Origin of the sequence: Burkholderia sp. CpTa8-5, assembly GCF_017815045.1 — a bacterium.
GTDB classification, from domain to species: domain Bacteria; phylum Pseudomonadota; class Gammaproteobacteria; order Burkholderiales; family Burkholderiaceae; genus Burkholderia; species Burkholderia sola.
On record NZ_JAGIQD010000003.1, the window covers coordinates 57,672 to 272,803 of the forward strand.

Genomic DNA, 215,132 nt, shown 5'->3' on the forward strand with positions numbered 1-215,132 from the left:
CCGTCCATCAGCACCTGCTGGTGCGACGTTTCGCTCAGCAGTTGCAGACGCTGTACCGCGTTGTCGGCCTGCGTGACGGCCGCCTTCGCCTTGTCGAGCTCGTCCTGATACAGGTTCGGACGCGGCGCCGACGGCGCCGGGATCATGTCGTCGCCCGAGACGGTGCGAAAGCGCATGGGCGGCGGATTCGCGGCTACCCAGTCGTCGTACTTTTTCTGCACCGACTCGAGCGTGCTCTTCGCCTGCGTCTGCTTGATGTGCGCCTGCGATAGCGCGAGCTGGGTCGCGCGCTCGTTGACCGAATCCGACATCCGGCTGTCGGCCGCGCGGATCGCGCCCGCGACGGTCTGCATGCGCTTTACGTCGAGCATCGTCGGGCCGGCCTGTGCGGCGGTCGGGCCCGACGACTGCGGCAGCAGGAACGGGCGGTCGAGCAGCGGCGACGCGGGCAGCGACGATGCGTCATTGGACCCGGGTAACGTCGGCGAGGCCTGCGGCGACGCGCTGGGCAGCGTCGGCGTGCCGGTGGGGGCGGCCGACGTCGCCGTCGACAACGACGATGCCGGCACACCCGGCAGGCCGTTCGCGGTCGACAGCGACGGCGTCAGCAGCGGCGTTTGAAGCGTGGGTTTCGTGAAGATCGATTGCGCGTTCACCCGCGCCTTGAGCTGCGACGCCTGATCGTCGTACTGCTGCGCGAGCGTCGCGCCGTACGCGACGACGAAGCCGTCGTGCGCGATGCTCGCCTGCTGCTTCGCCTGATCGAGCTTCGCATACGCATCGCCGAGGTCCAGGTCGACCTGCGGATCCTTGATCATCGCGTGCGGATTGTCCTTGTGCCACGCGCTGGATGCGTCCTGCTTCTTCGTATAGTCGGCCTGCAGCGTGTCGACCTGCCGCTGCGCGGACAGCATCTGCAGATAGCCGCCGCTCGTGTTCGCGGCCGTCTGCGCGCGGGCGAGCGCGGTCTTCGCGTCCGACACCTCGTTCGCGACGACCACCGTCGGTCCTTCCTTGCCGCTGGCCGAATCGTAGCGCTGCTGCGCGTTCGTGAGCGCTAGGCTGTCGTTGGCCGCGCCGTACGCGGCGTTCGCATAGTTCGCATCCTTCGCGGCGGACGTGACGGCCTGCTGCGCGGCATCCTGCGAAGCGGGCGCATCGGGCATCGTGACCTGCAGCTCCAGCGGCTGCAACGCGTCGTTCAGCCGCCCGACGCCCGCATCGAGCGCGGCCTTGTAGTCCGGATCGGCGAGGTACGACTGGAACTGCGTATACGCGAGATTGGAATTCGCGACGTCCGCGAAGTATTTCGACGCACCCACGGCCGCCTTCGCGCTCGCGGTCTGCCAATTGTCGTAGAGCCGGATCTGCAGCGGGTTCTTGCAGTCGCCCGGTTGCGGCACCCAGTTCGGATCGTTCGCATGATCGGGGAAGGCGTCGAGCAGCGTCTTGAACTGCTGGTCGGCCGCGTGCTGCGCGTCGCCGGGGTCCGTCACCTTGCCGGAATCGTCGATCTTCATCCCGGCCGGCATGTCGGCGTTCGCCTGTTCGCCGTACAGGATCATGTAGCCGGCGTCGGTCGTCACGTTCAGCTCGCGCTGCGCGGTGTCGGCCGTCGTGCGCGCCTTCGCGTAGTCGGCCTGCGCGGTCTTGCGGTCGTCGGCCGTCGACTCGGGATCGCGGTTGACCAGATGCAGCACGTTCTGCGCGCCTTGCAGCGTCTGCGACGCGTTGTCGTATTTCGTCTGCGCGTCCTGGATCGCTTTCTGTACCGCGCGCGTCTTGTCGTTCTCGACCGTGATGTCGGGCGGCGGCGCCGTATATTGCGCGGCCATGCTCTGGATCAGCGACGTCGCGGACTGGATCTCGGCGTTGGTCGGCTTCGACGGATCGGTGGCCAGCGATGCGGTGACGGGAATCGGCGGCGCGGCGCTCGGGTTCGCGGGCCCGGCGGCCGGATCGTCCTTCTTCGGCGGCGGCGGAGGCGGGGGCGGCGGTGCAACGACCGGATTCAGCGTTTCCGACAGGAAGCGCTGCCAGTTGACACCCAGTCCCAATCCGTCGATCAACAGCATGCTCGTCTCCGTTGAGCCGCGCGATGCGCGGCACGCGCGGCGTCCTGCACGCCGCGACGTGATCGTTCGAGTGTACGGACGCACCCGGCGGCGGGAACGCCGCTGTTTCGTAGCGGCAGGAAGCGCTCGGCGCCCCGGCGTCGCGCGGGCTACGAGATGCGCGCGGCGTGCGGCAGCCATGCCGCGCGGCGTCGTTCGGACCCCTGAAAGCGGCGCGGACGCGCGCGCCCGGCGCCGCGCGCGATCATGCGATTACTGATCGAGACACCGCACGCACAGCCGCTTCGCCTGGCTCGCCGGCAAGCCGCGGCACATCATCACGACCGGGCGCGCATGGCACGACGGGGCGTCGGCGGACGCGGCCGGCAACGGCAGCCGGCGCGCGCGGTCGGGCGGCGTGGTCGCGGCCGCCTCCATGCGTCGCTGCCGCGCCGGCGGCGGCACGTCGCGCACGACCGGGATCGGCTCGATGCCGCCTTCGTGCGCGTTGCGCTGCGCGCTCGCGACGACGCGGCTCACGTAGCCGCTCGAGAAGCCGGTCGTGAAGTTGCCGCTGTAATAGCACGACAGCGCCGCGCGCAACGCGGCCTGCGTCGCGCGGCCGGTGCCCGACGAGCGCGCGAAGCATTCGGTCAGGATCGCGCCGCCGGCCCGCAGATTGCGGCACGGCTCGAACATCGTCGCTTCGTCGAGCCCGTATTTCGCGAAATTGCGTTCGTTCACCTGCGCGAGACCGACGCTGTAGCTGAAGCCGCGCGACGACAGTGCGCGCGCGGTCGCGCGCGCCTCGTCGAGCGAGGCGGGCTGGCGCGCCAGATGCCCGCCGACCACGCCGATCGCATACGGATTGAAGCCCGACTCGGTGCGCACGAGGGCGGCGAGCGTAGCGGGGTCGACGTTCGGCGCGCACGCGCGAGCGAGTTGCGCGAAACCGGCGGCGCTGCCGGTTGCCTGCGCGACGCCGGGCTGGCCGCACGCGAGCACGAGCGCGACGAGCGCGGCAACGCACGCGGCGGCGGTTCGCAGGGCGCGTGCGCGCATCATCCGGCTCCGGCGACCCGATACGACAGCACGAGCCCGTGCACGAGCAGCGACCAGCCGTCGAGCGCGACGAACAGGAGCAGCTTGAACGGCACGGAGATCGTGGTCGGCGAGATCATCTGCATCCCTAATGCCAGCAGGATGTTCGCGACCAGCAGGTCGACGACGATGAACACGATGTAGATCACGAAGCCGATCTGGAACGCCTTCGTCAGCTCGGCGAGCGTGAAGCTCGGCACCAGCACGAGCAGGTCGTCGTCCTTGATGCCGTCCGCGCGGTTCTTCGGCCACACCGACGTCGCGGTGCGCACGAAGAATTCGCGATCGCGCTGCCGCGTATGCGAGACGAGGAAATCCTTGATCGGCGGCAGCGCGGCATCGGCGAGCGCGCCGATGTCCGACGTCGACAACTGTCCCGACGCATCGAAGTGGCGCGCCTGCAGCGCGTCGCGGATCGACATCCCGACGGGCGCCATGATGAACAGCGACAGGATCAGCGCGATGCCGTTCAGCACCAGGTTCGGCGGCACCTGCTGGATCCCGAGCGCGGAGCGCAGCAGGCCGAGCACGACCACCAGCTTCGTGTAGCTCGTCACCATCAGCGCCGCGAACGGCGCGATGCCGAGCGCGGCGATCACCGCGATCAGCGCGACCGGATTCGGCAGGTTGCCCATCGTTCAGCGCTCGCGCGGCGCGGGTTGCGTCAGCGTGACGACGCGTACGCCGAGCTTCTGGCCGACCGCGATCAGATGGCCGGTGCCGATCAGCATCCCGTTCGCGACGAGATGGATCACGCTCTGGTTGATGCCCTGCTGCAGTTCGATCACGGCGCCCGGCTGCAGCGCGCTCAGTTCGCCGAGCGGCATCGACGTGGGCGGCAGCTCGAAGCGCAGGTCGACCGCGAGGCCGTCGAGCGAGCGCGGTGCGTCGGCGGGCGGCGCGTCGTGCGTCGTCGTCGGCGCGGAGTCGGTGCGGGTCGGTTCCAAAGGCATCTCCCTGATTCGTTCGACGGTCAGCCGGTTGCCCGACGGCCGTCCGGTGATCTCCCACGCCGGCGCGGCCGGCAGCCGCGCGACGCACAGCAGGTTCTGCTCGTGCGCCTGCCAGCGCTCGATCGCGATGATGTCGCCGCCGACGACGTCGGCCAGTTCGGCCGTCGTCAGCTCGGTGCGGCCGATCTCGAACACGAGCGGCACGGGCAGGCTCGCGTAGGCCGCGCGCGCGTCGGCGAGCGCGGCCGGCGCGGCCGCGAAGAATACGGCCAGCGCATCCGGCGCGTCGAACAGCAGCGCGCCGTGGCAGCGCCACGCGGCGTCGGCGCGCCGCAGCTCGAACCGCAGCGCGGACGGCAACGCGTGCCAGGCCGGCGCGTTGTCCGCCGGCGGCAGCAGTTCCACACGCTGCCGCGTCGCCGTCTGCAGCACGGCCGCGAGCGGCGCGGCGAGATCGGCGAGCAGCGCCGCGCGGATCACGGCCGGAACCGCCGGATCGGCCGCATCGCCGAGCCATTCGGTTTCCGCGATCGGGTCGATCCACAGCGTGCCGGCGGCCGGGCCGACGACGAAACGGTACGCATGTGCATCGGCGGCAGGCTCGGCGTCGACGCGCCAGCGCACCTCGTACGCGTGCTCGCCTAGCGTGACCGGGACGGCGCCCGTCGCGCAATACGCATGCGACAGCCCACGCGCGGCGGCGGCGGACAGGCGCGGCAGGTAGGGCGACGCGTCGAGCGCGACCGCGGCCGGCGCGGCGGCGGGCGGCGGGGAAGCGGCGGGCATGGCCCGGTTCGCGGCGTCGCCGGCGTCGGCATTCGTCAGGAACAGCGCAGGCACGGCGGGATCGGGGCGGATTCGGCGTCGGTTCGACGGGTTGTTCTGATGCCGGCGGCGCCGAGGGGCGCGCGGCTGCTGCGTCGATTGTAGGGACGGCGCTGGCCGCGTGCCGCGCCGGAATCCGTAGTCGCGACCAGCGCGCGCAGACGGCGGTAGCGCGGCGCTACGAAGCGTGACGAAGTGCGGCAGGGTGCAGCGGGGGGCGGTGGCGGGAGATGAAGCGGGCGGCGCGACGGCTGGCGGTCAAAGGCGACCGCCGCCCGGAGGCGGCGGTCGGGGCGCGACTGGCTGACGGGGCCGGACGGCGGGCAGGCCGCATCCGGCTGGCAGGTCGCGAGGGGCTGCGGATCCGCGCAGCGCGGTGGGGAGGCGTTGCCGGCGCGCGGCGAACGGGCGGCGCGCGGGCGAAGCGTTACGCGTAGTCGGCGGACATCGCCGGCTGCGGCGCCGCGCGCATGATCGGCGCCGCGTCGTGGCGCTCGACGTGCGTCATCGCCGCACCGAACAGCACGAGACGATAGCCGACCGCGTAGATCGGGATGATGCGCAGGTTCTTGTCGTGTTCGAGCTGCAGCTTCGAACGGATCCGCGAGATATGAGTGTCGAGCGTGCGCGACGACACGCCGAGCTCGCGGCCCCATACGGCTTCCTGGATTGCCTGCCGCGGCACGATCTTGTTCATGTTGTCGAGCAGGAATTCGACGACGTCGAATTCGCGCGGGGTCACGTCGACGACCTTGTTGTCGATTTCGATCGTGCGGCGGACGAAGTTGATTTTTATGTTGTCGATGTACAGGTATTTGCAATCCATGGTGGCCCTCGCATGTCCGTAAAGGAGTGTTTGCGGGGTCCTGTGCTGCAACTTCCGGGCCAGGGAGATGGTTGTCCGGCGGTGCGAGCCCGCGGCAAGGGCGCGGACGGCGGGGAAGCGTTGAATTTAAAAGAATTTTTAACGGGGAACGCCGGGCGACCGATGAAAGCGGCCGGGCAATAGTGAAGGATTGTTACGTAGCATCGGGTGGCGACGTTACGGGCGTTACGTCTGACGTAACGTGGGAGGAGGTCCGGACGCCGGGGCAGGCCGGATGAGATTGCGGATGGATAACGAACCCTACATCGAACCGTACCGGGCTGGCTCGATTATTTTTAATAATCAATAGGTTGTCGAAGATTTTTGCCGACATTGAACCCTACATCGGCGGCCGAAAAACACCGGCCGCGGCGCATACCTTGCGCCGCAGCCGGCGTCCCGGCCCATCAAGCCTTCGCGCTCTCCGCCGAATCGAACGGCAGCACGTAATGCCGCTTGCCCGTCGCCGCGAAGATCGCGTTCGCCACGGCCGGCCCGACCGGCGCGACGCCCGGCTCGCCGACCCCGGTCGGCGCCTCGGCCGACGGCACGATATGCACCTCGACCTTCGGCATCTCGGCCATCCGCAGCACGTGATAGCCGTCGAAGTTGCGTTGCTCGACCTGGCCGTCCTTCAGCGTGATCGCGCTGTGCATTGCCGCGCCGAGCCCGAAACCGATGCCGCCTTCCATTTGCGCGGCGACGATGTCGGGATTGATCGCGATCCCGCAGTCGACCGCGCACACCACGCGCTCGACCTTCACCTTGCCGTCCGCATCGACCGACACCTCGGCCACCTGCGCGACATAGCTCTTGAACGCCTCGGCCACCGCGATCCCGCGCCCGCGGCCCTTCGGCAGCGGCTTGGCCGGATCCCAGCCGGCCTTCTGCGCGGCCAGCTCCAGCACCGCGCGCATGCGCGGCTCCTTCGCGAGCAGGTCGCGGCGGAACGCGTACGGATCCTTGCCGGCCGCATGCGCGGCTTCGTCGATGAACGCCTCGACCGCGTACGCCGTGTGCGAGCTGCCGACCACGCGCCACCACAGCACCGGCAGGCCGACCTGGGTCGTGGTGAGTTCGACCGACACGTTCGGCACCGCGTACGGCAGATTCGCCGCGCCCTCGACCGACGTCGCGTCGATTCCGTTCTTGACCATGAATGCCTCGAACGGCGTGCCGGCGAGGATCGACTGGCCGACGATCCGGTGACGCCAGCCCACCAGCCGACCGTCCGCGGTCAGGCCCGCGTCGAGCTTGTGGAAGTACATCGGCCGGTAGAAGCCGCCCTGGATGTCGTCCTCGCGGGTCCATTGCAGCTTGACCGGCTTGCCGTCCGCGCCGAGCGCCTTCGCGATCGACACGGCCTCGACCACGTAATCCGACCACGCGTTCGCACGCCGGCCGAAGCTGCCGCCCGCATACAGCGTGTGGATCTTCACCTGTTCGGGCTTCAGTCCCGCGACCTTGGCCGCGTTGCCCTGGTCGACCGTCTGGAACTGGTCGCCGGCCCAGATCTCGCAACTGTTCGCCGTCAGCTTGACGACCGCGTCGAGCGGCTCCATCGGCGCATGCGCGAGATACGGGAATTCGTACGTCGCGCTGATCTTGCGCGCCGCGCCGGCGATCGCCGCATCGGCATCGCCGTCCTTGCGCGCGGACGCGCCCGGCTTCTCGGCGAGTTGCCGGTATTCGCGCATCAGCTCGTCCGAGCCGCGCTTTTCCGCCTTCGTTTCGTCCCAGTCGATCTTCAGCGCGTCGCGGCCCTGTTTCGCGGCCCAGAAGCCCGTCGCGACGACCGCGATACCGCCCGGCACCTGCACGACCGAGACGACGCCCGGCACGGCCTTCGCGGCCGTCGCGTCGAACGATTTCACCGTCGCGCCGAAGCGCGGCGGCCGCTGCAGCAGCGCGACGCGCATGCCGGGGAACGTCGTGTCGAGCGTGAAATGCGCGGTGCCGTTCGATTTCGACGATGCGTCGACGCGCGGAATCCGATGCCCGATCAGCTTGAAATCGGCCGGCTGCTTCAGCGTGACCTTGTCCGGCACCGGCAGCTTCGACGCATCGGCGACGAGCGTGCCGTATGCGGCCGTCTTGCCGCTCTTTGCGTGCGTGACGACGCCGTTGGCGGTGGTCAGTTCGGCGGCCGGCACCTTCCAGCGGGCCGCGGCGGCCGACACGAGCATCGCGCGCGCCTTGCCGCCCGCTTCGCGCAGTTGCTGCCACGAGTTCGACATGGCCGAGCTGCCGCCCGTGCCCTGCATCGTGCCGAACGCGAGGTTCGCATAGCGCTTCGCATCGGCCGGCGCGCTTTCGACGCGCACGCTCGACCAGTCGGCGTCGAGCTCCTCGGCGACGATCGTCGCGATGCCCGTATATGCGCCCTGGCCCATTTCGACGTGCTTCGCGATCACCGTGACGGCGCCGTCGGGCGTGATGCGCAGGAAGGCGTTCGGCGCGAATTCGCCGGCCGGCGCGGTCGCGGCGAGCGCGCGGCGGCCGAGGCCGGCCCAGTCGAAGCCGATGGTCAGGCTGACGGCGGCAGCGGCGCCCGCGGCTTTCAGGAACGTGCGGCGCGACGGGCGCACCGCATCGGTGTGGTCGAGTTCGATCGTCATGGTCAGGCTCCCAGTGTCGCGGCCGCATCGTGGATCGCGGCCCGGATGCGGGCGTAGGTCGCACAGCGGCAGAGGTTGCCGTTCATCGCGGCGTCGATGTCCGCATCGGTCGGCTTCGGGTTCTGTTCGAGCAACGCGGTGGCCGACATGATCTGGCCGGACTGGCAATAGCCGCATTGCGGCACCTGCAGCTTCACCCACGCGGCCTGCACGGCCTGCGCGGGCTTGCTTTGCACGCCTTCGATCGTCGTGACGTGCTTGCCCGCGATGCCGGCGAGCGGCAGCACGCACGAGCGTACGGCCTGGCCTTCGAGATGGATCGTGCACGCGCCGCACTGCGCCATGCCGCAGCCGAATTTCGTGCCGGTCAGTCCCGCGTGTTCGCGAATCGCCCAGAGGACGGGCATCGACGGATCGGCGTCGAGCGTGACGTTCTTGCCGTTCAGGACAAACGAGGTAGGCATGTTGTATGTCTCCGTGGGGAAAACCCGCCTTACGGGCAGGTTAGCCGGGAGTGTGCGCGAGCAGCCCGAATTTGCGTCTACCCAATCCTGCAAATTTATTGAACAATCCTGCAAATCCCCGGCACGCCGCAGGCCGTTTCGCTATGCTCGCGCGACACGGGAAATCATTCGAGGATGCGTCATGGACATGACCGATATCGTCGCGTCGCGCGAATCCGGGCGACGTGAGCTGGCGTCGCTGATCGGCCGTTTCGCGCCGGCGGACGGCTCGCATTCGACGGCCGTACCGGGCCTGATGCTGCATCGGCACACGCGGCCGGTCGATCTCGGCTGCGGCGTATCGCGCGCCGCGCTGGTGATCGCCGCGCAGGGCGCGAAGCGCGTGATCGTGGCCGGCCAGGCTTACGAATACGACACCCACAATTGCCTGATTACGTCGATCGACTTGCCGATCCTCTCGCGCGTGACGCGTGCGTCGGTGGACGAACCGTATCTGTGCCTGTCGCTGACGCTCGATCCGCAGCGCATCGTCGAGCTGGCGGCCGAGATGCGGCTGCCCGAGCCCGATGCGGGCCCGGAAGGCGAGGGGATTGCGCTCGCGGAGCTGACGCCGCCGCTGCTGGACGCGGCGTTGCGGCTGCTGCGGCTGCTCGATACGCCGGCCGACATCGCGGTCGTCGCGCCGCTGATCGAAAAGGAGGTGCTGTATCGGCTGATGACGAGCGGGCAGGGCACGCGGCTGCGGCACATGGCGATCGCAGGCAGCCAGACGCACCGGATCGCACGCGCGATCGAATGGATCCGCGATCATTTCGCGGAGCCGATGCGCGTCGAATCGCTCGCGCAGGCGGTCAACATGAGCGTGTCGTCGCTGCACCATCATTTCAAGCACGTGACGACGCTCAGCCCGCTGCAGTACCAGAAGCAACTGCGGCTGCACGAGGCACGGCGGCTGCTGTTGCTGCGGCAGGGCGGCGACGTCGGGTCGGTGGCGGCCGTCGTCGGCTACGAAAGCGCGTCGCAGTTCAGCCGCGAATACAGCCGGCTGTTCGGCGCGCCGCCGATGCGCGACGTCGTGCATCTGCGCAAGAAGGAGTTGCTCGGCTGACGGGCGGCGCGCTCCGGTCTTGCGCAGTGCCGACGGTCGCGCCACGGTTCGCGACTGTAATCGTCACCCGTCCGACGCAGGCCTTCGTCGAAATCGAACGTTTGTGTCTCACGCGCGAGCCGTGGGGACAGGGAAGCACCCACGGAGAGTGCTGGATCGTTACGGCTCGATGCGACGAAACGCGCGATGAATCAGGCTTTCACGAGATTGAAGACGTGAAAGCTGTTTTGAATCGAAATGTTTCAGTGATGAGAATCAAACGGATAACCGAATGAAGATGTCTGTTCGATGAATCGATCGTCGTCGCTTCGTGCGCGAAGGTGAATCGAACGGGGAAAAATGAAGGCGCCCGTTTGTGTCGGAATTGGACGTTTTCATTCGTTCGGTTATTGCGACTGCAACACGCCCGATGGCACGATTTTTCGCCGCGTGATCGTACGGGTATTTTCACGGATGAATCAAATTCCTTTTGCATTTCTGGGTGAACCCGTGTTCCGGCCGTATCGGCGGCCGTTCGGCGTGAAGCATCGAGCGACCGGCCCTGGTTCGTCTGGGTAATGGACGGCTGCTGGCATGCCGCAACACGCGGTTTGTCAGTGGAAAAACACGAACCCCGAGCGGTGAGTCGAGATTCGCCTCTCAAGATTGAAACACCCGTTCACACGGGTGTCCGCCAATGCCCAGCGAGCCGGATTCTTCCATCAAATCACGATATTGCGTCACGATCTTCAATGATCGCTGTAGGGGGTGCCTCATTATCGCGATACATTCATGAAACAAAAAAACGCCGTTTCTGGAGAAATGATCAGGCCTGGCGGCCGCACGCCGCATGCAATGCTCGGTGGAATATCGCATGGCATGAGGTTTGCGATATAGGACGCACCGGCGAGCGGTCGACACGATGCAACAACGATGTGGGGGCGGCCAGTTCGTCACATGCCTGTCGGGGAAACGGCGATGAACACTATAAGCAGTGGCATGATCCGCGCATTTCTTGCGCACCAAAGGGGTAGTGGGAACGATCGGGGTAGCGCTTGCGACGCCGTGCCAGCGTCGTCGGTAGCGCGTTGCCTGTTTGCCGCCCTCCGCGCGCGCCGCGTGGTGGCGCGCTCGTCGCTTCGCGCGGCCACCCGCCGACAGCGGCGCTCCACTTCATTCAGCATTCCCGGATGCGGCCTGCTGTTCGTGCCGGACAGCGTGGCGCCGATTCCTCTTCAACCGTGCAGCGCCGTTTCGATCGCGCCGGGCCAGCCCCGGTGCCGGCCGGACTAGATCGAACGCGCGTCGGCCGGTTATCCGGAAGGCCTTTCTTCGTCAGCTCAGGGAGCAGACATGTCGTCTGGCTGCAATGCCGGCCCGTTATCGCCCGGATGAAGGGTGCCTGTCGAGCGGGCACTGCATTTTGCGGTAGTCAATACATTCGCTGATTTTCAATTCCGAAAACGGGCGCCAGTGCCGGCATTCGTTTTCGACGTGGAATTGAAAATCGCGAGCCGGAAAGATGTGCGCGTCATTTTGGTTAATTGAATCAAGGGTGTTTTTTTGTCATCTCAATGATCGTAAAAATAATAGAAAACACCTACCAATAAACTTTGGCCAACTTAAAAACATAAAACTAGAATTCGGCTGTAAAAATAAAGCGCCGACTTTCGATAAAGTACTGATTTATCAATTTTATAGTAATCCTTAATTTTAAGGATTGCTCGCGGCTGGAAGGTCGATGGCGTGCGATCTTCCGTGCTCATTCTCTCCACGCCGTTAGGAGTCCACCATGAAGAAGCTTCTGATTGCAGCAGCAGTTCTGGCGGTTTCGGGTGCAGCGTTTGCCGGCAGCGGCACGGTGTCGAGCAGCACTTCGTCGAGCGGTGGCCAGACGATGGCCGGGGTTGCCGGGTTCGGCCACTTCTCCGCGACCGATTCGGGCTCGGCGCTCGGCGCAGCCGGCGCAGCGGCCGGTGGCGGCAGCAGCGGTTCGATCTCGTACACGAACCACACGCAAACGTCGACGGTCGGTGGCTTCGGCTTCGGCGGCGCACAAGCGGGCGGCAGCAGCGGCGCGAACGCGGGCTCGACCGGCTGGACGTATCACCACTAAGCCGCGACGCATAGCGTTCGTCATTGGCTGGCGGGTCGGATGCCGGGTCTTGCCCCGCGAGGGCAGGCCCGGCTCCGCCACCGTCGAACTTCCTCACAGCAAGGAATTGCTATGAAAGCCAAAGTCATATTAGCGACAGCGCTCACCGTCATTTCGTCCGCTGCTTTGGCGGCCGGATCGTCCACGACCAACCAGACGCAATCCGTCGCGGCGGGTGTTTCCGGTTCGGTGCTGGTCGGTTCCGGCAGCTATACCAGCAATTCGACTTCGACGGCCGGCGCGAATGCGGGCAGTACCGTGACACCCGCCGGCTCCGCCGGCACGGCGTCCGCGTATCACAACTCGACTTCGACGGCCAGCGGTTGGGGCACGAACGGGGGCGCGTTCGCGGCAGGCGGCGGTATCGGTGCCGCGGGCTCGTTCGCTGGAAACGGCAGCACGAACGAGAACGCGAATGCGCTTTCGGGAGGGGTGACCGCCACGATCGTACTCGGCGCGAACCACTACACGGCCACGGGCGCGAACGACCACGGCAATGCCAACGCGGGTGCCGTGGGATGGACGGGCGGTGGCGGGTCGGGCGCGATCACGGGCTCGAATCACTACAACTCGTCGACCGTGTGGAGTACCGGTCCGGCCGGTTCGCCGTCCGCATCGGGCGGAAGCCAGGGCGACTCGAGCGCGACCGGGAGCAGTCATTAGTCAGGTGTGGGGGGGCCAGTTTCCCAGCGACGCTGGTCTCTTTTCCGCATCGTTGTCACGTAAGGAGTTGGCATGAAGCAGAACCTGATTGCCGCCGCTCTGATGTTCGCGTCTCTGACGGCGTATGGCGCTGACCGTGCTGCCGATGGTGGGCAATCGACTATGCAGACGTCAAACAAACCTGACCAGACAACCAAACCGTCAGAACAACACACGCTTTCGTCGGGCAGTGCCATCGGCGGACCGGACACCCAGCAGTGGCAGGGCATGTCGGCCGGCTCGTGGTCCCAGCTGGGCAGCGGCTGGAAGCAGTTCGGGGAAGCAGCGAAAACTGAAGGCATTCAGGGGAATTAGTACGGTTGCCTGGGTCGGAGGTCAAACCTCGTCCGGAGAGTGAAATGAACAGCAACAGGATCAAGGTGGCATGTGCGGCGATGTTCGCGATGACCACGATCGGTGCCCAGGCGCAAACCGCCGATTCGACGTCGAGTGCGCAATCGTCGACATCGTCGACGGCGATCAGCCAGGGCGGTGGGTCGAGCATGAACACGAACACCACGAGTTCGCGCGGCGGTAATGCCAGCAGCAGCAGCGGCGTGCGCGGCAGCGGCAATTCGAGCGTGAACGTCAACGTGACGATGCCGTCCGGCACGGCCGGCGGCAACGTGACGCCGCAGAGCGTGAACTCGCTCCAGTCGTCCGGGGCGCCCGGCACCAACCCGTACAACACCCAGATCTCGGAAAACGTCAATTACTCGGGCACGCAGACGATCAAGACGAACCCGTCGATTCAGGCGCCGGGCCTCACGACCACGCTGTCCGATACCTGCATGGGCTCGGTGAGCGTCGGCGTGTCGTTCCCGGGGTTCGGCGCGACCGGCGGCACGACGCTGGTCGACCAGGCCTGCGTGCGGCGTCTCGATGCGCGTGAATTCCGTGCGATGGGCCTGACCGACGTGGCGCTCGCGCTGCTGTGCCAAAGCGACGCGAACCGGCGCGCGGTGGAGGCGACCGGGCACCTGTGCCCGGGTACGACCGCGCCGCTCGCGCGTTCGAACGTGGCGCCCAGCGTCGAAGCGACCGTCGCGGACGACATCAAGTATCGCGATCCGATCGTGCGCGACCGGATGGGCCTGCCGCCGCTCGGCTCGGCCGCACCCGCGCCCGCACCGACGCGCCCGATCGAGACGGCTTCGATGCGCGCTGCGCCCGTTTCGGTGCCGGTCCCGGTCCCGGTCCCGGTGCTCGCGCCTGTCGCCGCCGCGCCGGCCGTCGCGACGCCAGCCGTTGCCGCCGCTGCTCCAGCCGTCGCAGTGCCGACGGTTGCCGCCGCAGTTCCGGCCGCCGCGGCACCGGCTGCTGCTGCCGCGCCTGCTGTCGCCGCCGCACCTGCGGCCTCGGTGGTACCGGCGGCCGCAATGGCAGCCGTGCCGGCTGCAGCCGTCATCGCCGCACCGGCTGTGGCCGACAAGGCAGCGCCGGCACCTGCCGCACCGGTTGCCGATACGAAGGCAGCGGAGCCCGCGCAGCCGGTCGCTGGCAAGGCCGCCGAGCCCGCCCCGGCGGTTGCCGACAAGACGCCCGAGCCTGCCCCGGCCGTCGCGGACAAGGCCCCCGAGCCTGCTCAGCCCGTCGCCGACAAGGCGCCGGAGCCGCTGCCGGCCGCGACCGACACGGCCCAGACCGCCGGCGAGCCGGTTGCCGAACCGATGCCGGCGGCAGCCGTCGCCGCTGCGCCTGCCGCCGATGCGAAGGCGGCCGAGCCGGCGCCGCAGGCAACCGCCAAAGCGCCTGCACCGGAGGCCCCGCAATCTGCCGTCGCCGCTGCGCCTGCCGACATGCCGGCAGCGGACGCGAAAGCGCCGGACGCAGTGGACTCGGTTGGCACCGCGGCTGCACAAGCCGCCGGCATGCCTGCGCTGACCGATCCGGCGCAAGCGTTGCCGCCGGCCACGGTCGACCAGCAGGCCGCACCGGCTGCACCGATCGCGCCGGCGCCGGCCGTCATCTCGACGAGCACCTCGTCGTGAGCATGCGGGTCGGTTTGCCGTGCGACCGGCACGCTGGTCGCACGGCAGGCGCTCGGGCCGATGCCCGACAGTCTTTTCCGGTTTGACGGGTGTTGCTCCCATCCCCGAGGTCAACACCTCTTTTTGCGTGACGAGTGCAAGGAGGCCTCAATCATGAGGATCTTTTTGATCGCTTTGTTGCTGGCCAGCGTGCAAGCCGCTGCGCAGTCGGTTTTCCAGAATCCCGCGGTCTTCGTCATCCTGAACGAGCAGACCCTCGCGAACGCCGCGAGCGTCCAGCAGGCGCTGTCGACGCTCGGCCGTCCCGACAACACGGCATGCGCGCCGATGATGATGATCGGCGATCCACAGATGATCTACATGATGCCGGAAGCGGGTCACGCGCCGTCGTGGCAATCGCCGGTGTACGGCCGGGGTGCGCCGTTCGACGCGCAGAACGGGCCGAAGTCGACCGGCAAGACGGTCGGCGCGATGCAGCACGCCGAGGACATGCAGACGCAGCCGTGGAGCGACGGCAGCACGATCACGCAGCAGATCGCGGGCGAGTCGAGCGTCACGGCGGCGGACCGGGTGAACGAATGGCGGCACACCGGGCTCGACAGGATCGAGACGGCCCGCGCGTCGGACGTGACGGTGAACGGCAGGACCTACCGCGCGTATCGCGACGATCTCAACGGCTCGACGAAGCCTGTCGTCGAGCCGCAGATCTACACGCAGCGCGTCGTGTTCTGCCGATAACGCAGTATCGATTCGAGGACGGAGCGGCGTCGCGCCGCGGGACCACGGGCCCCGCCGCGCGCGATCGGGCAACGACCGCTCCGATACATACCCTTATGCGGCGAGGCGATCGTGAACCATTGCTGTCAGCTGAGCATGTCGGGCGCCCGGGATGTCGAACGGCAGGTGAGCGCGCTGCCGTTCATCGCGGTCCGGCATCCCCCCGTCGCGCCGTCGCGGCCGCTCGTCTACCTGTCGCGGCAACACGATGCCGCGCTCGTCGATGTGCTCGCGTCGCGCGGCTGGGACGTATGGCACGCCAAAACCGTGGCGGACGCGCTGAATCTCGTCAAGGCGAACCGTCCGCACGCGGGCATCGTCGATTTCGCCGGTTTCGCGGCGCCGGACGTCGCGTCGTTCGAGGCGCTGCTGCGCGACCCGCGCGTCGGCTGGGTCGCGCTCGCCGACGGCGAGCGGCTGCGCAACATCACGATCGCGCGCCTGATCCGCCATTGCTGCTTCGACTACGTGCGCGATGCGACCGCCTACACGACGATCGGCTATCTCGTCGGCCATGCATACGGGATGCTGACGCTCGCGGACGGCGACCCGGCCGCGGAAGCGCCGCCGCCCGGCGGCGCGATGATCGGCGCGTGCGACGCGATGCGCCGGCTGTTCGCGACGATCCGCAAGGTCGCGAACACCGAGGCGACCGTGTTCATCGCCGGCGAATCCGGCACTGGCAAGGAACTGACGGCGGCGGCGATCCACCGGCAGTCGTCGCGTGCCGACGCACCGTTCGTCGCCGTGAACTGCGCGGCCATCCCGACGACGCTGCTGCAGGCCGAACTGTTCGGCCACGAGCGCGGCGCGTTCACCGGCGCGCACCAGCGCACGATCGGCCGCATCGAGGCCGCGCACGGCGGCACGCTGTTTCTCGACGAAATCGGCGACATGCCGTTCGAGAGCCAGGCGAGCCTGCTGCGGTTCCTGCAGGAGGGCAAGATCGAGCGGCTCGGCGGGCACGCGTCGATTCCGGTGGACGTGCGGATCGTGTCGGCGACCCACGTCGATCTCGAGGCCGCGATGCAGGCCGGGCGATTCCGCGCCGACCTGTACTACCGCCTGTGCGTGCTGCGTATCGACGAGCCGCCGCTGCGCATGCGCGGCCGCGACATCATGCTGCTCGCCGATCACGTGCTGCGGCGCTACCGCGGCGACGGCTCGTACCGGATTCGCGGCTTCACGCCGTGCGCGATCGCGGCGATCCACAACTATCCGTGGCCCGGCAACGTGCGCGAGCTGATCAACCGGATCCGCTTCGCGGTCGTGATGACGAACGGCCCGCTGATCTCGGCCGCCGATCTCGAGCTGCGCCCGTACACGTCGTTGCGGCCACCGACGCTCGCGCAGGCGCGCCGGCAGGCCGAGCGGCACGCGATCGAGGAAACGCTGCTGCGTCACCGCCACCAGCATGCGGATGCCGCGGCGGAGCTCGGCGTCTCGCGCGCGACGCTGTACCGGCTGATGAACACGCACGGGCTGCATGGCTGACGCGCCGCGGCGCGCGACCGCTCAAGACCGCGCGGCGGCAGCCGTTAAAACAGCCAATGGCCGCGGCCGGCGCGCGCATCGATCGGCGCGCAACCGGCACGCGGCGCATCACGTTTATCCGAGGTCATCGTGGCAGAGTGCAATCACTGCGGCAGGACGTTCCTGATCGGCGGGCAGTCGATCGACGGCCGCCGCTATTGCAGTCCGGCATGCGCACGGGCGCATCCGGTCGTCGTCGAGGCCGAACGGGTGCCCGACGCGAAGGTGCGGCAGTACGTCGACGACTGGCGCTACGGGCCTTGCCCGATCTGCCTGCGCGAAGGGCAGCCGGTCGACGTCCACGCGTCGCATCGCGTCGTGTCGCTCGTGTTCGTCACGCGCTGGGCGACGCGGCGCCACGTGTGCTGCCGCCGTTGCGGCCGCAGAAAGCAGGCGGTCGCGCTGCTCGCGTCGGCCACGCTCGGCTGGTGGGGGCTGCCGTGGGGCATCGTGCTGACGCCGATCCAGCTCGCGCGCAACGTGCTGGGCCTGGCCGCGCGCGATCCCGAGGCCGCGACGCCGCAGTTCGAGGCGCTCGTGCGGCGCAAGCTGGCCGCGCGCCGGCTCGCGCGGGCCGAGCGGGGCGCCGGCGCCTGATCGCGTGCTTCGGCGCGCCATGCGCGCTAAGGGCCAGTTCGCGCAGGGCCCGTTATTAGCGTGAACAGGCCCTATGCCGGCCGGTCGAAGCCCGATGCGACCCAGCGTTCGGCGCTGGCCTTGTTGAGCTTGAACCCGGCCGACACCTTCGCGTCGGCCAGCAGCTCGCCATACGGATCGAACGCCTTGAGCTGCGCATACGGCTCGAACTCGTCCGGCACGATGTCGAGCGTCACCGACACATCCTGCCCGGCTTCGTCCTGCACCGTCACTTCCTTGTGCAGCAGCGCGCGCCGCTGCTGTTCGTGCCGCATCAGCACTTCGGTCGCGGTTTTCACGAGCGTGCGGAACGCGTTCGCGTCCATCGGCTTCGGGTTCTTCTTGTCGCGGCCCATGGTCCACGGCCCGACGAGCGCGGGCTCGGACTCGCCGTCCTTGACCATCTCGACGGCCCAGCCGTCGTCGTCTTCGTTCTTGATGATGCGGGCCGTCCAGCCGTTGTCGCGCCAGAGGCCGTCTTCGTGGATGGAGGTGTCGTCGGATTGCAGGTCGGAATCGGTCATGAGCAAAGCGGGAGGTCGGGCAAGCCGGCGAAGGGGCGGTGGCGCGCGGCCGGCATCGGCGCGTCGCTCGCCGCCGGCGGCCCGGGGTGGCATGCAAACGCGCAATTTTACCTGCTGGGCGGCCGCGCGGCGCGCAACCCTGGCCATCGGGCCGATGCCGCGACGCTCGATCGCCGGCCGCCGGGCGTCGAACCGGCGCAAATATCAAACCAGTATTACGTCTTCGGCAGCCAATTCGTACACCGTCCGATATCGCGAGCGGGCATACGTTCATAGAATCGACATTCGGGCTAAAAATAGCCTGAATATCCTTTCAACGCCCAACCAGTCGCGCGCGTTCCGCGTGGCGCGGCCGGTGAACCACCAGGAATTGCGCATGAGGAAATTTAATGTTCGCATCGTCGTCGCGTACGACTGGCCGTTGACGCTGGCCGGTATCGAGCAGATCGCAGGCGGCGCCTGCGCGATCGAGCTCGCCGCGGTTTACCGGAGCGCGGCCGAACTAGTCGCGTCGCTCGGCGGCGTCGACTGTGACGTCGTGCTGGTCGACTATGCGATTCGCGGCGACGAGCAGATGGACGGCCTCGCGCTGTTCGACTGGCTGCGCCGCACGCGGCCGAACGTCGGGATCGTCGCGCTGGTCGCGAACGAGAACCCGCTGATCTTCCGGTCGATCGTCGCGATCGGCGGCGTGAGCGTCGTCAGCAAGCTCGACGAGGTCGGCCATATCGTCACGGCGATCCATTCGAGCTACAGCGGCGCGACCTACCTGTCGCCGTCCGTGCGCCGCGCGGTCGATGCGCTCGGCACGCGCGGCGATACGCCCGTGAAGCTGTCGGCGCGCGAAATCGAGGTGATTCGCCTGTATCTGTCGGGCGTGCCGATCAAGACGATCGCGCAGCGCCTGAGCAAGGGCAAGCAGACGGTCAGCGCGCAGAAGATCAGCGCGATGAAGAAGCTCGGCGCGAGCAACGACGTCGAGCTGATCCAGCGCGCGGCGGGGCTGGGGCTCGGGAGCGGCGAGGCCGCGCGGCGGGCGGGCAGCGCGGCGTGAGTGCGGGGCGGGCTTGCCGTCAGGCCGGCAGTGCGAACCGCGTCACCGCGTCGCGCAGCGCCTCGGCCTGGTCGCGCAGCGAATGCGCGGCGGCCGCGGCCTGTTCGACGAGTGCCGCGTTCTGCTGCGTGACCTGATCCATCTCGCCCACCGCGCGGTTGACCTGCTCGATCCCGGCGCTCTGCTCGCGCGATGCGTGGCTGATTTCGTCGAGGATCTCGTTCACGCGCCGCACCGACTGCACGATCTCGGTCATCGTCTCGCCCGCGTGCGTGACGAGCGTCGCGCCGTGCTGGACCGTCTCGTTCGACGACACGATCAGCGACTTGATCTCCTTGGCCGCCGTCGCCGAGCGTTGCGCGAGCGACCGCACTTCGGCCGCGACCACCGCGAAGCCGCGGCCCTGTTCGCCCGCCCGCGCCGCTTCGACGGCCGCGTTCAGCGCGAGGATGTTGGTCTGGAACGCGATCCCGTCGATCACGCCGATGATGTCGCCGATCTTGTGCGAGCGATCGGTGATCTCGTTCATCGTGCGCACGACGTCGTCGACCACTTCGCTGCCGCGCGTCGCGACCTGCGCGGCCTGGCCGGCGAGCGACGCGGCCTGCGCGGCGCTGTCCGCGTTCTGTTTTACGTTCGCGGTCATCTCGTCCATGCTCGACGCGGTCTGCACGAGCGCGGCCGCCTGCTCCTCGGTGCGCTGCGACAGGTCGGTGTTGCCGGATGCGATCTCGCTCGCGCCGACGTTGATGTTCTCGGTGCCCATCCGCACGCGCGACACCATGTCGATCAGCCCGCCCTGCATCGTATGCAGCGCATGCAGCAGGCTGCCGCGATCGTCGTGCTTCACGGTCACGCGCGCGGTCAGGTCGCCCTGCGCGATGCGCTGCGCGGCGTCGAGCGCCGCTTCGAGCTCGCCGCCGAGGCTCGCGCGCACGCTTTTCAGCACCAGCACCATCACGGCCGTCGCGATCGCGCCGAGCACGGCCGTCATCGCGAACCAGCGGCCGACGCTCGCGAGCACCGCCGAGCGCACGTCGTCCATGTACATGCCGGTCACCAGATACCAGTCCCACGGCGCGAAGCGCTGCACGGCGCTGGTCTTGTCCTGCGGCTTGTCCGCGCCCGGCTTCGGCCACAGATATTCGACGAAACCCTTGCCGCCTGCCGCGTTGCCGGCCTTCACGATCTCGACGAACAGGTGCTGGCCGTTCGGATCGGTGAAGTTCGACACGTCCTTGCCGTTGAGCTCGGCCTTGATCGGATGCATCACGATCACCGGCTTCGAATCGTTGACCGACACATAGCCGTCGGCGCCGTGGCGCATCGCGGCGATCGCCTCGAGCGCCTTCTGCTTCGCATCGGCTTCCGGCAGCGCGTTCTGCTGCGACAGCTTGTAGTAGTGATCGGTCACGCTCGCGGCCTGCGCAACCAGCGACGCAAGCTGGTCGCGGCGGTCCGCGATCATCGACGCGCGGGTCTGCCATGCGCCGAGCCCGGCGATCACGAGCAGGCCGAGCCACAGGATGACGATCATCGAGGCGAGTTTCTGATTCAGGGAGAGATTGCGCATGGTATGAGGTCGGTCAGTCGTGGAAGCTCGCCGGGACGGCGTGACGGGATACATGTTTTGACGGCGTGAAACGCGCGGCGCTGTAGGCGGGAAATCCCTTAGAAGATGCTGCGAAATCAATCGGACGCTGTCTTGCGTTTGTTCCAGCAAATCAAGCAGCACGCGAGCGAGAGGAATGCCTCGTGCACGTGTGCGTACCGTTCGTAGCGAATCTTGAGGCGGCTGCGAAAAAGTTAACAGACCTAAGCCGTGATTTCGCAACAGCTTCTATGCGGCGCGTTATAAGGCGTCGCGCCGGACCGGAAAACGAACCCCTCCGCGCCTTCACAGGCCGGGGGGAGGTGCGATACAGTGACCAGGATTCGTATGGAGAATTCGAGTTGTGGCCGTAACTATCGACATTGGCTCAGGAAAGCGCGCTACGCTGTCCAGTGACAGCGGGGCAATTCGGCCTGCGGAACAGCGCGCGGCTGTCTCAGAATTAATGCTCCATTGGCCGAAGTATTCCGCATTGATGGCGGAGGCTGCCAGCTACCTTCGGGAACTCGGGCTTGCCGGGTCGTTGTCCGGCGATCCCGTCGCCGCGCTTAGGTCAGCGATAGAGGACGGCCGGGTTACCGTCTCGATCGATAGGCCCGTGGCAAGTGGGGGTGCTGGGGGCGGTGGCGGACCATCAATACCGCCTTTCCCAAAGGGCAGTAGGTTTGCCAGTGTGCCGAGGATGGCTGCGCTTCCAGCGGACAAGCCGATACCGTCTTGGGCCGTACCAAGCGATGTGTCAGCCGGTGAACTCATGAGTTACCTTCAAAGTGTCGTTGCCGGTACTGGCGGCGCACTAGCAGGCGGTACGCCTCAACTTGCGAACTCGTTTGGATCGGGTTCGCCGCTAGGTGATGCGAACGTGTTTGACTACGCTGATCGCCGCTTTAAGCGGTGACATTCAAGAGCTGGCGGCAAGCACGACTAACCCGAACTTTGCGGCGAAAATGCTTGGTTACCAGCGTAAAATCTTCGGCAACATGATCCACCAAATGAAAGACGCGAATGATTTGGGAAGGGCCGATAACGTTCTCTGGCACGACAACGGAGACGTTGAATTCAAAGGTGTCGTGATCGACAGCATGCACAACTACGGGGACTGAGCGGATCATGAAAAAACAGCAACTTGCACATGCATCATTCTCTATTTCAGGCGATCGCGTCGTCCCCAAATTTTGGACAGACTATTTCCGCGTCGTACCCGATACGGAGGTAACGAAAGGGGAGCGGGTAAACGATCCGACAGGACAGAGGCGCGTCATAACGCGTCGCACGAGTGTTTGGGCGGTTCGCAGTGACGGCGCTGTCCACAGTGATCAACTGGAACCCCATCTTCGCTATCTCATCAAGCATCTGTCTTTGCCGCGCCCGGACCTGCGCGGGCTTATCGACGGTGCGGGCGTTCGGGTCCGTCTCCGCTGCTATTGGGACAACGAGAGCGGTAAGCGCGTGCCGGACGTGCCGGACGATATCCGGGCTCTTGTGGAATCGCTCGGAGGCGAGGTCGAAGTCGATGAATACCGATAGAGCGGATCAACGCACCACTGAGAAGTACATGGCATTGCATTGGAGGGTTGTTCAGTCAAGCGACGTACTATCAAACTGAGCGTGCTTGTTGTCGTATGTGCAGCGATTTTTTTGAAAAATATCGATGGATAACAAAGATCATATAAAGGACACTTTCGATCTTGAAAGAGGTAGGGCGATCGACGCATTTGCGAACATTGAGAGCCAGAAGCGAATGCGAGGACGACGAAAATTGTGCAGCCATGCGTGAGTACGCTCGACCACCCAGCGGAGCTTGCCTAGTCCGCTGCCGCATTCCATACGGCGCAGGGCGATCACCGGTTCGATACCACGCGCACGAAGCCGCTGACGATGCGGCTCGGAGTCATAGCCACGATCTGCGTAGATGACTTCGGGCTTGCGAAGCGGTCGGCCGCGTACGCCGCGAAGTGGCGGGACCGCGTCGATGAGCGGCAGCAGCTAGGTAACGTCGTTGCGATTCGCGCGAATCAGGATGGCACCGATGGGGACGCCATTGGCGTCGACGAGGATGTGACGCTTCGAACCTGGTCGCGAGCGATCGGTGGGGTTCGGGCCAGTTTTTCGCCCGCCCCAACGGCTCGCACCGACGATGAATCGACCGCTGCCTGTGAGAAATCGAGTTCGCCGACTTCGCGTAACTTCGCAAGCAGCAGTTCGTGCAACGCGCTCCACACGCCGGCCCTTTGCCAGTCGCGCAAACGCTTCCAGCAGGTCGGCCCTGAGCCAAATCCCAGCTTGGTCCAGAGGTCGCACCAGCGTATCCCGGTCTTGAATACGTTCAGGATGCCGTTCAGTGCAGCTCGGTTGGAAACCGGGAGCCGTCCTGGGTGTTTCTTGCGGCGTGGCTTTGGCGGTGGCAGCACTCTAAGAAGCGGTCATTTCCCGATGCCCGCGACGCGGGCGCGGGCATCTATGCATATGCATAACAGCGGCCGCTATACTGTCGGGCGATGGTCGGCGTCGCGCCCGCACGGGCGGCAGTGCGACGACGATGAAACCGAAAGGAGGCAACGATGCGGATTCTGGTGGTAGGGGCCGGCGCGGTCGGCGGATACTTCGGCGGCCGGCTGGCCGCGGCGGGGCGCGACGTGACGTTCCTGGTGCGCGACGGCCGCGCGGCCGCGCTTGCGCGCGACGGGTTGCTGATTCGCAGCCCGCGCGGCGACCTGACGCTCGCGAACGTGCAGACCATCCGCGCGGGCGACGCGGGCGCCGGCGTCGCGCCGTTCGATCTCGTGCTGCTGAGCTGCAAGGCGTACAGCCTCGACGACGCGATTGCATCGTTCGCGCCGTTCGTCGGCCCGCAGACGCTGATCCTGCCGATGCTCAACGGGATGCGTCACGTCGACGTGCTGCGCGAGCGCTTCGGCGCGTCGCAGGTGCTCGGCGGGTTGTGCGTGATCGCGGCGACGCTCGATCGCGAGCAGCGCATCGTGCACCTGAACGACACGCACGGCGTGTCGTTCGGCGAGCTGGCCGGCGGCGAATCGCCGCGCGTGCGCGCGGTGGCCGACGTGCTCGGCGGCGCGGGCTTCGATGCAACACTCAGCGACGACATCACCGCGCGGATGTGGGACAAGTGGGTGTTCCTCGCGACGCTCGCCGCGAGCACGTCGCTGTTTCGCGGGTCGATCGGCGACATTCTCGCCGCGCCGGACGGCCGCCGCCTGCTCGAAACGATGCTCGCCGAATGCAGCGCGATCGCCGAATACAACGGCCACCGGCCCGACCCGGCGGCCAGCGAGCGGATGCAGCGGATGGTGCTGACGCCGTCACCGCTGACCGCGTCGATGCTGCGCGACGTCGAGAACCATGCGCGCGTCGAAGCCGATCACGTGATCGGCGACCTGCTCGCGCGGCGCGACCCGCAGGCGGCCGATACGCTGTCGCTGCTGCGGATCGCGTACAACCACCTGAAGGCGTACGAGGTGCGCACGGCGCGCGAGCACGCGGCGGCGTAAGCCGGCGAGGGCGGCCGCCGCGCCGTTCCGCGCTGCAACAAATTTGCCGTCCGACGCCATTCCCGCGCGCGGGCGGCAAAAAAGTATCGAAAATCAGGCGTAAAGTTGGTGGAGCCGCGCGCTCGATCGACCTACATTGCTTCCCATGCGACCGGTCGCATCGCCGCGCGAGACACGCGGCGCTGCACGCCCAGCCGAACAGGCCGGCCAGCAATATATGGGAATGGAGACGCCAACATGATGCACCCCGATCTCGAAGTGGTCGAAGTGCGACGCGACGAGTCGTTCAAGGTCTGGTCGCACGGCTATCCGTATCGCACGATCCGCTGGCATTTCCATCCCGAATTCGAGCTGCACCTGATCGTCGCGACGCACGGCAAGTATTTCGTCGGCGATCACATCGGCTCGTTCGGCCCGGGCCATCTCGTGCTGCTCGGCCCGAACCTGCCGCACAACTGGGTCAGCGACATGGCCGAAGGCGAAACCGTCGAGCGCCGCAATCTCGTGATCCAGTTCGATCCGTCGTTCGTGCGTCGCTGCCTGGACGCATTCCCCGAATGCCGCGACGCGCAGGCGCTGCTCGACGACGCGCGGCGCGGAGTCGGCTTCGACACCGCGACGAGCGCCGCGATCGCGCCGTTGTTCGACGAACTGCTGACCGCGCGCGGCATGCGCCGCATCGCGCTGTTCATGACGATCCTCGAGCGGCTGTGCGGCGCGGCCGAACGCACGCTGCTCGCGAGCCCCGCGTACGACCAGGCCGATGTCACGCCGACGCGGCTCAGCCATGCGCTGTCGTATATCGGCAAGAACCTCGCATCCGAGCTGCGCGAGTCCGATCTCGCACAACTGACCGGGCAGAGCGTCAGCGCGTTCTCGCGCGCGTTCCATCGCCATACGGGCATGCCGTTCGTCCAGTACGTGAATCGTCTGCGGATCGAATCCGCGTGCCAGATGCTGCTCGCCGACGACGCAAGCATCACCGACATCTGTTTCCAGGCCGGCTTCAATAACGTGTCGAACTTTAACCGCCAGTTCCGCGCGGTGAAGGGAATGGCGCCGTCCGAATTCCGCGCGCTGCAGCGCCTGAACGTGCGCAGCCGCGAGCTGGCGCTGCACGCGGCGCCGACCGGTAACCCGCTGCCGCCGCGCGTGCTGACGCCCGGTGCGCCCGAACTCATGCCGCAGCCCGGATGATCGCCGGGCCGCCGCCCGCCCGAGTTTTACCCGCCGTTTCACCGTTTCACCCAGCCGATCGCGTCGCTCACGTCGCGAGGGGCGCATTCACCCACGAAAAAGCCGCACACAATTCTGGAGACACCGTCATGACGCACGCATCGCCCGCTTCATCCCCCCGTCGCGCCGCCCGCCTGGCGGCCATTGCCGCGCTCGCCGTCGCGACCCTGTTGCCCGCCGCCGCCGCGCACGCCGCGCCGCTGCGGATCGGCATGACGTTCCAGGAACTGAACAACCCGTACTTCGTGACGATGCAAAAGGCGCTGAACGACGCGGCCGCGTCGATCGGCGCGCAGGTCGTCGTCACCGACGCGCATCACGACGTCAGCAAGCAGGTGAGCGACGTCGAGGACATGCTGCAGAAGAAGATCGATATCCTGCTCGTGAACCCGACCGATTCGACCGGCATCCAGTCGGCGATCACGCAGGCGAAGAAGGCCGGCGCGGTGGTCGTGGCCGTCGACGCGAACGCGAACGGCCCGGTCGATTCGTTCGTCGGCTCGAAGAATTACGACGCGGGCGTGATGTCGTGCGAATACCTCGCGAAGGCGATCGGCGGCAGCGGCGAGGTCGCGATCCTCGACGGCATTCCGGTCGTGCCGATTCTCGAACGCGTGCGCGGCTGCAAGGCCGGACTCGCGAAATTCCCGAACGTGAAGCTCGTCGATACGCAGAACGGCAAGCAGGAGCGAGCGACTGCGCTGTCGGTCACCGAGAACATGATCTCCGCGCATCCGAACCTGAAGGGCCTCTTCAGCGTGAACGACGGCGGCTCGATGGGCGCGCTCGCCGCGATCGAGGGGTCCGGCAAGGACATCAAGCTGACGAGCGTCGACGGCGCGCCCGAGGCGATCGCCGCGATCCAGAAGCCGAACTCGAAGTTCATCGAGACGACCGCGCAGTTCCCGGCCGATCAGGTGCGCATCGCGCTCGGCATCGCGATCGCGCGCAAGTGGGGCGCGACGGTGCCGAAGGCGATTCCCGTCGACGTGAAGGTCGTCGATCGCGGCAACGCGAAGGGTTTCAGCTGGTGAACGACGTGCGACGCGACGCGAAGGGCGGCGGCGCGGCCGACGCCCTTCGCACGGAGAAGCCGATGGACACGATACTCAGGCTCAGCCACATCACGAAAAGCTTTCCCGGCGTGAAGGCGCTGTCCGACATTCATCTGGAGATCGCGCGCGGCGAGATCCATGCGCTGCTCGGCGAGAACGGCGCGGGCAAGTCGACGCTGATGAAGATCCTGTGCGGCATCCACCAGCCGGATGCCGGCACGATCGAGATCGACGGCGCCGCGCGCCATTTCGCGGACTATCACGACGCGGTCGCGGCCGGCGTCGGCATCGTGTTCCAGGAGTTCAGCCTGATTCCGTACCTCGATGCCGTCGACAACCTGTTCCTCGGCCGCGAGCTGCGCAACCGCTGGGGCGCGCGCGACCGCAAGCGGATGCGCGCCGCGGCGGCGAGCATCTTCGCGCGGCTCGGCGTGGCGATCGATCTCGATGCGCCGATCCGCACGCTGTCGGTCGCGCAGCAGCAGTTCGTCGAGATCGGCAAGGCGCTGTCGCTCGACGCGCGCATCCTGATCCTCGACGAACCGACCGCGACGCTCACGCCGGCCGAGGCCGAGCACCTGTTCGCGATCATGCGCGAGCTGAAGCGGCAGGGCGTCGCGATGATCTTCATCTCGCATCACCTCGACGAGATCTTCGCGGTGTGCGACCGGATCACGGTGCTGCGCGACGGCCAGTACGTCGCGACGACCGAGGTCGCGCACACCGACGTCGAGCAACTGGTGCGCATGATGGTCGGCCGCCGGATCGAGAGCAGCTTTCCGCCGAAGCCGGTCTTGCCGGCCGACGCGCCGGCCGTGCTCGAAGTCGATGCGCTGCAGATCGAGCGCGACGGCCCGGTGAACCGCTTTGCGTTGCGTGAAGGCGAGATCCTGGGTTTCGCGGGCCTGGTCGGCTCGGGCCGTACGGAAACCGCGCTCGCGGTGATCGGCGCGACGCGTGCGCATCGCAAGGCACTGCGCGTGCGCGGCGCGGCGGCGAAGCTCGCCGATCCGGCCGACGCACTGCGTGCGGGCATCGGCATCCTGCCGGAAAGCCGCAAGACGGAAGGGCTCGTCACGTCGTTCTCGATTCGCGACAACATCTCGCTGAACAACCTCGGCAAGTACCGGTCGATGCGCTGGCTGATCGACCGGCGCGGCGAGGCGCGCACCACGCACGACGTGATGCGGCGCGTCGGCGTGAAGGCGCCGTCGATCCACACCGAGGTCGCGACGCTGTCCGGCGGCAACCAGCAGAAGGTCGTGATCGCGCGCTGGCTGAACCATCACACGTCGGTGCTGATCTTCGACGAGCCGACGCGCGGCATCGACGTCGGCGCGAAAGCCGAAATCTACGGGCTGATGCGCGAACTCACCGCGCGCGGCTACGCCATCATCATGATCTCGTCCGAATTGCCGGAAATCGTCGGCATGTGCGATCGTGTCGCCGTGTTCCGGCAGGGCCGCATCGAAGCGACGCTCGCCGGCGACGAGATCGATCCCGACACGGTCATGACCTATGCCACGACCGGCACGCGAGGAGCGACCCATGAACCTGCCTGATTCTTCTTCCACGCGTTCGACGACGCTCGCGGCCACCGCCGGAAACGGCGATGCGCCGCCGCCCCGCGCGATGTGGGCGCAGCTACGCCGCTCGACGCTGTTCTATCCGCTCGTCGGCCTGATCGTCGTATGCATCGCGATGATGATCGCGAGCCCGAGCTTCCTGTCGGCCGCGAACCTCGAGAACGTGCTGCGCCAGGTGTCGATCAACGCGATCATCGCGGTCGGCATGACCTGCGTGATCCTGACGGGCGGGATCGACCTGTCGGTCGGCTCGGTGATGGCGCTGTCGGGCACGCTCGCGGCCGGGCTGATGGTCGCGGGCGTCAACGCGGTCGCCGCGCTCGCGATCGGCATCGCGGTCGGGCTCGGCTTCGGCTTCCTGAACGGCGTGTTCGTCGCGTTCGCGGGGATGCCGCCGATCATCGTCACGCTTGCGACGATGGGCATCGCGCGCGGCCTCGCGCTGATCTATACGGGCGGCTATCCGATCGACGGGCTGCCCGACTGGGTCGCGTTCTTCGGCAGCGGCAAGGTGCTCGGCATCCAGGCGCCGGTGCTGATCATGCTGGTGGTCTATGCGATCGCATGGCTGCTGCTCGACCGGATGCCGTTCGGCCGCTACGTGTACGCGATCGGCGGCAACGAGCAGGCGACGCGGCTCACCGGCGTGCGGGTCGCACGCGTGAAGCTGATCGTCTACACGCTGGCCGGGCTCACGTCGGCGCTCGCCGCGATCGTGCTGACCGGGCGCTTGATGAGCGGGCAGCCGAACGCGGGCGTGGGCTTCGAGCTCGACGCGATCGCGGCCGTCGTGATGGGCGGCACGTCGATCTCCGGCGGGCGCGGCGCGATCCTCGGCACGCTGGTCGGCGCGCTGCTGCTCGGCGTGCTCAACAACGGGCTGAACATGATCGGCGTGAACCCGTACGTGCAGAACGTGATCAAGGGCGGAATCATTCTGCTCGCGATCTACATCAGCCGCGAGCGATCGCGGTAACGCTTGATTCATCCGCCATCCGAATCATTCAGGAAAGAGACAACTCATGACGACACCCGAAGCCCAGCCGCGCATGACCGCGGTCGTCTGCCACGGCCCCGAGGACTATCGCGTCGAACAGGTCGCGATGCCGCGCGCCGGTACGAACGAGCTCGTGATCCGCATCGCCGCGTGCGGGATTTGCGCGAGCGACTGCAAGTGCTACACCGGCGCCAAGATGTTCTGGGGCGGACCGAGCCCGTGGGTGAAGGCGCCGGTGATTCCCGGCCATGAATTCTTCGGCTATGTCGAGGCGCTCGGCGACGGCGCGGCCGAGCATTTCGGCGTCGCGTTGGGCGACCGCGTGATCGCCGAGCAGATCGTGCCGTGCGGCAAGTGCCGCTATTGCAAGTCGGGCCAGTACTGGATGTGCGAGGTGCACAACATCTTCGGCTTCCAGCGCGAGGTCGCCGACGGCGGGATGGCCGAGTACATGCGCATTCCGCCGACCGCGATCGTCCACAAGATTCCGCTTGGCGTATCGCTCGAGGATGCGGCGATCATCGAGCCGCTGTCTTGCGCGATTCATACGGTGAACCGCGGCGACGTCCAGCTCGACGACGTCGTCGTGATCGCCGGCGCGGGCCCACTCGGGCTGATGATGACGCAGGTCGCGCACCTGAAGACGCCGAAGAAGCTCGTCGTGATCGACCTGATCGACGAACGGCTCGAACTCGCGCGCCAGTACGGCGCCGACGTGACGATCAACCCGCAGCGCGACGACGCGCGCGAGATCGTCCGCGCGCTGACCGACGGCTACGGCTGCGACGTGTACATCGAGACGACCGGCGCGCCGGTCGGCGTGAACCAGGGGCTCGACCTGATCCGCAAGCTCGGCCGCTTCGTCGAATTCAGCGTGTTCGGCGAGGACGCGACCGTCGACTGGTCGATCATCGGGGACCGCAAGGAACTCGACGTACGCGGCGCGCACCTCGGGCCCTACTGCTATCCGGTCGCGATCGACCTGCTCGCGCGCGGGCTCGTCACATCGAAGGGCATCGTCACGCACGGTTTCGCGCTCGAGGACTGGGACGACGCGATCCGCGTCGCGAAATCGCCCGAATCGATCAAGGTGCTGCTGAAGCCGGCCCGCTGACGGCCGGCGTGCGCCTCACCGGAGACATCATGGAATACGTGATAGGCGTCGACATCGGCACGCAGAGCACCAAGGCGCTGCTGGTCGACCGGCACGGCACGATCGTCGCGCGGCGCTCGGCCGGCTACCAGCCCGATACGCCGCGCCCGCTGTGGGCCGAGCAGTGGCCGCAGGTGTGGTTCGACGCGGTGCGCGACTGCATCGCCGGCTGCGTGAGCGATGCGCGCGCGCAGGGCGTGCCGGCCGATGCGATCCGGGCGGTGTGCGTGAGCAGCCTGTACGGCGGCTCGGGCATCCCGGTCGACATCGACATGCGGCCGCTGCATCCGTGCCTGATCTGGATGGACCGGCGCGCGACCGCGGAAGTCGACTGGGTCAACGCACACGTGAACGTCGAGCGGCTGCGCGTGATCACCGGCAACGGCGTCGACAGTTACTACGGCTTCACCAAGATGCTGTGGCTGCGCGACCGGCGGCCGGACGTGTGGGCGAACGTGCGCTATTTCCTGCCGCCGAACGCGTACGTGATCTATCTGCTGACCGGCGAAGTCGCGGTCGATCACAGTTCGGCCGGCAATATCGGCGGCGTGTACGACGTCGCGCGCCGCGAGTGGTCCGACGATGCGCTCGACATGCTCGGCATTCCGGCGACGATGATGCCGGAACGGCTGGTCGATTCGACGGACGTCGTCGGCGGGTTGCTGTCGCAATGGACCGCGCCACTCGGGCTGCCGGCCGGCACGCCCGTCGTCGCGGGCGGCGTCGATGCGGCGGTCGCGACCTTCGCGGCCGGCGCGACGCGTACCGGGCAGCACGTCGCGATGATCGGCACCAGCATGTGCTGGGGCTACGTGAACCGGCACGTCGATGCGCGGCACGGCCTCGTCAGCATGCCGCACGTGTTCGACGGGCAGCGCGACCTGTACGTGTTCGGCGGCGCGATTACGGCTGGCGCGTCGGTCGCGTGGTTTCGCGACCAGTTCTGTCACGCGGAAATCGATGCGGCGCGGCTGCTGCCGCACGGCGATCCGCACGTGCTGCTCGAGGAGGCGGCCGAGCGCGTGCCGGCCGGCGCGGACGGCGTGCTGTTCCTGCCGTATCTGATGGGCGAGCGCAGCCCGGTGTGGGATGCGAAGGCGAGCGGCGCGTTCGTCGGGCTGAGTCTTGCGCACACGCGTGCGCATCTTTATCGTGCGGTGCTCGAAGGTGTCGCGTTCGCGTTGCGTCACAACATCGAGGCCGGCCGCCGTGGCGCGGTGGCGCTGGACGATCGACTGATCGTCGTCGGCGGGGCCGCGCATTCGGCGCTGTGGATGCAGATCATCGCGGACGTGACGGGTTTTCCGGTGTGGACGATCGAGCAGGACGTCGAAGCCGCGATGGGCGCCGCGTTGCTGGCGGGTGTGGGTGTGGGGCTGGTGTCGCGCGATGACGCGCAGGGCGGCTGGGTCACGCTCGTCGAGCGCGCGCGGCCCGATGCCGAGCGCGCGAAAACGTATGACGCGCGTTTTGCGCTCTACACGGCGCTGTATCCGGCGCTCAAGCCGATCATGCACAAGCTGGGCACGTCATCATGAACACACGATTCGATTTCAGCGGGTCAACGGTGCTCGTCACGGGCGCATCGAGCGGCATCGGCCGCGCGTGCGCGATCGCGCTGGCGCACGCAGGCGCGCGCGTCGTCGCTGCAGCGCGAGACATGGCCGCGCTCGACGCGCTCGCCGGCGAGATTGCGTGCGATACGTTGCGCATGGATGTCGGCGGCGACCAACACGCGATCGATGCCGCGCTCGATGCGTACGATGCATTCGACGGCCTCGTCAATTGCGCGGGAATCGCGTCGCTCGAACCGGCGCTCGATGTCGACGCCGCGCATTTCGATCGCGTGATGGCCGTCAACGCGCGCGGCGCGGCGCTCGTCGCGCGGGCGGTGGCGCGCAAGATGATCGAGCGCGACGGACGCGGCGCGGCGAACGCACGGGGCAGCATCGTCAACGTGTCGAGTCAGGCGGCGCTCGTCGGCCTGCCCGCGCATCTGAGCTATTGCGCGTCGAAGGCGGCGATGGACGCGGTCACGCGCGTGCTGTGCATCGAACTCGGGCCGTACGGCATTCGTGTGAACAGCGTGAACCCGACCGTCACGCTCACGCCGATGGCGCAGTTCGCGTGGAGCGAACCGGAGAAGCGCGCGCCGATGCTGGCCGCGATTCCGCTCGGCCGGTTCGCGCAGCCGAACGAAGTCGTCGAGCCGATCCTGTTTTTGCTGAGCGACGCGGCGTCGATGATCAGCGGTGTGTCGTTGCCGATCGACGGCGGGTATACCGCACGCTAGACCGCGTCACGGCAGTCGCGGGTCGAGTGCGCGGCGCGGCCGGCGCGCGGCTAGACCGGATCCTTGCTCGGCGGACCGTCCGGCTGCTGCGGGTTGTCGTGATGGCCGGGCGGCGACGAGAACGGATCGTCTTCCGGATCGCGGTTCGGGTCGGCCGGTGGTTCGGGCGTCGGGGTCGTGTGGTCGCTCATGGAGAACTCGTGCAGTGCGTGACGGTGGTGGCGCGGCGGACGTGCCTCGTCTTCGTTATAGCCAATCGGTCGCGCGTTTGCAGCGGGATTCTTGCGATGGCTTGTCGATCGTCGGAGAAATCCGCCTATTGGCAGGGTTCGTGCGGGAACGTGCGGGCCCGCGCAATCAATGTCAGCGCAAATCCGCCGGTGTATCGACGTCGCGCAGGATGCCGGGATCGTCGACGTCGAGCAGGGCCACCGGCGCGCTGGCGAACAGTGCGCGAGCGCCCGCGTCGCCGTCGAGAGTGGCGAGCGCCTCGAAGTGGTGCGCGGCGAAACCGACCGGATGGCCGCGCACGCCGCGATGCGCGGGTGCGACGATCGACGCGCCGTCGGCGTCGAGCGCGCGTGTGACCGTTTCGTAAGTGGAAGCCGCGATCCACGGCATGTCGCCGAGCGCGACGAGCCAGCCGCTCGCATCGGGCGCGGTGCGGACGCCGGCCGCGAGGCTCGCGCCCATGCCGCGCAACGCGTCGGGGGCATAGACGACCTGACAGCCGGCTTCGTTCAGCAGGATCGCGAGCTTTTCGGCGCCGGGGCGCACCACGGCGATCACGTCGGCGGTGGCCGCCGCGAGACGGCGGGCGGCGGCGACCGCCACCGGTGTGCCGTCGGGAAGCCGGGCGAGCAGCTTGCTGTGCAGGCCGCTCGGGTCGAAGCGTTGACCAAGGCCGCCGGCGAGCAGGACGCCGGTCGCGAGTGACGCATAGGACATCGGCGCGCGGAGAGTGAGACAGGTGTTGCGATTGTGCGGGAGCACACGGGGATCGGCAAGTGAGGATGTTACCGAGTCACCTGTGTCGGATCGGGAAAACCGTCATCGCGATGCTTCGTCGAGCATGCTTTCGTCGACAGGACCGTAAATTGCGTGCGATTCGTTCTGCATGACGGCCCAATAGCGATCGCCGAACGACCAGTGCCACCATTCGGACGGGTAATTCGTGAAGCCGGCGCGGGACAGCGCGTCGATCAGGATCTTGCGGTTCGCTGCGGCCGGGCGGCTGATGAACGGGTTGTGCGTGTAGCACGAGCAAGTGGCGCGACGACGGTTGCGGGCCACGAGCCGATATTGAATGAAGCGGTCGTGGTCGTTTTGGTCAGACGAATCGCCGATATGCCAGAGTCTGGCGGAAGAGGCGCCGCCGTTCGACCCACGGGCGCGCGACGCTTACCAGAGCGTCTTGACGTGCGCGTACGCGCGGATTTTTTCGTCGCGGGTGACGAGCGGCGCGCCGAGCCGCCGCGCGGTCGCGACGATCATGCGATCGGCCGGATCCTTGTGGAACGTGCCGGGCAGGTCGGTGGATTTCGCGGCGATGTCGGCATCGACCGGCACGAACCGCATGCCGTCGATTTGCGCGACGGTGGCGAGCCACGCGTCGACATCCATTGTCAGGGCGAGGCGGTCGTTGCGCACCAGCATCGCGATTTCCCACGCGGAGATGGCCGATGCGACGAGCGTGCCTTCGCCCCGTGCGCGATCGATCGCGCTTCGCGCTTTCTTGCTGAGCGCAGGGTCGCCCGCCACCCACCACACCAATGCATGCGTATCCAGCACGATCACCGCGACGCCTCCCAATCATCTTCCGCAATCGGATCGAGAGGATTGTCGTAGCGCATGACCGAACCGCGCAATATGTCCAACGGCTGAGCTTCGCGCGAGCGATACGGGCGGATCTCGAGCGTCGGTTTGCCGTGGTCGGTGACGATCAGGCTTTCGCCCGACGCCTCGACGAGCCGGAAGTATTCGAGTGCGCGAGCCTTGAATTCGGATTTCGATACGGGAGCGTGCGGCATCATGATTTGAGCATGGTCATATGACGATGGTCATTTTAGACCCGCGTTTCGACGCCGCGCAAGCGCGGTGGAGCGTGCCCGGCCCACGCTATGCATCCGCCCACTTCCTCAACAGGTTGTGATAAATCCCCGTCAGCGAAATGACCACCGGGTCCTTCGCGCCTTTTTCCGCGGAAAGCGCCTGAATTTGCGTATCGAGCTGAAACAGCAGCGTGCGATCGCCATCGTCGCGCACCATGCTCTGAATCCAGAAGAACGATGCCACACGTTCACCGCGCGTCACCGGCGTCACATGATGCAAGCTCGACGCCGGATACAGCACGAGGTCGCCTGCCGGCAGCTTCGCGCGATGCACGCCGTACGTGTCCTCGACGCATAGTTCGCCGCCGTCGTATGCGTGGGGTTCCTCGAGGAACAGCGTCGCGGACAGGTCGCTGCGCACGCGGAAATCCGTGCCGCGCAGCAGCCGGATCGCGTTGTCGACGTGCGTGCCGAACGTCTCGCCGCCTGCATAGCGATTGAACAGCGGGGGAAACACCTTCAGCGGCAGCGCCGCCGAAAAGAACAGCGGATGGTGGGCGAGCGCATCCTGGATTGCGTCGCCGACGGTACGCGCGACCGGCGAACCTTCCGGCAATTGCCGATTGCGTTTCGCGAGCGCCGATTGCGCGCCGGAGGTTGCGTTGCCATCGACCCATTCGGCGGCATCGAGCAGGTCGCGGCATTGCGCGACTTGCGCTTGGGTCAGTACGCCGGGGATATGAAGCATCATGATGCGGTTTCCATTGCGTGCGGCGCCAGCTGCATGGCCGCCGAACGAAAAGCGTCGAGCGGCGACGACACGAGATACGCACGCATCTTCGCGATGAACGCGGGTGTCGCGGTGGCCGGCACGCGCGCGAGCCAGGCGAGCGCTTTGTCGACGCGCCCGCGTTCGGCGAGCAGCCGCGCATAGTTGAACTGGCCACGAAAATCGCCGGCGTCGGCCGCACGGCGATAGTGGTCGAACGCGACGTCGATATCGACCGATACGACCCAGCCGTCCTCGTAGAAGCCGCCGATCAGGTTGATCGATTTCGCGTGACCGAGCGCGGCCGCGCGGCGGAACCAGTCGAGCGCGTCGGCGCGGTTCTCGTCGACGCCGTTGCCGAGGGCAAGTGCGGTTGCGTAGTTGTACATGCCCCAGTCGAGGCCTGCCTGCGCGGCGAGCCGATACCAGTACACGGCGACCGGCGCGCACGCGGCCGTGCCCCAGCCGAACTCGTAGCAGCGCCCGAGCATGTTCATCGCCATCGGGTGGCCGGCCCGCGCCGCGTGCCGGAACCAGTTGAACGCGGCCGCCGGATCGCGCGCGACGCCGTGCCCGTCGAGCAGGTATTGTCCGTACACGGCCTGCGCGTCGACGATACCGTGGTCGGCCGCGGCCGCGACCCACGCGGCGGCGCGCTCGGGCGGCCCGGCCAGGATGTCGGCGAACTCGCGCGGCGATACCGACGCGAGCGCCTTCAGCGATACGGCCTCCATCGATCAGTAGCGCGCGTTCAGCGTGACGAACGCCGAGCGGCCCGGCGCGATCGACGCATAGTGCGCCGGATACGCCTGATCGAAGTACGTGCGGTTGAACAGGTTGTTCACGTTCAGTTGCAGGTCGAGCTTCTTGTTGATCCGGTACTGCGCCATCGCGTCGAAGCGCCAGTACGACGGCACCGCGCGCAGGTTCGCGGGATCGCCGAACACTTCCGACATGTAGAACGCGCCGCCGCCGACCGTGAACTTCGGCGTGACGTCGTAGTTCGACCACATCGTGAGGCTGTGCTTCGGCGTGTTCGGGAAGCGGTTGCCGTTGTTCGCGGCGTCCTTGCCGTTGTCGCGCAACGCGCTCTTCATGTACGTGTAGCCGCCGAACACCTGCCATTGCTTCGTGATCTGGCCGGCGAGGCCGAGCTCGAGGCCCTGCACGCGCTTGTTGCCGACCATCGCGTACTGGTTGTTCGGCAGCGTCACGCGCGCGTTCGTCGTATCGATCTGGAACAACGCGGCCGTCAGCGACAGCTGGTCGTTCAGCACGTTCCATTTCGTGCCGAGTTCGATGCTGCGGTTCTTCTCCGGCGCCATCTGGTCGGCGTTCGGGCCGACGCCGCCGCGGCCCGGCGTCAGCGACTGCGTTTCGCTGCCTTCGCCGAGCAGCATGCCGGCCGGCGTCGACGACGTCGCATACGACGCGTAGATGCTGCCGTTCCGTGCGGGCTTGAACACGAGGCCGGCCTGCCAGTTGAAGAGGGTATCGTCGCGCGTGTAGGTCTTGCCGCCGTTGGCCTTGGTGTCGGTGAAGCGGGTCGAGTAGTCGTCGACGCGCACGCCGGCGTTCACCTGCCAGCGCGGCGTGAGCTCGATCGTGTCGAAGCCGTAGATCGACTTCGTCGTGGTGCGCGCATGCGCATAGTCGTTGTTGCGCGTGATCGAACCGGCCCACGGATCGTTCGGGTTCGGCGACCACAGGCTCGTGCAGTTGTAGCCCGACGGCGCACCGATGCCTTTCTGGCAGATCGTGCCCTTGTCGGTTGCCACCGTGTACGAATCGCGCTTGCCCCATTCGCGGGACAGCTCGATGCCGGTCGTGAAGCTGTGCTTGAACGGGCCCGTGCGGAATTCGCCGAACAGCTCGGTCAGGTTCGCGAGGCTGTTGATCGAGCTGTCGCGGTTGTTGTTGCGGCGCCAGACCTTGCCGTTCACCACGTTGCCCTGGCTGTCGTCCGGCTGCGTCCAGATGTAGTCCTGCGTCGATTCCGTGTAGCGCGTGGTGTTGCGCACCGTCAGGTTCGGCGTGATGTCGTGCTCGATCTTGATCGTGCTGATGTCCGACGTGGTCTTGCGGAAGTCGCGGTCGATCAGGCCGTAGAAATTGTGGCGATCGACGGGCGCCGGATAGATCGTGCCGACGTTCGCGGGCTTGTTCGACGTCGTGTAGAAGTACGGGATCCCGCCGTCGGGCATGTCGTCGGTCGACAGGTGGTAGTAGCTCGCGGTCACGCGCGTCGGCGTGCCGAGGCCGAACGCGATCGACGGCGCGACGCCCCAGCGCTCGTTGTTGACGGCGTCGCGGCCGGCGACGTCGTTGTTGTGACTCATCAGGTTCAGGCGGAACGCGGCGTGATCGGCGAACTGCCAGTTGCCGTCGGCGGTGAAGCGGCGATAGCGGTCGGTGCCCAGGCCCGCGCTCGCGGCGGCCGTCGTGCCGAGATGCGGGGCCTTCGTGATCAGGTTGATGCTGCCGCCGGCACCGCCGCGGCCGCCGTACGCGCCGTCGGAGCCTTTCGTGATCTCGACGCGCTCGGTGTTGAAGATCTCGCGCGTGGTGGCGCCCGTGTCGCGCATGCCGTCGACGAACATGCTGCCCTGCGTGTCGTAGCCGCGGATGAACGGACGGTCGCCGAGCGGGTTGCCGCCTTCGCCGGCGCCGAACGTGATGCCGGGCACCGTGCGCAGCGCTTCGGTCAGCGTCGCCGCGCCGCTGCTCTGGATCAGTTCCTGCGGGATCACGGTGACGGATTTCGGCGTGTCGACGAGCGGCGCGGTGAATTTCGCGGAAGCGGAAAAGTCGGCCTTGAAGCTGTGCTCGGTCTTGCCCTGGATCTCGATCGGTGCGAGGTGGCCCTCGGTGCTGACGGGCGCCGCGGGCGGCGTGCCGTCGGCGAACGCGGGGCTCGCGGCGAGCACGCTGCACAGGGTGGTGAATTTACCGAGCTTCAGCTCGTCGGGACGGGACTTCATGGTGCGCTTCGACCTCGCGGTGTGGCCCCGGGGCGGTGCGTTGCGGAAACGTGCATGCCGCCGGGAATTATTACGATTTGTTTTCAGGCGGCATTCTATGTAATTTCTTGTTGAATGAGAAGCGTTCTTGTTCGCGTTTGTGCGGGGATTGTTGACGAATGTTGCAGAGGGCTTGTCGGGGATTGCGGGGCGGGAGGATGGCCGAACGGCCGAATGGGAGAGGCGTGGCGGGCGGCTTACAGTGGCCGAATCTTCTTTCGGCTCAAATGACTGCAAGGTGTTAGTATGACTGCATTGCAAGCAAATGTAGTGAGGCGCATCATGCCCATGATCACCGTTCGAAATTTGCCCGACGAAGTGCATCGCGCGCTTCGAATCCGGGCTGCGCAACATGGCCGCAGTACCGAGGCCGAGGTGCGAGACATCCTCGAGCAAGCCGTTCGACCGGGAGGGCGGCTGAGACTGGGAACATTGCTCGCTGAAATCGGGCGAGAGGCTGGCGGCATCGATTTCGAAGTTCAGCGTGATAAGACGCCAACCGATCCCATGAGCTTCGAATGATCCTGGTCGATACCAACGTCATTTCCGAGCCGCTGCGGCGCGAGCCGAGCGCAGCCGTGATCGAATGGCTCGACGCGCAGAACGTCGACACGTTGTTTGTAGCCGCAATCAGTCTGGCGGAGATTCGGTTCGGCGTGGCCGTGTTGCCGGTGGGGCGCAGGCGGGACTGGCTCGAGCAAAGCATCGAGCAGCGCGTCGTGCCGTTGTTTCGCGGCCGGATCCTGCCGTTCGACGATGCGGCCAGCAAGGCGTATGCGAGCCTTCGCGCCAAGGCGCGTGGTACGGGCAACGCGATGGCGTCTGCCGATGGCCTCATCGCGGCAACCGCCGCCGCGAACGGTTTGATCGTGGCCACGCGCGACGTCGCGCCGTTCGAGGCAGCGGGCTTGCGTGTGATCGATCCCTGGGCCAGCTGACGCCGGCTCGCCCGCCGTCACGTTACCGGCGTCGAAAATGACAACGCGCCGTGCAAGCCGGCGCGTTGGGTGCGTGCCGGCTGCGCGCGGCACTTGAACCGGGGCAATCTCGGTTCAGCCGCGCGACACCGGCTGCAGATCAGTCGATTCCGTGAAACACCGCATCCTCCGGGCCGAGGTACGCTGGCGGACGCCACGTCGCATCGCGCATCGAGTGCTGGACGAGATTCTCGACACCCAGCAGCACCGCGAAGATCGCCATTCGCACCGGAATGCCGTTGTCGGTCTGCCGGAAGATCGCGAGACGCGGGTCGCGGTTCAGGTCGACCGACAGGTCGTTTGCGCCCGGCCGGCTATCGCGCGGCAGCGGGTGCATGATCAGCGTGTCGGGCTTGCATACCGAATCGACGAGCGCCTGGTTGATCTGGAAATCCGGCGTATAGCCTTCGAACGACTCGTCGGTGAAGCGCTCTTTCTGAATCCGCGTCGCGTAGACGACATCCGCGCCGCGCAGCCCGGCCGCGAGGTCGTTCGTTTGCTCGACCACATGGCCGTTCGTCGAAATCTGGTCGACGATGTACGCCGGCATCTCGAGCGTCGGCGGCGATACGAGCGTGAACTTCAGCCCGCGGTACAGCGCGAGCAGCTTGACGAGCGAGTGCACGGTGCGGCCGTATTTCAGGTCGCCGACCAGCGCGATGTGCGCGCCGTCGACGATCTTGCCGAGCCGCGAGAATTCGCGCTGGATCGTATACAGGTCGAGCAGTGCCTGGCTCGGGTGCTCGCCGGGGCCGTCGCCGCCGTTGATCACCGGCAGGTTGGTCGCGCGTGCGAATTCGGCCACCGAGCCTTTGTCCGGATGGCGGATCACGAGCGCGTCGACGTAGCCGGCCATCACGCGGCTCGTGTCGTAGATCGATTCGCCCTTGGCCATCGACGAGAACGTGAAGCCCGTCGTGTCGCACACCGAGCCGCCGAGCCGGCAGAAGGCCGCGCCGAACGACACGCGCGTGCGCGTGCTGGCCTCGAAGAACAGGTTGCCGAGCACCGCGCCTTCGAGCACGCGCGAAATCTTGTGGCGTCGCGCGATCGGCTGCATGACGTCGGCCACGCGGAACAGCGCCTCGACCGAATCCCGCGAGAACTGCTCGACCGAGATCAATTGCGGCTTGCCTTCGAACAGGAACTGCTTCGCGAGCCCTTGTTTATCTACGCTTTGCGTATAGCTCTCGCCGTCCGGCGCTGGGCGTTCGACGATTTCCGACACGAAGCGCTCGACGATCTCGGGCATCCCGCGCGATTCCTGCGAATCGTCCGGCAGCAGCCAGGTATCCAGCGCGCGCCGGCTGACGCCGATGCGATTCGCGAATGCCTCGCGGGTCATGTTGAGGCGGCGCATCGCGTCGCGGAGGAAGGCTTGCTGGGGAACGGTCATCGGCGGCTCCTGGGCGGGAAATATACGCGGTGCGTATATTAGTTCCTCGCGCAATGAAGTCAAGAAAAATCTGTGCGCACGCGCGGCCGGGCCGTACTGGCGCGCGGCGCGGCTCTCCGTATAATCAGGTCAGGCCCCGTGTCCGGCAGCCTGCCGGGCGCCACGCCACACACGATTCGCCCGGTCGGGCTTGTTGATTCCAAGGAGAATGAGAATGACGCGTACGATTGCTGCAATGCTGCTGGTGCTGACCGCCGCGCTCGCCGGTTGCAATACGGTCGCCGGCGTGGGCCAGGATATTTCGAGGGGCGGCCAGGCGATCAGCGATTCGGCTGAAAAGGCCAAGTAAGCCGACCGGTTCAGGCATGCAGAAGGCGCCGGGCCTTCCCGCGATGGCGGGGCGGCCCGGCGCCTTTTTCGTGCGCGGATCGATGCCGGCGGCGTCAGGCGTGTTCCACGAACGCGTAACGGCCTTCGACCTTGCGCGGCGTGAACCAGCCGTAGTCGGGGAACAACCGGTTGCGGACGAACCACACGTAACCGACCAGCACGACCGTGATCGCGAGGCTCGGCAGCGCGGCCGCCGGATCGCGCCCGAGGTCGGCGACGGTCTTCGGCATCTGCAGCAGCGACAGCAGGATGAACGCGTGATACGCGCCGACACGTTGGGTCGCAAAGCCCCAGATGAACAGCAGCGATAGCGGCACGGTCAACGCGAGGAATACGGTGACGAGGACGGTGCCGGCGCCGGATGCGAAGAAGTAGTACGCAAGCATCAGGCTGATGACCAGTTGGGCGATGCCGAGCGCGATCAGGATCCGGACGTGCACCTTGTTCTTGCGGCAGCGTTCGGGGTCCGGGCGCGACGCGATCAGGTGCGCGAGCACGCGATCCTTGAGCCCCTGTCCGGACAGTTCGGCCAGCGCGTCGGCCTTCCTCGTTCCTGCGGACAGCAGCACCGCGATGCTCGTTTTGGCTTCCTTCCTGTTCATTGCTTGGCGGATTGTTGTTCGAGGGTGGTCAAAGGGGCCGGCCACGCGAATATTGCATCTCGCGCAGCCGTGCGCAACGGTTTTGCGGAGCGCGGACACATTCCTACAGTCGCCGGCTGCATCGTGGCGAAGGCGGGGAGCGGCAGGCGATGCGACGGCAGGGCGCCGCCGCCGTTTCCGCCGGGACGCGATGAGCGCGAGTCAGTCGATGGCGGTTCGCGCAGCGATCGTCGTGCGTGATTCGGCGGGCGGCTCGCGCCGTCGCGTCGCGCCGACCAGCATGCCGGCGACGACGAGCGCGATGCCGGCGACACGCGTGCCGGTCAGCGCTTCGCCGAACAGCGCGACCGCGAACAGCACGGCCGAAACCGGCGCGACCGCGGTGAACAGGGCGGCCTCGGTGCCGCTCGTGCGCGCCGAACCCGCATACCAGCACAGGTAGCCGAGCACGGTCGGGATCAGCGCGTAGTACGCGATCGCCGACACGGCGCCGACGGTCCAGCCGCTCGCCACCGCGCGCCATTCGAACGCGGCCGGCACGAGTGCGAGCACGAAGCCGAGGCCCGACATCGCGGTGGAAAGCGCAAGCGGCGGCAACGGCGCGGCAAGCCGCCGGTTGAGCAGGATGAAAACCGCTTCGCATGCGACGGCCGCCAGTACCAGCGCATCGCCGGCAAGCGTCTGCAGCGATGGCATCGCATGGCCCGGCGCGAACGTGACGAACAGCACACCGGCGGTGGCGAGCGCGGCGGCCAGCCAGTCGCGCGGCGTCTGCCGCTCGTGCAGCACGACGGCCGCGATCAACGTCGACATGGCCGGCAGCGTGCCGAGCATCACGCCCGCATCGAGCGGCGACGACAGCTTCGTCCCGCTGATCAGCAGCACCGTATAGCCGACGCCGCCCGCCGCCGCCTGGATGACGAGCAGCACGGCGTCGCGTGCGCAAATGCGCGGCCAGCGCATGCGCTGCGCGCGCATCAGCGCGAACAGCAGCGGGGTCGCGATCAGGAAGCGCAGCGCGGTGGCCGCGAATGGCGACAGGCCGCCGGCCGCGAGACGGCTCGCGATGACGGTGCTGCCGACGCCCGCCATCGCGGCGGCGAGATAGAGATAACCAATCAGTCGTGTCTTCATGCGCCGCATCGTCGCGTACCGGGCACGGGGCGTCTTGAACGAAATTGCAGCAGAGGGAGGCGTTGAATACGGTGCGCCGTCGACATGTCCGGACGCAATGGGGCGCGGCCGCCGTCGAGGTGGCAACCGTATTTCGAATGAAGTGCGCCCGGCGGCCTCGCGCGGCGCGGGCGACAGCGCGACTTAACCCGCCTGCGTGAACCGCCCCGGCGTGATCCCGAACTGGCGCGCGAACGCGCGCGTCAGGTGGCTCTGATCGGCGAAGCCGGCTTCAGCCGCGGCATCGGCGATCGGCAAACCGCTGGCCAGCAACGCGCGCGCGCGCCGCGTGCGCGACTGAACCAGATAGGCATGCGGCGTGATGCCGAGCTCGCGCGCGAAGCCGCGCAGCAACTGGAAGCGGCTGACGCCGCTCAGGTCGGCCAGCTCGGCGAGCGACACGGGTGCGGCCGGCGCCGCGTCGAGCCGCTCGCGGGCGACGCGGACCGCCGGTGCGACGCCGGCCGCCGGCAGCGTGCGGTTTGCGTGCCGGGCAAGCAAACCGGCGACGAGCATCACGAGCGCTTCGTCGCGGGCCAGCGGCTGGGTTTCGCCTGCGACGATGCGTGCATGCAGCCGGCCGACGGCGGCCGCGAGGCGCGCGTCGCGCACGGCCGGATGCGCGAGCTCGACGCCGCCGACGCCTTCTTCCGCCGCGACGCCCGCGACCAGCGCGGGCGCGAGGTACAGCATCCGCCAGCGCCGGCCGGTGCCGGCCTCGAGCGGCGAACCGTCGTGCATCTCGCCCGGGTTGACCATGATCGTGTCGCCGGCCTGCGCGTCGACCTGCCCGCGGCCGCTCCACGACCGGTGCGCACCGCTGACGATCACGCCGACCCCGAATTCGTCGTGCGCGTGGCGCGGAAATGCGCGATCGGATTCGAGGCTGATCGTCTCGATGCCTTCGCCGGTGCGTCGGTAGTGGGTGACACGGTGCATGTGCGCTCCTCGCGCCGGTGGCGGCGCGGATCACGTGCACTTTAGCGCGTTCCGGCGCCGCGCGCCCTTCATCCGTTTGGCGGATACCGCGCGGCGCGCGCAGCCCGCACCATGTGCACATGAGCAGCGTACACGGCCCGCCGGGCCTGAAGCTGCGCGGGAGAGGGCAGGTGGAACGACAGGATCCGGTATTCATTCAGGTGGGTGCGCTCGCGGACGGCTTCGCGCCGGACGCGAACGTCCTCGCCCCCGTCGACGCACTCGTCGGGCGGACGCTGACGCTCGACGACGCATCGGGCGCGTGGCGTATCTATACGTTCGAGCCGGGCGCGCTGCAGTGGCGCGATGCGGCGACCGGTACGAGCGGCCGCGCGGCGTGCCGCGTGACGCGGCTGCGCGACGGGCTGTACTTCGTCGACTACATCGATGCGACCGCTCGGGCGACGTCGGTGAGCCTCGTGATCGATCTCGACACCGGTGTGTGGACGGCGGTCGTCGGTACGCTGCCGACGGAAGCGGACACGCGCATCGATGCATTCACGCGCGTCGCGCACGGGCTGCCGCTGACGGCCGTCGATGCGCAATTCCGACACGGTACGCTGGGCGGCCACGCCCGGCCGGGGCCGCTGCATGCGCCCACGCGCGAGTTGATCGGCAAGCGGACGATGTACCGCTACAGCCCGACCGAATGCTACGAGCACATCTACCTGAACGAGAATTTCTACGCGTGGCAGTGCCTGCAGGGCGTCGAAGGCGGGCTGGCCGATGTCGACCGCTGTCATTACTTCAGGATTGCAGACGAGCTTTACTTGTTCGTGTGGCGTGAGAATGTGGTGCCGACGCTCGGCGTCGTGCTGATCGACTTCGCGCAGCGCAAGACCGACGGCAAGATCTTCGGCTATCAGGGCAGCGATTTCGGCACGTTGTCGAATTTCCAGATCGGCGCATACGCGCAGGTGCTGAACGAAACCGTGCATCCGCTCGGCGACGAGGCGCGGCGATGACTGCCGTGCTCGGCAGCGGCCGCTTGCGTGCGGATTTCAGCGGTCGCGTCGTGCTCGTCACGGGCGCCGCGCAAGGGATCGGCGCGGCGATCGCGCGCCGTTTCGCGGAATCCGATGCGTTCGTCGCGGTCGCCGACCTGAACGGCGATGCGGCCGCCGCGCAGGCCGACGCGCTGGCCGGCGCGGGCGGCGACGCACGCGCGTACCGGGTCGATGCCGCGAGCCGGGCCGAACTGGATGCGCTCGTCGCCGCAGTCGAGCGCGACGGCGGCCGGCTCGATGTCGTCATCCACAATGCCGCGTATTTTCCGTTGACGCCATTCGCGCAGATCGACGAGCCGACGCTCGAGCGGACGCTGTCGGTCAACCTGTCGGCGCTGTTCTGGCTTGCGCAGGCCGCGTTGCCGGCATTCGAGCGCGCGGGGGCCGGGCGGCTGCTCGTCACGTCGTCGGTGACGGGGCCGCGCGTCGCGTATCCGGGGCTCGCGCATTACGCGGCGTCGAAGGCCGGCGTGAACGGCTTCATTCGGGCGGCGGCGCTGGAGCTCGCGCGCCGCAACGTGACGGTCAACGGCGTCGAACCGGGGATGATCCGCACGCCGGCGGCCGGCAATCTCGGCGACGCGTCGGTCGCGGCGCAGATCGCGCGCGGCATTCCGCTGGCACGGATGGGCGAGCCGGAGGATATCGCGAACGCGATGCTGTTTCTCGCGTCGGCCGACGCGGCGTACATCACCGGGCAGACGATCGTCGTCGACGGTGGCGCGACGTTGCCGGAGAGCGGGGCGGTGCTGGGAGACGGGTAGCGGTGAGCTAGCGAGGCCGGCCGTGGCGGCGGCCGCGGGCCGTGCGGGCATAGGAGGGCATAGGAGGGCATTTGCGGGCATAGGCCGGCCCACGCCATGGGGCCGTGCCGCACGCCAGCGCCGCGACTACAACCAGCCGTTGCGGATGAATTCGACGATCGAATAGCGACGATGCTCGAGATCGTGCTGCCGCACGGCCTCGACGATCCGCGATACGCCATCCGCATAAGGCGTATCGCCGGATACGCGCGATTCGAACTGGAGGCTGCATGCGCCATCGTCGATGCGTATCCGGTGAACCGCATGGCGGCCGAGCTGATCGTCCGGGATGCCGAATTCGCTGCGCTGCGCAGCCGGGTCGCGCACGGAGCGAATGGTTTCCGGCCGCACGCCGAGCGACCGGGCGATGCCGACGGCCGTGCCGGGGACGGACGTCTTGCCGGCCTGATGCGACTCGGTCACGCTGATCTCGCAGTCGCGGAACAGGTGGCCGCTGGTTTCCAGCATGCTCATGAACTTGAGCATCAGGATGTTCGTGTTCGGACACAGCACGACCGGAAAGCCGTACGTCCCGGTTTCGAGGTCGGAGCCGGTCGACAACTCGACGAGCGGCGACGCGGTGGCCTGGCAGAACGCGATCGCCGCGGCGAGTTCGCGGCCGGAACCGGCATGGACGACGATCGAGCGGGCGTCGCTACGCCGCGCGTCGGTTCGCGTGGCGTCCGACCACGGCGTCACGCGACAGCTGGCCGGGTCGAGCTTGTGCGAGCCGAGCAACTCGTTGGCGAGCTTGCCGGTTCCGATGACGAGTACTTGCATGGGATGGACGGGTTGAGGTTCGGGATGCGAGACGGTGATGGGCGCGGGTCTTCGGGCAGGCCAGCCCGGCCGCCTTGCCGCGCGCCATGGGTGCCGGGCATCGCGCATTATGCCCGGCCGTCCGACCGCGTGCTCGTCGACTCGCGCAGGCATCGCACCGTCTCGCGACGGATAGGTCGCGCTCTGTTTCGCGATGCCGCCGCCGAATGGCCGCCAGCTTCCCGTCGACCTTTCGCCGAGCTCCCTCCCTCCCGGCCAGCCGCGGTCCACCGACGGACGAACCGCGCGACCGCACCCTCATCCCGTGCGCACGAACGCGTGAACGGCGCTACGCTGTCGGCATTTCATCCCATTACCCTCGATCCAGGAGAACACATCGATGGAACACGACCTGAAAGGCAAGGCAGTCGCGATTACCGGCGGCTTCGGTCATCTGGGCGTCGCGACGGCCGCGTGGCTCGGCGAGCGCGGCGCACGCGTCGCGCTGATCGGCCGCGGCGCGGCCCCGGCGGCGCAGGCGCTGCCCGGCGTGCCGGCCGATGCGCTGCGCATCGGCGGCATCGATCTCGTCGATCCGCAGGCCGCCGTGCAGGCGCTCGACGCGGTCAACCGCGAATTCGGCCGGGTCGACGCGCTGCTGAACATCGCGGGCGCATTCGTGTGGCAGACGATCGCCGACGGCGATGCCGCCACGTGGGACCGCATGTATGAACTGAACGTGAAGACAGCGCTGAACGCGTCGAAGGCCGCACTGCCGTACCTGGTCGCGAGCCAGGCCGGCCGCATCGTCAACATCGGCGCGGGCGCGGCGTTCAAGGCCGGCGCGGGAATGGGCGCGTATGCGGCCGCGAAGGCGGGCGTCGCGCGGCTCACCGAGGCGTTGGCGGCGGAACTGCTCGATCGCGGCGTGACCGTGAACGCGCTGCTGCCGAGCATCATCGACACGCCGCCGAACCGCAAGGACATGCCCGACGCCGACTTCTCGCGCTGGGTCCGGCCCGAACAGCTCGCGGCGACGATCGGATTCCTGCTGTCGGCCGACGCGCAGGCGATCACCGGTGCGTCGATTCCGGTGAGCGGCCGCGTCGCGTAGTGCGCTGCGGGCAGGGCTCGCCGGGGCCGGCCGTGCGTACAATGTCGCACCGGATTGCGCGACCCGGACCCGAGACCGAACCCGACACCATGACTCAGCCCACCATCCTGATCGTCGAAGACGAACAGGCGATCGCGGACACGATCGTCTATGCCCTCGGCACCGACGGCATGCAGACCGTCCACTGCACGCTCGGGCAGGCGGCGCTCGACCGCCTGCGCGACACGCGTGTGGATCTCGTGGTGCTCGACGTCGGCTTGCCGGACCTCAGCGGCTTCGAGGTATGCCGGCGGCTGCGCACGTTCACCGATATTCCGGTGATTTTCCTGACCGCGCGGCACGACGAGATCGACCGGATCGTCGGGCTCGAGATCGGCGCCGACGATTACGTCGTCAAGCCGTTTTCGCCGCGCGAGCTGGCCGCACGGGTGCGCGTGATCCTGCGCCGCTTCCGCCGGGCGGCCACACCGGAGCCGGCGCCCGCACCCGCGCCGGCCGACGCGCCTGCACCGGTCGCCGCCGGCTTCACGCTCGATGCCGACGGCGCGCGCGTGGCGTGGCTCGGCCACGCGCTGGACCTCACGCGCTACGAATTCGGACTGCTCGCGTTGCTGGTCCGGCATCCGGGCCGCATCTACTCGCGCGAACAATTGATGGATCTCGTGTGGCACGAGGCGCTCGATTCGGCCGACCGCACGGTCGACACGCACATCAAGACGCTGCGCGCCAAGCTGCGCGCGATCGATCCCGAGCGCGACCCGATCCGCACGCATCGCGGAATGGGTTATTCGCTGCAACCGTAACGACCGGCACCGCCCATGCATATCGGCCTGCGCATCTTCTTCGGCTTTTTCCTGATCGTCGGCCTGGCCGCGCTGATCACGCTGCGCGTATTCGTGCAGGAGGTGAAGCCCGGCGTGCGCGAAGCGATGGAGGACACGCTCGTCGATACCGCGCAGGTGCTGGCGACGCTGGCGGCCGACGACATGGCGAACGGCCATATCGCCGACGGCACATTCGCACGGCAGCTTGGGAAACTGCACGAGCGCTCGGTTAGCGCCAACGTGTGGGGCATCCAGAAGAACGCGATCGGCTACCGTCTCTACATCACCGACGCGCACGGCATCGTCCGCTACGACTCGTCCGGCAGCGCGGTCGGGCAGGACTATTCGCGCTGGAACGACGTGTACCGGACGCTGCGCGGCGAATACGGCGCGCGCAGCACGCGCAGCGATCCGAACGACGACAGCAGCACCGTGATGCACGTGGCGGCGCCGATCCGGCGCGGCAACGAGATCATCGGCGTGCTGACGATCGCGAAGCCGAACCAGACGGTCGCGCCGTTCATCGCGCGCAGCCAGCGCAAGATCATGCTGTACGGCGCGTTGCTGATGGGCGGCGCGATCCTGATCGGCGCCGCGTGCACGTGGTGGCTGGTGCTCGGGCTGCGGCGCCTGCAGCGCTATGCGCGCGCGATCGCGGCCGGCGAGCGCGCGTCGATGCCGCTGCAGGGCGCGAACGAGCTGGCCGAACTCGGGCGCGCGGTCGAAAGCATGCATCAGCGGCTGGAAGACCGGCAGTACGTCGAAACCTACATCCACACGCTCACGCACGAGATGAAGAGCCCGCTGGCCGCGATCAGCGGCGCGGCCGAGCTGTTGCAGGAAGACATGCCGGTCGCGAACCGCCGCCGCTTCACCGAGAACATCCGCCGCCAGGCCGGCCGCCTCGAGCAGATGATCCGCAAGCTGCTCGCGCTGGCCGAGGTCGAGCAGAAGCAGCGGCTGTCGGTGCACGAGCCGGTCGCGTTGCGGCCGGTGCTCGAACAACTCGTCGACGATATCGAACCGCGCGCGCGGCAGCGCGGCGTGAGCCTGCGGATCGACGCGAACGATGCGGCCGAGGGAGCCGATGCGCCGGTCGTCGACGGCGATCCGTTCCTGCTGCGGCAGGCGCTCGGCAACCTGCTCGACAACGCGCTGGATTTCGCGCCGCAGGGCAGCACGATCCGGATCGCGCTCGAGCGGCAGCCGGCGGGCAGGGCACACGTCGCGGTCGTGCGCGTCGCCGACGACGGCCCCGGCGTGCCCGACTATGCGCTGTCGCGCGTGTTCGAACGCTTCTATTCGCTGCCGCGTCCCGACGGGCAGGATCGCAGCACGGGCCTCGGGCTGTGTTTCGTCCGCGAGGTCGCGATGCTGCACCACGGCCAGGTCGCGCTCGCGAACCGTGCGGAAGGCGGCGCGTGCGCGACGCTCACGCTGCCGTCGGCGGCCTGACCGCGCGCTTCACGTTCGCCACACATTCGCTTCACGCCGGCTTCAATCGCCCTTCACCGGGGCCGCGCATGCTGACCGTACCTTCCACTCCGGTACCTGCCAGCAATGAATCGAGTCCTGTTGTTCAAGTCCATGATCACCGCGTTTCTCGCGCTGGCGATCCTGATCCCGCTGCAGATGGTCCAGAGCATCGTGCGGGAACGCGCCGACTATCGGCAGAACGCGCTGCAGAGCATCTGGGCGAGCTACGCGGGGCCGCAGACGGTGACGGGACCGGTGCTCGTTGTCCGTTACACGGAAGTCACGCGCGTGAGCGACGACGTGCGCGCCGGCGGCAAGGCGAAAACCAGCCTGAAAAGCGAGACGAAACGGCTGCTCGTGTTTCCGAAGACGCTGAACGTCGACGGCACGCTGTCGGTCAGCGTGCGCTATCGCGGCATCCACAAGGCGCTCGTGTACGGGCTCGACAGCCGGATGACGGGCACGCTGCCGCTGCCGGACCTGAAGAAGCTGCCGCAGGCCGACGGGCACGTGAGCTTCAAGATCGACGGTGCGTATGTCGCACTCGGCATCGGCGACCTTCGCGGGTTGAAGGCGCAGCCCGACCTGCGCATCGGCGGCAAGCGGATCGACGTGGAGCAGGGCACGCGGCTCGAGAGCCTGCGCCAGGGCGTGCATGCGAATGTCGATCTCGCGGCGCTGGCGGACGCAAACGCAGGCGCGACGGTCGTGCCGTTCAGCATCGGCCTGCCGCTCGCGGGCGCCGAATCGGTCGCGTTCGCGCCGGTGGGCGACCAGAACGACTTCTCGCTGAAATCGACGTGGCCGCATCCGAGCTTCGGCGGCGAATTCCTGCCGGCCGACCGCACGATCGACGCGCGCGGCTTCGTCGGCAACTGGCACGTGACGTCGTTCAACACGAAGGCGCGCGAGCAAGTGGCGTCCGGCACCGGCGACGGCGAGATCGAGATGGCGTCGGTATCGGTGATCGAGCCCGTGAACGTCTATCTGCAGGCCGAGCGCGCGACGAAATACGGCGCGTTGTTCGTGATGCTCACGTTCGCGAGCTTCTTCATGTACGAGCTCGTGAAGCGGCTGCGCATTCACCCGATCCAGTACACGCTGGTCGGCCTGTCGCTCGCGCTGTTCTTCCTGCTGCTGCTGAGCCTGTCCGAGCATATTGCGTTCGGCTATGCGTATCTCGCGGCGAGCGGCGCATGCATCGGGCTGCTGGGCTTCTACCTGTCGTTCGTGCTGCACAGCGTGAAGCGCGGCGCGACGTTCACGGCGCTGCTCGCGATGCTGTACGCGGCGCTCTACGGGCTGCTGCTGTCGGAAGACAATGCGCTGATGCTCGGTTCGCTGCTGCTGTTCGCGATCCTCGCCGGCATCATGACGCTCACGCGCCGCGTCGACTGGTATTCGCTCGGCGCCGCGTGGCAGCCGCTGGCCGACAAGCCGGCGGCGGTGAAGCCGGGCGCGCCGGCGAAGTAGGCGAGCAAGCGGGCGGGCTCGGCGATCGCGCAGTGACGGACGCGTTCATCGTCGGCCGGCCCGGCCTGCCGAAAGCGGCGGCGGCCCGGATCGCCCTATACTGAGCACTCCACATTACCGGACCACGCCGTGCCGAACCCAGTTTCAGGAGATCCGTCCATCGACGATCCCCGTCCGACCCCGCCCATCCAACCCGAACTGGAAGACTGCTGCAACAGCGGCTGCTCGCCGTGCGTCTTCGATCTGTACGACGAAGCGCTCGCGCGCTATCGCGTCGAACTGGCCGAATGGGAGGCGCGGCAGGCACAGCGCGAGCATCGCAAATAAACCGGACGCCGGCGAGCGGCCATGCGTTGCATGCACCGCATCTGTCGCCGACGTCGGACTGACGAGGCCAATTCCGTCACGCGTCAGGCGTCACGCATCCGCATGCAGCCGCCGATGCATCGGCCCGAGCGCCATCGACAATGCAATGCAGCCCACCAACACGATCGTCAGCGTGAACATCGACGCCCTGAACCCCTGCACGTAGTCGAGCGCGGCCGGATGCACGCCGAGGCGCGCGAAGAACACGCCGCCGATCGTCGCGGCGCCGACCGCCGCGCCGATCTGCAGCATCGCGCTGACCATCCCCGACGCGACGCCCGCGCGGGCCGCGTCGACTTCCGCGAGCACGATCCGCACGACCGACGGCAGCACGAGCCCTTGCCCGATGCCGATCGCCGCGATGCCCGCATAGAAGCCGGGCCCCGGCGCGCCGTCGCGGGCCAGCGCGGCGGCGCTCGCGACGCCGGCCGCGAGCATCGCGAAGCCGAGCGTGAGCACGCGATACCCGCCGAAGCGGGCGACGAGGCGCGTCGTCAGCAGCGGGCTCGCGAGGAAGCCGAGCCCGAGCGGCAGGATCGCGAAGCCGGACGCGAGCGGCGACCAGTTCAGGCAGCCCTGCAGATAGATCCCGTAGCTCAGGAAGAACGCGCTCAGCATGTAGAACAGGAACGCGAGCAGGAGCCCGAGCGCGACGACCGGGTTGCGGAACAGCCGTACGTCGAGCAGCGGATCGTGGCCGCGCGCGAGCCGGCGCGCTTCGACCGCCAGCAGCGCGCCGAGCATCGGCAGCGCGCCGATGCCGCACGCGATCATCCACAGCGGCCAGCCGGCTTCCCGACCGTGCGTGAGCGGGTACACGATCATCAGCAGGAACAGCGACATCAGCACCGTGCCCGGCACGTCGATGCGCTGGCCGCGCGGTGCGCGGTTTTCCGGGATGAAGCGCCAGCTGCCGATCAGCGCCAGGATGCCGATCGGCAGATTGACGAGAAAGATCGCGCGCCAGCCGAGCCCGAACGGATGCAGGCTGATCAGCGCGCCGCCGCCGAGCTGGCCGATCACGGCCGCGAGGCCGAACGCGAACCCGTAGAAGCCCATCACGCGCACCTGTTCCTGCGGGCTGAATACGCTGCGGATCGTCGCGAGCACCTGCGGCGCGAGGATCGCGGCGAACAGGCCCTGCAGCACGCGGCCGCCGACCAGCACCGTGCCGTTGCCGGCGAGCCCGCACAGCGTCGACGCGAGCACGAAGCCGGCCATGCCGATCATGAACATGCGCTTGCGACCGTACAGGTCGCCGAGGCGTCCGCCGGTGATCTGCACGACCGCGTTCGCGCACGCATAGGCTGACACGACGAGCTGCAACTCGGCCTGGCGCGCGCCAATGCCGTCGCGAATGGCCGGCAGCGCGAGGTTCACGATGAAGTAGTCGAGCGGCGGCAGAATGGCGCCGACCAGCAGGACCACGAGCGCCCAGCCGTGATGGCTGCGCGGCGTCGCCGCGGCAGCCGCGCCGGCCGGCGCGCAGGGGGCGAGGGTGTGGTTCGTCATGATGAAAGCAGATCCAAAGAATGAGGGCCCGATAGGCGATCGACGCAAGCAGGCCGTTGACTCCTTATTCTGGCCATCGCCCATAATTCGGAAAAGCGGGAAAGAGTGGTAGCATCCATCGGGTTATTCGATGGATGGAGGGTGGCGATGCGCGGTTTCGACCTGGACCAATTGCGCACTTTCGCGGCGGTCGCGGACGCCGGCAGCCTGACGGCCGCCGCGCCGCTGCTGCACCTGTCGCAATCGACGGTCAGCGAGCAGGTGCGCAAGCTCGAATCGCGCGCCGGCGTGCCGTTGTTCGTGCGCAGCAAGCGCGGCGTCGAGCCGACGCCGGCCGGCTCGCGGCTGCTGCAGCACGCGCGGCGCATCGTCGCGCTGAACGAGGCCGCGTTCGACGAGCTGCGCGGGCAGGCGATCAAGGGCGAGTTGCGCGTCGCGATCACCGACTACTACCGCACGAATGAAGTGGCGGGCATGCTGGCGCGGCTGCGCGAGTGCTACCCGCAGTTGAGCCTGCACGTGAGCGCGATGAAGAGCGCGGAGATCGAAGCGGCGCACGCGCGCGGGCAGGTCGATCTCGGCGTGGTGATGAACATGTCGAGCGGGCCGTTCCGGCCGGTGTCGGCCGACACGCGCTGGGTGCTGCGGCGCGAACCGCTGTCGTGGGTCGCGTCGCCGGCGCTCGCCGAGCAATTGCCCGAGCCGCTGCCGCTGGTGCTGCTGCCGGACGACTGCATGATGCATCAGGTCGCGGTGCGCTCGCTCGACGAGCAGCACACGCCGTACGTGCTCGTGCACAGCGCGTCGGGTGTCGCGGGGTTGCAGTCGATGCTCGCGGCGGGGCTTGGGGTCGGCTGCCTGTGCGCGTCGGCGATCGGCGACGGCCTGATGCGGCTCGGCACCAAATACCGGCTGCCGCCGCTGCCGGACGCGGTGTTTTCGTTGACGCCGCCGCTGCCGGGCGAGCGCGAGACCGTCACCCAGGCGCGCGAGGTGCTGTCGCGTCAACTGCTGATGTAAAACCATGCCGCGCGACACGCGGCGGCGCGTCATCGAGAGACGCGCCAAGGGGCACAGGCATGAACGACGAACTGAAGCGCGAGATGGCCGCGAAGCTGCAGGATGCGCTGGAGCGCGTGGTCGATGAGCGTTCGCTGATCCACTTCCTGCGCGTGCTCGGCCATGACTGGCATACGGAGCGGCAGCTCGAGGCCGACTCGCCGCTGTCGCCGTACGCGCACGCGGTGCTCGGCTGGGAAAACCGTTCGATCGGCGAATACCTGGAAGCGATGATCGACTGGGCGGAGGCGTCGGAAGAGGGGCTGCGCTTCTATGACGTGCCCGACAATCCTTGGCGGCGCATCGCCGATATCCTGTTCGCCGGGAAAATCTACGAATAGCGCGCGGCCGCGCTATTCGTGCCCACGGCTTTCTACTCGGTGACCTCACCGTCCGCATACGCACGCAGCCCGTTGGCCAGTGCATCGAACACGGCGCGGCAGCGCGGGCTCGTCCGCAGGTCTTCGTGCATCACGACCCAGGTTTCCAGCCGCATCGCCGGCCCGTCGGGCAGCACGCGCACGAGCCGCGCGTCGCGTTTCGCGAGCGCCGTCTGGCAGAAGCCGATCCCGTAGCCGGCGCGGATCATCGCGAGCTGCGCGAGATTGCTGTCGGTGCGCAGCGCGAACGCTTCGCGCTTCCAGAGCGGCATGCCACGCGCCGCCGAGCGGATGAACGGCGTGACCGTGTCGAAGCCGATCAGCGCGTGATGCGCGAGCGCGTCGCTCGTCACGGGCGCGCCGTGGTGCGCCAGGTAATCGTCGCGCGCATAAAGCCCGACCTCGATGTCGCCGACGCGTCGCGCGACGAGCGCGTCCTGCGTGGGCGGCGCCATTCGGACCGCGATGTCGGCCTCGCGTTTCAGCACGTCCTGGATGCGGTCCGTCGGCACCAGTTCGATCACGAGCCCCGGATGGTCGCGCCGAAGCTGCGCGAGCATCGGCGGCAGCACCTCGACGGCGATCACGTCGCTGGCCGAGATCCGCACGATGCCGCGCACGCCGGCGCCGTGGCTGGCCGCCGCGCGCTCGAACGCCGCCGCCGCGCTGCGCAGCGCCTCCGCATGGCCGCGCAGCGCGAGCGCGGCCTCGGTCGGCAGCAGGCCCGACGGCGAACGCGTGAACAGCGTCTGGCCGAACGCGGCTTCGAGCGCCGCGACATGGCGGCCGGCCGTCGGCTGCGTAATGCCGAGCGCGCGCGCCGCGCCGGACAGCGAGCCTTCCGTCAGCACCGCGAGGAAGGTGCGGTAGCGTTCCCAGTTCAGATCGGTGGTCATGCATAAATGTATAGCAGATCCGACGGGTTCGGCAATTCCTTGATAGCGGCCGGCGCGCCAGAATGCGTGTCGTGATGGCGCCATTCAAGGAGAGCGGCAATGTTGTCAAATGCAGGCGGGACGCAACGGCAGGCACTCGTGCTGGGCGCGAGCGGCGGGATCGGCGGGGAAGTCGCGCGGCAGTTGCGCGATGCGGGCTGGCAGGTGCGCGCGCTCAAGCGCGGGCTCGATGCCGAGGTCGTGGAGCGCGACGGCATCGCATGGGTGCGCGGCGACGCGCTGGATCGCGCTGCGGTGGTGCGCGCCGCGCGCGGCTGCAGCGTGATCGTGCATGCGGTGAACCCGCCCGGATACCGGAACTGGGCGACGCAGGTGCTGCCGATGATCGACAACACGATCGCGGCGGCCCGGACCGTGCAGGCCACCGTCGTGCTGCCGGGCACGGTCTACAACTTCGGCGTCGATGCGTTTCCGGTGCTGCGGGAAGATGCGCCGCAGCATCCGGCGACGCGCAAGGGCGCGATCCGCGTCGAACTGGAGCGCCGGCTGCAGGACGCCAGCGTGCACGGCGTGCGTTCGATCGTCGTGCGTGCCGGTGATTTCTTCGGACCGCAGCTCGGCAACAGCTGGTTCTCGCAGGGGCTGATCAAGCCGGGGCGGCCCGTTTCGGCCATCAGCGTGCCGAGCCGCGGCGTCGGCCATCAATGGTCGTATGTGCCGGACGTGGCCCGCACGATGCTCGAGCTGATCGAGCGCCGCCAGACGCTGGAGCCGTTCGCGCGTTTTCATCTGGGCGGGCATTGGGATGAAGACGGCATGCAGATGGCGCAGGCCGTGCAACGCGTCGCGCAACGGCACGGCATGCGGCCGGCGCTGCGCGATTTCCCGTGGTGGCTCGTGTGGGTGGCCGCGCCGTTCGTCACGACGATGCGCGAATTGCTCGAGATGCGTTACCTGTGGCGCGAACCGATCCGGATGGACAACGCGCGTGTGACCGCGGTGCTCGGCCGCGAGCCGGTGACGCCGCTCGAGACGGCGGTGGAGGCGACGCTGGCGGGGCTCGGGTGTCTCGGGTGAGCAACGGTCGTCGCGGATGTCGCGCGGCTCTGCTATGATCCGCGCTTCCTTCCTCGACGCTGCTGCAGGAAGGTACCCACGACCGCCGGAATGCCGGAGGTCGCGTCGTACCTTTTTCATTTCCAGCAGCGATGTCTACTTTCCCTCGTCTGAAAAAAGCCTTGCAGCGGCAAGGCATCCATGTCGACCATCAGGCCGGCATCTACCATTTGCGCAATGAACAGTCGCAGGCTTCCGTGCTGCTGCCCGATTCGCTCCCGCTCGAGGAGAAGGCCGTGCAGCAACTGCTCGCGTTCGCCGCGGTCAGGTCGCCTGATGGCCACCACGGCGTCTGCAAGGCATGCGCGACGCCCGATTTCCATCCGGGCGGCGTCGCGCCGGTCGGCTCGATCGTCGCGACCGACGACGCGTTCGTGATTCCGGCCGCGATCGGCACCGACATCAACTGCGGGATGCGCCTCGTCACGACGGGTCTCAAGCGCTCGGCCCTCGCACCATTCGAAGCGGCGCTCGTCGAGCGGCTGACCCGTGCGATTCTCGCGGATCGCCGGGACGTGCCGGTCGGTGGCGACGCATTTCGCGCGCTGTTCGACGCGGGCCCGGCGGCATTCATCGACCGCGTGGCGCGGCAGGGGCTGTGGCAGCAGGTCGACCGCGACCGGCTGGCCGCTGAACTGTCGTCGTGCATCGGTCTCGCCGGGTTCGACGGCAGCGCGAAGTATGCGCCGGACGCGCACGTCGGCTCGCGCGACATGTTTCGCGACCCGAGCCTGGGTACGCCGGGCTCGGGCAACCATTTCGTCGAACTCCAGATCGTCGACGCGGTGTTCGACCGGCATGTGGCGTACCGCGCCGGGATCGCGAAGGACGATGTCGTCGTGATGATTCACAGCGGCTCGCGCGATGTCGGCTTCTACGTCGGGCGGCGCTGGATGGATCGCGCGCGTGCCGCATGGCCGGCCGGCGTCAGGCATCCGGAGAGCGGCCTGTACGGTCTGTCCGGCGAACTGGCGCGCGAATACCTCGTCGCGATGGGCACGGCCGCGCGCTATGCATGGCTGAACCGCGTCGTCCTCGCGGAAATGGTGCGCAAGGAGCTGGCGGAACTGACCGGCGCGACCGGTTCGGCGCTCGTGGTCGATGTGCCGCACAATGTCGTGCTGCGCGAGAACGGCATGAACATCCACCGCAAGGGCGCGACACCCGCGCGCGATGGCGATCTCGCGCTGATTCCCGGCTCGATGGGCGACGCGTCGTTTCTGGCCACCGGGCTCGGCCATCCCGACTGGCTGTGGTCATGCAGCCACGGCGCGGGCCGGGGCGTGCGCCGTCAGGCGTTGCGAAGGATGCGTGCCGAGCAGGCGCCCGGTACATGGCGATGCGTGACGTTGCGCGACGAACGCCGGATCGAGGAGGCGCCGGACGCCTACAAGCCGATCGGGCCGGTGATCGACGCGCAGGAGCAGGCCGGGCTGATCCGCAGTGCGGTCCGGCTGAAACCGTGGATCACGTTCAAGGCGTGACGGGCGGCGGCGCGTGCGCGTTGCGTCGCCGTCATTTTCTGCGCCAGGCGCAGCCATGCACCTCGACCGCTTTCCGGTGCATCGGGCCATGCCCGACACCGGAGGGCGTCAGACAGAATCGAAGCACCCGCGGGACAACAATTTTCCACATACCCGCATGCATCCGATGAGCATCATGTCGCCAACGTCGATCAACGGGAAACGGGGGCGAGATGTTGCATGTTGGCTGGAAAGCGTCGGTTGCGGGAGCAATCATGTTCACATTGAGCGGGTGTACCAACCTGGCCGGTGTGCTGTACTGCGGCAACTCGCAGTTCAACTTCCCGGACTATCACTGCTTTGAGTCGTACAGGTAGGAACAGGCGTCACGACCGACAGCCGTGGTGCCCGCGTCCCGTGCGGTTTTCCGCTCGCCGTCAAGCCACGACCGGCAACGCCTCGACCGCATAACGATGCGCGAGACTGCGTCCGAGCACCGGATCGTGCAGCTCCATCTCGAACGCATCGCCGTCACCCATCGTCGCGATCGTGCCGTGCACGGCGACCGTGCCGCCAAACATCGCGCAGCGCGCGGGCATCGCGCGGCGATCGCCGAACCGCTGCCACAGCGCGTCGGGGGCGAGCAGGCCGCTGACCGCGCCGTGCTGGTACACGATTCGCTCGCCGTCGCGCGTAATCAGCCACGAACGCATCTCGAGCGCATCCCAGTGATCGGCGACCTCCGCATGGCGCCACGCGTCGCGGCCGAGCGGCTTCGCGCACACCTGCTTCGACACGGCGACGCCGTACGCCTCGACTTCGCGATCCGTGTGATCGGAGCCGACCGTGACCAGCGTGCCGGCCGGGCTGTCGACCAGCACGCATTCGATCTCGCCGCCCGAGCGCGCGCCGAGCACGCCGATCGACGGCGCCTGCGTGAGCAGCGCCGACGACACGCGATAGAAGCACGGCGTGGTCGATGGCGGCGCGACGCCGAGCGCCGCGAGCTCGTCGATGTGCGCGCGGATCGCGGCCGGGTCGCGGCCGGCCCAGCCGGCGATCACGACGCGCTCGACGTCGACGTCGACGGCGGCCGGCGCGCGTTGCAGGGAAATCACGTTGAACGACAGGGTGGGCATGCGAATATCCGTTTGAAGTGCGAAGGAACGATTCGGCTCGCGGCGACGCTCAATCCTCGAGCGGCCGGTGCGCGGTCTCGCGCGCGGCGACGAGCGCGATCGACGTGACGACGAGCGCGGCGGTGACGTACAGCGACACGGCGGTCGTCGTGCCCGTCTGCCGGAACAGCGCGGCGATCACGAGCGGCGCGAAGCCGCCGCCGACGATGCCGGCGAGCGTGTACGCGAGCGACGAACCCGCATAGCGCACGCGCGTCGGGAACTGTTCGGTCACGAATGCGCCCTGCGGGCCGTACATCACCGCATGGATCACGAGGCCGATCGCGACGGCCGCGACGATCGCCGCCGGGCGCGCCGAATCGAGCAGCGTGAAAAACACGAACGCCCACACGATCCCGGCCATTGCGCCGACGAGATACACGGGCCGGCGGCCGAAACGATCCGACAGCGCGCCGAAGAACGGCACCGCGAGCGCGTTGCACGCGGTGCCGATCATCACGGCCGTCAGCGCGACGGGGCGCGACAGGTGCAGCACGGTCGTCACGTAGGTCAGCGTGAACACGACGATCAGCGCATACAGCACATCCGAACCGATTCGCGAGCCGCCCGCGATCAGCAGGCGCTTCCAGTGGTACTTCAGCACGTCGGCGACGGGTACTTCGGCGGTCGCGTGCGATTCGGCGAGCTGCTCGAACTGCGGCGTTTCGTCGACGCCGCGACGCACCCAGAAGCCGAACGCGACGAGCAGCGCGCTGGCCGCGAACGGCACGCGCCAGCCCCACGACAGGAAATTGTCGGACGTGGTCGACAGCGTGACGAGCGCGATGCAGCCGGTGCCGAGCAGCGTGCCGAACGACGGGCCGATCTGCGTCCACGACGCGGACAGCCCGCGTCGTTTCTGGTCGCCGTGCTCGACCGACAGCAGCACCGCGCCGGCCCATTCGCCGCCGAGCGCGACGCCCTGCACGAAACGCAGCGCGACGAGCAGGATCGGGCTCAGGATGCCGGCCTGCGCATAGGTCGGCAGCGCGCCCATCAGCGCGGTCGTCACGCCCATCAGCACGAGCGTGAGCATCAGCACCGCGCGGCGGCCGATGCGGTCGCCGAGGTTGCCGAACACGAAGCCGCCGAGCGGGCGCGACACGTAGCCGACCGCATAGGTCGAGAATGCGAGGATCGTGCCGGCCAGCGGATCGACCGACGGGAAGAACAGGTGGTTGAAAACGAGCGCGGCGAGCGTGTTGTAGATCGTGAAGTCGTACCACTCGAGCGACGTGCCGATCATGCTCGCGGTCGCGAGTCGGCTGTTGCGGACACGGCGGGGCGCGTGGGCGGCGGGCTGGGCGAGAGTGCTCATGGTATCGGGCAGGTCGTGACGGGTGACGGGGTGAAGCGCGGGGCCGGCGTGGGTGTCGGCGTCGAGCGTTCAGGCTGGCAGCGCGGCAGCGGCGGCCGGTTCGGTTTCGCGTCGCCGGGCGGGCAGCGGTGCGGCGGCGCGCCACAGCAGGTCGAAGGTGCGCACGTCGTCGTGTGCGGCGAGCGTGGCGGCCACGCGGCGCGTGGCGGCTGCGTCGCTGCCTTCGATCAGCACCAGCGCATCGGCGGCCGGACGGGCGGCTGCCGCGGCGCCGATCGGCGCGGACAGGTCCGGTGACGTGCGGAAGAGCCGCGCGGCGTGGATGCCCGGTTCTTGCAGCGCAGCGTCGAAACGCTCGCGCAGTTGCGGCACGTCGATGCGATCCGGCGGCAGCACGAACAGCGCGAGATGCGCGCCTTCGCCGTCGCCGGCCTCGATCGTCAGCTCGCCGACGCGCCGCTGCGTGCCCGTCATGCGTTCGAAGTTCGCGAGCGACCACGCGGTCTGCTGCGTGAATGCGCGCCGGTACGCATCGCCGTGGAACACGTCGAGCGCGTCCGTCACATACAGTGCGAGGTATCGGCGCGGACCGCCGTCGGTCGCGCGAAACCGCCGCGCATGCGTGAAGCCGGGAATCGCGACACGCTCCTGCATGTGCTCGCGGTCGTACCACGCGTTGAAATCGGCTTCGTGCGCGGGGTCGATATCCGTCCAGACGCAGAGTTGGCCGTGCGGAAGGGAAAGGCGGGTCATCGCGGGGTTCCTCGTGACGGGGATGTCAGGAACCCCAGTGTCCCGAAGAGGGCCCGCGCCCGTCCAACAAGAAAACAAATTCGCGGTGAACAGGTTTTCTTATGAGCGGCGCGGAGGGCGTTTTGCAGCGGGCGCGGCAGACGAGGCGGCTTTCGTCGTGCGCTTCGGCTTCGTTTTCGCACGCGTAGTCGTCTTTGTCGCGGTTGCGCTGCGCGCGGGCGTTGCGTCGACGCGATCGGCGGCGGCCGGCTTCGCGAGGTTCGCGGCAGCCGCCGTCGCACGCGCGACTTCGCTCGCGAGTTCCGCGATGCGCGCGGCGACCGGCAGCCCCTGGCTGCGGTACGTCGCGACGAGCGGCAGCGCCGGGAATTCCGGTTCGACGTCGAGCAGTTCGAGCGTGCCTTCGTGCAGTTCGCGCCCGATGATCGCAGGCGGCAGCGCAGCCACGCCGAGCCCGTCGGCGACGAGGCGGATCATCGCGGCGACCGACGTGATGCAGTTGATGCTGGCCGGCCGTTCGACCGCCGCGAACAGCCGCTCGATCGTCGCGTGCGGCGCCGAGTGGCGCGAGAAGCTGATGATCGGAAACCCGGCCAGGCGCGCGACGTCGAGCGGCTGGCCGCCGAGCCCGAGGCGAGGGCTCGCGGCCCAGCGCACCGGGAATTCGCCCAGCGGCAGGTTCGTGAAGTCCGGGCCCGGCACCGGATCGGTCTGCAGGATCAGGTCGACGCCGTCGGTGCTGAGCAGCCGGATCAGGTGCAGCGTCGTGTCGCTCGTGATCTCGACGTCGAGGCGCGGATAGCGCTCGCGCAGTTGCGCCATCAGCGCGGGGAACCAGCTGTGCACGATCGATTCGATCACGCCGATCCGGATCAGGCCGGCGTCGCTCGCCGCATCGATGTCGCGCCGCATTTCGCCGTCGAGCCGCACGATCCGCTCCGCGTAGGCCAGCATGCGCCGGCCCGCGGGCGTGAGCGTGGCCGAGCGCGTGTTGCGGTCGAACAGGCGCACGTCGAATGCTTCCTCGAGCGAGGCGATGCGGCTCGACACGGCGGCCTGCGTCGTGTGCAGTTTCTCGGCCGTGAGCCGGAAGTTTTCCAGCTTCGCGAGCCAGACGAAGGTTTCCAGAAACCGGATGTTCATCGAATCCCGAACGGTGAGGCGGTGCCGCGCCAGGCGGCGGATCGGGACGATGTTAATGGATTCGGAAGCGAGCAGGCACGCGTGACGCCTTCGGGTGGCGTCAAAGCCGGTCGAACGCGAGCGTCGGCACGTCGACGACCATCGCGCCGCCGTCCGCGACGAGCGTCGCGCCGGTCACGAACGACGCGTCCGGCGACGCCAGGAACGCGCAGACGGCCGCGATCTCGTCGGGATCGGCCGCGCGCCGCAGCGGCACGTCGGCGCTCGCGCGGGCGTACGCATCGTCGAGCGAATCGCCGTGCGCGGCCATCAGCGGTTCCATTTCCGCATCGGCCATCGGCGTGCGGACCCAGCCCGGGCAGACGGCGTTCGCGCGCACGCCGTGCGGGCCGTAGTCGCGTGCGAGCGATCGCGCCAGCCCGAGCAGCGCGTGCTTGCCGACCGTGTAGCCGCATACGCCGGGCCCGGCCGCGAGCGCGGCGATCGACGCGACCAGCACGATATTGCCGCACTGCGCGATCAGGTCGGGCAGGCATGCGCGTGCGCTGACGAATGCGGTATCGAGGTTCGAGTGCATCGCGTCGCGCCACTGCGCGTCGTCGGTTTCGCCCGCGCGGCCGATGCCATGGCCGCCCGCGCATGCGACGAGCGCGTCGACGCGGCCGAAGCGTTCGGCGATGCGCGGCAGGAAGCCGGCCCAGTCGGCGGGGCTGGCGGCGTCGCCGGCCAGCGCGAGCCCGCCCGTTTCGGCAGCCAGTGCGTCGAGCGGTGCCGGACGGCGACCGATCAGCACGACGCGGTCGCCACGGCGGGCAAAGCGGCGCGCGCACGCGGCGCCGATGCCGGTGCCTGCGCCGGTAATCGCGATCGTGCGGGGTGGCGGGTGCGTCATGTCGTTCTCCGGGAGGATGCGTTCCAGCCACTTTAGGCGGCGCCGGCGCGCGCCGGTATCCGCCGAAAGGATGAACGCCGGTCGTCCGGACGACCGAGCCCAGCCGGCCGAGGCCCATTTTGCAAAGGCTGACGATGTCCGCCGCCGAATCGCTCTATCCTCCACATTTTTGCGATAAGCCGCGAAAGCCCGGCAAAATAGCGTGAGCGGGCGCGTGCAACGACGCGCGGCGCGTCGGCGGTCGATTCCGTCGTACGAATGGCGCGGCCAGCAAGGGCGCGGCCGGCAAGGGCGCGGCAGGCCGGATCGGTGCGGCCGGGCGCCCGAAGCGCAGGTATCGCGTCCGCCGACGGCTCGTGTCGCCACGGCGTATCGCCCGGTTGCGCGCTGGCGCGGCCGGACCATCGACAAGAACAGGGAGGGGCCGGCAATGAGGCTGGACGACGAAAGAGAAAGCGCCAACGTCGAGGATCGACGCGGCGGCGGGTTCGGCGGTGGGCGCGCGACGATCGGCATCGGCACGATCGTGGTCGCGCTGGCCGCATCGTATTTCTTCGGGATCGACCCGCGCGTCGTGCTCGAAGGCGCGTCGGCGCTGCAGGGCAGGCAGCAGCAGGCGCAGCCCGCGCCGACCCAGCATCAGGGCGCGCCGGCGAACGATCCGGGCGCGGTGTTTACGCGCAAGGTGCTCGGCAATATCGAACGCACGTGGACGGGCGTGTTCAACACGCAACTGCACGCACAGTACCAACCGCCGAAGCTCGTGATGTTCACGAACTCGACGCCGACCGCGTGCGGCACCGGCCAGACCGCGATGGGGCCGTTTTACTGCCCGGGTGACCGCAACGTGTATATCGATCTCGGCTTCTACGACGAACTGCGCAAGCGTTTCGGCGCGGGCGGCGATTTCGCGCAGGCCTACGTGATCGCGCACGAAGTCGGCCACCACGTGCAGAACCTGCTCGGCATCGCCGACAAGGTCGACGCCGCGCGCCGGCGGTCGAGCTAGTCGCGTGCGAATGCGCTGTCGGTACGGATGGAACTCCAGGCCGACTGCTTTGCCGGCGTGTGGGCGAACAACGCGCAGCGCGCGAACCAGCGGCTGATGGAGCCCGGCGATTTCGAGCAGGGGCTGAAGGCGGCGGCCGCGATCGGCGACGACCGGCTGCAGCAGCAAGGGCAAGGCTACGTCGTGCCCGAAAGCTTCACGCACGGCACGAGCGAGCAGCGCGTGTACTGGCTGCGGCGCGGGATGGAGTCGGGTGAGGTGAGCGCCTGCGACACGTTCGCCGCGAACGCGCGCTGAACCAAGGCGCGCGCCCCTTCGCGCGCCCGTATCGTCCCGGTTGAACCGGCCGCCCTGGCCGGCCCGGGACGAATTGCCGATTTGTGCTCACCGGCGCTTTTCGGCGTCGGTACGCTGGCCCGGACGTCGAGATTCGATGCATTCGCGCGCCAGCCGATTCCCATGCCTACCTTGTCCGCCCCCACCGACCACGCTCCCGCCGATTGGCGACGCGCGCTGCGCGCATGCGTGGACGCGTTCGACGCGTTCGCGAGCCCGTCGGCGATCGTGTTCTACCGGCTCGACCAGAGCGGCGAGCCGGCCGATTTCGAACTGTTCGGGATGCCGGAATCGATGCACCGCACCTATATTGCCCGCTACCGGATGCTCGATCCGCTGCATCCGTCGCGCTGCGCGGCGGGCGAATGCGCGGTCGTCACGCTCGCGTCCCAACTGCCCGACGAACGACGCGCTGCGTCCGCGTACTGGACCCGTTTTCTGCGGCGGCACGACGTGGCCGACGTCGTCGAGATCTGGCTGCGGGACGCGGGCCGGACGGTCGGCGCGTTCTCGCTGCTGCGCTTCGGCATCGGCGATGCGAACGGCAACGGCACCGCACGACGGTTCGCGCCCGGCGAGATCGACGCGCTCGCGCGGCTGCAGCCGGTCGCTGAAGCCGCGCTGAGCCCGCTGCTGCGTGCACGGCGCGGGATTCATCAGATCGCCTGCGAGGAGCGGCTTACCTACCGAGAGGAACAAATCGCGCGGCTCGTGCGAGACGGCCGCTCGAACAAGGAGATCGCGCGCGATCTCGCGCTCGGGCCGCCGACGATCAAGACGCACCTGATGCGGATGTACCGCAAGCTCGGCGTGTCGAATCGCACGGAGCTGGTCGGGGCGTTGTTCCTGTAATCGGGATCGCGCGGCACGCTGCGCGATCGTCTTGCCGATCACGCGCTGCCAATTTGCGCTCACCGGGCGTGAATCCTCGTCGATACAGTGGTCCGACACCCGCGTGCCTCACCGGCCCGCGGTCCAGCCACGACAATCAACGAGACGCCCATGAGCAACACGAACTTCGTCGCCGTCAGCGACACCGTGCGCACCTTCGTTGCGCGCGACTTCGGCCTCTTCATCGACGGTGCCATGCAGCCCGCGCACGCGGCTGCCCGGCTCGACGTGTACGACCCCGCCACGGGCGAGCGGCTCGCGACCGTCGCCGATGCAGATGAACACGACGTCGACCGCGCGGTCGCCAGCGCGAAACACGCGTTCGACGCGCGCGTGTGGAGCGGGCTGCGGCCGGCCGACCGCGAACGCATCCTGCTGAAACTCGCGGACCTGATCGAAGCCGACGCCGAAACGCTCGCGCAACTCGAAACACTGAACCAGGGCAAGTCGATTCACGTGTCGCGCGCGGTCGAAGTCGGCGCGAGCGTCGAATACGTGCGCTACATGGCCGGCTGGGCGACCAAGATCACCGGCCAGACGCTCGACGTGTCGATCCCGTTCCCGCCCGGCGCGCGCTATACGGCCTATACGCGCAAGGAGCCCGTCGGCGTGGTCGCCGCGATCGTGCCGTGGAATTTCCCGCTGATGATCGCGGTGTGGAAGCTGATTCCCGCGCTCGCGGCCGGCTGCACGATCGTGCTGAAGCCGTCGCCGGAAACGCCGCTCACCGCGCTGCGGCTCGCCGAACTGGCCCGCGAAGCCGGCGTGCCGCCCGGCGTGTTCAACGTGGTCACGGGCGGGCGCGTCTGCGGTTCGGCGCTCGCGAGCCACCCGTCGATCGCGAAGATCTCGTTCACGGGGTCGACCGCGACCGGCAAGCTGGTTGGCGCGGCGGCCGTGCAGAACATGACGCGCTTCTCGCTCGAACTCGGCGGCAAGAACCCGATCGTGATGCTCGACGACGTCGACGTCGCGCAGGCGCTCGATGGCGTCGCCGCCGGCGCGTTCTTCAACCAGGGGCAGGTGTGCGCGGCCGCGTCCCGCATCTATGTGCATCGCAGCAAGTTCGCGCAACTCGCGGACGGGCTCGCCGGTGTCGCGCAGTCGATGAAGCTCGGTGCGGGCCTCGATACGACCGCGCAGATCAATCCGCTGGTATCCGCGCACCATCGCGACAAGGTCGTCCAGCATATCGAGGGCGCGCGCCGGGCGGGCCTCACGTTCCTCGCGGGCGGCACGCCGGCCGACGATCTGCCCGGCTACTACGTGAAGCCGGCCGTGATCGCCGATCCGCACCCGGACAGCGCGATCGTCCACGACGAGGTATTCGGCCCGGTGATCGTCGTCGTGCCGTTCGACGACGCGGCCGATGCGATACGCCTCGCGAATGCGTCGCCGTACGGCCTCGCCGCGAGCATCTGGAGCAACGACCTGACACGCGTGATGAACCTCGTGCCGCGGATCGAGGCCGGCACCGTGTGGGTGAACTGCCATATCCCGCTCGATCCGTCGATGCCGTTCGGCGGCTACAAGCAATCGGGCATCGGCCGCGAATTCGGCCAGTACGCGATCGAAGGCTTCACCGAAACCAAATCCGTCTGCATCGCGCATTGACGCGCGGGCCCATCCAAAAACCGCAAAAACCGATCCGACAGTGGAGATTGCAATGAGCTACAACGAAGCGAAATTCTGGCATCCGATGCTGCACCCGAACGAAATGAAACAGCGCAAGCCGATCCGCATCGTGCGCGGCGACGGCTGCTACGTGTTCGACGAACAGGGGCGCAAGCTCGTCGACGGCGTCGCGGGCCTGTGGAACGTGAACGTCGGCCACAACCGCCAGGAAGTGAAGGACGCGATCGTGCGTCAGCTCGACGAGCTCGAATACTTCCAGCTGTTCGACGGCATTTCGCATCCGCGTGCGGAGGAGCTGTCGAAGAAGCTGATCGACATGCTCGAACCGGAAGAGATGCGCCGCGTGCTGTACAGCTCGGGCGGCTCCGATTCGATCGAGACCGCGCTGAAGATCGCGCGCCAGTACTGGAAGGTGCGCGGCCAGGCCGATCGCACGAAGTTCATCTCGCTGAAGCAGGGGTATCACGGCACGCATTTCGGCGGCGCGTCGGTGAACGGCAATACGGTGTTCCGCCGCAACTACGAGCCGAACCTGCCCGGCTGCTTCCACGTCGAGACGCCGTGGCTGTACCGCAACCCGTTCACGCAGGACCCGGAGGAACTCGGCCGGATCTGCGCGGAAATGCTCGAGCGCGAGATCCAGTTCCAGAGCCCGGACACCGTCGCCGCGTTCATCGCGGAACCGATCCAGGGCGCAGGCGGCGTGATCGTGCCGCCGGCCAATTACTGGCCGCTGGTGCGCGAGGTGTGCGACCGCTACGGCGTGCTGCTGATCGCCGACGAAGTCGTGACGGGCTTCGGCCGCAGCGGCAGTCTGTTCGGCAGTCGCGGCTGGGGCGTGCGCCCGGACATCATGTGTCTCGCGAAGGGGATTTCGTCGGGCTACGTGCCGCTCGGCGCGACGGTCGTGAACGCGCGGATCGAGGACGCGTTTGCCGCGAATGCCGATTTCGGCGGCGCGATCATGCACGGCTACACGTACGCCGGCCACCCGGTCGCATGCGCGGCCGCGATCGCGAGCCTCGACATCGTCGTGAAGGAAGACCTGCCGGCGAATGCGGCGAAGCAGGGCGCGTATCTGCTCGAAGCGCTGCAGTCGTTCGCGGAACGCTTCGCGGCGGTCGGCGAGGTGCGCGGCAAGGGGCTGATGCTCGCGCTCGATCTCGTCGCGAACAAGGACACGCGCGAGCCGATCGATCCGCTGTCGGGCTATGCGAATGCGGTCGCGGAAGTCGCGCGCGAGAACGGCGTGCTGGTGCGCCCGGTCGGCACGAAGATCATCCTGTCGCCGCCGCTCGTGATCCAGCGCGAACAGCTCGACCGGATCGTCGACGCGCTCGCGGCCGGCTTCGAGGCCGTGCCGTTCGCGTGACGGCGTGAGCGCATGGCGGCCAGCCCGCGGCGGCGGGTAAACGCCAGCGCGGGTTTGCCGATTTGCGCTATGACCGGATTATTTTGCCTGCGTATTTTTTCGACATCGGATCACGCCGTGATCGGCGAGGGGCCCCGGGAATCGACGCGCTGAAGCACCGCCCGGGGCCGACCGCACAGCATCTGGCCCCGGCCGCCGACGAAGCGCCGGTTCGGGCCAACCCACGAAGGAGACAACGATGTCGGGATGGTCGGGAATGACCGGCGCCGCGGGCGATACGTCCGCCGGCTCGCCGGCTGAAGCAGGCGGCGGCGCCGCATTGAAGGCCGGGGCGGTCGGTTTTCCGACCGCGCTGGCGAGCGCGGTCGGGCTCATCATGGCGAGCCCGGTGATCCTCACCGCGACGTCGGGCTTCGGGATGGGCGGCTGGGCGTTCGCGGTCGCGATGATCATCGCGTTCGTGATGATGCAGGCGCAGGCCACCACGTTCTCCGAAGCCGCCGCGATGCTGCCGACGGCCGGCTCGGTTTACGATTACCTGTCGTGCGGGCTCGGCCGCTTCTGGGCGATCACCGGCACGATTTCCGCGTATTTCCTCGTGCACGTGTTCGCCGGCACCGCGGAGACGATCCTGAGCGGGATCATGGCGCTCGTGAACTTCGAATCGCTGAACGCCGCGTTCGAGAAGCACAACAGTTCGTGGCTCGTCGGCGTCGGCCTCGTGGTCACGTTCGCGATCACCAACATCATCGGCATCAAGGTGTTCAGCAAGCTCGAGATCGTGCTGACGGCCGGCATGTGGCTGTCGCTGATGATCTTCGGGATCCTCGGGCTCGCGGCCGCGCCGGCCGTGCATCTCGACGGCTGGTTCGGCGGGTCGGAAGTCGGCACGTCGATCCCGGCCGTGCTGTCGCTGGTCGGGATGGCGATGTTCATGTTCGTCGGCTGCGAGTTCGTCACGCCGCTCGCGCCGGAAATGAAGGCGCCGGGCCGCACGATCCCGCGCGCGATGGCGCTCGGCCTCGTCGGCGTCGCGATCTGCATGTTCCTGTACGGCGCGGCGATCCGCCGCCAGGTCCCGAACGTGCCGGTGAGCCCCGACGGCCTTACGCATTTGCTCGACACGCCGGGCGCGATTCCCGCGTTCGCGCTGCAGGTGCTCGGGCCGTTCGGGCGGATCTGGTTCGGCATCGCGTTCCTGTGCGCGGGCGCCGCGACGATCAACACGCTGATGGCCGGGCTGCCGCGCATCCTGTACGGGATGGCGATCGACGGCGCGCTGCCGCGCTGCTTCGCGTACCTGCATCCGCGTTTCAAGACGCCGGTGGTCGGTATCGTCGCGTCGGCGATCGTGCCGATCTTCCATGCGTGGCTGGTCAACGGCAATCTCGACAGCATCCTGCATCTCGTGCTCGCCGCGACCTGCGCATGGGGCACCGCGTACCTGCTCGTCACCGCGTCGGTCGTGATGCTGCGCATCCGCCGGCCGGACTTGCCGCGGCCGTACCGTTCGCCGCTGTTCCCGCTGCCGCAGATCGTGTCGAGCGTCGGGATCGTGCTCGCGATCTGGTACATCACGCCGCCCGGCATGAACGCGCGCGACATCTACGTGCCGTTCGGCGCGATGCTGGGGCTCACCGCGCTGTACGCGCTGTTCTGGACGCTCGTCGTGCAGCGCCGGCATCCGTTCAGGCCGGTGCCGGTCGAGGACGTGCTGCGCAACGAGCACGTCGCATCGTGAAGGCCGCGCTCGCCCGGTGGCGCGCGGTGCCCGATGCGCCGCCGCCTGGCCATCGGCCCGGCGTGATCGCCGCGCGCGTGCTCGCCGATCTGCGGGCCGTGCGCGATGCCGGTGGTGCCGGGGGTGGAGTCGGCGGCGTCACGGCGCGGCTGCCGAACGGCGTGCGCGTCAGCATCGACGAGCGCGTCGAGCGCCAGTTCCTGATGCATACGGTCAGCGTGAAGGTGACGGCGGCCGCCCGAGGCCCGGCCGCGCAAGGCAGCGCGCGCGTGCGGCAGACCGGCTGGCTGCGCTGCACGGGCATCGATGCCGCGCCCATGTCCGGATGCGACCCCGTATTCATCGACACGCTGGCCGCGCTGCTTGCCGAGCCGTCGCTGGCCGACGCGCTGCGGCCGCTGCACTTCACCGACTGCGCGATCGACGCGCGCGACGGCCGCTGGACGCTCGCGATCGTGCCGTTCGGCGGCAGCGAGGTCGTGAACCGGATGCCGTCGTTTCGCCGCTATGTCAGGCTGATCGACGCGCAGGCCGCCGCGCTGTCGGGGGCCTGTCTTGCATTCGAAACCGCACTACGCAGGAATTTGCGAGGGTAAGCTGTGGCGATGCGTGCCGTGCGAACCCGGCGGCCGCATCCAGCACCCCAGGGTTTTACCGGAGACGCCGATGCTGTTCCAGTCCCGCTCACACGAAGACGTGCACGATCACGGGCTCGCGATCGCGGGCTGGCATCAGGTCTACCGTCAGATGACGCCGGGCCGCTTCAAGGGCACCGTCACGCAGGTGCTGTACGACGATTTCCACTTCTTCCGCGAGACGACCAACCGCCGCGTTGCGCAAACCGGGCTTGCGCCGGTCGGGCGCACGTCGCTCGCGGTGCCGCTGTCCGTGCCGCTCGCGGGTACGTTCCAGGGCCAGCCCGTCGACGGCTATGCGCTGCTCGCGCTGCGCGCCGGCGAGGATTTCGAATTCCATACGCCGGAAGGGATGGGGCTCGTCGGGATCAGCGCGGCGTCCGACATGATCGACGAGCTGTGCGAAGCCGAATTCGGCGCGGCCGCCGCGCGCAGGCTGCGGCACGTGACGCGGCTGTCCGACGCGCAGGGCGTCGCGCTCGGCGTGCGGCTGTCGGCGCTGATCGACGATGCGCAGCGCAACCCGGGCTGCCTCGAATATGCGGCGACCCGCAAGATGTTTCGCGACGCGATGCTCGGCATGTTCCTCGACGCGCTCGAACAGGGCATCGGCGTCGAGCGTCGCGACATCACGCATGCGACCTACAGCGATATCGTAAGCCGCTGCGAGAAGCATCTGCGCGAGCGGCCCGAAGAACCCGTCACCGTGCTCGAACTGTGCCGCGCGCTGCGCTGCAGCCGCCGCACGCTGCAAACGAGCTTCCAGCGCGTGGCCGACGTCACGCCGGTCGGCTACCTGCGCACGATCCGGCTGAACGCGGTGCGTCGCCTGCTGCGCACGACGCCGGTGCAGCAGCTCGGCGTCGGCGAAGCCGCCGCGAGCTGGGGTTTCACGCATCTCGGCTATTTCGCGCGCGAGTATCGCGACCTGTTCGGCGAGTTGCCTTCCCAGACGACGCGTCCCGCATGACGTACGCGCATTGTGACGGCACCCCCCGGGCGCCGTCGCGAGCCGCACCCTCCACCATTTGCTGATTTGGGATAGAGGTCCGGAATTTTCGCTGGATAAAGTCCTGCCACCCATATCGACAACACCATCGGTTTGCACTGCGAACCGATGACCATTGAGGGGCGGGACATGAAGAACGGACGACGACTGACCGCAGCCGCGGCCATGCTGGGTTGCATGCACGCACACGCGCAAACCTCCGGCAGCGTGACGCTGTACGGCACCGTGGATACCGGCATCATCTATTCGACGAACCAGCAGTTCACGCGCGCCGACGGCAGCACGGGCGGCGGCCATGCATGGCAGATGGGCGGCGGCAACCTCGTGCCGTCCCGCTTCGGCTTCCAGGGCGCCGAGCCGCTCGGCGGCGGGCTCAGCGCGGTGTTCTCGCTCGAGCAGCAGTTTCTGTCCGCGAACGGGCAGGCGCTGCAAGGCGGCACGGCGTTCAGCCGGCAGGCATGGGTCGGGCTGCGCCAGGATTCGATCGGCACGCTCGGCCTCGGCCGGCAATACGACTCGTACACCGACATGCTCGGCGCGTATGTGTCGAGCAACAACTGGGCGACGCCGTACGGCTCGCATCTCGGCGACGTCGACAACCTGAATGCCGCATTCAACTTCAACAACGCGGTGAAGTTCACCAGCGCCGATTTCAACGGCCTCACGTTCGGCGGCACGTTCAGCTTCGGCGGGCAAGCCGGGGATTTTTCCGCGAAGCGCGGCTATGCGGTAGCCGCGACGTACACGCGTGCGCCGGTGGCGTTCTCGGTCGGCTACCTCGACCTGCAGCAGCCGCTCGACGCGGCGCTCGGCGGCGCGAGCGGCTATATTGGCGATTTCGCGTGCAGCAACCCGGGCGCGATGTATTGCCTGCTGCAGGATGCGGGCTCGATGCGCGCGTTCGGCGCGGGCGGGTCGGTCACGTTCGGCGCGGCGACGGTCGCGCTGACCTATACGCATACGCGTCTCGGCGACAGCCGCTATTTCTCGACCGCCGCGCAGCCGCACACGCAGGCGTTCACGTTCGACATCGGCGAACTGAACGTCACGTACATGTTCACGCCGGCGCTGCAGGGCGGCGTTGCGTACATCTTCAATGCCGCCCATACGGACGGGCGCGGCACGACGCGCTTCCACCAACTGAACGTCGGCACGAACTACAGCCTGTCGAAGCGCACCGCGCTGTATGCGGTCGCGATCGGCCAGATCGCGAGCGGCACGGGGCTCGGCACCGATGCGGACGGCAACGCGGCGAACTACGCGCAGATTCCGGTGCTCGCGAACAGCAATTCGAGCCGGCAACTGGCAGTGATGGCCGGGATTCGTGTGAACTTTTGATGCTGGATGCGGCTGGCGGCGGCACGTCGGTCGCGTGCCGCCGTGCTGCCTTCGCGCGCATGGTCCGGCGCCGGTCGAGTGATGGAAAGCGAGGCTTGCAAAAAACCGTCCGTATGCTTGACTGAATGGACCCGGATTGACGGAACGCGCGCGTCAGGTCGCCCGGCTTTGCGCGTTGCCACAATACCTTCACGGTCTGCGTGAACAATGGCGACGCTTCACGCGACCCGACGTGTCGCCGGCGTTGCACACGTGTGCAACGCATGACCGTTCCGCTCCATACGCCGATCGAGAGAGACCACATGACCCTGCTGAGCCGCCTGCGCGCGCTGTCCGCCGCCGTTGCGCTGTCCTTCGCCGCCACGCACGCTTTCGCGGCGGATCTCGTCATCGCGGGACGCGACGACATCTACGGCAAGGGGCTCGCCGACGCCTTCGCCGGTTTCACCAAGCTGCATCCGGGCACCGAGATCGAGCTGCTCAAGCTGCCGAACGCGAACCTGTACCAGAAGCTGAAGCTGTCGATGCGCGAAGGCACCGGCGCGTACGACCTCGTGATGATGGACGATACGTGGGCGCCCGAATTCATCGGCAACGGCTGGCTGAAGCCGCTGCCCGCATCGCTCGCCGATGCCGATCTCGTGCCGTCCGCCGTCGCGCTCGGCCGCAATGCGGCCGGCGCGCTGTACGCGCTGCCGATCGTCGGCAACGTCGAGATGTTCGCGTATCGCAAGGACCTGCTCGCGAAGTACAAGCTGCAGCCGCCGCGCAACTGGGACGACGTGCTGAAGATCGCACAGACCGTCGGCGGCGCGGACAAGAGCGTGTCGGGCGTCGTGTTCCGCGGCACGAAGGGCAACCCGGTCGTCACGGGCTTCTTGCCGATCCTGTGGGCATACGGCGGCGACGTGTTCGACCGTGCCGGCAACGTGACGATCGATTCGCGCGAAGCGCAGGCCGCGCTGAAGACGTTCCTCGCGCTGAAGGCGTTCGCGCCGAAGGACGTCGACGTGTACGGCGCGGCCGAAGTGCGCGACGCGCTGCAACGCGGCACGGCCGCGCAGTCGATCGAGGTATGGCCCGCGTGGGTGCCGGCGCTCGACGACGCGAAGCAGTCGCGCGTGGTCGGGCAGATCGCGCTGCAGCCGCCGCCGGGGCAGACCGCGGGCCCGGCCCCGATGCTCGGCATCTGGCAGATGGGTATTCCGAAGGACGCGCCGCACGCGAAGCTCGCGCAGGACTTCCTCGCTTACCTGACCGCACGCGATACGCAGACGCGCCTCGCCGGCATCGGCATTCCGCCGACCCGCCGCAGCGTGTTCAACGATCCGGCGCTGGTGCGCCAGTACCGCTGGTATCCCGATCAACTGAAGGCGCTCGAGGCCGGCCGTGCGCGGCCGCGCGTGACGGACTGGCAGCAGGTCGAGAGCATTCTCGGCGACCAGTTGCAGCTTGCGCTGACGGGGCAGGCCGCGCCCGACGCCGCGCTGCGCCAGGCGCAGCAGAAGATCGCGCAGGCGACGGCCGCGGCCGCGGCCGGCAAGTGACCGCGCACGTCAACGTCGACCCGACGACCGGAGGCCGCGGATGAAAGCGTTCGGTCGCAGCCTGCCGTTCGTCGCGCTGCTCGGGCCCGCGCTGCTGGTGCTCGCCGCGCTGGCGTTGTATCCGGTCGCGCAGGTACTGATCGACTCGTTCTGCCGAGTCGACTATTCGGCGGGCCATCGCGCGTTCGCGGGGCTCGCGAACTATCGCGCGGTGCTCGGCGACGACGCGTTTACGGCCGGCTTCGGCAACACGCTGCGCTTCACGATCGTTGCGTCGCTCGCCGAAGTCGCGCTCGGCTTCGGCCTCGCGCTGCTGTTCGTGCGCGCGTTTCCCGGGCGGCGCATCGCGCTGCCGCTCGCGATCCTGCCGATGATGCTGTCCACGCTCGTGTGCTCGGCGATCTGGCGCAACTGGCTGAACTTCGACGGCTTCCTGAACGCGCTGCTCGCGGCGTTCGGCATCGAAGGCGTGCGCTGGCTGTCCGATCCGCATCTCGCGCTGTGGTCGCTCGCGCTCGTCGACGTGTGGCAGTGGACGCCGATGGCGTTCCTGATCGTGCTGGCCGGGCTGCAGTCGATCCCGCAGGAACTGTACGAAGCCGCGCGCACCGACGGCGCGAGCGAGTGGCAGTGCCTGCGCGACGTCACGCTGCCGCTCGCGGCGCCGCAGATCGGCCTCGCGCTGCTGTTGCGCTCGATCGACACGTTCAAGCTGTTCGACAAGGTCTATGCGCTGACGGGCGGCGGCCCCGGCAACGCGACGCAGACGCTGTCGACCTATATCTACGACACGGGCTTCCGTTTCTTCAACGTCGGGCCGGCGAGCGCCGCGTCGGTGCTGATGCTCGCGGCGTCCGCGCTGCTGGTCTCGGGGTACGTATGGCAGACGGTTCGCAAGCGGCGCGCATGACGACGCGATCGGCGGGCATCCCGCGCGCACGAGCGAGCGCCGCATTCGGTCACGCGATGCCGTGGACGCTGCGCGTCCTCGCGCTCGCGCTGTTGCTGCTGCCGTGCCTGTGGATGGCCGGCGCGGCCTTCATGCCGACGCTCGAACGTTTCGATCATCCGTTGCGGATCTGGCCGGCCGCGCCGACCTTCTCGCATTTTGCGTCGGTGTGGTCGAACGGCATCGGCGCGCCGCTGTTCAATTCGCTGCTGGTCGGCTTCGGCACGACGCTGCTCGCGCTGGCGCTCGCGTTTCCGGCCGCGTATGCGCTCGTGCGGCTACGGTTTCCGGCGCGGCTCGACCTGCTGTTCCTGATGCTCGTGCTGGCGTTGAAGCTGATGCCGCCGATCACGATCGCGGTGCCGCTATTCGCGCTCGCGAAGCGGCTGCACCTGCTCGATTCGACGCTCGGCCTGATGCTCGCGTACCAGATCTACGCATTGCCGATGGCGATCTGGATGCTGCTCGCGTTCGTGCGCGACGTGCCGATCGAATACGAGGAAGCGGCGTGCATCGACGGCGCGGGGCTCGCGCGGCGGCTCGTGCAGATCGTGCTGCCGCTGTGCGCGCCGGGGCTGATCGCGACCGCGATCTTCGTGTTCATCGCGGCGTGGAACGAATTCCTGATCGCGCTGCTGTTCGTGTCGACGCCGAGCCGCTTCACGCTGCCGCTCGCGATTGCCGGCTATGTGACGGAGAACGGCATCGACTGGGGCGACCTGATGAGCGCGGGGCTGATGGCGTCGCTGCCGACGCTGGCCGTGGCCGGTTATGTGCAGCGCTACCTGTTGCGCGGGTTCGCGGGCGGGTTGAAGTGACGCGTGGCGTGGCCGCGCGCGTTCGTGCGTCGTCACGCGCAGCTGTCGCGCACCACCTGCGTGACCGGCACGACACATGTGCGCGACGGCCCGTCGAACGTCTGCATCCGGTCGGCGAGCAGGTCGATCGCCGCGTGCGCGAGGCCGCGCGTGTCCTGCCGCAGCGTCGTCAGCCGATACGCATCGTATTCGGCGGCGGGGATATCGTCGAAGCCGATCACGCGCAGGTCGTCCGGCACGCGCAAGCCGAATTCGCGGCGCGCGACGTCGATCACGCCGAGCGCAAGCAGGTCGGACGAGCAGAACACGCCGTCGGGCCGCTCGCCGGTCGCGAACAGTTGCCGCGTGGCGTCGATTCCGCAGGCGTGGGTGTCGGACGGCGTGTCGAGCACGCATACGAGCATCGCGTCGGACGCGTCGCGTGGCCCGAGCGCCTGCTCGAACGCCGCGGCGCGCGACCGCGCGCTGTAGCTCGTGCCGCGCGGCCCGACGAACGCGAGGCGGCGCGCGCCGGCCTGCATGAGCCGCTGCGCGGCGTGGGTGGCGCCCGCCGCGTTGTCGCTGACGACCACATCCGCGCCCGGCAGGTTCGCTTCGCGGTTGATCATCACGACCGGAATCCGGTGTTCGAGATACTGCTGCGCGACCGACAGCGGCGGCGACGCGGACGTCATCACGAGCCCCGCGATCCGGTAGCTGAGCAGTTGCTCGAGCGATTGCCGGACCTGGCGCGGATCTTCCGCATTGGTCACGAGCGGCGTGAGCGCGCGCTGCCCGAGCGCGGCCATCAGGTCCGACAGCAGCCGCGCGCGAAACGGGTTCTCGAACCCGGCCGTCACGACGCCGATCATGCTGCTGCGCTGCGTGATCATGTCGCGCGCGATCAGGTTGACCTGGTAGCCCAGCGCACGCGCGGCGACCATCACGCGTTCGCGCGTTTGCGGCGCGATGCTTGCCGTCGGCGAGAACGCGCGCGACACTGCCGAGCGCGAGACGCCGGCCCGCGCCGCGACATCCGACGCCGTTACCCACGGTTTTCTTTCCTTGTCATTCATCGATTCATGATCCCTTCGCGCCACGATACGCGCATGCCGCCTGCCGACTGGATGTCCGCGCTCGACGACGCGCGGCCGCTGCATACGCTGACCCTACCGGGCAGCCATGACACCTGTGCGTATACGGTCGACGATTCGCTGGTGCGCACGCAGCGTGCGCCGCTCGATGCGCAGCTCGCGCATGGCGTACGGCTGCTCGACATCCGCTGCCGGCACGTGCGCGATGCGTTCGACATCCATCACGGCGGCATCGCGCTCGGCATGACGTTCGACGACGTGCTGGCAAGCTGCACGCGCTTTCTCGATGCGCATCCGCGCGAATGCATCGTGATGTCGGTGAAGGACGAGTGGCCGGCGCATGCGTGCACGCGCAGTTTCGATGCGACGTTCGATGCGCATCGCGCGCGGCACCCGCGGCTGCGCTGGCATGCCGGCGGCACGCTGCCCGCGCTCGGCGACGTGCGCGGCGCGATCGTGCTGTTGCGGCGTTTCCGCAGCGGCCGGCCGCTCGGCATCGACCTGACCGCATGGCCCGACAACGCGACGTTCACGATCGATCATCCGGACGGCGCGTTCGTGATCCAGGACGAGTATCGCGTGCCGGTGGCCGCGTCGATCGCGTGGAAGTGGCGCGCGATCGACGCGCTGCTGACGCATCTGCCGCTGCCGGACAGCGGCCGCTGGGCGCTCAATTTTTGCAGCGGAACGGGGATGGGCGCGAATCCGTCGGTGGTCGCACACGGCGATGGCCGCGTGCAGGGCATTCATGCGCGGCTCGCCGAGCGCTTGCGCGAGCAGCCCGGCCCGTACGGCGCGATGCTGCTCGATTTCTGCGATGACGACGACTGGGCGCTGGTGCGTGCGCTGATCGAATGCAACGATCACACGCCGCAGCAGGGCGTGTGGCGCAAGGCGTTTCGCTGTTAGCGGCCGGCGCGTCGCCGGGGACTACCGCGTCGCGATCGCGACTGCCGCACCGGCCATCGCGGTCGCGCTCGTGCGGTTCGCGATCCGCTTCGCGCGCGCCGACGTCAGGAAGGCCCGTGCCCGGGACGCGAGCAGCGACCAGAAGCAGTCGGCCAGGATCAACACCGCGAGCATCGTCCCGACCAGTTCGGCCCATGCGGCGACGCCGACGTGCGTGAGGTCGACGATGGTCGGCAGCAGCGCGAGATAGAAGATCATGATTTTCGGATTGCCGAGCGTGACCAGCATCCCGGCGACGAACATGCGCCACGGCGACTGGCCGCGCGGCAGGTCGTCCGCGCCCGTGCCGGTCGGCGCGGTCCACATCTTCCACGCGAGGAACAGCAGGTACGCGACGCCGAGCAGCTTCAGCACGATCAGGCCGGTCGCGAACGTGTGCGCGAACGCGGACAGCCCCGCGACCGCGAGCGTGAGCCACAGCGCCTCGCCGAGCCACATGGCCGCGAGGAACGGCAGCACGTCGCGCACGCCGTTCGTCAGCACGCGCGCGACGAGCGCGGCGACGCTCGGGCCGGGCGTGCCGGCGGTGACGAGCAGGGCGAAGGCGAAGACGGCGAGTGCGGACAGCGTCATGACGGACCTCGTGGATCGGGCGTTCGAAATCGTTCGAAACGATACGTATGAAGTTTCGATTATAGTGACGGCCGTTCCAGACTGCCTGCCCGAAATGCCGTCATGCCTGCCTCGATCCTGATTCGCCCCGCCACGCGGGAAGACGCGGCCGCGATGGCCGCCGTGGAAGTCGCCGCCGCGCAGCGGTTTCGCGAGATCGGCATGGCCGACATCGCCGATGCCGAGCCGACCGATGCGGCCGCCGTGCTCGAGCGGATCGACGACGGTCGCGCGTACGTCGCGGTCGGTCCGCAACGCACGTGCGTGGGATTCGCGTTCTATCGGCTGCTCGATGCGCGGCGGCTGTATCTGGAGGAACTGGATGTCGCGCCGTCGCATGCCGGGCAGCGGATCGGCGCGTGTCTCATCGAGCAGGTGATCGCGCGCGCGGCGCGGGAGCACGTCGAGCAGGTGGTGCTGTCGACGTTTCGCGATGCGCCGTGGAATGCGCCGTACTACGCACGTCTCGGGTTTCGGATCATCGACGATGCGGCGCTCGACGACGCGCTGCGCGCGATCCGCGCGCACCACGTCGCGCTCGGCCTCGACGAAACGCGGCGCGTGTTCATGCGTGCGGACGTGCCCGCCTGAACCCGCGCCGTTCCACCGTCAGGCCGCGTCGCTCAGCGCCGGGTAGTCGGTGTAGCCCGTTTCGCCTTCCGCGTAGAACGTCTCCGGCACCGGCTGGTTGAGCGGCGCGCCGATTTCGAGGCGGCGCGGCAGGTCCGGGTTCGCGATGAACAGCTTGCCCCAGGCGATCGCGTCGGCGCTGCCGTTCGCGAGCGCGGCCTGCGCGGTGTCGAGCGTGAACTGCTCGTTCGCGATCAGCGGGCCGCCGAACGCTTCCTTCAGGCGCGGGCTCAACTGGTCGCCTGAATACGATTCGCGCGTGAAGATGAACGCGATCTTGCGGCGGCCGAGTTCGCGCGCGACATAACCGAACGTTGCCGCCGGATCGGAATCGCCCATCGTATGCGCGTCGCCGCGCGGGGCGAGGTGCACGCCGACCCGGCCGGCGCCCCACACGTCGATCGCCGCGTCGACCACTTCGAGCAGCAGGCGCGCGCGATGCTCGATCGGGCCGCCGTATGCGTCGGTGCGGCGATTGGTGCTGTCCTGCAGGAACTGGTCGAGCAGGTAGCCGTTCGCGCCGTGGATCTCCACGCCGTCGAAGCCCGCCGCCTTCGCGTTCTCGGCGCCCTTGCGGTACGCGGCGACGATGCCCGGAATTTCGTCGAGTTCGAGTGCACGCGGCGTCACGAACGGACGCGGCGGACGCACGAGGCTCACGGTGCCGCCCGCGGCGATCGCGCTCGGTGCGACCGGCAGCTCGCCGTCCAGGAACATCGGATCGGAGATCCGGCCGACGTGCCACAGTTGCAGCACGATGCGCCCGCCGGCCGCGTGCACGGCCTGCGTGATCTGCTTCCAGCCTTCGACCTGCTCGTCGGACCAGATGCCCGGCGTGTCGGCATAGCCGACGCCTTGCGGCGTGACCGACGTCGCTTCGGTAATGATCAGGCCGGCCGATGCGCGCTCGGCGTAGTAGCGCGCCATCAGCGCGTTCGGCACGCGCGCCGCGCCCGCACGGGAGCGGGTGAGCGGCGCCATCACGATGCGGTTCGGCAGGGTCAGGTCGCCGAGCGTAACGGGATCGAACAACGTGGGCATGGCAGATAACCTCTTCACGAAAGGCGGGGAAGCGTGCGCGTCGTGCGCGACGGCGCCCCGGATGGCCGGTTCGGCCGTTGGCTAGAGTTCGCGGCGCAGGGCGTCGTGAAATGCGTCGATGACGGCCTCGTTGCGACGGAAGAACGCCCACTGGCCGATCCGCGTCGACGTCACGAGCCCCGCGCGCTGCAGCGTCGCGAGGTGCGCGGAGACGGTCGACTGCGACAGCCCGCAGCGCGCGTCGATCTGGCCCGCGCAGACGCCGTGTTCGTACGGCAGCGTCTGCTGCGGAAAATGCTCGCCGGGCGTTTTCAGCCAGACGAGGATCTCCCGGCGCACGGGGTTCGAGAGCGCTTTCAGGATCGCGTCGATGTCGAGTTCGGTCGGCATGGAAAGGTGGGTGTTTCGATCGGGCAAACAAGTATCGTCGATGGGCGAATCTTATATCGTATTTTGACGATATGTTTGAAAGCACTGTCGGCAATGGGGTTGATAGGAAACCGTAATCACGGGGGCGGATCGGCGGCGCCGTGAATCGCTCTCGATGAACTCGCTAGTTTTAGTTCGTCTTGTCGGCAATCTCATACCGCCGCGCGCGAGCCGCTCCGGCCAACGGTGCATCGACGCCGAACGCGGTGCGCAACCGGCCGGCTGATCGGTTGTTCGCAACGGCCCGGCGGCGCGCGACGGATTCTGCGACCATCGCCGTTCAAGTCATATCTGCCTCCCGAGTCGCCGCCATGTCCGTCCTTTCCGTCGCGTTTGCCAGTCTCCGACGCTCGTGTGCGCTGCCGGCCGCGCGCGCCTTGTCATACGCCGTCCCGCTCGCGGTAGCCTGCGCCGCCGCCGGCACGCTGGCCGGCGCGCTGCAGGCCGAAGCCGCCACGCCCGCGCAGCGCGAACGGCTCGAAGCGCCGGTCAAGGCCGTCGCCGACCAGCGCATGGTCGTCGATACGCCGCAGGGCAGCGCGATGCTGCCGGTCTACGCCGATCATCCGCTCGACCGGGCCGCGCCCGACGTCACGCGCGTGTTCATCGTGATTCACGGCACGCTGCGTAATGCCGACGCGTACTACGCATCGGGGCGCACAGTCGTCGAAAAGGCCGGTGCGGCGGGCGCGGGCACGATGATCGTCGCGCCGCAATTCCTGACACGCGCCGACGTGCGCGCGTTTTCGCTACCCGCATCGACGCTCGCGTGGACGCAGGAAGGATGGAAGGGCGGCGAACCCGCGCGCCAGCCGGGTCCGATCAGCTCCTTCTCGGCGCTCGACGCATTGCTCGCGCATTTCGCCGACCGCGGCCTGTACCCGTCGTTGTCGACGGTCGTCTTGATTGGCCACTCTGCCGGCGCGCAGTTGCTGCAGCGTTATGCGGTCGCAGGGCGCGAAGGGGACGCGCTCGCGCGTACCGGCATTGCGGTGCGCTATGTGGTCGCGAACCCGTCGAGTTACCTGTATTTCGACGACGCCCGACCGAATGCCGATGCACTTGCCGGCGGCGTATGCCCGCGCGCGACCGAATGGAAGTACGGGCTGAAGTCGGCGCCGCCTTACGTTGCGTCGCAGGACGTGCGCGATCTCGAAACGCGCTACGTCGCGCGTCATGTCGTGTACCTGCTCGGGCAGGCCGACACGAATCCCTATACGCATTTCATCGACCGTTCATGCGCGGCGATGGCGCAGGGGCCGTACCGGCTGGCGCGCGGGCTCGCCTATTTCGATTACCTGAAAAAGCGGCATCCGGGCGATCTCGCGCAGCAGGTCGTCGAAGTGCCGGGTGTCGGGCATGACGGTCTCGGCATGTTCACGTCCGCGTGCGGGCTGGCCGTGCTGTTCGGGCACGCATTGCCGCAGTCGTGTCCGGTCGTGGCCGGCACCGCGGCGGACTGGCGTACGCCCGACGAAAATCGATCGAGCAGAAAAATGCAGGAATCGGCAAGATAAATTCATTTCCCCGCGCGGCCTTCGCGGATCAGGATGACGGTGTTCCAGGAGCTCCCCATGAACATCACGATCGTCGACGATTACCGTAAGCCGGATGGGCCGCCGATCCACGCAGCCCCCCCGGACGTACCCGAGCGTGAAGCGGCATCGATCGAGCCGTTGATTCTCGACCTGCTCGAATGGATCGGGCCCGGCGCGCGGCCGTACGACGAGGTGATCGACGCGTGGCGCACGTCGTGCCCGCGCCTGCCGGTGTGGGAGGAGGCCTGCGCACGCGGCTATCTGGTCCGCCACCATGCGCCGGGCGGCGTGGCCGAGGTCGAAGTGAGCGACGCCGGCCGCGCGCATATCCGGGCCGCGCGCGCCTGACCCTGCGGGGCACTCGGCGCGAGGCGGTGCCTGCCGCGCGTCACGCCGTTTTTTCCGCGACCGGCGCGGCGTCCGGATCGAACACCGTCAAGCCTTCCGTCGGGTCCATCGGCAGTTCCCATGGCCGCGCGGCAATGGCCCGTTTCGCCGCGTCGTAGCCAGCCTCCCGGCGGGCCGCGATGCCGGCAGGCGTGAAATCGATGTCCTTCCACTGATTGTCGCTGTCGAGTCGCGGCGCGGCGAGCTTGATCAGGTGCATCGTGGTCTCGCATCCCCACGCGGCGAGCTGGCGCACGGCCGGCGACGCGCGGTCGGCTTCCGGCACGTGCCGGACCAGTTCGCGGATCACGTGACGCAACCGGTGAATCTGCTGCTGGCGCGCGATGTGGCTGTCGGTGCGGCTCGCGTACTGGATGTCCTTTTGTCGTTCCGACACCTGCCAGATGCTCTCGGGCTCCGGGCCGGCCGGATTCCACATCTGCACCGAGAAGATGACCGCGCTGCGGCGCGGGTTGTCGTCGAGCACGACCTCGACCGGCGTATTCGAATACACGCCGCCGTCCCAGTACGGCGCGCCGTCGATCCGTATCGCCGGGAACGCGGGCGGCAGCGCGCCCGAGCTCATGATGTGGTCGATTCCGAGCGGCGTATCGCGCGAATCGAAATAGCGCATCGTCCCCGTGCAGGCGTTGACCGCGCTGACGGTCAGCCGCGGATGGCCGGCGTTCAGCAGGTCGGGATCGACCAGCGACGCCAGCGTGTCGCGCAGCGGCGTGATCCGGTAGTACGACGCGCGATCGACGCCGAGCCGCACCATCGGCCCGAGCCACGACGCCGGATTGGGCTGGAAGAATCCCGTGATGCCGCCGCCGATGATCATCAGCTCGGCCAGCACCCGGTCCCAGCCGGGCAGCAGCGGCGGGACGTCGAAGCGGGTCCGCTCCGTCACGCGATGCCAGAATGCCGACAACTGGTCGTAGCGCCGTTCGGGCGGATTCCCCGCGATCAACGCCGCGTTGATCGCGCCGATCGACGTGCCGACCACCCAGTCGGGCCGGATTCCGGCCTCGTCCATTGCCTGGAATACACCCAGCTGGAACGCGCCCAGGGCGCCGCCGCCCTGGAGCACGAGCACGACTTGCCCGGGGAGGTCCATGCGTGCCGGCTGGCTCGCGGTCATGGCTTGCCTCGCTGCGTGTGACGGTGGGTCGGAACCGAACAGTTCGATTCAGTTTAGGCGATCGACAGCGCGGGGGCGCCCGCTGCGCAATGGCGGCTTGTGTTTTTTGCTGCCGCCCGTCGTTCCCGGCGCGTTGCGTGGCGAGCCGCGTCATTCGACGGTGATCGTCTCCTTCATATACGGATGAATTCCGCAGAACACCTTGTAGACGCCCGGCTTGTCGAAGCGGAACGAATACGTCTCGTCCTGGTCGAGCGCCTTCGAATGGAAGATGCCGGCGTCGTTGACGACGGTATGCGGCTCCGCGTCGAGGTTCTTCCACGTGATCGTCGTGCCGGCCTTGATCGTGGTCGACATCGGCGAGAACATGAAATTGCGGATTGTCACGAGCGGGCCGTTCGGGCCCTGCGCGAGCGCGGCCAGCGGCGTACCGGCGGCCGCGCCGAACAGCATCAGCACGGCGATGATTCGGGATGGTTTGAAGCGGATCATGTCGGTCTCCTTATTTTTGTCACGCGAGCGTCGCATCGTGCAGCGACGACGCGACCGGATGGCCGGCGAACTCGACGGTCGTCACGCCGAGCATCGACGGCAGCCGGTCGTGCGGCACCGTGAGCGGCACGGGGCCCGGCCCGTTGCCGGCCGTCGGCTGCGGGAACGCGGTCGAGCGGGCGGTATGGAACGTCACGTTGCCCTCGACCTTCGACACGATCTGATGGATGTGCCCGTTCAGCACGGTGACCGAGCCGAAGCGGCGCAGCAGCGCCATCGTCTGCGGCGCGTCGCCGGTGCCCCAGCCCCATGGTTCGTAGATGGTCCACATCGGCATGTGCGAGAACACGACGATCGGCGTGCTCGACGAGCGGCCTCTCAGGTCCTGCGCGAGCCACGCGAGCTGTTCGTCGCCGAAGCTGCCGAGCCCGTTCGGCTTGAAGTGCATCACGTTGACGAGCCCGATGAAGTGCACGCCCGCGTGATCGAAGCTGTAATAGCCGCGGTTGTCCGACGCCTTGCCGAACCGGCCGAAATATTCGGCGCCCGAACCGTCGGTGACGTCGTGCTCGCCGGGCACCGTGTGCAGTTCCGGCACGCGCAGCGCGGACAGCAACTGCGACGCGTGGTCGAATTCCTCGGGCTTGGACAGATGCGTGATGTCGCCGGTGTGGATCGCCAGTGCGGGCAGCGCAGGCATCCCGTTGACGAGATCGATCGTCTGCTTCAGCGTGGCCGACACGTCGGGATTCGCGTCCTTGTTGAAACCGATGTGCGTATCGCTGATCTGCACGAACAGCGGCCGCCCCGCGTCGGCCGGGTGCGCGTCGCCGGTCTGCGCGAGCGCGAGGTCGAACGGCGTGAGGATGCCGCCCGACAGCGTAAACAGCGTGCCGAGGCCGCCGAAGGCCATGCATTGCAAGGCCTTGCGGCGCGACGGGCGGGTGGGGGTCGATGAAGACATGTAAGCCTCGCATTCGTGTGACGAAACCGGACGGCCGGATCGTCCTGGAATAAGCCGGCGCCTTCGCATGCGATACCGGCGAAGCGGCGGATTTATTCCCGCGCGTTGCGAGATCGAGCCCCCGTGTGCGCGCCCGGCGGCGGGATGCGCGCCGCCCGCGGGATGACCCGTCAATGTCCTGTAAGTGACACGTCACATTTGCGTCACGGCCGCCCGATAGCCTCCCACTCCGAATCCCCTCTCCGGAGCCCTTCATGCCGAACCTCGCGGCAACGGAAACGGGCGGTGCGGTCGGTCACCGCATGCGCACCGCCAGCTTCGCGCTGTTTTCTTCGATCATTGCCGGCGGCATCGTCGATGCCGGCACTCATCTCGGCGTCGATCCACGCTTCGTCAAGGAAGGCTCGGCGCTGCCGTTCGCACTGCACGGGCTGTCCTGATTCGCCCCGCGGCTGCGAGCAGGCTGCGCGGCATGCGTCCGGACCCATCGATTTTTAATTCAACACAAGACACAAGACGCTACCGATGGATATCCGTTTCTTCGATCCGAATCGCACCGCCAACGCGTCCGCGTGGCGCGTGCTGCCCAACCGCTGGGACGCGGTCGCGTTTCCGTTGATCATCGGCATGCTCGCGATGGCGATCGTCGGCTTTCACGAGACGATGGCGCCGATCGGCGTGCTGCAGACGCAGAAGATCTCGCTCGATCCGTCGAACCTGCCTGAATACGCGTTGCGCACCACGCTGCGGATGCTCGCCGCGATGGTCGCGTCGCTCGCGTTCACGCTCGTCTACGGCACGCTCGCCGCGAAAAGCCGCCGCGCGGGCATGGTGCTGATCCCGATCCTCGACATCCTGCAGTCGGTGCCGGTGCTCGGCTACATCTCGTTTACGGTCACGTTCTTCCTCGCGCTGTTTCCGGGCCGCGTGCTCGGTGCGGAGCTGGCCGCGATCTTCGCGATCTTCACGAGCCAGGCATGGAACATGACGTTCAGCTTCTATCAATCGCTGCGCACGGTGCCGCGCGACCTGAGCGAAGTGTCGCGCGGCTTTCATCTGACGTCGTGGCAGCGCTTCTGGAAGCTCGAAGTGCCGTTCTCGATGCCGGGCCTGATCTGGAACATGATGATGTCGATGTCGGGTGGCTGGTTCTTCGTCGTCGCGTCGGAGGCGATCACGGTCGGCAACCAGACCATCACGCTGCCGGGCATCGGCGCGTATCTCGCGCAGGCGATCGCGGACAAGAATCTCGGCGCGGTCGGCTGGGTGATCGTCGCGATGTCGGTCGTGATCCTTGCCTACGACCAGTTCCTGTTCCGCCCGCTCGTCGCGTGGGCCGACAAGTTCCGGATGGAAAACACCGCGTCGGGCGATGCGCCGCAATCGTGGCTGCTCGACATGATGCGTCGCACGCACCTGATCCATCAGTTGCTCGTGCCGGCCGGCTGGCTGCTGTCGCAGGCCGCGCGGATTCCGCTGCGCGTGCCGTCGCTGACGGGCACGCGCGTGCGCGGCGCATCCGCGCACCGTTCGTCGCGCATCGGCGACATCGTGTGGGCCGCGTTCGTGATCGTGCTGACGGCGTACGTCGCATGGCGCGTCGTCAGCTTCGTCGCGACCGGCGTGACGATGGCCGAGGTCGGCCACGTGCTCGTGCTCGGGCTCATCACGCTGCTGCGCGTGCTGGTGCTGATCGCGATCGCATCGGTGATCTGGGTGCCGCTCGGCGTGCTGATCGGGCTGCGCCCGAAGCTGGCCGAGAAGATCCAGCCGCTCGCGCAGTTCCTCGCCGCGTTCCCGGCGAACCTGCTGTTTCCGGTGTTCGTGATCGTCATCGTCCATTTCCACCTGAACGCAGACATCTGGCTGTCGCCGCTGATCGTGCTCGGCACGCAGTGGTACATCCTGTTCAACGTGATCGCGGGCGCGATGTCCTATCCGAACGATTACAAGGAAGCGACGAAGAATTTCCGCATCCGCGGCTGGCAGTGGTGGCGCCAGGCGATGCTGCCCGGCATCTTCCCGTACTACGTGACGGGCGCGATCACCGCGTCGGGCGGTGCGTGGAACGCGAGCATCGTGTCGGAGTTCGTGCAGTGGGGCGACACGAAGGTCGTCGCGCACGGCCTCGGCGCGTATATCGCACAGACCACCGCCGCCGGGGATTTCCCGAAGATCATCCTGGGCATCGCCGTGATGTCCCTGTTCGTTACCTTGTTCAACCGCCTGCTGTGGCGTCCGATGTACGCCTATGCGGAATCCCGGCTCCGTCTCGATTGAGAGTAAGCGCGATGCAAAATTCGACCGTTGTCAACGCCCCCGTCAAGACGTCTCAACCGCTGCAGCCGCCGCGGCTCGGCGAAGAAATCCTGCGCGTCGAGCACGTGAACCGCGGCTTCAACAAGACGCAGGGCGAACTGCTCGTGCTCGACGACGCGAACCTGTCGCTGCGCGAAGGCGAGATCGTCGGCCTGCTCGGCCGCTCGGGCTCGGGCAAGTCGACGCTGCTGCGGATCATCGCCGGGCTGATCGAGCCGACCGGCGGCGAAGTGACCTATCTCGGCAAGCCGCTGCGCGGCCCGGCCGAAGGCGTCGCGATGGTGTTCCAGACTTTCGCGCTGTTCCCGTGGCTCACCGTGTTGCAGAACGTGGAAGCCGGGTTGGAGGCGCTCGGCGTCGGCGCGCGCGAGCGGCGCGAACGCGCGCTGGCCGCGATCGACCTGATCGGTCTCGACGGCTTCGAGAACGCGTACCCGCGAGAACTGTCGGGCGGCATGCGTCAGCGCGTCGGTTTTGCACGCGCACTGGTCGTCGATCCGACCATTCTGCTGATGGACGAGCCGTTCTCCGCACTCGACGTGCTGACGGCCGAAACGCTGCGTACCGATTTGCTCGATCTGTGGACGCAAGGCCGCATGCCGATCAAGTCGGTGCTGATCGTCACGCACAACATCGAGGAAGCGGTGTTCATGTGCGATCGCATTCTCGTGCTGTCGTCGAACCCGGGCCGCGTGATCGCCGAGATCAAGGTGCCGTTCAAGCACCCGCGCAACCGGCTCGACACCGATTTCCGCAAGCTCGTCGACGACATCTACGCGAAGATGACCGCCCGTCAGACCGGCGAAGCGACGAAGAAGGGGCTGGAACTGGGCAGCTGGATGCCGCGCGTGTCGACCAACCTGATGGCCGGCCTGATCGAGACGCTCGCGATGGCGCCGTACCACGGTCGTGCGGACATGCCGGAAATCGCGCGTTCGCTGCATCTGGAAGTCGACGAACTGTTTCCGATCGCGGAAGTGCTGCAGCACCTCGGGTTCGCCGACGTGCGTGAGGGCGACGTGTTCCTGACGCCGCCCGCGCGCGTGTTCGCGGAATTCGGCACGCAGGAGCGCAAGCTGATGTTCGCGGATCACCTGCTGAAGCACGTGCCGCTCGCTGCGCGGATCCGGAAGGTGCTGAACGAGCGCCCGGGCCATCGCGCGCCGCGCGTGCGCTTCGAGCAGGAGCTGGAGGATTTCCTGTCCGACGAAGCGGCGGAGGAAACGCTCGATGCGGTGATCGACTGGGGGCGGTACGGGGAGGTCTTTTCGTACAACGACAAGACGGAAGTGTTCAGTCTGGAGGATGTCGAGTCGTAAAGTCGGAAAGTGGATCTGTGGGGCGCGACATCCATCCGTCACCGATGTCGCGCCGACGTTGGAGTGTGACAATTTTCTACATTTCGAAAATTCGATTATGTATCAGATAGATGGATTGATATCGTTCGGCATGTCGAGGATTTATAGGGGATTTTTTAGGATATTATAATTTATGAAATATACTTTCATTTTGATAGAATTGACTTTCTCGTATGATGGCCGAGAGCCCTTTTTGTATCCCATGATGACCTATATTTCCTATTCAGTTGTTTGATTTTAGCGATGCTTTTGGGGGTCGCGGTTTGAGGTAATAAGGGATAGTAAAAAATAGAAAGTTAATTAATAGTAAATAAAAATTTATAAAATAGATAAGTGATTTATGTGATTCTGTAAAAATTCCGCATTGCCAGATATGTGGCCGGTGCGTGTTCATTTTCGTGAACACATGCTTCACTGGCGAGAGCGTTGTGGCACTGCGTCCCTGAATGCGTGAATGGGAGAACGTGCCGGCGTAAAACCTCTCGTTCAACGGCAACCATGCGAACCATTCAGGATGTACTGAAACACCCCAATTCGGTCGTTACCCAACCGCTGCATCTCGAGATCGCGGCGCTCGATGCGCCGGTCTCCGTTCTGTCATTCGTTCTGACCGAGGAAATGAATACGCGATTCCTCGCGGACATCATCGTGACCTCGCAGGACAAGCGGATCGACGGTGCGACGATTGTGGGCCAGCCGGCAGTCTTCACGATCGAGGAACACGCTTCCGTGCCGTCGATGGCGGATGTGATCCATCCGGTTCGGCATGCAGTGCGTACCGTGCACGGCGTCGTAACACAATGGACTCGCGTCAGAACGTCTCGCGACGAAGCCACCTACCAAGTCCATCTGAAGCCGCGTTTCTCGCTGCTTGAAGAGGTGCACGATTCGGCCGTATTGCTGGACAGGTCGTTGCGCGAGCTGCTGAGCGACATGATCGTCGATCGCGACTTGTTCCAATCCTTCGACGTCGAGTTCGAGCTGGAAGGGCTCGACGGGAAGTTCGAGCAAACCGTGATGTACGAAGAGACGGTCGCGAACTTTATCGACCGGCACTGCCGGCGCGTGGGAGTCTATTACTACTTCAAGCAGGCGAAGAAGGAGGACGGCCCGCAACGCGACACGTTGGTGTTCGGCAATACGCCTCGAGGCTATATGCGAGCGCTCGAGGTGCCGGTGATGCCGCATTCCGGTCTGACGAGCTGGCACGAGGCGATTCTGACGCTGGAAGTCACGCGCGCGCTGGTGCCGCAGACGGTTCGCGAATGGGATCGCAACTACCGCATACCTGACGATCCGCTGCAGGTCGAATCGATCGTGGCCTATGACGATCGCTCGGTATACGGGAGCGTGAACCGCAGCGTCGAGCATTTCCATTCGGTCGAGGAAGGGCAGGCGCTGGCTGACGCGCGGCGTGACGAACTGCTCACGCGGCAAGTGCGGCTCAACGGCACGAGTAACGTCATCGGCATGACGCCTGGCATGGTGGTGCGGATCACCAATGACGAGGTGCACGAGGCGCCGCACGGGATGGTGATCACGAAGCTCGTCACGACCGGTAGCCGGAGCCAGTCGGTGGTCAACACCTTCGAAGCGATCCCCGCGCATCAGACCTACCGGCCCGAATACGTTCCTGAAAAGCATTGGCGATGGATCGCCGGCATGCTGATCGGTGTGGTCGAGTCCGGCGATGACGAGCCGTACGCATGGATGGACGAATATGGCCGCTATCGCGTCAGGCTCCTGTTCACCCGGCACAGCGGCAAGCACGGCACGAACAGCATGCCGTTGCGTGTGCTGCGTACGTCGGCGTCGTATCAGGGCGGCCTGCACATCCCCTTGCTGCCGCGGTCCGAAGTACGCGTCGTCGCGACCCAGGGAAATTGCGACCGCCTGCTGATCGCAGGGGCGCTGCATGACCATGCGCGTCGCGACCTCGTTCACGGCAAGGAAGGGTGGTACAGCCGCGCCGTATTCCGCTCGCCCTTGCTCGGCAACAAGTTGCGCTTCGAGGATCTGAAAGACCACGAGGGTATCCGGTTGGCGACGGTGTTCGGGCAGTCGTCGCTCAACATGGGCCATCTGGTCGACGGGGACAAGAACAAGCGCGGCCAGGGCTTCGAATTGACCACGCAGAACTGGGGCACGTTGCGCGCGCCGAAGGGGCTGTTCGTTTCGGCAGACGCAGCAGGTGGATCCGAGACACCGCATCTCGACATGCCCGCCGCTATCGCGCAACTCAAGACAGCATTGCAGCGTGTAACGGACCTTGCGGCTGCGACGACGCAAGCCAAGGCCGACCCTGCGGACCGTGCGACGCAGGCGGCGCTGCTCGACGGCCTCGATCAGCTCCGCGACGCGGGGCTGCTTGCGAGTGCTCCCGGCGGCATCGCGTTCGTGACACCGAAATCACTGCAGCAATCGACGGGCGAGAACGTGATTGTCACCGCAGGCCGGGACATGGACGTGAGCATCGTCAGGCGGCTGCGCATGGTGGCGGGTGACCTGATCTCGCTGTGCGCGCACAAGCTTGGGCTGAATTTTGTCGCAGCGAAGGGCAAGGTCATGATGGCGGCGCTTACGGACGGGATGGACTTGTTCTCGAAGCAGCAGTTGCGCGTCGCGAGCCAAAGTGCGGACGTCCAAGTGTCGGCCAAGTCGAAGATCACACTCAACAGCGGTGGAGCTTCGCTCGTAATCGAGAACGGCAACATGACATTTCACTGTCCCGGCGCCTTCACGATAAAGGCGGCGTCATTCTCGTTTCACGGGCCGAACAACGTCACGACACCATTGCCGTCGCTACCGCAGGCCAACCTGAAGATTTCTGACCGGTACTCGTCGTCCCACTGAAGCCATGATCATCAGCCCTCCCTTCCTTCCCGTATCGGGCGCGACGTCTAGTGATGCGTCAAAGACGGACCCTATGATGGACGTCGTCGATCAGTTCGAGATTGGTCATCATGGGGTCTATCCCGTTGCCTTCGACCGGCGCTTTCACTGTGGCATTCACCTGGATCCGGGCGAGCAGCACGAACCGGTGCGGGCAATTGCTGACGGCGAGGTGGTCGCGTATCGCGTTTGCAAAAGCGCTCTGTCTGATGGCGCGAAAGATCCGACTGGACAACCGGCGCTGAACTCGAATGCGGGATTCGTCTTACTCAGACATAAGACAGAGACAGGACATGGGCGAACGATCACGTTCTACTCACTATATATGCATTTGCTGGACATGACCGAACAGGAGTGGCTTGCTCCCCAGCCAACCGATCCGCCGGCCGAGGGATCGATGAGTGCCCTCCCCAAATGGCTGCTCGATACGGCGGGCGGCAAAGACGGAATCGTTCAGCCGGGCGGCGCAAAGAAGGTGTACCGCAAGGACATGCTCGGATACGTCGGTCAGCATCAGGGGGTGCGGCATCTGCATTTCGAAGTTTTCATGTCGGATGCTGACTTTACAGCCTGGTTTGATCAGGACGGCCACCACGTTCAACTGGGTGAGAAAGATCTTGTTCAGCCTGCGTCGAGCGACTACTGGGGACATTCCTATTTCATCATTAAGGGTCCACAGGATTTTGTCGCGCAGCCGGCGGGTATGACGGACGACTGGTTTCCGCGACTGCCAGGCGGCTCAATTGGTGAGCAAGACATCCTTTATGTGGAAGCGTGGTTCAACAAGGGGCGGCGCTATACATGCGCGTGGATCGACCGTGGCAGCAGCGGCGACGTTATCCTGCTTACACAGGTTCCGGTTGCTGACCCGTACGACGGAGAAACGGAACAGTATGAATATGATCTGTATGATCGAGCGGTAGCACTCTATTCAGAGTGTCCGAGTGATGGCTATGAAATGCTGCGCTTTGGGCGAATTCTTTCAAGTGCGGTGGTGCCGGGAGAAGCTCCTGCTACTTGGGTCGCAGTGCCCATCGATGAGAATGGCACGCAAGGATATGTCAACATCGCTGCTGACGAGATCATCAAATTGTCGGACGCCGACTTTCCATTCTTCAAGGGCTGGCAAAAAGTTGACGAAAGCAATACGCCGTTTAATCAGGACGGGTTATGCGGATACGATGAGCTTTGCCGTCTGACCGGCGTTGCTGATCCACAGGCAACGTCCGGAATGATCCAGCCGCTCGAATACGACAATAACAACGACGATAATGCCAACCAGTTGCTCGCAGGCTATGTGCGGAATGCAGAGGGTGTGCGCACAAAGCTCAGAGGGTTGGTGTTCAACGCGCGCAGCGAGTGGGATCCCTTGTACAACGACGATCGCTATAAAGGTCTGAATGGACCAGATGGATTCTTTGGCAAGCAGAAAGATACCAACCCAGATGGCTATGCCTCGTTTATTAAGTTCCTCGGGAATTTTCAGTTTCTGGACAAGTTGCCGTCCGAATCGTCGCTAGCAGATCAGAAGTTCTGGTATTTTCATCCGCTTGAATTTATTCGGCACTTCAGGAAGTGCGGGTGGCTCAGTAAGAAGGAGATGATTCAGCTTATACCGGATCGCGTTATTAGAAAGCCCGGGTCGCATAATTCGCCCTCTCAGGGAGTATGGGAATCGCCAAATCCAGATTATGCTTCATCTTTGCTTGATAGATTTGGACTGGGTTTGAACAATTCGATGAGGAAGTTCAAGCTTGATACCCCTAGTCGACAGGCGTGTTTTATGGCAAATGCCACACAGGAAACAGGATGGTTCCGCTATCTTGCGGAAGGGAATCGCAACGATGGTGCGACAGATCTGCACGGTGGTTGGTTTGGTCGGGGTTTTCTGCAGTTGACAAATCCTAACGGAAATATGGGTGGCGGAAATAATAATTATTATAAATATTTTAAATTTATTGGTCGAAACCCGCGTTTGCCACCAGGGGAGCAGGAGGTGCGGTGGCGAAATGAGATTGCAAGAGATGTTTGTCATGCGAGTCATAGTGCAGGCGCTTATTGGGTTTGGTCCGGAAAATCAATGCCAACGGCGAACAATCCGGCGCGACCACGGGTGGATAGTGCGAATAAATATGCGGACGAGATGAGTGTGAATGAAAGAAGGACAATCCGAACAAATGCCGGTGTTAAGGTGTGGTATTACAACCAGTCCTTTGCGAATTGTGCTGCGGCAGTGAATTATCCGGGGGCTACAGGCAGGAATCCACCAAACATGAATGGTCTAGTAGATCGGTCGACGTCGTTCATTAATGCGCTAATGGTTCTGACTGATATTGTGGTTTTCAAGGGCCCAAATCAAGAGGATCTAACGTGGCCGGAAAATTTCACAAGGCGGAAATTGTCGTGAGAAATGTATTTTTAGCGTTGGTGGCATTTTTTTGGCTCGATGGGGCTGCGATAGCTGAGTTGGCTTCTAATGGTCGATCCAATTATAGAGATAATATATTTCTTTTGGAGAGTCGGTGTGGGTACATTCTCGGTGAAAATATATCGTCAAAAACGGTTGATTCGTCTATGAATGTAAATAATGGAATTGTGTCATTTGATTTTTATCTTGTGATGAAGCTGGATGGGGCTGCTATACGCGGTAAGCTATCGTTTAGTTGCTTTGTGGCTGGGTCGGGTGTGTCAAGTTCGAGTGTTGCGAATAAAACTACCGCAGTCGACGAAATTGCTTTGGAAGATTCTGGCGGACGATATGTGCGCAATATCGTATGGCAAAGGAAATACGAAGGAAAGGGGTGGGATGGAACTGTTGCCTATGTTAATTCGGTATATGGAGATCAGGAAAGAATGCGTGTTCCTGATTATTTTTTAATATGTCCTAATGCAATATATTTTCCGTGTTTCTCGTTTGAGGTTGTGGGGAGGGGGCTCGAAAAAAAGGAAAGCGATCGAATTCCTGTGGTGCTTGGCGGAATTGAAGTTGTTGCCTTGCGATCGACAGTTCCTGAAACAAACGAAAGGGATCGATAGACTTTAATTCTCCATTAATTTGTCCGTGCGCCTGGGTGCGCGGTGTGCCGGGAATTCAAAAAACCCTACTCAACTAGATAGCCGATATATGCAATCTCCCATTCGCAAAGGTGACAAGCTCGAACATGGCGGCGAAGTCACCAGCGGCTCGCCATGGACGATGTTCATGGACAGGCCGCTTGCACGTAAAGGCGATAATGCGACCTGCGACTTGCATGGTCCGACCGTCATTGACGAGGGCGCCGACAAGTATTCCGATCGCGACGGGGAGCTGTTCGCGCTGGACGGCCATCGATGTGCATGTGGTTGTCGATTGATTTCGTCGCTACCGAACGTCCACTTCGAGTAATGCCGGTCGATCTTTCTCCCGCCGGACGCCCCAGCGCGTATCCGCTCAGGATGCGCTTCTGGCCGTGGGCATTAACTTGGTTTGTCTGTAATGTGTTCGGTCCGCTGGTTGTTTTGCTGACGTGGCCGAAAAGCGAACCCGCGAGTGGCCTTAGGTTTTGGGGCTTGATTATTGGGGTGCCGAACGGACTGTTTCTGGTCCTGCTCGGCTTTGGTCGCGCAGGCTACGAGGGGCTGTGGTACCGCGCATACTGGCGCAACCATCATCGTGACCGCTGGCTTGCGAAGAAGATCGGGTTCGCGCAGCGACCGCTCTATGTACTCGGAGCAGGCTATTGCCTGCCTCTTGGCGGGACATCTTTGTTCGACGTTCTGAGAGGGAAACGCTCCATCATGAAGGTGCAAGCCCCACGGCACGGCTCAGGAAAAGTTTTGTGCAATCGCTTTGAGGACAACGACCCGCTACTGGACGGCCCGTCCAATGAGCCGCCACTGGACGCTTCATTCATGGCGGATGAAGAGGAAACCCCAACTGACAATGCTGCCGTACCGAAGAAGGCCGATCCAGTTGTGCAGATGATCCGCGTTGCGCTTGAGCCTCTCGCTGGAAGCATTCACGCATTAACTCGATACGAAAGGGCATATTGGCCCCAAGTACGCGTATTGACCGAGTCGGACGTCGCGAACATGCGTTTGACCCAGGTTCGCGCTGCGATGCATCTGGCGGCGCTTCCGCCCTTGGAAGTCCGGGCCGTTCCGGCTACCGACGGGTTGCTTGTGGCCGATGCATGGCTCGATGCGCATGAATCCCGTCCGCTCCTCGTCATCGCTACGGCGTGGTACGACGATGATATCGATGAGAGCCTCGCCGAGGGATGTGTGGCTGCGTTGTTCGATGCCGGCTGTTTCGGGCTCCCGCATGAGGTCAGCAGAAAGGCTGCGCTACATAGGCCCGTTGCAGGTGATTCCGCTGAATCAGAATATGGTTTCGCGAACGCCGCCATCTGGGGCAAAGCCGATGCCGCGTCGGTGACGCGCGCGTGGATAACGCGGCCGGTTGAAAACTGCGCCCCCGCTTTGAACGCTGCAGGGTTTGTGATTGCAGCAAAAGACGCCGCGCAGACTCGGCTGGATCGTATCGTTGGCGACATGCGGGCAGCGAACGGTCTGCTGGCGATCGCTGCGGCGATCGAGTCCGGTGCCAGTGACGGACCGCAACTCGTCGTCGATGGCTCGCACTCGGCCATCCTCCATGTCTTACCCCAAGATCAAACGGCTTCAACGCATGTCGATATCCAAAAATAACCTGCATAACGCGCAGCCTCAAGCGGCGTTAACCGAAGAAGCTCACAGCCGGGTCGCAGTCTGGGGGCTGCCTCTTGCCGCGTTGGTTATTGCTGTTGCAGCGCTTGTGCTGGCTTGGTTCCAGGGCGAGCGCCTCGGCGTTCCCGATGGCACGCCTCGCACACTGGCATTAATCGGTATTCCGGTATTGCTGGTTGTCATCGTGATCATTCATCTGATTGCGATATCGACTGGCGCATATGTGGGCGCTGCCAAACTGTTTCGTCTGCAAACCGGCGAGAAGGAGGCTGCTTCAACGACGGGACAGCAGATCAAACGCGATGCCCGTCTGCAACGCCTGTTCGAGGAACTACGGGTATCGCAGGGCCGGCGCTGGCGATACCGCTTACCGTGGCTGATGGTGACCGGTGCGGACACATTGCTCGATCAGGTCGCGCCGGGACTGAAGCGCGCGGGCGCAATGCCGGTTGGCAACGCGATCCTCGTACACGCAGCACCTGACGGCGTCGACGCGGGCGTGTGGCGCCGGCAGATCCGTAAGCTGCGCAGCAGACGCCCGGTCGACGGCCTTGTGCACGTCACGCACGTGGACGAGCGCGATATCGAATTGCCGTGCGTCCTCGCCGCGCTGGCCGCCGACATCGGCTGGGACGCACCTGTCACGTTGCTGCACGCCGTGCCCGCGCAGGGCGATCGACCCGAGACGTTCGAAGTGATCGGTGCATTTCCGCGGGCGGCATACAAAGGGGGGCCGCCGGCGCTGGACTTGCGCGATCAGCTTGCCGCGATTGAGCGCTGTACGGCGGACGCGGGCGTGCAGCAATGTACAGCGCCCACGCGGGTCAGCTATCTAGCCGAAATCTCGCAATACATCGGGACACGGCTCGAACACATCGTTACCGGCTGGCAAGCGCTCTTGGCATCGCAATGGCTGCGCGCGCCGCTAGCAGGTGTGATGTTCGCTCCGGTATTTGAGGCGACAGCGGCGATGCCGACGCCGGTGCCGATCGCCGCGGACGCGAGCACAAGGGTGACGAACATCCCGATCGAGTTCCCGCCGCAACCGGCTGCACTGTTACCCGCGTGGCGCGCTATCGCCAACCGGCGACGCATTGGCCGGCGGGTCGGATTCTACTGGCCGGATGTGCTAGCGATGGGCGTGACCATTGCGGCGATAGCGTGGTGTGCATGGATGACCGCATCGTTCATCGGCAACCAGCGACTCATGCGCGAAGCGCAGGCGGCAGCGCGCGCAGCGGTCGATGCGCGGCCGCAGACCACAGCCGCCTGGCGCGCGCAACTGGCGTTACAACAGTTGATGGAAAGGCTCGAATACCGGCAGCAGCATGGCGCCCCGTGGTACCTGCGGGCCGGCTTGTCGCGAAATGACGATGTTCTCGGCAGTCTCTGGCAACCGTACCGACTCGCTGCGACGCGTAACTTGCAGGTGCCCGTGGTGCAAACGATCGGGGAAGTGTTGAAGGCAGCAGATCAGGCACGCGCCGATAGCCTGCAATCGCAGGACACGCGACGTAGTACCTACAACGCGCTCAAGACTTATCTGATGCTCGGCGAGCCATCGCGCACCGAGCCCGCATTTCTGAAGCGTACGCTCGTCACCCTATGGGCGCGGCCGGACGAGATGCCGCTCGGCGAGCGTGACGATACCGGCAGGCGGCTTGCAGGCTTCTACGCCGAGCACCTGAAAGCGCATCCCGAATGGCGGATAGCGACGGACGATCGCATCGTGACCTCGACCCGCAACATGCTGGTCACGCAAATGGGACTCGCGTCGGCGGAGGACACGGTGTACCAACGTATCCTCGACGAAGTCAAAAACAAATACGCCGACGCGTCGCTCGAAACGCTGCTGAATGGCGCAGATGCGCATGGAATGTTCAAGGCATCACAGACCGTCCCGGGGGTCTATACGCGTGCGGCGTGGGACGGCATGGTCGCCTCGGCAATCGACAAGGCGTCGCATGAACGCCGGATCAGCGGTGACTGGGTGTTGTCCGGCTCGCAGATTTCGCAGAGGATCGGCAATACGCTCGCGAACGGTATGACCCAAACCACGGCGATCGACGACGAGAAACGCGCAGCCGAGGAACTGAAGCAGCGATTGACGGCCCGGTATTTTGGCGAGTACACGGCGGCATGGCAGCGCATGCTCAATAGCCTGCAGTGGCAACCGACGTCCAACCTCGGTGGCGCGATCGAGCAGCTTTCCAGACTGGCGGACGCTCAGACGTCACCGTTGATCGCGCTGATGAAATCCGTGCAGTATCAGGCGCAAGCGGGGCGGCCGTCGCAGGCGCTGGCCGAGACCCTGGTGAGAAAGGCGCAGAACCTGATCGGGGCCGACGAACAGGCGGGGGCAACCGTCATCAACCCGCTCGACAAGCCGTTTGGTCCACTGCTGGTGCTGATGGGCGATACGGGCACGTCGTCTGCCGCGGAAAACGGGAAGCGCGCCACGCCAGCCGACATCGCGCTAAGCGGTGTCAGCTTGTCGCGCTACCTGACGGCAGTCACGACGATGCGGCTGAAGCTGCAGCAGATCGCAGGCAGTCCGGACGCTCAGGTAATGGCGCGCTCGCTCGCCCAGGCCGTGTTTCAAGGCAAGTTGTCGGAATTGTCCCAGGCGCGCAACGACGCGGCGCTCACGGCCGCGAGCCTGGGTACGGCGTGGGCGGGCTTCGGCGATACGGTGTTTGCGCAGCCGCTCGAAACCGCATGGCAGACGATCCTGAAACCGGCTGCCGCGAGCCTGAATGACGCATGGCGGGCCGGTGTTGCCGCACCGTTCAACGCAGCGATGAGCGGCCGTTATCCGTTCTTCGATACGCAGGCCGATGCGTCCTTCGCCGAGTTCGGCCGCTATGTACGACCCGATACCGGATTGATTTCGCGCTTCATCACGACGCAACTGGCCGGCGTGATGAAACTCGAGGGTGACTATTGGGCGCGCAGCGAGCTCGCACCGCAGGCGTTGCAGTTCGACCCGACATTCCTGAGCGCCGTCCGGCAGTTGTCGACGGTTGGGGTACAGCTTTACCCGCAGGCCGATGCGGGGCAGAAATTCGAAATGATGGCGTTGCCGACGCCGAACGTGACGCGATCGGAACTGTCGGTCGACGGCATGCGGATCGTCTATTTCAATCAGCAGGAGCGCTGGACCCCACTGGCATGGCCCGGCAACGGCCTGAACGGGCACGCGAGGCTCACATGGCAGACGCGCGACGCAGGCCTGCGACAGGCATTTGATTCGGCCGGCGATTGGGCATTCCTGCGTCTGCTGAGCGAGGCCGACATCAAGCCGCTCGATGGCACGCGCTATCGGCTTACATGGAACACGGGGAGCAGCGAGCCGTTGTCGTACGTATTGCGTACGCGGGTCGGCGCCGGGCCGATCGACCTGCTGAAACTGCGCGGGTTCCGCATGCCGGATCGCATTTTCGTCGTCGGCAAGGCGGGTGCCGTGCCGACGATGCCGCTTCTGCCGCCGCTGCCACCGGATTTCCAGCCATGAGTGAAGACAAGAACAATCCGACGAAGCCTGCAGGAAGCGGTGTCGGTGCGGATGACGATCGATACCTGCGCTACTTCGATGCGGAGATGCGTTATCTGCGCGAGGCGGGGAAGGAGTTCGCGAGGTCCCAGCCACAAGGCGCCCGCCGTGTGGGAATGACGATGCCTGGCGCGCGCCACGACAGTGTCGAGCAGACCTACGAGGGTTTCGCGTTTCTCACGAGCCGGCTGCGGATGAAGCTCGATGACGCGGCACCGGAAATCACCGATCCACTGCTCGATCATCTGTGGCCGCATACAGGCCGCACGATTCCGTCGCTGACCATCCTCGAGTGCGTGCCGCGCACCGGCGAGGCGCGGATACTCGATACGTTACCGCCTGGGTTGCAGGTACGTTCGACACCGGTCGGGCCGGACGGGACGATATGTGTCTATCGAACCACTCGGGCGATACACTTGCTACCGCTCAACGTGCGCGAGGCGGGCGCGCGCATGCGCGAGGACGGCCGTACGGTAATCCGGCTCGCGTTCGACCTGCTGCACCGCGAGCAGCGGTTGGTGGACGACCTGTCGCGTATCCGGCTATACCTGCATGGCGACCGGCCGACTGCATCGGCGCTGTACGCGGTTTTCACGCGCCAGGTGGAGTCGATCGGCGTGCGCATGCCGCGCCTGCTAGACGGCCAGCTACAACTGCGCCCGGCGATGACGATCGAGGCGGCGGGCTTCGGCGCGCACGCGCGACTGTGGCCGACCGACCTCGATGTACGCGACGTCGATCTCGACCGCGAGCAGACGATGCTCGAATATTTCGCATTCCCCGAAAAGTTCCACTTCGTGGATTTGTGCGGTTTCGACGCGGCCAGCGTGCCGCCGGGCGAAACACGTCTTGAATTCGAAATCGTGATTCGAGACCGGATCCCCGGTGACGCCACGTTCTGTGCGGACAACATCCGGTTGTTCTGCACGCCGGTGATCAATCTGCTCGAACTGGACGCGCAGGCAATCCGTCCCAATGCGCATGACCGCGACTATCCGGTGCGCGCCCCGGCCTCCGCAGGCGAGCACGTCGAGCCGTACGATGTATTGTCGGTGGTGGCGACCGATCCGCGCACCGCCAGGCAATACCCGTATCAATCGATCAAGGCATTCCGGCACCGCGGCGGGATGATGCGGCACGAGTCGCCGGATCGGTACTACCACGCTTCGATTCGGCAGGGCGTAACGGGCCAACGCGAGATGGTCGTGACGTTGGGCGGGCATCTGTGGGCGGAACCGGGCAGCTTGCCGGACGGACACGTAACGGTCCGGGTGTTGGCAAACAACGGGCGCCTGCCGCGTATGGCGCTGCGTGAATCGATGGTTACCACGCCTGCTTCGACCTTCAATGGTGTCGAGCGCGTGCACAACTTGACGGCCCCGACGATGCCGCTGTATCCGCCGCGCCGCGGCGATTATGACTGGCGGGTGATTTCTCACTTCAATGGCGCGGGCACAACCGAGCTGAACATGATGGACGCGAATGTGCTGCGCGGCGCGCTGTCGTTGTACGACTGGACGCGAGAGGACGATAACCGGCGACGCATCGACGCGATTCGTCACGTTTGGCTCGATGAGGAAACGGAACGGGTGGGGGCGCGTGTCGACCGTATCGTGAATGTGAACGTGGGTATCGAGCCGTCGGGTTTTGCCGGGTCCGGCGACGTCGCGCTGTTCGGCGACGTACTCAGTCGCTTCGTCGGCCGCTATGCGTGCTTCCATTTTGCGGTGCGGCTCGTGCTGTATGAAGGCGTGGGCGGCCCGAGCCGGCGCTATCCATGCACGATCAAGACGGGAGACTGGCTGTGACACCGCGAGCACATCCGATGATGCGAAGCATTCGATTGGCGGCTGCTATTGCGATGACGGCCGCGTTGCTGTCTGGCTGCGGTATGTGGCAATCGACGAAAGAGACGATCGGCGGCATGACACGCGCGATTTTCGTCACGAAGGTCAAGCAGATGAACCTCGTGATCGAAAGCCGTGCCGCACTCAACGAGAACGAGCAGGGACAATCGCTACCGGTCGTGATGCGCGTCTATCAGTTGAAGGATGCGAAGGTCTTCGAAAACACAGCTTACGTTTCGCTGCTCAATGACGACAGTGCGTTACTGAAGGCCGAGCTGCTCGACAGCATGGAGATCACGCTCGTGCCTGATGCCTCGATGGCTCTGTCTGTGCCAATGGCAGCCGACGCGCAAGCTGTGGGCGTGGCGGGGTTCTTCCGCGATGGGCGCGGTGCCGAGTGGCAACTGGTGATTCCGAAGTCGCAGTGGAAGAAGACGGATCCCGTCAAGTTGGTCGTGACCGGCAATCGGATGGAACTGGTGCCCTGAACGAGGGAACGCGACGGGGGCTGGCATGGCGCGTTACATGTGGGGTTTGCCGTTTGGGATTCGAATTGCACACGCCGCGAGGCCGAGCGCTGACGCCCGCGCCTGAATGGCAATACGCCATCACTCCGGCAAATCCCGCTGACTTACATCCCACTCGATCCCGCCCGCATTGAGCAGCTCGATCTTCTCCATCCGCTGCCGCGCCAGCTCCGGCAGCCGGTTCGTCACGCCGATCACCAGCGCTTCGGCGAGCGCCAGCGCCGGCACGTTGGTCTGCAGCATCGCGAAAGGGCGGCCCTGGATTCGCAGCACGATCTCCGCGAACTCGCCGATCGGCGAGCGCCATTCGTCGGTGATCAGCAGGATCCGCGCGCCGAGCCGGTGCGCGGCCTGCGCGAAGCGGATGCTGTCCTTCTGGTAGCGACGAAAGTCGAAGATCACGAGCACGTCGTTGCGCCCCATGTCGGCCAGCGCGACGGACGCGAGATTCACGTTCGGCTCGACGGACTGCACATGCGGCCGCGCATAGGCGAGCGTGAACGAGAACAGCGATGCGAGCGGCGCCGTATAGCGCCCGCCGCCGCAGAACACGCGCACGTCCGGATCGGCCAGCACCGCCACGGCTGCGTCGAACGCGGCCGCGTCGAGCCCTTCGATCGTGGTCGCGAGCGATTCGGACAGCCGCTGGAAAATCGCCGCATGGCTGTCGCGCATGCCCGTTTCCGAATGAAACGCATCCATCCGCGCGAGCGGCGAATTCATCGCGGTGTCGATCTCGTCGTGCAGCGCCTGCTGGAACGACGAATAGTTCGGGAAGCCGATCCGGACGACGAAGCGGAACACGGTCGGGTCGCTGACTTCTGCCTGCTTCGCAAACTGCGCGATCGGGCCCAGCCCGAGACTGGGATAGCGATCCAGCAACGCGTGCGCGACCTTCTGTTCCGACGGCGTGAAGCTATCCATCTGGGATAACAACAACGCCCTGATGCTCGTCCCCATCGGCACTCCGGCTCTCTATCTGAATGGATTGACCAAACGGCAAGCGGGCGCCTGCCGGCAACTGCACGCATGTTAGCCGATTGACGTGCGGCAACTCGCGTGTGGCCCGAAATTAGAGGGACGCATCGCCCGGTCATCGAATAGGTTCATATGTGTAATAAATCAAACATACATCGGTGCGTATGGCGACGTCCATTCGCGATGAATTCAGTGGTTACCCTAGTTTTTGGAGCAAAAAAGTGAGTGTTATGATCGCGGCCTCGCTGAAATGTATCGTTTATTACACGTCGGATGGGCAGTGTCGATACGCAGTAATGGACCGATGCATCCCCGGCATGGCCCGGTTTATTCGTCTGGAGGATCCCGTCATGAGGCGGCTGGTAATACTCACCCTGTTGTCGGCGATGAGCGTGTGCGCGTTCGCCGCGTCGGACCCGGCGGTCGAAGCGAAGAACGGCATGGTCGTATCGTCGCAGCACTTCGCGTCGCAGATCGGCGTCGACATCCTGAAGGCAGGCGGCAACGCGGTGGACGCGGCAGTGGCCGTCGGCTATGCGCAGGCCGTGACCAACGCGTGCTGCGGCAACATCGGCGGCGGCGGTTTCATGACGATCCACCTGGCCGACGGCCGCGACCGCTTCATCAATTTCCGCGAGACCGCGCCGGCCGCGGCGTCCGCGAACATGTATCTGGATGCGTCGGGTAACGTGATTCCGGAGCAGAGCCTGTACGGCTATCGCGCGGTCGGCGTGCCGGGCACCGTGGCCGGCCTCGATCTCGCGCAGCGCAAGTACGGGAAGCTGACGCGCAAGCAGGTGATGGCGCCGGCGATCCGGCTCGCGCGCGACGGCTTCGTGCTGACGCGCGGCGATACGGACATCCTTGATACGACGGTCGAGCGCTTCAAGAAGGATCCGGAAGCCGCGCGCATCTTCCTGCGCCCGGACGGCACCGCGTTGCAGCCGGGCGATCGCCTGGTGCAGAAGGACCTGGCCCGCACGCTCGAGCGCATCGCGGAGCAGGGGCCCGACGCGTTCTATCACGGCGAGATCCCGAAGATCGTGGAGGCAGCGGCCAAGCGCGGCGGCGGCGTGATCACGGCGGCCGATTTCGCGTCCTATCGCGCGCAGGACATGTCGCCGCTGACGTGCACGTATCGCGGCTACGAGTTCGTGTCGGCGCCGCCGCCGAGCTCGGGCGGCGTGACGATGTGCGAGACGCTGAGCATCCTCGAAGGGTATGACCTGCGCAAGCTCGGCTACCACTCGGCCGCGGCGGTCCACTACATGACCGAAGCGATGCGCCATGCGTACGAAGACCGCAACACGCTGCTCGGCGATCCGGACTTCATCGACAACCCGATCGCGAAGCTCACGAGCAAGGAATACGCGGCGCAGATCCGCAAGAGCATCCATGCCGATACGGCGACGCCGTCGGTCGACGTGCAGCCCGGCGTCGGCGTGCACGAGAAGCCGGAAACGACGCATTACTCGATCGTCGACCACGACGGCAACGCGGTGTCGACGACCTATACGGTCAACGGCCGCTTCGGCGCCGTGGTCATCGCGCCGGGCACGGGTTTCTTCCTGAACGACGAGATGGACGATTTCACCGTGAAGGTCGGCGCGCAGAACCTGTTCGGCCTCGTGCAGGGCACGCGCAACTCGATCGCGCCCGGCAAGCGTCCGCTGTCGTCGATGGCGCCGACGATCGTGAAGAAGGACGGCAAGGTGTTCATGGTGGTCGGTTCGCCGGGCGGCTCGCGCATCATCACGATCACGCTGCAGACCGTGCTGAACGTGATCGACTACGGGATGACGCCGCAGGATGCGGTCGCCGCGCCGCGCATCCATCACCAGTGGCTGCCCGATGCGGTCTATTACGAAACCTACGGCCTGTCGCCCGACACGCTCGCGATCCTGCGCAACATGGGCTACAAGATGGTCGAGCAGACGCCGTGGGGCGCCGCCGAGCTGATCATGGTCGGCCTGCCGGGCACCGAAGCGGCGAGCCGCCAGAGCTCCGGGAACGATTCGTCCGTGTCCGGCAACGTGCGGGTCGGCTTCATCTACGGCTACAACGACCCGCGCCGTCCGGCGGGCGCCGCGATCGGCTACTGACCGATCGTTTCATGCCGAATCGCTGCCGCCGGCGTTCGCGTTGCCGCGAATGCCGGTGCGCGGCGGCGGCGCGTCCGTCGGCGGACATCCGCCAGCCTGAGCGGCCCGCGCGCCTTTTTCCGTCAACTCGATCGCCATGCGGCGAATTCCCTCATGAACAAACGAATGTCTGCGGCAGGCTGGATCCTGCTCGCGATGGCAGCCGGCATCCTGATCGGCTACCTGATCTATACGCAGCTTCCGGACAAGCAGTCGGCCGCGGAAATCGCCGGCTACATCTCGCTCGTGTCCGACGTGTTCCTGCGGCTCATCAAGATGGTGATCGGCCCGCTGGTGTTCTCGACGCTGGTCGTCGGCATTGCGCACATGGGCGACGCGTCGTCGGTCGGGCGCGTGTTCGTGAAGGCGCTCGGCTGGTTCGTCACCGCGTCGCTGATCTCGCTGCTGCTCGGCCTGCTGATGGCGAACCTGCTGCGGCCCGGCGAGAACCTCGGCCTGCCGCTGCCGGACATCGGCGCGTCCGCGCATCTGGCGACGTCCAAGTTCACGCTGAAGGATTTCGTCGGCCACATGGTGCCGAAATCGATCGCCGAGGCGATGGCGAACAACGAGATCCTGCAGATCGTCGTGTTCTCGATGTTCTTCGGCGTCGCGCTGGCCGCACTCGGCGAGCGTGGCAAGATCCTCGTCGCCGCGATCGACCAGCTCGCGCACGTGATGCTGAAGATCACCGGCTACGTGATGAAGCTCGCGCCGCTGGCGGTGATGGCCGCGATGGCGTCGACCGTCGCGGTCAACGGGTTGTCGATCCTGCTGAAGTTCGCGGTGTTCATGGGCGACTTCTACGTGAGCCTCGTGCTGCTGTGGGCCACGCTCGTCGCGGCCGGGCTGCTGTTCCTCGGCCGCCGCGTGTTCAAGCTGCTCCTGCTGATCAAGGAAGCATTCATGCTGTCGTTCGCGACCGCCAGCTCCGAAGCCGCATATCCGAAGATCCTCGACGCGCTCGACCGTTTTGGCGTGCGCCGCAAGATCTCCAGCTTCGTGATGCCGATGGGCTATTCGTTCAACCTCGACGGCTCGATGATGTACTGCACGTTCGCGTCGCTGTTCATCGCGCAGGCGTACAACATCCACCTGTCGCTCGGTACGCAGATCACGATGCTGCTGATCCTGATGCTGACGTCGAAGGGGATGGCCGGCGTGCCGCGCGCGTCGCTCGTCGTGATCGCCGCGACGCTGCACCAGTTCGACATCCCGGAAGCCGGACTGCTGCTGATTCTCGGCGTCGACACGTTCCTCGACATGGGCCGCTCGGCCACGAACGCGGTAGGCAACTCGATCGCCAGCGCGGTAGTCGCGAAGTGGGAAGGCGAGCTGATGTCGGAGTCCGAAGCGAACGCGCATGCCGCGCATCTCGATGCCGAACTCGAACGGCAGAACCGCGCTCCGGCCTATGGCGCCGGTCAGACCACGTCGACCTGATGCTCAGCCCGCCAACGCGTCGTCGATGCACGCCGCGAGCACCATCGCGGCGGCGTTGCCGGGCGTCGAGCCGAGCAGTTGCGGCGCATAGACGCTGTCGCCGATCTCGATCGGTCGCCCCGACAGCGCGCACACGCCGTGCTTGCGCGTCGTGAACAGGCGCCACTTCTGGTAGCCGTAGTGTCCGGTGCAGGCGTCGCACCACGAAATCATCACGGTGTCGGCCGTGGGCCGTTCGAGCACGCTGATGGTCGGCTTGCTCGTCGCGTCCCACGACGGCAGCCGGTCGCGCGTGACGCTGCGCCGCCGCGGCTCGCCCCACGAGACGGACGGCATGTCGAAGCTGCCGATTGCGGCGACGGTCATGAGCCAGGGCATTGCACGGTTGTTCATGTTTCTGTTCCTCGAAACGTTACGCGGTGCCGCGACGCGCGGCATCACGACAGGCGGATGCGCGGCTGCACCCAGCCGTTGATCCGTTCGGCGATCCACAGCAAGGTCGCCTTGGAGAAGCCGTGCAGCGCCTGCTGGTGCCGCCGATAGAGCATCAGGTGGCTGAACTGCGCGAAACGCCCCTGGATGAAGCCACCGCGGAAGAACCCGAACTGCCCGAGCGTGCCGAACGCGTCGTAATCGCTGATCGACACCAGCGCGCCGAAATCGTGGAACGCGAACGGCGGAATCGGCGTGCCGTCGAGCCACGCGGGCAGGTGCTTCGCGAGATGCTCGGCCTGCTGCGTCGCGACCTGCGCGGTCGGCGGCAGCGGCCGTTCCTGGCCGTCGAGCTGCAGGCTCGCGCAATCGCCGATCGCGAACACGTGTTCGTCGCCGCTCGCCTGCAGCGTGGGGCTGACGACGATCTGGTTCGCGCGGTTCGTGTCGAGCCCACCCAGCCCCTGCATGAAATCGGGCGCCTTCACGCCGGCCGCCCAGACCATCAGGTCCGCTTCGGCGAACGAGCCGTCGCCGTAGTGGAAACCGTTCGCGTCGGCCGACGTGACGCGCGTCGACGTCAGCACGCGAAAGCCGATCTGTTCGAGCCGCCGCTGGGCCGACGCGGAAATCCGCGGCGGAAACGCGTTGAGGATGCGCGGGCCGCTTTCGAGCAGCGTGAGCTGCAGCCGCTCGCGCACCGTTTCGTCACCGTACGCCTGCGCCACTTCCAGCAAGCGGCTGAGCTCTGCCGCGAGTTCCACGCCCGTCGCGCCCGCGCCGACGATCGCGACGCGAAACGGCTCGTCGCGCGCGATGCTGCGGAACACGCGCATTCGCAACGCTTCGTTGAAGGTCTCCGCCTGCTGCTGGCTGTCGATGAAATAGCAGTGCTCGCGCACGCCGGGCACTCCGAAATCGTTGGCCTGGCTGCCGAGCGCGAGGATCAGCACGTCGTAGTCGAGTTCGCGTGCGTCGATCACCACGTCGCCGTCCTGCGAGCGGATCTCGCCGAGCTGCACGCGGCGGCGCGCGCGATCGAGCCCCTTCAGTTCGCCGGGCTGGTACGTGTAGCCGTGGTCGCGGGCATGGGCGAGGAAGATCACCTGTTGCTGCTGGACGTCGCGCGTGCCGGCCGCGATCGTGTGCAGCATCGGCTTCCAGATGTGCGTCGGACTGCGGTCGATGATCGTGATCTGCGCCTGCCCGGACCGGCCGAGACGTTCGCCCAGGCGGGTCGCGAGCTGCAGCCCGGCGATCCCGCCACCGACGATGACGATACGTGTAGGGGTTGTCATGTATAAATCATCACGTGATGAATAATGTATGATCCTAGCGCTTCCCGGCTCCGCGTGTCAACGGAGCGGGGCAGGCCGCCCGATTCCGGGCCGGGAAACCGGCGCCGGATACGGGCATTCGAATCGTTCAAGGAGCAGGAAAAACGTGGCAGAAGTCACTGAGCGCGCGCCGTCGAAGCGGCGTACGCGCGGACGGCCGTCGGCGGACGCGTCCGTCGGTCCGGACGTGATATTGCGGGCCGCGCGCCGTACGTTCGCGAAGCGCGGCTACGACGCGACGAGCGTGCGCGAAGTCGCGCGCGAGCTGGGCATCGATGCGGCGCTGATCGCGCATCACTTCGGTGCGAAGGAAACGTTGTGGCTGGCGGTCGTCGAGCAGATCGTCGAGCTGGCCGAACCGATGTTCGACGCGCTGCGCGCGTTGCGCACGTCGTCGCTGCCGCAGCGCGAGCGCGTGCGGCGCGCGCTCGAACTGTGCGTCGACCACGAGTTCGCCGAGCCGGATATCGGCATGTTCTTCTCGACCGCGGCGACCGAGGAGGGCGGGCGGCTCGATCGGCTGCAGGAGCGGATCGTGCGCCCGTATCACGACGCGATGTTTCCGCTGATCGCGGACGCGGTCGAGGCCGGCGCGATCCGTCCGGTCGATCCGAACGTGCTGTTCTTCATGATCGCGAGCGCGATCGGCACGACGGTGTCGTACAGCCACATGATGCTGGAGTACACGTCGCTGCCGACGCGGCCGGAGGCGTTCCGCGAGGCCGTGCTCGGCGTCGTGTTCAACTTCCTCGGCGACCGGGACTGAGCGCCGCGCGCGCGATGCGCGCGGTCACGTCGCCGCAACCAGGCCCAGTTCGTGCACCGCGTTTCGCGCGGTGTCGCGCAGCGCATCGACGAGCGGCGACGGCGTACGGTACGCGAGCGCCACTTCGTACGCGAGCGGGCTGCCCGCATCCTTCAGTTCGCAGAACGTAATGCCTTGCGGATGCATCGGCACGAACAGGCGCGGCATCAGCGCGACGCCGATGCCGCCGGCGACGAGCCCGGCCGTCGTCTGCATCTGGCGCGGCTGCTGGACCACGCGCGGCGCGAAGCCCGCCTGCGCGCACGCCGTCGCGATCAGCGCGTGCATGCCGGGCCCGTGGTGCGCGGCAAACATGACCCACGGTTCATCCGCCAGCTCGGCCAGCGCGATGCGGCGGCGGCGCGCGAGCCGATGCCCGTCCGGCAGCGCGGCCACCATCCGGTCGCGCAGCAGCGGCTCGACATGCACGTCGCCGGCGTCGGCCACCGGCAGCACGACGAGGCCGACGTCGGTGCGGTCCTGACGCAGCGCAAGCACCTGCTCGGCGGTCGTGCCTTCTTCCAGCTGGAAATCGACGTCGGGATGCCGTTCCTGGAACGCGCGCAGGATCAGCGGCAACAGCGCGTTCACCGTGCTGTCGACGAAACGCAGCCGCAGCGTGCCGCCGAGGCCGGCGCCCGCCCGGCGGGCCACGGCCACCGCGCGCTCGGCCTGTTCGAGTGCGCGCCGTGCTTCGAGCAGGAACGCTTCGCCGGCCGGCGTGAGCCGCGCGCCGCGATTGTCGCGTTCGAGCAAGGCGACGCCCAGTTCGTCCTCGAGCTTGCGGATCGCCGCGCTGAGCGGCGGTTGAGCCATGTGCAGCCGTTCGGCCGCGCGGCGGAAGCTGAGCGTTTCGGCCACTGCGATGAATTGCCGGAACTGGCGCAGATCGATCATGCGATACCTTCCATGTATCAGTAGATCATCGAATTCGTATTTTACCTATCACTCCGAGCTGCCCAGAATGTCCCTGTCGTCAATCGTCGATACTCAGGAGGACAGATCATGACGGGCAATGAACAGCAACGCACGGCAATCGTCACGGGCGGGTCGAGCGGGATCGGTTTCGCGATCGCGAGCCGGCTGGTGCAGGACGGGTATCGCGTCGCGATCGTCGGGCGCGATGCGGCGAGGCTGGAGGCCGCCGTCGAGCGTCTCGGCGGCGCAGCGATCGGGCAGGCCGGCGATCTGAGCGTCCGGCGCGACGCGCAAGCGGTGGTCGCCGCGATCGTCGCGCGATGGCCGCGCATCGACGTGCTGGTCAACAATGCGGGGCGCACCGGGCGCGTCGGCGCGGATACCGAAGCAGGGGAGGCCGAGGCCGTATGGGATGCGGTGCTCCATGCGAACCTGAAAAGCCTGTTCCTGACGACGATGGCCGTGCTGCCGCACCTGGCCGACCGTGCCGCGCGAATCGTCAACATCGGCTCGATCGCGGCGCGCGCCGGCAGCCTGTTGCCGGGCGGCCTCGCGTATGCGGCCGCGAAGGCCGGCGTCGAAGGCTTCACCGTCGCGCTGGCGCGCGAACTCGGGCCGCGCGGAGCGACGGTCAATACGGTCGCGCCCGGCTATATCGCCGGCACGCGCTTGTTCGGCGACAGCGGGGTCGCGCCGGCCGTCGCGGCGATGATCCGCGCGCAGACGCCGGCCGGCCGCGCCGGGCAGCCGGACGACGTCGCCGATGCGGTCGCGTGGCTCGCCGGGCCGCGCGCATCGTTCGTCACGGGCGCGACGATCGCGGTGAACGGCGGCTGGCGCGTCGGATGATGCATGGCGCGCGCGGCCTGCGTGTCATTCGGAATCGATTGGCGGCTTGTCGCCGAGCCAGCGCCGCGCGCCGGGCCCGTTGCGGCCCGCGCGGTCTTCCGGGTTGGTCAGCTTGCAGCGTTTCAGGGACAGGCAGCCGCAGCCGATGCATTCGTCGAGGTTGATGTAGAGCCGCTGGAGCTCCTCGATGCGGCTCGCGACACGCTGCTTCCACCCGCGCGACAGCCGCTGCCAGTCCTTGTTGCTCGGCGCCGTGTCCTCGGGCAGGCTGACGAGCTGCTCGGCGATCTCGTCGAGCGAATAGCCGATCTTCTGCGCGAACACGATGAATGCGATCAGCCGCAGCACTGCGCGCGAATAGTGGCGATGGCTCGAGCCGTTGCGGTGCGACTTGATCAACCCGCGCATCTCGTAGAAACGCAGCGTCGACGCCGGCACGCCGCTGCGCGCGGCCACTTCGCGGATCGACATCAGCGGCCATTGCGGGGTTTCCTGGATACCCATGACACCTTCCGGGAAAGCTTGACTTGAAGTTAACTTCAACTTTTATGCTACGCGGCAGTTTAACCCGTCGCGAGGCATCATGCTCTCCTTTTCCCTACGCAGGACGCCGCCTTTGGGCGCCGCCTGCGCCCTGTTGCTGGCGTTGTCGGGTTGTCACGACGGCAAAGGTACATCGTCGGCCCAGCCCCTTCCCGAAGTTGGCGTCGCTACCGTCGCGCCGCGTACCGTCCGCCTTGCGGACGAATTCAACGGACGCGTCGAAGCGGTCGACGCGGTCGAGCTGCGGCCGCGCGTGAGCGGCTATCTGCAGCGTGTCGCGTACAAGGAGGGCGACGTGGTCGCGCAGGGCGCGCTGCTGTTCGAGATCGATCCGCGCCCGTACCGCATCGCGCTCGACCGTGCGAATGCGCAGCAGCAGCGCGCCCGCGCGGCCGCGAGCCTCGCGAACGTGCAGCTCAAGCGCGTGCAGACGCTGATCGATGCGCATGCGACGTCGCAGGAAGAACTCGACAATGCGCGCGCCACCGCCGAGCAGGCGCGCGCCGATCTGCAGGCGGCCGATGCGGCCGTGGCCGACGCGAAGCTCAATCTCGGCTTCACCGAAGTGCGCGCGCCGATCGCGGGCCGCGTCGGCCGCGCGGTCGCGACCGTCGGCAACCTCGCGCGCGCGGACGACACGCTGCTGACGACCGTCGTGTCGCAGGATCCGGTCTACGTGTATTTCGATTGCGACGAGCAGAGCTACCTGCGCTACAACGCGCGGCGCGCCGATCCGGCGCATCGCGCGATCGGCGCCGATCCGGTGCGCGTCGGACTCGCGAACGAGACGGGCTTCCCGCATGCGGGCACCGTCGATTTCCTCGACAACCGGCTCGATCCGCAGACCGGCACGATTCGCGCCCGCGTGCGGCTGCCGAATGCGGACCATACGTTTACGCCGGGCCTGTATGCGCGCGTGCAGCTCGTCAGCGGCCGCGACCAGGATGCATTGCTGGTCGACGACAAGGCCGTGCTGACCGACCAGGATCGCAAGTACGTGTACGTGCTCGGCCCCGGCGACAAGGCGCTGCGCCGCGACGTGGCGATCGGCCGCGAACTCGACGGCGAGCGGATCGTCGAGAAGGGGTTGCAGGCGGGCGATCGCGTGGTGGTCGACGGCGTGCAGCGCATCTACTATCCGGGCGCGCAGGTGAAGCCGAAGGCGCTGCCCGTGCGGGCGGCGGCGGACTCCGGCGCCGGTACGCAGGCCGTGGCCGATGCCGGCGCGCCTGCCTCGCGATAACGGGAGCCACGTGATGGATTTCTCCCGATTCTTCATCGACCGGCCGATCTTCGCGGTCGTGCTGTCGATCGTCATCTTCGCGCTCGGCCTGATCTCGATTCCGATGCTGCCGGCCGGCGAATATCCGGAGGTCGTGCCGCCGAGCGTCGTCGTGCGCGCGACGTATCCGGGCGCGAACCCGAAGGAAATCGCCGAATCGGTCGCCGAACCGCTTGAAGAGGCGATCAACGGCGTCGAAGGCATCATGTACATGAAGTCGGTCGCCGGTTCGGACGGCAGCCTGCAGGTCGTCGTCACGTTCCTGCAGGGTGTCGATCCCGATACGGCCGCCGTGCGCGTGCAGAACCGCGTGAGCCAGGCGCTGTCGCGCCTGCCCGACGAGGTGCGCCAGTACGGCGTGACCACGCAGAAGCAGTCGCCCACGCCGCTGATGTACGTGAGTCTCTACTCGCCGGACAACAGCCGCGATTCGCTGTATCTGCGCAATTACCTGACGCTGCACGTGAAGGACGAGTTGTCGCGCCTGACCGGCATCGGCGACGTCGGCGTGTACGGCTCCGGCGACTACGCGATGCGGCTGTGGCTCGACCCGAATCGACTTGCGTCGCGCGGGCTCACCGCGAGCGACGTGATCGCGGCCGTGCGCGAGCAGAACGTGCAGGTGTCGGCCGGCCAGCTGGGCGCGGAGCCGTCGCCGAAGAAGAACGACTTCCTCGTGTCGATCAACGTGCGCGGCCGGCTGCGCACGGTGCAGGAATTCAGCGACATCGTGCTGCGCAACGGCGACGACGGCCAGGTCGTGAAGCTGTCCGACGTCGCGCGCATCGAGCTCGGCGCGGGCGACTACACGCTTCGCTCGTATTTCAACGACAGGCATTCGGCCGTGGTCGGCATCTTCCTGTCGCCGGGCGCGAACGCGCTCGACGTCGCGAAAGCCGTGTATGCGAAGCTCGACGAGCTGTCGAAGCGCTTCCCGCCGGGCGTCGCGTATCGGCCCGTGTGGGACCCGACCGTGTTCGTGCGCGAATCGATCCGCGCGGTGCAGCACACGCTGATCGAGGCCGTCGTGCTGGTCGTGCTCGTCGTGATCCTGTTCCTGCAGACGTGGCGCGCGTCGATCATTCCGCTCGTCGCGGTGCCGGTGTCGGTGGTCGGCACGTTCGCATGGCTGTACCTGCTCGGCTACTCGATCAACACGTTGACGCTGTTCGGGCTCGTGCTCGCGATCGGGATCGTCGTCGACGATGCCATCGTTGTCGTCGAAAACGTCGAGCGCAACATCGCACGGGGCCTGAGCCCGCGCGATGCAGCGCACCAGGCGATGCGCGAGGTGTCGGGGCCGATCGTCGCGATCGCGCTCGTGCTGTGCGCGGTGTTCGTGCCGATGGCGTTCATGTCGGGCGTCACCGGCCAGTTCTACAAGCAGTTCGCGGTGACGATCGCGATCTCGACGGTGATCTCCGCGATCAACTCGCTGACGCTGTCGCCCGCGCTTGCCGCGAAGCTGCTGCGTCCGCACGGCGCGCCGAAGGATGCGTTGACGCGCGCGCTCGATCGCGCGTTCGGCTGGCTGTTCCATCCGTTCAACCGTTTCTTCGAGCGCAGCTCCGATCGCTATCACGGCGTCGTCGGTCGCACGCTGAAGCGGCGCGGCGTGGTGTTCGCGGTCTATGCGATGCTGCTCGCGGCGACCGCGCTATTGTTCAATGCGGTGCCCGGCGGTTTCATCCCGGTGCAGGACAAGCTGTACCTGTTCGCGGGCGCGAAGTTGCCGGAAGGCGCGTCGCTCGCGCGCACCAGTGCGGTGACCGAGCAAATGACGAAGATCGCGCTCGGCACCGACGGCGTCGAGATGGTGCCGGCGTTCGCGGGGCTGAATGCGCTGCAGGGCGTGAACACGCCGAACATCACGAACTCGTACGTGATCCTGAAGCCGTTCGACCAGCGTCATCGCAGCGCCGCGCAGATCAACGCGGATCTGAACGCGCGCTTCGCGGCGATCGATGGCGGCATCACCTATGCGCTGATGCCGCCGCCGATCCAGGGTCTCGGCAATGGTTCGGGCTACTCGCTGTATCTGGAGGATCGCGGCGGCCTCGGCTACGGCGAATTGCAGAAGGCGCTCAGCGCGTTCCAGGCCGCGGTCGCGAAGACGCCGGGAATGAGCTATCCCGTCAGCTCGTACCAGGCGAACATCCCGCAGCTCGAGGTGAAGGTCGACCGGCTGAAGGCGAAGGCGCAGGGCGTTGCGCTGACCGATCTGTTCAATACATTGCAGGTGTATCTCGGCTCGATGTACGTGAACGACTTCAACGTGTTCGGCCGCGTGTATCGCGTGATGGCGCAAGCGGATGCCGGCCACCGGCAGACGGCCGCCGACATCGCGAACCTGCGCACGCGCAACGCGAAGGGCGAGATGGTGCCGATCGGCTCGATGGTGACGGTCGGGCCCGCGTACGGACCCGACCCGGTCGTCCGCTACAACGGCTATCCGGCCGCCGACCTGATCGGCGACGCCGATCCGAAGACGATGTCGTCGTCGCAGGCGATCGCGAAGCTGCAGCAGATCGCGAAGGACGTGCTGCCGCCGGGCATCACGCTCGAATGGACCGACCTCAGCTATCAGCAGGTCACGCAGAGCAACGCGGCGATCGTAGTGTTCCCGCTTGCCGTGATGCTGGTGTTTCTGGTGCTCGCGTCGCTGTACGAGAGTTGGACGCTGCCGCTCGCGGTGATCCTGATCGTGCCCGTGTGCATGTGCGCGGCGCTGTTCGGCGTGTGGCTGTCCGGCGGCGACAACAACGTGTTCGTGCAGGTCGGACTCGTTGTGCTGATGGGGTTGGCGTGCAAGAACGCGATCCTGATCGTCGAATTCGCGCGCGAGCTCGAGATCCAGGGCAAGGGCGCGGTCGAAGCGGCGCTCGAAGCGTGCAAGCTGCGGCTGCGTCCGATCGTGATGACGTCCGTCGCGTTCATCGCGGGCTCGGTGCCGCTGCTGATCGGCAGCGGCGCGGGCAGCGAGGTGCGGGCGGCCACCGGCGTCACCGTGTTCGCCGGGATGCTGGGCGTCACGCTGTTCGGGCTGTTCCTGACACCCGTGTTCTACGTGGCGATCCGCAAGCTCGCGGGCGGCACGCCGGCCGTCTGGAGCGAACAGCACGGCACCCTCGAAGGAGAAAACCGATGAGCGCCGCTTTCCGTCTTTCCGCGCTCGCGATGTCGGTGACGCTGGCCGCCTGCGCGGTGGGCCCCGATTTCAAACGGCCTGAAACGGCCACCGCCGCGCGGTTCGTGCGCGATGCTCACCCGGCGACGCAGCGCGACGCGGCGCCGGCCGATGCACAGCCCGGTATACCGCCCGATGCATCGGCGGCGGCCGATGCCACGTTCTGGCACGGCTTCGGCGACCCGGCGCTCACGCAGTTGATCGATGCGGCGCTCGCGGCGAACCAGGACTTGCAGGTCGCCGTATCGCGCTACGACGCGTCTAACGCGTTGCTGTCACAGGCGACGTTCGACCGCTATCCGACGCTCACCGCGAGCGGTCAGATCGGCCATCGGCTGACGAGCAAGGACCAGGCGTTCGGCGCGCCGCGCAGCCAGCGCGATACGCCGACGTCGAGCGTCGGCATCAATGCCGCGTGGGAACTCGACCTGTTCGGCCGCGTGCGCCGCTCGATCGAGTCGCAGCGCGCGGAGACGGCGGCCAGCGCGGCCGACGTGCGTGCGGTGCGCGTCGCGATCGCGGGCGAGGTCGCGAGCACGTATGTCGACCTGCGCGGCTCGCAGGAGCGGTTGCGGATCGCCCGCGAGAACGCCGACAACCAGAAGCAGACGCTCGCGCTGATCAATGCGCGCGTCGGCGCGGGACGCGGCTCGGAGCTCGATGCGGCGCGAGCACGCGCGCAGTACGAATCGACGACATCGCGGATCGCCGTGTACGAAGCGGCGATCGGCGTCGACGAGCATCGGCTCGCGGTGCTGACCGGGCGGACGCCGGATGCGTTGATCGGCCGGTTCGACTGGCCGAAGACGGCCGCGCCGGTGCCGTTGCCGGCGCTTGCCGTCGACATCGATCCCGGCACGCCGGGCGACCTGCTGCGCCGCCGTCCCGATGTCGCGGCCGCCGAGGCGCGGCTGCATGCGGCGACCGCGCGCGTCGGCGTAGCGACCGCCGACCTGTTTCCGCGCTTCACGCTGTCCGGGCTGCTCGGCAGCGCGACGAGCAGCTACGGGTTCTTTCGCGCGGGCAGCGACACGAACCTGATCGCGCTCGGCATCGACTGGTCGTTCCTCGACGTCGGCCGCGTGCGTGCGCGGATCGCCGCGAGCGACGCGGAAGCGGCCGGCCAGCTTGCGCAGTACCGGCAGACCGTGCTCGGCGCGCTCGAGGAAACCGAGAACGCGTTGCTGCGTGTTGCCCGAACGCGTGACGAGACCGCGCAGCTCGTGCGCGCGGCCGACGACAGCGCGCGTGCCGCACAGCTCGCGCAGGCTCGCTTCTCCGCCGGCGCAATCGACTACTACGAAGTGCTCGACGCGCAGCGGACGCTGCTGCAGGCGCAGGATGCGGCGGCCGACGGGCGGATGCGCAGCGCGGCGTCGACGGTCGCGCTGTACAAGGCGCTCGCGGGCGGCTGGCCGGCGGGCACGGGCCAGGGCCCACAAGGCCCGCTCGCTCGGTCGGGGAAGTAATGCGAGCAGTGCGGCGCGGCGGTCGTGGCGCCGCGTCGCGCGACGAAACGCTTGCCTTGCCGATCGGTGGGCAACGCCTAGGCGATTGCAGGCGCATGAAAGGGCCGTCGTTCTCGCGGTAAAATTTAATTGCAACTGCAATCAAGCGAGAGGAAAGACCTGACATGAACGCAACCGAGCCCGATCTGTGGTTCTCGTTCGTCCGCGCGCACCGGACGATGATCCGCGAGATCGAGCGTCGCCTCGCGGCGGCCCGCCTGCCTGCGTATGCGTGGTACGACGCGCTGTGGGGGCTCGAAAGCGGCCCCGACGGTACGCGCCGCATGCACGAACTGGCCGACGTGCTCGCGATCGAGCGCTACAACCTGACGCGGCTCGTCGACCGACTCGAACAGGAGGGGCTCGTGACGCGCACGCGTTCGGCGGACGACGGCCGTGCCGCGTTCGCGAGCATCACCGACAAGGGGCGGACGCTGCGCAAAAAGATGTGGAAGGTGTACCAGTCGACGGTCGCCGAGCTTTTTCTCGACCAGTTCACCGGCAAGGAGCGGGCGGCGATGGCCGCCGCGCTCGATCGTGCGACCGCTGCGGCCCGCGACGCGGCAGCCGACGCGAAGTAGCGGTATCCGGCGTACCGAGCGGCCGTGCGCCGCGCGGGCGCACCGGGTCGCACAGTCCGCATGTCCCTCCTTCGAGTACTGGCATGTCCCAACGCCGTCGGTTTCGGCATAGGATTGCAATTGCAACGATTGTAGTTGCAACGATAACCCGATGACAAGGACCGACATGACCTCGACGCACGCTCTCACGTTCTATACGGCCGACACGCCGAACGGACACAAGATCGCGATCTACCTCGAAGAGGCCGGGCTTGCCCACGATCGCGTGCAGGTGAACCTGTCCGCCGGCGAGCAGCGCAGCCCGGCGTATCTCGCGATCAATCCGAACGGCAAGATCCCGGCCATCGTCGACCACGACACGGGGCTCGCCGTATTCGAATCCGGCGCGATCCTCAGCTATCTCGCCGCGAAGACGGGTTGCCTGCAGCCCGAAACGCTGGCCGAGCGCACGGCGGTCCAGCAATGGCTGCATTTCCAGATCGGCGGGATCGGGCCGATGCTTGGCCAGCTGTGGTGGTTCCTGCGCGCATCGAAGACGGGCAATGCGGAAGCGATCGACCGCTACCGGAAGGAGGCGCTGCGTCTCTACGGGGTCGTGAACGGCCGCTTGTCGGAATCGGCGTATCTCGCGTCGTCGCGGTATTCGATCGCCGATATTGCGGCGTTTCCGTGGCTGCGCACGGCGGACGAGCTCGATCTCGACATTGCCGGTTTCCCGCACGTCGAGCGCTGGCTTGCCAATATCGCCGCGCGGCCGGCCGTGCAACGCGGCCTGATCGCATGCCGCGCGTCGACGGCCGAGGCGGCGCACTGACATCGCATCGGCCGCGCCGCGTGGACCATGGTCGCAATAAATCGCTTCGTGTTATCCAGTCGAACGAGAGCGCCGCATGCGGACGGCGTGCGGCGTCGTTCGGGCTGCTCGCCAGCGTGTTCATGCACGACGGCGCGCCGTGCGTGGTCGCGCGCCGACGATTTCAGCGCGAGCCGCTGAGCGTCGCGTAGCGGCCGCACGGCATGGACGGCGATCCCTCGGCGCGGGCCGTCCAGGGTATCGCACGAGCCGATGCTTAGCATCGCGGCCGGCTGCCTACCGCGGCCGCCGCGCGGTCATTACGCTGGGGCGATCATCCACTCTGTCCGGAAGGTCGCCATGTCCCGGCTCGACTACACACTGCTCGGCCCCTGTCTGCTCGCCATCGCGCTCGACGCGATGGGATTCGGGCTCGTTTATCCGATGATGTCCGCGATCTTCAGCGATCCGCACGCGGGCATCCTGCCGGCCGACACCGGCGCGCATGCGCGCAATTTCTATCTCGGCCTCGGCTACGGGATCTACCCGCTGTGCATGTTCTTCGGCTCGTCGCTGATGGGCGAACTGTCCGACCGCTACGGCCGCCGCCGGATCCTGCTGCTGTGCGTGCTCGGTCTCGCGGCCGGCTACGCGATGATGGCGGCCGGCGCGTGGCACGCGAGCATCGCGCTGCTGCTGGCGGGCCGCGGGCTCACCGGCCTGATGGCCGGCTGCCAGGGCATCGCGCAGGCGGCCATCACCGATCTCAGCACGCCCGACACGAAGGCGTACAACATGAGCATCATGTCGCTCGCGTTCAGCGCAGGCGTGATCGTCGGCCCGGTGCTCGGCGGCGTCACGTCCGACCGGACGATCTCGCCGCTGTTCGACTACGGCACGCCGTTCGTGCTGGTCGCCGCGCTGTCGCTGATCTGCGCGTGCTGGACCTGGGCGTCGTATCGCGATTCCGCCGCGCCGCGCGGCGATACGCGCATCGATCCGCTGCTGCCGCTGCGGATCATCGGGGAGGCGGCGCGCCAGCGCAACGTCGCGTTCCTGTCGATGGTGTTCTTCTTGATGCAAGTGGGCTACGGGCTCTACCTGCAGACCATCATGCTGCTGTTGCAGGCGAAGTTCGGCTATACGAGCGCGCGGCTCGGGCTGTTCAGCGGCGTGATCGGCATCTGCTTCGTGTTCGGCCTGCTGTGCGTCGTGCGACTGATGCTGCGCGTGTGGCGCGTGATCGATATCGCGAAGACGGGCCTGCTCGTCGCCGGGCTTGGCCAGATCCTGTCCGCGTTGTTTCCGCACGAACCGATGCTGTGGGCGCTCGCGATGGTCGTCGGCTGCTTCGACATGGTTGCGTACACGACGATGTATACGGCGTTTTCCGACGCGGTCAGCGACGATCGGCAAGGCTGGGCGCTCGGCGTCGCGGGCTCGGTGATGGCGGTCGCGTGGGTCGTGACGGGCGCGCTGACGAACCTGCTACCCGTATTCGGCGAGACGGGGCTGCTGCTGATCGGCGGCGCGGGTTTCCTGCTCAGCTTCGCGATGATGGTCGCGTATGGCCGCACGCGGCCGGGTGCGCGAACGGCAATGTTGTCGTAGGCGGCTCGCACGTACGTTAGCCTGCCCGCGGCGACGATCCGCTGGGCCCACGGACATCATCGCGCGATCTGCGCGGCGTGCCGTCGTGCGCGCGAGCTGAAAGGGGGCGCTGAGCGCGGCGCACGCATCGGTCCGTTGGCGGGCGGTAAGCGGCAGACGAGTGCGCGGACGGCGAGCATGGCCGGATGCATTCGCATCGCCACGGCATGATTTCGTTATCCGAATGATGTCGCCGAATGGCAGCCAGACGATAGGTTGACCGTAGCGCGGCTGCCGTAGCGCACGATTCCGTGGCGCGGACGGCGCCGGCTCTCGCGCACGGTCCGGCTCCGGACCTTCATCGATCGGGGAGCCGGACCGCTGCTTACCGCCACGAACCGTCGACGTAGACCCACACCGGCCCCTGCCGGCGCCAGTAGCCGGGCATCCAGCGGCGTCCGGGGCGCCGTGCGACCCAGCGGCCGGACACCCATATATAGCGGCCATGCTGCCAGCGCCAGTAGCCGTCCGTCCATATATAGCCGTGCGGCCGTGGCGGCGGCGGGCGACGGTCGTGGCGTGCCGCCGGGGGCGCGAAGCCGGGGCGATCCGCATACGGCGGCCCGCCGGGAACGCGGTGCGGGCCGGATGGCCGGTACGCGGGCGGGGCGGGCTGGGCCGAGGCGGCACGCAGCCAGCCGGTGCCGGCGAAGGCTGCGGTCAATCCGATGGCGCGCAGCAGCGAGCGTCGATTCATGGCGGTTCCCGTTCTGTATCCAAGACCGCCTTACATTAGCCTGCCGTCAGGCCCGCCGGGTTACGCGGGCGGTCAAGGCTGTTACCGAGTGTCACGGCAGGCGCGAGCCGCCTTCCCTTTCTGCCGGCCGACGGGATCTCGCCGTGGCACTGGCGCCGCCCGCTGTTGACGGGTCGGCGGGACGTTTCGGAGGCAGATCGGCCAATATTTGAGATTGATTTGGGTAACAATTACCGATTTTGGGGTGCCGAACCGAATCCGTTTGTTGTTTCTATGCAACCGTCAAGACGATGACATGTAAGAATGGTGCGATGAAAGCCTCCAAAAAGGGCTCGTCAAGAAGTCAAAAACAAACGTTAAAACAAATACTTATGACGCGTCCCCACTTTCATTATTTCTAGTTCTGGAAAAGCTTATTTCTTTATTTGCGGATCGCTCCCCTAGGGTACACCCCTAAACTCACGGTTCCCAAACGGGCAACTATCCGGGCGCCGCCAGCAGGACCGATGGCGCTCCCGGGCGGTTGCAGACCGTTTATGAACAAGGTCGCGAGACCTGCCTCTTTTTAGAAGGGAGCTCCACGAATGAACAAGACTCTGATCGTTGCAGCAGCTGCAGCATCGTTCGCTACCGTCGCTCACGCGCAAAGCAGCGTCACGCTGTACGGCGTGCTGGACGCAGGCATCACCTACACGAGCAACGTCCAGCCGGCACTCGGCCAAGCTGGCAAGTCGCGTTGGGCGATGGGTTCGGGCATTGACCAGAGCCGTTTCGGCCTGCGTGGCTCGGAAGACCTGGGTGGCGGCCTGAAGGCAATCTTCACGTTGGAAAGCGGCTTCAACATCGGTAACGGCCGCTTCGCGAACGGCAACGGTGGCATGTTCAACCGCCAGGCTTTCGTCGGCCTGTCGAGCCAGTACGGCACGGTCACGCTGGGTAAGCAGTATGACGCAACGCAAGACTACCTGGCACCGCTGACGGCAACGGGCTCGTGGGGCGGCACGTACTTCGCGCACCCGCTGAACCTCGACCGTCTGAGCACGAACGGTGACGTCGCACAGAACAACACGATCAAGTTCACGAGCGCGAACTACGCTGGCCTGCAATTCGGCGGCACGTACTCGTTCTCGAACAACACGAACTTCGGCAACAACCGTGCGTACAGCGCAGGTGCTGCATACCAGTTCCAAGGTCTGAAGCTGGCTGCTGCATACTCGCAAGCGAACCTGGGTGACGGCACGAACGCAAACGGCGCGACGTCGTCGGCGATCGGTGGCATCGCTAACCAAGGCCGCGTCCGCACGTACGGTGCTGCTGCTGGCTACGCATTCGGCCCGGCACAAGTCGGCGCTGCATGGACGCAAGCACGTCTCGACAACAACGCAGTTGCTGCAGGCACGCTGCGCACCGACAACTACGAAGTCAACGCGAAGTACAACCTGACGCCGGCTCTCGGCCTGGGTGCTGCTTACACGTACACGAACGCGAAGATCAACAACGGCAGCACGCACTGGAACCAGTTCGGCCTGCAAGCTGATTACGCACTGTCGAAGCGCACGGACGTCTACGCACAAGCTGTGTACCAGCGTGCAGCGAAGAACGGCATCGGCGCGTCGATCTACAACGGCGACAGCTTCAACAACAACCTGCCGAGCTCGTCGATCAACCAAACCGCAGCAACGGTTGGTCTGCGTCACCGCTTCTAAGCGTGACGGGCGGGGTAACCCGCTCCGCAGCATCGAAAAGGCGCCTTCGGGCGCCTTTTTTTTATGCGGAAGGCGATGACGCTAATCCGGATCGTCTGGATGCAAAAAAGCGAGGCCCGTGCCTCGCTTTTGTCGTTCTGCGCGCGTATGGCGGGGCGCTGGCCGGCCGTTAGCTCAGCGCGTGTATTCGCCGTTGGCTTCCGGCTGGAACACGATCGCGGCGACCTTCATCAGCTTTTCGGCGCCGCTGGGCTGCATCACCTTGACCATCTGGCCGCGCTGCGTGCCCAGCAGCGCCATGCCGACGGGCGAGAACACGTTCAGGCGCCCGAGTTCGAGGTTGGCGGCGTCCGGATAAACGATCGTCCACGTGGCCTGTTCCTGAGTTGCTTCGTCGAGCAGCGTGATTTGCGAGTTCATCGTGACGACGTTCGCCTTGATGGCGTCGGGCTGGACGATATCCGCGCGTTCGAGCAGCGTGTCGAGCATGGTCTGGAAGCGCGGGTTGTGCTCGGCGTGCTTTTCGAGGCGGGCGACGTCGAGTTCGGTCAACTGGTAAAGGCGTTGTTTCATGGTGGTTCTCCAAATGATCGGCAGGGGCAGGCGTGGCGTGCCTATGAGGATCGCCCGGAGCCTGTCTAACCTGGCTCCGGGTGGAGACCGTGCGGTCAGATCAGGCGCCGGGCAGGGGCGAGCGGCGCCTGGGCCGTGCGTCGAGCGAGGGGATGCGCCGGCTGGCTGGCGCGCGCGCACACGCCGGCCGGGCCGGACGGCGAAACCGAAAGGGACGTGAGCGCGTACATGGTGGATGGAATATCGACTGGCGAATAAAACCTTACGATTCTACAACACAACCTTCCGGGCATGTGATCTGACTGTCGGCGTTTCGTCAGCGATTGTTGTGCAGGTGAAGCAAGTTGGAGCGGCCCTGTTCCGAAACAGTGGGCGATCTTTTCCAAAAACGCAACGCTGTATGTTCAAACTAAGGGTTTCCCCTTGGAGTGGCGAGCACTACACTGGATTCAATCGCTTCAGACAGTCCTGCCGAGGCGACGTCAAAACAGAACATATTCCGGAGGTAAATCATGAAGTCGATCATCTACGCAGCCATCGCCGCATCCGTCCTTGCCGCTCCGATCGCATCGTTCGCGCAATCCGAGCAGGGGTTGACCCGCGCGGAGGTCAAGGCCGAACTCGTGCAACTCGAGCAGAACGGCTACAAGCCGGTGGCGAGCGATTCGCAATATCCGAGCGACATCCAGGTCGCCGAGCAGCGCATTCAGCCGAACCAGCCGATGCTCGCGCAAGCCGATACGAGCGGCTACGGCGCCGTGGCCACGGGTGCCGCGCAAGGCGGCCGCCGCGTGACGCGGGAAGCGCCGAATCCCGTGAATTCGGTCTACTTCGGTAATTGATTGAACGTCCCCGGGTCTGCCCGAGCGCACCGCTGAATTGACGAGACGCGCGCCGGTCGCGCGCGTCGTTCGCCCGCAGGAGCAGAACCTCCGTCGCCGCATGCCGGCGGCTTTCCGCCCAGACGCTGATGCGTTTGGGCCTTTTTTGCTGGGCGGATCAGGCGGACGTGACGTTGGGCGTGCCGTGGATGTAGTGTTCGAGCTGGCTGATCGTGAACTGCTGATCGGCAATCACGCTCTTCACGAGGTCGCCGATCGAGATCAGGCCGACCAGCTTGCCGCCGTCGAGCACGGGCAGGTGGCGCATCCGGTGCTCGGTCATCAGCGCCATGCACTCGTCGGTGGATTGCGACGGTTCGACGTAGCGCACCTTCGCCGTCATGATTTCCTCGACGCGGGTGGCTTTCGACGAACGGTCCTGCAGGACGATCTTGCGCGCGTAATCGCGCTCGGTGACGATGCCCGCAATGTCGTCGCCGTCGACGACCAGCAGTGCGCCGATGCCCTTTTCCGCCATCAGCTTGATGGCGTCGTAGACGAGATCGGTCTTCGTGACGGTGTAGATGGTGCGGCCCGAATCCGGCTTGGCCTTGAGAATCTGCGCGACAGTCGTGCTCATTCGCTTTCTCCGTGTGCAGTCGATGCAGGGCAGTCGGGGCGTGATGCGCGTCACCCGGTGAGCCCAGTATAGCCGGGCGGGCGGCGGCAGTCGCGTGACGTTTCCAGATTAGCGGTAAACTCCCGTCACGCACCATCCACATAACTCCTACATTCCTGAAGTTTCGATTGAATTCATGATGTCTTCGCGTCCCCAATCGCCCACGCCGGGCAATGGCCAGGCCGACGAGTGCGTGACGCTCGTCGCCACCGCGTCGCTGCCCACGCGCTACGGTACGTTCACGTCATACGCGTTTCGCGTATCGGGCAGCGATGCCGAACACCTCGCGCTCGTGATGGGCGACGTGACGGGCGAGCAGTCCGTGCTGACCCGGCTGCATTCCGAATGCCTGACCGGTGACGTGTTCGGCTCGTACCGCTGCGATTGCGGCGAGCAACTCGATCTCGCATTGCGTTACATCGCGGCCGAAGATCGCGGCGTACTGCTGTATCTGCGCGGCCATGAAGGCCGCGGCATCGGCTTGAGCAACAAGATCCGCGCATACGCGCTGCAGGAGCAGGGGCGCGACACCGTCGAGGCGAACCTCGATCTCGGCCTGCCCGACGACGCCCGCGAATACGACTCGGCCGCTGCGATCCTGCGCATCCTCGGCGTGACGTCGGTGCGGCTGATGAGCAACAATCCGAAGAAGTTCGATACGCTCGTGAAGCACGGCATTCCCGTTTGCGAGCGCGTGGCGCTCGCGGTGCCCGTGCGCGAGGAAAACGAACGTTATATCCGCACGAAGCAGACGAAGTTTGGGCATTACTTCGAAGAAAACGAGTAACCGGAGCGGGCGCGGCGGCGCCCGTTGTTCGTCATCTGTTTTCCGATCGTTGCAGGTACAAGCGACGATCGCGATTTCCCCCTCATTCGTTCTAGTGCCGCGCTTATGTCATCAGCTGCGTTGCGCGCGGCGTCCGCCCGTTCCGCACCGCCCATGACGATCACGCCATCGAAGTTCGAAATCGAACGCCCGACGCTGCGTCGCTGGCGATCGGCGGACGCGCGACCGCTCCCCGCAGTCACGCCGGCGCGTAACCGCTCACGCGCATCTGCCCGTCAACGCCACGTGCCGTTCTGCAACACGATCCGGTAGCCGTCGGCATCCTCGAAAGTCTGGCCTGATATTTCCCAGTACGGATTGAACGACGTCACCGGCATGAAGCCGTGTGCGGTCGCGCGCTCGCAGGCAGCTTCCCATTTCGGACGATCGGGCAGATAGAACACGATCAGGTCCTCGGGCGTCGGCGACGGCGCGATCGGATGGTCGGGGCAGTGCGTGAACTCGAAGTGATAGTCGAGGCCTTCGCGTCCGAGGATCACGCCGGAAAAGCCGTCGTGATCCTCGAAGCGCGCCAGTACCGATAGATCGAGGGCGTCGCGATACATGCGCTCGGTGTGGGCGAGGTTGCTGACCGGGCGGGCAATGCGCAGATGGGCGTGCAAGAGGGCCTCGGCGGGAAGTGGCGGGCCGCTCAATGATAAGCCGGGCGATCGCGAGTGCGCGACGCGAGTAGGCCGCGCTACGGGCGATACGTGCCGTATCGAACGATATCGATTCGGCGCGGCCAAACGGATCGAATGGTGTCGAGCCTCATCTCGCGAAAGAAAAAACATGACGCTTGTCGATCCAGTATGGGCACTCCGCGTTGCTGCGGCCACTCGTCAGCAAGACCTTCGAAGGCATGCGTTCGACAGCGCCTGCCGCACGACGCGCGGATACGCGCATGCCGGGCTGGAGGTGGCGAATGGATAAGCCCGATCTTCGTCGACCGGTTGCCGGACCTTATCGTCAGTCGCGATGGGCGGCCGGACTGGAGGCCGGTTTCGGATGGGCGGCAAAGGGGACGTTGGTACTGGCCGGCTTGGCGATGGTCGCGTTGGCGGCGCTGACGGGCGATGTCGGTGCCCTGACGGACCTGCCGACGACCCGGAAGGGTTGGCTGTACCTGCTGTTGGCGCTCGTCGCGGCGGTCGCGCTGATATTTGCGGAGCATCACTACCGGCTGCGACCGACCGGCGTGCGTCCGGCGGGCTAGTCAGGCGGGGGAGGCGATGCGGCCCCACAAGCCGTTCAGGCAATAAAAAAGCCCGCTGCTTGAGCGGGCTGAATCCATGTTTGGAGACATGGAGGAGACAGAGGTAAATTTAAGGGAAAACCCGGACGTTTGCAAGCCCTCGTTGTATCCGCACAACTTGCCGCCGCGCAGACCGCCTGGCGGCGGCGCGCGACACAGCCTCATTCATACGCCGCCGGCCCGTGCGTGCGTCGCAAACGCGCCGAACCGCTCCTGCGCGACGGGCAGCGCGTATTTGCTGCGCATCTCCGTTTCGATCCATGCGCACGCCTCGCGCGCGCAGTCGGTCAATGCGTGCCGCGTCGCATGCCCGTCGATGTCGTAGACGAAACGCACGCCGACCTCGTCATCGTCAACCTGTCGTTCAAGCTGATTGAGCTGCAGTTGCGGCCCGTGCTGGTGGGACAGCGCGCGCAGTTCGTCGAAGTGATATTCGAGCCAGTCCGCGAAGAACAGCGCGTCGCTGTGGCTGGGCAGGCGGAAAGCCGCGCTGCGCGACGGGCGCGCCGCGATTTCGCCGGCCGCCTCAGGCGGTTCGCGATCCGACGCGACGGGCGCGTCGACCGGCGCGAGCGGGTGCCGCATCTGCCGGTACGGCTCGCGATCGCGCAATGCGTGCCACAGCAATTCGTCGCCGGCAGCGCCGGACGGCTGCATCGTCAGGTCGTGTCGGCCGTCGCCGACCGCGGCGATGTCGCGGATCACGAGGCGCAGCGAGCACAGCGGCTCGTCCCCGACCAGCAGGGTGGCCGGCCGCGGCAGCCCGCACACGAGCGGCGCGGCGCCGGTCGCACGAAACACGAGCCCGCGGCGGTCGAGCCGCACGAGCGGCAACGGCCTGGGGAACGACGGATAGGCGACCGCGATGCGGGCGCCGCTGGCGCTCGTCAACCCGGGCATCATCGCGCGAAAGACCTGGGACTGGTCCACGTTGGTTCTCCTTCGTTACGATGCCGCCCGGACGGAAACGCGTGCGTTCCGGCTCAGGCGGCGATAGCTTGCCGGGCGGCCTGCCCCGGCTCGATTCCTAGCGCAGCAAACGTTTGCGAGTCGATATCGATCCAGCACGCGACCACCAGACGTCCGTCGACCTGCTTCGGCGGGCCCGCGCGGTGCGCGTGTATGCCGATCCGGCGGAACAGCCGCTCCATGCTCGCGAACGTCACGCCGATCAACTGGCGCGCGCCGAGCTGCGCCGCGCATTCGACGACGGCCGCGAGCATCGGGCGCACGGCCCATTCGGCGTTGCCGGGCCCGCCTTCGTCGTCGGTCGCCGCGAACCGGGACAGTTCCCAGACGGCGGCCGATTGCGGCAGCGGCATGTCCTCGGCGACCAGGTCGGCGAACAGCGACTTCAGCAGATACGGGCGCGTCGTCGGCAGCAGGCGCGCACATCCGCACATGTCGCCGGCGGCGTTTCGCGCGAACACGTAGACGGTATCGTCGCGATCGAACTGGTCACGCTCGAAACTTTCGTTCGCCGACGGGAGCGCCCAACCGAGCTGCTCGACGAACACGCGGCGCCGATAGCGCCCTAGGTCCGCCGCGAGTGCGTGCGGCAACCGCCCTTCCTCGTGAACGAAGGTCTGCATGGATGTCCTCGGATCTGTGCTTTTGTATGCACGCATTACAGCGCGCGGCACGAGGAGCCTGTAACTGGTAACTCTTACAGGGTGGCGGCGTAAAAGACGCCATTTGCGCGGTGGTAACGGTTTCTTGATCGACGGGATTGAAAACCGGGGCGGTTTTATTTATAAAGAGCGCCAGTCTTGCAAAATAGTCAGAGGAATGCGCGGCCAGTTGTCACTGGAGCGTCGGACCGGCATGATAGGCGTCGTTGGGCCCGAGCAGGGCGGATGCGACCGCGGCAGGCCAGTCGAGGGTGGCGAGCCGCGCGGCGAGCGCGGCGGCCGTGCGGAACATGCCGATGTCGGCGCCCTTGGCGTCGATGGCCATCACGTTGCTGCGGACGTCGCCGCCCGCGATCACGAACGCGCCTGTCGCGCGTTCGAGGTACCAGTCCCAGCCGACCGTCACGTAGGCGACGCCGGCACCGGCCGCGCGATGCCATTCGGTATAGCCGGCAAGGCGGGCGTCGATCGCGTTGTCGCGCAGTTCGGCGAGCAAAGAAGGGTCGAGGCCGCTTGCGACATGGTCGAGTACAAGTGCGGCCAGTGCGCCTTCTGACAGGCGTACGTAGCCGTCCGGGGACGGGCCGGGGACAGGGTGCAGCAAGGGTGAAGTCATGCGCGGAATGTATCAGCCTCGAAAGGGTGCTGGAACCTGACAAGTATGACAGCGTGACGTTGTCGGAGAAAGAATGGAACTGCGCTGGCAGGATGCCTACCAACAATTCAGCGCCGCGGAAGACGAGCAGCAGCTCTTCCAGCGGATCGCCGCCTATTCCAGGCGGCTGGGATTCGAATATTGCTGTTACGGCATTCGCGTACCGCTGCCCGTTTCGAAGCCGGCGGTCGCCATCTTCAATACCTATCCGGATGGCTGGATGGCGCACTATCAGGCGCAGAACTATATCGAGATCGACTCGACGGTTCGCGACGGCGCGCTCAGCACCAACATGATCGTCTGGCCGGACGTCGACAACCTCGACCCGTGTCCGCTGTGGCAGGACGCGCGCGATTTCGGGTTGTCGGTGGGCATCGCGCAATCGAGCTGGGCGGCGCGCGGCGCGTTCGGCCTGTTGAGCATCGCCCGTCATGCCGACCGGCTGACGCCGGCCGAGATCAACATGCTGACGCTGCAGACGAACTGGCTCGCGAACCTGTCGCATTCGCTGATGAGCCGCTTCATGGTGCCGAAGCTGTCGCCCGCGGCGGGCGTCACGCTGACCGCGCGCGAGCGCGAGGTGCTGTGCTGGACGGCCGAGGGCAAGACCGCATGCGAAATCGGCCAGATCCTCAGCATCTCGGAGCGGACGGTCAACTTCCACGTGAACAACATCCTCGAGAAACTTGGCGCGACCAACAAGGTCCAGGCGGTCGTCAAGGCGATTTCGGCCGGGCTCATCGAAGCACCTTGACGTGACGTCGTGCGACGGCGGCGCCGGATGCCGCGTCCGCCGCGCCGCGGCTCACTCCATCATCGGCTCCGCTTCCTTTGCGGTCCAGCTCACGCTGGAAATGCTTTTCTCCATGCTCATCCGGCTCGCGATCTGCTCGAGCTTCTGCTGATCCTTCGGATGCAGCTTCAGCGTCGCGGTCACCTTCAGCCGGTCGGGCTGCTCGGGCACGTCTTCGCTCGTGAGGCTCTGGAACGACAGCGGCTTCGCATACATCGCGTTCGACAGCAGCGTGCGGATGTGCACTTCGTCGGCGGCGAGGCAGATCACGGTGATCTGGTATTCGCGCACGAGGTCGGCGTTCGACACGGGCGTCGCGTTGATGGCCTGGCTGACGCCGCGCAGCACCGTATTGGTGAGCAGCACGACGGCCGTGCCGGCGAGCGCGGGCACGTAGTGGCCGGAGCCGGCCAGCACGCCGACGGCGGCCGAGCACCACAGCGTCGCGGCCGTGTTGATGCCCTGGATCGAGCCCTTGTCGCGCATGATCACGCCGCCGCCGAGAAAGCCGACGCCCGACACGACGTACGCGGCGATCTGCGTGACGCCCGCGACGCCGTTGCCGGTGAGCACGCCGAGCGTGACGAACAGGCACGCGCCGCTCGCGACGAGCGTGATGGTGCGCAGGCCGGCCGTGCGCTGGCGCATCTGCCGCTCGAGGCCGATGGCGACGCCGCAGGCGAACGCGGTGAAAAGACGGAGTGCGAAATCAAAAGTCATGGTTGTCCTGCCGTGCAAGAAGCGCATGCCGGCGCGCGTCGCCGCGGCGCAAGGCCGAACGCGACGCGGCGATAGCCGTCATTGCGCGGTACTGTACCGCGCGAATGCGTCATTCAGTGTGAAACGGGGGAGCGTGCGGCTCGCGGAACGCGAGCGGCCGCGCCCCCCCCCCCCCGCGGCAGGAGAACTGCGGCGGACAGGCGTTCAGGCGGCAAGCGGCGCACGCAACGGAGTGCTGCAACTGTCCACGATGGTTCCTGAAGGAAGAATGGGCGGCATTCTAGTGGGCGGCGCGCGCTCGCGTCAACCGCCTGCGGCGGCGCTACTGCGCCGAGCCGATCGTGCCCGTCGCGAGCGCGAGCGCGGCGGCGGCCGACAATGCGCCGGCATAGCTGTCGAGTTCCGCGTTCCGCGCGGCGAGCAGCTGGCTTTGCGCGATCGTCGCATCGGTGACCGAGCCGACGCCATTCCGGTACGCGGTCAGTGCCGCGTCGTAGCTGGTTTGCGCGGCATCGACGAGCGCCTTCGCGGCGTCGTGCGACGCCAGGCTCGTCTGCACCGCGTTCTGTGCGGCGACGACTTGGCGCACAGCTTCCTCCTTGGTCCGCGTGAGGCGCGCGGAGGCGCTTTCCGCGTCGTTGCGCGCCTGCATCAAGACGGCGGAGCGCAAACCGCCGTCGTACAGCGGAATCGTCACGCCGAGGAACACGCCGCCGCCGTAGCGGCTGCCGTTCAGGTTGACGGTCGGCGCCTGGTCGCCGATCGCGGGCAGCGCGGAGATGGACGTGCCGCCGCTCGCATACGACGTGGACGCGGACAGGAAGATCTTCGGCATGAACGCGGCTTGAGCCGCCTTGATCTTCGCGCGATTGGCCTTTTCGACCGCGAACGCGCCCTGCAGATCGGGGCGGCGCGCGATCGCGTCCGACACGATCGCGTCGACCGACGAGCCGAGCGCGGGCGGCAGCGTCCGCTTCGGCAACGCGGCGATCGTCGGCTTCGATAGCGGCGAGATGCCGAGCGCGGAGACGAGTGCGAGATAGCCGTCGCTCTCGGCGCCGTTCGCCTGCACGAGCGCGAGGTTCGCCTGCGCACGGTTCTGCGTCGCCTGCGCGAGCTCGACGACCGTGCCGACGCCGTGCTTGAGCCGCGCGCGGGACGCCGCGAGGATCGCATCCGCGTTCGCGAGGCCCTGTTGCGCGCTGAGCGCGCGCGAGCGGGCGGCTTCGTAGCGGTAGTACGAGACGGTCACGTCGTGGATCACCTGCTGATGCACGGCCGTGAATGCGACGTTCGATGCAATCGACGCCTGTTCGGCCGCTTCGACGCGCGCCGCGCGGCCGCCGAAATCGAACAGCAGCCATTGCAGCGACAGCGCCGAAATCGTGCCGTGCGCGGTGGTGTTGCTCGACGAATCGCCGAGGATCGTCGACGTCGAGCCGTGGTTCGCCTGGTACGCGCCCATCGCCGTCGCCGACAGGCGCGGCAGATAGGCGGACTTGGCGAGGCCGACTGCGAGCGCCGCGTTGCGCGCGTCGTTCCACGCGATACGCGTCAGTGGGTTCGAAGATTCCGCGAGATCGATCAGCTCGGGCAGCGTGTACGCATGCGCGGCATCCAGCGCGGCCGGCGCCGACACCGACGCGAGCGCCGGCGAGGCACGCAATGTGTAGTCGTGCGCGCCTTGTGCGGACGCGCGCGGCGGCGCCGCCACGATGTCGCCCGCGGCCGACGTTTGCGGCTGCCACGGGCGGTCGGACGCCTCCGGCGCCAGATCGATCGACGACGTCGCGCAGCCGGCCAGCGCGACGGCGGTCGCGAGCGCGGCAGCGGCGATCGACGCGGCCGGCGGTTCAGGTGGGCGCATGAGGGGCAGGCTCCTTCGGTGTGGCTTGACGGGCGGCGTCGGCGATCTGCGCGAGCCGCGCGTCGATCAGGTTCAGTAGCGCGTCGCGCGTGGGGTCGGCGGGGGCGATGTCCGACGGTGGTGTCGGGGCATTCGTGCGGGGCGCGGTTTCGTCGTCGCCCGGCGCAGTCACGCGCGAGAGTTGCGCGCCGATCGCCGCGTCGCCGGGCTTGCGCTCGGCGAGCAGGAACAGCGGACCTTCGATCGCCCCGAGTTCCGCGAGTGCGCGCCGCCGTGTGGCCAGCCACGTCGCGGCCGGCCGCACCCACGACGGTTCGTAATGGATCAGGCCGAGCTCCTGCGAGATCGCGCCGTGGCGCGCGAACGCTTCGGCGGCCAGCGCGCGCCGTTCGGCCGGCTGCGCGATCTGCGCGACGCGCCGCCACTGGTCGAGCAGCGTTGCGAGCGCCGCGTCGATCTGCTTGCCGATGCTGACCGGCCAGATGCGCGTGAACACGAGATACACGACCACGTTGCCGAGCAGGATGCCGATCGTGCGATCGCGCGCGAGCGTCAGGTCGAAGCCGGGGCCCGCGCCCTGGATCACGCACAGGAAGAACGCGAACGCGATCTGGAAGCCCGCGTACGCGATGCGCGGCGATCCGAACGCGACCCATGCGGACAGCCACGCGCCGGCGAAGACGAGCGCCATCAGCTCGCCGATCGACGACAGAGACGGGACGACGAACACGAGCGCGGCGGTGCCGATCAGCGCGCCGACGATGCAGCCGGCGATGCGCAGCGTCAGTTTCTCGACCGTTTCGGCCGTCGAGCCGAGCGACACCATGTAGCAGGTGATGAAGCAGGTATGGATGCCCGACCAGTCGAGCTGCGAGTACAGCAGGTAGCAGAACATGGCGGCTACCGTCGTTTTCAGCGCATAGCGGATGTGGTCGGGATTGGTGCGCGCGTCCGGCAGGAAGAAGCCGCCGCGCGGGGCGGGCGGTGTGGCGGGTTCCGCCGGTTTGTCGGCGGCGCGCGTGTCGGCGGTATCGGCCGGTGCGGCCGCCGCGTCGATCGCGGGCGGTTGCGCGAACTGCGTGATCGCCGTGTGCAGGTCGGTCGCGACGACGCGCGCGAGCGGCGGCAGCGCATCGGCGGCCGGCAGCGCGAGCGTCACGTCGACCGGATAGCCGCCCCGTTCGAGGATCGCGGCCATCTCGTCGAGCGTCGTCACGATCGGCGTGGCGAACGCGTCGGGCAGCCGCGCGTCCGCTTCGCGATCCGCAAGCGCGACCGCGACGAGCAGCGCGGTGCTCGACGCGACGGCCTGCCGCAATGCGACGACATCGGCGCCCGACGACGAACCTTCGAGCTTCGACAGCTTGAGCCACGTGAGCAATGGCTTGTCGCCTTCGCGCAGGCTGGCGTCGAACGCGGCGCGCGCGTCGTCGTCGCCGCGCAGCCGCCGCGCGGCGAGCCGCAGCCGCTTCGCGAGCTGAGCGTGCGCGAGCTTGCGCGGCGACGGCGCGATCAGCAGGTTGACGACGATCGCGACGCCGACCGGGATCGCGACCATCAGCCATGCATAGAGCAGCGCGCGCGTCGCGGCTTCGCCGACCGGCGCCAGGCCGAGTTCGTCGAGCCCGAAGCCGACGATCATCGCGAGGATCGCACCGACCGGACGCAGCTTGCTCGCGGACGTCAGGTACAGCAGGCCGACCGACAGCACGGCCATGCATGCGACGCGCAGTACCGAATACTCGATGCTGAAGATCGCGGCGCCGATCACGAGCGCGATCACGACCGTGACGAGCAGCAACATCGCGACCGCGAGCACGACGCTCGTCACGCGATCGGCGCGGTTCAGGAAGAACACGACGTACGCGGAAATCGCGGCTTCCGGCGTGCCGTATCCGCTCGTCACGAGCGCGACGAGCGCGCAGATCAGCGCGACGCGCACGGCCATGGCCGCGCGCCCCGGAAACGGCGCGAGCAGCCGCAGGACTTCGCGCGGGCCCGGCGTGCGGACGTCAGCGGCAGGCTGAGCCATGCCGGACCTCGACGATCGCGCTCGCGCCGACACGCACGAGCTTGCCGTCGGGTTCGTCGAGCTTCACGCGCACGGGGAAGCGCTGCGCGACGTGCACCCAGTTCACCGAGTTCTGCACGATCGGCAGCGAGCGCGGCAGGTTGATGCGCGCGCTGTCCGCGATGCCGGCGCCGATGCCGACGACCTTGCCCGTCATCGGGCGGTTGCGGTCGATCATCGAATAGACGGTCGCGCAGTCGCCGACTGCGATGCGATTGAGCGACGTCTCGCGGAAATTGCCCACCGCGAACCATTCGCTCGCGTCGATCAGCGTGAAGATCGACTGGTTCGGTGCGAGGGTTTCGCCGGGGAGCACGCTCAGGCCCGTCACGAGCCCGTTGTGCGGCGCGCGCACGACCGTATCGTCGAGCGCATGCTGCGCGCGGGCCAGCGCGGCTTCGCGTGCATGCAGCGTCGCGATCGCGTCGGCATCGTCGCCGATCGTCTGCGCGGACGCGCGCTGCTGCTCCTGCGCCTGCGCGAGCGACACGGACGCGTCGCGCTGGCGCACCTTCGCCTGGTCGAACTGCTGCGCGCTGACGTAGCCCTGCGCGGCGAGCGGCGCGAGCCGGTTCACGTCGCGCGTCGCGAGATCGTAGTTCTGCGTCGCGCGCTTGACCTGCTCGGCAGCGACGGATGCGTTCGAGCGCTCGCCGATCAGCGAACGGCGGCGCGTGTCGAGCGACGCGCGCGCGAGTTCGAGGTCGGCCTGCGCCTGCGCGACGGTCAGCCGGTACGGCACGGGATCGATCACGTACAGCAGGTCGCCTTTCGCGACGCGCTGGTTTTCATGCACCGCGAGCTGCACGATGCGGCCGCCGACCGGCGATGCGACGTGCACGACGTCGGCGTCGATCGACGCGTCGTCGGTGGACGGATAGGCGGTCGTGCGGTGGTACGCGTACGCGAGCGCCGCGATGCCGAGCGCGACGATCGCGAGCGCGATCACGCGGCCTTTGACGGAGGGGCGGGCGATGCCGGCGGCCTTCATGCGAACGGCCCCGTGCCGGTGAGCCAGACGATCACGGCGACCACGAGCCCGATCGCGGTGCAGACGGCGAGCTGGTAGGGCACCGTCGCGGCCCAGCCGGTCGCGACGAACACGCGGTGCGCGACGATCGCGCCGACGATGCCGACGATCGCGCTGACGAGCCACAGCGGGAAATACGCGCCGAACAGCACGTAGGACGGTGCGCCGCGCGATGCGCAGCCCGCGAGCGGCAGGACGGGCGCCAGCACGGCGGCGACGCGCAGGGGCGCGCGCGGCGTTGTTCTTCTCATGGTGTGACGAGCTCGACGTTGGGGGGGGATGCCGGGCGCGGCGCAATGCGGATCGTCGCGACCGGCCGGGCCGCGACGATGATTCCTGAATACGGAGGCGATCATAAATCAGCGCGATGCGGACCGCCAGCGATCCGGCACGTTTGCCGCATGGGCACAGGCTGGCCGTGGCCGCGTGGTCGGTCATGCCGGACGGTCAGGCAGTGTGTGTCGGCATCGATGATCGGACCGTCGCGATTCTGCCAGCACCCGCTCGCGTAGGGTTGCTAACGGACTGTAAAGGATCGTCAGATGAAATCGCGCAGCGGAATTTGCCATGTCGACGCAGCGGCAATCGGCGCGCAAACCGTCGATTGCCGCCTGGACCCATGCAAATCCGGTCGGTCCGGCTGACCCGCGCGCAGCCTCGACGAGCAGGTCGACGAGAGCGTGGTGCAGCACGCCCGGCAGGCTGTTCGCTTTCGCGATCTGCGTGAAAAGTTTGACGTCGACGAGAACGAAGCGCATGGCGTTGCGGCGGGAAGGTGGCCGAGTGGCGTGCGCAGCCGCACGGCGCTGCGCCGCCGGCCGCGACCCGTCGTCGCGGCCGGGATCTGTGTACCATCGTGCGTAGGGCGCGACGCGCCGCACCGGGCATCATGGCCCGCGCGACGCGCGTCGGGGAAGCGGTACTGCAACGAAGGTGAACGTTCCATGCGAAGTTTCTTTGTCCGGTTCATTGCAATCGGCGTGCTGTTCCATCTGTACGTCGGGATGCGGATCATTCCCGATGCGTTCGCGTCGCCGCTCGCACGCACGGTCGCGGCGCTCGTGCTGGCGAGTTTCGTCGTGTTGATTCCGGTCGGCATGTTCTCGCGCCGCTTCGACGAAGGGTGGGCCGCGACGCTGGTCGGATGGGCCGGCGCGCTCGCGATGGGCTTCTTCTCGTCGTTGCTGGTGCTGACGTTCCTGCGCGAAATCGTGCTGCTCGGCGTGTTCGCGTGGCGGCATCTCGGGCATGACGGTGCATGGAGCCGCGCGGCGCCCGACACGGCGCTCGGCGTGCTGGCGGCCGCGGTGTTCGCGACCGCGATCGGATTCGTCGGCGCGCGTCGCACGGCGGCGGTCAAGCGCGTGTCGATTCCGGTCGCCGGGCTGCCGGCCGCGCTCGACGGGCTGACGATCGTGCAACTGTCCGACATCCACGTCGGGCCTACGATCAAGCGGCCGTACATCGAACGGATCGTGCGCGCGGTCAATGCGCTCGACGCCGACCTGGTGGTCGTGACGGGCGACGTGGTGGACGGTTCGGTCAAGCGCCTGCGCGAACACACGGCGCCGCTCGGCCAGATGCGCTCGCGGCACGGCACCTTCCTCGTGACGGGCAACCACGAGTACTACGCGGGTGCGCATGCATGGATCGACGAGTTTCGTCGTATCGGGCTGACGGTGCTGCTCAACGAGCACGTGCTGATCGAGCACGGCGGCGCGCGGGCGGTGCTCGCGGGCGTGACCGATTTCACCGCGGGCGGCTTCGATCCCGCGCATCGCAGCGATCCTGAGCAGGCGCTGGCCGGTGCGCCGCGCGACGTCGGCACGAAGATCCTGCTCGCACACCAGCCGCGCAGCGCGGAAGCGGCGAATCGCGCGGGCTTTACCGTACAGTTGTCGGGGCACACGCATGGCGGCCAGTTCCTGCCGTGGCCGCCGTTCGTGCGGTTGCAGCAGCCGGTGATCGGCGGGCTGAACCGCTTCGGCGACATGTGGCTGTATACGAGCCGCGGCACCGGCTACTGGGGGCCGCCGAACCGTTTCGGCGTGCCATCCGAGATCACGCTGATTCGGCTGACGCGCGGCTAGCCGATAGCCGGGAGGCGGCCGTCGCGCGATACGAATGCGCCTCGCGGCGCACGGCGGCTTCCTGTCGGCCTTTCGGTGCGAATGACAGCGCACGGCGGCGCGCGGCGCCGTTGGCTAGTATGCAGACATGCATCTTTCGCTCCGTTCCTTGCCCGTTCCTGCCGACATGTCGATCCCCGATCTCTTCGCCGATACGCCCGTGCCCGACGTGGACTGGTACCCGGACTGGCTTGCGCCGCCCGACGCCGATCGCGCGCTGGCCGCGCTGATCGACGAGGTCGCGTGGCGGCAGGACACGATCCGCACGCCGCGCGGACGCATTCCGTTGCCGCGGCTCACCGCGTGGCAGGGCGAACCGGATGCCGTCTACGTGTACTCGGGGATCCGCAACGTCCCGGAGCGGTGGACGCCGGCCGTGCTCGGGCTGAAGCAGGCGGTCGAGGCGACCTGCGGCGTGCGTTTCAACAGCGTGCTGCTCAATCGCTATCGCAACGGGCTGGACAGCCTCGGCTGGCACGCGGACAACGAACCCGAACTCGGCGACGCGCCGGTGATCGCGTCGGTGAGTCTCGGTGCGATGCGCGTGTTCGATCTTCGTCATCGCGCGACGGGCGTCACGCATGCATACCGTCTCGTGCATGGCAGCCTGCTCGTGATGCGCGGACGCACGCAGGCCGCATGGCAGCACCGCGTGCCGAAGGCGCCGGGCGTGCAGGGCGAACGCGTGAACCTGACCTTCCGGCGCGTGTCGATGGCGGGCGAATAGATCGCGCCCCGTTTTCTTGATCCACGAAAGCTGGATGCAAGCAATCGGCCGCGCGTGCGGCACGTTGCCGCACGAACGCGATGCCGGCCGGCGTGACCGGGCGCGGAGGCCCGTCCCGTATGGGTTTCAGATAGATTTGATCGACCGCCCGGTTCCGATAGGTGAGTGAAACCTCTGATGGTGCGTCGCAACAATCCTTGAATAAACTGTCGAATGACAGAAATGCGCCGGCCTATCGGCGCGACCCTTTCGACATGTCTCCGTGCGTGGCCGACGCAGCGCGCAACGGGGCAGGAGCAAAACGCGTGACCGTACTCGACCCTTCCTTCGCACCCTCGCTGCACGTCTTCGAGCAAGACGGCGGATGGCAATGGGCGCTGACGGTGAAGCGGGCGACCGGCGTCGGCGTGAAAGTCGTGGCGTTCAGCCGCGAAGGCTTTCGCGGCGAAGCCGAGGCATACGCCGCCGGCCAGCTTGCCCGCGCCGAATATGACGCCGCCGTGACGGCCTGACGCCGTCGCGGCGATCCCGCCCGAGGATCGTCTTCCTCTGCGCCGTCCGTTACCGGGCGGTGCTTTCCTGACTGCTTTCCATTTTTCGCTTTTCGCTGGTGGCGAGAGGCGCCTGCCCGCTGGCGTTCGCCGCGCCACCTGTCCTTGCGCCGACGATGCGACGCGCGTGGCGAAAGCCTGTACGCGGGCTCGCGACCCGCCGGCAAGTACGCACCGCGTTTGGCGCGAACAAGCCTGGAAAACGCCGAGCCATATCGTAATAAGATATGACGTTATTGCATCCGCGGGACGATGACGTCCCGCCTTCCTGAAAGGAGCTATCCGTGCAACTGACCCAGTTAGGCGGGCATGTCGCCCAATCCGGCATCGCCGAACGGCAAAAACACGCGCAGGCGCTGATGTTCGGGATGGCGAACATCGACGAGTACGTGTCCGGCGGCGTCTGCTACGACGCCGCTGCTTATGTCCGCTATCTGCTGCGCGCCGACGCGATGATCGCGCCCGGCACGCTGCTCGACACGATCGGCCAGCTGTGGAAGACGCGCTTCAACTTCGAGACCGGCAATCAGTGGGACGGGCGCGCGAGCATTCCGGCGGGCACCGCGGTCGGCTTCGCGCGCGGCACCAATGTCTTTCACGCCGCGATCGCCGTCGGCGGCACCCGGATTCGCGGGATCAACGGCGGCCTGCTGGGCGCCGGATGGCTGCATCCGGTCGATCTGGCACGCGTGCTGCAGCCGGATTCGGCCGGCGGCTTTACGTACGACCGCACGACCATTCGCGTTTATCTGTCGCGCCTGTAGGCTGTCCGGCGTCGAAGCTCACGCTTCGGCCATCGTTGCCCGACCGCGTGCCGCGTGCCGCGCGGCCGCCTTTCCGTCGTCCGGCGATTTCCGCATGGCGTCGCGCCGTCCAACGCTGCTATCCTCTCGACCTTGAATGACGCGTCATGGTGCGTGGATGCGCGTGCTGCATCGCGGCGCCGCGCAGCGGTGCGAGCCCACGCGCGCACTGAGGTAGCATGACTGAATCTCCACGGCGATCCATGACCTGTTTCGTGACTGATTTCCTTCCGTCCATGTCCACATGGTCAAGACAACGATGAGCGATGCCCCTGAGCCGGCGGTGCCTGGCGACGACGAGTCGTCGGGCGGCGGCGCTTCGTCCTATCTGGTGCCGGGGCTCGAACGCGGGCTGCGGATCCTCGCTGAATTCTCCGCGCGCGAGCCCGTGCTCGGCGCCCCCGAGCTGTCGAAGCGCATCGGCATTCCGCGCACGACCACGTTCCGCCTGCTGCAGACGCTCGAGGCGCTCGGCTTTCTCGAACGCGTGAACGGCGACCGCTATTTCCGGCTCGGCGTCGGCGTGCTGCGACTCGGCTTCGAATACCTGAATTCGCTCGAACTGACCGATCTCGGCACGCCCGTGCTCGAACGGCTGCGCGATTCGACCGGCCTGTCGACGCACCTGCTGATCCGCGACCAGCGCGACGTGGTGTTCGTCGCGAAGGCGCAAAGCAATGCGTCGATGTTCGGCTCGGTGAAGGTGCACGTCGGCACGCGCCTGCCCGCGCATGCGACCGTGCACGGCCACGTGCTGATGGGCGACCTGACGCGCGATGCGCTGCGACAGCTCTATCCGGAGAAGAAACTCGAACAGTTCACCGAGCGCACGCCCGGCACCGTCGACGAGCTGTACGAGCGCGTGCGTCATTACGCGCGGCTCGGCTATGCGGTCAGCGAGGCGGCGTTCGAGAGCGGTATTTCCGCGGTGACGGCGCCCGTGCGCGATCATTCGGGCTCGATCGTCGCGGCGATCACCGCGACGGTGCCGCGCTCGGAGATCGGCGAGGCCGGCGAGAAGGAACGGCTCGTCGAAGCGGTGTGCGGCGCGGCGGTCGACCTGTCGCAACGGCTGAACTATCGTCCGCTCGAAAGCGACCCGACGTTCGCGCATGCGCGCCACAAGGTCGCGATGTTCTGACGTTCGCGCATCGATCCGGCCGCGGCGCGCGGCATCGCAACGAAGAGAGCGGCCCGCGGGCTGCTCTTGTCGTTTTCGGGCACCGCAGGCGCGGTGCCCGAGTTCACTCAGAACGAGTGATGAATGCCGGTCAGCACGATCACCTGGTTCGCGGTGCTCGACACGCCGGCCGTGAAGAACGCAGCCTTTGCGCCGCCCGAACCGTGTTCGTAAAGCACGTTCGCATACAACTGCGTACGCTTCGACAACGCGTAGATGTCGCCGAGTTCGACCTGCGTCCAGCGGCGGCCGGCCAGCGTCGTGGTCGCCGCGCCGCCCGCGATCGTGTTGAACGCGCTGCTGCGGTAGTTCACGCCCGCGTCGTAGCTTTGGAACGTGTCGGAAAACCCGTTCGACTGCATCTTCACGCGCGTGTAGAGGCCATGCACGAGGAAGTCGCCGATCTGGTACGACGCGCCCGCGCCGATGTTCTCGACCTTGTTCGCGAGGTAGCCGTTCGCGGTGTTCTGCCCCTGGAACGACGTGATGCCCGTCTGGCTGATCAGGATCGAGCGGTCGTGCTCGTTCGAGTAGACGGCCGACGCCTTGAACGGCCCGTTCGCATAGTTCAGCGCGACGCCGACCGATTTGCCGGTCGAGAAGTTCGTCGTGTTGCCGAGCGCGAGCGTCGCCGCGGCCGAGAAACCCGCGAAGGTCGGCGAACGGTACTTGACCGAATTGTTGTACGGCACGTTACCGGTTGCGGCGAGCGCGTCGATGTTGCCCGGATGGAACGCAAACCAGCTCAGCGCGAGGTACGCGGTGCTGAGCGGATCGAGATAGTCGAACGTCAGCGGCGTCTGGCGGCCGAGCGTCAGCGTGCCGTAGCGCTCCGAGCCGAGGCCGACGAACGCCGCGCGGTTCCAGATCGTGTTCGCCGTCGCGAACTGGCCGTTGTTCGTATAGAAGCCGTTTTCCAGCTGGAAGATCGCCGACAGCCCGTCGCCGAGATCTTCCTTGCCCTTCAGGCCCCACCGGTCGGGCTGCGTATTGCCCTGGATCATCGCCCACTTCGCGTGGCCGCCGACGTTGTTCACGTAGGCGACGCCCGCATCCATGCTGCCGTACAGCACCACGCTGCTCTGCGCCCACGCGCCCGACGCGGCGCCCATCCCGATGACTGCTGCTGCTACCGCATGCTTGACCATTTGATCTCCTGACTCTCCAACCTGATGAATACGTGTTGTGACGGCCTGCGCGGGGACGGCCGGCCGTCGCGCATGTTCATCGCCGAAAGGACATTCTTATGTTCCATATAAGGAACGACGTGCCTTTAATGGAATGGAGTATAGAGGGGGTGTGCGCCCGATCAAAAATAAATTTTTCGGGACGGATGAGCGCCGGGCCGGCGCCCGGCAATCCTGCGTGACGTCTCGAAAAAGCCGATAAATCCCCGTCACATAACAAAAAATTACATTCGACAGAGTAGGCGAAGGGAGCGGTCGAGCGAGGTGTCGGTGTTTTCCCTAGGACATGCAGCTTTTTATTTTACTCGCGGAAAGTCGCTCCTATAATCACCATCCATAAACTGACGTTCCTAATATGGAACAAATAGGAACAAACCGAGAGTCGATCAGAAGGAAGGGTGCGAGATGTCTGAACAATGGGTTTGCGCCGGCCACGCCGGCGCGCTGTCGGAAGACACGCCGATCGAGTTCAAGCGGACCGACGGCGTGGAAATCGGGATCTACCGCGTCGGCGACGACGTGTATGCGCTCGAGAACGTGTGCCCGCATGCGTACGCGCTGCTGACGCAGGGGTTCGTCGACGAAGGCACGGTGGAATGCCCGCTGCACGAAGCCGTGTTCGACATCAAGACGGGCGCATGCCTGAAGGGCCCGGGCGGGCGTGCGCTGAAGCAGTACGCGGTGCGTCTGGCCGGTGAAGAAATCCAGATCAAGGTGGAATGACATGAAAGAAGCGACCGTCAATTTCAATCCCTTCCTGAAGCCGTGGGTGGCGCCGCAGCCGAACAACGTCGCGGGCAAGGGGCAGATCGAGATTCCGGGGCAGGTCGAGAACCAGGTCTGGCAGAACCGCAAGGCCGAACCGACGCAGTACGAGAACGACCTCGGCGATGCGCTCGAACGCGTGTTCGAGAGCGGCGCGACCGAGCTGGACGACGTCGTCGCGGGCCTGAACCGCATCGGCTTTCGCGCGCCGGACGGCACGATTTGGACACCTGAGCGTTTCCGCGCCGAAATGGCCTCGCTGGCGGAATGAACGCACCGACCGCGCCGCGCGCCTGAGCGGCGGCCCGACGACAACCGCATCCGGAGCACACTGATGACGTCCCCCGACCAACACGAAACCCAACACGACGCGGTCCGCGACTATCTCGACCGCGGCATCAAGAACTACTGGTATCCCGTCGCACCGAGCTGGCAGGTGTCGAACGCGCCCGTCGGCCTCACGCGCCTGTCCGAGCAGATCGTGCTGTGGCGCGATCACGAAGGCAAGGTCCACGCACTGGAAGATCGCTGCCCGCACCGCGGCGCGCGCCTGTCGCTCGGCTGGAACCTCGGCGGCAACATCGCGTGCTGGTATCACGGCATCGAAGTAGATGGCGGCGGCACGGTCAATCGCGTGCCGGCCGTGTCGAACTGTCCGCTCGAAGGCACGAAGTGCGTGAAGTCGTATCCGGTCGAAGAGAAGGCCGGCGCGATCTTCCTGTGGTTCGGCGACGAAGCGCACGGCGAGCCGGCCGCGCTGAACCTGCCGGAAGAGCTGGTCGCCGATGAATACGCGCACTTCCTGTGCGTGTCGAACTGGAAGTGCAATTACCAGTATGCGATCGACAACGTGATGGACCCGATGCACGGCGCGTATCTGCATGCGACGTCGCACTCGATGGCCGAAGGCGACAAGCAGGCCGACATGCGCGTGCGCAAGACTGACACGGGCCTGATGTTCGAGAAGATCGGCCAGCGCGACGTGAACTTCGACTGGGTCGAGCTCGGCGAAACCGGCTGCCTGTGGATGCGCCTCGCGATTCCGTACAAGCAGAAGTTCGGCCCCGGCGGCAACTTCGGGATCATCGGTTTCGCGACGCCGGTCGACGGCGACCACTGTCAGGTCTACTTCTGGCGTACCCGCAAGGTCGGCGGCTGGCAGCGCGACGTGTGGCGCTTCATGTACCGCAACCGCCTCGAAGGCCTGCACTGGGACGTGCTCGAGCAGGATCGCTACGTCCTCGAAAGCCTCGCGCCGCATGCGCGCGATCACGAATACCTGTACCAGCACGACGTCGGCATCACGCGCGTGCGCCGGATGCTGCGCCAGCGTGCGCAGGAGCATCTGTCCGCGCTCGACGCGCATCGCGCGGCCCACGCCGCTTCGGAGCCCGCGAATGGCTGAGCTCGCTCCGGTCGTGGCGCTGCCCGGTCGCCGCGTGCTCGTCACGGGCGGCGCGCGCGGTCTCGGCGCCGCCTTCGTGAACGCGCTGGTCGAGGCGGGCGCGCAGGTCGCGTTCGGCGACGTGCTGATCGAAGAGGGCCGCGCGCTGGCCGCGCAGCTCGCGCAAGCCGGCCACACCGCGCATTTCTTCGCGCTCGACCTGGCTGACCCGGCCAGTATCGACGCGTTCGTCGCGCAGGGCGCGGCGACGCTCGGCGGCATCGACGCGCTGATCAACAACGCGGCGATCACGAACTCGGGCGGCAAGCTCTCGACGGAGCTCGACGTGTCGACGTGGGATGCCGTGATGAACGTGAACGTGCGCGGCGTGTGGCTCGTCAGCAATGCGGCGCTGCCGCATCTCGCGCAATCGGGCCGCGGCGCGATCGTGAACCTCGCATCGGACACCGCGCTGTGGGGCGCGCCGAAGCTGCTCGCCTACGTCGCGAGCAAGGGCGCGGTGATTGCGATGACGCATGCGCAGGCACGCGAATTCGGCGCGCACGGCGTGACGGTCAACGCGATCGCGCCGGGGCTGACCGAAGTCGAGGCGACCGCTTACGTGCCGGCCGAACGGCATGCGTTCTACCTGCAGGGCCGTGCGCTGGCACGCACGCAGGTGCCCGACGACGTGACGGGCCCCGTGCTGTTCCTGCTGTCGGACGGCGCGCGTTTCGTGACGGGCCAACTGCTGCCGGTGAACGGCGGCTTCGTAATGAACTGATTTGAAGTTTTCACTCGGAATGAAGGAGAGGACGATGGCGGACGCCGATCTCGAACGCAAGTCGTGGGACCAGCCGGAAGGCGCAAGCTTCAACGACTGGATGGAAGGGCGCGTCGCGCGCTACGCGACGCGGCGCTACGACTGGGACGCACTGAAGTTCCAGGCCGACTACGACCCGAAGTACCGCCGTGCGCAGATGCGCTACGTCGGCACGGGCGGCACGGGCGTCGCGAAGGACGTCAACACGGTGCCGGCCGGCAACTTCACGTTCTCGACGATGGTGATCCCGGCCGGCAACATCGGCCCGAGCCACATCCATATCGACGTCGAGGAAATCTTCTTCGTGCTGCGCGGCAAGATGAAGGTGATCTGCGAGCGCGACGGCGAGACTTGGGAAGCGATCCTCGGCGAGCGCGACCTGATCTCGGTGCCGCCGGGCGTGTATCGGACGGAAATCAACATCGGCGAGGAAGATGCGCTGATGTGCGTGATGCTCGGTTCGTCGAAGCCGATCACGCCGACGTATCCGCCCGATTCGCCGCTCGCGAAGATCAAGCGTTGAGACGGAGCCGGTGAAGCAATGAGTGTCATCGACAAACGCGAACGTGAACGCGACCGCACCGCGGCGTTCGCCGCGCTGCTCGGGCAGTTTCCCGAGCAGCGTTGCGAAGCCGGCGCGGCGGGCACGATCGGCTACCGGGAGGCCGGCGCGCAGCATGCGGGCCGCACGCTGCCCGTCGTGCTGCTGCACGGGATCGGCTCGGGCGCCGCATCGTGGGTCCGCCAGCTCGACACGCTCGGCGCGTCGCGCCGCGTGCTCGCGTGGGATGCGCCCGGTTACGGCGTGTCGACGCCGGTGCGCGGCGCGTCGCCGGCCGCCGCCGATTACGCGGCGTCGCTGAACGCGTGGCTCGACGCACTCGGCATCGAACGCTGCGTGCTGGTCGGGCATTCGCTCGGCGCGATCATCGCGGGCGGGTTGGCGCGCGTGATGCCCGCGCGGATCGCCGGCCTGCTGCTGATTTCGCCCGCGGGCGGCTACGGCGGCGCACCGGCCGACACGCGCGAATCGCGCCGCGACGCGCGGCTCGCGATGCTCGCGGAACTGGGCCCGGCCGGGCTCGCCGAGCAGCGCAGCGGCAACATGCTGTCCGGTTTCGCGAACGAGGAGGCGCGGGCGTGGGTGCGCTGGAACATGGCGCGCATCGTGCCGGCCGGCTATGCGCAGGCCACGCGTCTGCTCGCGAACGCCGATCTCGCGGCCGATCTCGCCGGCTTTCGCGGCCGCATCGCCGTGGCCGTCGGCGCGAACGATGCGATCACGCCGCCCGCTGCATGCGAGCGGATCGCCGCGGCCGCGCACGTCGGGCTGCAGGTGATTCCGCAGGCAGGGCACGCCGGTTATGTGGAAGCGCCGGCAGTCTATTCCGCGCTGATAGACGGCTTCTGCCGCCAGTGCGATGGTCAACGGGGGCGGGAATGAGCGAACCGTTGCAACACCAGCAGGACGCGGACAATGCGAAGACCGAAGCCGGCTACGTGGTGCCGGGCCTCGAACGCGGGCTGCGCATCCTCGCCGAATTCTCGCCGCGCGAGCCCGTGCTCGGCGCGCCCGAGCTGTCGAAACGGCTCGGCATTCCGCGCACGACGGTGTTCCGTCTGTTGCAGACGCTCGAATCGCTCGGCTTTCTCGAACGTGCGGACAAGGATCGCAACTACAAGCTCGGCATCGCCGTGCTGCGGCTCGGCTTCGAATACCTGAGCTCGCTGGAATTGACCGATCTCGGCCTGCCGGTGATCGAGAGCCTGCGCGATGCGACCGGCTTCACGACGCATATCGTGATTCGCGACGGCCGCGACGTGGTGTTCGTCGCGAAGGCGCAGAGCCAGTCGCCGGTGTTCAGTTCGATTCGTGTGAACGTCGGTACGCGGCTGCCCGCGCATGCGACGACGCACGGCCACGTGCTGATGGGCGACCTGTCGCTGAAGGAACTGCATGCGCTGTATCCGGAAGGCGCGCTGAACCGGATGACGAGCGCGACGCCGGAAACGGTCGACGCGCTGTACGAAGTGATCCGCGAGGATGCGCTGCGCGGCTACGGCGTCAGCAATTCGTCGTTCGAGCGCGGGATCTCGGTCGTCACGGCGCCGGTGCGCAACGAGACGCAGAAGATCGTCGCGTGCATCACGGTGACGGTGCCGAGGCCGGAGATCGACGCGGCGCTGATCGCGGACGGACTGATCGACAAGGTGCAGCGCGCGGCGGCGGAGTTGTCGCGGCGGCTCAATTACCGCTCGGATGACGAGCACACGTTTTTGAAGGCTTTAGGACTCCGATGATTGAGATCGATCTGACCGGGCAAGTAGCGGTGGTGACGGGCGGTTCGTCCGGCATCGGCCTCGCGACGGCCGAACGGTTCCTGCAGGCCGGTGCGTCGGTCGCGATTTGCGGCCGCGATGGCGAACGCCTCGCACGCGCCGAAGCGGTGCTGCGCGACAAGTACGCGGATGCCCAACTGCTGACCGCACGCTGCGACGTGCTCGACGAAGCCGACGTGACTGCATTCGCGCAAGCGGTGTCCGCCCGTTTCGACCGCGCCGACATGCTGGTCAACAACGCCGGCCAGGGCCGCGTGTCGACCTTCGCCGACACGACCGACGACGCGTGGCGCGAAGAACTCGAGCTGAAGTACTTCAGCATCATTCGCCCGACGCGCGCGTTCCTGCCGCTGCTGCGCGAGGCGGCCGCGCCGTCGATCACCTGCGTGAACTCGCTGCTCGCGCTGCAGCCGGAGCCGCACATGGTCGCGACGTCGTCGGCGCGCGCCGGCGTGCTGAGCCTCGTGAAATCGCTCGCGACCGAACTCGCGCCGCAGCGCATCCGCGTGAACTCGATCCTGATCGGCATCGTCGAGTCGGGGCAGTGGCGCCGCCGCCATGAAGCGCAGGCGCAGCCCGGCGAAAGCTGGGAGGACTGGACGAGCGCGCTCGCCCGCAAGAAGAACATTCCGCTGAATCGCTTCGGCAAGCCGGACGAGGCGGCCTGGGCCCTTTTTTATCTCGCAACGCATCTGTCGTCCTACACGACGGGCAGCCATATCGACGTTTCTGGAGGCTTTGCACGCCATGTCTAAAAAAACCACGGTTGGCGAGCTGATTGCCGCCTTTCTCGAGCAGTGCGGCGTGAAGACCGCATTCGGTGTCATCTCGATCCACAACATGCCGATCCTCGACGCAATCAACTCGCGCGGCAACATCCGGTATGTCGGTGCACGCGGCGAAGCCGGTGCATTGAACATGGCCGACGGGCTGGCCCGCGTGTCGGGCGGCCTCGGCGTCGCGTTCACGAGCACCGGCACGGCGGCCGGCAACGCGGCCGGCGCGATGGTCGAGGCGCTGACGGCCGGCACCGCGCTGCTGCACATCACCGGGCAGATCGAGACGCCGTACCTCGACCAGGATCTCGCGTACATCCACGAAGCGCCCGACCAGTTGTCGATGCTCGACTCGATCTCGAAGGCCGCGTTCCGCGTGCGCACGGTCGAAACGGTGCTGCCGACGATCCGCGAAGCCGTGCGCATCGCGCAGACCGCGCCGACGGGCCCCGTGTCGGTCGAGATTCCGATCGACATCCAGGCAGCCGAAATCGAATGGCCGGAAGACCTCGCACCGGCGCACGTTGCGGTGCGCGAGCACGACGAAGCACGCGTCGCGAAGCTCGCCGACGCGCTCGCGGCCAAGCGCCGCCCGCTGCTGTGGCTCGGCGGCGGCGCGCGCCATGCACGCGACGAGGTCGAACGCCTCGTGAAGCTCGGCTTCGGTGTCGTGACGAGCGTGCAGGGCCGCGGCGTGCTGCCGGAAGATCACCCGGCGACGCTCGGCGCGTTCAACGTGCATGCGTCGGTCGAGGCGTTCTACAAGACCTGCGACGCGCTTGTCGTGGTCGGCTCGCGCTTGCGCGGCAACGAAACGCTGAAGTACAAGCTTGCGCTGCCGCAGCCGTTGTTCCGCGTCGATGCCGATGCGCTCGCCGACAACCGTGGCTATCGCAACGCGCTGTTCGTGCACGGCGATTCGAAGCGCGTGCTGGCGGAGCTGGCCGACCGCCTCGAAGGCCGTCTGTCGGTCGATCCGCAATTCGCGGCCGATCTCGCGGCGGCCCGCGAGGACGCGGTGGCCGATGTGGCGAAAGGCCTCGGGCCGTACAAGAAGCTCGTCGACACGCTGCAAGGCGCCGTTGGCCGCGACTACAACTGGGTGCGCGACGTGACGATCTCGAACAGCACGTGGGGCAACCGCCTGCTGAAGATCTTCGAGCCGCGCGCGGGCGTGCATGCGCTCGGCGGCGGCATCGGCCAGGGCATCCAGATGGGCATCGGCGCGGCGCTGGCCGGTTCGGCGGCGAAGACGGTCTGCCTCGTCGGCGACGGCGGCCTGATGGTCAACGTCGGCGAACTGGTGACGGCCGTGCAGGAAAACGCGAACGTGATGATCGTGCTGATGAACGACCAGTGCTACGGCGTGATCCGCAACATCCAGGACGCGCACTACGGCGGTCGCCGCTGCTTCGTGCAACTGCACCAGCCCGATTTCGCGCAGTTCTGCGCGAGCTTCGGCCTCACGCACTACCGGATCACGTCGCTCGACCAGGCCGAAGCGATCGTCCGCGAAGGGATCGCGAAGGAAGGGCCGGTGATGGTCGAGGTCGACATGCTGTCGGTCGGCTCGTTCGCGTCTGCGTTCGCGGGCCCGCCGGTCAAGAAGGAAGCGCCGACGGAGCGCCAGTATGCGTAACGGGCACAAGCGGGCACCCGTCGACGTCGCGATGATCGGCTTCGGCGCGATCGGCGCAGCCGTGTACCGCGCGGTCGAGCACGATGCGTCGCTGCACGTCGCGCACGTGATCGTGCCGGAGCATCAGCGCGACGCAGTGCAGCGCGAGCTTGGCAGTGCGGTGGAGGTCGTGTCGTCGGTCGACGCACTGGCCCGCCGCCCCGGGTTCGCGCTCGAATGCGCGGGCCACAGCGCGCTCGTCGATCACGTCGTGCCGTTGCTGAAGGCCGGCACCGACTGCGCGGTCGCGTCGATCGGCGCGCTGTCCGACCTCGCGCTGCTCGACGTGCTGTCGCAGGCCGCCGACGAAGGTGGCGCCACCGTGACGCTGCTGTCCGGCGCAATTGGCGGCATCGACGCGCTGGCGTCGGCGAAGCAGGGGGGCCTCGACGAAGTGCTGTACGTCGGCCGCAAGCCGCCGCTCGGCTGGCTCGACACGCCGGCCGAGGCGCTGTGCGACCTGCACGCGATGAGCGAGGAAAAGGTGATCTTCGAAGGCACCGCGCGCGACGCCGCGCGGCTGTATCCGAAGAACGCGAACGTCGCGGCGACGGTGGCGCTCGCGGGCCTCGGCCTCGACGCGACGCACGTGCGCCTGATCGCCGATCCGGCCGTCGAGCGCAACGTGCACCGCATCACCGCGCGCGGCGCATTCGGCGAGATGTCGCTGGAAATGAGCGGCAAGCCGCTGCCCGACAACCCGAAGACGTCCGCGCTGACCGCGTACAGCGCGATTCGCGCGCTGCGCAACCGCGCGGCCTGCTGCGTGATCTGAGCGGACCATCGAGCGTCCGCCCGCGCCACGGTGAGGGCGGATGTGCAGAGACAGATTTGTGGGACTTGTGACATGACTCCTTTCGATACGAGCCTCGTGCCCGACGGCAACATTCTGATCGGCGGCGAGTGGCGGCGCGGCCGTGGCGCGCCGTACGCGAGCATCTATCCGGCCGACCAGTCGCTGAACATGGAAGTGTCGACGGCGAACGCGGAAGACGCGGCCGACGCCGTCGCGGCCGCTGACGCCGCATGGCGCCGCGCCGACTGGGCCGGGCTGAAGCCGCACCAGCGCGCGCAGGTGCTGTACCGGATCGCCGACCTGATCATGCAGCGTCACGAGGCGCTCGCGAACCTGCAGCGCCGCGACAACGGCAAGCCGATCGCCGAGACGCGCGTGCTGGTGGCCAGCGCGGCGAACACGTTCCGCTATTTCGCGGCGTGCCTCGAAACGCTCGACGAAGAGCTGACGCCGTCGCGCGGCGACTACCTGACGATGAGCGTGTACGAGCCGATCGGCGTGATCGCGGCGATCACGCCGTGGAACTCGCCGATCGCATCCGATGCGCAGAAACTCGCGCCGGCGCTGGCCGGCGGCAACGCGGTGGTGCTCAAGCCGGCCGAGGTCACGCCGCTCGTGTCGCTCGCGTTGGCGCGCATTTGCGAGGAAGCCGGCGTGCCGAAGGGCGTGCTGAGCGTGCTGCCGGGCAAGGGCTCGGTGATCGGCGACGTGCTCGTGCGTCATCCGCTGGTGAAGAAGGTGTCGTTCACCGGCGGCACCGAAGTGGGCCGCGGCATTGCCCGCATCGCCGCCGAGAAACTGATGCCCGTATCGCTCGAACTCGGCGGCAAGTCGCCGACGATCGTGTTCGACGACGCCGATCTCGATCACGCGGTCAACGGCGTGCTGTACGGGATCTTCAGCTCGTCGGGCGAAGCATGCATCGCCGGCTCGCGGCTGTTCGTGCAGCGCGCGGTGTACGACGCATTCATGCAGCGGCTGGTAGCCGGCGCACGCAAGCTGCGCGTGGGCGACCCGACGCGGCCCGACACGCAGATGGGCCCGCTGATCACCGCGAAGCATCGCGAATCGGTCGAACGCTACGTCGCGCTCGGGCTGGAAGAAGGCGGTCGCCTGCTGTGCGGCGGCGAGCGGCCGTCGGGCGACGGGCGCGAGGACGGCTTCTTCTATCAGCCGACGATTCTCGAAGGCTTGTCGAACAGCGCACGCATCTGCCAGGAGGAAATCTTCGGGCCGGTGCTGGTCGCGATGCCGTTCGACGACGAAGCGTCGCTGATCGCGCAGGCGAACGACAGCGTGTTCGGCCTCGCGGCCGGCATCTGGACGCGGGATTACAAGCGCGCGTGGCGCATCGCGAGGGCACTGGAGACGGGCACCGTCTGGATCAATACGTACAAGCTGTTCTCGATCTCCACGCCGTTCTCGGGCTGGAAGGAGAGCGGGATGGGCCGCGAGAAAGGGCGTCTCGGCATCCGCGAATACATGCAGCAGAAGAGCCTCTACTGGGGCTTGAACGACGCGCCGCTGCCGTGGGCGAACTGAGCGAAGGGGAATGACGCAATGAGCATCTTGGGAATCGAGCAGATCACGTACGGTGTCGACGATCTCGCGACGTGCCGGCGCTTTTTCGCCGACTGGGGCTTGAAGGAAGTCGCGCATGACGACACGCGTGCGCGTTTCGAGACGCTGAACGGTTGCACCGTGCTCGTCGTGAAGGCCGACGATCCGTCGCTGCCGCCTGCGTTCGAAGCGGGGCCGACGTTGCGGGAAGTCACGTGGGGCGTCGCGACGCGGCGCGAATTCGACGCACTGCGCACGAAGCTGGCCGGTCAGCCCGGCTACTACGCACAGGACGATGCGGTCGGCTGCATCGACCCGAACGGGATGGCGATCCGCGTCGAAGTCACGCGCAAGCGCGCACTCGACCTCACGGGCTCGCCGTCGAACGTGTGGGGCCAGACGCTGCGCGTCGACCAGCCGAGCCCGATTTACGCGCGCGCGGAGCCGGTCGAAGTCGGGCACGTCGTGTTCTTCACGAATTGCCTCGACGCACAGGAAACGTTCTATCACGAGCTGCTCGGCTTCGAGACGTCGGATCGCTATCCGGGCCGCGGCGCGTTCATGCGCTGCGCGCCGCACGGCGGCCATCACGACCTGTTCCTGCTCGCGCTGCCGAATGGCAAGCGCGGCCTGAACCACGTCGCGTTCACCGTGCGCGACATCCACGAAGTGTTCGGCGGCGGCATGCACATCGACCGCTGCGGCTGGGAAACGCAACTCGGCCCGGGGCGTCATCCGGTGTCGTCCGCGTACTTCTGGTATTTCCAGAATCCGGCCGGCGCGCTGATCGAGTACTACGCGGACGAAGACGTGCTGACGCCCGAATGGCAGCCGCGCGAATTCGAACCGGGCCCGACCGTGTTCGCCGAGTGGGCCGTCGACGGCGGCCTCGACGGCAACACGCGCCGGCAGAAGAACGCGAAGGCGCCGGAAGGCAAGTTCATGACGGAGCGGAAATCATGAGCGAAGCAAACACACAGGAGCAGCCCGCGCCGGCCACGGTCGTCGTGATCGGCGGCGGCCAGGCGGCCGGCTGGGTACTGAAGACGCTGCGCGCTGAAGGCTTCGCGGGCCGCCTCGTGATGATCGCCGACGAGCCGCACCTGCCGTACGAGCGCCCGCCGCTGTCGAAGGCCGTGCTGGCCGGCGACGCCGACATCGAAACCGTGCGCGTCGTGCGCCCCGATGAATTCGACGCGCTGAACGTCGAAGCGTGGCAGCCGGAACGCGCGGGCTCGATCGATCGCGCACGCCGTGTGGTGAAAACCGAAAGCGGCCGCGAGATCGAATACGACCGGCTCGTGATCGCGACCGGCGGCACGTCGCGCCGCTTGCCCGATGCGCTCGTCCACACGCCGAATCTGCACTACCTGCGCACGCTCGACGAAGCGGCCGCGCTCGGCGAGAAGCTGCGTGCGAGCCGGCGCGTGCTCGTGATCGGCGGCGGCTGGATCGGCCTCGAAGTCGCGGCGACCGCGCGCAAGCTCGGCGTTGAGGCGGTCGTGGTCGAAGGCGCGCCGCGCCTGTGCGGCCGCTCGGTACCGCAGATCGTGTCGGATTTCCTGCTCGACCTGCATCGCTCGAACGGCGTCGACGTGCGGCTCGGTGCGGCGCTCGCGTCGCTTGACGCGCAGCCCGACGATGCGTCGAAGGTGCGCGCGACGCTCGCCGACGGCACGACGATCGACGCCGACTTCGCGGTGGCCGGCATCGGCCTCGCGTTGAACGCGTCGCTCGCGAGCGATGCGGGGCTCGCGGTCGACGACGGCATCGTCGTCGACGAATACGGCGCGACCAGCGACCCGGCGATCTTCGCGTGCGGTGACGTCGCCAACCATCACAACGGCTGGCTGAAACGGCGCGTGCGGCTCGAATCGTGGGCGAACGCGCAGAACCAGGCGATCGCGGCGGCGAAGGCCGTGCTCGGCGTGCGTGCACCGTACGCGGAGATTCCGTGGTTCTGGTCCGATCAGTACGACGTGAACCTGCAGATCCTCGGCGATCTGCCGGCCGATGCGCAGCTCGTCGTGCGCGGCGATCTCGCCGCGCGTCGTGCGACGCTGTTTTTTGTGGGCGGCGGGCATGTGAGAGGTGTCATCGCCGTGAACAACGCGCGTGAGCTGAAGCTCGCGCGCAAGTGGATGAACCAGGGCCGGGCAGTGGATACGGAAGCCCTGGCAGACACGACCCAAGCGCTTGCCTGACCGGCTCGACCGGAAAGAGACCCAGGAGACACCCCGCATGAGCACTTTCGACAACGTCGTGGCCGGCAGGGCCACGATGGAAGCTGCCGCCTCCACGCCCGGCGCGATCATCGCGCGGCTCGAGCGGCTTCCGGCCAACGCGATGCAGATCCGCGCGCGCGTGCTGATCGGCACCGCGACGTTCTTCGACGGCTTCGACGTGATCACGATCGCGGCGACGCTGCCGCTGCTGATTCACAAGTGGGGGCTGTCGCCGACGCAGATCGGCATGCTGATCGCGTCCGGCGCGATCGGCCAGCTGATCGGCGCATTCCTGTTTCCCGCCCTTGCGGAAAAGCATGGCCGCGTGAAAGCGATCGCATGGAGTTCGGCCGTGATCGGCATCACGAGCATCGCGTGCGGTTTCGCGCCGACGTTCGAGATATTCGTACTGCTGCGGATTCTGCAGGGGCTCGGGCTCGGCGGCGAGTTGCCGGTCGCGGCCACGTACATCAACGAGATCACGCGCGCGCATGGCCGAGGCCGTTTCGTGCTGCTGTACGAGATCGTGTTCCCGATCGGCCTGCTCGTGTCGATGGCGCTCGGTGCGTGGCTCGTGCCGCGCTTCGGCTGGGAGATCATGTACTTCGTCGGCGGGCTGCCGCTGATCCTGTCGCTCGTGCTCACGCACCTCGTGCCCGAATCGCCGCGCTGGCTCGCGTCGCGCGGGCGGCTCGCGGAAGCCGGGCGCGCGGTCGGCGTGTTCGAAGGATCGGTGCGCGGCGAACTGCCGCCGGTCACGCAGGTGGCCGCGTTCGACGAGATGGTGCGCCAGCATCCGAAGCGCCGGATGAGCGACCTGTTCAGCGCCGCATATCGCAAGCGCACGCTCGCGGTGGCGACGTTGTGGGCGACCTGCGGGTTCATCCAGTACGGGTTGTCGACATGGCTGCCGACGATCTACAAGAACTTCTATCATGCGCCGCTGCAGCTCGCGCTGAACCTCGCGGTGATCGGCTCGGTGATGGGCGTGCTCGGTTCGCTGGCGTCCGCGCTGCTGGTCGACAAGCTCGGCCGCAAGCCGGTGATCGTGTGGTCGTTCGTGTTGTGCGCGCTGTCGCTCGCGCTCGCCGGCATCTATCACGCGTCGTCGGTGTACGTGGTCGCGATCTTCTGCTCGCTGTCGCTCGGGCTGATGGCGTCCGGGTTCATTACCGCGTACGTCTATACGCCCGAGCAGTATCCGACGAGCATCCGCGCGTCGGGCTGCGGGCTCGGCAGCGCGTGGCTGAAGATCGCGTCGTTCGCGGCGCCAATGATCGTGCCGCACGCGATCATCGGCGGAAACCTCGCGCCGGCGTTCTATCTGATCGGCGGGGTGCCGCTGATCGCGGCGCTGACCGTGCACTTCGTCGGAATCGAGACGAAGGGGAAGGTGCTGGAGGCGCTCGAGGCGTAAGCGGGGCCGGCAGTAACGGATGAGGTGCTCAGGCCCGGGGATGTTCGCCCGGGCCTGTCCATTTCGCGGCGATTCGGTCGTTCGATGTCGAGCGTTGCAAACGGGCGCCATGGTTGCCGCGCGGCTCGCGTGGTCTAATGAACGGTCCCGATTTTCATCAGACCGCTGCCATGCCCCTGTTCGAACCCGTCACGCTGAATACCTCCCGCCTCGTGCTGCGGCCGCTTCGCGACGCCGACGCGCCAGCCTTCTTCGAGATCTGGTCCGATGCGGAAGCGATGCGCTATTTCTCGTTCTCGCCGATGACGCAGATCGAGCAGGCCGAGGCGCGCGTCGCGCGCAACGTGCAGACGTCCGTGAGCGGGGAGAGCCTGACCTGCGTGCTCGAACTGCGGGAAACCGGCGAAACGCTCGGCGAGTGCGTGTTGTTCCACGCTAACGCGCAATGCCGACGCGCCGAGATCGGCTTCAGCCTGCGGCGCGCGTTCTGGCGCGGCGGATACATGCGCGAAGCGGCGTCGGCCATGATCGATCATGCGTTCGACACGCTGCGGCTGAACCGGCTCGAGGCCGATATCGATCCGCGCAACGTCGCGTCGGCGCGGCTGCTCGAACGGCTGGGTTTCGTCCGGGAAGGGCTGCTGCGCGAACGCTGGATCGTCGGCGACGAAGTGTCGGATAGCGCGCTGTACGGGTTGCTGGCGCGCGACCGCGGCTGATGCTGCCGCGGCGGCAGTCCATTTTCCGGCGGAGACGATCGCGCACGCGCTGATGCACTCGCGCGGCGCAATCGGATTCGGCCCGCCAAGTTCGATTCGACGGTCGGCGGATGAGGTTGTATTCACAACTTCGCGAGCCAGCCCTCGACCTTGTCTTTCCCGCGCAGCGTTGCAATCCATCGGTCGGCGACGATTACGTCAACGCTCGCCCGGCCGCCACGTCGACAGGCACTTCGCGCTCCAGTGCCTTGGCGGCGAGTTCCCCGACCCAGTCTGCATCGGCGGGATCGACGACGCCATATTGATCCGGCGGAAAAAAAGCATAGTGATGAGCCGCCGCAGCCAGGCGCTCACATTCGGCATGAGACAGCAGGTAGGACGTCACGGTCAATGGCGCCGCTGGTCCACTCCATCTCAATCCGATGCGGATATGGGTGCGTGGCGCAAATGCGATTGCCAATTCTCGCCGCGGGATCAATCGTTTCGTCTCCGAGGGGAACGTTGGCGGCGCGCCCCAACCGTCTGCCGCAATTCGATGATCCAGCACCAGCCAATGACCGGTGGACGTTCGGGCCAGGATCCATTGCCTGACTCCGGTCGTGCTGGATTTGAGCTTGCCGTCGATCCATTCCTCGACGTAGAGGGGTTCCGGATCGTAGTCGTCCGACCACACGACGATTGCCGAGCATAGCGTATGGCGCTCCAATTCGACATGCCCGTTGGACGGCGTTTCACGCCAGTACCGCTGTCGGGTGCCGTACGTCGCGACGCACCAGTTCAGGCCGATCGACGCTGCGATGAAGAGCGCCGTGACCCATATGACGGTGACGGCTGTTTCGCTAACCGCACGATCCATATCGAAGGCCGGATCGACCGTTCCGCGGTATGCAAGCATACCCAGCAAATACGCGAGCATCGGGATCGCAGGCCCGACTGCGACCGGCATCACCAGAATGGCGAGCCAGCTTCGGACATGCACGCTCCCCACCGACTTGGCGCGCGCACGCTCCTCATCGCTCATTGCCGCGACTTCCCGCGCGGCGATGTCGTCGCTTGGGGTGTGGAACCGCTCATACGTATTCTGGCATTTGGGCATTCGACGGAGCGTTCGGTGAAAGAGGGCGATAAAGCAGGGATTGCCTCGAGGAACTGATTCTTGCATACGTTGGGGTCGGTTTTCATACGGATACGTGTGCGTTCCGTACGTCAACAAACCGATGCGCTGCGGCCGGTGCGAAACCATGCCGCGGATTCCGTATGCGCAGGTCGCCGGAGTCGAGCGGTAGTGGATGAAACGGCGCCGGGAAGACGCCGACGCGCGCGGACTATCGTGAGCGGATGACTTGCCGGATTCACGCGGCGAACGTACGCTTGGCCGATACCGCGACCGACCCACAGGTTCTCGACCATGCAAGCCCATCCTTTGCGTCTTTCTCCCGGCGACGATCTGCGCGGCGCCATCGAGGCAGCGCTACGCCAGCACGAAGCGCATGCGGCCTTCGTGATCCAGGGCATCGGCAGCCTGAGCGTCGCGCAGTTGCGCTTCGCCGGCGTCGATCAGCCGACCGAGCTGCGCGGCGACCTCGAAATCCTGACGCTGGCCGGCTCCGTATCGCCGGACGGCGCACATCTGCATATGTCGATCTCCGATGCAGCCGGCCGCGTGACGGGCGGCCACGTTGCGAGCGGCTGCGTGGTGCGCACGACGGCCGAGATCCTGCTCGCGCTGCTGCCCGCGCATCGTTTCTCGCGCGAACCGGATGCGGGCACCGGCTTCAACGAACTGGTGATCCGTCGCGAGTCGGGCGACGACGCCGCATGAATGGCAGCGGCGCTAGAATCGCCGCTCATCGAAGACTTTCCCGTTACCGCTCATTCCGCAACGCGCAATCCATGGACGACACCGAAATCGAACAGAAGGCGTGGGACATCGTCCGGGCGTGGCTCGAACGCGCGACGCCCGAGCAGTGGCACCGGTTCGCCGCACGCTCCAATTACGATGGCAACGGCCGCGCGTTGCGCTGGCTGCTGGACAACCGCAACGTCGATCGCGCGACCGCACTGCTGATCTACTGGAATCTCGGCGCCGCGTGGTTCGTGCAGTATGCGAACGAAAGCGATCTGGGCGACGCGTCGTATCAACTCGATACGTTCCGGCTGCTTCGCGACATCGAACAACGTTATGCCGACGGCTATTACGCCCATCACGGCATCTGGTTCGATCCGCACGACTTCGATGGCGCGGGGCCGAACGATTATCCGGACGTACCGGTCGCGCGGCCTGTGCCGGCGCTGATGCTGCAACCGACCGACGGACGCGAGTACGTCGATCTCGACGAAGCGGACGGCTATGACGAAGGCTTGCCGTTCGACGTGGTCGAGCGGCTGCACGCGCTGTACGACTGACCGAACGGGCGCGTCCGGTCGCCGACGCATGAAAAAAAAGCGCCGCGGCCTTTCGGCTTGCGGCGCCTGTCAGTGCGCTGCGACGTCGACCGCCCGTCGCAGCCCGACTGCGTGCTTACACCTGCACGGTGTCGGCGACTTCCTTGAAGTCCTCGATCTGGTCGAAGTTCATGTACTGGTAGATCTTGTCGCCGTTGGCGGTGAGCACGCCCATGTCGGCCATGTACTCTTCCTTGGTCGGGATCTTGCCCAGACGCGAGCAGATCGCCGCCAGTTCAGCGGAGCCGAGGTACACGTTCGTGTTCTTGCCGAGGCGGTTCGGGAAGTTGCGGGTCGACGTCGACATCACCGTCGCGCCTTCGCGCACCTGTGCCTGGTTACCCATGCACAGCGAGCAGCCCGGCATTTCGGTCCGTGCGCCGGCCGTGCCGAACACGCCGTAGTGACCTTCTTCCGTCAGCTGCTTCTGGTCCATCTTGGTCGGCGGCGCGACCCACAGCTTGACCGGGATGTCGCGCTTGCCTTCGAGCAGCTTCGACGCGGCACGGAAGTGACCGATGTTGGTCATGCACGAGCCGATGAATACTTCGTCGATCTTCGCACCGGCGACGTCGGACAGCGTCTTCACGTCGTCCGGGTCGTTCGGGCAGGCGACGATCGGCTCGTGGATGTCGGCGAGGTCGATCTCGATGACCGCCGCGTATTCGGCGTCGGCATCCGGCGACAGCAGTTGCGGGTCGGCGAGCCACTGTTCCATCGCGGCGATACGACGCTGCAGGCTGCGCGGATCCTGGTAACCCTGCGCGATCATCCACTTGAGCAGCGTGACGTTGCTGTTCAGGTACTCGATGATCGGTTCCTTGTTCAGGTGCACCGTGCAACCGGCCGCCGAACGCTCGGCCGATGCATCCGACAGCTCGAACGCTTGCTCGACCTTCAGGTCGGGTAGGCCTTCGATTTCGAGGATGCGGCCCGAGAAGATGTTCTTCTTGCCTTGCTTGGCGACAGTCAGCATGCCTTGCTTGATCGCGTACAGCGGGATCGCGTTGACGAGGTCGCGCAGCGTGACGCCCGGCTGCATCTTGCCCTTGAAGCGGACCAGCACCGATTCCGGCATGTCCAGCGGCATCGTGCCGGTGGCGGCCGCGAACGCGACCAGGCCCGAACCCGCCGGGAAGCTGATGCCGATCGGGAAGCGCGTGTGCGAATCGCCGCCGGTGCCGACGGTGTCGGGCAGCAGCATGCGGTTCAGCCACGAGTGGATCACGCCGTCGCCCGGGCGCAGCGCGATGCCGCCGCGCGTGCTGATGAAGTTCGGCAGCGTCTGGTGCGTCTTCACGTCGACCGGCTTCGGATACGCGGCGGTGTGGCAGAACGACTGCATCACGAGGTCGGCCGAGAAGCCGAGGCAGGCCAGATCCTTCAGTTCGTCGCGGGTCATCGGGCCCGTGGTGTCCTGCGAGCCGACCGAGGTCATCTTCGGTTCGCAGTACGTGCCCGGGCGCACGCCCTGGCCTTCCGGCAGACCGCACGCGCGGCCGACCATCTTCTGCGCGAGCGAGAAGCCCTTGCCGCTGTCGGCCGGCTGGTGCGGCAGGCGGAACAGCGTCGACGGCGCGAGGCCGAGCGCTTCGCGCGCCTTCGCGGTCAGGCCGCGGCCGATGATCAGCGGAATGCGGCCGCCGGCGCGCACTTCGTCGAACAGCACGTCGGACTTCACCTGGAATTCGGCGATGACCTTGCCGTCCTTCAGCGCCTTGCCTTCGTACGGGCGCAGTTCGACCACGTCGCCCATTTCCATCTGCGACACGTCGAGCTCGATCGGCAGCGCGCCGGCATCTTCCATCGTGTTGTAGAAGATCGGGGCGATCTTGCCGCCGAGGCACACGCCGCCGAAGCGCTTGTTCGGGACGAACGGGATGTCTTCGCCGGTGAACCACAGCACCGAGTTGGTGGCCGACTTGCGCGAGGAGCCGGTGCCGACCACGTCGCCGACGTAGGCGACCAGGTGACCCTTTTCCTTCAGCGATTCGATGAACTTGACCGGGCCGCGCTTGCCGTCTTCTTCCGGCGTGATGCCCGGGCGCGCGTTCTTCAGCATCGCCAGCGCGTGCATCGGGATGTCCGGGCGGGTGGTGGCGTCCGGCGCCGGCGACAGATCGTCGGTGTTGGTTTCGCCCGTCACCTTGAACACGGTGATGGTCAGGCTTTGCGGCACTTCCGGACGGCTCGTGAACCATTCGGCGTCGGCCCAGCTCTGCAGCACGGCCTTCGCGTGCGCGTTGCCGTTGTCGGCGAGTTCCTTCACGTCATGGAACTGGTCGAACATCAGCAGGGTTTTCTTCAGCGCGTCGGCGGCGACCGCGGCCACGGCTTCGTCGGACAGCAGCTCGATCAGCGGCTGGATGTTGTAGCCGCCGAGCATCGTGCCGAGCAGCTCGGTGGCGCGCGCACGCGAGATCAGCGGGCAGGCGGTCTCGCCCTTCGCGACGGCGGCCAGGAAGCCGGCCTTCACGCGAGCGGCTTCGTCGACGCCGGCGGGCACGCGATGGGTGATCAGCTCGAGCAGCGTCTGCTCTTCGCCGGCGGGCGGGTTCGTCAGCAATTCGACCAGTTCGGCGGTTTGCTGAGCCGTCAGCGGCAGGGGAGGAATACCGAGCGCGGCGCGGGCGGCCACGTGAGCACGAAAGTTTTCAAGCATGGGGAGACCTGCTGATATTGCGTTTGAGGGGAAGGCCTTGCCGGCACTCCGGGGCTATTCCAGGCACTGCTTTGAGCGGGATTCTAATCTCAATGGTCTGGAACGTCAAATGTCTTATGTCTTATATAAGACTTGGCAATGCGAAAGACGGGAGGCGCGGCTGCATGGCGGAGCCGGCCTTGTCGGGCGGGCCGGCGGGCGGATGCAGGGTGTCGGTTCAGGTCGTCGGTATCGCACGTATCTGCACAATCCCGCAGGAAACGGTACACACCGGGCGCGTTCGGGCCGCTACGCTTGCCGTCACGCAGCTTGCAATCGGGAGGCGGAACGGGAGGCGGACGTCGTCGCGCGCCCCGTCGATTCGGCCCGGGCGGTAGCGCTTCCCTTGACTCCGGCGATCCACGACATGCACTCCAGAAACGCGATTTTCCTGATGATGGTGCTCGTCGCGTCGCCGGCCGTTTACGCGGCTACGCCCGGCGACGAAGCGGGGGATGCGGCGAGTCGGCCGGTCGCGCTGGTCTATCGCGGTCCTGCCGCGTGTGACGGGTGCGCCGAAACCATCGCCACACGCCTGCGGGAATCGGACCAGCGGTTCCGGGTGATCTACGTGGGGCCGGCGGAAAAGCTCAGGATCACGCCCGCCGCGCTGGCCGGTGCGGCGCTCTATGTGCAGCCCGGCGGCGGGCAGGACATTCCCGGCGCGGCAGCCAGCATCGGCCGAAACGAAATGCGGGCCGTGCGGCGATACGTCGCGAACGGCGGCCGATACCTCGGGCTGTGCATGGGCGCCTACCTGGCCGGCGCGCAGGGTTTCGGGCTGGTTGCCGGCGATATCGACTCCGAGGTCGACCGGCCGGGCTCGACGCTTCACGGCATCGCCGACACGGTGACGCCGGTCGTCTGGCGCGGGAAAAAGCGCTGGATCTACTATCAGGACGGCGCGAGGCTGCCGGTCGCGCCGATCGGCTCCGGCGGGATCGTGCTGGCGATCTACCCGAACAAGGACATCGCGGCTGCCACGTACCGCTACGGCAAAGGGCGCGTCGGCCTTGCCGGCCCGCATCCGGAGGCCGATGAAAGCTGGTATCGCCAGAACGGCCTCACGAACCCGGACGGCGTGGTGCCGGACATGGCGTACGACCTGATCAACGCGACGATGAAGCCTTAGCGGAGGGGCCGCGGCGCGCGCGGGTTCATTTATTTCCGCTTGGCGCGATACGCGTCGAGATTTTTCCGTGCCTGTGCACGGATTGCGCGCTGCATGAAGGGCGTCCAGCCGAGCAGCGCGCCTTTCATCCCGATCGCCTGACGCGCCCAGCGCCACAGGTCGAAATGGTCGCGATGCTCGACGATGCGTCCGTCGCGAAACCGGAAGCGCGCATCGATCCGGTTGACCACCATCCGCCCGCTCGCGGCGAACCGGTAGCGCGCGCTCCACGTCGCGCGCCCGGCCTGGTCGTCCGCGGCGACTTCGCCGAACGTCAGCGAGAACTCCTGGGCTCGCGCGACCAGCATCCGCCACATGTCGCGCGCAAGTTCGCCGCGCAGTTCGCCGAATGCGGGATCGCTGAACACGATGTCGTCGGCGTAGCACGCGAGCATCGCATCGATGTCGCGCTGCTGGAAGGCCGTGTAGAAGCGCTGGATCAACGCGGTGTTCGGATCGGTCATGTTGGGCGTAACGGGGCAGGGAGGGGCGGACGATGACGTCCGTCGAAACGTCGATCGGGAAAGTAGCGGCCGGCAGCGCAAACCGGCGCCCGAGCCTGCGACTTCGGGCGCGCAGGCTCGCCCACGGATGATACGCGTCAGCGGGCCGCCATCGCGACGTTCCGATCGTTCCGTCCCGTCACCAGGCAGCCCGACATGAAGGCCTCGCTCTGGCTGCCGGCGGCGGTTTCGCCAAAGCCGCGACCGAGCGCGTCGGCCTTCACCTGCGCGGCGCCTTGCTCGCACGCGAGCGGGCTGGCGTCGCGGCCCTGCGCATGCAGGATCGCGCGATCGCCGATGAGATAGGCCAGCAGTGCAAAAACAGCGATATGTACGGCTCGTCTCATGGTTCGTCTCCTCGTCGCTCAAGCGTAACGCGGACACGTTCGACGAAGCACTTGGGGCTTCCCCCGGTAAACGTCTGCTGAAAGCGGTAGCGGGGCGGGACGATCCTGTCCTGTTTTTCCGTCGCCGCCGCCCGGCGGGCGGCCAATGCGCGGTAGTTTGACGAATGTCAGGGTACGGGCGGGCGGCGGCGGTCGCGCGGCCGTTCAAAGCGATAGCATGAATGCATGATTTGACGGAACGCGACGCAGGGTCAACGCGTCAGGTCCGGCAAGCACGCAGGTGTTGAATATCGCTGTCGAAATAGTGAGGAATCCAAATGTTGAACGTCTCTTCCGTCCTGATCAGTCTTGCCCCGATGTGGGCGATCCTGCTGCTGGCGTCTTCGGCGGCCGCCTATTTCGTGTTCTGGCGCAAGGCCATCAAATAAGCGCTGCGCGACAGCGTGCGCACGGTGCGCACGCGTGACGCGCCTTTCCGTCATTGCACCGCCGTCACCGGCACGTTCGAAATTCGCACCAGCCGCGACATCACGCTGCGCCGAAACACCGACATCAGCGCGTGCAGCGGATCGCGTCTCGGCGCGGCGACGACGATCTCGTCGCACCCGGTCTCGGCCGCCACGGCCGCGATCGTATCGGCCACCGGGCCGACCTTCATTACGACGCTGAATTTCACGTCCGCATCGCGCAGGATCCGCTCGGCCATCGCGAGATCGTCGGTCGCGAATCGTGTCTCGATCGCGCGCAGCCGCGACAGCGGGTGATAGGCCTCGAGCCGCGTCGATTCCAGCGGCGCCTGCACATTGATCAGCACGACCTCCGACGCGCAGCGCTCGCGATACAGGAACGTCGCGTGACGAACCGCCTGAAGCGAGCGGGGCGAATGGCCGACCGGAACCAGCAGCTTGAGCATGGACGATGAACCCGGAAACGAAGTGCTTCCAGCGTAGCGGGCGGCCGGACGAAGCGATCTAAAGAGATCGGTCGGCCGTATAAAAATGTCGTTAACGTGCGCGGTCCTGTGACGCACCGATTAAAAATATAAGAAATTTAAGTTTATGCGCATAAACGGCAGTGAGCGGCGGCGCCGGCGCAGCCCGGTCGTCGCCGGTTGTCCGAAGCATCGCGATTCAGTCGAATCCGCAATGAATTGCGCCGCAAAATATCGGAGGTCGCCCGGATCGCGTCGCGTAGAGTAGAGCGGCGGCCGCCGCCGGGCGGCGCGCCATCCGATACCGCTTCCCAGGAGACCCCGCATGCCGCACCGCGCCCCGCAGTTTCTCGCTCCCGCTTCCATTCCCGTCGATCCGGTCGTGCGCCTGTCGGCCGGCGAGCTTGCGTCGGCGATCCGCAGCAAGGCGGTTTCGTGCGTCGAGACGATGCGTGCATATCTCGACCACATCGAGCGCGTGAACGGCGCGGTCAACGCGATCGTCGCGCTGCGCGACCACGACGCGCTGCTGGCGGAAGCCGCGGAAAAGGATGCGGAGCTGGCGCGCGGCGACTATCGCGGCTGGCTGCACGGGATCCCGCAGGCGCCGAAGGATCTGGCGATGACGAAGGGGCTGCGCACGACCTACGGCTCGCCGATTTTCCGCGAGAACGTGCCGCAGGCCGATTCCGTCGGCGTCGCGCGGATGCGCGCGGCCGGTGCGATCTTCATCGGCAAGACCAATACGCCCGAGTTCGGGCTCGGTTCGCACACGTTCAACGAGGTCTACGGCGCGACGCGCAACCCGTACGACCTGACGAAGAGCGCGGGCGGCAGCAGCGGTGGCACGGCGGCGGCGCTCGCGTCGCGGATGCTGCCGGTGGCGGACGGCAGCGATTTCGGCGGGTCGCTGCGCAATCCGGCCGCGTTCTGCAACATCTACGGCTTGCGTCCGTCGCAGGGTCGCGTGCCGCGCTGGCCGGGCGTCGACGTGTTTATGCAGCAACTCGGCATCGAAGGGCCGATGGGCCGCACCGTCGGCGACGTCGCGCAACTGCTCGCGATCCAGGCCGGCTACGACCGCAACGATCCGCTGTCGCTCGCGGAAGATCCGGCCGTGTTCGCGCAGCCGCTCGACGCGGACCTGCGCGGCAAGCGCGTCGCGTGGGTTGGCGACTGGAACGGCTATCTCGCGACCGAGGCCGGCGTGCTCGCGCAGTGCGAGCGCGGGCTGGCGACGCTGCGCGAGATCGGCTGCGACGTCGATGCGGCGCTGCCGGCGTTCGCGCCCGACCGGATCTGGCGTCTGTGGCTCACGCACCGGCACTTGCTGTCGGGTGGCGGGCTGCTCGCGCACTATCGCGACCCGGCGCGGCGCGCGCTGCTGAAGCCCGAGGCGATCTACGAGGTCGAGGGGCTGCTCGCGATGCAGGGCGCGGCCGTGTTCGACGCGAGCGTCGAACGGACCGCGTGGCATCAGGCGGTGCTGAGCTTCTTCGACCGTTACGACTTCATCGCGGCGCCGACCGCGCAGGTGTTTCCGTTCGACGTCGACCAGCGCTGGCCGAAGGAGATCGCGGGCCGCGCGATGGACACCTACCATCGCTGGATGGAAACGGTCGTGCCGTGGACGCTGGCCGGCTGCCCGGTGATCAACGTGCCGGTCGGCTTCAACGACGCGGGGCTACCGATGGGGATGCAGCTGATCGGGCGTCCGCGCGCCGATCTCGCCGTGCTGCAGCTTGCGCACGGCTACGAGCAGGCGGCCGACTGGGTCAACCTGCGGTTGCCGGCGTGGATGGCAGCGTAACGGCGTCGCCGGCGGGCAGTGGCGGGCGGTAGTGGCCGCATGACGAAGCGGGCGGCGATGCGCTGCCCGTTTTGCTTGGCATCGCTCGACACGAAACGCGCCCGTGGAGGTGTTTCGGCGCGCTGCCTGCGCACGCCGGAGCCTGCGTCCATTGACGCAACCGGAGAAAGAATGCCGGTACGCGCATCACATCGCACCGCAAACATGGACGAATCGGCGCGACGACGGTCGTCGGCCGCGGAATTGCAAGCGGCGGCGCGCGGTGATTTCGTTTCGATGTGTTTCAGTCGTTGCGGCGGCGCGCGACGCGCTTCGACAATATCGCCTCGACCATTCGGGCACGAGGGAAAAACATGAAGCACATTCGCGCGACGGGCCGGCATCTGGCCTCGGCAGGCATCGCGTTCGGCATCCTGGCGAGCGGCGCCGCACACGCGCAGCTCGACCTGCAGTCGATCGGCGCGTCGCTGCTCGGCGGCGGGCAGCAGCAGGCGGCAGCGCCGGCGCAGGGCGGTGTCGCGCAGTTGCTGCAGGCCTATGTCGGCGCGAACCGGCAGGTGCTGAGCGGCCAGTCGTCGCTCGCATCGGCGATGGGCCTGACCGGGGCGGCCGGGCAGGCGCAGCAGGCCGCGAGCCAGTTATCCGGCGGCGATGCGCTGTCGCCGGCCACGCTGTCGCAGATGGGCGGCGCGCAGCAATCGGTGTCGCAGGCGCTCGGCCAGGCGTTCGCGAGCGGCGGCGCCACGCACGGGCCGATCGACAAGCAGGCGTTCAGCAACGGCCTCGCCTCGTTCGGGCAGGGGCTCACGCAGTATTCGCAACTGCAGTCGGGGCTCGGCAATCTCGGTTCGACGAGCGCGGCGTCGCTGCTGCAGTCGGGCCTGAATCCGCAGAACATGCAGGCCGCGACGTATATCGCGCAAAGCGCGCCGGGCCAGTTGCAGTCGCTTGCCGCGACGCTCAGCCAGGCCGTGCAGTTCGCGACGAGCCAGGGCATTTCGGTGCCGTCGGTCGCGTCGTCCGCACTGAAGCTGCTGCCGTAACGTCGTGCGGGTGCGGCGGCGATGCGCGGCCATCATCGCGCACGCCGGCCACGAACGATAGGCCCGCACAACATGGGGATTTCGCGCGATGCTATCGTGGCGGGTCCCTTTCATCGGTGCCGGTTCATGACTGACTCGTTCGACCTCTCGCGCTATTTTTCCCGCATCGGCTACGACGGCCCGGTCGAGCCGACGCTCGACGTGCTGCGCCGGCTGCATCTGCTGCACCCGCAGGCGATTCCGTTCGAAAACCTCAATCCGCTGACCGGCACGCGCGTCGCGCTCGACCTGCCCGCGATCGTCGACAAGGTGATCGAACGCCGCCGCGGCGGCTACTGCTTCGAACTCAACAAGCTGTTCTACACCGCGCTCACGACGATCGGTTTCCGCGTGACGCCGCTGATCGCGCGCGTGCGCTGGATGCGACCGCCCGAGATCGTCACCGCGCAGACGCACATGCTGCTGCGCATCGACCTCGACGGCGCGGCGTGGCTCGCGGACATCGGCTTCGGCAGCGCGACGCTGACCGCGCCGCTGCGCTTCGCGCCGGGCGAGCGGCAATTGACGCCGCATGGCGCGTTTCGCGTGGTCGATGCGCCGGTCCACGGCGAATTCGACATGCAGTTCGAGATCCCCGACGGCTGGCACACGACCTACCGCTTCTCGCTGAAGCCGGCCGAATGGATCGATTACGACGCCGCGAACTGGTTCACGTCGACGTATCCCGAATCGATCTTCGTGAACGACCTGATCGCGTGCCGCGTGCTGCCGGACGGCCGCGCGGCGCTGGTCAACACCGTGCTGACGCTGCGCGACGCGGCGGGCGCCGGGCGCACGGTCACGTTCGACACAGCAGCCGACTGGGCCGCGTGCCTGCGCGACACGATCGGCGTCAATACGGCGGGATTCGATCTCGACGCGCTGTTCGCGCGGCTCGCGGCGCGAGTTGCGCGGTAACGCGGGCATACGAGGCACTGCAAGCGGCCTGCTCGCGGGCCGCGCGCCGATTCATTCCAGTCGTTTCACCGCATCCGCATTTGACTTTTGCTAGATTGCTAGCATACTAGTCCCATGACCGACGAAGAAGTGAAGCAATTCAACGTGTACCTGCCGCTCGGCCTGATCCGGCAGGTCAAGCATCGCGCCATCGAAACGGAGCAATCGCTGTCCGCGCTGGTGGCCGACGCGTTGCGCGCGTACCTGGCCGCGCCGCCGCCCGGCGCGGGACCGTCCAACCAGGAGGAGTGACATGTCATCCGAGCGAATCGAAGCCGTGTACCTGACCACGCACAACTGGGGCAAGTCGGCGAAGTTCTTCCAGGCGCTGGGCTTCACGCTGGAATTCGAAACCGATCACCAGTCGGGCCAGTTGCGCAGCGGCGACGGCCCGTTCCTGTTCATCGCCGAAGTGCCGCCGAGCGAAAAGCCCGACATGCAGGTCGTGATCAAGGTCGCCGACGAGCAGGCGGTGCAGCCGCGGCCGATCGTCGATGTCGTCGCGCCGTTCGAGGATACGCACTGGGGGACGCGCGACATGATCGTGCGCGATCCCGACGGCCGGGTGTGGCGTCTGCAGGCGCCGGGCAAGCAGCTCGCGTGAGGTCGATATGACGGTTATCCGCGAAGACGATGCGCCCGACAGCACGGCCGCGCGCGTCGCGCTGTGGCGTGCGCTGCACGTCGAACTCGACGCGCCGCCGCACGTGCTCGCCGACGCAATCGGGTTGCAATTGCTCGCGCCGGCGCCCGGCTGGCAGCAGCGCGGCGACATGGATCCGCAGTTCACGCGGCCGTTTCGCGCGTCGATCGTCGCGCGGGCGCGCTTCATCGAGGATCTCGTGGCCGAACAGGCGGCGCGCGGCGTGAGCCAGTACGTGATCCTCGGCGCGGGGCTCGACAGCTTCGTGCAGCGCCGGCCGGACATGGCGTCGCGCGTGACCGTGTTCGAAGTCGACCCGCCGGCGCCGCAACGCTGGAAGCAGCGCCGCCTGGCCGAACTCGGCTTCGGCGTGCCCGACTGGCTGCGTTTCGTGCCGGTCGATTTCGAGGCGGAGCAGTCGTGGCGCGACGCGCTCGTCGGCGCGGGCTTCGATGCGGGCCAGCCGGCGGTCGTGGTGTCCACCGGCGTCAGCATGTACCTGACGCGCGAAGCGAATGCGGCCGCGCTGCGCGAAGTCGCGTCGCTCGCGCCCGGTTCGACGTTCGCGATGACGTTCCTGCTGCCGCTGGAAAATGCGGATCCGGACGTGCGCCCCGGGCTGGAAATGGCCGCGAAGGGCGCGCGCGCGAGCGGCACGCCGTTCATCAGCTTCTTCCTGCCGGAACAGATCCAGGCGCTTGCACGGGAGGCCGGTTTTGCGAAGGCCGAACACGTGTCGGCCGCCGAGCTGACGCGCCGTTATTTCGTCGATCGCACGGACGGCCTGCGGCCGCCGAACCGCGCGGAAGAATTGCTCGTCGCGACGGTCTGACCCGTCGCCTTCGTCACGCGCGTTCGAGCACGGCCATTTCCCGCACGACCACGAGCAGCACCGCGAGGCTCGTGCCGCCGGATGCGCGCAGATCCGCGAGCAGGTGCTCGTAACGCGCGAGCGCGGCCTCGCGGCGCACGCGCCACGCGCCGACGATCGTGTCCGGCGTGGTCGAATCCGGCGATTCCGCGAGCGCGCTCGTCGCGAGCGTGCGCTTGAGCCGCGCGACTTCCGCGAGCGCGGCGGCGCGCGCGAGCATGTCCCAGTGCGTCGGCGTCGGCAGGTTCGCCGCGCGTTCGCCGATCCACCCGTAATTGAGCAGCGTGCCGAGCGAGAAATAGACACCGGCGACGAGTTCGAGGCTGCGATTGCAGGTCGCCGCCACTTCGGCGATGTCGAGCAGCGCGGCCGAGATGTCGCCGCTCGCGACGCGTACCGCGAGCGCGCTGTCGACGCCGGCGTCGACCAGCACGCGCTGCCGCTCGGACAGCGCTTCCAGATCGTCGGCCGGCAGCAGCGACGGCAGTTGCGGCGCGATGCGCTGCACCGCGTCGCGGCAGCGCGCGATCAATCCGGCGACGCCGCCGTCGGCCACCGCGCCGGACTGCAGATGCCGCAGGAACCACAGCGCCGCGCGCTCCAGCAGCCGCGCGACGTCGACGAACATGCGCGCCTGCACGTCGTCGGCGACGCGATTGTCGAGCGCGTCGATATCGCGCCACACCGCATCGAGGTCGAACACGTCGCGCGCCATGATGCATGCGCGCACGATGTCGCCGGGCTGCGCGTCGGTTTCCTCCATCAGCCGGTGCACGAACGCGCAGCCGACGCGGTTCACGAGCGCGTTCGTCAGATGCGTCGCGAGAATCTCGCGGCGCAGCGGATGGCGGCGCATCGGCTCGCTGAAGCGCTGTTGCAGCGGCTTCGGGAAGTAGTCGACGAGCATCGCGGCCACCAGCGGATCCTCGGGCACGTCGGATTCGAGCAGCGCGTCGTAGAGCCACATCTTGCTGTACGCGAGCAGCACCGCGCGCTCCGGCGACGTGAGGCCGAGCTTCGCGGCCTGCCGCTCGGCGACTTCGTCGTCGGTCGGCAGGAACTCGATCACGCGGTTCAGGCGGCCCGCGCGCTCGAGCCAGCGCATCAGGCGCGCCTCGGCGTCGAGCAGTTCGACCGCATAGCGGCCGGCGATCGACAGCGCCTGCGTCTGGTAGTAGTTGTCGCGCAGCACGAGCAGCCCGACTTCGTCGGTCATCTCGGCGAGCAGCGCGTTGCGCTGCTTCTCGGTCATCTCGCCGTCGGACACCACGAGCCCGAGCAGGATCTTGATGTTGACTTCGTGATCCGAACAATCGACGCCGGCCGAGTTGTCGATCGCGTCGGTATTGATGCGGCCGCCGCGCTGCGCGAATTCGATGCGGCCGAACTGCGTGCAGCCGAGATTGCCGCCTTCGCCGACGACCTTGCAGCGCAGGTCCGCGCCGTTCACGCGCACCGCGTCGTTCGCGCGGTCGCCGACTTGCGTGTGCGTTTCGCGCGCGGCCTTCACGTAGGTGCCGATGCCGCCGTTGTACAGCAGGTCGACCGGCGCCTGCAGGATCGCGCGGATCAGCTCGGTGGGCGGCAGCGCGTGCGCGTCGATGCCGAGCGCGGACTGCACGGCCGGCGACAGCGGGATCGTCTTCGCGGTGCGCGGATACACGCCGCCGCCCGGCGAAATCACCGACGTATCGTAGTCGGCCCAGCTCGAGCGTTCGAGCGCGAACATCCGCTGGCGCTCCGCGAAGCTCGTTGCCGGGTCGGGGTTCGGGTCGAGGAACACGTGCCGGTGATCGAACGCGGCGACGAGTCGGATATGCGGCGACAGCAGCATCCCGTTGCCGAACACGTCGCCCGACATGTCGCCGACGCCGACCACGGTGAAATCGGTCGCCTGCGTGTCGACGCCCATCTCGCGGAAGTGCCGCTTCACCGATTCCCACGCGCCGCGCGCGGTGATCGCCATCTTCTTGTGGTCGTAGCCGACCGAGCCGCCGGACGCGAACGCGTCGTCGAGCCAGAAGCCGTATTCGTGCGAGATCGCGTTCGCATAGTCGGAGAAGGTGGCCGTGCCCTTGTCGGCGGCGACGACCAGATACGGATCGTCGGCGTCGTGGCGCACCACGTCGGGCGGCGGCACGATCGCGTTGCCGGCGAGGTTGTCGGTGAGGTCGAGCAGCCCGCGCAGGAACGTCTGGTAGCACGCGATGCCTTCGCGCATCCACGCTTCGCGATCGCTCTGCGGCGGCGGGTTCTTCACGACGAAGCCGCCTTTCGAGCCGACCGGCACGATCACGACGTTCTTCACCATCTGTGCCTTCATCAGCCCGAGCACCTCGGTGCGGAAATCCTCGCGGCGATCCGACCAGCGCAGCCCGCCGCGCGCGACGCGCCCGCCGCGCAGGTGCACGCCCTCGACGCGCGGCGAATACACCCAGATCTCGAACATCGGCTTCGGTTCGGGCAGGCCGGGCACCTTCGCCGGATTGAACTTGAACGACAGGTACGGCTTCGATTCGCCGTTCGCGTCCGCGAGGAAGTAGTTCGTGCGCTCGGTCGCGTTGATCACGCCGAGGAACTGGCGCAGGATGCGATCCTCGTCGAGGTTCGGCACCTGGTCGAGCGCGCCTTCGATCGCCTTCAGCAGCCGTTCGGCCTGCACGTCGCGCGTGTCGCCGATGCGCGGATCGAAGCGCAGCAGGAACAGCTCGACGAGTTGCCGCGCGATCGCCGGATTGCCGGTCAGCGCGCGTTCGATATACGCGTCGCTGAAGGTCGAGCCGACCTGCCGCAGATATTTCGCATACGCGCGCAGGATCGTGACCTCGCGCGCGCTCAGGTGCGCGCGCAGCACGAGGCGGTTGAAGTCGTCGTTCTCGATCCGGCCGCTCCAGATCCGGTCGAACGCATCTTCGAACAGGCCTTTCACGCGCTCGATGTCGAACTCGGTATCGTCGGCGAGTTCCAGCCCGAAATCGTGTACCCACGCGTGCGCGGCGTCCTGCGTCTGGATCCGGTACGGCCGCTCCTCGTCGACGCGCACGCCGAGATGTTCGAGCATCGGCAGGCTGCGCGACAGCGCGATCGGGTCGCCCGCGCGATACACCTTGAAGCGGAACGCGCGCGGCTCGGCCTCGATCGGCCGGTACAGGTTCATCGCGAGCTGGCCCGAGTCCTTCACGCGCTCGATCAGCTCGATGTCGCGCACGGCCGTGCGCGCCGGATAGTCGTCGCGATAGCCTGCCGGGAATGAATCGGCATAGCGCTGCAGCAGGCGGTTGCCTTGTTCTTCGCCGAATGCGTCGAGCAGCGCGTCGGCGAGATCGTCCTGCCAGCGGCGCGTGACCTGCACGAGCCGCGTTTCGAGTTCGCGCGTGTCGACGTCGGGCATCGTGCCCGGTTCCGCATGCACGACGAAGTGAATGCGGGCGAGCGCCGATTCCGACAGCAGCGGCGTGAATTCGACGTTCACGCCGTTGTACGCGTCGACCAGCAGCTTCGCGATGCGGCGGCGCAGGTCGGTGTTGTACTTGTCGCGCGGCACGAACACGAGGCACGACACGAAGCGGTCGAACCGGTCGCGCCGCACGAACAGTCGCGTGCGCTGGTGTTCCTGCAGGCGCAGGATGCCGAGCGCGATGTCGTAGAGCCGGTCTTCGTCGGCCTGGAACAGTTCGTCGCGCGGATAGGTTTCGAGCACCGTCACGAGCGACTTGCCGAGATGCCCTTTCGGCAAAAAGCCCGCGCGCCGCACGATGTTCGCGCACTTGCGGCGCACGATCGGAATCTCGGTGTACGAACCGAAATAGGCGGTCGACGTGTAGAGCCCGATGAAGCGGCGCTCGCCGGTGACCTTGCCGTCGGCGCCGACGAGTTTCACGCCGACGTAGTCGAGGTAGCCGGGCCGGTGCACCGTCGCGCGCGAATTCGCCTTGGTCACGAAGATCGGCCAGGCGCCGGTGATGATGTCGGCGGCGGCCGGCGGCAGCGGCGTCACGTCGGCGGCGCCGGACGTGCGCAGCGATTCGCGCAGGATCCCGAAGCCCGAGCCCTCGATGCCGCGCAGGCCGAAGCCCGTGCCGTCCGATACGAGCGCGTAGTCGCGCTGACCGAGGAACGTGAAGTGATCGGCGGCCATCCATTCGAGGAACGCGCGCGCCTCGATGTCCTCCGCGGTCGACTCGCGCGCCTTCATCTCCTTGATCGTCGCGCGGGCGATGTCGACGATCTTCGGCCAGTCCTCGACCGACGCGCGCACGTCGCCGAGCACGCGCGCGATGTCCTCGCGCAGCGTGTCGAGCAGCGCGGCGTCGCCGCAGCGGTCGACTTCGAAATGGATGAACGACGCGAGTTGCGACTGGCCGTCGCCGGACGTCGCACCGCCCGCGTCGACGCGCTCGATGCCGCCGCCGGCGCCGCGCCAGATGCGGAACACCGGATGCAGCGCCGAGTGCAGCGCGAGCCCGAGACGGTTGATGGCCATCGTCACCGAGTCGACCAGGAACGGCATGTCGTCGTTGACGATCTCGATCACCGTGTGGTCGGAATGCCAGCCGTGCTGTTCGAGAATCGGGTTGTACACGCGCAGGCGTTCGCTGCCGGGCACGAATTTCTGGGCGGTCTGCCAGTGCGCCATCGCGGCGCCGTACAGGTCGGCGATGCCGCGGCTCTGCAGATCGTCGGCATCGACGAAATCGTAGTAATGACGCAGGAAGGGTTCGACGATCCGGAACGTGGCGTCGGGCAGACGAGCGCGCGCGAATTCGACGACATCGGAGAGCAGGTGTGCGACGACTTCCTCGTTCTTCGCTTCCATGGCGGTCTCCGTCGGGTGGCCATTGGCTGCTGCGTCTGTCCGGCATTATGCGCCGATTGCGTGACAAAGCGATGTGCGGGCGCACAACGGAGGCGAGTGGAGGCGCCGGCGTGCAGCACGCGTCGCAGGCGCTGCGGTGCAGGGCTCAGTGCAGGGCTCAGCACAGAGCGGACGGCGCCGACGCGACGCCGCCGTCGGTGCTCAGCGCTCGTCGCTCCACAGCTTCCCTGCCGTCGCCCAGTTCTCCTTCTTCACGTCGGTCAGGATGATGTCGACCGAGCCCGGCGTGCAGCCGAGCGTGTCGCACGTGACACGCGTGATTGCTTCGACGAATGCGCGCTTCTGCTCGACGGTGCGGCCTTCGAACAGCAGGATATTGAAAGTCGGCATGACACAGGCTCCGGTTGGGATTGAACGATTGACGATGGACGATTCGGTCGGGTGCGGATGCGCGGTCAGTCGCGATATGACGGATCGATCCGGTCGAGCCGGCGCAGCAGCGCCGGCCATTCCAGTTCGCCTTCGATCGCGCCGCCGTCGCGCAACTGTTCGGCGGTGCGCTCGGCGATGGCCGGCTCCGGCAGCACGAGCGGCCCGCCGCCTGCTTGCGCGCGCACCTGGATGTCGCACGCCTTGATCAGCGTATCCATCAGCACGTACGCTTCGGCGACGGTCCGGCCGACCGTCAGCGTGCCGTGGTTGCGCAGCAGCATCGCGGATTTCGCGCCGAGGTTCGCGGTCAGACGTGCGCCTTCGGCCGGCGAGAACGCGAGCGCTTCGTAGTCGTGGTACGCAAGATCGCCGTGAAAGCGCAACGCGTGCTGCGACGCCGGCAACAGCCCGTCGCGCTGGATCGACACGGCGATGCCGGCCGTATTGTGCAGGTGCATCACGCAGACGGCATCGGCGCGCGCGGCGTGCACGGCCGCATGCAGTGCAAAGCCGGTCACGTTGACCGCGTGCTCGCTGTCGCCGATCCGGTTGCCGGCGAGGTCGATCTTCACGAGGTTCGATGCGCGTACCTCGTCGAACGTGAGGCCGAACGGGTTGATCAGGAAGTGGCCGGGCTCGCCGGGCACGGTCGCGGATAGATGCGTGTAGATCAGGTCGTCCCAGCCGTTCAGCGCGACGAGCCGGTACGCGGCGGCGAGGTCGACGCGCAGCCTGCGTTCGGCGTCGGAGATCGGACCGCCGGGCTTCACGGCGTCAGGACGGTGTGCGAATGACATCGGGTGCTCCGAGGGTGAGGCGGCGCGCGACGACTACGGTCACCCACGCCGCGAGCGCGAACGGGGCTGTAAACACCGGGATGCCCGCGCGCATCGCGAGCCACTGGATCAGCGCGGCGAGTGCGGCGGCCGCGAGCGCCGCACGCGGCCCGCGCGACATCAGCGCGAGTGCGGCGAGCGCGCCGTTGAAGCCGAGCAGGCCGCCGGCGAACGACGCGTCGCTTGCGCCGAGCGCGGTCAGCAGCACGGTCGACGCGATCGCGCCGCCGAGCGCGAACGCGGCCGCGCGGCGTGACGCGACGGCGAGGGCGGCGACGACCAGCGCGCCGGCCCATGCGCCTTGTGCGAAGGTGGTCTGAGCAACGCCCGACAACAGCGCGTCGGTTGCGGAAGCGAGCGTCGGCACCGGGGCGGCGGTCGCGCCGTCCGCATGCTGCAACGCGACAAACGGCAGCCACAGCGCGGTGACGACCAGGCACGGGCTCGAATACGGGCACTGGCGCCAGCGGGCGAGCGACGCCCGCATCGCGCGTTGCACGAGCGCCGCGCCGATCGCGACCAGCGGCACCAGCGCGACGGCGGCGAGTTGATGGGGCGCGAACAATACGGCGATCAGCGCCGCGAGCGCGCCGTTGAAGCCGTGCAGCCCCTGTTCGACGTCGCGGCGTTCGGCGCCGGTCAGCACGGCCGTCATGCTGGCGGCGGCGGAGCCGACCAGCGCCGCGCATGCGAGCCGCAGGTCGTTCAGCGCGAGCGCGGCGAGCAGCAGCGACCCGGTGAGCGCATTCGCCTGCAGCACGATCTGCCCGATGCCGCGCAGCAGGGTGCGCAGGTCGATCGACGGCGAAGCGGGGCGGGCAGTAGGCATGATCGCGGCGGAACAGGATGAGTCGTGAGCATAGGACACGCTGCGATGCACCGGAATAGGGAATGCTGGATAGTCAGGATTTGTGGTCGATGCCCTGAAGCGGGGCATCGCGAGGTGCGGTGCGCGTACTCGGGATGTTTTGTTAGCGTTTTCGCGAGATTCCGGCGATTCGATATCAAATTTGCGCCATCGCTATTGCTTTCGCGTGCACGCGGGGTTGCCGAGGGGGGACCCATGCGCGTCAGTTTCAACGCTCTAGCGACCGGGTCGCCGAGCTGGACTCAATCGACGGCGGCATTCCGGATAGCGACGATTTGTGTGACGATGCCCCGACGCGGGATACCAAGGAGGTGGAACGATGCGCGAAGTACGTTGGGCGTCGCTCGAAGGCGACGGAATCGAACATCTGACGTTCGACCGGAGTGAATCCGGCATCGTCGTCGAAAGCGCGGTGGTCGGCCAGCGGTATGGCCGCGCGTACGGGCTCGCGTATCGCGTCGAATGCGATCTGCAATGGCGCGTGACCTACGCGGTGCTCAAGGTGATGGGCGGCGGCACGCTCGAACTGCGTGGCGACGGGGCCGGGCACTGGCGTGACGGCTCAGGCCGAGAACTGCACGAGCTCGACGGCTGCATCGATATCGACATCGCCGCGACGCCGTTCACGAATTCGCTGCCGATCGGCCGCCTCGGGCTCGCGCGCGGCGAGCGGCGGCCGATCGACGTCGCGTACATCTCGACGCCGGATCTGAAGGTCACGCCGGTCAAGCAGGCTTATGCGTGCATCGAACCGGGCCGCCGCTACCGCTACGAAGGGATCTTCCGGAATTTCACCGCGGAGATGGACATCGACGACGACGGGCTCGTGATCGACTACGAAACGCTGTTCAAGCGACTGCCGCCGTTGCGCTGATCCGCGGCTCCCGTTCGCGTGGCCGGTGCCGCCGCTGCCGACGCGGCGGCAACCGCGGGCCGTTCATGCGCGGCCGCGAACCGGTCGATCCGCGACGCGATCATGTCCGGATGGCGCAGCACGATCCAGTGCGTGCCGTCGATTTCCTCGCGCACGTGCTCGCCGAGCCAGCGGTCGAGGTCGACCGACATCTCGGGCGTCACGTAGCGGTCGCGCAGCGGAACGAGAATCTGCACCGGCGCCTGCGCGTACCGCTCACGCGGCTTGCGGGCCCGGGCAAGGAAGTTCGCGCGGTACATCCGCATCCCGTTCAGCGCGTTCTTCAGTTGCACGGGATCGCGCTCGGCGCGCACGCGTTCGGTGAGCTGCAGCCAGCGCGGCCACAGCGCGGCGCCGCCGAGCCGCCATACCAGCGACGGCACGAGCGGCAGATGGAAGAACGCGATGTACCAGGATTTCAGGCTCTGCCGGAGCCGCATCTTCGCGCGGAACACGTGATCGAGACACGGGCCGGAGATCGACGTGTACGACGCGATGCGGCCGCGGAACGCGGGGTCGGTCACGGCCTCCCAGCACTGGATCGAGCCCCAGTCGTGGCCGACCAGGTGGAACGGCCGGCCGCCGCAGGTCGCGTCGGCCACCGCTTTCAGGTCGTCGGCGAGCCGTTCGAGCGTGTAGTCGGCACGGCGGCGCGGCGCATCGGATGCGCCGGCGCCGCGCACGTCGTACGCGATCACGCGGTAGCGCTTCGCGAGCCGCGCGCGGATCGGCGCCCACACGGTCGCCGAGTCCGGGTAGCCATGCACGAGGATCAGCGGCGGCGCGCGACGCGACCCGCTGACGTAGACGGCGAGTTTCACGTCGCCGGACCGGACGGTCAGCATCTCGTGAGCGCGCGCCATCGCGTCATGCCTGCGCTACCGAATGCAGCGGCACGCGGCGCGGGGCGGCTTGCGCCGCATAGCGCGCGTTGGTCGCGTCGATGTTGTCGAGCAGCGTGTCGAGCTCCTGCAGGTACTGATGGTTGTCGTGATCCCACGGGTGGAAGCCCGGGCGGAAGTAGTCGAGCCATTCGCGCGCGATGCTCGGGAACACGCCGTTCTTCGGGCTGTACAGATACTTCACGAGGCGCCACATGCCGTCGAACTTGCCGTGTTCGCGACGGTGCGCGCGCATCAGCCGCACGTGGAAGTCGAACACGATCGCCCAGAAGAATACCGTCGTCGTCAGCATCGTGCCGGTGCGCAGCAGGTAGCTGCCGAGGCCCGGCTTCATCACGGTGCGCCACACGTCGTAGGACACCGCCTTGTGCTCGGTTTCCTCCATCGCGTGCCACATCCACATCTGCTGGTAGCCCTCGACCGAGCCGTCGATCCGGTGCTCGTGGCCCGACAGCAACTGGTTCGCGAGGATCGCCGTGTAGTGTTCGAGCGCGATCGTGATCGCCAGCTGCATCGAGTGCGGCAGCACCTTCTTGAACCAGCCGAGGATCGTCCACAGACGCTTGTCGAGCTTGTGCGCGGGCAGGCCTGACGCCTGCAGCAGATCGTTGTATTCGATGTGCTCGCGCGTGTGCATCGCTTCCTGCCCAATGAAGCCGATGACCTGCTTCTTCAGCTCGGGATCCTCGATCCGGTCGCGGTAGTTGCGCACCGAATCCATGAAGAAGCGTTCGCCGGCCGGGAACAGCAGCGACAGCGCATTCATGAAGTGCGTGACCGGCACGCCCTGCACATGCCAGTCCTTCGCGCGTTCGGGCGGCAGCGCGAAACGGATGTCGCGCCGCACGGGCATCATGTTCGGTGTCGTCATGATTGTTCTCCCTGATTGCCTGCATTGTTGTAGGTGGCGTGCACCGGTGCCGGTGCCGGCGCGCCGCGTGCGGCACGGCGGGCTTTCGCGGCCTCGCGGCGCGTCGCGAGCACGACGAGCGCCTGGTACGCGGCCGGCAGGAGGCGCGCCATCCAGTCCGCGCCCTTCGCGTCGCGGCCGATCAGCACGCGGCGCTTGTTCTTGCGCACGCCGGCGAGGATCGTGCGCGCGGCGTCGTCGGCGGTCGTGATGAAGAACTTCTCGAAGCTGTCCTTGCCTTGCTGTTCGCTCTCGACGATGAAGCCGACCATGTTCTTCGCGACGCGGCTCGACTGCGCGATGTTCGTGCGGATGCCGCCCGGATGCACGCAGGTGGCCGACACGCCGCACTTCATCATGTCGAGTTCCTGGCGCAGCGATTCGGTGAAGCCGCGCACCGCGAACTTGGTTGCGTTGTAGCCGCTCATGCCCGGCTGCGCGAAGATCCCGAAGATGCTCGACGTGTTGATCACGTGGCCGTCGCCCGATGCCTTCAGGTGCGGCAGGAACGCCTTCGTGCCGTGCACGACGCCCCAGAAGTTGATGTTTACGATCCACTCGAGATCGCTGTAGTCCATCCCTTCGATCGTGCTCGACAGCGCGACGCCCGCGTTGTTGAAGATCAGGTTGACCTTGCCGTGCTCCTGCGCGGTGTCGTTGGCCCACGCGAACATCGCGTCGCGATCGCCGACGTCGAGCACGCGCGTCGATACGCGCACGTTCGGCGCGATCGCACCGACGATTCGTTCGGTTTCGGCGAGGCCGACGCCGTTCTTGTCGGCGAGCGACACGTGGCAGCCGGCCTGCGCGAGCTGGATCGCGAGTGCGCGGCCCATGCCCGAGCCGGCACCCGTGATCGCGGCGACCTTGTTGGCGAAATCTCTCATGTCGATGGCTCCTTGTCTGGCTCAGGCCGCTTCGGCGGACGTGGAAGGGGAAGCGGCCGGCGCGGCGGCGGGCCGCGCGGTCGTGTCGTGCGGTGCGCGATACGCGTGGTAATCGGCGATCGAGAACTGCCCGGTGGCCTGGCGGAAGCGCCACGTGAAGCCCGGCCACAGCGTCGTGTTCTTGCCGGTGCGCGGGTCGAGGTACCAGCTCTTGCAGCCGCCCGTCGACCAGATCGCCTTCTTCAGCTTGTCCTGCAGGTCGTCGTTGTACTGCGCTTCGACGAGCGGGCGTACCTCGATCGCCTCCGCGCGCTCGCGGCGCATCGCCTGCAGCGCGCCGAGGATGTATTCGATCTGCGACTCGATCATGAACACCATCGAGTTGTGGCCGAGGCCCGTGTTCGGGCCGACGATCATGAAGAAGTTCGGGTAGCCGGGCAGCGTCGTGCCGAGATACGCGTGCGCGCCGTCGCGCCACGCATCGACGATGTCGAGGCCGCCGCGGCCGATGATCGCGCCGCGCGGATACGGGTCGGCCACCTGGAAGCCGGTGCCGTAGATCAGGCAGTCGACTTCATGACGCTTGCCGTCGGTCGTCACGACCGCGTCGGCTTCGATGCGATCGATGCCGGTCGTGATCACGTCGACGTTCTTGCGCGACAGCGCCGGGTAGTAGTCGTTCGAGATCAGCACGCGCTTGCAGCCGAGCGTGTAGTTCGGCGTGACGGCCTTGCGCAGTGCCGGATCGGGAATCTGCTTGCGGATGTGACGCAGCGCGAGCTTCTGCACGTTCTTCATCAGCGACGGATGGATCGCGAAGCCGAGCACGCGCGATTCGAGCATCCAGTAGATGCCGCTGCGCACGACCTTCTGCGTGAACGGCAGCGTGCGGAACAGCCATTTCTCGACGCCGGTCAGGTTGCGGTCGGGCTTCGGCATGATCCACGGCGGCGTGCGCTGGAACAGCGCGAGCGACTTCACGCGCGGCGCGATCTGCGGCACGAACTGGATCGCGCTCGCGCCGGTGCCGATCACCGCGACGCGCTTGCCTTCGAGCGGGTAGTCGTGATCCCACTGTTGCGAATGGAATGCGCGGCCCTTGAAGGTCTCGACACCGGGAATCGCCGGCAGTGCGGCGCGCGACAGCCCGCCCATCCCGGACACCAGCACGCGTGCCGACAGCCGCTTGCCGTTCGCGAACGTGAGGCGCCAGCGTTGCGCGGCTTCGTCGTACTCGGCGCGCTGCAACTCGTGATTCAGCCGCAGGTGCGGGCCGACGCCGAAGCGCTGCACGCAGTCTTCCAGATACGCGCGGATCTCCGGCTGCGGCGCGAACATGCGGGTCCAGCGCGGGTTCGGCGCGAACGAGAACGAATAGACGTGCGATTGCACGTCGCATGCACACCCGGGGTAATGATTGTCGCGCCACGTGCCGCCGACCGACGCGGCCTTCTCGAGGACGACGAAGTCGGTCACGCCGGTTTGTTTCAGGCGGATCGCCATCCCGAGGCCGGCGAAGCCGGTGCCGATGATGGCGATGTCGATGGCTTCATCCCGGCCGTCAGGGCCGGGTGGACCGAAAGGCAACGTGCGAGCATTCATCCGGGTGTCTCCGATCTGGCTCATTTTTTAATGTTACATTGGTTGATGTAACGATAGTGGGTGAACCCGGAAACCGCAAGAGGCTAGAAGCGACGCTCTAAGGGCAGGAAATCAAGCGGGGAAAGGCTGAGCGGGGTTTGGAACGGCCCCGTTTCCGCCATGCGGGATGCGCGGAAAAGGCCGTCGGCAGGGCGGGAGGCGCTGGCGATCAAGCCGCCGGCGCGCGGCGGCCTGTTTGAAACGATATCAGGGACGGATCGATCGAGCGGCCGTCTCATGGAAAACCCCGGCCACGATCGTGACCTGCGCGAGCGCATAAAGGCCCCAGATCAGATAGTCGATGCCCGGAAAACCGCCGAGGAACCGGCCGACGCCGATCAGCGTGTCCGAGCCGACGAAGATCAGGCTGCCGATCGCGACCAGCGGGCCGCGCGTGCGGGCGGCGAGCGCGAAGCTCGCCATCGCGCACAGCACGAGCATATAGCCGGCGACCGGCGCCAGCAGCTCGGCGAGGTGCGGGAAGAACGCCACGTAGAACGCCGGCGCGGCGATCCACAGCCCGACGAGCGCAACGATGCGCCAGCCACGCGGCCGCGCGCGCCACCGGAAGAAAATCGCGCAATAACACAGGTGCGTGAGCAGGAACGCGCCGAGGCCGAACACGAACGACAGCGGCCAGTCGGGCAGCGCGAGCAGCACGTCCCCGAGCACGGCCGTCGCGAGTGCCGCGCACAGCCACGCGCGTTCGCGCGGCGCGCCGCAGGTGCCGCCCGCCGCGAGCAGCAGGATGCCCATCGCGGCCTTCGCGGCGGCCTGGCCCGGATAGGGCGCGGCGGCGAGCGACAGCCCGTACAGCAGCGCCGCCGCGATGGCGAGCGGCCAGAGCCGGCGGTAGGTGGCGGGAAGCGTGGCGATCAAGGCGGGTGTCTCCGGTTTGTTGTTGTCCGCGGTGGACGATGGGCCGTTCACCGCGTGGCTGCTGGCCATTATCCGGAAGAACGGGTGCGCGAAAACCGGCGAACCCTTCTAGGAAACGACGGCGACCGCGGGCGACGCCGCCACCGGACTTTTTTCGCGCGTTGCCCCGGCTGAACCGGGGCAACGGTTCCGATTCGGCTTGCTACGATCGCCGCGGTATTACCGTTGTCGTTGTCGATGTCCCGCCTTGCTTCGCGACTGGATGCGCGAGCCGGTACATGCCCGATGAATCCCCGCCGTGCCCGGCCCGCGCGCTCAGTCGAAGCGGGGCGGTCCGGCCATCACGAAAACAGGTCCGACCATGACCGAACTTCTCCACGGCGACGGCGCGATCCGTCGCACGACGCCGTACGGCTCGTCGATCGAAAACACCTACGCGGGCGTGCTGTCGTTCATGCGCCGCAACTACGCGCGCGCGCTCGACGGCGTCGACGTCGCGATCTCCGGCGTGCCGCTCGACCTCGCGACGACCTATCGCTCCGGTGCGCGGCTCGGGCCGGCCGCGATCCGCGCGGCGAGCGTGCAGCTCGCGGAGCTCAATCCGTATCCGTGGGGCTTCGATCCGTTCGACGATCTCGCGGCCGTCGACTACGGCGACTGCTGGTTCGATGCGCACAACCCGCTGTCGATCAAGCCGGCGATCGTCGAGCATGCGCGCACGATCCTGAGCTCGGGCGCGAAGATGCTGACGCTCGGCGGCGACCACTACATCACGCATCCGCTGCTGGTCGCGCACGCGGAGCGCTACGGCAAGCCGCTGTCGCTGATCCATTTCGACGCGCACTGCGATACGTGGGCCGACGACGATCCGGACAGCCTCAATCACGGGACGATGTTCTACAAGGCGGTAAAGGAAGGACTGATCGATCCCGCGACGTCGGTGCAGGTCGGCATCCGTACGTGGAACGACGACTTTCTCGGGATCGAGCGGCTCGATGCCGCGTGGGTGCATGACCATGGTCCGCGAGCGGCGGTCGAGCGGATCGTCGAGATCGTCGGCGCGCGGCCTGCGTATCTGACGTTCGATATCGATTGCCTCGATCCGGCGTTCGCGCCGGGGACGGGGACGCCGGTCGCGGGCGGATTGTCGTCCGCACAGGCGCTGGCGATCGTGCGCTCGCTCGGCGCGGTGAATCTGGTCGGAGCGGATGTGGTGGAAGTCGCGCCCGCGTACGATCACGCGGACATCACGGCGATCGCGGCTGCGCATGTGGCGTGCGATCTGCTGTGTTTGTGGCGGCAGAAGAAGGTGGCGGGGGCGCTGCGTTGAGCGCGTGCCGCTCGGGACACGAAAGCGGCCGGTGGGGCATCGCGCCCGGCCGGCCTGCTGATGGATGGGGCCGCGAGCGTTACTTCGCCGCCAGCGCACTCGCCACGGTTTTGTCGACCCATGCGTTGTCGGCCACGCTCAGCTTCTGCGGAATGAGCTTCGCCGCATAGAACGCATCGGCAACACCCTGCTGCGCGGCGACGATGCGCTCATCGATCGGCACCGCACCGAACGGCACCCGCTTGATCCATGTTTCGACGAGTGCCTCGGGCAACCCGACCTTCGGTGCAAGCAGCGCGGCCGTGTCGGCCGGATGCCCGTTGACCCACTGGCCGGTTTCGCGCGCCTGTTTCAGGATCGCGCCGACCACGTCGGGATGCTGTTGCGCGAAACGCCGCGTCGCCTCGTAGAAATTGTTGGTCGCCGCGAGCCCCGCGTAATCGGACAGCGTGCGCACCTTCAGCGCGTTCTGCGCGGCCGCGTAGTACGGATCCCACACGGCCCACGCATCGACATTGCCGCTTTCGAACGCGGCGCGCGCGTCGGCCGGCGCGAGATACACGGGATGGATTTCGTCATAGCGCACGCCGGCTTTCTTCAGCGCCTCGAGCAGCAGGTAGTTCGCACTCGAGCCTTTCTGCAGCGCGACCTTCTTGCCGCGCAGGCCGGCCACCGTCCGGATCGGCGAATCGCTCTTCACGAATACCGCTTCGTTGTGCGGCGCCGGCGGTTCCGCGCCGACATAGACGAACTGCACGCCGGCCGCCTGCGCGAACACGGGTGGCGGCGCGCCGGTGTAGCCGAAGTCGATGCTGTTCGCGTTCAGTGCTTCGAGCAGTTGCGGGCCGGCCGGGAATTCGAACCATTGAACGTCATAGCCGAGCGGCTTGAGTCGCGCTTCGAGCGCGCCCTGCGCCTTGACGATCGACAGCAGGCCGGCCTTTTGATAACCGATGCGCACGATTTTGTCGGTGCCGCCTTGCGCGAATGCCGACGCGGCGGACAGCGCAACGAGCGAGACGGCGGCGGCGCGGGTGATCCAGCGGGTGAAACGAATCATCGAACGAACTCCATGCGAGGCATCTTCGGGGAGCGGCGGGCGCCGCTCGGTTGGAAGAATCGTCGCATGGGCGATCGCGCCCGCAAACGAAGCATTGCCGATATGGATATGACGGCGGCCGCCCTATGCTTTGGCGTCGTGGCCTGCCGGATCGGACGACTCCGTCGTGCCGGAATGCGGCGAAACAGGTGAACGGGCGTGTCATGCAAAAAGCCGGTGGGCACGTTGCCCGCCGGCTTTTTATGACCGTCTGCTGATATCGACAGTAGCGTGGCCTTTAACCGCGCGTATCGACCCAGTTGCGTGCCCAGCGTGCCGAATGCGCGATCGCCTGCGCTTCGCTCGCGAAGTAGTCGAGCGAATAGAACTGGTAGCGGCCTTCGTCGCGCGTGCTATCGGCGCGTTCGAGCAGCAGGTTGGATGAAAAGCTCCCGTCGGGCAGGCGATGCGCCGAGGGTTGGACGGCATAGCCGTTGTACTGTTGAATTCGTTGGTTGTGCATTTTAATTTTAATGATGATCGAGTGCGCGCGTGCCGTGCGAAATGCGCACGGGTATGCCGATTCAACGCCATTGCGAGCGGAATCTGACGCAGTCGGAAAGCGAAAAATAAGGCGTTGCGGCCGGAGGGGGGGATGAAGTGCAACGAGACGTGTGGCGCCTGGCAAGCTGCTCACTGAACAAAGGCAGCTCAAGCCGATCGCGCCAACTTTAGGAGACGAAGCTCCGTGGGGATGTCGCTGCGACCCGGCGTCCGTCGACGGACGCCGGGCCCTTCAAACTTTACAGCGGCTTGATGTTGGCCGCTTGCAGACCCTTCGGGCCCTGCTTCGTTTCGAAGCTCACTTTTTGGTTTTCAGCCAGCGTCTTGAAGCCGTCGGCACGAATTTCCGAGAAGTGAGCGAACAGGTCGTCGCCGCCGTTGTCCGGCGTGATGAAACCAAAGCCTTTGCTGTCGTTGAACCACTTGACGATACCGGTATCCATGAAGATTCCTTGAGAAAAAAATAGAGATTTGCTCTGTTGAAGAGCGCGTGAAGCGTCAAGGAGGGAGAGGACAACGAATACCGCTGGGGAGGAGCGAGCAATTGATGAACAGCAATCGGACTTCTTGGACTTCGATGCGTACACTAACCGCCGGGCGGGCTTGCGTCAACCGATAACTTGTAACTGTGTCGCGGCACGCGGGGTTACCGTGCGGGGAGCGATGCGACGCCGTCCGGCTGGAATGCGCGCCGAGCGGCGCGCCTGGCCATTCGCCGACCCATGCGGACCGCGGTTGCGACCGGCAATGGCCGTCGGCGCTGCCGCGAACCGACTACGCACGCGTCGCGGCGACAAGCCGACGCCTGCATGACGGCCGCGCGCCTATCCGTTGTCGCCGTCGCCTTGCGTATCGCTCGTACCGGACTGCCGCGCCGCTTCGTCGCTGAGCTTCTTGTCGAGGATCGTCGCGACCCGGCCGCCGAGATACGCGCCGGCCGCGGTTTCGAGCGCGCGGTTCGTCTCGCCTTCGACGAACACGGCCGCGAGCGGGCGCAGCCGCCAGATCGCGTCGACCAGTTCGGGCACGTCGGTGGCCGGCGGCAGCGTGCCGGCGTCGTAGCGGTCGAGCCGCTTCACGACGAGATCGACGAGCAGCCGCGCGATCGCGTCGAAATGCGGCCGCGCGAGGCTGATCACGTCGAGCAGCTCGCGCGGCGGAATCCCTTCCTTCGTCATCGCGGCCGCCGCCTCGAGCAGCGCGGGGCTTTTCGCGACGAACGACAGGCCGCGCCGTTCGAGCAGCCCGAGCTCGGTCACGCGCGACAGTTGCGTGGTCGCTTGCGGGCCGAACATCTGAGCGAGTTGCGCGAGCGAATAGGTTTTCGGCAGCTCGTGCGACCAGCGGCCGCCGATCGCGTTTTCGAGGCCGAGGATCGAGCGCAGGTCGTGGCCTTCGTCGATCGCCTTGATCAAGTCCTGGATGTTCGACAGCGTGTAACCGCGCGCGAGCAGATGGTTGATCAGCTTCAGGCGCGCGACGTGCGTGTCGTCGTAGATGCCGACGCGTCCGCGTTTCTCCGGCGGCGCAAGCAGCCCGCGATCCTGGTACGCGCGGACGTTGCGCACGGTGGTGTCGGACACGCGCGCGAGTTCGTCGACCGTGTACTCGTTGCGGGAATCCGGCGCGGCCTCGTCGGGCGTGGAATGAGTCTGTTTTGACATGCGGTGATTTTAGCGCGCCGCGGCAGGCTCGGGCGAGGCGGGGCGCGTGTTCGCGCCGTCGCCGAGCGGGCGCTGCATCAGCGCCGTGTCGATCCAGCGGCCGTGCTTGAAACCGACCGCTTTCAGCAGGCCGGCCGGTTCGAAGCCGAACGCGCGATGCAGCGACGTCGAGCCGCCGGTGCCGCCGTCGGCGATCACCGCGATCATCTGCCGCCACGGGCCGCCTTCGCAGCGCGCGATCAGCGCCTCGAGCAGCGCGCGGCCGATGCCGCGCCCGCGCTGCGTGTCGTCGATGTAGATCGAATCCTCGATCGTGAAGCGGTACGCGCTGCGCGTGCGGTACGGCGTCGCGTACGCGTAGCCTGCCACGCGGCCGTCGCATTCGGCGACGAGATACGGCAGCCCGTGGTTCAGCACCGCGTCGCGGCGTGCGCGCAGTTCGGCGGCGTCGGGCGGCGTTTCCTCGAACGACGCGACGCTGTGGTGAACGTGGTGCGCATAGATCGCGTGGATCGCGTCGAGGTCGGCGTCGGTCGCGTCGCGCACGACGCAGGCGGTGGCGGTGGACATGGCGGCAGGGCCTGAAGTCAAAACGCTACTATGCCGGCCGTCGACGCGCGTGGCAAAGCCCGTTTGCGGTTTCGGCGGCTTACAGCCGTCCGTCCGCCGCATGAACCGCATCGGCGATCGCGTCGGCGACGCGCTGCACGCGCGGCGACCGGCGTACGTCCGGGTGAACGACGAGCCAGATCTCGCGCTCGATGTCGCAGCGCGGCGCGTTCGCGAGTTCGACGAGCGGCGCGCCGGCGTGCGCGGCCGGATCGTCGACGAGAAACCGCGGCAGCAGCGCGACACCGGCCCCGGCTGCGCAGGCGCGATGCTGCGCGGCGAGGTCGTTGGCGATGAACGCAAAGCGACGCCCGGCCGCGAAGCGTTCGAGCCATTGCTGCTGCGGCGTTTGCGCGAGCGCATCGTCGTAGCCGATGAACGGCCAGCTGTCGGGCGTCGCGTTCGCCCATTCCGGCGTCGCGCACAGCGCGAAGCGCATCGTGCCGAGCCGGCGCGCGGTGAGCCCCGGCTCGCTCGGCCGCGACAGCCGCACCGCGAGATCGGCTTCGCGTGCATACAGGTTCGCCGCGTGCATCTCGCCCATCAGGTCGATCCGCAGCGCCGGCCATGCGCGCTGTGCACGGGCCAGGCGCGGTGCGAGGAAATGGCTGGCGAACACCGGCGACGCCGATACGCGCACGACGCCGTCGAGCGCGGCCGCGCCCTGTGCCGCACGCGCGAACGCATGCGCGTCGGCTTCGAGGCGCGCGGCGTGCTCGGCGAGGTGCAGCCCTTCGTCGGTCGGCGGCCAGCCGCGCGGCAGCCGGTCGAACAACCGGATCCCGAGCGCCGACTCGAGCGCGTCGATGCGCCGCGCGACCGTCGAGTGCTGGACCTGCAGCGCCCGCGCCGCGGCCGACAGGCTGCCGCCGCGCATCACCGCAAGGAAGTAGCGGATGTCGTCCCAACTCATCGGCAGCGCGGGCGTCGCGGCAGAATCGTAATCGGTCGAATTTTGCACAGTAGGTGGGCGCTCAACGTGAATTCCGTTCGATTATGCACGATGGGATGATCGTGTCACTTCATTCGATAGCGAGGAACGTCATGATCCAAACAGCCAACGCCATCCGGATCGGGATCGACCGTTACGGCGACGCCGGCGTGCTGCGCCGCGTCGATGCGCCCGTCGCGCCGCCCGGCGCCGGCGAAGTGCGGATTCGCCAGACCGCGATCGGCGTGAACTTCGTCGACATCTATTTCAGGACGGGTGCGCACGCGTTGCCCGCGCTGCCGGACGCGCTCGGCGTCGAGGCGGCCGGCGTGATCGACGCGGTCGGGCCGGGCGTGACGGCGCTCGTGCCCGGTCAGCGCGTCGCGTATGCCGGCATGCCGACCGGCAGCTATGCGAGCCTGCGCACGATGCCGGCCGAGCGCGTGCTGCCGATTCCCGGCGGGCTGAGCGACGAAGCCGCCGCGGCCGGGCTGCTGAAGGGGATCACCGTCTACATGCTGCTGCATCGCGTCCGGCGGGTCGGCGCCGGCGATACGGTGCTCGTGCATGCGGCGGCCGGCGGCGTCGGGCTGCTGGCGACGCAGTGGGCGCGTGCGCTCGGCGCGCGCGTGATCGGTACCGTCGGATCGGCCGCGAAAGCCGCGCTCGTGCGCATGCACGGCGCCGAAGCGGTGGTCGATTATCGCGAGGAGGATTTCGTCGCGGCCGCGCGTGCGTTCGGCGGCGGTGCGGGCGTCGACTACGCGATCGACGGAATCGGCGGCGACGTGCTGACCCGCACGCTCGGGGCGGTGCGGCCGTTCGGGATGGTCGCGAGCATCGGGCAGGTGGCGGCGATCGGCGCGCGGCAGACGTTCGATCTCGACGAACTCGGGCCGGCCCGTTCGATCGCGCTGGCGCGGCCGAGCGTGCTCGGTTTCATCGCGCGCGACGTCGGCGCGTATCGGGACGCCGCGCGTGCGACGCTCGACCGGCTGGCGGGCGGGATGCACGTCGAGATCGGCGCGCGGCTGCCGCTCGAACAGGCGGCCGATGCGCACCGGTTGCTGGAGTCGCGCGCGACGACGGGCGGGGTCGTGCTGCTGGCGTGACGGCGGGTGCGGATGGAGCGCGTCGCGCTCCGCCGGCCGCTCAGTGATGCTTGCGCAGCGGCGCATCCTCGACGAACCATGCGAACACGAACGCGATCGCGATGATCGCCGCAGCCACCAGATACACGACGTGCAGCGAACCGGCGAACGCGTGCAGGTACGCGTCGCGCACGGCATCCGGCAACTGGCGCACGGCGGCCGGGCCGAGCGCGGGCGGCAGCTCGGTGCCGGCCGGCAGCGCGTGCATCATTCGCGACTGCAGCCCGTGCGAGAACAGCGCACCGAACCCGGCGACGCCGAGCGAGCCGCCGATCGACCGGAACAGCGTCGCGCCCGACGTCGCCACGCCCATATGCCGGAATTCGACGGTGTTCTGCACGGCGAGCGTCAGCACGGGCATCACCATTCCGAGCCCGATCCCGAGCAGCGCCATGTACGCGTACATCGTATGCAGCGGCGTATCGAGCGTCAGCGTCGACAGCAACGCCATCGCGATGCCGCCGGTCAGCGTCCCCGCGATCGGAAACGGCCGGTACGAGCCGAGCCGCGAGATCAGCCGCCCGCTGACGATCGACGTGACGAGCATCCCGCCCATCATCGGCAGCAGCTGCATGCCGGCCTGCGACGGCGTCGAGCCTTTCACGACCTGCAGGTAGAGCGGGATGAACGTCACCGAGCCGAACAGCGCGATGCCGACCACGAAGCCGATCAGGCTGACTGGCACGAAGGTGCGATGACGGAACAGCTCGAGCGGCATGATCGGTTCGGCCGCGATGCGTTCCTCATAAATGAAGCCGCCGATCGCGACGAGGCCGAGCACGAGCGTCATCCACAGCTGCGGCGACGTCCACGGCAGCAGCGAGCCGCCTTCGCTCGTGAACAGGATCACGCAGGTGAGGGCGGTCGCGAGGAACGCGGCGCCCATATAGTCCATCCGGTGCTTCACGTGCGCGGTGTGCGGCCGGAACGCGGTGCCGATCACCGCGAGCGCGAGCAGGCCGAGCGGCAGGTTGATCGTGAAGATCCAGCGCCATGAAAGATGCTCGACCAGGAAGCCGCCGAGCAGCGGGCCGACGATCGTCGCGAGGCCGTAGACGCCGCCGAACATCCCCTGGTAGCGCGCCCGGCGATCGGGCGGAACCAGATCGCCGATCGCGGCCATCGTGACGACCATCAGGCCGCCGCCGCCGAGCCCCTGCAGCGCGCGCAGCACGATCAGCTGCGTCATGTCCTGCGCGACGCCGCACAGCGCGGAGCCGGCGAGGAACAGCACGATCGCGGCCTGCAGCACGATCTTGCGGCCGTACAGGTCGCCGAGCTTGCCGTACAGCGGCAGCACGACGGTGGACGACAGCAGGTATGCGGTGACGACCCAGGACAACTGGTCGAGCCCGCCGAGTTCGCCGACGATCGTCGGCAGTGCGGTCGACACGATCGTCTGGTCGAGCGCGGACAGCAGCATGACGAGCAGCAGCGCGGCGACGATCAGCCCGCTCGGCGCGTCGCGGCGGGCCGCGTCGGCGGCGGGCCGGGTGAGGAAAGTGTCCATTGTCATCGAGATATCTGCCATGGCAGGGAATTGGATCGAAATATAGCCATTGATGATTGACTAGTCAATTTCTGCCCAGCCTCGATATGTTGCAGTCGTAACAGGAGGTTGCCCGCCCGGAAAATTGACCACGGTCAGCCTCGATGCAGGGACGGACTCAAGTTTTTTGCAGGCAAACCGTAATACAGAGGGCCGCGGACCGATTGCCGCGGCATTTTTCATCGCTCACGTGCCGTCATGAACCTGAACGCCCTGTTTTCCCGTTTCTCGATCCGTACGCGGATTTTCTCCACGCTCGGCCTCGTCGCCGCGCTGCTCGTCGTGTCGGGGCTGATCGGCCTCGCGGGCATGCAGAGCTCGAACCGCGCCCTCGACGAGGCTTACACGCGGCAACTGGCCGCGAAGACCGCGCTGTCCGCGGCGAGCCTGAACCTGACGATCGTGCGCACCACGCTCGACCGCGCGCTGCTGCATCCGGAAGCGGCGGAGGTGCCCGAGCTCGTCAAGAAGGCCGAGGGTTATTTGTCGAAGGCCGATACGGCGTGGCGCAACTACGCGGCGATGCCGCACGGCGACGACGAAGGCCCGCTCGCGAGTCGCCTCGATGCCGCGCGCCAGGCGCTGATCGGACAGGCGCTGAAGCCGATGATCGATGCGATTCGCGAAGGGCGGCGCGACGAAGCCGACCGGTTGCTGATGACGGTCGCGCCGCCGCTGTCGGTCGCGCTCACGCAGGCGACCGACGCGCTCGATGCGTACCAGGCCGCGCGCGGCAAGGACGTGTACGACACCGCGCAAACCTATTACGGCTGGATGCGCATGGGCGCGATCGCGGGCATCGCGTTTGGGCTTGCCGCGTGCCTCGGTTGCGCGATCGGCCTGCATTTCGCGATCACGCAACCGGTGAATCGCCTGCTGTCGCATTTTCGCCGGCTGTCGGACGGTGATCTCACGTCGGAAGTGCACTGGTCGTCGCGCGACGAGATGGCCGAACTGGTCAACGGCGTGACCGGCATGCAGCGCAGCCTCGCGGATACGGTGCGTCAGGTGAGCCAGGGTTCCGAAGCGATCTCGACGGCGACGCACCAGATCGCGGCCGGCAACACCGACCTGTCGCAGCGCACCGAGGAGCAGGCGTCGGCGCTGCAGGAGACGGCCGCGAGCATGGAGCAGCTGACGGCCACCGTGAAGCAGAACGCGGACCACGCGCTCGAGGCGCAGGCGTGCGCGGACAGCGCGAGCGAGATCGCGACGCGCGGCGCGACGGTCGTCGGCGAGGTGATCGGCACGATGAACGAGATCGACCGCAGTTCGCAGAAGGTCGCCGACATCATTGGCACGATCGAAGGCATCGCGTTCCAGACCAACATCCTCGCGCTGAATGCGGCGGTCGAGGCCGCGCGCGCGGGCGAGCAGGGGCGCGGCTTCGCGGTGGTCGCGGGCGAGGTGCGCACGCTGGCACAACGTTCGGCGTCCGCGGCGAAGGAAATCCGCACGCTGATCGGCGAATCGGTCGAGCGTGTCGCGACCGGCTCGCGGCTCGTCGGTACGGCCGGCGCGACGATGCAGGACATCCAGCAGGCGATCGGGCGCGTGACGGGCATCATGACGGAGATCGCGGCCGCATCGAGCGAGCAGCGCGACGGGATCGAGCAGGTGAACCGCGCGGTGTCGCAGATGGATCAGGTGTCGCAGCAGAACGCGGCGCTCGTCGAGCAGGCGGCCGCAGCGGCCGCGTCGCTCGAGGAGCAGGCGGATGGGCTGCGTCGCGCGGTGGGGGCGTTTCGGGTGGCTTGAGCGTGACGAGGTGAATTGCCGCGGACCTGTGGGCTGATGCGACCTGTTTCGCGGGTTGGTCGATGCTCTCGTCGGTGATCCGAGCGCGCAGTCTGTCTAGAAACAAAGCCCCGCTAGCGGGGCTTTGTTTCTTATAAATCAAAAACTTAGGTTGTAACCCTTAAAACAAAGGCAATCTGGCGCGAAGCCAATCCCACTTGGAGGGAGGGATCATCAGATGTTTTTTTATATTCGATTCATCGGTCAAGTCGATATAGCGAACCAGGTTGCCCTCGTAGCGCAGGGGCGGGTGAGAGCTATCTCCGTGATACCAGTTGACGGAGAAATATCGTCTCGCAAGAAGCTCGCCATTTTCACTGAACACGCTTAGTTCGATGTTGTCGTCGGTCGCGTCCTGATCATTCCCGCCAGTGCCACACAGCTTGAATCGATACCAAACGCCATTCATGTTTTTTTTGCCGCCATCCAATGTATCCGCGCGATCATAGAAATCGCATCGTCCGTAGGCGGGGCGACTGAAATGAATGATCAAACCTGCGCATATGTAAATGGCAATGGTTAGGCCAATGTATCTGATGGCTCTATTCGGCATATTTCACCAAGATTAAGGTCGATCGGCTTATTCAGCTTAAAATAGACTGGCTTTGAATATATCATGAAGTCTCTGCCTCTGTGATGCCTCTCTCCAGTGACTGTAATCTGCGTTGTAGATCGGAAAGTAAACGTCGGGCCTTTTGAATTTTCCGAACATGCTTCTTCGGGTGTCGGCTGGTTTGTTGATATTTTTTGACCAAATATCAATGTCGAATTCTCGCCTTGGCGATCCTGATCCGGTGAGAAGCGACCCTGTCGCAATGATCACTCCATGTTTGTTCCAGTGGCCTAAATATTGTTTTCCGTTGAATGAGTAGTTGTCTTTCACGTAAACATAGATGTGCGTAATTTTCCCCGTGGCGCTTAGGCAATAAAAGGTGCTTGATTTTTCATATTTGAAGTATTTTTCACTGGAAATTTCGACGTTTCCAATGGCCGCATAAATATTAAAATTGGCCAATGCCCCTGTGAGATCCGTCGGGGAAAGGTTTTTCAGGGTGTCAAAATTACCTATTTTAGATAGTTGAAATTGCCAATTGTTGTGAAATTTTTGAAAATTTCCTATAAACGACGAGGTGTTGAAATTGAATGTCGAATTTCTGTCAAAAAATAGTTCTTTGACAAAGGACTTCGTGATGTCTGTTGCTGTGCGTATGGAGCGCTCGCTGTAAATATCGCTCGCAAGAAGTTTCTCGTATTTTTCCCTGACATTTCCGAATTTCAACACCCAATCAAGGATAACGTCATCGTTATTCATCGGCTGGACCGACGTTGGATCGTCATTGTAGGTATGCGCCGCGCCCGCAAACCAGATTCGCGCAAGCCTGGCTGAAACCTTCCAGCCGAGATTGTCCATCGCAATCGGCACGTCCTGGAGATCGAAAGGCGGCGGTTTTTTGCAAACTTCCGATTCCGCCTGCGTCGGCGGTTCTTTGGTTCTTGCCTGATCGGTTTGCGGCGGCGGTCGAGGTGGCGCAGGGGGCTTCGGGGCATTCGAAGGCCCGGAAATCGCTTTCGGAGGCGGTGGCGGCGGCTTTTCGCCCGGTGCAAGCCGGTCGATCGATACGCTCCTTTGCGTATCAAGCGGAACGCACCCTTGGGAACCCTTGTATTCCCTCAACTCCGATCAGAACAATTCCTTTGTCGGTTTGTAGTACGGCAGTTTTTTCACGTCGGCCATGGGCTATTCCGTTTGCAATGAATGGCCTGGCATCGTAAAAGCCGGCTGCAAACGGGCAAACCGTCAGGTATGGCCTAAACAGGTCGAAACGAGCGTGGACAAGGGTCCCGGGCGTCGAGAAATGTGCCCGATTGTGTCAACGGCCACGATATCGGAGAGTGTCCCCGGGGCGGACAGGCGTTCGCCCGCCCGCCGCGTCAACCCGCGGCGTCCGCGAGTTGCGCGGCCGCGCGCGACGACGCGACGATCAGCAGCTTCATCGTCGCGCGCGTCGCGCCGACGAACAGCTTGCGCGCGGCACGCGCGTCGAGCGTGTCGAAGTCGACTTCGGTGAGGATCACGCACGGCGCCGACTGGCCCTTGAAGCGGTAGATCGAATCGAGCAGCACGTCGCCTTCGCGATATTCAGGGTTGCCGAACAGATCGTACTTGCCGGTGAAGCGCTTGATCCGGTGCGGGCCGAGCTGGTCGAGCGGCGCGAGCACCGAGCCTTCGCGGCCGCGGTACGACAGCACCGCGATGTCCTGCTTGCGGAAGCCGAGCGACAGCGCCTGCGTGATCGCGCGCTTGGTCGCGTCGATGCAGGCTTGCGCCAGTGCGTCGCCCGACGCGCCGTCTTCCCCGTATGCCGACACCGACGGATCGGAGCCGTCGAACGGGCTGCCCGAGCGCAGTTCGGCCGCGAGCGGCTCGACGCGGCCGACGACGTCGCGCACGAAGTCGAGCAGGTCGCGCGGGCTGCGGTAATTCGTGAGCGCCTTCAGCGTGACCCAGCCGGGCAGCGCGACGGGTTCGCGCATGTACAGGTTCTGCAGCGGATCTTCCAGCCACCACCATGCGGCGTTCGGCGCGAGCAGGCGCTCCAGCGCGGCCGCCCACGGCGCATGGAAATCCTGCCCTTCGTCGACGATCAGCACGTCGAAGCGCCAGCGTTCGGGAATCGGCGCTTGCGCGAAGCGCGCCTCGAGCCGTTCGAATTCGCCGGGTACCTGGAAGTCGGGCGTATAGCCGCCGTCGCGCGCGACCCAGTCGCACAGCTGGTGGTAGTTCGCGATCTTCGCGCCGGGCGGCGCGATGCGCGCGATGTAGTCGGCGAGCGGCCGGTTGAAGCAGACGTAGAGCACGCGCTGGCCGTCCGCGACGGCGTCGCGCATCACCTGCACCGCGAGCTGTGTCTTGCCCGACCCGGCGGTGCCCGTGATGCGCAGCCGGAACGGCGTGAAGTCGAGCTGGCGTGCCCATGCGGCGAGCCCGCCCGACAACCGGGTGACGAGCGTGCCGGCCTGCCCGACGAGCGCGCTCGTGTCGGGCGTGAGCGCGAGCTCGTCCGCGAGGAAATGGTGGAGCTTCGGTGCGTTCGGAAAGGGTTCGTCGTTCTCGGGCAGGATCTGCAGGATCACTTGCGCCAGCTGCGCCTTGCGCGACGCATCGACGATGCGGTCGGGCGCGACGCCCGCGATCGACGCGTCGCGGATCGCGTAGTCGGGGCAGTACAGCAGCGCCTCGACGCCGTAGACGCCCGCGCCGAGCGCGGCCGTCAGGCGCCGATGCAGCGTTTCCTGCGTGCGCGCGAGCTGGATCGGGACATTGCGCTCCTTCTGCAGGTAGACCTTCACGAGCCCTTTCGGGGTTTCGCGCAGGAAGCCGGCCTTCTGTTCGATCAGCAGCACGCGGCCGGCCGGGCTCACGACGACGAACGCGGCCTCGCCGAACACCGAGAACGCCTGGTCGGCGCGCGTCCAGTGGACGCCGTGATACACGGTGTAGCCGTCGGGCAGCGCGTGTTCGAGCGCGGCGAGCGTTTCGCGCTCGCGTTCGGCCGCGCCGGTCGCGGCGAGGCTTTTCCAGTCGTCGGGGATGAGGCGGGCCATGGAGTCGTGCGCCGGATGCCGGCGTGGGCGTGAACGGGTGCGGCTATTGTACTGAGGAACCCGTTCATGCCCGCGGCGCCGCGCGTGCGTTGGCCCTTCGACGGGCGGCCGGCCCGGCGGACGTCAGCCGCGCGCGAGCCGCTTCGCGAGATCGGCGCTGAGGATCGCCATGCGCGCGGGTTTTTCGTAGCACACCACGTCGAACGCGCGGATCACTTCGCTGATGTCGGCTTCGCTCGCGCGGCCGGTGAGCAGGTCGCCCGTCAGCACGAAAATCGGCGCGCCCGGGTTGTCGGACGTGCGCACGGCCTTGATCGCGGTGGCGGCCGTGCCGTCGTCGAACAGCCATTCGGTCAGGACCGCGTCGAAGGCCTGGCCCTGCAGCGCGTCGACGAACGCCGCGAGGCCGTCGAACGCGGCCGTCGCGAAACTTTGCCGTTCGAGATAGCGGCACAGCTCGGTCGCGCTGACGCGATCGGGATCGATCACCGCGACGACGAGCTTGTCGCTCTCCGCGCGGCGGGGGTAGATCTCGATCTTGTGCACGTCGTACGCGTTCTGGTACAGCACGCCGGTATGGCGCAGCACGCGCCAGCGGCCATTCTGTTCGTACGCGACGAACTCGGGGCGCGCGCCGGCTTCGAGCGGTGCGCCGATCCAGGCGGTGCACGGAATTTCTGCGACGCCCGCATACAGGACGGCTTCCTGCGAATAGGCGCCGACCATGCCGGGGTCGAGCGTTTGCGCGCCGAACAGCTGGGCGGCGGGCTCGCCGTACGCTTCGGCGACTTTCTTGATCTGCGCGAGCGTCCAGGGGCTGCTGCCGCGCAGTTTGCGGTGGCCTTGCGAGAAACTCAGATCGAGGATGCGGCACAGCTCGGTGGTCTGCTGGCGCTTGCCGATGCCGTTGCGGGTCATCAGCTCGCGCACGCGCTCGGCAACCGCGAGGGAATCCGTGGTGATTGCTTCAGTGGTCATGCTACGGGAACGGATCGTGACGTTCAGAACGACGCCTTGCGGCAGTCTCGGCGGACAGTCTTCATGACGTCCAATGGCGAGCCGACCGGCCACGCACGGAAAAGATAACTTTACCGCAAAATGGTCGCCATTCAGTGTGGTGAAAGGTGCGTTTGTGTGAAAGGTGTGTCATGAAGTTACGTTCGGCCTGCCGCGGCGCGTGCGCGAAAAGGTGCGTTCGGCAGCTCCGCGTCGGGATTTCTACGGCCGGGAGGCGATTTCGCACGAGGCGGCAGGTAATCGCCGCGCCATGCACCAACGCGGGGCGCGTCCTCGCCCGGACCGAGGTATTCGCCCCATTTTTGAAGGATATCGCGCGACGGCCGCTGACGCCTTTGCAGGACGAGCGATTGACTGTTTCCTCTAGTGAAACCAACGTGGATACACTTTTGGACGCCAGCGCAACTGCGTGCTACGATTTTTGCCGTCTCAAAAAAGTGTTGAACCGATGCAGAAGAAATTCTTGATGCGCGGATACGAAATGAACTGCGAGCCGCGCGTGACGGAGGCCGGCAAATACGCCGCGCAGGTCGAGGTCACGAAGGTGGGTTTCAGCCGTGAGGCTGCGTTCCGTAAGCTGGGTGAGTTCGAGACCGAAGCCGAAGCGGTCGCGTACGCGAGACAATTCTCCGAAGAGTGGCTGAGTCGCTATGCGTAGCGCGGCGCGTGCGCATGCCCGTGTCCGTGCAAAGGCGCATCGGGTTGACCGGTGCGGCGCCCCGAACGGCCGTCATTCCTGCCTGAATATTGCGAATGCGTTCGGAAATTTGTAGATTGACGACTCCTGTTGTGAGGTATCGATCGTCCGAAGGCAACGCAATTGGAGACTGCGAATGTCCACTTTGTGCATGCAGACCGTCGTTCACGGCAAAACTGTCCAGATCGTGCTGTCGCCCGAGCGGCGTACCGCCAGGATCGACATCGTCGATGACGAAACCGGCAGCTATCCGCCCCGCACGATGAGCATCGAGCGGTACGTCAATGCCGGCATGGCCGCCGACGAAATCGCGCGGCATGTTCTCGAGGTCGTCGCGATGTCGATCGAGCAGCTTGCGAGGCTGCAGCCGTTCGACCGCACGGCAGGCACCCAAGCGCGCTATTCGCACTGACGGCGCTTGCATGGCGGCGGCGCCCGTGGAGATCGAGACGCCCGCCTCAATGGCCGTGTGGTTGATCCAGCGCTGCCATGTCGCCGTGGCGCCGATACGGATGGATTGCGCGTTCGCGCTACGCCGGCATATACATGAACGGCTCGCCGTCCTCCCGCTCGACGGACAGCAGCCGCTGGAGCTGATCCAGCGCGAACAGCCGTTTTCCATCCGCCGCGGCTTCGGCGATCGCCGCGTCGACCAGCTTGCGCGCCCGCGCAAGGATCACGGAGCGCTGACGCGCGATCTCGAGCACCATCCGTTGTTCGACGTTCTGCCGATTCGATTGCTTGTCGCTCAGGTGGCGCCAGCGATCGCGAAGCTCGGCCCAGGTGATGCGCTGAAATTCCGGAATCGTGCTCGGCAGCGTGCCTGCCTCGGCCGGCTCGGGCTGCCCGCGCAACGCGCAGCGCAGCGACGCGCGCGCACGCCATTCGTCCGAAAACGGCGCATACACGTCGCGCGTGCGCCCGATCGGGTTGGCACGCTCGATCTCCTTGTCGAGCAGGTAGCCGAGCCGCCGGAGCGCGGACCCATGCGCGAGCATGTCCGGATCGAGCACGCGGATGCGGCGCGATGCGTCCGCGACGTGGGCTTTCAACTCCCACAGCGTCAGGCGAAGGTGCTGCACTTCGAGGATCAGGCGCTGTACGTCCGCGTAGGTGCACTTCGTCCACCATTCGGTGAGGTCGTTCAGCTTCGGGGGATCGAATGGGGGGAGGATCATTTTTACTGCGATGGCACTGTGTGGATATACAGTTTATCTCGCGGCGGTCCGGGGTCGTCAAGCCGAAAAAACAGGGCCGGTCGATCGCGCCGGATCGGCCGCCGCTCGGGTAGCCGGAAGCGATTGCCGCAATTGCTTGTTGACCGGCGCCGACCGCGCATGACATGGCTAGATGCCCGACATGGAGCGGGCATGGTTTGCCATTGCATTGGCAGTCCTGATTGAATAAAAAACGCCGAATGTTTGAGAGGACGATTGCATCGAGCGTCGAGCCCATTCGAAGCAGCCGTTCGCGTTGCGCTCCGCGGCTTCGCATCGTCGAATGGAATTTCCGCAACGGCGTTGGGTGGGCGCGCGCCGGTGTCGGTCGACGTTTTCATCGCTACCGGTATCGATGCGCAAGCGACGGCAACCGTCAATGCAATGCGCGGCTCCGGCGCCGTGGCTTCGGCAGACCCGCGCGACCGCCGTCGGCGTCAATGCGATGGTGGGCCTCGACGGGATGGCCGAATGACGGTTTCCCGCCATTTATCGCTTCATGCGACGACGTTGCCGCGATAAGCTTTGCCGGCCATGCATTGACACTCGACAGAAAACAATGACCACCACCTATCCGCTGCACGACGCATTGAGCCACGCCGATACGGCGTTTCCGCCCGAAGCCGACGTCGTGATCGCCGGCGCCGGCATCATGGGTTGCGCTGCTGCTTACTACCTCGGCCTGCGCGGCCTGAAAGCCGTCGTGCTCGACAAGTCGCGCATCGCCGGCCAGCAATCGACGCGCGCGTGGGGCTTCGTGCGACAGCAGGGACGCGAATCCGCCGAAGTGCCGCTGATGATGGCCGGCATGCGGATCTGGGAACGCCTGGAGCAGGCGCTCGGTTTCGATCTCGAATGGCGGCAGGGCGGTTGCCTCTACATGGCGGACAACGAAGACGACTGGGCGTCGTTCCAGGCGTGGCTCGCCGTGGCGCGCGAGCACGGGCTCGACACGCGCACGCTGACGCGCGCGCAGATCGACGAACGCGTGAATGGGCTGTCGACGCACGCGCGTACCCTCGGCGGCTTGTATACAGCGACCGACGGGCAGGCCGAGCCGCGTCGCGTGGCCGCCGCCTTCGCGGCGCGCGCGACCGAGGCTGGCGCGCGTTTCTTCGAAGGCTGCGGCGTGACCGCGATCGAGACGGCCGGCGGCGCGGTCGTCGGCGTCGCGACCGAACGCGGCACGATCCGCACGCGACGCGTGATCTGCGCGGCCGGCGCGACCAGTTTCCGGCTACTCGACGGCGTCGGCATCCGGCTGCCGCAGCAGGCCGTGCGCGGCACCTGCATGCGCACCAACGTGGTCCCGCCGGTGACGGCGGCGACGGTGTGGGGCCATGGCCTCGGCATCCGGCAGCGCAAGAGCGGCGCGATCAATCTCGCCGACGACATGCAGGTCGACGTCGATCTGACGCTCGGCCATTTGCGCGGATTGAGCCTCTTCTGGCCGCAATTCTGGTCGCAGCGCGACAAATTCCGGCTGCAACCGGGTGCGTCCGCGTGGCGCGACGTGCTCGCCCGCATCAACGGCTCGACCGGGCCGATCGAGCCGCGCGATCCTCAGCCGCAGCCGAATCGCACGCATGCGCCGCACGCGCTCGCGAAGCTCAAGGCGATCTTTCCCGCGCTGAAGGATGCGCAGATCGTCGAGGCGTGGGCCGGCCTGATCGACGTGTTGCCCGACGGCATCCCGGTGATCGATGCACCCGGCACGCCATCGGGGCTCGCGATTGCGACCGGGTTCTGCGGGCACGGTTTCGCGATGGGGCCGATCGTCGGCCGGCTGCTCGCCGAATGGATCGACACGGGCGCGCCGTCGCTCGACCTGTCGGCGTTTCGCGCAAGGCGTTTCGTCGACGGGACGATGGTGCGGCCGCGCAGCATGCTGTGACGGCCGGGCGCATGCGTTCCCGTCGTAGAATCGAGCCCGCATCCTTCAGGAGATTCCCCGTTGGCCACGCCATCCGATCAGCGCCGCTCGCTGCGCATGCGCCTGCGTCGCGCCCGCAATCCGTGGCAGGCGCCGCGTGCGCGCACGTTGTTCACACGCCCCGCGACGTCGCCGCGGCGCACGCTGCTGTTCCGTCTCGGCGCGGTCGTGCTGTTGTGCATGCTTGCGTTCCTCGTGCTGTATCTCGATCGCGACGGCCTGCGCGATTCGACCAAGAGCACGCCGATGACGGTCGCCGATCTCGTGTACTTCACGATGGTCACGGTCGCGACGGTCGGCTACGGCGATATCGTGCCCGTCACGGCGCGGGCGCGCCTGCTCGATGCGTTCTTCATCGTGCCGATCCGCATCGGCATCTGGTTCATTTTCCTGGGCACGGCGTATCAGTTCGTGATCCAGCGCGTCATCGAGGAATTCCGCATGAAACGCCTGCAGAAGCAACTGTCCGATCACATCGTCGTGTGCGGTTATGGCCTGTCGGGGTCGATCGCGGTGCGCGAGCTGCTGGAAAGCGGCGTCGATCCGGCGACGGTGATCGTGATCGATTCGCAGCAGCAAGCTCTCGAGGCGGCGACGTCGCTCGGCGTGACCGGATTGCTCGGCGATCCGGCGCACGAGGATCTGCTGCAGCAGGCGCAGGTGCGCGCGGCGAAGGCCGTGATCATTTCGGTGACCGACGATCCGACCGCGATCCTGCTGACGCTGTCGGTGCGCAGCATCGCGCCCGATACGAAGATCGTCGTGCGGATCCAGGAGAACCTGTACCAGCGGCAACTGCGGCAGGCCGGCGCGGATGTGATCGTATCGTCGACGAAGATCGGCGCGCTGCTGCTGGCGGATGCGGTCCATAGCCGCTACATCGTGCCGTTCGTCAACGACATGCTGTCGACGCGCGGGCGCGCGACGCTGCTGGAGCGCGAGGCGTTGCCGCATGAAATCGGCTGCCTGACGAACGTCGTGCCGGGCGCGATCGTGATCGGGCTCGATCGCTGCGGGAAGATTTATTCGTTTTACGAGGATCCGCCGTGCAGGATCGAGGCGGGCGACACGCTGGTGGTGATTCAGTCGGCGCGGATTCCGGATCCGGATGTTTGAGGGCGTTTTGAGTTTTGATAACTCAATGGATTGACTGTTTTTATTTCAGCTGAATTGCCGGATATAGCCATCCTGGCCTGCAACGATATCCGGAGTCGGGCCGCAAGGGCTCCATTCTTTCAAAACACTGCTGCATGTCCGGTGTGTTCGCCCGTTGCGTGGACGAGACGATTTCCGCCGAGCGATTTTGCTCGATACAGTGCCTGGTCGGCAACCGAGAGCAAGTGGGTAAGCGAAGCCGTCTCATGATCCGACTCGGCCAGGCCAATGCTTACGGTAGCGCGAATGCGATTGCCGTCAGTGCCATGCGATATCGCCGCGAACCGGTTTGCGATGGTCTCTGCCACCGTTCTTGCGCGGTGGGTGTCGTAACCTGGCAGCAGCGCAGCGAATTCTTCGCCGCCGATGCGCGCGAGAACCACGCTCGTCTCTGCGTCGACAACGGATCGAACCGTATCCGCGAATGACTTCAATACCTCGTCGCCGGTTTGGTGCCCGAAGCGATCGTTAATTCTCTTGAATTGATCGAGATCAAATGCAAGGAGAGCGACAGGTAGCCGACGTATCCCGTGCTCGTGGATAACCCGGTCTCCCTCTTCGAAAAACAGCCGGCGATTACCCAGGCGAGTCAAGTAATCGGTACGGGACTCCTGCAAGAGCTCGCCATGAATTTCTTCCCGTGTCAGGCGGAGCAACGTCATCGGTAAAATAACGGAATAAAGGACCCCTTCGTACATGGTGATTTTGCTGGCAATCGATTGTGCGCCGGCTCCAAAGACCGAGATCAGCCATGGCAAGGCGAATGCTCTGGTGGCATAGAACAGGGCGTGGATTCCCGTCACCGCTACCGCGACGCGTCGGGATTGAACCGCTGGAATGCCATCGCGTCGCGTGAGCTCGAAGGCCGTCATGGCGGAGACGAGCGCGATCGGGATTGCGCTGACATAGAGCCAGATGACCGTCTGAGAGGACGCTGTAGAGGCTGTCCATGTCAGCCCCATCAAGAGAAGCAAACCCGTTGAGCTTTTGACATACCGTCGGCCATTGAACATTGCCACGGCGTGCAGAACCAGCAGATAGCCACCCAGAATCACGAGGTTGCTCACGGCGGCGCCAGCGGCGCCCAGCAGTTCGCGCCGAAATGTCGCGAGTGCGCAGCCGCCACCGAGTGCCGCATATCCAATCGCCAGCATTCGCAGTTCGTTGCCGCGCTTGGGATGTGAAATATGTTCCCAGTACGTCATGGCGGAACTGGCAAGCAACGTTCCGATCGCCAGCAGGTAGAGGGTAGCTAGATCGACTGTCATTGCCGACGCCAAGGCGAGTCCCCGCCACGACGAGGAAAGGTTGAGGGAATACCGAGATAACGGCAGACGCGTCGAATTCTTGAAAAAAGTCCGGTCCGGATCGCCAGCGGCGAAAACCCGCGTTTCCGACAGGGGTGGTCAGGCGTCGCGAGGAGGAGTCGGGCCAGCCCCCCGCTAACGAAACGCCCGCATCTGCCCCGTCATCATCTGCAGCATCTTGTTCGCGGCCACCGACAGCTTGCGTCCCACGCGCGTGACCATGTGCGCCTCGGCGTTCTCGAGGATCGGATGCGCGATGTCGATCGCGAACAACTCCCTGGCCTGCAGTTCGGCCGTCACCGCGAACGCCGGCATCACCGCGATGCCGAGCCCCGATTTCACGAACTCCTTCAGGATCGCGAAGGAATTGGTGGTGACGACCGGCGTGAGCCGCACGCGCTCCGCGTATTCCACGGCTTCCATCATTTGCCGCGTACCGTAGGACGGGTGAGTGGCCGCCAGCGGGTAGGTGGCGAGCTGCTGCACCGTCAGCACCTTGTGGCTGCGGCGCGGGAAGTCGGGGCTGACGATCGCCATCATCGGCTGTCGCTTCGACGCGCGCGACACCAGCTTGGGCTCGGCGGGCGGGTTGTAGACCAGGCCGATCTCGCCCTCGTCGTTCGAGATCTTGCGGATCACGTCGTTGGTGCTGCCCACGTCGAGGTTGACGCGGATCCCGGGGAACTGCCGGCAGAACTGCTCCATCGGCCCGGCCAGCAGGTCCGACACGAAGCCCTCGCCGAGCACCAGGCTGACCTGCCCGGTCTTGAGCCCGCGCAGCTCCTGCAGGCGCGAGATCAGGTCGTCGCGGTGCGCGAGCTGCTCGCGGAAATACTCGATCACGCAGTGTCCCGCCTCGGTGGGCGTCACGCCGCGCGCGTGGCGCTCCACCAGGGTGGCGTCGAGCTCCTTCTCCAGCAGCCCGATCTGGCGGCTCACGGCCGACGGCGCCACGTCGAGCCAGTCCGCCGCGGCGCGAATCGTGCCGCAGCGCACGGCCTCGTAGAAATAGACGATCCGGCTGTCGGTCAGGGTATCGCTCATGATTCGGGTGTTCTAAAAAAGAGAACAATATCAATATTGGCGTTGATTGATTATACGGGTCGCCGGACCGAACATCGTTGCCATGCAAGGCGGGTGCAAGCTGATGCGCCGGCCTCGAACCAACAGCTATCGGGAGTCGTCGGATGAAAACGGTGGGCGTGATCGGTCTGGGCAACATGGGGCGCGGCATGGCGGGTTCGCTGCGGCGCGGCGGCTACACGGTGCTCGGCTACGACGCGGCGCCCGGCGTGGCGCTCGCGCTGGCCGGGCAGGAAGTGCTGTCGGCGCGCGATTCGGTGGCCGGGATCGCGCGCGACGCCGACGTGCTGCTGCTGTCGCTGCCGACCTCGGCGGTGGTCGAGGCGGTGGTGCTGGGCGCGGGCGGCGTGCTCGAGAACGCAAAGCCGGGCAGCATCGTGATCGACACCACCACGGCCGATCCGGACAGCACGCGGCGCGTGGCGGCAGCCCTGGCCGAGCGCGGCATCGGCTTCGTCGACGGCCCGGTGAGCGGCGGCCCGAAGGGCGCGGCCACCGCCACCATGACGATGGTGCTGGGCGGCTCGGACAGCGATATCGCGGCCATCGAGCCGATCCTCGCGGCGATCAGCGCCAAGCGCGTGCATGTGGGCCCGGTGGGCGCCGGCCACGTCACCAAGCTGCTCAACAATCTGCTGACGGGCGTGCACTTGCTGGTCGCCAGCGAGGCGGTGCGCACCGCGCGCGCGGCCGGCGTCGATCCGGAAAAGCTGGTCGACGCGCTCAACGGCGGCTCCGGCCGCAACAGCGCGACGCTGACCAACTACCCGACCTGGATCTTCAACGGCAAGTTCGATTCCGGTTTCACGATGAAGCTGATGCGCAAGGACGTGCGGCTCGCGCTGGGCCTGCTCGACCAGTTCGACAGCGTCGCGCCGGTGGCGCGCGAGGCCGCGCGCGTGTGGGCCGCGAGCGAGGGTTCCCTCGCCGACGGCGAGGACTTCAACCGCATCGTCGACTTCGTCGATCCTGCCTGAGGCCGGGCAGCCCGCGCCACGATTCCGCTCGACCCACCTATACGGAAACCCGACATGACCCAGCACGCAGACCAGTTGCTTGCCGCCTTCGCCCATTTTTTCCCCGGTGCCGCCACGATCGGCTCGTATATCGACGGCGAACTCGTCGCCGGCCAGGGCGACACGATCCAGCTTGACGATGCGGCGACGGGCGAGGCCACGCTCGCCTATCGCGACGCCGGCGCAGCCGTGGTCGACCATGCCGCCGAAAGCGCGCGCCGCGCGCAGCGCGAATGGTGGGCGCTCACGCATGCCGCGCGCGGTCGCGTGATGCAGGAGGTGGCGCGCGCGATCCGCGCCGAGGCCGAGGCGATCGCGCGGCTGGAGGCGCTAGGCTCGGGCAAGCCGATCCGCGACTGCCGGGGCGAGGTGGCGAAGGTCGCCGAGATGTTCGAGTACTACGCGGGCTGGACCGACAAGTTCTACGGCAGCGTGATCCCGGTGCCGACCTCGCACCTCAACTACACGCGCCGCGAGCCGGCCGGCGTGGTGCTGCAGATCACGCCGTGGAATGCGCCGGTGTTCACTTGCGGCTGGCAGGTGGCGCCCGCGGTGGCGATGGGCAACGGCGTGCTGCTCAAGCCCTCGGAGCTGACGCCCTTCACGTCGCTGGCGGTCGCCAGACTCGGCGAGCGTGCGGGGCTGCCGCGCGGCCTGGTCAACGTGCTGGCCGGCTTCGGCCACACCGCCGGGCAGGCCGCGATCGCGCATCGCGTGGTCAGCAAGGTGGTGTTCGTCGGTTCGCCGGCCACCGGCGCGCGCATCGCCGAGGCCGCCGCGCGCCGCGTGCTGCCGTGTGTGCTGGAGTTGGGCGGCAAGTCGGCCAATATCGTGTTCGCCGATGCCGACCTCAAGCGCGCCGCGCTGACCGCCCAGGCGGCGATCTTCGCCGGCGCAGGCCAGAGCTGCGTGGCCGGCTCGCGTCTGCTGGTGCAGCGCGCCGTCTACGACGAATTCGTCGCGATGGTGGCGGCCGGCGCGAAGAAGATCCGTGTCGGCGCACCGCTCGACGAGGCGACCGAGGTGGGCCCGATCAACAATCGCAAGCAGTACGACCACGTGATGTCGATGATCGCGCGCGGCGTGGCGGCGGGCGCCACGCTTGCCAGCGGCTCGGCCGAGCGCGTCGGGGAAGGCCGCGGCGGCTACTTCGTGGCGCCCACCGTGCTGGCCGGCGTGTCGAACGCGATGGACGTGGCGCGCACCGAGATCTTCGGGCCGGTGGTGGCGGCCATCCCGTTCGACACCGAGGAGGAGGCGATCGCGATCGCCAACGACACCGACTTCGGCCTGGCCGGCGCGGCCTGGACTACCGACGTGGCGCGTGCGCATCGCGTGGCCGCGCAGGTGAATGCCGGCACCTTCTGGGTCAACGGCTACAAGACCATCAACGTGGCTTCCCCGTTCGGCGGCTACGGCATGAGCGGTTACGGCCGCTCGAGCGGGGTCGAGGCGCTGTACGAATACACGCAGACCAAGAGCGTGTGGGTCGAGACGGCCGAAGCGCCGCCCACCGCGTTCGGTTATTTGTAATCACCGGCCCGCATGCGACGGCAGCCGGGCTTCAAGGGGAGACTCGTCATGGAACACGCACTGGGTATCGAGCGCCGCGAGCTGGGCGGCGCGGCCACCGCCAAGGTCCTGCTTTACGCGGCCGGCATCCTGCTGGTCGCCGAATGGATCGGTTCGTTCACGTTCAAGCTCGGACCGGGCAAGGTCGTGCTGCTGCCGATGATCTGGGCGCTGCTGCTCGGCGCCGCGGTCGGACTGGCCAGCGCGCGCTGGAACAGCAGCGCGCGCCTGAGCGTGCCCGACCAGTTTTTCGCGGCCGCGATCCTGCAGCCGGCGCTGTTGCTGTTCGTCTCCAAGCTCGGGTTGATGGTGGGCAGCGCGCTGCCCAAGCTGGCGTCCGCGGGCTGGGCGCTGGCCTTCCAGGAATTCGGCCACTTCGTCGGCACCATCCTGCTCGGCCTGCCGCTTGCGTTGCTGCTCGGCATCAAGCGCGAAGCGATTGGCGCGACCTTCTCGGTGGGCCGCGAGCCGAGCCTCGCGATCATCGGCGAGAAGTACGGGATGGATTCGGCCGAAGGCCGCGGCGTGCTGGCCGAGTACCTGACCGGCACAGTGTTCGGTGCGGTGTTCATCGCCGTATTCGCGGGTTTCGTGAGCAGCCTCGGCATCTTCGATCCACTCGCGCTGGCGATGGGCTCGGGCGTCGGCTCGGGCAGCATGATGGCGGCCGCGTCGGGCGCGATCGCCGCGCAGCAGGACCCGGAGACGGCGAAATCGGTGCTCGCGTTCGCCGCGGCCAGCAACCTGATCACCACCACCATCGGTACCTACTTCACGCTGTTCATCTCGCTGCCGCTCGCGGTCTGGGGCTATCGCGTGCTGGAGCCGCTGATCGGACGCACCACCAAGGCATCGGCGCAGCCCGAGGCGGCCAGCCCGTCGCTGGGCGACGTGCGGACCGAGGCGCCCGCGCTCGGCTACGGCGGCAAGCTGCTGGCCTGGATCGTGACGGCCGCGATGGCGCTGGTGTGCGACTGGATTGCCCACGGCACCACCCCGCTGGCGGGGCTGCCGGGCATCGCGATCATGGTGTGCGCGACGATCGTCGGCGATGCGCTGGCGCGTGTGACGGGGCGGCGGATTCCGGCGGTCTGCTGGGTATCGGTGGTGGCGATGTTCCTGACCTCGCCGTGGTCCCCGTGGGCATCGCAGATCGCCGCGCTCAGCTCGCACAACGATTTCCTCGGCGTGACCACGCCGATGCTGGTGTTCGCGGGGCTGTCGATCGCCAAGGACATCCCGGCCTTCCGCCGGCTCGGCTGGCGCATCGTGCTGGTGTCCTTCGTGGCCAATGCCGGCACCTTCATCGGCGCGACCCTGGTGGCGCAGCTGTTCCATATCTGATCCGATGCGTCGCGGCGCGGCCCGCCGCCGTGCCGCGACGCGACGACCGACAAGAGCGCTTCCTTCCGCATGACACTGATCGATTCCATCGTCGCGTACGCCGACGAACTGACGGCGATCCGCCGCGATATCCATGCCCATCCCGAGGTGGGCTACGACGTGTTCCGCACCGCCGAACTCGTCGCCGAGCGGCTCGAGCAATGGGGTTACGCCGTCACGCGCGGCGTCGGCCGCACCGGCGTGGTCGGCACCTTGAAGCGCGGCGGCAGCGCGCGCGCGATCGGCCTGCGCGCCGACATGGATGCGCTGCCCGTGCACGAGGCCAACACCTTCGCGCATCGTTCGACGGTGCCCGGCGCGATGCATGCGTGCGGCCACGACGGGCATACCGCGATGCTGCTGGGGGCCGCGCGCCATCTGGCGCGGCATGGCGAGTTCGACGGCACCGTGCAGTTGTTCTTCCAGCCGGCCGAGGAGGCGGGCGGCGGCGCGCGCGCGATGATCGAGGACGGCCTGTTCGACCGTTTTCCGGTGGATGCCGTGTTCGGGCTGCACAACTGGCCCGGCATCGCGGCCGGCGATTTCGCGGTGCGGCCGGGGCCGCTGATGGCGTCGACCAGTCTGTTCCGGATCGACTTGCGCGGCGCCGGCTGCCACGCGGCCATGCCGCACCTGGGCCGCGATCCGGTGTTCGCGGCGGGACAGGTGCTGAGCGCCCTGCAGGGGATCGTCACGCGCAACCGCAATCCGATCGACGGCGCGGTGCTGTCGGTCACGCAGGTGCATGCGGGCGAGGCGATGAACGTGGTGCCGACCGATGCGTGGCTCGGCGGCACGGTGCGGACCTTCTCCGAGGCGACGCTCGACCTGATCGAGACGCGCATGCGCGCCGTGGCGGCCGCGACGGCCGCGGCCTTCGATTGCGAGAGCGAGGTGGATTTCCAGCGCCAGTATCCGGCCACCGTGAACGACGCCGGGCAGACGGCGGTGGCGGTGACGGTGATGCGCGAGCTGGTGGGCGACGCGCATGTGAACGCAGCCGTCGATCCGACCATGGCGGCGGAGGATTTCTCGTTCATGCTGCGCGAGAAGCCGGGTTGCTATGCATTCCTCGGGAACGGGGCGGGCGATCATCGCGTGCATGGGCATGGCGGCGGGCCTTGCCTGCTGCATAACGCCAGCTATGACTTCAACGATGCGTTGTTGCCGGTGGGCGCGAGTTATTTCGTGAAGTTGGTGGAGCGGGTTCTGGCGCGGTAGGGACGCGGTGGCGACTTTTCGGAGGCGATCGCCAACTTGGCGGCACCTCGTTCGCCGGTATCGGGCAACACGGCGACGAATTCCTCATCGCCGTAGCGTGTGGCGAGATCGTTGCTCCGCCGCGTATGCGCGCGGATGCATCGAACATCGACCGAAAGCGCATGCAGTCACGCGTTCGAGCGCATGTCCGGACCTGCGCCGACGGCATATCGACGGGGGCAGCGAGCGCGGCCGCGTTTGACGCGAGCGTGACGCGAAGGCCGCGACGAAGCGATGATGATGCAAGTCAAGCATGGTTGCCCGGCTCGATCGCGAGGGGTAGTCGGCCGTGCTTTATCTTCCTCTCGCCCTTGGACAGTGGCGGCCCCGCGACAGCGCTGGATGTGTGTTCGCGGCAGGTGTTATATTGCGCGCGCATGCGCCCCGACCGATGAGCCAACACAATCAGTATCCGCGGACCGGCGCGCCATAGAAAGACAACAACGACGGGTCCGTCGCGCCACCGGTACAGCCTCTTCGTGACCAGCGCCAGGCCCATGGGTCTATGCACCGAGGGGATCGACATGAACCGGGTCTATCGGCTGGTCTGGAGCCGTAGCTTGCGTGCTCCGCAAGTGGTATCCGAACACACGAGGGCATCACACGGCGGAGTCGACGCCGGTCATGGCGCCACGCCCGCGCGCCGCTGCGCTTCCATCGCTTCCGTCGTTTCGATCGGCGTGTCGCTCGGCCTGGCCGGCGCGGCCGTCCCGGGTTGGGCCGTCACGTGCTCTTCCGGCACCATCGCGAATTGCAGCGCCCCCGGCGGCGCCGGCATCCCGGACCGAAGCGGCAACGGCGGCAGCGGTAACGGCGGTGGCGGGGGTTCCTCCACGTTGGGCGGCGGCTCCGCCACGGTCCAGGTTCCCGGCGGCCCCACGTCGGGCGGGACCGGCGGCACCGGCGCGACGAACGACAGCGGGCAGGGCGGCGTCGGCGGTGCACCCGCGGTGGTGCTTGCCGGCGATGCGGTGGTCAACGCGAACGCGCAAGGCGGCGCAGGTCAGGCCTTCGACGGATTCAATTTTGCCGGTGGCGCGGGCGGCGGTGGCGCGGGCGTGTATTCGACCGGCACCAGCGTGACCGTCAGCAACGGCGTGACCGTGCAGGGCGGCAGCGGCGGGAATGGCGGTGCCGGCACGTCAGGGCCTGCGTCGAACGGTGGCGGTGGCGGGGGCGGAGGCGGTGGGCTGGTCATGGTGACGCCGGCGGCCGACGTGATGAACCAGGGGACGCTCGTCGGCGGAAACGGCGGCACCGGGGGCGGCGGCGGAAACCCGGGCGGCGGAGGCGGGGGCGGCGACGGGCTGCTGACCTTGGGCCCCGGTTCGCAGGTAACCAATCTCGGGACCGTCGTCGGTGGCGTGGGCGGCATCAGCGGCGGCGGCGCAAGCACGGCCGGCGCCAGCGGCGCGGGCGTCAACCTGGCTAGCGACTTCACCGTGCTGACCAACGTCGGCACGATCACCGGCGGCGCCGGCAACGGCGGGGCTGCCGGTGCCGGTGTCATCGCCAATGGCCGCGATGTCGTCGTCAACGGCGGCACGATCGCGGGCGGCTTGTACGCGGACGGCGTGACGCGCGCATCAGCCATCCGGTTCAACGGCGCGAACAATACGCTGCAGTTGGTCACCGGGTCCAACATCGTCGGTAACCTCGAGGTGACGGCCGGGGCGACGACCACCATCACCGCGGGCTCCGCGGGGCTCTCGTTGTCCAACCAGGTGACGCTCGGCGATGCCGCGTCCCGCGTGACCTTCGATTCCACCACGACCGACCTCGTGGTGTCAGGCGTGATATCCGGGGCGGGCAACGTCGCGGTGCGCGGTGGCCGAACGATCATGCTGACGGGAGACAACACCTATACCGGCGGCACCACGATCACCGCCGGCACGCTGCAGATCGGCAGCGGCGGGACCACGGGCTCCGTCGCCGGCGACATCGTCAACAACGGCACGTTGGCGTTCAACCGCAGCGACACGGTGTCGTATGGCGGCACGATCAGCGGGACGGGCAGCCTCATGCAGGCGGGGACCGGCACGCTCGCGATATCCAGCGTCGCCGGCTATGCGGGGAGCACCACCATCAACGCCGGCACGCTCGCGCTGATCGGCGCGGGTAGCATTGCTGCTTCCAGCGGAGTCGTCGCGAACGGCACGTTCGATATCTCGGGGACGACCGCGGGGGCGACGATCAACGCGCTGACCGGCACGGGCACGGTTGCGCTGGGCGACCGCACGCTGACGCTGGCCAATGCGGCCGGTACGTTCAGCGGCGCGATTGGCGGCACGGGCGGGCTGACGGTTGCGGGCGGTACGCAAACGCTGTCGGGCGCCAACGGCTTTACCGGTGCAACGTCGATCAACGCCGGTACGCTGGCGTTGACCGGTTCGGGCAGCGTCGCCGCGTCCAGCGGCGTCGTCAACAACGGCACGTTCGATATCTCGGG

The 215,132-nt window shown here is 66.8% G+C and carries 198 protein-coding genes and 3 pseudogenes (1 of these 201 only partly in view); 116 read left to right on the plus strand and 85 right to left on the minus strand.

The annotated features are described in order from the left end of the window. The 7 genes from J8I35_RS06460 to J8I35_RS06490 all read right to left on the minus strand — a co-directional run. Positions 1-2,075, minus strand: partial view of an LWXIA domain-containing protein gene (locus J8I35_RS06460; RefSeq protein ID WP_209924804.1) — the 5' portion only. The gene continues 11,446 nt to the left of window position 1, outside the view; 2,075 of the gene's 13,521 nt are visible here — the first part of the coding sequence; its start codon is at positions 2,073-2,075; its stop codon lies off the left edge, out of view. A gap of 252 nt (positions 2,076-2,327) precedes the next feature. Next, entirely contained in the window at positions 2,328-3,116 is a 789-nt protein-coding gene (locus J8I35_RS06465) for a lytic transglycosylase domain-containing protein (RefSeq protein ID WP_124556005.1), read from the minus strand. Then, the gene (sctR, locus tag J8I35_RS06470; protein ID WP_006480865.1) at positions 3,116-3,790 is read right to left on the minus strand and encodes a type III secretion system export apparatus subunit SctR; all 675 of its coding nucleotides are present in this window, start codon (positions 3,788-3,790) and stop codon (positions 3,116-3,118) included. Before sctR ends, J8I35_RS06465 begins: the two co-directional genes overlap by 1 nt. A gap of 3 nt (positions 3,791-3,793) precedes the next feature. Next, complete coding sequence (sctQ, locus tag J8I35_RS06475) at positions 3,794-4,948, minus strand: type III secretion system cytoplasmic ring protein SctQ (protein WP_124556004.1); 1,155 nt, start codon at positions 4,946-4,948, stop codon at positions 3,794-3,796. A gap of 412 nt (positions 4,949-5,360) precedes the next feature. Beyond that, positions 5,361-5,759: a winged helix-turn-helix domain-containing protein gene (locus J8I35_RS06480; RefSeq protein ID WP_050015044.1), complete on the minus strand. Its 399-nt coding sequence runs from the start codon at positions 5,757-5,759 to the stop codon at positions 5,361-5,363. 446 nt (positions 5,760-6,205) lie between these two features. After that, positions 6,206-8,416, minus strand: coding sequence for a xanthine dehydrogenase family protein molybdopterin-binding subunit (locus J8I35_RS06485; protein ID WP_050015048.1), 2,211 nt, complete (start codon positions 8,414-8,416; stop codon positions 6,206-6,208). Positions 8,417-8,418: 2 nt separating this feature from the next. Then, the gene (locus J8I35_RS06490; protein WP_050015050.1) at positions 8,419-8,880 is read right to left on the minus strand and encodes a (2Fe-2S)-binding protein; all 462 of its coding nucleotides are present in this window, start codon (positions 8,878-8,880) and stop codon (positions 8,419-8,421) included. Between the two features lie 181 nt (positions 8,881-9,061). On the opposite strand from J8I35_RS06490, the gene J8I35_RS06495 reads away from it, so the two are divergent. The 8 genes from J8I35_RS06495 (at position 9,062) to J8I35_RS06530 (ending at position 17,722) form a co-directional block, all read left to right on the plus strand. Continuing rightward, complete coding sequence (locus J8I35_RS06495; protein WP_050015052.1) at positions 9,062-9,988, plus strand: AraC family transcriptional regulator; 927 nt, start codon at positions 9,062-9,064, stop codon at positions 9,986-9,988. Between the two features lie 1,771 nt (positions 9,989-11,759). Continuing rightward, on the plus strand, positions 11,760-12,083 hold the full coding sequence (locus tag J8I35_RS06500; RefSeq protein ID WP_050015054.1) for a hypothetical protein: 324 nt from the start codon (positions 11,760-11,762) through the stop codon (positions 12,081-12,083). Between the two features lie 111 nt (positions 12,084-12,194). Then, positions 12,195-12,785 (plus strand): hypothetical protein, encoded by a 591-nt coding sequence (locus J8I35_RS06505; RefSeq protein WP_050015056.1) that lies wholly within the window; start codon positions 12,195-12,197, stop codon positions 12,783-12,785. A 72-nt stretch (positions 12,786-12,857) separates the two neighbouring features. Continuing rightward, complete coding sequence (locus tag J8I35_RS06510) at positions 12,858-13,139, plus strand: hypothetical protein (protein ID WP_050015058.1); 282 nt, start codon at positions 12,858-12,860, stop codon at positions 13,137-13,139. Between the two features lie 44 nt (positions 13,140-13,183). Beyond that, complete coding sequence (locus J8I35_RS06515; RefSeq protein WP_209924805.1) at positions 13,184-14,815, plus strand: chemotaxis protein CheA; 1,632 nt, start codon at positions 13,184-13,186, stop codon at positions 14,813-14,815. Between the two features lie 153 nt (positions 14,816-14,968). Continuing rightward, a complete protein-coding gene (locus tag J8I35_RS06520) occupies positions 14,969-15,553 on the plus strand; it encodes a hypothetical protein (protein WP_124595230.1) in 585 nt (194 codons plus the stop codon). A gap of 135 nt (positions 15,554-15,688) precedes the next feature. Next, positions 15,689-17,086, plus strand: coding sequence for a sigma-54 dependent transcriptional regulator (locus tag J8I35_RS06525; RefSeq protein ID WP_089489541.1), 1,398 nt, complete (start codon positions 15,689-15,691; stop codon positions 17,084-17,086). A 129-nt stretch (positions 17,087-17,215) separates the two neighbouring features. Further along, complete coding sequence (locus tag J8I35_RS06530; protein ID WP_209924806.1) at positions 17,216-17,722, plus strand: hypothetical protein; 507 nt, start codon at positions 17,216-17,218, stop codon at positions 17,720-17,722. 71 nt (positions 17,723-17,793) lie between these two features. Here the strand turns inward: J8I35_RS06530 and J8I35_RS06535 are convergent, their stop codons facing one another. Next, positions 17,794-18,285: a hypothetical protein gene (locus J8I35_RS06535; RefSeq protein ID WP_011547320.1), complete on the minus strand. Its 492-nt coding sequence runs from the start codon at positions 18,283-18,285 to the stop codon at positions 17,794-17,796. A 376-nt stretch (positions 18,286-18,661) separates the two neighbouring features. Here J8I35_RS06535 and J8I35_RS06540 point away from each other — a divergent pair, with 376 nt between their 5' ends. After that, positions 18,662-19,339 (plus strand): response regulator transcription factor, encoded by a 678-nt coding sequence (locus J8I35_RS06540; protein WP_209924807.1) that lies wholly within the window; start codon positions 18,662-18,664, stop codon positions 19,337-19,339. A 19-nt stretch (positions 19,340-19,358) separates the two neighbouring features. Here the strand turns inward: J8I35_RS06540 and J8I35_RS06545 are convergent, their stop codons facing one another. Continuing rightward, entirely contained in the window at positions 19,359-20,912 is a 1,554-nt protein-coding gene (locus J8I35_RS06545) for a methyl-accepting chemotaxis protein (protein ID WP_089489539.1), read from the minus strand. A gap of 905 nt (positions 20,913-21,817) precedes the next feature. On the opposite strand from J8I35_RS06545, the gene J8I35_RS06550 reads away from it, so the two are divergent. Beyond that, a complete protein-coding gene (locus tag J8I35_RS06550; protein WP_245170135.1) occupies positions 21,818-22,054 on the plus strand; it encodes a hypothetical protein in 237 nt (78 codons plus the stop codon). Positions 22,055-22,061: 7 nt separating this feature from the next. Continuing rightward, positions 22,062-22,478, plus strand: coding sequence for a DUF4279 domain-containing protein (locus J8I35_RS06555; RefSeq protein ID WP_209924808.1), 417 nt, complete (start codon positions 22,062-22,064; stop codon positions 22,476-22,478). A gap of 138 nt (positions 22,479-22,616) precedes the next feature. On the opposite strand, the pseudogene J8I35_RS06560 reads toward J8I35_RS06555, so the two are convergent. Then, positions 22,617-23,362, minus strand: a pseudogene (locus J8I35_RS06560) (IS5 family transposase). A 150-nt stretch (positions 23,363-23,512) separates the two neighbouring features. On the opposite strand from J8I35_RS06560, the gene panE reads away from it, so the two are divergent. The 8 genes from panE to J8I35_RS06600 all read left to right on the plus strand — a co-directional run bounded on the left by panE (position 23,513) and on the right by J8I35_RS06600 (position 32,780). Then, positions 23,513-24,460 (plus strand): 2-dehydropantoate 2-reductase, encoded by a 948-nt coding sequence (gene panE / locus J8I35_RS06565; RefSeq protein ID WP_050015073.1) that lies wholly within the window; start codon positions 23,513-23,515, stop codon positions 24,458-24,460. A 237-nt stretch (positions 24,461-24,697) separates the two neighbouring features. Continuing rightward, positions 24,698-25,657, plus strand: coding sequence for an AraC family transcriptional regulator (locus tag J8I35_RS06570; RefSeq protein WP_209924809.1), 960 nt, complete (start codon positions 24,698-24,700; stop codon positions 25,655-25,657). 128 nt (positions 25,658-25,785) lie between these two features. Continuing rightward, positions 25,786-26,730, plus strand: coding sequence for a substrate-binding domain-containing protein (locus J8I35_RS06575; RefSeq protein WP_209924810.1), 945 nt, complete (start codon positions 25,786-25,788; stop codon positions 26,728-26,730). 62 nt (positions 26,731-26,792) lie between these two features. After that, on the plus strand, positions 26,793-28,313 hold the full coding sequence (locus J8I35_RS06580) for a sugar ABC transporter ATP-binding protein (protein ID WP_209924811.1): 1,521 nt from the start codon (positions 26,793-26,795) through the stop codon (positions 28,311-28,313). After that, positions 28,300-29,313: an ABC transporter permease gene (locus tag J8I35_RS06585; RefSeq protein ID WP_034175227.1), complete on the plus strand. Its 1,014-nt coding sequence runs from the start codon at positions 28,300-28,302 to the stop codon at positions 29,311-29,313. Before J8I35_RS06580 ends, J8I35_RS06585 begins: the two co-directional genes overlap by 14 nt. A gap of 46 nt (positions 29,314-29,359) precedes the next feature. After that, positions 29,360-30,448 (plus strand): alcohol dehydrogenase catalytic domain-containing protein, encoded by a 1,089-nt coding sequence (locus J8I35_RS06590; protein WP_050015079.1) that lies wholly within the window; start codon positions 29,360-29,362, stop codon positions 30,446-30,448. Between the two features lie 29 nt (positions 30,449-30,477). After that, positions 30,478-32,025 carry an FGGY-family carbohydrate kinase gene (locus J8I35_RS06595; protein ID WP_209924812.1) on the plus strand — a complete coding sequence of 516 codons (1,548 nt, stop codon included), beginning with the start codon at positions 30,478-30,480 and terminating at the stop codon, positions 32,023-32,025. Beyond that, positions 32,022-32,780, plus strand: coding sequence for an SDR family oxidoreductase (locus tag J8I35_RS06600; protein ID WP_209924813.1), 759 nt, complete (start codon positions 32,022-32,024; stop codon positions 32,778-32,780). Before J8I35_RS06595 ends, J8I35_RS06600 begins: the two co-directional genes overlap by 4 nt. A 50-nt stretch (positions 32,781-32,830) precedes the next feature. Here J8I35_RS06600 and J8I35_RS06605 read toward each other — a convergent pair whose 3' ends face one another. From J8I35_RS06605 to J8I35_RS06640, 8 genes are all read right to left on the minus strand, one after another. Continuing rightward, on the minus strand, positions 32,831-32,971 hold the full coding sequence (locus J8I35_RS06605; protein ID WP_012339712.1) for a hypothetical protein: 141 nt from the start codon (positions 32,969-32,971) through the stop codon (positions 32,831-32,833). Positions 32,972-33,143: 172 nt separating this feature from the next. Next, positions 33,144-33,728: a nucleotidyltransferase family protein gene (locus J8I35_RS06610; RefSeq protein WP_089489535.1), complete on the minus strand. Its 585-nt coding sequence runs from the start codon at positions 33,726-33,728 to the stop codon at positions 33,144-33,146. Positions 33,729-33,830: 102 nt separating this feature from the next. Beyond that, positions 33,831-34,073, minus strand: a complete 243-nt coding sequence (locus J8I35_RS34550) for a M15 family metallopeptidase (protein ID WP_175976379.1) — start codon at positions 34,071-34,073, stop codon at positions 33,831-33,833. 108 nt (positions 34,074-34,181) lie between these two features. Next, on the minus strand, positions 34,182-34,577 hold the full coding sequence (locus J8I35_RS06620; protein ID WP_089489765.1) for a type II toxin-antitoxin system VapC family toxin: 396 nt from the start codon (positions 34,575-34,577) through the stop codon (positions 34,182-34,184). Then, positions 34,574-34,813 (minus strand): type II toxin-antitoxin system Phd/YefM family antitoxin, encoded by a 240-nt coding sequence (locus J8I35_RS06625; RefSeq protein ID WP_021158157.1) that lies wholly within the window; start codon positions 34,811-34,813, stop codon positions 34,574-34,576. Before J8I35_RS06625 ends, J8I35_RS06620 begins: the two co-directional genes overlap by 4 nt. 85 nt (positions 34,814-34,898) lie before the next feature. Beyond that, positions 34,899-35,582, minus strand: a complete 684-nt coding sequence (locus J8I35_RS06630; RefSeq protein WP_209924814.1) for a Fe2+-dependent dioxygenase — start codon at positions 35,580-35,582, stop codon at positions 34,899-34,901. Further along, positions 35,579-36,334, minus strand: coding sequence for a tetratricopeptide repeat protein (locus tag J8I35_RS06635; RefSeq protein ID WP_209924815.1), 756 nt, complete (start codon positions 36,332-36,334; stop codon positions 35,579-35,581). The genes J8I35_RS06630 and J8I35_RS06635 overlap by 4 nt, the downstream gene beginning before the upstream one ends. Before the next feature lie 3 nt (positions 36,335-36,337). Beyond that, complete coding sequence (locus J8I35_RS06640; RefSeq protein ID WP_209924816.1) at positions 36,338-38,581, minus strand: TonB-dependent siderophore receptor; 2,244 nt, start codon at positions 38,579-38,581, stop codon at positions 36,338-36,340. Positions 38,582-38,902: 321 nt separating this feature from the next. Between J8I35_RS06640 and J8I35_RS06645 the strand changes: the two genes are divergently transcribed. Continuing rightward, a complete protein-coding gene (locus J8I35_RS06645; RefSeq protein WP_060733370.1) occupies positions 38,903-39,142 on the plus strand; it encodes an Arc family DNA-binding protein in 240 nt (79 codons plus the stop codon). Beyond that, positions 39,139-39,558, plus strand: a complete 420-nt coding sequence (locus tag J8I35_RS06650; protein WP_124593029.1) for a type II toxin-antitoxin system VapC family toxin — start codon at positions 39,139-39,141, stop codon at positions 39,556-39,558. The genes J8I35_RS06645 and J8I35_RS06650 overlap by 4 nt, the downstream gene beginning before the upstream one ends. Before the next feature lie 139 nt (positions 39,559-39,697). On the opposite strand, the gene J8I35_RS06655 is transcribed toward J8I35_RS06650, so the two are convergent. After that, positions 39,698-40,993, minus strand: a complete 1,296-nt coding sequence (locus J8I35_RS06655; protein WP_209924817.1) for an aspartate carbamoyltransferase — start codon at positions 40,991-40,993, stop codon at positions 39,698-39,700. Between the two features lie 214 nt (positions 40,994-41,207). Here J8I35_RS06655 and J8I35_RS06660 point away from each other — a divergent pair, with 214 nt between their 5' ends. Beyond that, positions 41,208-41,342 (plus strand): entericidin A/B family lipoprotein, encoded by a 135-nt coding sequence (locus J8I35_RS06660; protein ID WP_209924818.1) that lies wholly within the window; start codon positions 41,208-41,210, stop codon positions 41,340-41,342. Between the two features lie 94 nt (positions 41,343-41,436). On the opposite strand, the gene J8I35_RS06665 is transcribed toward J8I35_RS06660, so the two are convergent. The 3 genes from J8I35_RS06665 to J8I35_RS06675 form a co-directional block, all read right to left on the minus strand. After that, a complete protein-coding gene (locus tag J8I35_RS06665) occupies positions 41,437-41,985 on the minus strand; it encodes a hypothetical protein (protein ID WP_050017419.1) in 549 nt (182 codons plus the stop codon). 201 nt (positions 41,986-42,186) lie between these two features. Next, a complete protein-coding gene (locus J8I35_RS06670) occupies positions 42,187-43,119 on the minus strand; it encodes a DMT family transporter (RefSeq protein WP_050017420.1) in 933 nt (310 codons plus the stop codon). 183 nt (positions 43,120-43,302) lie between these two features. Then, positions 43,303-44,097, minus strand: a complete 795-nt coding sequence (locus J8I35_RS06675; RefSeq protein ID WP_209924819.1) for an AraC family transcriptional regulator — start codon at positions 44,095-44,097, stop codon at positions 43,303-43,305. 170 nt (positions 44,098-44,267) lie between these two features. Between J8I35_RS06675 and J8I35_RS06680 the strand changes: the two genes are divergently transcribed. Both J8I35_RS06680 and J8I35_RS06685 read left to right on the plus strand, forming a co-directional pair. After that, complete coding sequence (locus tag J8I35_RS06680; RefSeq protein WP_209924942.1) at positions 44,268-45,101, plus strand: molybdenum cofactor biosynthesis F family protein; 834 nt, start codon at positions 44,268-44,270, stop codon at positions 45,099-45,101. Continuing rightward, positions 45,098-45,907 (plus strand): SDR family oxidoreductase, encoded by an 810-nt coding sequence (locus J8I35_RS06685; RefSeq protein WP_124638455.1) that lies wholly within the window; start codon positions 45,098-45,100, stop codon positions 45,905-45,907. The genes J8I35_RS06680 and J8I35_RS06685 overlap by 4 nt, the downstream gene beginning before the upstream one ends. Positions 45,908-46,033: 126 nt before the next feature. Here the strand turns inward: J8I35_RS06685 and J8I35_RS06690 are convergent, their stop codons facing one another. Beyond that, on the minus strand, positions 46,034-46,726 hold the full coding sequence (locus J8I35_RS06690) for a dihydrodipicolinate reductase C-terminal domain-containing protein (protein ID WP_209924820.1): 693 nt from the start codon (positions 46,724-46,726) through the stop codon (positions 46,034-46,036). Positions 46,727-47,105: 379 nt separating this feature from the next. Between J8I35_RS06690 and J8I35_RS06695 the strand changes: the two genes are divergently transcribed. From J8I35_RS06695 to J8I35_RS06715, 5 genes are all read left to right on the plus strand, one after another. Continuing rightward, a complete protein-coding gene (locus J8I35_RS06695; RefSeq protein WP_124555980.1) occupies positions 47,106-47,819 on the plus strand; it encodes an SDR family NAD(P)-dependent oxidoreductase in 714 nt (237 codons plus the stop codon). Positions 47,820-47,908: 89 nt separating this feature from the next. Next, positions 47,909-48,622, plus strand: a complete 714-nt coding sequence (gene creB, locus J8I35_RS06700) for a two-component system response regulator CreB (RefSeq protein ID WP_209924821.1) — start codon at positions 47,909-47,911, stop codon at positions 48,620-48,622. A gap of 15 nt (positions 48,623-48,637) precedes the next feature. Beyond that, positions 48,638-50,098, plus strand: coding sequence for a two-component system sensor histidine kinase CreC (creC, locus tag J8I35_RS06705; protein WP_209924822.1), 1,461 nt, complete (start codon positions 48,638-48,640; stop codon positions 50,096-50,098). 105 nt (positions 50,099-50,203) lie between these two features. After that, positions 50,204-51,592, plus strand: a complete 1,389-nt coding sequence (creD, locus tag J8I35_RS06710; RefSeq protein ID WP_124630710.1) for a cell envelope integrity protein CreD — start codon at positions 50,204-50,206, stop codon at positions 51,590-51,592. A 129-nt stretch (positions 51,593-51,721) separates the two neighbouring features. Further along, positions 51,722-51,919: an oxidoreductase-like domain-containing protein gene (locus J8I35_RS06715; protein WP_080334376.1), complete on the plus strand. Its 198-nt coding sequence runs from the start codon at positions 51,722-51,724 to the stop codon at positions 51,917-51,919. A 90-nt stretch (positions 51,920-52,009) separates the two neighbouring features. On the opposite strand, the gene J8I35_RS06720 is transcribed toward J8I35_RS06715, so the two are convergent. After that, positions 52,010-53,470 (minus strand): MFS transporter, encoded by a 1,461-nt coding sequence (locus J8I35_RS06720; protein ID WP_209924823.1) that lies wholly within the window; start codon positions 53,468-53,470, stop codon positions 52,010-52,012. Positions 53,471-53,617: 147 nt separating this feature from the next. Here J8I35_RS06720 and J8I35_RS06725 point away from each other — a divergent pair, with 147 nt between their 5' ends. Both J8I35_RS06725 and J8I35_RS06730 read left to right on the plus strand, forming a co-directional pair. Then, a complete protein-coding gene (locus J8I35_RS06725; protein WP_209924824.1) occupies positions 53,618-54,490 on the plus strand; it encodes a LysR family transcriptional regulator in 873 nt (290 codons plus the stop codon). Between the two features lie 59 nt (positions 54,491-54,549). Further along, the gene (locus J8I35_RS06730; RefSeq protein ID WP_050017431.1) at positions 54,550-54,870 is read left to right on the plus strand and encodes a hypothetical protein; all 321 of its coding nucleotides are present in this window, start codon (positions 54,550-54,552) and stop codon (positions 54,868-54,870) included. A gap of 32 nt (positions 54,871-54,902) precedes the next feature. Here the strand turns inward: J8I35_RS06730 and J8I35_RS06735 are convergent, their stop codons facing one another. Then, on the minus strand, positions 54,903-55,805 hold the full coding sequence (locus J8I35_RS06735; RefSeq protein WP_124555974.1) for a LysR family transcriptional regulator: 903 nt from the start codon (positions 55,803-55,805) through the stop codon (positions 54,903-54,905). Positions 55,806-55,904: 99 nt separating this feature from the next. Between J8I35_RS06735 and J8I35_RS06740 the strand changes: the two genes are divergently transcribed. After that, positions 55,905-56,882, plus strand: coding sequence for an NAD-dependent epimerase/dehydratase family protein (locus J8I35_RS06740; protein ID WP_124638459.1), 978 nt, complete (start codon positions 55,905-55,907; stop codon positions 56,880-56,882). 131 nt (positions 56,883-57,013) lie between these two features. Beyond that, positions 57,014-58,405, plus strand: a complete 1,392-nt coding sequence (locus J8I35_RS06745) for an RtcB family protein (protein ID WP_209924825.1) — start codon at positions 57,014-57,016, stop codon at positions 58,403-58,405. A 416-nt stretch (positions 58,406-58,821) separates the two neighbouring features. Here J8I35_RS06745 and J8I35_RS06750 read toward each other — a convergent pair whose 3' ends face one another. From J8I35_RS06750 to J8I35_RS06770, 5 genes are all read right to left on the minus strand, one after another. Further along, the gene (locus J8I35_RS06750) at positions 58,822-59,523 is read right to left on the minus strand and encodes a DUF2848 domain-containing protein (protein ID WP_209924826.1); all 702 of its coding nucleotides are present in this window, start codon (positions 59,521-59,523) and stop codon (positions 58,822-58,824) included. Positions 59,524-59,572: 49 nt separating this feature from the next. After that, a complete protein-coding gene (locus J8I35_RS06755) occupies positions 59,573-60,892 on the minus strand; it encodes an MFS transporter (RefSeq protein WP_089489528.1) in 1,320 nt (439 codons plus the stop codon). A 57-nt stretch (positions 60,893-60,949) separates the two neighbouring features. After that, positions 60,950-61,633 carry a DUF4286 family protein gene (locus J8I35_RS06760; protein WP_050017437.1) on the minus strand — a complete coding sequence of 228 codons (684 nt, stop codon included), beginning with the start codon at positions 61,631-61,633 and terminating at the stop codon, positions 60,950-60,952. A 99-nt stretch (positions 61,634-61,732) separates the two neighbouring features. Continuing rightward, complete coding sequence (locus J8I35_RS06765; RefSeq protein ID WP_050017438.1) at positions 61,733-62,776, minus strand: LysR family transcriptional regulator; 1,044 nt, start codon at positions 62,774-62,776, stop codon at positions 61,733-61,735. A 100-nt stretch (positions 62,777-62,876) separates the two neighbouring features. Then, positions 62,877-63,668, minus strand: a complete 792-nt coding sequence (locus J8I35_RS06770; RefSeq protein ID WP_209924827.1) for an SDR family oxidoreductase — start codon at positions 63,666-63,668, stop codon at positions 62,877-62,879. A gap of 430 nt (positions 63,669-64,098) precedes the next feature. On the opposite strand from J8I35_RS06770, the pseudogene J8I35_RS06775 reads away from it, so the two are divergent. From J8I35_RS06775 to J8I35_RS06825, 11 genes and pseudogenes are all read left to right on the plus strand, one after another. Beyond that, positions 64,099-64,974: pseudogene (locus tag J8I35_RS06775) on the plus strand (neutral zinc metallopeptidase). A 162-nt stretch (positions 64,975-65,136) separates the two neighbouring features. Then, on the plus strand, positions 65,137-65,865 hold the full coding sequence (locus tag J8I35_RS06780; protein ID WP_124555969.1) for a LuxR C-terminal-related transcriptional regulator: 729 nt from the start codon (positions 65,137-65,139) through the stop codon (positions 65,863-65,865). A 150-nt stretch (positions 65,866-66,015) separates the two neighbouring features. Then, positions 66,016-67,518, plus strand: a complete 1,503-nt coding sequence (locus tag J8I35_RS06785) for an aldehyde dehydrogenase family protein (protein WP_050017440.1) — start codon at positions 66,016-66,018, stop codon at positions 67,516-67,518. A gap of 52 nt (positions 67,519-67,570) precedes the next feature. Beyond that, entirely contained in the window at positions 67,571-68,911 is a 1,341-nt protein-coding gene (locus J8I35_RS06790; protein WP_209924828.1) for an aspartate aminotransferase family protein, read from the plus strand. Positions 68,912-69,149: 238 nt separating this feature from the next. Continuing rightward, entirely contained in the window at positions 69,150-70,652 is a 1,503-nt protein-coding gene (locus J8I35_RS06795) for an APC family permease (protein WP_209924829.1), read from the plus strand. Continuing rightward, positions 70,649-71,248 (plus strand): DUF3156 family protein, encoded by a 600-nt coding sequence (locus J8I35_RS06800; protein ID WP_209924830.1) that lies wholly within the window; start codon positions 70,649-70,651, stop codon positions 71,246-71,248. The genes J8I35_RS06795 and J8I35_RS06800 overlap by 4 nt, the downstream gene beginning before the upstream one ends. Positions 71,249-71,318: 70 nt before the next feature. After that, a complete protein-coding gene (locus tag J8I35_RS06805; protein WP_050017444.1) occupies positions 71,319-72,257 on the plus strand; it encodes a helix-turn-helix domain-containing protein in 939 nt (312 codons plus the stop codon). 168 nt (positions 72,258-72,425) lie between these two features. Beyond that, positions 72,426-73,634, plus strand: a complete 1,209-nt coding sequence (locus J8I35_RS06810; protein ID WP_209924831.1) for a porin — start codon at positions 72,426-72,428, stop codon at positions 73,632-73,634. Between the two features lie 302 nt (positions 73,635-73,936). Continuing rightward, a complete protein-coding gene (locus J8I35_RS06815) occupies positions 73,937-75,181 on the plus strand; it encodes an ABC transporter substrate-binding protein (RefSeq protein WP_209924832.1) in 1,245 nt (414 codons plus the stop codon). Positions 75,182-75,221: 40 nt separating this feature from the next. Further along, the gene (locus J8I35_RS06820; protein ID WP_124555964.1) at positions 75,222-76,091 is read left to right on the plus strand and encodes a sugar ABC transporter permease; all 870 of its coding nucleotides are present in this window, start codon (positions 75,222-75,224) and stop codon (positions 76,089-76,091) included. Beyond that, positions 76,088-76,948 (plus strand): carbohydrate ABC transporter permease, encoded by an 861-nt coding sequence (locus tag J8I35_RS06825; RefSeq protein ID WP_050017508.1) that lies wholly within the window; start codon positions 76,088-76,090, stop codon positions 76,946-76,948. Before J8I35_RS06820 ends, J8I35_RS06825 begins: the two co-directional genes overlap by 4 nt. A gap of 32 nt (positions 76,949-76,980) precedes the next feature. Here J8I35_RS06825 and J8I35_RS06830 read toward each other — a convergent pair whose 3' ends face one another. After that, a complete protein-coding gene (locus J8I35_RS06830; RefSeq protein ID WP_209924833.1) occupies positions 76,981-78,003 on the minus strand; it encodes a LacI family DNA-binding transcriptional regulator in 1,023 nt (340 codons plus the stop codon). Positions 78,004-78,009: 6 nt separating this feature from the next. On the opposite strand from J8I35_RS06830, the gene J8I35_RS06835 reads away from it, so the two are divergent. Beyond that, the gene (locus J8I35_RS06835) at positions 78,010-78,930 is read left to right on the plus strand and encodes a phosphatidylinositol-specific phospholipase C (protein WP_160300530.1); all 921 of its coding nucleotides are present in this window, start codon (positions 78,010-78,012) and stop codon (positions 78,928-78,930) included. Positions 78,931-78,951: 21 nt separating this feature from the next. Here the strand turns inward: J8I35_RS06835 and J8I35_RS06840 are convergent, their stop codons facing one another. After that, the gene (locus J8I35_RS06840; RefSeq protein WP_050017450.1) at positions 78,952-79,563 is read right to left on the minus strand and encodes a LysE family translocator; all 612 of its coding nucleotides are present in this window, start codon (positions 79,561-79,563) and stop codon (positions 78,952-78,954) included. A gap of 102 nt (positions 79,564-79,665) precedes the next feature. Here J8I35_RS06840 and J8I35_RS06845 point away from each other — a divergent pair, with 102 nt between their 5' ends. Then, positions 79,666-80,193, plus strand: coding sequence for a GNAT family N-acetyltransferase (locus J8I35_RS06845; protein WP_209924834.1), 528 nt, complete (start codon positions 79,666-79,668; stop codon positions 80,191-80,193). Positions 80,194-80,211: 18 nt separating this feature from the next. Here the strand turns inward: J8I35_RS06845 and J8I35_RS06850 are convergent, their stop codons facing one another. Beyond that, positions 80,212-81,273: an alkene reductase gene (locus J8I35_RS06850; RefSeq protein WP_124638467.1), complete on the minus strand. Its 1,062-nt coding sequence runs from the start codon at positions 81,271-81,273 to the stop codon at positions 80,212-80,214. A gap of 81 nt (positions 81,274-81,354) precedes the next feature. Beyond that, complete coding sequence (locus J8I35_RS06855) at positions 81,355-81,663, minus strand: helix-turn-helix transcriptional regulator (RefSeq protein WP_050017453.1); 309 nt, start codon at positions 81,661-81,663, stop codon at positions 81,355-81,357. 350 nt (positions 81,664-82,013) lie between these two features. Between J8I35_RS06855 and J8I35_RS06860 the strand changes: the two genes are divergently transcribed. Both J8I35_RS06860 and J8I35_RS06865 read left to right on the plus strand, forming a co-directional pair. After that, the gene (locus J8I35_RS06860; RefSeq protein WP_245170138.1) at positions 82,014-83,219 is read left to right on the plus strand and encodes an alpha/beta hydrolase; all 1,206 of its coding nucleotides are present in this window, start codon (positions 82,014-82,016) and stop codon (positions 83,217-83,219) included. Between the two features lie 57 nt (positions 83,220-83,276). After that, entirely contained in the window at positions 83,277-83,588 is a 312-nt protein-coding gene (locus tag J8I35_RS06865; RefSeq protein ID WP_209924835.1) for a 3-phosphoglycerate dehydrogenase, read from the plus strand. 40 nt (positions 83,589-83,628) lie between these two features. Here J8I35_RS06865 and J8I35_RS06870 read toward each other — a convergent pair whose 3' ends face one another. From J8I35_RS06870 to J8I35_RS06880, 3 genes are all read right to left on the minus strand, one after another. Then, the gene (locus J8I35_RS06870) at positions 83,629-84,768 is read right to left on the minus strand and encodes a patatin-like phospholipase family protein (RefSeq protein WP_209924836.1); all 1,140 of its coding nucleotides are present in this window, start codon (positions 84,766-84,768) and stop codon (positions 83,629-83,631) included. Between the two features lie 150 nt (positions 84,769-84,918). Continuing rightward, on the minus strand, positions 84,919-85,260 hold the full coding sequence (locus tag J8I35_RS06875) for a cupredoxin family copper-binding protein (RefSeq protein WP_209924837.1): 342 nt from the start codon (positions 85,258-85,260) through the stop codon (positions 84,919-84,921). Positions 85,261-85,279: 19 nt separating this feature from the next. Further along, positions 85,280-86,224 (minus strand): metallophosphoesterase, encoded by a 945-nt coding sequence (locus J8I35_RS06880; protein WP_209924838.1) that lies wholly within the window; start codon positions 86,222-86,224, stop codon positions 85,280-85,282. 254 nt (positions 86,225-86,478) lie between these two features. Here J8I35_RS06880 and J8I35_RS06885 point away from each other — a divergent pair, with 254 nt between their 5' ends. The 11 genes from J8I35_RS06885 to tssJ all read left to right on the plus strand — a co-directional run bounded on the left by J8I35_RS06885 (position 86,479) and on the right by tssJ (position 103,388). Then, the gene (locus J8I35_RS06885; RefSeq protein ID WP_209924839.1) at positions 86,479-86,664 is read left to right on the plus strand and encodes a phosphate transporter; all 186 of its coding nucleotides are present in this window, start codon (positions 86,479-86,481) and stop codon (positions 86,662-86,664) included. Between the two features lie 85 nt (positions 86,665-86,749). Further along, entirely contained in the window at positions 86,750-88,504 is a 1,755-nt protein-coding gene (locus J8I35_RS06890) for an ABC transporter permease subunit (protein ID WP_209924840.1), read from the plus strand. Positions 88,505-88,515: 11 nt separating this feature from the next. Beyond that, positions 88,516-89,862, plus strand: a complete 1,347-nt coding sequence (locus J8I35_RS06895; protein ID WP_209924841.1) for a nitrate/sulfonate/bicarbonate ABC transporter ATP-binding protein — start codon at positions 88,516-88,518, stop codon at positions 89,860-89,862. 537 nt (positions 89,863-90,399) lie between these two features. Beyond that, positions 90,400-92,754: a type VI secretion system tip protein VgrG gene (locus tag J8I35_RS06900; protein ID WP_209924842.1), complete on the plus strand. Its 2,355-nt coding sequence runs from the start codon at positions 90,400-90,402 to the stop codon at positions 92,752-92,754. A gap of 76 nt (positions 92,755-92,830) precedes the next feature. After that, positions 92,831-95,200: a hypothetical protein gene (locus J8I35_RS06905; RefSeq protein ID WP_348522253.1), complete on the plus strand. Its 2,370-nt coding sequence runs from the start codon at positions 92,831-92,833 to the stop codon at positions 95,198-95,200. Next, positions 95,164-95,829, plus strand: a complete 666-nt coding sequence (locus J8I35_RS06910; RefSeq protein WP_209924844.1) for a hypothetical protein — start codon at positions 95,164-95,166, stop codon at positions 95,827-95,829. The genes J8I35_RS06905 and J8I35_RS06910 overlap by 37 nt, the downstream gene beginning before the upstream one ends. Before the next feature lie 88 nt (positions 95,830-95,917). Then, positions 95,918-96,178 carry a PAAR domain-containing protein gene (locus J8I35_RS06915; RefSeq protein WP_209924845.1) on the plus strand — a complete coding sequence of 87 codons (261 nt, stop codon included), beginning with the start codon at positions 95,918-95,920 and terminating at the stop codon, positions 96,176-96,178. Then, a complete protein-coding gene (locus J8I35_RS06920) occupies positions 96,130-97,482 on the plus strand; it encodes a hypothetical protein (RefSeq protein WP_245170139.1) in 1,353 nt (450 codons plus the stop codon). Before J8I35_RS06915 ends, J8I35_RS06920 begins: the two co-directional genes overlap by 49 nt. Further along, positions 97,430-101,014: an ImcF-related family protein gene (locus tag J8I35_RS06925; protein ID WP_245170140.1), complete on the plus strand. Its 3,585-nt coding sequence runs from the start codon at positions 97,430-97,432 to the stop codon at positions 101,012-101,014. Before J8I35_RS06920 ends, J8I35_RS06925 begins: the two co-directional genes overlap by 53 nt. After that, the gene (gene tssF / locus J8I35_RS06930; RefSeq protein ID WP_209924846.1) at positions 101,011-102,861 is read left to right on the plus strand and encodes a type VI secretion system baseplate subunit TssF; all 1,851 of its coding nucleotides are present in this window, start codon (positions 101,011-101,013) and stop codon (positions 102,859-102,861) included. The genes J8I35_RS06925 and tssF overlap by 4 nt, the downstream gene beginning before the upstream one ends. Before the next feature lie 17 nt (positions 102,862-102,878). After that, positions 102,879-103,388, plus strand: coding sequence for a type VI secretion system lipoprotein TssJ (gene tssJ, locus J8I35_RS06935; RefSeq protein WP_176015801.1), 510 nt, complete (start codon positions 102,879-102,881; stop codon positions 103,386-103,388). A gap of 120 nt (positions 103,389-103,508) precedes the next feature. On the opposite strand, the gene J8I35_RS06940 is transcribed toward tssJ, so the two are convergent. After that, a complete protein-coding gene (locus tag J8I35_RS06940) occupies positions 103,509-104,387 on the minus strand; it encodes a MurR/RpiR family transcriptional regulator (RefSeq protein ID WP_209924847.1) in 879 nt (292 codons plus the stop codon). 368 nt (positions 104,388-104,755) lie between these two features. On the opposite strand from J8I35_RS06940, the gene ggt reads away from it, so the two are divergent. Both ggt and J8I35_RS06950 read left to right on the plus strand, forming a co-directional pair. Next, positions 104,756-106,507, plus strand: coding sequence for a gamma-glutamyltransferase (gene ggt / locus J8I35_RS06945; RefSeq protein WP_209924848.1), 1,752 nt, complete (start codon positions 104,756-104,758; stop codon positions 106,505-106,507). A gap of 153 nt (positions 106,508-106,660) precedes the next feature. Then, positions 106,661-107,989, plus strand: coding sequence for a dicarboxylate/amino acid:cation symporter (locus J8I35_RS06950; protein WP_209924849.1), 1,329 nt, complete (start codon positions 106,661-106,663; stop codon positions 107,987-107,989). A gap of 3 nt (positions 107,990-107,992) precedes the next feature. Here the strand turns inward: J8I35_RS06950 and J8I35_RS06955 are convergent, their stop codons facing one another. Both J8I35_RS06955 and J8I35_RS06960 read right to left on the minus strand, forming a co-directional pair. Continuing rightward, positions 107,993-108,382 carry a DUF3331 domain-containing protein gene (locus J8I35_RS06955; RefSeq protein WP_209924850.1) on the minus strand — a complete coding sequence of 130 codons (390 nt, stop codon included), beginning with the start codon at positions 108,380-108,382 and terminating at the stop codon, positions 107,993-107,995. A gap of 44 nt (positions 108,383-108,426) precedes the next feature. Next, a complete protein-coding gene (locus tag J8I35_RS06960; RefSeq protein ID WP_209924851.1) occupies positions 108,427-109,719 on the minus strand; it encodes an NAD(P)/FAD-dependent oxidoreductase in 1,293 nt (430 codons plus the stop codon). 145 nt (positions 109,720-109,864) lie between these two features. Between J8I35_RS06960 and J8I35_RS06965 the strand changes: the two genes are divergently transcribed. Then, entirely contained in the window at positions 109,865-110,524 is a 660-nt protein-coding gene (locus J8I35_RS06965) for a TetR family transcriptional regulator (RefSeq protein WP_209924852.1), read from the plus strand. 24 nt (positions 110,525-110,548) lie between these two features. Here the strand turns inward: J8I35_RS06965 and J8I35_RS06970 are convergent, their stop codons facing one another. Beyond that, the gene (locus J8I35_RS06970; RefSeq protein ID WP_209924853.1) at positions 110,549-111,460 is read right to left on the minus strand and encodes a LysR family transcriptional regulator; all 912 of its coding nucleotides are present in this window, start codon (positions 111,458-111,460) and stop codon (positions 110,549-110,551) included. 108 nt (positions 111,461-111,568) lie between these two features. On the opposite strand from J8I35_RS06970, the gene J8I35_RS06975 reads away from it, so the two are divergent. Continuing rightward, on the plus strand, positions 111,569-112,330 hold the full coding sequence (locus tag J8I35_RS06975) for an SDR family NAD(P)-dependent oxidoreductase (protein WP_089489505.1): 762 nt from the start codon (positions 111,569-111,571) through the stop codon (positions 112,328-112,330). Positions 112,331-112,354: 24 nt separating this feature from the next. Here the strand turns inward: J8I35_RS06975 and soxR are convergent, their stop codons facing one another. Next, the gene (gene soxR / locus J8I35_RS06980) at positions 112,355-112,834 is read right to left on the minus strand and encodes a redox-sensitive transcriptional activator SoxR (protein WP_050011996.1); all 480 of its coding nucleotides are present in this window, start codon (positions 112,832-112,834) and stop codon (positions 112,355-112,357) included. A gap of 79 nt (positions 112,835-112,913) precedes the next feature. Between soxR and J8I35_RS06985 the strand changes: the two genes are divergently transcribed. From J8I35_RS06985 to J8I35_RS07010, 6 genes are all read left to right on the plus strand, one after another. Then, complete coding sequence (locus J8I35_RS06985) at positions 112,914-114,116, plus strand: efflux RND transporter periplasmic adaptor subunit (RefSeq protein ID WP_209924854.1); 1,203 nt, start codon at positions 112,914-112,916, stop codon at positions 114,114-114,116. A gap of 13 nt (positions 114,117-114,129) precedes the next feature. After that, a complete protein-coding gene (locus tag J8I35_RS06990; RefSeq protein ID WP_050011994.1) occupies positions 114,130-117,303 on the plus strand; it encodes a multidrug efflux RND transporter permease subunit in 3,174 nt (1,057 codons plus the stop codon). After that, positions 117,300-118,811, plus strand: coding sequence for an efflux transporter outer membrane subunit (locus J8I35_RS06995; RefSeq protein WP_209924855.1), 1,512 nt, complete (start codon positions 117,300-117,302; stop codon positions 118,809-118,811). Before J8I35_RS06990 ends, J8I35_RS06995 begins: the two co-directional genes overlap by 4 nt. Before the next feature lie 164 nt (positions 118,812-118,975). Next, the gene (locus tag J8I35_RS07000; RefSeq protein WP_050011992.1) at positions 118,976-119,431 is read left to right on the plus strand and encodes a MarR family transcriptional regulator; all 456 of its coding nucleotides are present in this window, start codon (positions 118,976-118,978) and stop codon (positions 119,429-119,431) included. 166 nt (positions 119,432-119,597) lie between these two features. Continuing rightward, positions 119,598-120,245 carry a glutathione binding-like protein gene (locus J8I35_RS07005; RefSeq protein WP_124593044.1) on the plus strand — a complete coding sequence of 216 codons (648 nt, stop codon included), beginning with the start codon at positions 119,598-119,600 and terminating at the stop codon, positions 120,243-120,245. 339 nt (positions 120,246-120,584) lie between these two features. Then, positions 120,585-121,835, plus strand: coding sequence for an MFS transporter (locus tag J8I35_RS07010; RefSeq protein WP_209924856.1), 1,251 nt, complete (start codon positions 120,585-120,587; stop codon positions 121,833-121,835). A 364-nt stretch (positions 121,836-122,199) separates the two neighbouring features. Here J8I35_RS07010 and J8I35_RS07015 read toward each other — a convergent pair whose 3' ends face one another. Then, the gene (locus J8I35_RS07015) at positions 122,200-122,571 is read right to left on the minus strand and encodes a YXWGXW repeat-containing protein (RefSeq protein ID WP_050011988.1); all 372 of its coding nucleotides are present in this window, start codon (positions 122,569-122,571) and stop codon (positions 122,200-122,202) included. A gap of 584 nt (positions 122,572-123,155) precedes the next feature. Here J8I35_RS07015 and J8I35_RS07020 point away from each other — a divergent pair. Continuing rightward, complete coding sequence (locus J8I35_RS07020; RefSeq protein ID WP_050011987.1) at positions 123,156-124,277, plus strand: porin; 1,122 nt, start codon at positions 123,156-123,158, stop codon at positions 124,275-124,277. Positions 124,278-124,451: 174 nt separating this feature from the next. Here J8I35_RS07020 and J8I35_RS07025 read toward each other — a convergent pair whose 3' ends face one another. Then, a complete protein-coding gene (locus tag J8I35_RS07025; protein WP_006486027.1) occupies positions 124,452-124,850 on the minus strand; it encodes a GreA/GreB family elongation factor in 399 nt (132 codons plus the stop codon). Positions 124,851-125,362: 512 nt separating this feature from the next. Between J8I35_RS07025 and J8I35_RS07030 the strand changes: the two genes are divergently transcribed. Beyond that, the gene (locus J8I35_RS07030) at positions 125,363-125,692 is read left to right on the plus strand and encodes a DUF4148 domain-containing protein (protein WP_050011985.1); all 330 of its coding nucleotides are present in this window, start codon (positions 125,363-125,365) and stop codon (positions 125,690-125,692) included. A 157-nt stretch (positions 125,693-125,849) separates the two neighbouring features. Here the strand turns inward: J8I35_RS07030 and J8I35_RS07035 are convergent, their stop codons facing one another. Next, positions 125,850-126,311: a CBS domain-containing protein gene (locus J8I35_RS07035; RefSeq protein WP_050011984.1), complete on the minus strand. Its 462-nt coding sequence runs from the start codon at positions 126,309-126,311 to the stop codon at positions 125,850-125,852. Positions 126,312-126,486: 175 nt separating this feature from the next. On the opposite strand from J8I35_RS07035, the gene ribA reads away from it, so the two are divergent. Beyond that, complete coding sequence (gene ribA / locus J8I35_RS07040; RefSeq protein ID WP_006480964.1) at positions 126,487-127,137, plus strand: GTP cyclohydrolase II; 651 nt, start codon at positions 126,487-126,489, stop codon at positions 127,135-127,137. Between the two features lie 275 nt (positions 127,138-127,412). Here ribA and J8I35_RS07045 read toward each other — a convergent pair whose 3' ends face one another. Next, entirely contained in the window at positions 127,413-127,799 is a 387-nt protein-coding gene (locus tag J8I35_RS07045; protein ID WP_124592933.1) for a VOC family protein, read from the minus strand. 302 nt (positions 127,800-128,101) lie between these two features. On the opposite strand from J8I35_RS07045, the gene J8I35_RS07050 reads away from it, so the two are divergent. Next, positions 128,102-128,392 (plus strand): hypothetical protein, encoded by a 291-nt coding sequence (locus J8I35_RS07050; RefSeq protein WP_050011940.1) that lies wholly within the window; start codon positions 128,102-128,104, stop codon positions 128,390-128,392. Between the two features lie 204 nt (positions 128,393-128,596). Here the strand turns inward: J8I35_RS07050 and J8I35_RS07055 are convergent, their stop codons facing one another. The 3 genes from J8I35_RS07055 to J8I35_RS07065 form a co-directional block, all read right to left on the minus strand. Further along, positions 128,597-129,361 carry a hypothetical protein gene (locus tag J8I35_RS07055; protein WP_209924857.1) on the minus strand — a complete coding sequence of 255 codons (765 nt, stop codon included), beginning with the start codon at positions 129,359-129,361 and terminating at the stop codon, positions 128,597-128,599. A 53-nt stretch (positions 129,362-129,414) separates the two neighbouring features. Continuing rightward, the gene (locus J8I35_RS07060; RefSeq protein ID WP_050011939.1) at positions 129,415-130,023 is read right to left on the minus strand and encodes an acyl-homoserine-lactone synthase; all 609 of its coding nucleotides are present in this window, start codon (positions 130,021-130,023) and stop codon (positions 129,415-129,417) included. Between the two features lie 211 nt (positions 130,024-130,234). Further along, positions 130,235-130,678, minus strand: coding sequence for a DUF4902 domain-containing protein (locus J8I35_RS07065; RefSeq protein WP_089489499.1), 444 nt, complete (start codon positions 130,676-130,678; stop codon positions 130,235-130,237). Positions 130,679-130,751: 73 nt separating this feature from the next. Here J8I35_RS07065 and J8I35_RS07070 point away from each other — a divergent pair, with 73 nt between their 5' ends. Further along, positions 130,752-131,471 carry an autoinducer binding domain-containing protein gene (locus tag J8I35_RS07070; protein ID WP_050011937.1) on the plus strand — a complete coding sequence of 240 codons (720 nt, stop codon included), beginning with the start codon at positions 130,752-130,754 and terminating at the stop codon, positions 131,469-131,471. 51 nt (positions 131,472-131,522) lie between these two features. Here the strand turns inward: J8I35_RS07070 and J8I35_RS07075 are convergent, their stop codons facing one another. From J8I35_RS07075 to J8I35_RS07100, 6 genes are all read right to left on the minus strand, one after another. Continuing rightward, complete coding sequence (locus J8I35_RS07075; RefSeq protein ID WP_050011936.1) at positions 131,523-132,230, minus strand: MgtC/SapB family protein; 708 nt, start codon at positions 132,228-132,230, stop codon at positions 131,523-131,525. 322 nt (positions 132,231-132,552) lie between these two features. Beyond that, entirely contained in the window at positions 132,553-134,097 is a 1,545-nt protein-coding gene (locus J8I35_RS07080; protein WP_209924858.1) for a TolC family protein, read from the minus strand. Then, on the minus strand, positions 134,084-136,129 hold the full coding sequence (locus J8I35_RS07085) for an FUSC family protein (RefSeq protein ID WP_209924859.1): 2,046 nt from the start codon (positions 136,127-136,129) through the stop codon (positions 134,084-134,086). Before J8I35_RS07085 ends, J8I35_RS07080 begins: the two co-directional genes overlap by 14 nt. Then, entirely contained in the window at positions 136,110-137,159 is a 1,050-nt protein-coding gene (gene mdtN, locus J8I35_RS07090; RefSeq protein WP_124555040.1) for a multidrug transporter subunit MdtN, read from the minus strand. The genes J8I35_RS07085 and mdtN overlap by 20 nt, the downstream gene beginning before the upstream one ends. Further along, positions 137,156-137,449 (minus strand): hypothetical protein, encoded by a 294-nt coding sequence (locus J8I35_RS07095; RefSeq protein ID WP_050011932.1) that lies wholly within the window; start codon positions 137,447-137,449, stop codon positions 137,156-137,158. The genes mdtN and J8I35_RS07095 overlap by 4 nt, the downstream gene beginning before the upstream one ends. A 183-nt stretch (positions 137,450-137,632) precedes the next feature. Then, positions 137,633-137,956, minus strand: a complete 324-nt coding sequence (locus J8I35_RS07100; RefSeq protein ID WP_124592927.1) for a hypothetical protein — start codon at positions 137,954-137,956, stop codon at positions 137,633-137,635. A 186-nt stretch (positions 137,957-138,142) separates the two neighbouring features. Between J8I35_RS07100 and J8I35_RS07105 the strand changes: the two genes are divergently transcribed. The 5 genes from J8I35_RS07105 to J8I35_RS07125 all read left to right on the plus strand — a co-directional run bounded on the left by J8I35_RS07105 (position 138,143) and on the right by J8I35_RS07125 (position 142,549). Continuing rightward, on the plus strand, positions 138,143-139,288 hold the full coding sequence (locus J8I35_RS07105) for a metallophosphoesterase (protein WP_124555038.1): 1,146 nt from the start codon (positions 138,143-138,145) through the stop codon (positions 139,286-139,288). A gap of 166 nt (positions 139,289-139,454) precedes the next feature. Continuing rightward, entirely contained in the window at positions 139,455-140,054 is a 600-nt protein-coding gene (locus tag J8I35_RS07110) for an alpha-ketoglutarate-dependent dioxygenase AlkB (protein ID WP_245170141.1), read from the plus strand. Between the two features lie 305 nt (positions 140,055-140,359). Next, entirely contained in the window at positions 140,360-140,566 is a 207-nt protein-coding gene (locus tag J8I35_RS07115) for a hypothetical protein (RefSeq protein WP_034204546.1), read from the plus strand. A 323-nt stretch (positions 140,567-140,889) separates the two neighbouring features. Beyond that, positions 140,890-141,369 (plus strand): type 6 secretion system effector deamidase TecA, encoded by a 480-nt coding sequence (gene tecA / locus J8I35_RS07120; RefSeq protein WP_209924861.1) that lies wholly within the window; start codon positions 140,890-140,892, stop codon positions 141,367-141,369. Between the two features lie 283 nt (positions 141,370-141,652). Continuing rightward, entirely contained in the window at positions 141,653-142,549 is an 897-nt protein-coding gene (locus tag J8I35_RS07125) for an IclR family transcriptional regulator (RefSeq protein ID WP_023475914.1), read from the plus strand. A gap of 107 nt (positions 142,550-142,656) precedes the next feature. Here the strand turns inward: J8I35_RS07125 and J8I35_RS07130 are convergent, their stop codons facing one another. Further along, positions 142,657-143,736, minus strand: a complete 1,080-nt coding sequence (locus J8I35_RS07130; RefSeq protein ID WP_209924862.1) for a porin — start codon at positions 143,734-143,736, stop codon at positions 142,657-142,659. Between the two features lie 444 nt (positions 143,737-144,180). Between J8I35_RS07130 and J8I35_RS07135 the strand changes: the two genes are divergently transcribed. The 15 genes from J8I35_RS07135 (at position 144,181) to J8I35_RS07205 (ending at position 158,258) form a co-directional block, all read left to right on the plus strand. After that, positions 144,181-144,498 (plus strand): non-heme iron oxygenase ferredoxin subunit, encoded by a 318-nt coding sequence (locus tag J8I35_RS07135; RefSeq protein WP_050011927.1) that lies wholly within the window; start codon positions 144,181-144,183, stop codon positions 144,496-144,498. A gap of 1 nt (position 144,499) precedes the next feature. Beyond that, positions 144,500-144,811, plus strand: a complete 312-nt coding sequence (locus tag J8I35_RS07140; RefSeq protein WP_050011926.1) for a recombinase-like helix-turn-helix domain-containing protein — start codon at positions 144,500-144,502, stop codon at positions 144,809-144,811. 63 nt (positions 144,812-144,874) lie between these two features. Next, the gene (locus J8I35_RS07145) at positions 144,875-145,945 is read left to right on the plus strand and encodes an aromatic ring-hydroxylating dioxygenase subunit alpha (RefSeq protein WP_089489495.1); all 1,071 of its coding nucleotides are present in this window, start codon (positions 144,875-144,877) and stop codon (positions 145,943-145,945) included. Further along, positions 145,938-146,708 (plus strand): SDR family oxidoreductase, encoded by a 771-nt coding sequence (locus J8I35_RS07150; RefSeq protein WP_209924863.1) that lies wholly within the window; start codon positions 145,938-145,940, stop codon positions 146,706-146,708. Before J8I35_RS07145 ends, J8I35_RS07150 begins: the two co-directional genes overlap by 8 nt. 34 nt (positions 146,709-146,742) lie before the next feature. Further along, on the plus strand, positions 146,743-147,270 hold the full coding sequence (locus J8I35_RS07155) for a cupin domain-containing protein (RefSeq protein WP_006489904.1): 528 nt from the start codon (positions 146,743-146,745) through the stop codon (positions 147,268-147,270). Between the two features lie 18 nt (positions 147,271-147,288). Continuing rightward, a complete protein-coding gene (locus J8I35_RS07160) occupies positions 147,289-148,191 on the plus strand; it encodes an alpha/beta hydrolase (protein WP_209924864.1) in 903 nt (300 codons plus the stop codon). Next, the gene (locus tag J8I35_RS07165) at positions 148,188-149,048 is read left to right on the plus strand and encodes an IclR family transcriptional regulator (protein WP_209924865.1); all 861 of its coding nucleotides are present in this window, start codon (positions 148,188-148,190) and stop codon (positions 149,046-149,048) included. Before J8I35_RS07160 ends, J8I35_RS07165 begins: the two co-directional genes overlap by 4 nt. Further along, on the plus strand, positions 149,045-149,842 hold the full coding sequence (locus J8I35_RS07170; protein WP_050011921.1) for an SDR family oxidoreductase: 798 nt from the start codon (positions 149,045-149,047) through the stop codon (positions 149,840-149,842). The genes J8I35_RS07165 and J8I35_RS07170 overlap by 4 nt, the downstream gene beginning before the upstream one ends. Next, positions 149,835-151,502 (plus strand): thiamine pyrophosphate-binding protein, encoded by a 1,668-nt coding sequence (locus tag J8I35_RS07175; protein ID WP_124654394.1) that lies wholly within the window; start codon positions 149,835-149,837, stop codon positions 151,500-151,502. Before J8I35_RS07170 ends, J8I35_RS07175 begins: the two co-directional genes overlap by 8 nt. Further along, a complete protein-coding gene (locus J8I35_RS07180) occupies positions 151,495-152,316 on the plus strand; it encodes an aspartate dehydrogenase (RefSeq protein WP_050011919.1) in 822 nt (273 codons plus the stop codon). Before J8I35_RS07175 ends, J8I35_RS07180 begins: the two co-directional genes overlap by 8 nt. 72 nt (positions 152,317-152,388) lie before the next feature. After that, positions 152,389-153,879 carry an aldehyde dehydrogenase gene (locus J8I35_RS07185; RefSeq protein WP_124654392.1) on the plus strand — a complete coding sequence of 497 codons (1,491 nt, stop codon included), beginning with the start codon at positions 152,389-152,391 and terminating at the stop codon, positions 153,877-153,879. An 18-nt stretch (positions 153,880-153,897) separates the two neighbouring features. Next, positions 153,898-154,860, plus strand: a complete 963-nt coding sequence (locus J8I35_RS07190) for a VOC family protein (protein WP_089489492.1) — start codon at positions 153,898-153,900, stop codon at positions 154,858-154,860. After that, positions 154,857-156,101, plus strand: coding sequence for an FAD-dependent oxidoreductase (locus tag J8I35_RS07195; RefSeq protein WP_209924866.1), 1,245 nt, complete (start codon positions 154,857-154,859; stop codon positions 156,099-156,101). Before J8I35_RS07190 ends, J8I35_RS07195 begins: the two co-directional genes overlap by 4 nt. A 37-nt stretch (positions 156,102-156,138) precedes the next feature. Next, entirely contained in the window at positions 156,139-157,539 is a 1,401-nt protein-coding gene (locus J8I35_RS07200) for an MFS transporter (protein ID WP_209924867.1), read from the plus strand. A 170-nt stretch (positions 157,540-157,709) separates the two neighbouring features. Then, a complete protein-coding gene (locus J8I35_RS07205) occupies positions 157,710-158,258 on the plus strand; it encodes a GNAT family N-acetyltransferase (RefSeq protein WP_209924945.1) in 549 nt (182 codons plus the stop codon). Between the two features lie 193 nt (positions 158,259-158,451). Here the strand turns inward: J8I35_RS07205 and J8I35_RS07210 are convergent, their stop codons facing one another. Next, positions 158,452-159,354 (minus strand): hypothetical protein, encoded by a 903-nt coding sequence (locus J8I35_RS07210; protein ID WP_209924868.1) that lies wholly within the window; start codon positions 159,352-159,354, stop codon positions 158,452-158,454. A gap of 312 nt (positions 159,355-159,666) precedes the next feature. Here J8I35_RS07210 and J8I35_RS07215 point away from each other — a divergent pair, with 312 nt between their 5' ends. Together J8I35_RS07215 and J8I35_RS07220 are read left to right on the plus strand one after the other, a co-directional pair. Further along, positions 159,667-160,080 carry a PPC domain-containing DNA-binding protein gene (locus J8I35_RS07215; RefSeq protein WP_050011912.1) on the plus strand — a complete coding sequence of 138 codons (414 nt, stop codon included), beginning with the start codon at positions 159,667-159,669 and terminating at the stop codon, positions 160,078-160,080. 71 nt (positions 160,081-160,151) lie between these two features. Continuing rightward, positions 160,152-160,664: a DUF4274 domain-containing protein gene (locus J8I35_RS07220; protein ID WP_124638952.1), complete on the plus strand. Its 513-nt coding sequence runs from the start codon at positions 160,152-160,154 to the stop codon at positions 160,662-160,664. 115 nt (positions 160,665-160,779) lie between these two features. On the opposite strand, the gene acnB is transcribed toward J8I35_RS07220, so the two are convergent. Continuing rightward, complete coding sequence (gene acnB / locus J8I35_RS07225) at positions 160,780-163,365, minus strand: bifunctional aconitate hydratase 2/2-methylisocitrate dehydratase (protein ID WP_050011910.1); 2,586 nt, start codon at positions 163,363-163,365, stop codon at positions 160,780-160,782. Positions 163,366-163,798: 433 nt separating this feature from the next. Between acnB and J8I35_RS07230 the strand changes: the two genes are divergently transcribed. After that, on the plus strand, positions 163,799-164,536 hold the full coding sequence (locus J8I35_RS07230; protein ID WP_235356151.1) for a BPL-N domain-containing protein: 738 nt from the start codon (positions 163,799-163,801) through the stop codon (positions 164,534-164,536). A 29-nt stretch (positions 164,537-164,565) separates the two neighbouring features. Here J8I35_RS07230 and J8I35_RS07235 read toward each other — a convergent pair whose 3' ends face one another. The 3 genes from J8I35_RS07235 to J8I35_RS07245 form a co-directional block, all read right to left on the minus strand. After that, positions 164,566-165,039 carry a nuclear transport factor 2 family protein gene (locus tag J8I35_RS07235; protein ID WP_050011908.1) on the minus strand — a complete coding sequence of 158 codons (474 nt, stop codon included), beginning with the start codon at positions 165,037-165,039 and terminating at the stop codon, positions 164,566-164,568. A gap of 137 nt (positions 165,040-165,176) precedes the next feature. After that, the gene (locus tag J8I35_RS07240) at positions 165,177-165,425 is read right to left on the minus strand and encodes an adhesin (protein WP_209924869.1); all 249 of its coding nucleotides are present in this window, start codon (positions 165,423-165,425) and stop codon (positions 165,177-165,179) included. Between the two features lie 478 nt (positions 165,426-165,903). Further along, positions 165,904-166,338 (minus strand): universal stress protein, encoded by a 435-nt coding sequence (locus J8I35_RS07245; RefSeq protein ID WP_209924870.1) that lies wholly within the window; start codon positions 166,336-166,338, stop codon positions 165,904-165,906. 343 nt (positions 166,339-166,681) lie between these two features. On the opposite strand from J8I35_RS07245, the gene J8I35_RS07250 reads away from it, so the two are divergent. The 6 genes from J8I35_RS07250 to J8I35_RS07275 all read left to right on the plus strand — a co-directional run bounded on the left by J8I35_RS07250 (position 166,682) and on the right by J8I35_RS07275 (position 171,680). Further along, the gene (locus J8I35_RS07250; protein WP_209924871.1) at positions 166,682-168,166 is read left to right on the plus strand and encodes an amidase; all 1,485 of its coding nucleotides are present in this window, start codon (positions 166,682-166,684) and stop codon (positions 168,164-168,166) included. A gap of 353 nt (positions 168,167-168,519) precedes the next feature. Beyond that, positions 168,520-169,209, plus strand: a complete 690-nt coding sequence (locus tag J8I35_RS07255) for a hypothetical protein (protein ID WP_209924872.1) — start codon at positions 168,520-168,522, stop codon at positions 169,207-169,209. 126 nt (positions 169,210-169,335) lie between these two features. Then, positions 169,336-170,166 (plus strand): arylamine N-acetyltransferase, encoded by an 831-nt coding sequence (locus tag J8I35_RS07260; protein ID WP_089489487.1) that lies wholly within the window; start codon positions 169,336-169,338, stop codon positions 170,164-170,166. Positions 170,167-170,280: 114 nt separating this feature from the next. Beyond that, positions 170,281-170,457 (plus strand): ribbon-helix-helix domain-containing protein, encoded by a 177-nt coding sequence (locus J8I35_RS07265; RefSeq protein ID WP_006478745.1) that lies wholly within the window; start codon positions 170,281-170,283, stop codon positions 170,455-170,457. A 1-nt stretch (position 170,458) separates the two neighbouring features. After that, positions 170,459-170,809, plus strand: coding sequence for a VOC family protein (locus tag J8I35_RS07270; RefSeq protein WP_124654379.1), 351 nt, complete (start codon positions 170,459-170,461; stop codon positions 170,807-170,809). A 7-nt stretch (positions 170,810-170,816) separates the two neighbouring features. Beyond that, positions 170,817-171,680 (plus strand): class I SAM-dependent methyltransferase, encoded by an 864-nt coding sequence (locus J8I35_RS07275; protein WP_209924873.1) that lies wholly within the window; start codon positions 170,817-170,819, stop codon positions 171,678-171,680. Positions 171,681-171,693: 13 nt separating this feature from the next. Here the strand turns inward: J8I35_RS07275 and J8I35_RS07280 are convergent, their stop codons facing one another. The 4 genes from J8I35_RS07280 to J8I35_RS07295 all read right to left on the minus strand — a co-directional run bounded on the left by J8I35_RS07280 (position 171,694) and on the right by J8I35_RS07295 (position 178,632). Next, the gene (locus J8I35_RS07280) at positions 171,694-176,535 is read right to left on the minus strand and encodes an NAD-glutamate dehydrogenase (protein WP_209924874.1); all 4,842 of its coding nucleotides are present in this window, start codon (positions 176,533-176,535) and stop codon (positions 171,694-171,696) included. Between the two features lie 201 nt (positions 176,536-176,736). Further along, a complete protein-coding gene (locus J8I35_RS07285; protein ID WP_209924875.1) occupies positions 176,737-176,925 on the minus strand; it encodes a 4-oxalocrotonate tautomerase in 189 nt (62 codons plus the stop codon). Positions 176,926-176,990: 65 nt separating this feature from the next. Then, positions 176,991-177,764, minus strand: coding sequence for a class II aldolase/adducin family protein (locus tag J8I35_RS07290; protein ID WP_050011898.1), 774 nt, complete (start codon positions 177,762-177,764; stop codon positions 176,991-176,993). After that, complete coding sequence (locus tag J8I35_RS07295) at positions 177,742-178,632, minus strand: urea transporter (protein WP_209924876.1); 891 nt, start codon at positions 178,630-178,632, stop codon at positions 177,742-177,744. Before J8I35_RS07295 ends, J8I35_RS07290 begins: the two co-directional genes overlap by 23 nt. A gap of 358 nt (positions 178,633-178,990) precedes the next feature. Here J8I35_RS07295 and J8I35_RS07300 point away from each other — a divergent pair, with 358 nt between their 5' ends. Continuing rightward, entirely contained in the window at positions 178,991-179,545 is a 555-nt protein-coding gene (locus J8I35_RS07300; RefSeq protein WP_209924877.1) for a putative glycolipid-binding domain-containing protein, read from the plus strand. On the opposite strand, the gene J8I35_RS07305 is transcribed toward J8I35_RS07300, so the two are convergent. From J8I35_RS07305 to J8I35_RS07325, 5 genes are all read right to left on the minus strand, one after another. After that, entirely contained in the window at positions 179,506-180,447 is a 942-nt protein-coding gene (locus J8I35_RS07305) for an alpha/beta fold hydrolase (protein WP_209924878.1), read from the minus strand. The genes J8I35_RS07300 and J8I35_RS07305 overlap by 40 nt on opposite strands. 4 nt (positions 180,448-180,451) lie before the next feature. Then, on the minus strand, positions 180,452-181,357 hold the full coding sequence (locus J8I35_RS07310) for a metal-dependent hydrolase (protein WP_124638960.1): 906 nt from the start codon (positions 181,355-181,357) through the stop codon (positions 180,452-180,454). Then, complete coding sequence (locus J8I35_RS07315) at positions 181,354-182,283, minus strand: SDR family oxidoreductase (protein WP_209924879.1); 930 nt, start codon at positions 182,281-182,283, stop codon at positions 181,354-181,356. The genes J8I35_RS07310 and J8I35_RS07315 overlap by 4 nt, the downstream gene beginning before the upstream one ends. Positions 182,284-182,304: 21 nt before the next feature. Continuing rightward, positions 182,305-183,885 carry an NAD(P)/FAD-dependent oxidoreductase gene (locus tag J8I35_RS07320; protein ID WP_209924880.1) on the minus strand — a complete coding sequence of 527 codons (1,581 nt, stop codon included), beginning with the start codon at positions 183,883-183,885 and terminating at the stop codon, positions 182,305-182,307. Positions 183,886-184,131: 246 nt separating this feature from the next. Next, on the minus strand, positions 184,132-184,803 hold the full coding sequence (locus J8I35_RS07325; protein WP_209924881.1) for a lysoplasmalogenase: 672 nt from the start codon (positions 184,801-184,803) through the stop codon (positions 184,132-184,134). A 361-nt stretch (positions 184,804-185,164) separates the two neighbouring features. Between J8I35_RS07325 and speB the strand changes: the two genes are divergently transcribed. Continuing rightward, a complete protein-coding gene (gene speB, locus J8I35_RS07330) occupies positions 185,165-186,133 on the plus strand; it encodes an agmatinase (protein WP_209924882.1) in 969 nt (322 codons plus the stop codon). 79 nt (positions 186,134-186,212) lie between these two features. Here the strand turns inward: speB and J8I35_RS07335 are convergent, their stop codons facing one another. From J8I35_RS07335 to J8I35_RS07360, 6 genes are all read right to left on the minus strand, one after another. After that, a complete protein-coding gene (locus J8I35_RS07335) occupies positions 186,213-187,193 on the minus strand; it encodes a sulfonate ABC transporter substrate-binding protein (RefSeq protein ID WP_050011890.1) in 981 nt (326 codons plus the stop codon). Positions 187,194-187,470: 277 nt separating this feature from the next. Then, positions 187,471-187,695 carry a hypothetical protein gene (locus J8I35_RS07340; RefSeq protein WP_050011889.1) on the minus strand — a complete coding sequence of 75 codons (225 nt, stop codon included), beginning with the start codon at positions 187,693-187,695 and terminating at the stop codon, positions 187,471-187,473. A gap of 280 nt (positions 187,696-187,975) precedes the next feature. Next, positions 187,976-188,179: a cold-shock protein gene (locus J8I35_RS07345; protein WP_006485974.1), complete on the minus strand. Its 204-nt coding sequence runs from the start codon at positions 188,177-188,179 to the stop codon at positions 187,976-187,978. Between the two features lie 381 nt (positions 188,180-188,560). Beyond that, positions 188,561-189,400 (minus strand): MerR family transcriptional regulator, encoded by an 840-nt coding sequence (locus J8I35_RS07350; RefSeq protein WP_050011888.1) that lies wholly within the window; start codon positions 189,398-189,400, stop codon positions 188,561-188,563. A 9-nt stretch (positions 189,401-189,409) separates the two neighbouring features. Next, positions 189,410-189,970, minus strand: coding sequence for a GNAT family N-acetyltransferase (locus J8I35_RS07355; protein ID WP_124555010.1), 561 nt, complete (start codon positions 189,968-189,970; stop codon positions 189,410-189,412). A gap of 79 nt (positions 189,971-190,049) precedes the next feature. Continuing rightward, positions 190,050-190,922 carry a LysR family transcriptional regulator gene (locus tag J8I35_RS07360; RefSeq protein WP_124555009.1) on the minus strand — a complete coding sequence of 291 codons (873 nt, stop codon included), beginning with the start codon at positions 190,920-190,922 and terminating at the stop codon, positions 190,050-190,052. A gap of 131 nt (positions 190,923-191,053) precedes the next feature. Here J8I35_RS07360 and J8I35_RS07365 point away from each other — a divergent pair, with 131 nt between their 5' ends. Next, the gene (locus J8I35_RS07365; protein WP_050011886.1) at positions 191,054-192,052 is read left to right on the plus strand and encodes a quinone oxidoreductase; all 999 of its coding nucleotides are present in this window, start codon (positions 191,054-191,056) and stop codon (positions 192,050-192,052) included. A gap of 40 nt (positions 192,053-192,092) precedes the next feature. On the opposite strand, the gene J8I35_RS07370 is transcribed toward J8I35_RS07365, so the two are convergent. Further along, positions 192,093-193,607, minus strand: a complete 1,515-nt coding sequence (locus J8I35_RS07370) for an MDR family MFS transporter (protein WP_209924883.1) — start codon at positions 193,605-193,607, stop codon at positions 192,093-192,095. 231 nt (positions 193,608-193,838) lie between these two features. Here J8I35_RS07370 and J8I35_RS07375 point away from each other — a divergent pair, with 231 nt between their 5' ends. Beyond that, a complete protein-coding gene (locus J8I35_RS07375) occupies positions 193,839-195,398 on the plus strand; it encodes a methyl-accepting chemotaxis protein (protein WP_089489478.1) in 1,560 nt (519 codons plus the stop codon). A gap of 160 nt (positions 195,399-195,558) precedes the next feature. Here J8I35_RS07375 and J8I35_RS07380 read toward each other — a convergent pair whose 3' ends face one another. From J8I35_RS07380 to J8I35_RS07395, 4 genes are all read right to left on the minus strand, one after another. Then, positions 195,559-195,930 carry a hypothetical protein gene (locus J8I35_RS07380; protein ID WP_239468978.1) on the minus strand — a complete coding sequence of 124 codons (372 nt, stop codon included), beginning with the start codon at positions 195,928-195,930 and terminating at the stop codon, positions 195,559-195,561. A gap of 96 nt (positions 195,931-196,026) precedes the next feature. Further along, positions 196,027-197,112, minus strand: coding sequence for a DUF6402 family protein (locus J8I35_RS07385; protein ID WP_245170142.1), 1,086 nt, complete (start codon positions 197,110-197,112; stop codon positions 196,027-196,029). 257 nt (positions 197,113-197,369) lie between these two features. After that, positions 197,370-199,043 carry an ATP-binding domain-containing protein gene (locus J8I35_RS07390; RefSeq protein ID WP_209924884.1) on the minus strand — a complete coding sequence of 558 codons (1,674 nt, stop codon included), beginning with the start codon at positions 199,041-199,043 and terminating at the stop codon, positions 197,370-197,372. A gap of 123 nt (positions 199,044-199,166) precedes the next feature. Beyond that, positions 199,167-200,021 carry a helix-turn-helix domain-containing protein gene (locus tag J8I35_RS07395; RefSeq protein WP_050011883.1) on the minus strand — a complete coding sequence of 285 codons (855 nt, stop codon included), beginning with the start codon at positions 200,019-200,021 and terminating at the stop codon, positions 199,167-199,169. A gap of 487 nt (positions 200,022-200,508) precedes the next feature. Here J8I35_RS07395 and J8I35_RS07400 point away from each other — a divergent pair, with 487 nt between their 5' ends. After that, the gene (locus tag J8I35_RS07400) at positions 200,509-200,718 is read left to right on the plus strand and encodes a hypothetical protein (protein WP_027780901.1); all 210 of its coding nucleotides are present in this window, start codon (positions 200,509-200,511) and stop codon (positions 200,716-200,718) included. 175 nt (positions 200,719-200,893) lie between these two features. After that, positions 200,894-201,169 carry a hypothetical protein gene (locus tag J8I35_RS07405; RefSeq protein ID WP_050011882.1) on the plus strand — a complete coding sequence of 92 codons (276 nt, stop codon included), beginning with the start codon at positions 200,894-200,896 and terminating at the stop codon, positions 201,167-201,169. Between the two features lie 118 nt (positions 201,170-201,287). On the opposite strand, the gene J8I35_RS07410 is transcribed toward J8I35_RS07405, so the two are convergent. Further along, positions 201,288-201,935: a hypothetical protein gene (locus tag J8I35_RS07410; protein ID WP_050011881.1), complete on the minus strand. Its 648-nt coding sequence runs from the start codon at positions 201,933-201,935 to the stop codon at positions 201,288-201,290. Between the two features lie 598 nt (positions 201,936-202,533). Between J8I35_RS07410 and J8I35_RS07415 the strand changes: the two genes are divergently transcribed. Then, on the plus strand, positions 202,534-203,868 hold the full coding sequence (locus J8I35_RS07415; RefSeq protein ID WP_209924885.1) for an FAD-binding oxidoreductase: 1,335 nt from the start codon (positions 202,534-202,536) through the stop codon (positions 203,866-203,868). A gap of 60 nt (positions 203,869-203,928) precedes the next feature. Beyond that, positions 203,929-205,023 carry a potassium channel protein gene (locus J8I35_RS07420; protein ID WP_176015788.1) on the plus strand — a complete coding sequence of 365 codons (1,095 nt, stop codon included), beginning with the start codon at positions 203,929-203,931 and terminating at the stop codon, positions 205,021-205,023. A 119-nt stretch (positions 205,024-205,142) separates the two neighbouring features. On the opposite strand, the gene J8I35_RS07425 is transcribed toward J8I35_RS07420, so the two are convergent. Both J8I35_RS07425 and J8I35_RS07430 read right to left on the minus strand, forming a co-directional pair. Beyond that, positions 205,143-206,330 (minus strand): GGDEF domain-containing protein, encoded by a 1,188-nt coding sequence (locus tag J8I35_RS07425; protein ID WP_089489474.1) that lies wholly within the window; start codon positions 206,328-206,330, stop codon positions 205,143-205,145. A gap of 174 nt (positions 206,331-206,504) precedes the next feature. Continuing rightward, complete coding sequence (locus J8I35_RS07430; protein WP_209924886.1) at positions 206,505-207,413, minus strand: LysR family transcriptional regulator; 909 nt, start codon at positions 207,411-207,413, stop codon at positions 206,505-206,507. A 143-nt stretch (positions 207,414-207,556) separates the two neighbouring features. On the opposite strand from J8I35_RS07430, the gene J8I35_RS07435 reads away from it, so the two are divergent. The 4 genes from J8I35_RS07435 to J8I35_RS07450 all read left to right on the plus strand — a co-directional run bounded on the left by J8I35_RS07435 (position 207,557) and on the right by J8I35_RS07450 (position 212,644). Next, complete coding sequence (locus tag J8I35_RS07435; RefSeq protein ID WP_209924887.1) at positions 207,557-208,429, plus strand: NAD(P)-dependent oxidoreductase; 873 nt, start codon at positions 207,557-207,559, stop codon at positions 208,427-208,429. A gap of 54 nt (positions 208,430-208,483) precedes the next feature. Beyond that, on the plus strand, positions 208,484-210,001 hold the full coding sequence (locus J8I35_RS07440; RefSeq protein WP_050011875.1) for an aldehyde dehydrogenase family protein: 1,518 nt from the start codon (positions 208,484-208,486) through the stop codon (positions 209,999-210,001). Between the two features lie 48 nt (positions 210,002-210,049). After that, positions 210,050-211,384, plus strand: coding sequence for a DUF3100 domain-containing protein (locus J8I35_RS07445; protein ID WP_050011874.1), 1,335 nt, complete (start codon positions 210,050-210,052; stop codon positions 211,382-211,384). Between the two features lie 69 nt (positions 211,385-211,453). Beyond that, complete coding sequence (locus tag J8I35_RS07450) at positions 211,454-212,644, plus strand: M20 aminoacylase family protein (RefSeq protein ID WP_209924888.1); 1,191 nt, start codon at positions 211,454-211,456, stop codon at positions 212,642-212,644. Between the two features lie 23 nt (positions 212,645-212,667). On the opposite strand, the pseudogene J8I35_RS34555 reads toward J8I35_RS07450, so the two are convergent. Beyond that, positions 212,668-212,784: pseudogene (locus tag J8I35_RS34555) on the minus strand (diguanylate cyclase); the annotation flags it as partial. Between the two features lie 423 nt (positions 212,785-213,207). On the opposite strand from J8I35_RS34555, the gene J8I35_RS34560 reads away from it, so the two are divergent. Further along, the coding region (locus J8I35_RS34560) for an autotransporter-associated beta strand repeat-containing protein (RefSeq protein ID WP_245170159.1) at positions 213,208-215,132 on the plus strand (1,925 nt) is incomplete at its 3' end.

Excerpts from the sequence above, each read along its gene's own strand:
- J8I35_RS06645 (WP_060733370.1), top strand. The coding sequence starts at position 38,903 with ATGCCCATGATCACCGTTCGAAATTTGCCCGACGAAGTGCATCGCGCG.
- J8I35_RS06670 (WP_050017420.1), bottom strand. The coding sequence starts at position 43,119 with ATGAAGACACGACTGATTGGTTATCTCTATCTCGCCGCCGCGATGGCG.
- J8I35_RS06690 (WP_209924820.1), bottom strand. The coding sequence starts at position 46,726 with ATGCAAGTACTCGTCATCGGAACCGGCAAGCTCGCCAACGAGTTGCTC.
- J8I35_RS07065 (WP_089489499.1), bottom strand. The coding sequence starts at position 130,678 with ATGACTTCACCCTTGCTGCACCCTGTCCCCGGCCCGTCCCCGGACGGC.
- J8I35_RS06660 (WP_209924818.1), top strand. The coding sequence starts at position 41,208 with ATGACGCGTACGATTGCTGCAATGCTGCTGGTGCTGACCGCCGCGCTC.
- J8I35_RS06975 (WP_089489505.1), top strand. The coding sequence starts at position 111,569 with ATGACGGGCAATGAACAGCAACGCACGGCAATCGTCACGGGCGGGTCG.
- J8I35_RS06955 (WP_209924850.1), bottom strand. The coding sequence starts at position 108,382 with ATGAACAACCGTGCAATGCCCTGGCTCATGACCGTCGCCGCAATCGGC.
- J8I35_RS06860 (WP_245170138.1), top strand. The coding sequence starts at position 82,014 with ATGTCCGTCCTTTCCGTCGCGTTTGCCAGTCTCCGACGCTCGTGTGCG.
- J8I35_RS06880 (WP_209924838.1), bottom strand. The coding sequence starts at position 86,224 with ATGTCTTCATCGACCCCCACCCGCCCGTCGCGCCGCAAGGCCTTGCAA.
- J8I35_RS07345 (WP_006485974.1), bottom strand. The coding sequence starts at position 188,179 with ATGGATACCGGTATCGTCAAGTGGTTCAACGACAGCAAAGGCTTTGGT.
- J8I35_RS07405 (WP_050011882.1), top strand. The coding sequence starts at position 200,894 with ATGTCCACTTTGTGCATGCAGACCGTCGTTCACGGCAAAACTGTCCAG.
- J8I35_RS06750 (WP_209924826.1), bottom strand. The coding sequence starts at position 59,523 with ATGCCCACCCTGTCGTTCAACGTGATTTCCCTGCAACGCGCGCCGGCC.
- J8I35_RS07430 (WP_209924886.1), bottom strand. The coding sequence starts at position 207,413 with ATGAGCGATACCCTGACCGACAGCCGGATCGTCTATTTCTACGAGGCC.
- J8I35_RS07200 (WP_209924867.1), top strand. The coding sequence starts at position 156,139 with ATGAGCACTTTCGACAACGTCGTGGCCGGCAGGGCCACGATGGAAGCT.
- J8I35_RS07450 (WP_209924888.1), top strand. The coding sequence starts at position 211,454 with ATGACACTGATCGATTCCATCGTCGCGTACGCCGACGAACTGACGGCG.
- J8I35_RS07165 (WP_209924865.1), top strand. The coding sequence starts at position 148,188 with ATGAGCGAACCGTTGCAACACCAGCAGGACGCGGACAATGCGAAGACC.
- J8I35_RS07005 (WP_124593044.1), top strand. The coding sequence starts at position 119,598 with ATGACCTCGACGCACGCTCTCACGTTCTATACGGCCGACACGCCGAAC.
- J8I35_RS07175 (WP_124654394.1), top strand. The coding sequence starts at position 149,835 with ATGTCTAAAAAAACCACGGTTGGCGAGCTGATTGCCGCCTTTCTCGAG.
- J8I35_RS07100 (WP_124592927.1), bottom strand. The coding sequence starts at position 137,956 with ATGCGCTTCGTTCTCGTCGACGTCAAACTTTTCACGCAGATCGCGAAA.
- J8I35_RS06505 (WP_050015056.1), top strand. The coding sequence starts at position 12,195 with ATGAAAGCCAAAGTCATATTAGCGACAGCGCTCACCGTCATTTCGTCC.
- J8I35_RS06875 (WP_209924837.1), bottom strand. The coding sequence starts at position 85,260 with ATGATCCGCTTCAAACCATCCCGAATCATCGCCGTGCTGATGCTGTTC.
- J8I35_RS07305 (WP_209924878.1), bottom strand. The coding sequence starts at position 180,447 with ATGGCGCGCGCTCACGAGATGCTGACCGTCCGGTCCGGCGACGTGAAA.
- J8I35_RS07415 (WP_209924885.1), top strand. The coding sequence starts at position 202,534 with ATGACCACCACCTATCCGCTGCACGACGCATTGAGCCACGCCGATACG.
- J8I35_RS07295 (WP_209924876.1), bottom strand. The coding sequence starts at position 178,632 with ATGCCTACTGCCCGCCCCGCTTCGCCGTCGATCGACCTGCGCACCCTG.
- J8I35_RS06765 (WP_050017438.1), bottom strand. The coding sequence starts at position 62,776 with ATGAACATCCGGTTTCTGGAAACCTTCGTCTGGCTCGCGAAGCTGGAA.
- J8I35_RS07205 (WP_209924945.1), top strand. The coding sequence starts at position 157,710 with ATGCCCCTGTTCGAACCCGTCACGCTGAATACCTCCCGCCTCGTGCTG.
- J8I35_RS07370 (WP_209924883.1), bottom strand. The coding sequence starts at position 193,607 with ATGACAATGGACACTTTCCTCACCCGGCCCGCCGCCGACGCGGCCCGC.
- panE (WP_050015073.1), top strand. The coding sequence starts at position 23,513 with ATGCGGATTCTGGTGGTAGGGGCCGGCGCGGTCGGCGGATACTTCGGC.
- J8I35_RS07365 (WP_050011886.1), top strand. The coding sequence starts at position 191,054 with ATGATCCAAACAGCCAACGCCATCCGGATCGGGATCGACCGTTACGGC.
- J8I35_RS07400 (WP_027780901.1), top strand. The coding sequence starts at position 200,509 with ATGCAGAAGAAATTCTTGATGCGCGGATACGAAATGAACTGCGAGCCG.
- J8I35_RS06720 (WP_209924823.1), bottom strand. The coding sequence starts at position 53,470 with ATGACGAACCACACCCTCGCCCCCTGCGCGCCGGCCGGCGCGGCTGCC.
- J8I35_RS07060 (WP_050011939.1), bottom strand. The coding sequence starts at position 130,023 with ATGCAGACCTTCGTTCACGAGGAAGGGCGGTTGCCGCACGCACTCGCG.
- J8I35_RS07160 (WP_209924864.1), top strand. The coding sequence starts at position 147,289 with ATGAGTGTCATCGACAAACGCGAACGTGAACGCGACCGCACCGCGGCG.
- J8I35_RS07185 (WP_124654392.1), top strand. The coding sequence starts at position 152,389 with ATGACTCCTTTCGATACGAGCCTCGTGCCCGACGGCAACATTCTGATC.
- J8I35_RS07030 (WP_050011985.1), top strand. The coding sequence starts at position 125,363 with ATGAAGTCGATCATCTACGCAGCCATCGCCGCATCCGTCCTTGCCGCT.
- J8I35_RS07280 (WP_209924874.1), bottom strand. The coding sequence starts at position 176,535 with ATGGAAGCGAAGAACGAGGAAGTCGTCGCACACCTGCTCTCCGATGTC.
- J8I35_RS07310 (WP_124638960.1), bottom strand. The coding sequence starts at position 181,357 with ATGACGACACCGAACATGATGCCCGTGCGGCGCGACATCCGTTTCGCG.
- J8I35_RS07220 (WP_124638952.1), top strand. The coding sequence starts at position 160,152 with ATGGACGACACCGAAATCGAACAGAAGGCGTGGGACATCGTCCGGGCG.
- J8I35_RS06940 (WP_209924847.1), bottom strand. The coding sequence starts at position 104,387 with ATGGGGACGAGCATCAGGGCGTTGTTGTTATCCCAGATGGATAGCTTC.
- J8I35_RS06595 (WP_209924812.1), top strand. The coding sequence starts at position 30,478 with ATGGAATACGTGATAGGCGTCGACATCGGCACGCAGAGCACCAAGGCG.
- J8I35_RS06820 (WP_124555964.1), top strand. The coding sequence starts at position 75,222 with ATGAAAGCGTTCGGTCGCAGCCTGCCGTTCGTCGCGCTGCTCGGGCCC.
- J8I35_RS06590 (WP_050015079.1), top strand. The coding sequence starts at position 29,360 with ATGACGACACCCGAAGCCCAGCCGCGCATGACCGCGGTCGTCTGCCAC.
- J8I35_RS06650 (WP_124593029.1), top strand. The coding sequence starts at position 39,139 with ATGATCCTGGTCGATACCAACGTCATTTCCGAGCCGCTGCGGCGCGAG.
- mdtN (WP_124555040.1), bottom strand. The coding sequence starts at position 137,159 with ATGAAGGCCGCCGGCATCGCCCGCCCCTCCGTCAAAGGCCGCGTGATC.
- J8I35_RS07080 (WP_209924858.1), bottom strand. The coding sequence starts at position 134,097 with ATGCGCCCACCTGAACCGCCGGCCGCGTCGATCGCCGCTGCCGCGCTC.
- J8I35_RS06585 (WP_034175227.1), top strand. The coding sequence starts at position 28,300 with ATGAACCTGCCTGATTCTTCTTCCACGCGTTCGACGACGCTCGCGGCC.
- J8I35_RS06725 (WP_209924824.1), top strand. The coding sequence starts at position 53,618 with ATGCGCGGTTTCGACCTGGACCAATTGCGCACTTTCGCGGCGGTCGCG.
- J8I35_RS06985 (WP_209924854.1), top strand. The coding sequence starts at position 112,914 with ATGCTCTCCTTTTCCCTACGCAGGACGCCGCCTTTGGGCGCCGCCTGC.
- J8I35_RS06515 (WP_209924805.1), top strand. The coding sequence starts at position 13,184 with ATGAACAGCAACAGGATCAAGGTGGCATGTGCGGCGATGTTCGCGATG.
- J8I35_RS07270 (WP_124654379.1), top strand. The coding sequence starts at position 170,459 with ATGTCATCCGAGCGAATCGAAGCCGTGTACCTGACCACGCACAACTGG.
- J8I35_RS06770 (WP_209924827.1), bottom strand. The coding sequence starts at position 63,668 with ATGACGCACCCGCCACCCCGCACGATCGCGATTACCGGCGCAGGCACC.
- J8I35_RS06905 (WP_348522253.1), top strand. The coding sequence starts at position 92,831 with ATGGACGTCGTCGATCAGTTCGAGATTGGTCATCATGGGGTCTATCCC.
- J8I35_RS07215 (WP_050011912.1), top strand. The coding sequence starts at position 159,667 with ATGCAAGCCCATCCTTTGCGTCTTTCTCCCGGCGACGATCTGCGCGGC.
- speB (WP_209924882.1), top strand. The coding sequence starts at position 185,165 with ATGACCGAACTTCTCCACGGCGACGGCGCGATCCGTCGCACGACGCCG.
- J8I35_RS06815 (WP_209924832.1), top strand. The coding sequence starts at position 73,937 with ATGACCCTGCTGAGCCGCCTGCGCGCGCTGTCCGCCGCCGTTGCGCTG.
- J8I35_RS07355 (WP_124555010.1), bottom strand. The coding sequence starts at position 189,970 with ATGTCCACCGCCACCGCCTGCGTCGTGCGCGACGCGACCGACGCCGAC.
- acnB (WP_050011910.1), bottom strand. The coding sequence starts at position 163,365 with ATGCTTGAAAACTTTCGTGCTCACGTGGCCGCCCGCGCCGCGCTCGGT.
- J8I35_RS07135 (WP_050011927.1), top strand. The coding sequence starts at position 144,181 with ATGTCTGAACAATGGGTTTGCGCCGGCCACGCCGGCGCGCTGTCGGAA.
- J8I35_RS06990 (WP_050011994.1), top strand. The coding sequence starts at position 114,130 with ATGGATTTCTCCCGATTCTTCATCGACCGGCCGATCTTCGCGGTCGTG.
- J8I35_RS07085 (WP_209924859.1), bottom strand. The coding sequence starts at position 136,129 with ATGGCTCAGCCTGCCGCTGACGTCCGCACGCCGGGCCCGCGCGAAGTC.
- J8I35_RS06845 (WP_209924834.1), top strand. The coding sequence starts at position 79,666 with ATGCCTGCCTCGATCCTGATTCGCCCCGCCACGCGGGAAGACGCGGCC.
- creC (WP_209924822.1), top strand. The coding sequence starts at position 48,638 with ATGCATATCGGCCTGCGCATCTTCTTCGGCTTTTTCCTGATCGTCGGC.
- sctR (WP_006480865.1), bottom strand. The coding sequence starts at position 3,790 with ATGGGCAACCTGCCGAATCCGGTCGCGCTGATCGCGGTGATCGCCGCG.
- J8I35_RS06740 (WP_124638459.1), top strand. The coding sequence starts at position 55,905 with ATGTTGTCAAATGCAGGCGGGACGCAACGGCAGGCACTCGTGCTGGGC.
- J8I35_RS06490 (WP_050015050.1), bottom strand. The coding sequence starts at position 8,880 with ATGCCTACCTCGTTTGTCCTGAACGGCAAGAACGTCACGCTCGACGCC.
- J8I35_RS06840 (WP_050017450.1), bottom strand. The coding sequence starts at position 79,563 with ATGACGCTGTCCGCACTCGCCGTCTTCGCCTTCGCCCTGCTCGTCACC.
- J8I35_RS06830 (WP_209924833.1), bottom strand. The coding sequence starts at position 78,003 with ATGAATGACAAGGAAAGAAAACCGTGGGTAACGGCGTCGGATGTCGCG.
- J8I35_RS06785 (WP_050017440.1), top strand. The coding sequence starts at position 66,016 with ATGAGCAACACGAACTTCGTCGCCGTCAGCGACACCGTGCGCACCTTC.
- J8I35_RS07230 (WP_235356151.1), top strand. The coding sequence starts at position 163,799 with ATGATGGTGCTCGTCGCGTCGCCGGCCGTTTACGCGGCTACGCCCGGC.
- J8I35_RS06635 (WP_209924815.1), bottom strand. The coding sequence starts at position 36,334 with ATGGAGGCCGTATCGCTGAAGGCGCTCGCGTCGGTATCGCCGCGCGAG.
- J8I35_RS07020 (WP_050011987.1), top strand. The coding sequence starts at position 123,156 with ATGAACAAGACTCTGATCGTTGCAGCAGCTGCAGCATCGTTCGCTACC.
- J8I35_RS07015 (WP_050011988.1), bottom strand. The coding sequence starts at position 122,571 with ATGAATCGACGCTCGCTGCTGCGCGCCATCGGATTGACCGCAGCCTTC.
- tssJ (WP_176015801.1), top strand. The coding sequence starts at position 102,879 with ATGATGCGAAGCATTCGATTGGCGGCTGCTATTGCGATGACGGCCGCG.
- J8I35_RS07145 (WP_089489495.1), top strand. The coding sequence starts at position 144,875 with ATGACGTCCCCCGACCAACACGAAACCCAACACGACGCGGTCCGCGAC.
- J8I35_RS06495 (WP_050015052.1), top strand. The coding sequence starts at position 9,062 with ATGGACATGACCGATATCGTCGCGTCGCGCGAATCCGGGCGACGTGAG.
- J8I35_RS06760 (WP_050017437.1), bottom strand. The coding sequence starts at position 61,633 with ATGACCCGCCTTTCCCTTCCGCACGGCCAACTCTGCGTCTGGACGGAT.
- J8I35_RS06640 (WP_209924816.1), bottom strand. The coding sequence starts at position 38,581 with ATGAAGTCCCGTCCCGACGAGCTGAAGCTCGGTAAATTCACCACCCTG.
- J8I35_RS06540 (WP_209924807.1), top strand. The coding sequence starts at position 18,662 with ATGAGGAAATTTAATGTTCGCATCGTCGTCGCGTACGACTGGCCGTTG.
- J8I35_RS06970 (WP_209924853.1), bottom strand. The coding sequence starts at position 111,460 with ATGATCGATCTGCGCCAGTTCCGGCAATTCATCGCAGTGGCCGAAACG.
- J8I35_RS06520 (WP_124595230.1), top strand. The coding sequence starts at position 14,969 with ATGAGGATCTTTTTGATCGCTTTGTTGCTGGCCAGCGTGCAAGCCGCT.
- J8I35_RS07245 (WP_209924870.1), bottom strand. The coding sequence starts at position 166,338 with ATGCTCAAGCTGCTGGTTCCGGTCGGCCATTCGCCCCGCTCGCTTCAG.
- J8I35_RS07395 (WP_050011883.1), bottom strand. The coding sequence starts at position 200,021 with ATGACCACTGAAGCAATCACCACGGATTCCCTCGCGGTTGCCGAGCGC.
- J8I35_RS07195 (WP_209924866.1), top strand. The coding sequence starts at position 154,857 with ATGAGCGAAGCAAACACACAGGAGCAGCCCGCGCCGGCCACGGTCGTC.
- J8I35_RS07035 (WP_050011984.1), bottom strand. The coding sequence starts at position 126,311 with ATGAGCACGACTGTCGCGCAGATTCTCAAGGCCAAGCCGGATTCGGGC.
- J8I35_RS06855 (WP_050017453.1), bottom strand. The coding sequence starts at position 81,663 with ATGCCGACCGAACTCGACATCGACGCGATCCTGAAAGCGCTCTCGAAC.
- J8I35_RS07000 (WP_050011992.1), top strand. The coding sequence starts at position 118,976 with ATGAACGCAACCGAGCCCGATCTGTGGTTCTCGTTCGTCCGCGCGCAC.
- J8I35_RS07425 (WP_089489474.1), bottom strand. The coding sequence starts at position 206,330 with ATGACAGTCGATCTAGCTACCCTCTACCTGCTGGCGATCGGAACGTTG.
- J8I35_RS06865 (WP_209924835.1), top strand. The coding sequence starts at position 83,277 with ATGAACATCACGATCGTCGACGATTACCGTAAGCCGGATGGGCCGCCG.
- J8I35_RS07210 (WP_209924868.1), bottom strand. The coding sequence starts at position 159,354 with ATGCCCAAATGCCAGAATACGTATGAGCGGTTCCACACCCCAAGCGAC.
- J8I35_RS06675 (WP_209924819.1), bottom strand. The coding sequence starts at position 44,097 with ATGCACCGTGTCACCCACTACCGACGCACCGGCGAAGGCATCGAGACG.
- J8I35_RS06745 (WP_209924825.1), top strand. The coding sequence starts at position 57,014 with ATGTCTACTTTCCCTCGTCTGAAAAAAGCCTTGCAGCGGCAAGGCATC.
- J8I35_RS07150 (WP_209924863.1), top strand. The coding sequence starts at position 145,938 with ATGGCTGAGCTCGCTCCGGTCGTGGCGCTGCCCGGTCGCCGCGTGCTC.
- J8I35_RS06630 (WP_209924814.1), bottom strand. The coding sequence starts at position 35,582 with ATGATGCTTCATATCCCCGGCGTACTGACCCAAGCGCAAGTCGCGCAA.
- J8I35_RS06525 (WP_089489541.1), top strand. The coding sequence starts at position 15,689 with ATGTCGGGCGCCCGGGATGTCGAACGGCAGGTGAGCGCGCTGCCGTTC.
- J8I35_RS06600 (WP_209924813.1), top strand. The coding sequence starts at position 32,022 with ATGAACACACGATTCGATTTCAGCGGGTCAACGGTGCTCGTCACGGGC.
- ggt (WP_209924848.1), top strand. The coding sequence starts at position 104,756 with ATGAGGCGGCTGGTAATACTCACCCTGTTGTCGGCGATGAGCGTGTGC.
- J8I35_RS06950 (WP_209924849.1), top strand. The coding sequence starts at position 106,661 with ATGAACAAACGAATGTCTGCGGCAGGCTGGATCCTGCTCGCGATGGCA.
- J8I35_RS07350 (WP_050011888.1), bottom strand. The coding sequence starts at position 189,400 with ATGTCAAAACAGACTCATTCCACGCCCGACGAGGCCGCGCCGGATTCC.
- ribA (WP_006480964.1), top strand. The coding sequence starts at position 126,487 with ATGATGTCTTCGCGTCCCCAATCGCCCACGCCGGGCAATGGCCAGGCC.
- J8I35_RS06995 (WP_209924855.1), top strand. The coding sequence starts at position 117,300 with ATGAGCGCCGCTTTCCGTCTTTCCGCGCTCGCGATGTCGGTGACGCTG.
- creD (WP_124630710.1), top strand. The coding sequence starts at position 50,204 with ATGAATCGAGTCCTGTTGTTCAAGTCCATGATCACCGCGTTTCTCGCG.
- J8I35_RS07125 (WP_023475914.1), top strand. The coding sequence starts at position 141,653 with ATGGTCAAGACAACGATGAGCGATGCCCCTGAGCCGGCGGTGCCTGGC.
- J8I35_RS07190 (WP_089489492.1), top strand. The coding sequence starts at position 153,898 with ATGAGCATCTTGGGAATCGAGCAGATCACGTACGGTGTCGACGATCTC.
- J8I35_RS07155 (WP_006489904.1), top strand. The coding sequence starts at position 146,743 with ATGGCGGACGCCGATCTCGAACGCAAGTCGTGGGACCAGCCGGAAGGC.
- J8I35_RS06665 (WP_050017419.1), bottom strand. The coding sequence starts at position 41,985 with ATGAACAGGAAGGAAGCCAAAACGAGCATCGCGGTGCTGCTGTCCGCA.
- J8I35_RS07375 (WP_089489478.1), top strand. The coding sequence starts at position 193,839 with ATGAACCTGAACGCCCTGTTTTCCCGTTTCTCGATCCGTACGCGGATT.
- J8I35_RS06925 (WP_245170140.1), top strand. The coding sequence starts at position 97,430 with ATGTCTTACCCCAAGATCAAACGGCTTCAACGCATGTCGATATCCAAA.
- J8I35_RS07140 (WP_050011926.1), top strand. The coding sequence starts at position 144,500 with ATGAAAGAAGCGACCGTCAATTTCAATCCCTTCCTGAAGCCGTGGGTG.
- J8I35_RS07050 (WP_050011940.1), top strand. The coding sequence starts at position 128,102 with ATGGATAAGCCCGATCTTCGTCGACCGGTTGCCGGACCTTATCGTCAG.
- J8I35_RS06870 (WP_209924836.1), bottom strand. The coding sequence starts at position 84,768 with ATGACCGCGAGCCAGCCGGCACGCATGGACCTCCCCGGGCAAGTCGTG.
- J8I35_RS07075 (WP_050011936.1), bottom strand. The coding sequence starts at position 132,230 with ATGACTTTTGATTTCGCACTCCGTCTTTTCACCGCGTTCGCCTGCGGC.
- J8I35_RS06605 (WP_012339712.1), bottom strand. The coding sequence starts at position 32,971 with ATGAGCGACCACACGACCCCGACGCCCGAACCACCGGCCGACCCGAAC.
- J8I35_RS06610 (WP_089489535.1), bottom strand. The coding sequence starts at position 33,728 with ATGTCCTATGCGTCACTCGCGACCGGCGTCCTGCTCGCCGGCGGCCTT.
- J8I35_RS07360 (WP_124555009.1), bottom strand. The coding sequence starts at position 190,922 with ATGAGTTGGGACGACATCCGCTACTTCCTTGCGGTGATGCGCGGCGGC.
- J8I35_RS06835 (WP_160300530.1), top strand. The coding sequence starts at position 78,010 with ATGATCCCTTCGCGCCACGATACGCGCATGCCGCCTGCCGACTGGATG.
- creB (WP_209924821.1), top strand. The coding sequence starts at position 47,909 with ATGACTCAGCCCACCATCCTGATCGTCGAAGACGAACAGGCGATCGCG.
- J8I35_RS06780 (WP_124555969.1), top strand. The coding sequence starts at position 65,137 with ATGCCTACCTTGTCCGCCCCCACCGACCACGCTCCCGCCGATTGGCGA.
- J8I35_RS06625 (WP_021158157.1), bottom strand. The coding sequence starts at position 34,813 with ATGATGCCGCACGCTCCCGTATCGAAATCCGAATTCAAGGCTCGCGCA.
- J8I35_RS07235 (WP_050011908.1), bottom strand. The coding sequence starts at position 165,039 with ATGACCGATCCGAACACCGCGTTGATCCAGCGCTTCTACACGGCCTTC.
- J8I35_RS07275 (WP_209924873.1), top strand. The coding sequence starts at position 170,817 with ATGACGGTTATCCGCGAAGACGATGCGCCCGACAGCACGGCCGCGCGC.
- J8I35_RS06500 (WP_050015054.1), top strand. The coding sequence starts at position 11,760 with ATGAAGAAGCTTCTGATTGCAGCAGCAGTTCTGGCGGTTTCGGGTGCA.
- J8I35_RS06555 (WP_209924808.1), top strand. The coding sequence starts at position 22,062 with ATGAAAAAACAGCAACTTGCACATGCATCATTCTCTATTTCAGGCGAT.
- J8I35_RS07320 (WP_209924880.1), bottom strand. The coding sequence starts at position 183,885 with ATGAATGCTCGCACGTTGCCTTTCGGTCCACCCGGCCCTGACGGCCGG.
- J8I35_RS07290 (WP_050011898.1), bottom strand. The coding sequence starts at position 177,764 with ATGTCATTCGCACACCGTCCTGACGCCGTGAAGCCCGGCGGTCCGATC.
- J8I35_RS07025 (WP_006486027.1), bottom strand. The coding sequence starts at position 124,850 with ATGAAACAACGCCTTTACCAGTTGACCGAACTCGACGTCGCCCGCCTC.
- J8I35_RS06465 (WP_124556005.1), bottom strand. The coding sequence starts at position 3,116 with ATGCGCGCACGCGCCCTGCGAACCGCCGCCGCGTGCGTTGCCGCGCTC.
- J8I35_RS06810 (WP_209924831.1), top strand. The coding sequence starts at position 72,426 with ATGAAGAACGGACGACGACTGACCGCAGCCGCGGCCATGCTGGGTTGC.
- tssF (WP_209924846.1), top strand. The coding sequence starts at position 101,011 with ATGAGTGAAGACAAGAACAATCCGACGAAGCCTGCAGGAAGCGGTGTC.
- J8I35_RS07105 (WP_124555038.1), top strand. The coding sequence starts at position 138,143 with ATGCGAAGTTTCTTTGTCCGGTTCATTGCAATCGGCGTGCTGTTCCAT.
- J8I35_RS07250 (WP_209924871.1), top strand. The coding sequence starts at position 166,682 with ATGCCGCACCGCGCCCCGCAGTTTCTCGCTCCCGCTTCCATTCCCGTC.
- J8I35_RS07095 (WP_050011932.1), bottom strand. The coding sequence starts at position 137,449 with ATGAGAAGAACAACGCCGCGCGCGCCCCTGCGCGTCGCCGCCGTGCTG.
- J8I35_RS06580 (WP_209924811.1), top strand. The coding sequence starts at position 26,793 with ATGGACACGATACTCAGGCTCAGCCACATCACGAAAAGCTTTCCCGGC.
- J8I35_RS07110 (WP_245170141.1), top strand. The coding sequence starts at position 139,455 with ATGTCGATCCCCGATCTCTTCGCCGATACGCCCGTGCCCGACGTGGAC.
- J8I35_RS06535 (WP_011547320.1), bottom strand. The coding sequence starts at position 18,285 with ATGACCGATTCCGACCTGCAATCCGACGACACCTCCATCCACGAAGAC.
- J8I35_RS07180 (WP_050011919.1), top strand. The coding sequence starts at position 151,495 with ATGCGTAACGGGCACAAGCGGGCACCCGTCGACGTCGCGATGATCGGC.
- J8I35_RS06960 (WP_209924851.1), bottom strand. The coding sequence starts at position 109,719 with ATGACAACCCCTACACGTATCGTCATCGTCGGTGGCGGGATCGCCGGG.
- J8I35_RS06480 (WP_050015044.1), bottom strand. The coding sequence starts at position 5,759 with ATGGATTGCAAATACCTGTACATCGACAACATAAAAATCAACTTCGTC.
- J8I35_RS06895 (WP_209924841.1), top strand. The coding sequence starts at position 88,516 with ATGCAAAATTCGACCGTTGTCAACGCCCCCGTCAAGACGTCTCAACCG.
- J8I35_RS07410 (WP_050011881.1), bottom strand. The coding sequence starts at position 201,935 with ATGATCCTCCCCCCATTCGATCCCCCGAAGCTGAACGACCTCACCGAA.
- J8I35_RS07435 (WP_209924887.1), top strand. The coding sequence starts at position 207,557 with ATGAAAACGGTGGGCGTGATCGGTCTGGGCAACATGGGGCGCGGCATG.
- J8I35_RS06730 (WP_050017431.1), top strand. The coding sequence starts at position 54,550 with ATGAACGACGAACTGAAGCGCGAGATGGCCGCGAAGCTGCAGGATGCG.
- J8I35_RS07285 (WP_209924875.1), bottom strand. The coding sequence starts at position 176,925 with ATGCCGACTTTCAATATCCTGCTGTTCGAAGGCCGCACCGTCGAGCAG.
- J8I35_RS07335 (WP_050011890.1), bottom strand. The coding sequence starts at position 187,193 with ATGATTCGTTTCACCCGCTGGATCACCCGCGCCGCCGCCGTCTCGCTC.
- J8I35_RS06510 (WP_050015058.1), top strand. The coding sequence starts at position 12,858 with ATGAAGCAGAACCTGATTGCCGCCGCTCTGATGTTCGCGTCTCTGACG.
- J8I35_RS06825 (WP_050017508.1), top strand. The coding sequence starts at position 76,088 with ATGACGACGCGATCGGCGGGCATCCCGCGCGCACGAGCGAGCGCCGCA.
- J8I35_RS07260 (WP_089489487.1), top strand. The coding sequence starts at position 169,336 with ATGACTGACTCGTTCGACCTCTCGCGCTATTTTTCCCGCATCGGCTAC.
- J8I35_RS06685 (WP_124638455.1), top strand. The coding sequence starts at position 45,098 with ATGACTGCCGTGCTCGGCAGCGGCCGCTTGCGTGCGGATTTCAGCGGT.
- J8I35_RS06570 (WP_209924809.1), top strand. The coding sequence starts at position 24,698 with ATGATGCACCCCGATCTCGAAGTGGTCGAAGTGCGACGCGACGAGTCG.
- J8I35_RS07440 (WP_050011875.1), top strand. The coding sequence starts at position 208,484 with ATGACCCAGCACGCAGACCAGTTGCTTGCCGCCTTCGCCCATTTTTTC.
- J8I35_RS07255 (WP_209924872.1), top strand. The coding sequence starts at position 168,520 with ATGAAGCACATTCGCGCGACGGGCCGGCATCTGGCCTCGGCAGGCATC.
- J8I35_RS06695 (WP_124555980.1), top strand. The coding sequence starts at position 47,106 with ATGGAACACGACCTGAAAGGCAAGGCAGTCGCGATTACCGGCGGCTTC.
- J8I35_RS07265 (WP_006478745.1), top strand. The coding sequence starts at position 170,281 with ATGACCGACGAAGAAGTGAAGCAATTCAACGTGTACCTGCCGCTCGGC.
- J8I35_RS06655 (WP_209924817.1), bottom strand. The coding sequence starts at position 40,993 with ATGACCGTTCCCCAGCAAGCCTTCCTCCGCGACGCGATGCGCCGCCTC.
- J8I35_RS07010 (WP_209924856.1), top strand. The coding sequence starts at position 120,585 with ATGTCCCGGCTCGACTACACACTGCTCGGCCCCTGTCTGCTCGCCATC.
- J8I35_RS07170 (WP_050011921.1), top strand. The coding sequence starts at position 149,045 with ATGATTGAGATCGATCTGACCGGGCAAGTAGCGGTGGTGACGGGCGGT.
- J8I35_RS06485 (WP_050015048.1), bottom strand. The coding sequence starts at position 8,416 with ATGACGATCGAACTCGACCACACCGATGCGGTGCGCCCGTCGCGCCGC.
- J8I35_RS07340 (WP_050011889.1), bottom strand. The coding sequence starts at position 187,695 with ATGCACAACCAACGAATTCAACAGTACAACGGCTATGCCGTCCAACCC.
- J8I35_RS07130 (WP_209924862.1), bottom strand. The coding sequence starts at position 143,736 with ATGGTCAAGCATGCGGTAGCAGCAGCAGTCATCGGGATGGGCGCCGCG.
- J8I35_RS07300 (WP_209924877.1), top strand. The coding sequence starts at position 178,991 with ATGCGCGAAGTACGTTGGGCGTCGCTCGAAGGCGACGGAATCGAACAT.
- J8I35_RS06900 (WP_209924842.1), top strand. The coding sequence starts at position 90,400 with ATGCGAACCATTCAGGATGTACTGAAACACCCCAATTCGGTCGTTACC.
- J8I35_RS06890 (WP_209924840.1), top strand. The coding sequence starts at position 86,750 with ATGGATATCCGTTTCTTCGATCCGAATCGCACCGCCAACGCGTCCGCG.
- J8I35_RS06920 (WP_245170139.1), top strand. The coding sequence starts at position 96,130 with ATGTGGTTGTCGATTGATTTCGTCGCTACCGAACGTCCACTTCGAGTA.
- J8I35_RS07390 (WP_209924884.1), bottom strand. The coding sequence starts at position 199,043 with ATGGCCCGCCTCATCCCCGACGACTGGAAAAGCCTCGCCGCGACCGGC.
- J8I35_RS07315 (WP_209924879.1), bottom strand. The coding sequence starts at position 182,283 with ATGAGAGATTTCGCCAACAAGGTCGCCGCGATCACGGGTGCCGGCTCG.
- J8I35_RS06575 (WP_209924810.1), top strand. The coding sequence starts at position 25,786 with ATGACGCACGCATCGCCCGCTTCATCCCCCCGTCGCGCCGCCCGCCTG.
- J8I35_RS06915 (WP_209924845.1), top strand. The coding sequence starts at position 95,918 with ATGCAATCTCCCATTCGCAAAGGTGACAAGCTCGAACATGGCGGCGAA.
- J8I35_RS06805 (WP_050017444.1), top strand. The coding sequence starts at position 71,319 with ATGCTGTTCCAGTCCCGCTCACACGAAGACGTGCACGATCACGGGCTC.
- J8I35_RS06885 (WP_209924839.1), top strand. The coding sequence starts at position 86,479 with ATGCCGAACCTCGCGGCAACGGAAACGGGCGGTGCGGTCGGTCACCGC.
- soxR (WP_050011996.1), bottom strand. The coding sequence starts at position 112,834 with ATGGGTATCCAGGAAACCCCGCAATGGCCGCTGATGTCGATCCGCGAA.
- J8I35_RS06795 (WP_209924829.1), top strand. The coding sequence starts at position 69,150 with ATGTCGGGATGGTCGGGAATGACCGGCGCCGCGGGCGATACGTCCGCC.
- J8I35_RS06850 (WP_124638467.1), bottom strand. The coding sequence starts at position 81,273 with ATGCCCACGTTGTTCGATCCCGTTACGCTCGGCGACCTGACCCTGCCG.
- J8I35_RS06790 (WP_209924828.1), top strand. The coding sequence starts at position 67,571 with ATGAGCTACAACGAAGCGAAATTCTGGCATCCGATGCTGCACCCGAAC.
- J8I35_RS06735 (WP_124555974.1), bottom strand. The coding sequence starts at position 55,805 with ATGACCACCGATCTGAACTGGGAACGCTACCGCACCTTCCTCGCGGTG.
- J8I35_RS07070 (WP_050011937.1), top strand. The coding sequence starts at position 130,752 with ATGGAACTGCGCTGGCAGGATGCCTACCAACAATTCAGCGCCGCGGAA.
- J8I35_RS06545 (WP_089489539.1), bottom strand. The coding sequence starts at position 20,912 with ATGCGCAATCTCTCCCTGAATCAGAAACTCGCCTCGATGATCGTCATC.
- J8I35_RS07240 (WP_209924869.1), bottom strand. The coding sequence starts at position 165,425 with ATGAGACGAGCCGTACATATCGCTGTTTTTGCACTGCTGGCCTATCTC.
- J8I35_RS07445 (WP_050011874.1), top strand. The coding sequence starts at position 210,050 with ATGGAACACGCACTGGGTATCGAGCGCCGCGAGCTGGGCGGCGCGGCC.